The organism is Mycolicibacterium iranicum (genome assembly GCF_014190915.1).
GTDB lineage: Bacteria > Actinomycetota > Actinomycetes > Mycobacteriales > Mycobacteriaceae > Mycobacterium > Mycobacterium iranicum_B.
Genome location: NZ_JACHVU010000001.1, coordinates 340,372 through 571,057, shown reverse-complemented (window position 1 = coordinate 571,057; position 230,686 = coordinate 340,372). Strand labels below are relative to the sequence as shown.

General features: G+C 68.2%; 206 protein-coding genes, 3 tRNA genes and 3 pseudogenes (2 of these 212 running past the window's edge). 121 read left to right on the top strand and 91 right to left on the bottom strand.

Annotated features, from left to right (window positions below; all coding sequences use genetic code 11):
* Both FHR72_RS02580 and FHR72_RS02575 read right to left on the bottom strand, forming a co-directional pair.
* Positions 1-221: the 5' portion of a GOLPH3/VPS74 family protein gene (locus FHR72_RS02580; RefSeq protein ID WP_221192894.1), read on the bottom strand. 484 nt of this gene lie to the left of the window's left edge; 221 of the gene's 705 nt are visible here — the first part of the coding sequence; the start codon lies at positions 219-221; its stop codon lies off the left edge, out of view.
* Between the two features lie 44 nt (positions 222-265).
* The gene (locus FHR72_RS02575; RefSeq protein WP_183466326.1) at positions 266-1,009 is read right to left on the bottom strand and encodes an SDR family NAD(P)-dependent oxidoreductase; all 744 of its coding nucleotides are present in this window, start codon (positions 1,007-1,009) and stop codon (positions 266-268) included.
* 97 nt (positions 1,010-1,106) lie between these two features.
* Between FHR72_RS02575 and FHR72_RS02570 the strand changes: the two genes are divergently transcribed.
* The gene (locus FHR72_RS02570; RefSeq protein ID WP_183466325.1) at positions 1,107-1,715 is read left to right on the top strand and encodes a TetR/AcrR family transcriptional regulator; all 609 of its coding nucleotides are present in this window, start codon (positions 1,107-1,109) and stop codon (positions 1,713-1,715) included.
* An 80-nt stretch (positions 1,716-1,795) separates the two neighbouring features.
* On the opposite strand, the gene FHR72_RS02565 is transcribed toward FHR72_RS02570, so the two are convergent.
* Positions 1,796-3,001: an enhanced intracellular survival protein Eis gene (locus FHR72_RS02565; protein WP_183466324.1), complete on the bottom strand. Its 1,206-nt coding sequence runs from the start codon at positions 2,999-3,001 to the stop codon at positions 1,796-1,798.
* A gap of 65 nt (positions 3,002-3,066) precedes the next feature.
* On the opposite strand from FHR72_RS02565, the gene FHR72_RS02560 reads away from it, so the two are divergent.
* Positions 3,067-3,963, top strand: a complete 897-nt coding sequence (locus FHR72_RS02560) for an Rv0045c family esterase (protein ID WP_183466323.1) — start codon at positions 3,067-3,069, stop codon at positions 3,961-3,963.
* On the opposite strand, the gene FHR72_RS02555 is transcribed toward FHR72_RS02560, so the two are convergent.
* Positions 3,960-5,822, bottom strand: a complete 1,863-nt coding sequence (locus FHR72_RS02555; protein WP_183466322.1) for an Ig-like domain-containing protein — start codon at positions 5,820-5,822, stop codon at positions 3,960-3,962. The genes FHR72_RS02560 and FHR72_RS02555 overlap by 4 nt on opposite strands.
* A 47-nt stretch (positions 5,823-5,869) precedes the next feature.
* Positions 5,870-7,783 (bottom strand): Ig-like domain-containing protein, encoded by a 1,914-nt coding sequence (locus FHR72_RS02550; RefSeq protein ID WP_183466321.1) that lies wholly within the window; start codon positions 7,781-7,783, stop codon positions 5,870-5,872.
* Between the two features lie 226 nt (positions 7,784-8,009).
* On the opposite strand from FHR72_RS02550, the gene FHR72_RS02545 reads away from it, so the two are divergent.
* The 6 genes from FHR72_RS02545 (at position 8,010) to FHR72_RS02520 (ending at position 14,766) form a co-directional block, all read left to right on the top strand.
* Positions 8,010-10,082: a PhoX family protein gene (locus FHR72_RS02545; protein ID WP_183466320.1), complete on the top strand. Its 2,073-nt coding sequence runs from the start codon at positions 8,010-8,012 to the stop codon at positions 10,080-10,082.
* Between the two features lie 50 nt (positions 10,083-10,132).
* Positions 10,133-10,945 (top strand): LLM class F420-dependent oxidoreductase, encoded by an 813-nt coding sequence (locus FHR72_RS02540; protein WP_183466319.1) that lies wholly within the window; start codon positions 10,133-10,135, stop codon positions 10,943-10,945.
* A gap of 52 nt (positions 10,946-10,997) precedes the next feature.
* A complete protein-coding gene (locus FHR72_RS02535; protein ID WP_183466318.1) occupies positions 10,998-11,663 on the top strand; it encodes a GntR family transcriptional regulator in 666 nt (221 codons plus the stop codon).
* Positions 11,664-11,708: 45 nt separating this feature from the next.
* Positions 11,709-13,505 carry an ABC transporter substrate-binding protein/permease gene (locus FHR72_RS02530; RefSeq protein WP_183466317.1) on the top strand — a complete coding sequence of 599 codons (1,797 nt, stop codon included), beginning with the start codon at positions 11,709-11,711 and terminating at the stop codon, positions 13,503-13,505.
* Positions 13,505-14,245 carry an amino acid ABC transporter ATP-binding protein gene (locus FHR72_RS02525; protein WP_183466316.1) on the top strand — a complete coding sequence of 247 codons (741 nt, stop codon included), beginning with the start codon at positions 13,505-13,507 and terminating at the stop codon, positions 14,243-14,245. The genes FHR72_RS02530 and FHR72_RS02525 overlap by 1 nt, the downstream gene beginning before the upstream one ends.
* Before the next feature lie 80 nt (positions 14,246-14,325).
* Positions 14,326-14,766 (top strand): MarR family winged helix-turn-helix transcriptional regulator, encoded by a 441-nt coding sequence (locus FHR72_RS02520; RefSeq protein WP_183466315.1) that lies wholly within the window; start codon positions 14,326-14,328, stop codon positions 14,764-14,766.
* A 3-nt stretch (positions 14,767-14,769) separates the two neighbouring features.
* Here FHR72_RS02520 and ggh read toward each other — a convergent pair whose 3' ends face one another.
* Entirely contained in the window at positions 14,770-16,110 is a 1,341-nt protein-coding gene (gene ggh / locus FHR72_RS02515; protein WP_183466314.1) for a glucosylglycerate hydrolase, read from the bottom strand.
* Positions 16,111-16,166: 56 nt separating this feature from the next.
* Between ggh and FHR72_RS02510 the strand changes: the two genes are divergently transcribed.
* Positions 16,167-16,841 carry an SDR family oxidoreductase gene (locus FHR72_RS02510; RefSeq protein ID WP_183466313.1) on the top strand — a complete coding sequence of 225 codons (675 nt, stop codon included), beginning with the start codon at positions 16,167-16,169 and terminating at the stop codon, positions 16,839-16,841.
* 201 nt (positions 16,842-17,042) lie between these two features.
* Here the strand turns inward: FHR72_RS02510 and leuS are convergent, their stop codons facing one another.
* A complete protein-coding gene (gene leuS / locus FHR72_RS02505; RefSeq protein ID WP_183466579.1) occupies positions 17,043-19,853 on the bottom strand; it encodes a leucine--tRNA ligase in 2,811 nt (936 codons plus the stop codon).
* A gap of 232 nt (positions 19,854-20,085) precedes the next feature.
* On the opposite strand from leuS, the gene FHR72_RS02500 reads away from it, so the two are divergent.
* Both FHR72_RS02500 and FHR72_RS02495 read left to right on the top strand, forming a co-directional pair.
* Entirely contained in the window at positions 20,086-21,027 is a 942-nt protein-coding gene (locus FHR72_RS02500) for an LpqN/LpqT family lipoprotein (protein ID WP_183466312.1), read from the top strand.
* A 73-nt stretch (positions 21,028-21,100) separates the two neighbouring features.
* Positions 21,101-21,493 carry a hypothetical protein gene (locus tag FHR72_RS02495; protein WP_183466311.1) on the top strand — a complete coding sequence of 131 codons (393 nt, stop codon included), beginning with the start codon at positions 21,101-21,103 and terminating at the stop codon, positions 21,491-21,493.
* Positions 21,494-21,504: 11 nt separating this feature from the next.
* On the opposite strand, the gene FHR72_RS02490 is transcribed toward FHR72_RS02495, so the two are convergent.
* The gene (locus FHR72_RS02490; protein ID WP_183466310.1) at positions 21,505-22,119 is read right to left on the bottom strand and encodes a YqgE/AlgH family protein; all 615 of its coding nucleotides are present in this window, start codon (positions 22,117-22,119) and stop codon (positions 21,505-21,507) included.
* A gap of 136 nt (positions 22,120-22,255) precedes the next feature.
* Between FHR72_RS02490 and FHR72_RS02485 the strand changes: the two genes are divergently transcribed.
* Both FHR72_RS02485 and FHR72_RS02480 read left to right on the top strand, forming a co-directional pair.
* Positions 22,256-23,539, top strand: coding sequence for an MFS transporter (locus FHR72_RS02485; RefSeq protein WP_183466309.1), 1,284 nt, complete (start codon positions 22,256-22,258; stop codon positions 23,537-23,539).
* A gap of 10 nt (positions 23,540-23,549) precedes the next feature.
* Positions 23,550-24,326, top strand: a complete 777-nt coding sequence (locus FHR72_RS02480; protein WP_183466308.1) for a TIGR03084 family metal-binding protein — start codon at positions 23,550-23,552, stop codon at positions 24,324-24,326.
* 6 nt (positions 24,327-24,332) lie between these two features.
* Here FHR72_RS02480 and FHR72_RS02475 read toward each other — a convergent pair whose 3' ends face one another.
* The 3 genes from FHR72_RS02475 to FHR72_RS02465 form a co-directional block, all read right to left on the bottom strand.
* Positions 24,333-26,132 carry a cadherin-like domain-containing protein gene (locus tag FHR72_RS02475; protein WP_183466307.1) on the bottom strand — a complete coding sequence of 600 codons (1,800 nt, stop codon included), beginning with the start codon at positions 26,130-26,132 and terminating at the stop codon, positions 24,333-24,335.
* Between the two features lie 260 nt (positions 26,133-26,392).
* The gene (locus FHR72_RS02470; protein ID WP_183466306.1) at positions 26,393-26,896 is read right to left on the bottom strand and encodes a pullulanase; all 504 of its coding nucleotides are present in this window, start codon (positions 26,894-26,896) and stop codon (positions 26,393-26,395) included.
* 6 nt (positions 26,897-26,902) lie between these two features.
* Positions 26,903-28,354: a CCA tRNA nucleotidyltransferase gene (locus tag FHR72_RS02465; RefSeq protein WP_183466305.1), complete on the bottom strand. Its 1,452-nt coding sequence runs from the start codon at positions 28,352-28,354 to the stop codon at positions 26,903-26,905.
* An 85-nt stretch (positions 28,355-28,439) separates the two neighbouring features.
* On the opposite strand from FHR72_RS02465, the gene FHR72_RS02460 reads away from it, so the two are divergent.
* From FHR72_RS02460 to FHR72_RS02425, 8 genes are all read left to right on the top strand, one after another.
* Entirely contained in the window at positions 28,440-29,225 is a 786-nt protein-coding gene (locus FHR72_RS02460; RefSeq protein ID WP_183466304.1) for an NUDIX hydrolase, read from the top strand.
* Positions 29,222-31,639, top strand: a complete 2,418-nt coding sequence (locus tag FHR72_RS02455) for a DUF6049 family protein (protein ID WP_183466303.1) — start codon at positions 29,222-29,224, stop codon at positions 31,637-31,639. The genes FHR72_RS02460 and FHR72_RS02455 overlap by 4 nt, the downstream gene beginning before the upstream one ends.
* Positions 31,632-35,282, top strand: a complete 3,651-nt coding sequence (murJ, locus tag FHR72_RS02450; protein ID WP_183466302.1) for a murein biosynthesis integral membrane protein MurJ — start codon at positions 31,632-31,634, stop codon at positions 35,280-35,282. The genes FHR72_RS02455 and murJ overlap by 8 nt, the downstream gene beginning before the upstream one ends.
* A 65-nt stretch (positions 35,283-35,347) precedes the next feature.
* Positions 35,348-35,929 (top strand): RNA polymerase sigma factor SigM, encoded by a 582-nt coding sequence (gene sigM / locus FHR72_RS02445; RefSeq protein WP_183466301.1) that lies wholly within the window; start codon positions 35,348-35,350, stop codon positions 35,927-35,929.
* 64 nt (positions 35,930-35,993) lie between these two features.
* Entirely contained in the window at positions 35,994-36,635 is a 642-nt protein-coding gene (locus FHR72_RS02440) for an RsmA family anti-sigma factor (RefSeq protein ID WP_183466300.1), read from the top strand.
* Positions 36,636-36,756: 121 nt separating this feature from the next.
* The gene (gene trxB, locus FHR72_RS02435) at positions 36,757-37,752 is read left to right on the top strand and encodes a thioredoxin-disulfide reductase (protein ID WP_183466299.1); all 996 of its coding nucleotides are present in this window, start codon (positions 36,757-36,759) and stop codon (positions 37,750-37,752) included.
* Positions 37,749-38,078, top strand: coding sequence for a thioredoxin (gene trxA, locus FHR72_RS02430; RefSeq protein ID WP_183466298.1), 330 nt, complete (start codon positions 37,749-37,751; stop codon positions 38,076-38,078). The genes trxB and trxA overlap by 4 nt, the downstream gene beginning before the upstream one ends.
* Positions 38,079-38,161: 83 nt before the next feature.
* Complete coding sequence (locus FHR72_RS02425) at positions 38,162-39,349, top strand: N-acetylmuramoyl-L-alanine amidase (RefSeq protein WP_183466297.1); 1,188 nt, start codon at positions 38,162-38,164, stop codon at positions 39,347-39,349.
* Positions 39,350-39,356: 7 nt separating this feature from the next.
* On the opposite strand, the gene FHR72_RS02420 is transcribed toward FHR72_RS02425, so the two are convergent.
* The 9 genes from FHR72_RS02420 to rpmH form a co-directional block, all read right to left on the bottom strand.
* Positions 39,357-40,106, bottom strand: a complete 750-nt coding sequence (locus FHR72_RS02420; protein WP_183466296.1) for an acetyltransferase — start codon at positions 40,104-40,106, stop codon at positions 39,357-39,359.
* A 217-nt stretch (positions 40,107-40,323) separates the two neighbouring features.
* The gene (locus FHR72_RS02415; RefSeq protein ID WP_183466295.1) at positions 40,324-41,325 is read right to left on the bottom strand and encodes a ParB/RepB/Spo0J family partition protein; all 1,002 of its coding nucleotides are present in this window, start codon (positions 41,323-41,325) and stop codon (positions 40,324-40,326) included.
* 43 nt (positions 41,326-41,368) lie between these two features.
* Positions 41,369-42,322 (bottom strand): ParA family protein, encoded by a 954-nt coding sequence (locus FHR72_RS02410; protein ID WP_260155723.1) that lies wholly within the window; start codon positions 42,320-42,322, stop codon positions 41,369-41,371.
* Complete coding sequence (gene rsmG, locus FHR72_RS02405) at positions 42,322-43,005, bottom strand: 16S rRNA (guanine(527)-N(7))-methyltransferase RsmG (protein WP_183466294.1); 684 nt, start codon at positions 43,003-43,005, stop codon at positions 42,322-42,324. The genes FHR72_RS02410 and rsmG overlap by 1 nt, the downstream gene beginning before the upstream one ends.
* 78 nt (positions 43,006-43,083) lie before the next feature.
* Positions 43,084-43,713 carry a Jag family protein gene (locus FHR72_RS02400; RefSeq protein WP_183466293.1) on the bottom strand — a complete coding sequence of 210 codons (630 nt, stop codon included), beginning with the start codon at positions 43,711-43,713 and terminating at the stop codon, positions 43,084-43,086.
* A gap of 36 nt (positions 43,714-43,749) precedes the next feature.
* Positions 43,750-44,847: a membrane protein insertase YidC gene (yidC, locus tag FHR72_RS02395; RefSeq protein WP_221192999.1), complete on the bottom strand. Its 1,098-nt coding sequence runs from the start codon at positions 44,845-44,847 to the stop codon at positions 43,750-43,752.
* A 43-nt stretch (positions 44,848-44,890) separates the two neighbouring features.
* The gene (gene yidD, locus FHR72_RS02390; RefSeq protein WP_183466291.1) at positions 44,891-45,268 is read right to left on the bottom strand and encodes a membrane protein insertion efficiency factor YidD; all 378 of its coding nucleotides are present in this window, start codon (positions 45,266-45,268) and stop codon (positions 44,891-44,893) included.
* Positions 45,265-45,624: a ribonuclease P protein component gene (gene rnpA / locus FHR72_RS02385; RefSeq protein WP_183466290.1), complete on the bottom strand. Its 360-nt coding sequence runs from the start codon at positions 45,622-45,624 to the stop codon at positions 45,265-45,267. The genes yidD and rnpA overlap by 4 nt, the downstream gene beginning before the upstream one ends.
* A gap of 19 nt (positions 45,625-45,643) precedes the next feature.
* Positions 45,644-45,787 (bottom strand): 50S ribosomal protein L34, encoded by a 144-nt coding sequence (gene rpmH, locus FHR72_RS02380; RefSeq protein WP_003930923.1) that lies wholly within the window; start codon positions 45,785-45,787, stop codon positions 45,644-45,646.
* A gap of 601 nt (positions 45,788-46,388) precedes the next feature.
* Between rpmH and dnaA the strand changes: the two genes are divergently transcribed.
* From dnaA to FHR72_RS02330, 10 genes and pseudogenes are all read left to right on the top strand, one after another.
* Positions 46,389-47,870, top strand: coding sequence for a chromosomal replication initiator protein DnaA (dnaA, locus tag FHR72_RS02375; protein WP_183466577.1), 1,482 nt, complete (start codon positions 46,389-46,391; stop codon positions 47,868-47,870).
* 668 nt (positions 47,871-48,538) lie between these two features.
* Entirely contained in the window at positions 48,539-49,735 is a 1,197-nt protein-coding gene (gene dnaN / locus FHR72_RS02370) for a DNA polymerase III subunit beta (protein WP_183466289.1), read from the top strand.
* Positions 49,736-49,748: 13 nt separating this feature from the next.
* Positions 49,749-50,660, top strand: a pseudogene (gene gnd / locus FHR72_RS02365) (phosphogluconate dehydrogenase (NAD(+)-dependent, decarboxylating)); the annotation flags it as partial.
* A 13-nt stretch (positions 50,661-50,673) separates the two neighbouring features.
* The gene (gene recF, locus FHR72_RS02360; RefSeq protein ID WP_183466287.1) at positions 50,674-51,834 is read left to right on the top strand and encodes a DNA replication/repair protein RecF; all 1,161 of its coding nucleotides are present in this window, start codon (positions 50,674-50,676) and stop codon (positions 51,832-51,834) included.
* Positions 51,831-52,385 (top strand): DUF721 family protein, encoded by a 555-nt coding sequence (locus FHR72_RS02355; RefSeq protein WP_183466286.1) that lies wholly within the window; start codon positions 51,831-51,833, stop codon positions 52,383-52,385. The genes recF and FHR72_RS02355 overlap by 4 nt, the downstream gene beginning before the upstream one ends.
* 231 nt (positions 52,386-52,616) lie before the next feature.
* Positions 52,617-54,644 (top strand): DNA topoisomerase (ATP-hydrolyzing) subunit B, encoded by a 2,028-nt coding sequence (gyrB, locus tag FHR72_RS02350; RefSeq protein WP_183466285.1) that lies wholly within the window; start codon positions 52,617-52,619, stop codon positions 54,642-54,644.
* Between the two features lie 32 nt (positions 54,645-54,676).
* Positions 54,677-57,202 (top strand): DNA gyrase subunit A, encoded by a 2,526-nt coding sequence (gyrA, locus tag FHR72_RS02345; protein ID WP_183466284.1) that lies wholly within the window; start codon positions 54,677-54,679, stop codon positions 57,200-57,202.
* Complete coding sequence (locus FHR72_RS02340; protein ID WP_183466283.1) at positions 57,203-58,213, top strand: DUF3566 domain-containing protein; 1,011 nt, start codon at positions 57,203-57,205, stop codon at positions 58,211-58,213. It begins immediately after the preceding gene.
* A 71-nt stretch (positions 58,214-58,284) separates the two neighbouring features.
* Positions 58,285-58,358, top strand: a tRNA-Ile gene (locus tag FHR72_RS02335).
* A gap of 128 nt (positions 58,359-58,486) precedes the next feature.
* Positions 58,487-58,559, top strand: a tRNA-Ala gene (locus FHR72_RS02330).
* 95 nt (positions 58,560-58,654) lie between these two features.
* Here the strand turns inward: FHR72_RS02330 and FHR72_RS02325 are convergent.
* From FHR72_RS02325 to cwsA, 3 genes are all read right to left on the bottom strand, one after another.
* Complete coding sequence (locus FHR72_RS02325) at positions 58,655-59,755, bottom strand: GGDEF domain-containing protein (protein ID WP_183466282.1); 1,101 nt, start codon at positions 59,753-59,755, stop codon at positions 58,655-58,657.
* Positions 59,756-59,891: 136 nt separating this feature from the next.
* Entirely contained in the window at positions 59,892-61,238 is a 1,347-nt protein-coding gene (locus FHR72_RS02320) for an L-serine ammonia-lyase (protein WP_183466281.1), read from the bottom strand.
* A 16-nt stretch (positions 61,239-61,254) separates the two neighbouring features.
* Positions 61,255-61,656, bottom strand: a complete 402-nt coding sequence (gene cwsA, locus FHR72_RS02315; RefSeq protein WP_183466280.1) for a cell wall synthesis protein CwsA — start codon at positions 61,654-61,656, stop codon at positions 61,255-61,257.
* 106 nt (positions 61,657-61,762) lie between these two features.
* On the opposite strand from cwsA, the gene FHR72_RS02310 reads away from it, so the two are divergent.
* On the top strand, positions 61,763-62,290 hold the full coding sequence (locus tag FHR72_RS02310) for a peptidylprolyl isomerase (protein ID WP_183466279.1): 528 nt from the start codon (positions 61,763-61,765) through the stop codon (positions 62,288-62,290).
* Positions 62,291-62,338: 48 nt separating this feature from the next.
* Here the strand turns inward: FHR72_RS02310 and FHR72_RS02305 are convergent, their stop codons facing one another.
* Together FHR72_RS02305 and crgA are read right to left on the bottom strand one after the other, a co-directional pair.
* Positions 62,339-62,761: a PH domain-containing protein gene (locus tag FHR72_RS02305; RefSeq protein ID WP_183466278.1), complete on the bottom strand. Its 423-nt coding sequence runs from the start codon at positions 62,759-62,761 to the stop codon at positions 62,339-62,341.
* Positions 62,762-62,916: 155 nt separating this feature from the next.
* Positions 62,917-63,198 carry a cell division protein CrgA gene (gene crgA / locus FHR72_RS02300; protein WP_024445118.1) on the bottom strand — a complete coding sequence of 94 codons (282 nt, stop codon included), beginning with the start codon at positions 63,196-63,198 and terminating at the stop codon, positions 62,917-62,919.
* Between the two features lie 135 nt (positions 63,199-63,333).
* Between crgA and FHR72_RS02295 the strand changes: the two genes are divergently transcribed.
* From FHR72_RS02295 to FHR72_RS02280, 4 genes are all read left to right on the top strand, one after another.
* Positions 63,334-64,095, top strand: a complete 762-nt coding sequence (locus FHR72_RS02295) for a DUF881 domain-containing protein (protein ID WP_183466277.1) — start codon at positions 63,334-63,336, stop codon at positions 64,093-64,095.
* Positions 64,096-64,338: 243 nt separating this feature from the next.
* Complete coding sequence (locus FHR72_RS02290; protein ID WP_311736024.1) at positions 64,339-65,475, top strand: PE-PPE domain-containing protein; 1,137 nt, start codon at positions 64,339-64,341, stop codon at positions 65,473-65,475.
* A gap of 249 nt (positions 65,476-65,724) precedes the next feature.
* Positions 65,725-66,906 carry a PE-PPE domain-containing protein gene (locus tag FHR72_RS02285; RefSeq protein WP_183466275.1) on the top strand — a complete coding sequence of 394 codons (1,182 nt, stop codon included), beginning with the start codon at positions 65,725-65,727 and terminating at the stop codon, positions 66,904-66,906.
* A 42-nt stretch (positions 66,907-66,948) separates the two neighbouring features.
* The gene (locus FHR72_RS02280) at positions 66,949-67,623 is read left to right on the top strand and encodes an aminodeoxychorismate/anthranilate synthase component II (RefSeq protein ID WP_183466274.1); all 675 of its coding nucleotides are present in this window, start codon (positions 66,949-66,951) and stop codon (positions 67,621-67,623) included.
* Here FHR72_RS02280 and pknB read toward each other — a convergent pair.
* From pknB to FHR72_RS02245, 7 genes are all read right to left on the bottom strand, one after another.
* A complete protein-coding gene (pknB, locus tag FHR72_RS02275) occupies positions 67,601-69,475 on the bottom strand; it encodes a Stk1 family PASTA domain-containing Ser/Thr kinase (protein ID WP_183466273.1) in 1,875 nt (624 codons plus the stop codon). The two genes, FHR72_RS02280 and pknB, sit on opposite strands and share 23 nt — an antisense overlap.
* Positions 69,476-69,477: 2 nt before the next feature.
* Entirely contained in the window at positions 69,478-70,773 is a 1,296-nt protein-coding gene (locus tag FHR72_RS02270) for a protein kinase domain-containing protein (RefSeq protein ID WP_183466272.1), read from the bottom strand.
* 48 nt (positions 70,774-70,821) lie between these two features.
* Entirely contained in the window at positions 70,822-72,297 is a 1,476-nt protein-coding gene (pbpA, locus tag FHR72_RS02265) for a D,D-transpeptidase PbpA (RefSeq protein ID WP_183466271.1), read from the bottom strand.
* Positions 72,294-73,706 (bottom strand): peptidoglycan glycosyltransferase RodA, encoded by a 1,413-nt coding sequence (locus tag FHR72_RS02260; protein WP_183466270.1) that lies wholly within the window; start codon positions 73,704-73,706, stop codon positions 72,294-72,296. Before FHR72_RS02260 ends, pbpA begins: the two co-directional genes overlap by 4 nt.
* Positions 73,703-75,256 (bottom strand): PP2C family protein-serine/threonine phosphatase, encoded by a 1,554-nt coding sequence (locus FHR72_RS02255; RefSeq protein WP_183466269.1) that lies wholly within the window; start codon positions 75,254-75,256, stop codon positions 73,703-73,705. Before FHR72_RS02255 ends, FHR72_RS02260 begins: the two co-directional genes overlap by 4 nt.
* A complete protein-coding gene (locus tag FHR72_RS02250) occupies positions 75,253-75,720 on the bottom strand; it encodes an FHA domain-containing protein FhaB/FipA (RefSeq protein WP_183466268.1) in 468 nt (155 codons plus the stop codon). The genes FHR72_RS02255 and FHR72_RS02250 overlap by 4 nt, the downstream gene beginning before the upstream one ends.
* A 127-nt stretch (positions 75,721-75,847) precedes the next feature.
* Positions 75,848-77,284 carry an FhaA domain-containing protein gene (locus tag FHR72_RS02245; RefSeq protein ID WP_183466267.1) on the bottom strand — a complete coding sequence of 479 codons (1,437 nt, stop codon included), beginning with the start codon at positions 77,282-77,284 and terminating at the stop codon, positions 75,848-75,850.
* A 262-nt stretch (positions 77,285-77,546) separates the two neighbouring features.
* Between FHR72_RS02245 and FHR72_RS02240 the strand changes: the two genes are divergently transcribed.
* Positions 77,547-77,632 (top strand) — tRNA-Leu (locus FHR72_RS02240).
* A 46-nt stretch (positions 77,633-77,678) separates the two neighbouring features.
* Here the strand turns inward: FHR72_RS02240 and FHR72_RS02235 are convergent.
* From FHR72_RS02235 to FHR72_RS02225, 3 genes are all read right to left on the bottom strand, one after another.
* A complete protein-coding gene (locus FHR72_RS02235; RefSeq protein ID WP_183466266.1) occupies positions 77,679-78,860 on the bottom strand; it encodes a DUF7373 family lipoprotein in 1,182 nt (393 codons plus the stop codon).
* Between the two features lie 104 nt (positions 78,861-78,964).
* Entirely contained in the window at positions 78,965-79,672 is a 708-nt protein-coding gene (locus FHR72_RS02230; RefSeq protein WP_183466265.1) for a sensor domain-containing protein, read from the bottom strand.
* Positions 79,673-80,191: 519 nt separating this feature from the next.
* Positions 80,192-80,908: a sensor domain-containing protein gene (locus FHR72_RS02225; protein ID WP_183466264.1), complete on the bottom strand. Its 717-nt coding sequence runs from the start codon at positions 80,906-80,908 to the stop codon at positions 80,192-80,194.
* Between the two features lie 273 nt (positions 80,909-81,181).
* Between FHR72_RS02225 and FHR72_RS02220 the strand changes: the two genes are divergently transcribed.
* Entirely contained in the window at positions 81,182-81,859 is a 678-nt protein-coding gene (locus FHR72_RS02220; protein WP_183466263.1) for an FHA domain-containing protein, read from the top strand.
* A gap of 73 nt (positions 81,860-81,932) precedes the next feature.
* On the opposite strand, the gene FHR72_RS02215 is transcribed toward FHR72_RS02220, so the two are convergent.
* From FHR72_RS02215 to FHR72_RS02200, 4 genes are all read right to left on the bottom strand, one after another.
* The gene (locus FHR72_RS02215; protein ID WP_183466262.1) at positions 81,933-82,304 is read right to left on the bottom strand and encodes a DUF4189 domain-containing protein; all 372 of its coding nucleotides are present in this window, start codon (positions 82,302-82,304) and stop codon (positions 81,933-81,935) included.
* A gap of 61 nt (positions 82,305-82,365) precedes the next feature.
* Positions 82,366-83,082: an LppX_LprAFG lipoprotein gene (locus FHR72_RS02210; protein ID WP_183466261.1), complete on the bottom strand. Its 717-nt coding sequence runs from the start codon at positions 83,080-83,082 to the stop codon at positions 82,366-82,368.
* Between the two features lie 190 nt (positions 83,083-83,272).
* A complete protein-coding gene (locus tag FHR72_RS02205) occupies positions 83,273-85,333 on the bottom strand; it encodes a serine/threonine-protein kinase (RefSeq protein WP_183466260.1) in 2,061 nt (686 codons plus the stop codon).
* A 53-nt stretch (positions 85,334-85,386) separates the two neighbouring features.
* Positions 85,387-86,475 carry an FHA domain-containing protein gene (locus tag FHR72_RS02200; protein WP_183466259.1) on the bottom strand — a complete coding sequence of 363 codons (1,089 nt, stop codon included), beginning with the start codon at positions 86,473-86,475 and terminating at the stop codon, positions 85,387-85,389.
* A 95-nt stretch (positions 86,476-86,570) separates the two neighbouring features.
* On the opposite strand from FHR72_RS02200, the gene FHR72_RS02195 reads away from it, so the two are divergent.
* The 5 genes and pseudogenes from FHR72_RS02195 (at position 86,571) to FHR72_RS02180 (ending at position 93,345) form a co-directional block, all read left to right on the top strand.
* Positions 86,571-87,587 carry a hypothetical protein gene (locus FHR72_RS02195; protein WP_183466258.1) on the top strand — a complete coding sequence of 339 codons (1,017 nt, stop codon included), beginning with the start codon at positions 86,571-86,573 and terminating at the stop codon, positions 87,585-87,587.
* Between the two features lie 81 nt (positions 87,588-87,668).
* A pseudogene (locus FHR72_RS02190) lies at positions 87,669-90,248 on the top strand (ATP-binding cassette domain-containing protein); the annotation flags it as partial.
* 3 nt (positions 90,249-90,251) lie between these two features.
* A complete protein-coding gene (locus tag FHR72_RS26850; RefSeq protein ID WP_472670567.1) occupies positions 90,252-91,001 on the top strand; it encodes a sensor domain-containing protein in 750 nt (249 codons plus the stop codon).
* Between the two features lie 246 nt (positions 91,002-91,247).
* On the top strand, positions 91,248-91,895 hold the full coding sequence (locus FHR72_RS02185; protein WP_183466257.1) for a hypothetical protein: 648 nt from the start codon (positions 91,248-91,250) through the stop codon (positions 91,893-91,895).
* Positions 91,896-92,133: 238 nt separating this feature from the next.
* On the top strand, positions 92,134-93,345 hold the full coding sequence (locus FHR72_RS02180; RefSeq protein WP_183466256.1) for a DUF7373 family lipoprotein: 1,212 nt from the start codon (positions 92,134-92,136) through the stop codon (positions 93,343-93,345).
* On the opposite strand, the gene FHR72_RS02175 is transcribed toward FHR72_RS02180, so the two are convergent.
* Positions 93,346-93,885 (bottom strand): lipoprotein LppJ family protein, encoded by a 540-nt coding sequence (locus FHR72_RS02175; protein ID WP_183466255.1) that lies wholly within the window; start codon positions 93,883-93,885, stop codon positions 93,346-93,348.
* A 7-nt stretch (positions 93,886-93,892) separates the two neighbouring features.
* Positions 93,893-95,770, bottom strand: coding sequence for an alpha/beta hydrolase (locus FHR72_RS02170; RefSeq protein WP_183466254.1), 1,878 nt, complete (start codon positions 95,768-95,770; stop codon positions 93,893-93,895).
* Between the two features lie 88 nt (positions 95,771-95,858).
* Between FHR72_RS02170 and FHR72_RS02165 the strand changes: the two genes are divergently transcribed.
* Entirely contained in the window at positions 95,859-96,128 is a 270-nt protein-coding gene (locus FHR72_RS02165) for a YdeI/OmpD-associated family protein (protein ID WP_183466253.1), read from the top strand.
* On the opposite strand, the gene FHR72_RS02160 is transcribed toward FHR72_RS02165, so the two are convergent.
* Complete coding sequence (locus FHR72_RS02160) at positions 96,125-96,544, bottom strand: ChaB family protein (RefSeq protein WP_183466252.1); 420 nt, start codon at positions 96,542-96,544, stop codon at positions 96,125-96,127. The two genes, FHR72_RS02165 and FHR72_RS02160, sit on opposite strands and share 4 nt — an antisense overlap.
* A gap of 175 nt (positions 96,545-96,719) precedes the next feature.
* On the opposite strand from FHR72_RS02160, the gene FHR72_RS02155 reads away from it, so the two are divergent.
* Complete coding sequence (locus FHR72_RS02155; protein WP_183466575.1) at positions 96,720-98,327, top strand: RecQ family ATP-dependent DNA helicase; 1,608 nt, start codon at positions 96,720-96,722, stop codon at positions 98,325-98,327.
* On the opposite strand, the gene FHR72_RS02150 is transcribed toward FHR72_RS02155, so the two are convergent.
* Positions 98,264-99,586, bottom strand: coding sequence for an MFS transporter (locus FHR72_RS02150; RefSeq protein ID WP_183466251.1), 1,323 nt, complete (start codon positions 99,584-99,586; stop codon positions 98,264-98,266). The two genes, FHR72_RS02155 and FHR72_RS02150, sit on opposite strands and share 64 nt — an antisense overlap.
* 82 nt (positions 99,587-99,668) lie before the next feature.
* Between FHR72_RS02150 and FHR72_RS02145 the strand changes: the two genes are divergently transcribed.
* Positions 99,669-100,631 (top strand): GlxA family transcriptional regulator, encoded by a 963-nt coding sequence (locus FHR72_RS02145; RefSeq protein WP_183466250.1) that lies wholly within the window; start codon positions 99,669-99,671, stop codon positions 100,629-100,631.
* Between the two features lie 207 nt (positions 100,632-100,838).
* On the top strand, positions 100,839-101,384 hold the full coding sequence (locus FHR72_RS02140; RefSeq protein ID WP_183466249.1) for a hypothetical protein: 546 nt from the start codon (positions 100,839-100,841) through the stop codon (positions 101,382-101,384).
* A gap of 42 nt (positions 101,385-101,426) precedes the next feature.
* Here FHR72_RS02140 and FHR72_RS02135 read toward each other — a convergent pair whose 3' ends face one another.
* Positions 101,427-101,639, bottom strand: coding sequence for a DUF3072 domain-containing protein (locus FHR72_RS02135; RefSeq protein WP_183466248.1), 213 nt, complete (start codon positions 101,637-101,639; stop codon positions 101,427-101,429).
* Positions 101,640-101,771: 132 nt separating this feature from the next.
* Here FHR72_RS02135 and FHR72_RS02130 point away from each other — a divergent pair, with 132 nt between their 5' ends.
* Positions 101,772-102,272, top strand: a complete 501-nt coding sequence (locus FHR72_RS02130) for a pyridoxamine 5'-phosphate oxidase family protein (protein WP_183466247.1) — start codon at positions 101,772-101,774, stop codon at positions 102,270-102,272.
* Here the strand turns inward: FHR72_RS02130 and FHR72_RS02125 are convergent.
* The 5 genes from FHR72_RS02125 to FHR72_RS02105 all read right to left on the bottom strand — a co-directional run bounded on the left by FHR72_RS02125 (position 102,265) and on the right by FHR72_RS02105 (position 106,681).
* Positions 102,265-103,077: an acyl-CoA thioesterase domain-containing protein gene (locus FHR72_RS02125; protein ID WP_311736022.1), complete on the bottom strand. Its 813-nt coding sequence runs from the start codon at positions 103,075-103,077 to the stop codon at positions 102,265-102,267. The two genes, FHR72_RS02130 and FHR72_RS02125, sit on opposite strands and share 8 nt — an antisense overlap.
* A 44-nt stretch (positions 103,078-103,121) precedes the next feature.
* On the bottom strand, positions 103,122-104,699 hold the full coding sequence (locus FHR72_RS02120) for an FMN-binding glutamate synthase family protein (protein ID WP_183466245.1): 1,578 nt from the start codon (positions 104,697-104,699) through the stop codon (positions 103,122-103,124).
* 236 nt (positions 104,700-104,935) lie between these two features.
* A complete protein-coding gene (locus tag FHR72_RS02115) occupies positions 104,936-105,268 on the bottom strand; it encodes a GNAT family N-acetyltransferase (RefSeq protein ID WP_183466244.1) in 333 nt (110 codons plus the stop codon).
* A gap of 7 nt (positions 105,269-105,275) precedes the next feature.
* Positions 105,276-106,241 carry a pirin family protein gene (locus tag FHR72_RS02110; RefSeq protein WP_183466243.1) on the bottom strand — a complete coding sequence of 322 codons (966 nt, stop codon included), beginning with the start codon at positions 106,239-106,241 and terminating at the stop codon, positions 105,276-105,278.
* A complete protein-coding gene (locus FHR72_RS02105; RefSeq protein ID WP_183466242.1) occupies positions 106,238-106,681 on the bottom strand; it encodes an EVE domain-containing protein in 444 nt (147 codons plus the stop codon). The genes FHR72_RS02110 and FHR72_RS02105 overlap by 4 nt, the downstream gene beginning before the upstream one ends.
* An 82-nt stretch (positions 106,682-106,763) precedes the next feature.
* Between FHR72_RS02105 and FHR72_RS02100 the strand changes: the two genes are divergently transcribed.
* Positions 106,764-107,033 (top strand): DivIVA domain-containing protein, encoded by a 270-nt coding sequence (locus FHR72_RS02100; RefSeq protein ID WP_183466241.1) that lies wholly within the window; start codon positions 106,764-106,766, stop codon positions 107,031-107,033.
* Positions 107,026-108,591, top strand: a complete 1,566-nt coding sequence (locus FHR72_RS02095; protein ID WP_183466240.1) for an acyl-CoA carboxylase subunit beta — start codon at positions 107,026-107,028, stop codon at positions 108,589-108,591. Before FHR72_RS02100 ends, FHR72_RS02095 begins: the two co-directional genes overlap by 8 nt.
* 169 nt (positions 108,592-108,760) lie before the next feature.
* Here the strand turns inward: FHR72_RS02095 and FHR72_RS02090 are convergent, their stop codons facing one another.
* Positions 108,761-109,054: a WhiB family transcriptional regulator gene (locus FHR72_RS02090; RefSeq protein ID WP_183466239.1), complete on the bottom strand. Its 294-nt coding sequence runs from the start codon at positions 109,052-109,054 to the stop codon at positions 108,761-108,763.
* 346 nt (positions 109,055-109,400) lie between these two features.
* Between FHR72_RS02090 and FHR72_RS02085 the strand changes: the two genes are divergently transcribed.
* On the top strand, positions 109,401-110,141 hold the full coding sequence (locus tag FHR72_RS02085) for a helix-turn-helix domain-containing protein (protein ID WP_183466238.1): 741 nt from the start codon (positions 109,401-109,403) through the stop codon (positions 110,139-110,141).
* Between the two features lie 10 nt (positions 110,142-110,151).
* Here the strand turns inward: FHR72_RS02085 and FHR72_RS02080 are convergent, their stop codons facing one another.
* The gene (locus tag FHR72_RS02080; RefSeq protein WP_221192990.1) at positions 110,152-111,279 is read right to left on the bottom strand and encodes a MinD/ParA family ATP-binding protein; all 1,128 of its coding nucleotides are present in this window, start codon (positions 111,277-111,279) and stop codon (positions 110,152-110,154) included.
* Between the two features lie 567 nt (positions 111,280-111,846).
* On the opposite strand from FHR72_RS02080, the gene FHR72_RS02075 reads away from it, so the two are divergent.
* From FHR72_RS02075 to FHR72_RS02010, 14 genes are all read left to right on the top strand, one after another.
* Positions 111,847-112,698: an ESX secretion-associated protein EspG gene (locus FHR72_RS02075; RefSeq protein ID WP_183466237.1), complete on the top strand. Its 852-nt coding sequence runs from the start codon at positions 111,847-111,849 to the stop codon at positions 112,696-112,698.
* A 17-nt stretch (positions 112,699-112,715) separates the two neighbouring features.
* Positions 112,716-113,240: a hypothetical protein gene (locus tag FHR72_RS02070; RefSeq protein ID WP_183466236.1), complete on the top strand. Its 525-nt coding sequence runs from the start codon at positions 112,716-112,718 to the stop codon at positions 113,238-113,240.
* A complete protein-coding gene (gene eccA / locus FHR72_RS02065) occupies positions 113,237-114,961 on the top strand; it encodes a type VII secretion AAA-ATPase EccA (protein WP_183466235.1) in 1,725 nt (574 codons plus the stop codon). The genes FHR72_RS02070 and eccA overlap by 4 nt, the downstream gene beginning before the upstream one ends.
* Positions 114,962-114,964: 3 nt before the next feature.
* Positions 114,965-116,434 (top strand): type VII secretion protein EccB, encoded by a 1,470-nt coding sequence (eccB, locus tag FHR72_RS02060; protein WP_183466234.1) that lies wholly within the window; start codon positions 114,965-114,967, stop codon positions 116,432-116,434.
* On the top strand, positions 116,431-118,659 hold the full coding sequence (gene eccCa, locus FHR72_RS02055; RefSeq protein WP_183466233.1) for a type VII secretion protein EccCa: 2,229 nt from the start codon (positions 116,431-116,433) through the stop codon (positions 118,657-118,659). The genes eccB and eccCa overlap by 4 nt, the downstream gene beginning before the upstream one ends.
* Positions 118,659-120,410 carry a type VII secretion protein EccCb gene (gene eccCb, locus FHR72_RS02050; RefSeq protein WP_183466232.1) on the top strand — a complete coding sequence of 584 codons (1,752 nt, stop codon included), beginning with the start codon at positions 118,659-118,661 and terminating at the stop codon, positions 120,408-120,410. The genes eccCa and eccCb overlap by 1 nt, the downstream gene beginning before the upstream one ends.
* A gap of 177 nt (positions 120,411-120,587) precedes the next feature.
* Entirely contained in the window at positions 120,588-120,884 is a 297-nt protein-coding gene (locus FHR72_RS02045) for a PE family protein (protein ID WP_183466231.1), read from the top strand.
* Positions 120,885-120,913: 29 nt separating this feature from the next.
* Entirely contained in the window at positions 120,914-122,230 is a 1,317-nt protein-coding gene (locus tag FHR72_RS02040; RefSeq protein WP_183466230.1) for a PPE family protein, read from the top strand.
* Positions 122,231-122,334: 104 nt separating this feature from the next.
* Positions 122,335-122,649 carry a WXG100 family type VII secretion target gene (locus FHR72_RS02035; RefSeq protein WP_183466229.1) on the top strand — a complete coding sequence of 105 codons (315 nt, stop codon included), beginning with the start codon at positions 122,335-122,337 and terminating at the stop codon, positions 122,647-122,649.
* 40 nt (positions 122,650-122,689) lie between these two features.
* Positions 122,690-122,974: a WXG100 family type VII secretion target gene (locus FHR72_RS02030; protein ID WP_183466228.1), complete on the top strand. Its 285-nt coding sequence runs from the start codon at positions 122,690-122,692 to the stop codon at positions 122,972-122,974.
* Positions 122,975-123,067: 93 nt separating this feature from the next.
* Positions 123,068-124,459, top strand: coding sequence for a MinD/ParA family ATP-binding protein (locus tag FHR72_RS02025; RefSeq protein ID WP_183466227.1), 1,392 nt, complete (start codon positions 123,068-123,070; stop codon positions 124,457-124,459).
* Positions 124,456-125,982 (top strand): type VII secretion integral membrane protein EccD, encoded by a 1,527-nt coding sequence (eccD, locus tag FHR72_RS02020; protein ID WP_183466226.1) that lies wholly within the window; start codon positions 124,456-124,458, stop codon positions 125,980-125,982. The genes FHR72_RS02025 and eccD overlap by 4 nt, the downstream gene beginning before the upstream one ends.
* 10 nt (positions 125,983-125,992) lie before the next feature.
* On the top strand, positions 125,993-126,760 hold the full coding sequence (locus FHR72_RS02015; protein WP_183466225.1) for a hypothetical protein: 768 nt from the start codon (positions 125,993-125,995) through the stop codon (positions 126,758-126,760).
* Positions 126,757-127,074 carry a WXG100 family type VII secretion target gene (locus FHR72_RS02010; protein ID WP_183466224.1) on the top strand — a complete coding sequence of 106 codons (318 nt, stop codon included), beginning with the start codon at positions 126,757-126,759 and terminating at the stop codon, positions 127,072-127,074. The genes FHR72_RS02015 and FHR72_RS02010 overlap by 4 nt, the downstream gene beginning before the upstream one ends.
* Position 127,075: 1 nt before the next feature.
* Here the strand turns inward: FHR72_RS02010 and FHR72_RS02005 are convergent, their stop codons facing one another.
* A complete protein-coding gene (locus FHR72_RS02005) occupies positions 127,076-128,116 on the bottom strand; it encodes an ESX-1 system-associated protein (RefSeq protein WP_183466223.1) in 1,041 nt (346 codons plus the stop codon).
* A gap of 15 nt (positions 128,117-128,131) precedes the next feature.
* On the bottom strand, positions 128,132-128,992 hold the full coding sequence (locus FHR72_RS02000) for an EspK C-terminal domain-containing protein (protein WP_183466222.1): 861 nt from the start codon (positions 128,990-128,992) through the stop codon (positions 128,132-128,134).
* Positions 128,993-129,161: 169 nt separating this feature from the next.
* Here FHR72_RS02000 and FHR72_RS26395 point away from each other — a divergent pair, with 169 nt between their 5' ends.
* On the top strand, positions 129,162-129,296 hold the full coding sequence (locus FHR72_RS26395) for a hypothetical protein (protein WP_260155718.1): 135 nt from the start codon (positions 129,162-129,164) through the stop codon (positions 129,294-129,296).
* Between the two features lie 1,033 nt (positions 129,297-130,329).
* Here FHR72_RS26395 and FHR72_RS01995 read toward each other — a convergent pair.
* The 9 genes from FHR72_RS01995 to FHR72_RS01955 form a co-directional block, all read right to left on the bottom strand.
* On the bottom strand, positions 130,330-130,989 hold the full coding sequence (locus tag FHR72_RS01995; RefSeq protein ID WP_183466221.1) for an ESX-1 system-associated protein: 660 nt from the start codon (positions 130,987-130,989) through the stop codon (positions 130,330-130,332).
* A gap of 567 nt (positions 130,990-131,556) precedes the next feature.
* Complete coding sequence (locus FHR72_RS01990) at positions 131,557-131,904, bottom strand: YbaB/EbfC family nucleoid-associated protein (RefSeq protein WP_183466220.1); 348 nt, start codon at positions 131,902-131,904, stop codon at positions 131,557-131,559.
* Entirely contained in the window at positions 131,901-133,499 is a 1,599-nt protein-coding gene (locus tag FHR72_RS01985; protein WP_183466219.1) for a PPE domain-containing protein, read from the bottom strand. The genes FHR72_RS01990 and FHR72_RS01985 overlap by 4 nt, the downstream gene beginning before the upstream one ends.
* Before the next feature lie 46 nt (positions 133,500-133,545).
* Entirely contained in the window at positions 133,546-134,943 is a 1,398-nt protein-coding gene (gene eccE / locus FHR72_RS01980; RefSeq protein WP_183466218.1) for a type VII secretion protein EccE, read from the bottom strand.
* A complete protein-coding gene (gene mycP, locus FHR72_RS01975; RefSeq protein ID WP_183466217.1) occupies positions 134,940-136,286 on the bottom strand; it encodes a type VII secretion-associated serine protease mycosin in 1,347 nt (448 codons plus the stop codon). The genes eccE and mycP overlap by 4 nt, the downstream gene beginning before the upstream one ends.
* A 249-nt stretch (positions 136,287-136,535) precedes the next feature.
* Positions 136,536-136,793 carry an HPr family phosphocarrier protein gene (locus tag FHR72_RS01970; RefSeq protein WP_183466216.1) on the bottom strand — a complete coding sequence of 86 codons (258 nt, stop codon included), beginning with the start codon at positions 136,791-136,793 and terminating at the stop codon, positions 136,536-136,538.
* A 35-nt stretch (positions 136,794-136,828) separates the two neighbouring features.
* Positions 136,829-138,850 (bottom strand): PTS fructose transporter subunit IIABC, encoded by a 2,022-nt coding sequence (locus tag FHR72_RS01965; protein WP_183466215.1) that lies wholly within the window; start codon positions 138,848-138,850, stop codon positions 136,829-136,831.
* A gap of 23 nt (positions 138,851-138,873) precedes the next feature.
* Entirely contained in the window at positions 138,874-139,851 is a 978-nt protein-coding gene (pfkB, locus tag FHR72_RS01960; protein WP_183466214.1) for a 1-phosphofructokinase, read from the bottom strand.
* Positions 139,848-140,627, bottom strand: a complete 780-nt coding sequence (locus tag FHR72_RS01955; protein ID WP_183466213.1) for a DeoR/GlpR family DNA-binding transcription regulator — start codon at positions 140,625-140,627, stop codon at positions 139,848-139,850. The genes pfkB and FHR72_RS01955 overlap by 4 nt, the downstream gene beginning before the upstream one ends.
* Positions 140,628-140,678: 51 nt before the next feature.
* Here FHR72_RS01955 and ptsP point away from each other — a divergent pair, with 51 nt between their 5' ends.
* On the top strand, positions 140,679-142,433 hold the full coding sequence (gene ptsP, locus FHR72_RS01950) for a phosphoenolpyruvate--protein phosphotransferase (RefSeq protein ID WP_183466212.1): 1,755 nt from the start codon (positions 140,679-140,681) through the stop codon (positions 142,431-142,433).
* Here ptsP and FHR72_RS01945 read toward each other — a convergent pair.
* On the bottom strand, positions 142,430-142,669 hold the full coding sequence (locus FHR72_RS01945; RefSeq protein ID WP_183466211.1) for a hypothetical protein: 240 nt from the start codon (positions 142,667-142,669) through the stop codon (positions 142,430-142,432). The genes ptsP and FHR72_RS01945 overlap by 4 nt on opposite strands.
* Positions 142,670-142,795: 126 nt before the next feature.
* On the opposite strand from FHR72_RS01945, the gene FHR72_RS01940 reads away from it, so the two are divergent.
* The gene (locus FHR72_RS01940; protein ID WP_183466210.1) at positions 142,796-143,770 is read left to right on the top strand and encodes a pirin family protein; all 975 of its coding nucleotides are present in this window, start codon (positions 142,796-142,798) and stop codon (positions 143,768-143,770) included.
* Here FHR72_RS01940 and FHR72_RS01935 read toward each other — a convergent pair whose 3' ends face one another.
* Genes FHR72_RS01935 through FHR72_RS01925 form a run of 3 tightly spaced genes read right to left on the bottom strand, consistent with a single transcriptional unit; the run spans position 143,771 to position 147,001 of the window.
* Positions 143,771-145,921 carry an FUSC family protein gene (locus FHR72_RS01935; protein ID WP_183466209.1) on the bottom strand — a complete coding sequence of 717 codons (2,151 nt, stop codon included), beginning with the start codon at positions 145,919-145,921 and terminating at the stop codon, positions 143,771-143,773. It abuts the gene before it with no gap.
* On the bottom strand, positions 145,921-146,442 hold the full coding sequence (locus FHR72_RS01930; RefSeq protein ID WP_183466208.1) for a hypothetical protein: 522 nt from the start codon (positions 146,440-146,442) through the stop codon (positions 145,921-145,923). The genes FHR72_RS01935 and FHR72_RS01930 overlap by 1 nt, the downstream gene beginning before the upstream one ends.
* The gene (locus tag FHR72_RS01925; protein ID WP_183466207.1) at positions 146,435-147,001 is read right to left on the bottom strand and encodes a TetR/AcrR family transcriptional regulator; all 567 of its coding nucleotides are present in this window, start codon (positions 146,999-147,001) and stop codon (positions 146,435-146,437) included. The genes FHR72_RS01930 and FHR72_RS01925 overlap by 8 nt, the downstream gene beginning before the upstream one ends.
* 167 nt (positions 147,002-147,168) lie before the next feature.
* Between FHR72_RS01925 and FHR72_RS01920 the strand changes: the two genes are divergently transcribed.
* The 8 genes from FHR72_RS01920 (at position 147,169) to FHR72_RS01885 (ending at position 153,880) form a co-directional block, all read left to right on the top strand.
* Positions 147,169-147,804 (top strand): TetR/AcrR family transcriptional regulator, encoded by a 636-nt coding sequence (locus FHR72_RS01920; RefSeq protein WP_183466573.1) that lies wholly within the window; start codon positions 147,169-147,171, stop codon positions 147,802-147,804.
* Positions 147,805-147,936: 132 nt separating this feature from the next.
* A complete protein-coding gene (locus FHR72_RS01915; protein WP_183466206.1) occupies positions 147,937-148,866 on the top strand; it encodes an SAM-dependent methyltransferase in 930 nt (309 codons plus the stop codon).
* 76 nt (positions 148,867-148,942) lie between these two features.
* Positions 148,943-150,346, top strand: a complete 1,404-nt coding sequence (locus FHR72_RS01910) for an aldehyde dehydrogenase family protein (protein ID WP_183466205.1) — start codon at positions 148,943-148,945, stop codon at positions 150,344-150,346.
* 37 nt (positions 150,347-150,383) lie between these two features.
* A complete protein-coding gene (locus tag FHR72_RS01905; RefSeq protein ID WP_183466204.1) occupies positions 150,384-151,247 on the top strand; it encodes an SDR family oxidoreductase in 864 nt (287 codons plus the stop codon).
* A gap of 8 nt (positions 151,248-151,255) precedes the next feature.
* Positions 151,256-152,221, top strand: coding sequence for an NADPH:quinone oxidoreductase family protein (locus FHR72_RS01900; protein WP_183466203.1), 966 nt, complete (start codon positions 151,256-151,258; stop codon positions 152,219-152,221).
* Positions 152,222-152,225: 4 nt separating this feature from the next.
* On the top strand, positions 152,226-152,924 hold the full coding sequence (locus FHR72_RS01895; RefSeq protein WP_183466202.1) for a haloacid dehalogenase type II: 699 nt from the start codon (positions 152,226-152,228) through the stop codon (positions 152,922-152,924).
* 33 nt (positions 152,925-152,957) lie between these two features.
* The gene (locus FHR72_RS01890) at positions 152,958-153,362 is read left to right on the top strand and encodes a PPOX class F420-dependent oxidoreductase (protein WP_183466201.1); all 405 of its coding nucleotides are present in this window, start codon (positions 152,958-152,960) and stop codon (positions 153,360-153,362) included.
* 32 nt (positions 153,363-153,394) lie between these two features.
* Entirely contained in the window at positions 153,395-153,880 is a 486-nt protein-coding gene (locus tag FHR72_RS01885; protein ID WP_183466200.1) for a DUF456 domain-containing protein, read from the top strand.
* A gap of 278 nt (positions 153,881-154,158) precedes the next feature.
* On the opposite strand, the gene FHR72_RS01880 is transcribed toward FHR72_RS01885, so the two are convergent.
* The 6 genes from FHR72_RS01880 to FHR72_RS01855 form a co-directional block, all read right to left on the bottom strand.
* The gene (locus tag FHR72_RS01880; protein WP_183466199.1) at positions 154,159-154,635 is read right to left on the bottom strand and encodes a hypothetical protein; all 477 of its coding nucleotides are present in this window, start codon (positions 154,633-154,635) and stop codon (positions 154,159-154,161) included.
* 363 nt (positions 154,636-154,998) lie between these two features.
* Positions 154,999-161,730, bottom strand: coding sequence for a cadherin-like domain-containing protein (locus tag FHR72_RS01875; protein ID WP_183466198.1), 6,732 nt, complete (start codon positions 161,728-161,730; stop codon positions 154,999-155,001).
* Between the two features lie 341 nt (positions 161,731-162,071).
* Positions 162,072-162,872, bottom strand: coding sequence for a tyrosine-protein phosphatase (locus FHR72_RS01870; protein ID WP_183466197.1), 801 nt, complete (start codon positions 162,870-162,872; stop codon positions 162,072-162,074).
* Positions 162,872-164,125: an acyl-CoA dehydrogenase family protein gene (locus tag FHR72_RS01865; protein ID WP_183466196.1), complete on the bottom strand. Its 1,254-nt coding sequence runs from the start codon at positions 164,123-164,125 to the stop codon at positions 162,872-162,874. Before FHR72_RS01865 ends, FHR72_RS01870 begins: the two co-directional genes overlap by 1 nt.
* Before the next feature lie 48 nt (positions 164,126-164,173).
* The gene (locus tag FHR72_RS01860) at positions 164,174-165,532 is read right to left on the bottom strand and encodes a cytochrome P450 (RefSeq protein WP_183466195.1); all 1,359 of its coding nucleotides are present in this window, start codon (positions 165,530-165,532) and stop codon (positions 164,174-164,176) included.
* Entirely contained in the window at positions 165,529-166,197 is a 669-nt protein-coding gene (locus tag FHR72_RS01855; protein ID WP_183466194.1) for a phosphodiesterase, read from the bottom strand. The genes FHR72_RS01860 and FHR72_RS01855 overlap by 4 nt, the downstream gene beginning before the upstream one ends.
* A 136-nt stretch (positions 166,198-166,333) precedes the next feature.
* Here FHR72_RS01855 and FHR72_RS01850 point away from each other — a divergent pair, with 136 nt between their 5' ends.
* On the top strand, positions 166,334-167,842 hold the full coding sequence (locus FHR72_RS01850; protein ID WP_183466193.1) for an FAD-dependent oxidoreductase: 1,509 nt from the start codon (positions 166,334-166,336) through the stop codon (positions 167,840-167,842).
* 4 nt (positions 167,843-167,846) lie between these two features.
* On the opposite strand, the gene FHR72_RS01845 is transcribed toward FHR72_RS01850, so the two are convergent.
* Positions 167,847-168,824 carry a helix-turn-helix transcriptional regulator gene (locus tag FHR72_RS01845; protein WP_183466192.1) on the bottom strand — a complete coding sequence of 326 codons (978 nt, stop codon included), beginning with the start codon at positions 168,822-168,824 and terminating at the stop codon, positions 167,847-167,849.
* Between the two features lie 204 nt (positions 168,825-169,028).
* Between FHR72_RS01845 and FHR72_RS01840 the strand changes: the two genes are divergently transcribed.
* Together FHR72_RS01840 and FHR72_RS01835 are read left to right on the top strand one after the other, a co-directional pair.
* Positions 169,029-169,673: a response regulator transcription factor gene (locus FHR72_RS01840; RefSeq protein WP_183466191.1), complete on the top strand. Its 645-nt coding sequence runs from the start codon at positions 169,029-169,031 to the stop codon at positions 169,671-169,673.
* 1 nt (position 169,674) lies between these two features.
* A complete protein-coding gene (locus FHR72_RS01835) occupies positions 169,675-170,877 on the top strand; it encodes a sensor histidine kinase (RefSeq protein WP_183466190.1) in 1,203 nt (400 codons plus the stop codon).
* Here FHR72_RS01835 and pntB read toward each other — a convergent pair.
* Together pntB and FHR72_RS01825 are read right to left on the bottom strand one after the other, a co-directional pair.
* Positions 170,874-172,313, bottom strand: a complete 1,440-nt coding sequence (gene pntB, locus FHR72_RS01830) for a Re/Si-specific NAD(P)(+) transhydrogenase subunit beta (protein WP_183466189.1) — start codon at positions 172,311-172,313, stop codon at positions 170,874-170,876. The genes FHR72_RS01835 and pntB overlap by 4 nt on opposite strands.
* 4 nt (positions 172,314-172,317) lie before the next feature.
* Positions 172,318-173,853 (bottom strand): Re/Si-specific NAD(P)(+) transhydrogenase subunit alpha, encoded by a 1,536-nt coding sequence (locus tag FHR72_RS01825; protein WP_183466188.1) that lies wholly within the window; start codon positions 173,851-173,853, stop codon positions 172,318-172,320.
* A 250-nt stretch (positions 173,854-174,103) separates the two neighbouring features.
* Here FHR72_RS01825 and FHR72_RS01820 point away from each other — a divergent pair, with 250 nt between their 5' ends.
* The 5 genes from FHR72_RS01820 to FHR72_RS01800 all read left to right on the top strand — a co-directional run bounded on the left by FHR72_RS01820 (position 174,104) and on the right by FHR72_RS01800 (position 178,483).
* The gene (locus FHR72_RS01820) at positions 174,104-175,192 is read left to right on the top strand and encodes an NAD(P)-dependent alcohol dehydrogenase (RefSeq protein ID WP_183466187.1); all 1,089 of its coding nucleotides are present in this window, start codon (positions 174,104-174,106) and stop codon (positions 175,190-175,192) included.
* Positions 175,193-175,257: 65 nt separating this feature from the next.
* A complete protein-coding gene (locus FHR72_RS01815; protein ID WP_396888379.1) occupies positions 175,258-176,136 on the top strand; it encodes an ABC transporter permease in 879 nt (292 codons plus the stop codon).
* Positions 176,137-177,165, top strand: a complete 1,029-nt coding sequence (locus tag FHR72_RS01810) for a taurine ABC transporter substrate-binding protein (protein ID WP_183466186.1) — start codon at positions 176,137-176,139, stop codon at positions 177,163-177,165.
* Positions 177,149-177,928 carry an ABC transporter ATP-binding protein gene (locus FHR72_RS01805; RefSeq protein WP_183466185.1) on the top strand — a complete coding sequence of 260 codons (780 nt, stop codon included), beginning with the start codon at positions 177,149-177,151 and terminating at the stop codon, positions 177,926-177,928. Before FHR72_RS01810 ends, FHR72_RS01805 begins: the two co-directional genes overlap by 17 nt.
* Positions 177,929-178,081: 153 nt before the next feature.
* Positions 178,082-178,483 (top strand): hypothetical protein, encoded by a 402-nt coding sequence (locus FHR72_RS01800; RefSeq protein ID WP_260155768.1) that lies wholly within the window; start codon positions 178,082-178,084, stop codon positions 178,481-178,483.
* Here the strand turns inward: FHR72_RS01800 and FHR72_RS01795 are convergent.
* Positions 178,453-178,560, bottom strand: a pseudogene (locus FHR72_RS01795) (CAP domain-containing protein); the annotation flags it as partial. The gene FHR72_RS01800 and the pseudogene FHR72_RS01795 sit on opposite strands and share 31 nt — an antisense overlap.
* A gap of 159 nt (positions 178,561-178,719) precedes the next feature.
* On the opposite strand from FHR72_RS01795, the gene FHR72_RS01790 reads away from it, so the two are divergent.
* Positions 178,720-179,403, top strand: a complete 684-nt coding sequence (locus tag FHR72_RS01790) for a TetR/AcrR family transcriptional regulator (RefSeq protein ID WP_183466183.1) — start codon at positions 178,720-178,722, stop codon at positions 179,401-179,403.
* Here the strand turns inward: FHR72_RS01790 and FHR72_RS01785 are convergent.
* A complete protein-coding gene (locus tag FHR72_RS01785) occupies positions 179,347-180,438 on the bottom strand; it encodes a M42 family metallopeptidase (protein ID WP_183466182.1) in 1,092 nt (363 codons plus the stop codon). The two genes, FHR72_RS01790 and FHR72_RS01785, sit on opposite strands and share 57 nt — an antisense overlap.
* A 51-nt stretch (positions 180,439-180,489) precedes the next feature.
* On the opposite strand from FHR72_RS01785, the gene FHR72_RS01780 reads away from it, so the two are divergent.
* A complete protein-coding gene (locus tag FHR72_RS01780) occupies positions 180,490-181,218 on the top strand; it encodes a DUF72 domain-containing protein (RefSeq protein ID WP_183466181.1) in 729 nt (242 codons plus the stop codon).
* 51 nt (positions 181,219-181,269) lie between these two features.
* Entirely contained in the window at positions 181,270-181,707 is a 438-nt protein-coding gene (locus tag FHR72_RS01775) for an SRPBCC family protein (protein WP_183466180.1), read from the top strand.
* Position 181,708: 1 nt separating this feature from the next.
* On the opposite strand, the gene FHR72_RS01770 is transcribed toward FHR72_RS01775, so the two are convergent.
* Positions 181,709-182,395 carry a GntR family transcriptional regulator gene (locus FHR72_RS01770; RefSeq protein ID WP_183466179.1) on the bottom strand — a complete coding sequence of 229 codons (687 nt, stop codon included), beginning with the start codon at positions 182,393-182,395 and terminating at the stop codon, positions 181,709-181,711.
* A 101-nt stretch (positions 182,396-182,496) separates the two neighbouring features.
* Here FHR72_RS01770 and fadD5 point away from each other — a divergent pair, with 101 nt between their 5' ends.
* The 15 genes from fadD5 to FHR72_RS01695 all read left to right on the top strand — a co-directional run bounded on the left by fadD5 (position 182,497) and on the right by FHR72_RS01695 (position 198,804).
* Complete coding sequence (gene fadD5 / locus FHR72_RS01765; RefSeq protein WP_183466178.1) at positions 182,497-184,224, top strand: fatty-acid--CoA ligase FadD5; 1,728 nt, start codon at positions 182,497-182,499, stop codon at positions 184,222-184,224.
* A gap of 213 nt (positions 184,225-184,437) precedes the next feature.
* Complete coding sequence (locus FHR72_RS01760) at positions 184,438-185,244, top strand: MlaE family ABC transporter permease (protein ID WP_183466177.1); 807 nt, start codon at positions 184,438-184,440, stop codon at positions 185,242-185,244.
* Between the two features lies 1 nt (position 185,245).
* Positions 185,246-186,115: an MlaE family ABC transporter permease gene (locus FHR72_RS01755; RefSeq protein WP_183466176.1), complete on the top strand. Its 870-nt coding sequence runs from the start codon at positions 185,246-185,248 to the stop codon at positions 186,113-186,115.
* A gap of 5 nt (positions 186,116-186,120) precedes the next feature.
* Positions 186,121-187,338 (top strand): MCE family protein, encoded by a 1,218-nt coding sequence (locus FHR72_RS01750; RefSeq protein WP_183466175.1) that lies wholly within the window; start codon positions 186,121-186,123, stop codon positions 187,336-187,338.
* A complete protein-coding gene (locus tag FHR72_RS01745) occupies positions 187,335-188,366 on the top strand; it encodes a virulence factor Mce family protein (protein WP_183466174.1) in 1,032 nt (343 codons plus the stop codon). Before FHR72_RS01750 ends, FHR72_RS01745 begins: the two co-directional genes overlap by 4 nt.
* Positions 188,363-189,931: an MCE family protein gene (locus tag FHR72_RS01740; protein ID WP_183466173.1), complete on the top strand. Its 1,569-nt coding sequence runs from the start codon at positions 188,363-188,365 to the stop codon at positions 189,929-189,931. The genes FHR72_RS01745 and FHR72_RS01740 overlap by 4 nt, the downstream gene beginning before the upstream one ends.
* Positions 189,932-189,945: 14 nt before the next feature.
* Entirely contained in the window at positions 189,946-191,586 is a 1,641-nt protein-coding gene (locus FHR72_RS01735) for a virulence factor Mce family protein (protein WP_183466172.1), read from the top strand.
* Positions 191,583-192,728, top strand: coding sequence for a virulence factor Mce family protein (locus FHR72_RS01730; RefSeq protein WP_183466171.1), 1,146 nt, complete (start codon positions 191,583-191,585; stop codon positions 192,726-192,728). The genes FHR72_RS01735 and FHR72_RS01730 overlap by 4 nt, the downstream gene beginning before the upstream one ends.
* Positions 192,729-192,731: 3 nt before the next feature.
* Complete coding sequence (locus FHR72_RS01725) at positions 192,732-194,294, top strand: MCE family protein (protein WP_183466170.1); 1,563 nt, start codon at positions 192,732-192,734, stop codon at positions 194,292-194,294.
* Positions 194,264-194,863: an Rv1363c family protein gene (locus FHR72_RS01720; RefSeq protein WP_183466169.1), complete on the top strand. Its 600-nt coding sequence runs from the start codon at positions 194,264-194,266 to the stop codon at positions 194,861-194,863. Before FHR72_RS01725 ends, FHR72_RS01720 begins: the two co-directional genes overlap by 31 nt.
* Positions 194,860-195,837 carry an RDD family protein gene (locus FHR72_RS01715; RefSeq protein WP_183466168.1) on the top strand — a complete coding sequence of 326 codons (978 nt, stop codon included), beginning with the start codon at positions 194,860-194,862 and terminating at the stop codon, positions 195,835-195,837. The genes FHR72_RS01720 and FHR72_RS01715 overlap by 4 nt, the downstream gene beginning before the upstream one ends.
* Positions 195,834-196,406 carry an Rv1363c family protein gene (locus FHR72_RS01710; RefSeq protein ID WP_183466167.1) on the top strand — a complete coding sequence of 191 codons (573 nt, stop codon included), beginning with the start codon at positions 195,834-195,836 and terminating at the stop codon, positions 196,404-196,406. The genes FHR72_RS01715 and FHR72_RS01710 overlap by 4 nt, the downstream gene beginning before the upstream one ends.
* Positions 196,373-197,353, top strand: coding sequence for a mammalian cell entry protein (locus tag FHR72_RS01705; RefSeq protein WP_183466166.1), 981 nt, complete (start codon positions 196,373-196,375; stop codon positions 197,351-197,353). Before FHR72_RS01710 ends, FHR72_RS01705 begins: the two co-directional genes overlap by 34 nt.
* A gap of 7 nt (positions 197,354-197,360) precedes the next feature.
* A complete protein-coding gene (locus tag FHR72_RS01700) occupies positions 197,361-198,041 on the top strand; it encodes a YoaK family protein (protein ID WP_183466165.1) in 681 nt (226 codons plus the stop codon).
* Positions 198,025-198,804, top strand: coding sequence for a fructosamine kinase family protein (locus tag FHR72_RS01695; RefSeq protein WP_311736021.1), 780 nt, complete (start codon positions 198,025-198,027; stop codon positions 198,802-198,804). Before FHR72_RS01700 ends, FHR72_RS01695 begins: the two co-directional genes overlap by 17 nt.
* A gap of 9 nt (positions 198,805-198,813) precedes the next feature.
* Here FHR72_RS01695 and FHR72_RS01690 read toward each other — a convergent pair whose 3' ends face one another.
* Positions 198,814-199,887: a phosphodiester glycosidase family protein gene (locus FHR72_RS01690; RefSeq protein WP_183466164.1), complete on the bottom strand. Its 1,074-nt coding sequence runs from the start codon at positions 199,885-199,887 to the stop codon at positions 198,814-198,816.
* A gap of 205 nt (positions 199,888-200,092) precedes the next feature.
* Here FHR72_RS01690 and FHR72_RS01685 point away from each other — a divergent pair, with 205 nt between their 5' ends.
* Positions 200,093-200,539 (top strand): SRPBCC family protein, encoded by a 447-nt coding sequence (locus FHR72_RS01685; RefSeq protein ID WP_183466163.1) that lies wholly within the window; start codon positions 200,093-200,095, stop codon positions 200,537-200,539.
* Here the strand turns inward: FHR72_RS01685 and FHR72_RS01680 are convergent.
* The gene (locus tag FHR72_RS01680; protein ID WP_183466162.1) at positions 200,536-201,876 is read right to left on the bottom strand and encodes a PQQ-dependent sugar dehydrogenase; all 1,341 of its coding nucleotides are present in this window, start codon (positions 201,874-201,876) and stop codon (positions 200,536-200,538) included. The two genes, FHR72_RS01685 and FHR72_RS01680, sit on opposite strands and share 4 nt — an antisense overlap.
* The gene (locus FHR72_RS01675; protein WP_183466161.1) at positions 201,854-202,621 is read right to left on the bottom strand and encodes a pirin family protein; all 768 of its coding nucleotides are present in this window, start codon (positions 202,619-202,621) and stop codon (positions 201,854-201,856) included. The genes FHR72_RS01680 and FHR72_RS01675 overlap by 23 nt, the downstream gene beginning before the upstream one ends.
* A gap of 97 nt (positions 202,622-202,718) precedes the next feature.
* On the opposite strand from FHR72_RS01675, the gene FHR72_RS01670 reads away from it, so the two are divergent.
* A complete protein-coding gene (locus tag FHR72_RS01670; protein WP_183466160.1) occupies positions 202,719-203,174 on the top strand; it encodes a MarR family winged helix-turn-helix transcriptional regulator in 456 nt (151 codons plus the stop codon).
* A 5-nt stretch (positions 203,175-203,179) separates the two neighbouring features.
* On the opposite strand, the gene FHR72_RS01665 is transcribed toward FHR72_RS01670, so the two are convergent.
* Positions 203,180-204,214, bottom strand: coding sequence for a sigma-70 family RNA polymerase sigma factor (locus FHR72_RS01665; protein ID WP_183466570.1), 1,035 nt, complete (start codon positions 204,212-204,214; stop codon positions 203,180-203,182).
* 53 nt (positions 204,215-204,267) lie between these two features.
* Here FHR72_RS01665 and FHR72_RS01660 point away from each other — a divergent pair, with 53 nt between their 5' ends.
* The 8 genes from FHR72_RS01660 (at position 204,268) to FHR72_RS01625 (ending at position 209,191) form a co-directional block, all read left to right on the top strand.
* Positions 204,268-205,113 (top strand): alpha/beta hydrolase, encoded by an 846-nt coding sequence (locus FHR72_RS01660; RefSeq protein ID WP_183466159.1) that lies wholly within the window; start codon positions 204,268-204,270, stop codon positions 205,111-205,113.
* Positions 205,114-205,139: 26 nt separating this feature from the next.
* Complete coding sequence (locus FHR72_RS01655; protein ID WP_221192975.1) at positions 205,140-206,099, top strand: hypothetical protein; 960 nt, start codon at positions 205,140-205,142, stop codon at positions 206,097-206,099.
* Positions 206,100-206,188: 89 nt separating this feature from the next.
* Complete coding sequence (locus tag FHR72_RS01650; RefSeq protein ID WP_183466157.1) at positions 206,189-206,941, top strand: DUF2786 domain-containing protein; 753 nt, start codon at positions 206,189-206,191, stop codon at positions 206,939-206,941.
* On the top strand, positions 206,938-207,429 hold the full coding sequence (locus tag FHR72_RS01645) for a TIGR04338 family metallohydrolase (protein WP_183466156.1): 492 nt from the start codon (positions 206,938-206,940) through the stop codon (positions 207,427-207,429). Before FHR72_RS01650 ends, FHR72_RS01645 begins: the two co-directional genes overlap by 4 nt.
* A complete protein-coding gene (locus FHR72_RS01640) occupies positions 207,426-207,569 on the top strand; it encodes a hypothetical protein (protein ID WP_183466155.1) in 144 nt (47 codons plus the stop codon). Before FHR72_RS01645 ends, FHR72_RS01640 begins: the two co-directional genes overlap by 4 nt.
* 10 nt (positions 207,570-207,579) lie before the next feature.
* Complete coding sequence (locus FHR72_RS01635) at positions 207,580-208,242, top strand: O-methyltransferase (RefSeq protein WP_183466154.1); 663 nt, start codon at positions 207,580-207,582, stop codon at positions 208,240-208,242.
* Positions 208,243-208,350: 108 nt separating this feature from the next.
* Positions 208,351-208,728, top strand: a complete 378-nt coding sequence (locus FHR72_RS01630) for an SRPBCC family protein (RefSeq protein ID WP_183466153.1) — start codon at positions 208,351-208,353, stop codon at positions 208,726-208,728.
* Between the two features lie 22 nt (positions 208,729-208,750).
* Positions 208,751-209,191 (top strand): SRPBCC family protein, encoded by a 441-nt coding sequence (locus FHR72_RS01625; RefSeq protein ID WP_183466152.1) that lies wholly within the window; start codon positions 208,751-208,753, stop codon positions 209,189-209,191.
* On the opposite strand, the gene FHR72_RS01620 is transcribed toward FHR72_RS01625, so the two are convergent.
* The gene (locus tag FHR72_RS01620) at positions 209,178-210,074 is read right to left on the bottom strand and encodes an Lrp/AsnC family transcriptional regulator (RefSeq protein WP_183466151.1); all 897 of its coding nucleotides are present in this window, start codon (positions 210,072-210,074) and stop codon (positions 209,178-209,180) included. The two genes, FHR72_RS01625 and FHR72_RS01620, sit on opposite strands and share 14 nt — an antisense overlap.
* A gap of 275 nt (positions 210,075-210,349) precedes the next feature.
* Here FHR72_RS01620 and FHR72_RS01615 point away from each other — a divergent pair, with 275 nt between their 5' ends.
* The 5 genes from FHR72_RS01615 to FHR72_RS01595 all read left to right on the top strand — a co-directional run bounded on the left by FHR72_RS01615 (position 210,350) and on the right by FHR72_RS01595 (position 217,827).
* Positions 210,350-211,888 (top strand): purine-cytosine permease family protein, encoded by a 1,539-nt coding sequence (locus FHR72_RS01615; protein WP_311736020.1) that lies wholly within the window; start codon positions 210,350-210,352, stop codon positions 211,886-211,888.
* The gene (gene speB, locus FHR72_RS01610) at positions 211,885-212,832 is read left to right on the top strand and encodes an agmatinase (protein WP_183466149.1); all 948 of its coding nucleotides are present in this window, start codon (positions 211,885-211,887) and stop codon (positions 212,830-212,832) included. Before FHR72_RS01615 ends, speB begins: the two co-directional genes overlap by 4 nt.
* Positions 212,829-214,436, top strand: coding sequence for a thiamine pyrophosphate-binding protein (locus tag FHR72_RS01605; RefSeq protein ID WP_183466148.1), 1,608 nt, complete (start codon positions 212,829-212,831; stop codon positions 214,434-214,436). The genes speB and FHR72_RS01605 overlap by 4 nt, the downstream gene beginning before the upstream one ends.
* Before the next feature lie 15 nt (positions 214,437-214,451).
* On the top strand, positions 214,452-215,945 hold the full coding sequence (locus FHR72_RS01600; RefSeq protein WP_183466147.1) for a sodium:solute symporter family protein: 1,494 nt from the start codon (positions 214,452-214,454) through the stop codon (positions 215,943-215,945).
* A gap of 73 nt (positions 215,946-216,018) precedes the next feature.
* Positions 216,019-217,827, top strand: a complete 1,809-nt coding sequence (locus FHR72_RS01595; RefSeq protein ID WP_183466146.1) for a BamB-related PQQ repeat family beta-propellar protein — start codon at positions 216,019-216,021, stop codon at positions 217,825-217,827.
* On the opposite strand, the gene FHR72_RS01590 is transcribed toward FHR72_RS01595, so the two are convergent.
* Positions 217,824-219,539, bottom strand: a complete 1,716-nt coding sequence (locus tag FHR72_RS01590; protein ID WP_183466145.1) for a PQQ-binding-like beta-propeller repeat protein — start codon at positions 219,537-219,539, stop codon at positions 217,824-217,826. The two genes, FHR72_RS01595 and FHR72_RS01590, sit on opposite strands and share 4 nt — an antisense overlap.
* Before the next feature lie 284 nt (positions 219,540-219,823).
* Between FHR72_RS01590 and FHR72_RS01585 the strand changes: the two genes are divergently transcribed.
* Positions 219,824-220,714, top strand: coding sequence for a formylglycine-generating enzyme family protein (locus tag FHR72_RS01585; protein ID WP_183466144.1), 891 nt, complete (start codon positions 219,824-219,826; stop codon positions 220,712-220,714).
* 7 nt (positions 220,715-220,721) lie between these two features.
* On the opposite strand, the gene abc-f is transcribed toward FHR72_RS01585, so the two are convergent.
* The 7 genes from abc-f to ilvD form a co-directional block, all read right to left on the bottom strand.
* On the bottom strand, positions 220,722-222,368 hold the full coding sequence (gene abc-f, locus FHR72_RS01580; RefSeq protein ID WP_183466143.1) for a ribosomal protection-like ABC-F family protein: 1,647 nt from the start codon (positions 222,366-222,368) through the stop codon (positions 220,722-220,724).
* A 4-nt stretch (positions 222,369-222,372) separates the two neighbouring features.
* Positions 222,373-223,704, bottom strand: coding sequence for a carboxylesterase family protein (locus tag FHR72_RS01575; protein ID WP_311736019.1), 1,332 nt, complete (start codon positions 223,702-223,704; stop codon positions 222,373-222,375).
* A 112-nt stretch (positions 223,705-223,816) separates the two neighbouring features.
* Complete coding sequence (locus FHR72_RS01570) at positions 223,817-224,260, bottom strand: hypothetical protein (RefSeq protein ID WP_183466142.1); 444 nt, start codon at positions 224,258-224,260, stop codon at positions 223,817-223,819.
* A 115-nt stretch (positions 224,261-224,375) separates the two neighbouring features.
* Positions 224,376-225,230, bottom strand: a complete 855-nt coding sequence (locus FHR72_RS01565) for an oxygenase MpaB family protein (RefSeq protein ID WP_183466141.1) — start codon at positions 225,228-225,230, stop codon at positions 224,376-224,378.
* Between the two features lie 65 nt (positions 225,231-225,295).
* Complete coding sequence (locus tag FHR72_RS01560) at positions 225,296-225,988, bottom strand: chymotrypsin family serine protease (RefSeq protein WP_183466140.1); 693 nt, start codon at positions 225,986-225,988, stop codon at positions 225,296-225,298.
* A gap of 16 nt (positions 225,989-226,004) precedes the next feature.
* Positions 226,005-226,616: a LysE family translocator gene (locus FHR72_RS01555; RefSeq protein ID WP_183466139.1), complete on the bottom strand. Its 612-nt coding sequence runs from the start codon at positions 226,614-226,616 to the stop codon at positions 226,005-226,007.
* The gene (gene ilvD / locus FHR72_RS01550; protein WP_183466138.1) at positions 226,616-228,316 is read right to left on the bottom strand and encodes a dihydroxy-acid dehydratase; all 1,701 of its coding nucleotides are present in this window, start codon (positions 228,314-228,316) and stop codon (positions 226,616-226,618) included. Before ilvD ends, FHR72_RS01555 begins: the two co-directional genes overlap by 1 nt.
* A 78-nt stretch (positions 228,317-228,394) precedes the next feature.
* Between ilvD and FHR72_RS01545 the strand changes: the two genes are divergently transcribed.
* The 3 genes from FHR72_RS01545 to FHR72_RS01535 all read left to right on the top strand — a co-directional run.
* Positions 228,395-229,018: a DUF305 domain-containing protein gene (locus tag FHR72_RS01545; RefSeq protein WP_183466137.1), complete on the top strand. Its 624-nt coding sequence runs from the start codon at positions 228,395-228,397 to the stop codon at positions 229,016-229,018.
* Positions 229,015-229,329 carry a copper-sensing transcriptional repressor RicR gene (ricR, locus tag FHR72_RS01540; protein WP_183466136.1) on the top strand — a complete coding sequence of 105 codons (315 nt, stop codon included), beginning with the start codon at positions 229,015-229,017 and terminating at the stop codon, positions 229,327-229,329. The genes FHR72_RS01545 and ricR overlap by 4 nt, the downstream gene beginning before the upstream one ends.
* Positions 229,330-229,462: 133 nt before the next feature.
* Positions 229,463-230,686, top strand: partial view of an HNH endonuclease signature motif containing protein gene (locus FHR72_RS01535; RefSeq protein WP_183466135.1) — the 5' portion only. 480 nt of this gene lie beyond the right edge of the window; the window shows 1,224 of its 1,704 coding nt (coding positions 1-1,224); the start codon lies at positions 229,463-229,465; the stop codon falls past the right edge of the window.

Below are 230,686 nucleotides of genomic sequence, written 5' to 3'. Positions count from 1 at the left end.
TGTCCGTCGACGGCGGCGACGGTCACCGAGCCGCTGCGCGAGGACGTGGCGGTGACCCTGCCGGCCAGCGCGAGGTCGGCGAGCACGGCGGCCCCGAGCACGTAGTGCAGCGTCGTCTCCCCCGCGATGGTTCCGTGCCGGGGCTGAAAGAGCAGCAGCAAGAGATCCTCGGCCAGGGTGGGCGTCGCCTCGGTAGCGCTCGCATCATGCTCGTCTGTCACGGCAGTGTTTCTCCTCGCGTTTCTTGTGGGGTATCTCCTCGTGGTCAGAACTGACTGGCGCCGCCGTCGACGTACACCTCGGACCCCGTCATGAACGAGCTGGCATCGGAGGCCAGAAAGGCGACCACACCACCGATCTCGGCGGGGTCGGCGCTGCGCTTCATCGGCACGGTGGCGGTGAGGTCGGTGAGCGCGTCGTCTGCTCCCGAGAACAGATCGGCCAAGCCCGGGGTCTGCGTGAGGCCTGGAGCGATGGCATTCACCCGGATGCGGCGATCGACGAGTTCGGCAGCCCAGCTCCGCGCCAGGGAACGGATAGCGGCCTTGGACGCGGCGTAGAGGCTGGCACCCGGGAATGCTTTGACATCGCCATTGGAGCCGCACAGGATGATCGAGGCGCCCTCGTTCAGCAGCGGCAGGACGGCCTGGACCGCGAAGGCCACGCCACCGACATTGGTGTCGAAGAGTCTGCGATGGTGTTCCCAGGTGAGATCGCCGAGTGAGGCGAATTCGTTGATGCCGGCGTTGGCGAACACGATGTCGAGTCGTCGCTCGGTGGCGCCGACGGCGGCCGCCACCCGGTCGAGATCGCCCTGCTGCGTGACGTCGGCTCTGACGGCAGTGGCGTTCTCGGCGCCGATCACGGCGGCCGCCTGTTCCAGAGCGTCAGCGCGGCGCCCCACCAGGAAGACGTGGGCGCCCCCCGCGGCGAGCGCCTGCGCGGCGGCCAGGCCGATTCCCGACGTGGCTCCGGTGACGAGTGCTGTCTTCCCCTCCAGCGTGAGCATGAAGTCCTCCAGTTTTGTACCGATCGGTTCAGATCCGACCGTACCAGTTATGTACCGATCGGTAATGCTCAGTCGGAGGCGGACTACCATCACGTCCATGAGCGCAGTGCAACGCCACGCAGGGGGCCGTCCGCGCTCTTTCGATGAAGACAGCGCTCTCGACGTGGCCACCGAGGTGTTCTGGCGCCTCGGTTACGAAGGCGCGTCACTGGCGGAACTGACCGGCGCGATGGGCATCAACCGGCCCAGCCTCTACGCCGTGTTCGGAAGCAAAGAGGAACTCTTCGTCCGCGCGCTCGAGCGCTACAAAGCCACCTATCACGCCCGCCTGCGTGAATTGCTGGGCTACCGCAGCGCCTACGAGGTCCTGGACTCCTACCTGCGCGACACGGCGAAGAATGTGCGAGCCGGGATCGTGCCGGGCTGCCTGTCCATTCAGGGCGGAATCACATGCGGCCCCGACAACGCGCGCATCCCGCAGCTTCTTGCCGACTACCGGCGCAGCATCGAGGACGCGATCGCGGCCGCACTCAGGCAAACCGACGACGCGTCGGGCCGTGACATCGCGGCGCTTGCCGGTTACGCCGTCACGATAGGGCAGGGGCTGGCCGTCGAGGCCGCCGGGGGCGCACCTCAGGAGCGGTTGGACGCCGTGGTGGAAACGGCGCTGGCCGGGCTCGCCGCACTGCTCGGCCCCGACCGCTAGCGCCTGTCGTGGGAGAGGACTCCCGTGCCCAGCCAGGCTGACCAGAGCAGCTCTGTAACAGGGCAATTCGGCGTTGGAGACTAGAAGGCGAAGCCGAGTTCGGCGGGAACAGCGGAGGCGAATGCGGCGTCGAGCGCAGTGACCGTCGCCGGGTCCTCGCAGCGCAGCCGGTGCGCGGTCGCGAATGCCGAGGCCCGGTGGGTGCCCAGGTACAGGCTGCCGAGCACGGACAGGTCGAGAGACACGTCGGCCGGGGCGTCGGTCGGGGTGCAGTCTGCGCGTCCCCCTCGCCTCATCTCGACGGCGAACTTACCGCCGCCACCGAGAACGGCGTCCGAAACCTCAACCACGACATCGAGATCCGCGGAGTAGGTGCGCGCCCCGAGGACCGCCGGGATGTCGAGCATCCGCAGCCACAGCCCGTCGCGGGCACCTGTGCTCCGCACCAGCCGAGGGTCGGTGAGCAGGTACGGCAGCGTATTGCCCGGGTGCGTCTCGATGCTGACGGTCTGCATCAGGTCCAGCCCGAGCAGCACCCGCCACAACGCGACGGCGGCCTCGGGCGTCACCGCGGCCAGCTTGGTGATCCTCGCCTGGTCTTTCCGTTCGCCGCTGTGCACGCGGTACATCACGAAGCCGTCGGGGTGCAGCAGACAGAAGTACGCGCTGCCGCCGCCACGCGACGACTCCCGGTCGGCGAGGACCTCGTCCCACAGCCGCGGCGGGGTGTGCAGCCCGCCCGGGGTCTGCAGCCGCCAACGTTCGTAGATGTCCTCAAGTTGTGCGCGATGTTCGGCAGCCCGCACCACCCGGACACCGCCCGGGTCCGGGACGTCCGGATGAAACCGCGCCCGCTCCCGGTCGACGACCAGGTCCTGCCAGACCGTCGCGGCGCCGTAGCCGAAGCGTCCATAGATCTCGGCCTCGCTGGCCTCGAGCCCGGCGATCGGGTAATCGCCCATGCGACTGTGCAATTCGGTGAACATCCCCCGCAGGGCGCCTCGCCGCCGGTGCGTCGGCGCGACCGCCACCCAGGACACCCCGGCCATCGGCAGCACCGCGCCGCCGGGCACTGTCAGCTGCAGATCGAGGAACAGTGCGCCACCCACCACGTCGTCGCCATCGCAGGCGACCACCGCGCCGTCGGTCGGGACCAGCGACCGCCACACCTCCATCGTCTCGGGGGACGGCCACTCCCCGAATCCGGTCGCGGCGACCAGGGCCATCGCCGACCAATCGTCGCCCTCGGCACTGCGGAACGTCAGATCCTTCTGGGTGGCTGGCACTCTCCGACCGTGGCACACCGCACCTGATAGCGCACCTCATTATCGGCGGTGCGTACTGTCGCACCATGGACGACGCCGATGACGAGCTGGCCAGCCTGTCCGAGTTCATCTTTCTCAAGGAGAACGCGCGCCAGGCGGGCGTGACCGGTGACCTGCCGGCGGTCGCCCGGGTCGACGTCGGCCCGGTGAGCGGGTTGAAGTTCGGCGACGACGCCCCCCGGGTGGTCTTCCTGCACGGCGGCGGCCAGAACGCGCACACCTGGGACACCGTGATCCTGGGCCTCGGCGAACCCGCGCTGTCCCTGGACCTCCCGGGACACGGACGGTCGGGGTGGCGCGAGGACGGTGACTACGGACCCAAGCTCAATGCCGAGGCGGTGGAGCCGGTGGTGCGCGCACTCGCCCCCGACGCCGAGCTCGTGGTCGGGATGTCGCTGGGCGGGCTGACCGCGCTGCGTCTGGCGGTCGCGGCGCCGGAGCTCGTCCGCCGGCTGGTGCTGGTCGACGTGACGCCCTCGGCACCCGAACGCCATACCGAGATGACCGACGCGCAGAAGGGCACCGTCGCGCTCGTCCAGGGCGAGCGCACGTTCCCGACCTTCGACGCGATGCTGGACGTGACGGTCGCCGCAGCGCCGCACCGGGACCGGGAATCGTTGCGGCGGGGCGTGTTCCACAACGCCAAGCGTCTCGAGGACGGGACGTGGACGTGGCGTTACGACAGCATTCGCAAGGGCGAGGGTTTCGAAGGCCTGTGGGACGACGTGCCCAAGCTCTCCACCCCCACCACGCTGATCCGCGGCGCCAACTCGTTCTTCGTCAACGATGACGATGCCGCCGAATTCGCGCGAACGGCACCCGGTTTCCAGCGGGTGCAGATCGTCGAGAACTCAGGACACTCCGTGCAGAGCGACCAGCCGCTCGCGCTGGTGAAACTGCTGCGCGGTGTGCTCGACTCCTAGCTCGCGGCCACCTTGTCGCTGCGCCGCCTGCGCAGCAGGAACACCAGGCCAACGAAACCTGCAGCGTAGGGCGGAGTTTCGGGCATCACCACGATGTAGCCGAGGTCGCGGAACATCCCGAGCTCGAAGTCACTGAAGACGCGCGGCGCCGGCCCGGCGTCCGTCCCGGAGTTCATGATCTTCTGATCGTCCCCGGCGAAGACGTCGTCCTCCAGGTGCGAGATCGAGCTTCCCCCACCCCATACCGAGGTCGTCCGCAGCGGAATCAGCCCCCCGTAGGCGGCGACCGCGTTGCGGCCACCCCAGTACAGGCCGCCGTCCTCGCCGAGGAGCTTCGGATCGTGCCGCGCGATCCAGAAGCCACCCACCAGCGGGCTGACGCCGGTTGCGGTGACGATGAACCGGTCGTACGTCTCGCGGTGCGATCCGCGATTCTCCCCCGGCGCGGCCAGGGTGGCGCCGAACCCGAACGAGTGCATGAGTTCGTGGATGGCCACGGAGACGAAGTCGTACTCGTCGGCGGACACGTCCGTGCCGAGTTCCCAGTCGCTGTCGGCCCAGTTCCACAGGATGTCGCCGTCGGCTTCGTCACCGTTGGCATCTCGTCCGGTCAACAGTTTGTGCTGCACCACGGTGGGCCAGAAGCCTGGCAGCTCCGAAATCGCGTCGCTGCCGGCCGAGGCCAGGTTCTTCGGATTGGGGTCGATACCGACCGTGTAGGTGAGCGTGACGGGCTTCTCGACGCGGAAGTACTCCTGCAGGCTGCGGGCCACCTCTTCCAGAGCCTGCTGACGCTCCTGCGTCCAATCCTCGCCGGTGTAGCTGAACTCGAACCTGATCGCGTTCTGATTGATCAGGTTCGTCGCCCTGGTGCCGACCGGGCGGAAGAGGTTGAGCAGGTTGACATGTGCCCCGACGTCGACAGCTCTGACGAAGAACGTGTCGACGCCGTCGAACCCCTCGCCGGGCGTGTAGGTGTATGTGCCGTCGTCATTGAGCACCACCGTTCCGGAACGAGGACCCCGCAGGATGCGGTAGACGATCTCGTCACCGTCGGCGTCTTGAGCCCGTACCTGCCCCGTGATCGCCCCGGTGAGCAAGCCTGTCAGTTGCACCGGCGCCACAGTGGGCGCCTGGTTGAAGAAGGCCCGACGCATCGCCACGAAGTTCGCGAGCAGTCTCGCCTTGGTCTCCTCGTCGACCGACAACGCCTCGATCCTGGCCTGGGTCCGCGACGTCCACCGGGCGATCACGTCGGCAACGACCTCGTCGTAGGAGCGTCGAGGCGCCAGCCACGGCGGAGCAGGAACCGGAACATCGTTTGGCTCCTCGAGTGTCGTCGCAGCAGTGGCCCTCCGGTATGCGGAGTCCGCTGTCGTCGACGCATCGTCGGGATCGACGGAGCCCTGACTCACCGCCGTGGGGGCGTCGGAACCCGTTGCCTCCGAACTCTCCTCGTCTTCGCCGCCGGTGAAGTCGGTGTCCTCTTCGGAGACAGCATCCTGTTCGGCGCCCCCGTCGCCCTCGATCTCGTCCGAAGCGTCAGGGGTGTCGTCGGTGTCATCGCTCTCGTCAGCGTCGTCACTGCCGCTGCTGTCGGCTGAGCTCACGGCGTCCTGGGTGGCTGCGGCGTCGCTGTCTGTGGCACCGGTCGCGGTGGCACTCTCTCGGGTCTCTTTCGGACTTTCCGCCGACGACGACGTCTCCGTCCCGGTGTCGGCGGTCGCCGTACCTGTCGGAGCGCCGAGCAAGGAATAGCCCAGCATCGCCGCACCCATGCCCGCCGAGGCGGCGGTGAGCTTCAGCCATCGCCGTACGGGAAGATCACGGGGAGTGCGCACAGCACGGTGCTTCGCCATGAGGGTCCTTATGCAATCAGTCGGGATTGGAGTGGGGTCGGCGTTTGTCAGTCGCGCGGCGCGGAATCACCCGCGCTGCGCCGCCTGCGCAGTAGGAACACCAGGCCGACGAAACCTGCTGCGTAGGGCGGAGTCTCGGGCATCACCGCGATGTAACCGAGGTCGCGGAAGATGCCGAGCTCGAAGTCACTGAAGACGCGCGTTACCAGGCCCATACCCGTCTTGGCATTCATGATCTGCTGGTTGTCCCCGGTGAACGTGAAGTCGTCGAGATGATGCAGCGAGCTACCCCCGTCCCACGGATCCGGGGTGAACAACGGAACCAGCCCGCCGTAGGCAGCGATGGCATTGCGACCGCCGAAGTACAGGCCGCCGTCCTCCCCGACCAGTTTCGGATCGTTGCGGGAAGACCACGACGCGAACGCGCCGAACGGTCGTGTGCCCCGGGCAGTCACGATGTGGCGATCGAACTCTGTGCGGGCGCGGTCCCTGTTCTCTCCCGGCTCGTCGAGCGACGACAGGAATCCGAAGGAGTGCATCAGTTCGTGGATCGCGGTCGACACGAAGTCGTACTCCTCAGCCGAGACGTCGTCGAGTCCCCACTGGTGGTCGGCGAAGTTCCACGTGATGTTGCCGTCGGCCTTCGAGCCGTTGGCGTCGCGCCCGGTCAGCAGTTTGTGTTGGACCACGGTCTGCCAATACCCCGGCAGTTTCGAGATGTAATCGCTGCTCGCCGACGCAAGACCGCGGTCCGGGTCGTTGGGGTCCTCGAGGTCCACGTCGTAGGTCAGGGTGACCGGCCGCTCGACGCGGAAGTACTCCTGCATATTGCGGGCCACCTCGGCGAGCGCCGCGCGGCGTTCCTCAGTCCAGTCGTCGCCGACGAAACTGAACTCGAACCTGATGGCGTCCTGATTGATGAGGTTGGAGGCGCGGGTGCCGATCGGCCGGAAGATGTTGAGCAGGTTCAGATGCGGGCCCACATCGACGGCACGGACGAGGAAGGTGTCGACGCCGTCGAAACCTTCGCCCGGGGTGTAGGTGTAGGTGCCGTCGTCGTTCAGAACCAGCGACCCCAGCCGGGGACCCCTCAGGATGCGATAGACGATCTCGTCGCCGTCGGCGTCCTCGGCGCCGACGCGACCTGTGATCGCGCCGGTGAGCAGGCCCGTGAGTTGAACCGGGGCGACGGTGGGCGCCTGATTGAACAGACTGCGGCGCATCGCCAGGAAGTCGGCCAGCATCCGAGCTTTCGTCTCGTCGTCGACCGACAGCGATTCGATCCTCGCCTCGGTGCGCGCGGTCCAACGGTCGATGACATCGGCGACGACCTCGGCGTACGTCCGCCGCGGAGCCAGCCACGGCGGCGCGGGCACCGGCTCGGCCGGCGCGTCGGCCGCGGTCGTGGCACTCGTCAGATTCGCCGTACTGCGCGCCGCTGCATCGCCGTCCGTCGCTGAGTCGGTGTCGGACTCCGCATCGTCGGTGTCCGCGGAGACCACCGTGTCGTCCGTGGTGTCGGCCGCGGGGGCGGAGTCGTCCGCGTCCGCGGCCTCTGCGTCGGCAGCTTCGGCCTCGGCCTCGGCCTCGGCCTCGGTGTCAGCCGCGTCTTCTGCCTCTGCGTCTTCTGCCTCTGCGTCTTCTGCCTCTGCGGCCGCGTCCTGTTCGGGAGCCGGGTCGGAGTCGCGGTCATCCCCGACGGAAGCATCGGCGTCGCGGTCAGAACCGGGCGCGGAGGAATCCGCGGCGGAACCCGCCGGCTGGGAGGACGACGTCTCGTTGGTCGTGTCGGCTGAGGCGGTGCCCGTCCCGGGGCCCATCAACGAGTAGCCCAGCAATGCAGCGCCCATGCCCGCGGATGCAGCGCCGAGTTTGAGCCACTGACGCACCGGCAGGTCAGACGCGCGGCGGCCCGCCTGATCACCGTTGTTCAGCCGACCTTTGACGCGATGCTTCGCCATAATTGACCCTCCCGAAAGTCCCGACGCCGACCATACAACGCGCCGCCGTCGCCTCGGAGCAAATACAGGGAGTTTCCTGCACAGGGTGCGCGGCGGCGGCCGGGCGTAGCGCGTCGACGGCTGTTCACCTGTTGCTTGCCTCCTGCTAGCCCACTTGCCGTAACTTCTCGCGAATCCCGGCCGCCCAGCCCCCGGCCGGAGTTTCTGCCGGAAGGAATCCGAAGCCATGGCGCTTGTGCCGCTCAACCTGCTCGTCAGCCACAACGGGAAGTCGAAGCGACAGCACGTCACCTGTGTTCACAAGTGCGGGAACGCGTGCTCGAAGCCAGTCCCCAACAAGAGCGACAACGAGTACTTCGGCGACATCGCCAAGGCCATGTCGCGGCGCTCCATCCTGCAAGCCGGCGGCGTCGCAGTCCTGGCCGTCGGCGCGGGCTCGGCACTGGCCGCCTGCTCCAACAACTCCACGCCCGCACCGACGACGTCGTCCTCGGCCGCGCCGGCCCAGCCGCCCGCCGGCATGAACTTCGCCTCGGTGGCGCCCAACAGCGAGGACGCCGTGGTCACCGCCGACGGCTACCAGCAGGGCGTGGTGATCAGCTGGGGCGATCCCATCCTTCCGGACGCCCCGAAGTTCGACGTCACCAAACAGACCGGCGCCTCCCAGCGCGGCCAGTTCGGCTTCAACAACGACTTCGCCGGGCTGCTGCCGATCCCCGGCCGGTCCGGCCACTACCTGCTCGTCACGAACTTCGAATACGCGACACCGCAATTCATGTTCCCCGGCTACAAGGCCGGCGCCCCGACCCGCGACCAGTTCGACGTCGAGATCGCCTCCATGGGCATGGGCGTCGTCGAGGTCGAACGCACCCCCGAAGGCGGCCTGCGTCCCGTCATGGGTCGGTACAACCGGCGCATCACCGCCGACAGCCCGTTCACCCTGACCGGCCCGGCGGCCGGGACCGACTTCGTCAAGACCCAGGCCGACCCCGAGGGCCGCACCGTGCTCGGCACGATCGCCAACTGTGCCGGTGGTGTAACACCCTGGGGCACTGTGCTTTCCGGCGAGGAGAACTTCCACAGCTACTTCGGTGCCGCAGAAGGATCACCGGCACCCAATCCCGTCGACGCCGACCGTCACGACCGCTACGGCGTCGCCCTCGAGCCGTCGGAACTGCTGTGGGAGACCTTCGACCCACGCTTCGATCTGGCCGAGACGCCCAACGAGGTCAACCGTTTCGGCTACATCGTGGAGCTCAACCCGTGGGACCCCGACTCCACCCCGGTGAAGCACTCCGCGATGGGCCGTTTCAAGCACGAGGGCGCCAACATCTACGTCACCGACGACGGCACCGTGGTGGCCTACACGGGCGACGACGAGCGCTTCGACTACATGTACAAGTTCGTCTCCAGCAGGAAGATGCAGCCGGGGACCGACGCGGCAGCCATGGCCAACAACCTGGCCATCCTCGACGAGGGCACGCTGTATGTCGCCAAGCTGTCGAGCGACATCCCCGCCGGCGAGATCGACGGCTCGGGCAAGCTTCCCGCGAAGGGGTCGTTCGCCGGCACCGGCACGTGGATCCCGCTGCTGCGCTCGGGGCCCGACGGGCAGTCCGAATCGCTGGTCGACGGCATCACCGCACAGGAAGTCGCGGTGTTCACCCGCATGGCCGCCGACAAGGCCGGCGCCACCAAGATGGACCGACCGGAGGACTTCGAAGCCAACCCGAAGACCGGCAAGGTCTACGTGGCACTGACCAACAACAGCAAGCGCGGCGCCGACGGCGAGGCGCCCGTCGATGCGGCAAACCCCCGCAACGACAACAAGAGTGGCCAGGTCCTCGAGATCACCGACAATCACGCGGGCACGGACTTCACCTGGGACCTGCTGCTGGTCTGCGGCGACCCCGCGGCCGCCGACACCTATTACGGCGGATTCGACAAGACCAAGGTCAGCCCCATCTCGTGTCCCGACAACCTGGCCTTCGACAGCCACGGCAACCTGTGGATCTCGACCGACGGCAATGCGCTGGACTCCAACGACGGCCTGTTCGCCGTAGCGCTGGACGGACCGAACCGCGGCGAGACCAAGCAGTTCCTGACTGTCCCGCTCGGCGCGGAGACCTGCGGTCCCGTGATCACCGACGACCTGGTGACCGTGTGCGTGCAGCACCCCGGCGAGAACGACGAGAACAGCCTCGACAGCCCGCAGTCGCGCTGGCCCGAGGGTGGCAACGGAACGGCGCGCCCGTCCGTGGTGGCGGTGTGGAAGAGCGGTGGCCAGATCGGCGTGTAGTGCGGTGGTGACGCGCGTTTGTGTGGTCTCGCGGGTGGCTACGCTCGGGTATGACCTCAGCACCGAGCTTTCCCGTCCGCATCGGCGTCCAGCTCCAGCCACAGCACGCGCCCCGCTACGACCTCATGCACGACGCCGTGCGCCGCTGTGAGGACCTCGGCGTCGACGTGGTCTTCAACTGGGACCACTTCTTTCCGCTGTACGGCGATCCGGACGGCGCGCACTTCGAATGCTGGACGATGTTGGGCGCGTGGGCCGAGCAGACCTCGCGCATCGAAATCGGCGCGCTGGTCACCTGCAACTCCTACCGCAACCCCGAGCTGCTCGCCGACATGGCCCGCACGGTCGACCACCTCTCCGACGGCCGGCTCATCCTCGGCATCGGCTCCGGCTGGAAGCAGAAGGACTACGACGAGTACGGCTACGAGTTCGGCACGGCGGGCAGCAGACTCGATGATCTGGCCGCGGCGCTGCCCCGGATCGAATCCCGATTCGCCAAGCTGAACCCGCAGCCCGTCCGCGACATCCCCGTGCTCATCGGCGGCGGCGGCGAGAAGAAGACCCTGCGGATGGTGGCCCAGCACGCACACATCTGGCATTCCTTCTCCGACACCGACAGCTATCCGCGCAAGTCGGAGATCCTCGCCGGTCACTGCGCCGACGTCGGCCGCGACCCGGCTACGATCGAGCGCTCGGCAGAGGCCAAGGGACGCACCGAGGACGACCTCGTCGCCAACGCCGAAGAACTGGCCGCACTGGGCATCTCGATGTTCACGGTCGGCGTCAACGGCCCCGACTACGACCTGTCGCAGGCCGAGATCCTGTGCCGCTGGCGCGACAGCCGCCGCGGAGGCGACGCCTAAAGTCGCAGAACCACCGTGCGCCCCGCGGGCAGCGTGAGAGACTGTCGCCGCCATGCCCAAGAAGTATGGGGTGAAGGAAAAGGACCTCGTGGTCTCACACGTGGTTAATTTGGTGCTGACCGGTAAGCTCCGCTCCGGAGATCGCCTGGACCGCAACGAGATCGCACGCGAGCTGGGGCTGAGCAGGGTGCCGATCCAGGAGGCCGTCGTCCAGCTCGAGCATGACGGGATCCTGTCGACGCGCTATCACCGCGGGGCCTACGTCGAGCGGTTCGACGAATCCGCGGTGCGCGAACACCACGAGCTCTACGGCCTCCTCAGTGGCATGGCATCGGGGCGGGCGGCCACGGCGGGCGATCCGACGATCATCGCCGAGCTCGACGGCGAGGTCGCCCAGATGCGGTCCGGGCGCGATGCGCGGCAGTTCGACGCACACGCCAAGCGCTTCCGCGCGACGGTCAACGGCGAGTACGCCGGCCCGCGGCTCCAGGCCGCCATCGACTCCTCCCAGACGTTCATTCCGCAGACGTTCTGGGAGTGCTACGCCGAGCACCGCGACCGGCTGCTGCCGTCCTATGAGGCCGAGCTGGACGCGATCGGCAGCCGGGATCGCGACGCCGCCCGCGCGGCATGCGCCCGGCGTGCGGACACCATGGCCGACATCCTGCTCAGCGAACTGGTCCGCCGCGGTGTGCTGCAGCGTTTGCACTCCGAATGAGCCGAAGCCGCCGCGCCGATCGAGCCGGGCGCTACGTTGCATTAAATGAGCTGCCCGCGGGTACTGCGCCCAACCGTGAAACCGTTCGCTCTCGCGCTGATCATCAGCATCCTCCTGGCGATGGGTCTCGCCGCCCCGGCGGGTGCGCAGGTGGACCAGTGCTCACCGCCCGGCGTGGACAGCGCCAGCGCCCTGCCGACCAACCTGGCCGCCGCAGCCAGCGGTCCGGCATCTGACAAGTACACGACCTCGACCGTCGCGCCGCTCGACTCGATCGACGTGAACTCCCTCGGTCTGAGCCAGCCCGGCACCCTGACCGTCGGCACCCTCTCGGACGCGCCGCCGAGCATCTGCATCGACTCCACCGGCCAGTTCACCGGCTTCGACAACGAACTGCTGCGCGCCATCGCCGACCGCCTGGGGTTGCGCGTCAACTTCGTGGGCACCGAGTTCTCCGGCCTGCTCGCCCAGGTCGCATCGCGCCGGTTCGACGTGGGGTCGTCGTCGATCACCACCACCGACGCCCGCCGCCGCACCGTCGGATTCACCAACGGCTACGACTTCGGATACTTCTCGCTGGTCGTCCCGAAAGGTTCCCCGATCACGGGGTTCGACAAGCTGGCCGACGGCCAGCGCATCGGCGTCGTGCAGGGCACCGTGCAGGAGGCCTATGTCATCGACACGCTGAAGCTGCAGCCGGTGAAGTTCCCCGACTACAACACCGTCTACGCCAGCCTCAAGACGGGACAGATCGACGCCTGGGTGTCCCCGTCGCAGCAGGCGCAGGGCACCGTGCAGCCCGGCGATCCCGCCGAGATCATCGAAAACACGTTCAGCCTCGATAATTTCATCGCGTGGGCGGTCGCACCGGACAACCGGCCGCTCATCGACGCGCTCAACTCGGGCCTCGACGCCATCATCGCCGACGGCACCTGGGCGCGGCTCTACTCGGACTGGGTGCCGCGCGCGCTGCCGCCCGGGTGGAAGCCCGGGTCCAAGGCCGCACCGCAACCGCAGCTGCCCGACTTCGACGCGATCGCTGCACGCAACCAGGAAAGCGATGCGCCCGCCACGCCCGTCGAACCGAAATCCACACTGGCACAACTGCGGGCGGCGTTCCTGGACTGGGATCTGTACAAACAAGCGATCCCCGATCTGTTGACCACCGGGCTACCGAACACACTGATCCTGACTGTCGCAGCCAGCATCATCGGCCTCATCCTGGGCATGGCGCTCGCGGTTGCGGGCATCTCGAAGTCCCGGTGGCTGCGGTGGCCCGCCCGCATCTACACCGACATCTTCCGCGGTCTGCCCGAAGTCGTGATCATCCTGCTGATCGGTCTCGGTGTCGGCCCCGTCGTCGGCCACCTCACGGGCAACAGCCCCTACCCGCTCGGCATCGCCGCGCTGGGTCTGATGGCCGCGGCCTACATCGGCGAGATCTTCCGCTCCGGCATCCAGAGCGTGGACCCAGGACAACTGGAAGCCTCACGCGCACTGGGCTTCAGCTACTCGACGTCCATGCGGCTCGTGGTGGTTCCGCAGGGTGTGCGCCGGGTACTGCCCGCCCTGATGAACCAGTTCATCTCGCTGCTGAAGGCGTCGTCACTCGTGTACTTCCTCGGGCTTATCGCCAACCAGCGCGAGCTGTTCCAAGTCGGACGCGACCTCAACGCGCAGACCGGTAATCTCTCCCCGCTGGTCGCGGCGGGCCTGTTCTATCTCGCGCTGACCATTCCGCTGACACACCTGGTCAACTTCATCGACGCGCGTCTGCGGCGCGGGCGTCGTCCCGACGAAGAAGATCCGCTGGTGCTGTCCACCTCTCAGGAGATGAACTGATGACCACCGCACCCCAGGCGGTGTCGCTGAGCGCGACCGACCTGCACCTGTCGTTCGGCAAGAGTGCCGTCCTGCGCGGTGTCGACCTCGACGTCGCCGCCGGATCCAGCACCGCGGTGATCGGACCGTCGGGCTCCGGTAAGTCCACGCTGCTGCGTACGCTCAACCGCCTCCACGAACCCGACCGCGGCGACATCCTGCTCGACGGGCGGTCGGTGCTCGCGGACGACCCCGACGAGCTCCGGCAGCGAATCGGCATGGTGTTCCAGCAGTTTCAGCTGTTCCCACACAAGACGGTGCTCGACAACGTCACCCTGGCCCCGCGCAAACTGAAGCGGCTCAACGCCGATCAGGCCCGCGAACTCGGCCTGGCACAACTGGATCGGGTCGGTCTGCGGCACAAGGCCGAGGTCCGCCCGACCACACTGTCGGGGGGACAGCAGCAACGTGTCGCCATCGCGCGGGCACTGGCGATGTCACCGCAGGTGATGTTCTTCGACGAGGCGACCTCGGCGCTGGATCCCGAGCTGGTGAAGGGTGTGCTGGAGCTGATCGCCGACCTCGCCGCGGACGGGATGACGATGGTCGTCGTCACCCACGAGATGGGGTTCGCCCGCTCCACGGCCGACACCGTCGTGTTCATGGACCACGGTCAGGTCATCGAAACAGGGCCGCCCGAGAGGGTGTTCGAGGGCGCCGAGACCAAGCGTCTGCGCCGATTCCTAGCCCAAGTGCTCTAGACCATCTCGGGCGTCAATTTTGCGCGATTAGCGCCGACCGCCCGACCTGTCAGGATCGGACAGGTTAGAGTGACTGAATTATGGTGGCCACCGAAGCACGGGTCAGCGAGCTTGCTGGCGAACTGCAGCGCGTGCTGTCCAAGGTGCTGTCGGTCATGCGTCACACCGGACGGACCGCGACGTCGGGCGACCTGACGTTGGCCCAGTTGTCGATTCTGCTCACCCTGTTCGACCAGGGCCCCATGCGGATGACCGAGCTGGCCGCCCACGAGCGCGTCCGCACCCCCACCACCACCGTGGCCATTCGCCGGCTTGAGAAGTTGGGCCTGGTCAAGCGGGATCGCGACCCGTCCGACCTGCGGGCCGTGCTGGTCGACATCACCCCCCAGGGTCTGGCCCAGCATCAGGAAGCGCTGGCCTCCAGGCAGGCCCATCTGGCGGCGCTGCTGAGCAAGCTCAGCGAGGAAGAACTCGACGCGTTGAACAAAGCGCTGGCCCCCCTCGAGCGCATCGCCGAATAGGGCTCAGCCCAACCAGTCCAGTACGGCCGCGGCCGTCCACGATTGCTGCATGCTGCCCAGCGGTTCACCGGTGAACGGCTCGTAGTACTCGGCGAAGGTGCCGTCGCTGGCCTGGCGCAGTCCTTCGCGCCGCAGTGTCGCGGCCCGCTCGGCCCAGCCCCGCCGGGCGAAGCACCAGGCGAACAGCCACGTCATGACCGGCCAGACCGGCCCACGCCAATACTCGCGGGGCCGGAAGTCCCGGGACACCGGCGACGTCGACGGGATCAGTGCGTACGCCAGGTCCGGATGGCCACAGAAGCGCGGACCCTCCAGCAATCGCAACAGCGCGCGCTCCCGCTCGTGCGGCAGTCCCCCGCACAGCAGGGGAGCGAACTGCGCAGCGGTCTCGGTCGCGATCCACCTCTGCGCGCGGACGTCGTAATCCTTTGCCGCACCGGTTCTTTCGTCGGTGGTCGCAAGCACGCCGGAGCGGAAGCGTTCGGCCCAGGCGTAGAGGTCCTTGACGTCGGCGTGCGGCCGTTTGTGGTCCTCCCCGATCTCGGCCAGCACCTGACAGGCCACCGAGAAGATCGCCGAGACGAACACGTCCTGCACCGCGAAACTCATCGTCCTGGAGAGTATTTCGTCGTCGTAGTGCGCGGCCTTCATCTCCTCGAGCAGCCAGAGGTAGCGGTCGTACTCCAGGTCGGACGGGCGCTGGCTGGCATCGGTGTTGATCTTGTTGTCCTCGCGCTGATACTCGGGCACCACACCCGGAATCACGTTGGCGTAGGCGCTGTCCCAGCGCGGCGAGTTGTCCATTCCGGACTCCCAGCCGTGATACAGCGTGACCCGGCCGTGCCCGTTCGGGTCCCGGCTCTCGGCCAGCCAGCGGTGCCAGCGCACCAGATCACCCCAGCGTCGGTCCAGGAACGCCTCGGCCACGGCCCGGGTCGAACGACCGCGCGTTCGCGCATGGTCGAGGATCCGCTGCACCGCGATCGCATGCACCGGCGGCTGGGTGATCCCCGAGGTGTGGCGGTTTCGCGGTGCGTCGTCGGTCAACGAGGAGCAGGCCCAGCGGGCCGGGCCCGGGAAGTATCCGTCGACACCGTTGGCGAAGACGATGTGCGGGATCATGCCGTTGCGCCACTGGGCCGACAGCAGGGTGTCGAGTTCGACGACCGCCCGTTCCACCGACAGCGGCGCGAGGCCGATCGACACGAATGCCGCGTCCCAGCTCCACATGTGCGGATAGAGCAGTGGTGCGGCGGTCGTCATCACGCCGAGGTCGTTGCCGCGAAGCAGATAGGCGGCGCGCGCAGCCAATTGCGTGGGGGCGAAGCTGGGATCGTGGGGCATGGTCTCCCCATGATGCGACGACTTCGCCCGACACGCAGGTCGGTAGGGTCGTCGGTGTGCCGACCGCCATGATCACCGGGGCCTCCGGCGGCCTCGGATCCGCCCTTGCCGACGTGTTGGCTCCGACGCACACGCTGTTTCTGGCCGGACGTCCGTCGCCGCGACTGGATGCCGTCGCCGAACGGCTCGGGGCCACCACCTGGCCCGTCGACCTGGCCGACCCCGACTCGATCTCCGCGCTCGTCGAGCCGATCGTCGAGCTCGACGTGCTGATCCACAACGCGGGCGTCGCATATCCCGCGCGGGTCGGGGAGTCGAGCGTCGACGAATGGCGGGCCACGATGGCCGTCAACGTCGTCGGCGCCGTTGCGTTGACGCTCGAGCTGCTGCCGGCGCTACGCAGCGCCGGCGGGCATGTCGTGTTCATCAACTCCGGGGCGGGCATCAACGCCTCGCCCGGCTTGGCGTCCTACTCGGCGAGCAAGTTCGCGCTGCGGGGCTTCGCCGACTCCCTGCGCGCCGACGAGCCGTCGCTGCGTGTGACCTCGGTGCACCCGGGGCGCATCGCGACGGCCATGCAGGAGGACCTCGTCGCCTACGAAGGCCGTGCGTACGACCCCGAGCAGTTCCTCAGCCCCCAGACGGTGGCCCAGGTGACGGCCGACGCGATAAACGCACCCCGCGACGCGCACGTCCACGAGGTCATCGTCCGACCGCGCCCGCCCGCGTGATTTCGGTGTAGTTCGTCACTCTGGCGTTGACCAACTACACCCGAATCGCGGCGCGGAGGGCCGCGCGGATGGTGGCGAGCACCTTGAGCAGACGCACCAGCACCCCAACCGGTTCCGCCCCGCGCGATTTCGGTGTAGTTGGTCACGCTGAGGTTGACCAACGACACCGAAATCGCGCGGGGGCGGGGGCAGAGGGGCGGGTCAGACGACGACGTTGACCAGGCGGCCCGGGACCACGATGACCTTCTTCGGCGTCCTGCCGTCGAGGAAGGCGGCCACCTTCTCCTCGGCCAGCGCGGCGGCCTCCACCGCGTCGGCGGGGGCGTCGGCCGCGACCGTCACGCGGCCGCGCACCTTGCCGTTGACCTGAACCGGGTACTCGACGGTGTCCTCGACCAGGAACCGCTCATCGGCCACCGGGAACGGTCCGTGCGCGAGCGATCCCTCGTGCCCGAGGCGCCGCCACAGCTCTTCGGCAAGGTGCGGTGCCAGCGGAGCCACCATCAGCACCAGCGGCTCGAGCGCGTCCCGGGCCGTCACCGACTGCTTGGTCAGATGGTTGGTGTACTCGATGAGCTTGGCCGCGGCGGTGTTGTTGCGCAGCGCGGCGTAATCGTCTGCCGCACCGGCGATCGTGCGATGCAGCAGCCTCTGCGTCTCGTCGTCGATCGCGTCCTCGCCGACGCGGACCGCCCCGCTCTCCTCGTCGACGACCAGTCGCCACACCCGCTGCAGGAAGCGGTGCGCACCGACGACATCCTTGGTCGCCCACGGCCGCGACGCCTCCAGCGGACCCATCGACATCTCGTAGACCCGCAGCGTGTCCGCCCCGTAGTTGTCGCAGATCTCGTCGGGCGACACCGAGTTCTTCAGACTCTTGCCGATCTTGCCGAACTCCTGGGTGACCTCCTGCTCCGGCGATCCCCAGTAGAACTTCCCGTCCCGCTCGACGACCTCCGCCGCCGGCACGTAGGACCCGCGCGAGTCGGTGTAGGCGAACGCCTGGATGTACCCCTGGTTCACCAGCCGGCGGTAGGGCTCCCGCGAGCTGACGTGCCCGAGGTCGTAGAGGACCTTGTGCCAGAACCGCGAATAGAGCAGATGTAGCACGGCGTGCTCGACGCCGCCGACATACAGATCGACGCCACCCGGGTCGTCGGGGCCGTGCTCGGCGGGCCGCGGACCCATCCAGTACGCCTCGTTCTCCTTGGCGCACAGAGCTTCTTCGTTGTACGGGTCGGTGTAGCGCAGCTCGTACCAGGAGCTGCCGGCCCACTGCGGCATCACGTTGGTGTCGCGGGTGTAGCTCTTGAGGCCGTCGCCGAGGTCGAGTTCGACGTTGACCCAGTCGATGACCTTCGCCAACGGCGGGGAGGGCTCGCTGTCGGCGTCGTCGGGGTCGAACGACACCGGCGAGTAATCGGGCACGTCCGGAAGCTCGACGGGCAGCAGCTGCTCGGGCAGACCGTGCGCGCGACCGTCGGCGTCGTAGACGATCGGGAACGGTTCACCCCAGTAGCGTTGCCGAGCGAAAAGCCAGTCCCTGAGCTTGTATTCGATGCGGGCCCGGCCACGGCCGTCGGCGGTCAGCTTGTCGGTCATCGCCTGCTTGGCCGTGGCGACGTCCATGCCGTCCAGGAAGCCGGAGTTCACCAGCGGGCCGTCGCCGGTATACGCCTCGACTGAGATGTCGCCGCCGGCAACCACTTCCACGATCGGAAGCCCGAACTCCGTGGCAAAGTCCCAGTCACGCTGGTCGCCGCCGGGGACGGCCATGATCGCGCCGGTGCCGTAGCCGGCCAGCACATAGTCGGCGATGAACACCGGAACCTGTTGCCCATTGGCAGGATTGACCGCGTATGCGCCGAGGAATACCCCCGTCTTGGACTTGTTCTCCTGGCGTTCGAGGTCCGATTTCGCAGCGATCGCGGTGCGGTAGGCGGCCACCGCGGACGCGGGCGTAGCCGCACCGAACGTCCAGCGTTCGTCGACCCCCTCGGGCCATGCCGGTGCGATCAGCTGATCCACCAGCTCGTGCTCGGGCGCCAACACGATGTACGTCGCGCCGAACAGCGTGTCCGGTCTCGTCGTGAAGACCTCGATGTCCCCGGCGTCCGTGGCGAACTGGACCGAGGCGCCGGTGGAGCGCCCGATCCAGTTGCGCTGCATCGTCTTGACCTTGTCCGGCCAGTCCAGCACATCGAGATCTTCCAGCAGCCGGTCGGAGTACGCGGTGATGCGCATCATCCACTGCCGCAGGCGTTTCCGGAACACGGGGAAATTGCCGCGCTCGCTGCGCCCGTCGGCGGTGACCTCTTCGTTGGCGAGCACGGTGCCCAGGCCAGGGCACCAGTTCACGACCGAGTCCGCGAGGTACACCAGGCGGTGGGAGTCGACGAGATCAGCGCGCGCCGCGGCGTCGAGATCGGCCCACGAGCGCCCGTCGCCCGTGGGGCGGGCACCCGACTCGAACTGCGCGATCAGCTCGGCGATGGGGCGCGCCTTGTTCTGGTCGGTGTCGAACCACGCGTTGAAGATCTGCAGGAAGATCCATTGCGTCCACTTGTAGAAGTCGACGTCGGTGGTGGAGAAGCTGCGGCGCGAGTCGTGGCCCAGCCCCAACCGGCCCAGCTGGCGCCGGAAGTTGACGATGTTGGCTTCGGTCCTGGTACGCGGATGCGTGCCCGTCTGGATCGCGTACTGCTCGGCGGGAAGACCGAACGCGTCGAATCCCAATGCGTGCAACACATTACGCCCAGTCATCCGGTAGTAGCGGGCGTAGACGTCGGTGGCGATGTAGCCGAGGGGGTGCCCGACGTGCAGGCCCTCGCCGGACGGATACGGAAACATGTCCTGCACGAACATCTTGTCGGCGGGTACCTCGCTGCCGTCGGCGGGGGCCAGAGTCCCGACGGGGTTCGCGACGTCGAACGTGCCGGACTCGGTCCACCGCTGCTGCCACGCCCGTTCGATCTCACCGGCGAGGTCGGCGGTGTAGCGGTGCCGGGGCATGTCGTCGCCCGGGCGTTCGCTCGAGGACTCTGCTCCGGCCGGAGTCGGCGTTTCAGTCACCCCACCAGGGTATAAGCACCCCTCTCGCCGATTTCCCGGCCACGGCCAGGTCTCGGTTCCGTTGCGGATGCATCAGGGGTTGGTCCCAGGTCGGTTCCAGCCCTGGTGGGCCGTCGCAGGGCATGGATACATTTCTCGCCTGACCCACCGAGCATGGAAGGACTGCACTCGGATGAGCGAAATCGCCCGCCACTGGCGGGTTCTGGCAGGAGGCATCGGTGCATGCGCAGCCGGTGTCGCAGGGGTGCTGGGCGTCGCCGCCTCGACGGCATCCGCCCAGCCGGCGATTCCGCAGCCCGTTCTGCCCGCCCCGGCCACAGTGACCCAGACGGTCACGGTGGCACCGAATGCGGCGGCGCAACCGGCGGCTCAGCCCGGTGTGATTCCCGCCACCGCCGGCCCCGCGGCCGTCCCCGCCGCGGTCGGCACTCCGGCGGTGCCGCCACGACCGGTGTCGACGATCGCCCCGGCGGCCTCGGGCACCCTCACCGAGTTCTTCGCCTCGAAGGGCGTCGCCCTCGAACCCCAGTCCAGTCGCGACTTCCGGGCCCTCAACATCGTCCTGCCGATGCCGCGCGGCTGGGAGCACATCCCCGACCCGAATGTCCCGGATGCGTTCGCCGTGCTCGCCGACCGCGTCGGCGGCAACGGCCTGTACTCGTCCAATGCCCAGGTGGTCGTCTACAAGCTCGTCGGGCAGTTCGACCCGAAGGAAGCCATCAGCCACGGCTTCATCGACAGCCAGAAGCTGCCGGCCTGGCGTTCGACCGATGCGTCGCTCGCCGACTTCGGCGGCATGCCGTCCTCGCTGATCGAAGGCACCTACCGCGAGAACAACCTGACCCTGAACACCTCGCGGCGGCACGTGATCGCCACGGCGGGCCCCGACAGGTACCTGGTGTCGCTGGCGGTCACCACCAGTGTCGACCAGGTCGTCGCCGCGGCCGACGCCACCGAGGCCATCATCAACGGCTTCAAGGTCAGCGTGCCCGGACCCGCACCCGTCATGCCGCTTCCCGGCACCCCGCCGCTGCCGCAGCCCGCGGCGGCACCCCCAGCTCCCGGCGTCCCCGCAGTGGCCCCCCCGCCACAGCTGTTGGGATTGCAGGGATAGCGACGTCGTCCCCCGGGCGAAGCCTGGCGCCCGGGGGACGGCGACCCGCTCCACACGACGTATTCTGTCGCTCATGCTGGTAGCCGCTGTGGTCACACTGTGCGCGGCCGTGGTCATCGCGGCCCTCGGCGCATGGTCGTTGATGCGCCGGCCCTCCGAGGACTTCGTCCAGCACGTGCTGCGCGCCGTGGCCCCCACCCAGTTGGCGGCGGCGGTGATGCTCGCGGCAGGCGGCGTGGTCGCGTTGTCCGCCCGGCCCTCGACCGCGGTGGTCGTCCTCATCGTCTGTGTCGTCGGCGCGCTCGGCACCGTCGCGGCGGGATGCTGGCAGAGCGCCAAGCTCGTCGCCCGGGAGAACGCCCGCCTCGCGGCGGCCCAGAGCGTCGGTGGATGCGGCGGTGGCAGCGGAAGTGGCAGCGGAAGTGGCAGCGCCTGCGGGTCCTGCACGCTGTCCTGCGGCCGCTGATCCTCCGACGGCTAGTTGCGGCTCAGATCGATCGGGTGCGTCGCCATCAACGACAGCGGCATCGGCTGACGCCGCAGAATCCTGGCCCACAGATCGACCTTGGGCTCCACGAGCACGTCAGTCGGCAACGCGGACAACACAATCCAGTCGTCACGCTCGATCTCACCTTCGAGCTGACCGATCGTCCAGCCTGAGTAGCCCGCGAAGATCCGCACGCCCTCGACCACCGGCGCGAGCGAGTCCGGCTCGGCGTCCAGGTCGACCATCACGACGCGTCCCTGCACGTGACGCAGACCGGGCACGCCCGTGGGGTCGACGCCGGACCGCAGCGTGGCCAGACACAGGGCAGCATCGCGCTTGACCGGACCACCGATGAACATGGTCTTCGGCTTGACGGCCAGCTTCGCCCACTGTGGCAGCACGTTGTAGACGGCCGTCTCGCTCGGCCGGTTCAACACCACGCCGAGCGTGCCCCCGTCGTTGTGCTCGACGACGTAGATGACGCTGCGGCGGAAGGTGGGTTCCAGCAGATCCGTGTTGGCGAGAAGCAGGGTGCCGGCGCGGACGCGGGGAGCGATGGGTGCGGCCCTGTCTTGGAAATCCTCCGGATCCTCTGGCTGCCCCATCGGACCATCATGTCACCACCGTCACCTGATCGGGGCGAACAAGCCGACCCCGCGGGGATATTTGTACTGTGGGTCGGGTCGCTTCGCGCGAGACGCCGACCGACCCGACCCCCAGCCCCAACAGGACGTGACACCCGTGCCCGACGACAGCGCCCCCCGGACGTTGTGGCGTTCGGTGCGGGCGCTTCCGGAGTTCCGGCGGCTGCTCGAACTGAGGGCCGTGAGCCAGTTCGGCGACGGGCTGTTCCAGGCCGGCATCGCCGGCGCCATCCTGTTCAACCCGGAGCGCGAAGCCGAGCCGTGGGCGATCGCCGCGGCATTCGCGGTGCTGTTCCTGCCCTACTCGCTTCTGGGCCCGTTCGCCGGCGCGCTGCTCGACCGCTGGGACCGGCGCCTGGTGCTCGTCGCCGCCAACACCGGCCGGCTCGCGGTGATCGTCGGTGTCGGTGCGCTGCTGGCCGCCGGCGTCGGCGACATCCCAATCCTGTTGAGCGCGTTGCTCGCCAACGGGTTCACCCGCTTCGTCTCCTCGGGACTCTCGGCGGCTCTACCGCACGTCGTTCCGCGGGCCCAGGTGATCGCGATGAACTCGGTGGCCACCGCGACCGGTTCTGTCGCCGCGTTCGCGGGGGCGATGTCGATGCTGATCCCCCGATGGCTCTTCGGGGCAGGCGACACCGGTGCGTCGGTGGTGATCTTCCTCGTGACCGCGCCGGTGGGGTTGGCGCTGTGGCTGTCGATGCGGTTCCCACCGCGCCTGCTGGGTCCCGACGACAGCGTGCGCGCGGTCCACGGTTCGGCGCTCTACGCGGTGGCGACCGGATGGGTGCACGGCGCCCGCACCGTCCTGGCGGTGCCGACGGTCGCCGGCACACTGGCCGGGCTGGGCGCACACCGGATGGTCTTCGGCATCAACACCTTGCTGGTGCTCGTGATGGTCCGTCACACCGAAGCCGCGACGGTGGCCGGTCTCGGCACGACGGTCCTGTTCGTCACCGCGGGCGGCGCGGGACAGTTCCTGGCCACCCTCGTGACCCCCGCACTGGTCAAGAAGTGGGGCCGGTACGCGACGCCCAACGGCGCGCTGGCGTTCTCCGCGGTGGTGCAGCTCATGGGCGCCACCCTGCACCTGCCGGTCATGATCGTGTGCGGGTTCCTGCTCGGTGCGGCGGGCCAGGTGGTCAAGCTCTGCGCCGACACCGCCATGCAGATCGACGTGGACGACGCGCTGCGAGGACATCTGTTCGCGGTGCAGGACTCCCTGTTCTGGCTGGCCTTCATCATCGCGATCACCGGCGCCGCAGCGGTGATCCCTGCGAACGGCCAGTCCCCCGCGCTCGCCGCCGGCGGCGCCGCGATCTACCTGGCGGGGCTCGCCGTCCATGCGGTGGTGGGCCGGCGTCGGCGGGCCCGCGGCTAGGGTGACCCGTATGGCCGGAGCAGCCCCGATGGTCGACGATCTACGCGCGGAAAGCGACGACCTCGACGGACTCGTCGCCGCGCTGACGCCCGACCGGTGGGCGACCCCGACGCCCGCGCCGGGATGGACGATCGCCCACCAGATCGCACACCTGCTGTGGACCGACCGCGTCGCGCTGCTGTCGGTGACCGACGAGGCGGGTTTCGCCGCGGTGCTGGCTCAGGCCTCCGAGAACCCCTCCGGATTCGTCGACGCCGGTGCCGAGGAACTGGCGGCGCTGCCACCCGCCGAGCTGCTCGCCGACTGGCGGGCCACCCGCAAAGCCCTGCACGACGAACTGCTGACGGTCGTCGACGGCCGCAAACTGCCGTGGTTCGGCCCGCCGATGAGTGCTCCGTCGATGGCGACCGCCCGGCTGATGGAGACCTGGGCGCACGGCCTCGACGTCGCCGACGCGCTGGGCGTTGCCCGGACGCCGACCGCGCGCCTGAAGTCGATCGCCCACATCGGCGTCCGCACGCGGGATTTCGCCTACGTGGTCAACGGACTCACCCCGCCGGCGGAACCGTTCCATGTGAAACTGTCCGCACCGGACGGATCGGTCTGGACGTGGGGCCCCGAGGACGCCGAGCAGTTCGTGACCGGCGCTGCGCAGGATTTCTGCATGGTGGTCACGCAGCGACGCGCCCGGTCCGAGCTGGATGTCGCCGCGACCGGGCCCGACGCCGAGAAGTGGTTGACGATCGCGCAGGCCTTCGCCGGACCGCCAGGGCCCGGCCGCGGCTAGAGCCTGCTACGCCTTGCGCCAGTAGCCCAGTCGGCCGGGCGGGATATAGGGCGAGTAGTTGGCGGTACGGGGAGCCGACGCCCGACCGCTTCCGTAGTTGTTCTGGTCGTAAAGCTTGCCCGCATGCCAGATCCCGATGTGGCCGAAGGCTGTTCCGGCACCGCTGCCCCACACCAGAATGTCGCCGTTCTGGAAATTGCCGTCGGTGCGCCAGACGAAGCCCCGCGCCGCCATCTGATTACCCCCGACAGCGCCCTGTCGGTAGTCGACTGCATTGCCCCAAGCCCCCGCCGAGATTCCGTGTACGTCGCGCAGGAACCGCTTGACAAGGGACACGCACTCGCCCGGATAGCTGCCGTCCGGCGCGGCGATCGTCCTGCCCCGGGTCGCGGCAACGAACGAATCCACCCTGGCACTGAGCGGCGGTGTCGACGGAGGCGGCGGCGGGGGCGCTTTGGCGCTGACCGGCACGGTGATGACGACGATGCTTTCCGCGGCGCCGTCGGTGACCACGGCGCTGAACTGCACCGTGTCCTCGCCTGGAGAACGGAACGCCGCCTCGCGCGCTGCGACCGTGGGGACGAAGCTGAACTGGCCCCCGGGATTGACGGCGACCGTGCCGACGCCGGGGTCGACGGTCAGGTTGAGACGATAGGTCAGCGCGAACCCTTCCGGATCCGTCGCGTTGATGTGACCGACCACCAGTCCGTTGTTGCCGTCGATGCCGTCGACCGTGAACTGGGGACTTCCGAGCTGAGGGGACTGGTTCGCACCCGGCTTCGGGATCTTGACCCGCACCGAGACCGTCGCAGTGCCGCCATGCCCGTCGGTCACCGTCACCGAGAACCGATCGGTCCGCTTGAACAAGCTCGTCGCCCCGGCCAGTGCCTCAGCGGTGGGGGTGTACACGAATGTCCCGTCGCCGTAGACGACGACGTTGCCTCGCTCCGTGGCTGCAGATCCAGCGAACCCCAGCACGTCGCCGTCCTTGTCGGTGCCCGTGACCTTGCCCGTCACAGCACCCGTGGCGGGGTTGGTAGCTCCCATCGTCGTTCTGCCGTTGGGACGTGCATTGGCAGGCTTGATCGTGACCGTCACGTAGGTCGTCACAACGCCACCGAACCCGTCGTCGACGGTGATCCCGATCGAATCCGTCTTCCGGCCGTTGGGCGCCGCGGCATCGTGCTGTGCGGCCTTGGTCGGGGTGTACGTGAACGAGCCGAACCTGTTGACGGAGACCTTGCCCAGCGCAGTTGACCCGCCGATGTAGGTGAGCTTGTCCCGGTCGGGATCAGTCGCCTTGATACGCCCGTAGACATTCGAGGAGAACATCCCCGGCGAACCGGGCGAGCGGACGGTCACTGTCGGAGCGGTGTTCGGAACAGCTGCAGAACGGTTCGAACCCTTCGCAGCTTCCTTCCCGTCGGAAGGCACGACCGGCAGCGCGAACGCCGCTGCAAGGAGCGGATCTTCGTCGACCGGACCGTCGGACGTCGCCTCCCCCGCTGCCGGTGCCTCGCCGACACGGCGGAACGTGGCGGTCTTCCGCTGGTTGTCTTTCAACGATGAAGCGTCCTCGTTCTCGTCGGCCGCCTCGGCCTCTGCGGTTTCGGCAACGTCGCGATCGTTCTCTGTGCCTCCGGCCGGCGTCGCGCTCGCACCGTCCGGTTCCGAGCCGGCTTCGTTGTTGGCCTCCGTGGCGGTGTTCGTCTTCGATGCGTCAGAGGACCGCGAGTCGGTGCTCGTGGACGACGACTCCGACCCGTCCGTGCCGCTGTCGGCGGTAGCGGTCCCGGTTCCTGCCATCAGGGCTACACCCATTCCGAGGGTGAAAGCCCCTGCTCCGAGCCATCTGTATGCCTCCCGCGGGGTCTTCCTCCCAGCGCGGTGGCGGCCTTTCGACGTGGTGGTCGCTGGTGAACCACCTGCGGTGCGCGATGAATGTGCCGACACGGAGAGCCCCCTCTTCCCCGGCGGAATTCGCCGGACTAGCGGCAAATTTACCAACCCGTCAGTAGCGATGTTGTCATCCGAAGAGCCGACAAACGGGATTGCGAGGCCCACCGTCAGCGAAGTCGTTCGCCACCGTCTGCCATGCCGTCGGCGTCCGCGTCGGTCAGCCGCACATCCCAGGTGCCGTCGCCGTCCGTGTCCACCCACACCTCCCCCGCCCCGAACGCTCGGTCGGCCAGGCCGTCGCCATCCGAGTCGGCGAGCCGCTCCGGGAGGCCGTCGGTGTCGAGGTCGGCCGGGGCCGCCGACGCGGGATGCTCCACACCGTCGAGCCCGAACCACCTCAGCGCCGCGGCATTTCGGTCGGCACCCACGGCCCAGGTGCCCGTCCCGTCGTCGGTGTAGTACGCCTCCGGGGCGCCGTCGCCGTCGACATCCATCACGGCGTGATCCGCCATCCCGTCGTCGTCGAGATCGAGCAGCGCGTCGTCGATCACCCCGTCGTCGTCGAGGTCGAGGCCGACCGCGTCCAGCACACCGTCGCCGTCGAGGTCGGTGTCGGCACCGGCGGTCCACACGGTGGCGGACCCGTCGGGGTCACCCAGGCAGTACTCCACACATGGTCAGACGCTCGGCCGGTCCTGCTGGTTCCACCACGCGAGCAGCTCCTGGACCGCCTCGTCGTGATCCATCGGCCCGCGGTCCAGCCGCAGCTCCTTGAGATGGTTCCAGGCCTTGCCGACCTGCGGCCCTGGCGGAATCCCGAGGATCTGCATGATCTCGTTGCCGTCGATGTCCGGGCGGACCCGCGCAAGATCCTCCTTGGCCGCCAGCTCCTCGATGCGGCGCTCCAGGTCGTCGTAGTTGGCCTGCAGCCGCGCCGCACGCCGCTTGTTGCGGGTCGTGCAGTCCGCGCGGACCAGCTTGTGCAACCGGTCCAACAGCAGGCCGGCATCCGTGACGTAGCGACGCACGGCCGAGTCCGTCCACCGGCCGTCGCCGTAGCCGTGGAACCGCAGATGCAGGTACACGAGCTGCGAGACGTCGGCGATCATCTGCTTGGAGTACTTCAGCTCCCGCATCCGCTTGCGGGTCATCTTCGCCCCGACCACCTCGTGGTGGTGGAAACTCACCCCGCCGTCGGGCTCGTGCCTGCGGGTGGCCGGCTTGCCGATGTCGTGCAGCAGCGCCGCCCAGCGCAACACCAGATCGGCGCCGCCGGCACCCTCGAGATCGATCGCCTGGCTCAGCACGGTCAGCGAATGCTGGTAGACGTCCTTGTGCTGGTGGTGTTCGTCGATGGCCATGCGCATCGCGCCGATCTCGGGCAACACCACGTCGCCCAACCCCGTCTGGACCATCAGGTCGACACCGGCCACGGGGTCGGCGCCGAGCAGCAGTTTGTCCAGCTCTGCGGCCACCCGCTCGGCGGTGATCCGCGACAGCTGCGGAGCCATGTCGTCGAGCGCGCGCCGGACCCGCGGCGCCACGGCGAACCCGAGCTGCGAAACGAACCGCGCCGCGCGCAGCATGCGCAACGGGTCGTCGCCGAAGGACACCTCGGGCTCGGACGGGGTGTCGAGCACCCGCTCCTTCAGCGCGGCCAGGCCGTTGAGCGGGTCGAGGAACTCGGCCGGCCCGGCCGGGGTGACCCGCACGGCCATCGCGTTCACGGTGAAATCGCGGCGCACCAGATCGTCGGCGAGGTTGTCGCCGAAGCGCACCTCGGGGTTGCGTGACACCTTGTCGTAGGTGTCGGCCCGGAACGTGGTGATCTCCAGCCGATCCTCGCCCTTGCCGACGCCCAGGGTGCCGAACTCGATGCCGGTGTCCCACAGCGCATCGCCCCAGCCGCGCAGGAACCGCATCATCTGTTCCGGCCGCGCATCGGTGGTGAAATCCAGATCGGCGCCCAGCCGGCCCAGCAGCGCATCACGCACACTGCCGCCGACCAGGTAGAGGTCGTGGCCGTGATCGGCGAACACGCGGCCGAGCTGGGACAGTACGTCGCGGTGGTTGTTCAGCGACACCTGCGCGGCAGCCAGCAGTTCGGCGTCGGACAGGGGGTCAGGCACGTCCGGTGAGCCTACTGGTCACAGCGATGTCACCTTCCGGCGAGTGCGGCGGGGGCGGGTGTTCACGGCAACTATCATCGCTTGGGTGTCGGACGGCGAGCAGGCCAAACCACGACGGCGCCGGGGCCGGCGCCGTGGCCGACGCGCGGCAGGTCCCCCCGAGGGTGGGTCCGATCAGCCCGCCACCGTCCGTCAACACAACTCCAACGGCGCCTCGAACGACACCACGACCCCAGCTCCCAAACCGCAGAAGTCCCGCGCCCGCCGGCCCCCCGAGCGGCTGCGCACCGTGCACGAGACGTCGGCGGGCGGCCTGGTCATCGACGGCCTCGACGGCCCGAAGGACGACCAGGTCGCGGCACTGATCGGACGCATCGACCGGCGCGGCCGCATGCTGTGGTCGCTGCCCAAGGGCCACATCGAGATGGGTGAGACGGCCGAGCAGACCGCGATCCGCGAGGTCGCCGAGGAAACCGGCATCCAGGGCGACGTGCTCGCCGCGCTCGGCAGCATCGACTACTGGTTCGTCACCGAGGGCAGGCGGGTGCACAAGACCGTGCACCACTATCTGATGCGCTTCCTCGGCGGTGAGCTCTCCGACGAGGACGTCGAGGTGACCGAGGTGGCCTGGGTGCCGCTGCGCGAACTGCCGTCCCGGCTCGCCTACGCCGACGAACGCAAGCTGGCCGAGGTGGCCGACGAACTGATCGACAAACTGCACACCGACGGGCCCGGCGCTCTGCCGCCGCTGCCGCGCACGACACCGCGACGCCGCGGACAGACGCACTCCCACACCCGCCAGCGCAGGCCTGACCCCACTGCGCAACCACAGCCCGGCCGGCGGACGAACGGCTGCGGTCAAGGGCCGTGACGGGGCCCGCGCGTCTGCTCATCGCGGTGATCGCGCTGTTGCTCGCCCTCGCACCCGCCGCAGCTCCCCCCGCCGCAGACGCCCAACCGGGTTCCATGCCCTTCCTGCGCGTCCAGATCGACAGCGTCACCCCGGAGATCGTCACCACGACCAGCGACCAACTGGTGACGGTCACGGGCACGATCAAGAACATCGGCGACCGCGCCGTCCGCGACGTCGTCGTGCGCCTCGAACGCGCGCCCGCGGTGACGTCCTCCAGCGGGTTGCGGACCAACCTCGCCGGCAACGTCGACCAGTACCAGCCGGTCGCGGACTTCATCACCGCCGCGCCGGAACTCGCTCGCGGACAGGATGTTCCGTTCCGTCTGGCGTATCCGATGCGGGCGCCCGACGGGTCGTCCCTGCGCATCGACAGCCCCGGTGTCTACCCGATGATGGTCAACGTCAACGGCACGCCGGACTACGGATCGGCCGCCCGCCTCGACGACTCCCGCTTCCTGCTCCCGGTCCTCGGGGTGCCCCCGGAGGCCGGCTCGGACAATGCCAGCGAGGCGCTGGACTCCGCTGTCCCGCCCGACACCACCCGTCCGGTCGGGATCACGATGTTCTGGCCGCTGGCCGACCGTCCTCGGCTCGCCGCTGGAGCACCCGGCGGCACCACCCCGGTCCGTCTCATCGACGACGAGCTGGCGACCTCGCTGGCGCCCGGCGGCCGCCTCGACACCATGCTCACGGCCGTCGACTTCGCGACCAGTCCGCAGGTCGATCCCGGCGGTGACGTCACCCGTGCGCTGTGCCTGGCGGTCGACCCCGACCTGTTGGTGACGGTGAACGCGATGACCACCGGCTACGTCGTCAACGACGCCGCCGACGCCGGGCCTCGCACGCCGACCCACCCGGGGACCGGTCAGCAGGCTGCGATCGACTGGCTCAACCGCCTCAGGACACTGGCCACGAGGATGTGCGTGGCGCCGACCACCTATGCCCAGGCCGATCTCGACGCCCTCGACCGGGTCGCCGATCCGGGTCTGTCCACGATCGCCACCGCGGGCACCGGCGTCGTGGTCGACCAGATCCTCGGTGTGCTCTCGACCAAGGGCGCCAGCCTCATCGGCGACGGTCCCCTGACCGCACCCGCGGTGCAGCTGCTCTCCGGGCAGGGGCCGACGGTCGCGATCGGGGCGGCGAACCTGATGGGTCCCGACGAGTCCGGCGCCGCCGGCACAGAGACTGCCGACACCCTGCCGGTCCGCTACACCCCGAACGTCGTCGCCGCGCCGTTCGACCCCGCCGTCGGGGCCGCCCTGGCCGGGATGGGGCCCGCACCCGACACACCGTCCTATGTCGATCCGTCGCTCGACATCGCGGTCAAACAGGACTCGGAGGCGGCCCGGCGGCAGGACGCGCTCGGGTCGGTGCTCTGGCGCAGCCTGCAGCCCGGGACCACCCCGCGCACCCAGGTGCTGATGCCGCCCCTGATGTGGAATCTGACGCCCGGCGACGCGCAGGCGATCCTCACCGCGGTGGCCACCAGCATCCGCTCCGGGCTCGCGATGCCCCGGCCGCTGCCCGTCCTCATCAACGAGGCCGCGGCCTCCGCGCAGAACGCCCCCCTGCCCGCGGGGCCGCTAGGCAATCCGCGCGGCCGCTTCGACGCCGGGGTCGTCACCGGCATCTCGGCGGCGACCGGTCGGCTCTGGGGTCTGACGTTGGCCCTGACCACTGACGAGCGGACCGGTCTCACCGGATACCAGTACACGGCCCCGCTGCGTGAGGATCTGCTGCGCGCACTGAGTCTTTCGGTTCCCCCTGACGCCCGCAACGGTCTGGCGCAGCAGCGTCTCACCACGGTCCGGCGCACGGTCGAGGACCTGTTCAACGCGGTGACGATCGTCAACCCCGGCGGCTCGTACACCCTTGCCACCGAACGCAGCCCGCTTCCGCTGGCGCTACGCAACGACCTGCCGGTCCCCATCCGGGTGCGACTGGACATCGACGCACCACCGGGGATGTCGGTGACCGACATGGGTGAGATCGTGCTGCCGCCGGGCTTCCTGCCGCTGAAAGTCCCGATCGAGGTGCACTTCACCCAGCGGGTGGCCGTCGACGTCGCGCTGCGGACCGCCGACGGGCTGCCGCTCGGCGAACCCGTCAGGCTGTCGGTCCACTCCAACGCCTACGGCAAGGTGCTGTTCTTCATCACGCTCACCGGCGGTGCGGTCCTCGCGCTGCTCGTCGGCCGCCGCCTGTGGCACCGCTTCCGCGGCCAGCCCGACCGTGCCGACCTCGACCGGCCCGACCCGATCGAGGTGGCCCTGGCCTACGGCGACGATCCGTCGGACCCCGAGACGACCCCGCTCGACACGAAGCCCGCGCGCCGGGCGCGGGCCACCACCGGCGGTGACGATGCGTGACGCGGGTCCGCGCCGCACCCCGCCGCCGCCCCGGCCCGTGCGCAGGACGCCTCCCCCGCCGACACCACCCCCTCGCGGTGACGCCCCCCGGTCGCCACGGCCGGAGATGTCCGACTCGGCGGTCGTGTCGCGGTCCTGGGGCATGGCACTGGCCACACTCGTCAGCCGCCTGACCGGATTCGCCCGCATCGTGCTGCTCGCCGCCATTCTCGGCGCGGCGCTGTCCAGTGCGTTCACCGTCGCCAACCAGCTGCCGAACATGATCGCCGCGCTGGTGCTCGAAGCCACCTTCACCGCGATCTTCGTCCCCGTGCTGGCCCGCGCCGAACGCGACGACCCCGACGGTGGAACCGCTTTCGTGCGCAGGCTTCTCACGCTCGCGACGACGCTCCTGCTGGTCGTCACGATCCTCTCGACCGTCGCCGCGCCACTGCTCGTCGATCTGATGCTGGGCTCCGAGCCGCTGGTCAGCCGTCCCCTGACCACGGCGTTCGCGTACCTGCTGCTGCCGCAGATCATCTTCTACGGCCTGTCCTCGGTGTTCATGGCAATCCTGAACACCCGCAACATCTTCGGGCCGCCGGCGTGGGCTCCGGTGGTCAACAACGTCGTGGCGATCCTGACCCTGGTGCTGTATGTGCTTGTCCCGGGCGAACTCTCGCTCAACCCGGTCGAGATGGGCGACGCCAAGCTGCTGGTGCTGGGCATCGGCACGACGCTCGGTGTCGTCGCGCAGGCCGCCGTGTTGTTCGTCGCGATCCGGCGGGAGCGGGTCAGCCTGCGGCCGCTGTGGGGCATCGACGACCGGCTGAAGAAGTTCGGGATGATGGCCCTGGCGATGGTGCTCTACGTGCTGATCAGCCAGGTCGGGTTCATCGTCGGCAACCAGGTCGCCAGCGCGTCCTCGGCCTCGGGTCCCGCGATCTACAACTACACCTGGCTGATCCTGCAGCTGCCGTTCGGCATCATCGGGGTGACGGTCCTGACCGTGGTGATGCCGCGGCTGTCCCGCAACGCGGCGGCCGACGACGGACCGGCGGTGCTCGCCGACCTGTCGCTGGCGACCCGGCTCACGATGGTGGTGCTGATCCCGGTCGTGGCGATGATGACGGTCGGCGGCCCCGCGATCGGCAGCGCCCTGTTCTCCTATGGCAATTTCGGCGCCGTCGACGCCGGCTACCTGGGGATGGCGATCACGCTCTCGGCGTTCACCCTGATCCCGTACACGCTGGTGCTGCTGCAACTGCGGGTGTTCTACGCCCGTGAGGAGCCGTGGACGCCGATCGTGCTCATCCTGGTGATCACGATCGTCAAGGTCGCGGCCTCGCTGGCGGCGCCGCACCTCACCACCGATCCGCACCTGGTCGCCGGCTACCTGGGCCTGGCGAACGGGCTGGGCTTCCTCGCCGGGGCCACCGTCGGCTACTTGCTGCTGCGTGCCCGGCTGGACCCGCCGGGGGGCCGGTTGATCGGCAACGACGTGGTCCGCACGATCCTGGTCACCATCACCGCGTCGCTGGCCGCCGGCCTGATCGCCCACGTCGTCGATCAGCTGCTCGGGCTGGAGAACCTTACCGAGCACTGGGGTGCCGGCGGCTCGCTGCTGCGGCTGGTGGCCCTCGGGCTGGTGATGGTGCCGGTCATCTCCGCGGTGATGCTCGCCGCGAAGGTTCCCGAGGCCCGGTCGGCACTGGCCGCAGTCCGCCGCCGCTTCGGAAGTCGCAGTCCGGCAGCCACCCCGTCCGTCCCGGCCATGCCGACTGCGCCTCTCACGTACGCTGATCGGAGCAATCAGGCCCCGCCACGCCGACGTCAGCTTCCCAGATCGGCGGCGCGTGGGCCCTCGGGCGAGTTTGCCGACGACGGGAGGCGGAAAGGGTCAGCGGTGAGCGAGAAACCCACCAGCGATTCCCCACAGGGCTCCGATTCCGCGGCCACGACGCGCATCACCAGGCCGTCGCCCGACGACTTCCAGCCCGACGTCCCGGACATCCCCGAGCCGCCCGCGCCCGCACAGTCCGACCCCGAGGCGCCCTCCGACGATTCGGCGACCAAGGCCATCAAGACCGGTCGGCCGCCGTCGGACTACAGCAACGACCCCACCCGTGAGGCGCTCGCGTTCGCCCCGCCGCAGGAACCCCCGACCGAGACGGCGACGGCCGCCGAGGACATCCACCTGATCCCGGGTTCGACGATCGCCAACCGCTACCGCCTGCTGGTCGCCCACGGCGGACCGGCCGGTCTGCAGTTCTGGCAGGCGCTCGACACCAAACTGGACCGGCAGGTGGCGCTGACGTTCGTCGACCCCGACGCGACGATGCCCGAGGCCGAGGTCCAGCAGATCCTCGACCGCACCCAGCGGCTCAGCCGTATCGACATGCCCGGCGTGGCCCGCGTGCTCGACGTGGTGAAGTCCAGCACCGGCGGGCTGGTGGTGAGCGAGTGGATCCGCGGCGGCTCGCTGGCCGAGGTCGCCGAGACCCATCCGTCTCCGATCGGTGGGGCGCGCGCCATCCAGTCCCTGGCAGCCGCAGCCGAGGTTGCGCACCGCAACGGCGTCGCGCTGTCGGTCGACCATCCGAGCCGGATCCGGGTCAGCATCGACGGCGACGTCGCGCTGGCGTTCCCGGCAACGCTGCCGGACGCGTCGCCCGACGACGACATCCGCGGTATCGGCGCCTCGCTGTACGCCCTGCTGGTCAACGCCTGGCCGTTGCCCGAGACCGGGGAGCCCAGCGGGCTGTCCGCCGCCCAGCTCGACGCGGCGGGCCAGCCCGTCGAACCCAGGTCTGTCGACCGCGACATCCCGTTCCAGATCTCGGCCGCCGCCGCGCGCGCCGTGCAGGACGGCGGTGGCATCCGCAGCGCCCCGACGCTGCTGAACCTGCTGCAGCAGGCGACGGCGATCGCCGACCGGACCGATCACATCGCACCCGTCGACGACCCCGTCCGCGAACCCGACGGCGCCGCCTGGGCCGCCGACGCCGACGCCGACACTGCAGCGCGCAAACGCAAAGGCCTGATCGTCGGGCTGTCGGTCGCCGGCGCCATCGTCATCATCGCCGTGGTGCTCCTCGCCACCGTGCTCAGCCGCATCTTCGGTGATGTCGGCAGCGGCCTCGGCGGCGACGAGCTCGGCTTGAACGCGCCGTCCTCGTCGGAGTCCGAGAGTCCGGGCAGCACCCCGGCCGGCTCGGCCGTGAAACCTGCTCGCGCCACGGTGTTCTCGCCCGAAGGTGAGGCCGACGCACCCGATCAGGCTCCGCTCGCGATCGACGGCGACTCCTCGACGGTGTGGCCGATCGACACCTACAGCGACCCCGTGCCGTTCCCGAACTTCAAGAACGGTGTCGGGTTGATGTTGCAGCTGCCCGAGCCGACGGCCATCGGCTCCGTCACGATCAACCTCAACAGCACCGGCACCTCGGTCCAGATTCGCTCCGCGTCGTCGGCGACACCGTCCTCGCTGGAGGACACGACCGCGCTGACGGAGCCGACCCCGCTCAAGCCCGGCTCGAACACCATCGAGGTCGACGAGACCCAGCCGACGTCGAACGTGCTCGTGTGGGTCTCGACGCTGGGTCAGGTCGACGGCGAGAGTCGTTCGGACATCGCCGAGGTCACCCTCAACGCGCGGTCCTGATTCGGTGGCGGTCCCGCTGAAAACTGGTGACAGGGCCCTCCCCCGGCCGCGATTAGTGTTCGGCTGTGGGGATATTCGGGGGAAATCCGCGACCACCGGACCGGCTGCGCACCGACGCCGAGCTGCTGGCCGCACACGTCGCCGGGGACCGGTACGCGTTCGAGGAACTGTTCTACCGCCACCATCGTCAGCTCTACCGGCTCGCGCATCTGACCAGTCGCAATCCCGACGACGCGGCCGACGCGCTGCAGGATGCGATGCTCGCCGCGCACCGGACCGCGCCATCGTTCCGGCACGACTCCGCGGTGAGCAGCTGGCTCTACCGCATCGTGGTCAACGCGTGCCTGGACCGGTTGCGGCGCAACAAGGCTCGTGCCTGCGACGAGCTGGACGCCGACCTGTGCGGGACCGTCGATCCCACCGGGCGCCTGGACACCGCAATCGTCATCGAACGCGCGCTGCAGCGTCTTCCCGTCGAACAGCGCGCCGCCGTCGTCGCCGTGGACATGCAGGGATTCTCGGTGGCCGAGACCGCGCGCATGCTCGGAGTCGCCGAGGGGACCGTGAAGTCACGGTGTTCGCGGGCCCGTGCGAAATTGGCCGCCTCCCTCGATTGCCTGACGGCCCGCGCGGCCGCAGCGGACTGAGAACTGCGGAACCCGTCGGATAGCCTCGAACGATCTGTGCGGGCGACGATCGGCGGGGGCGACGATGAGCAGCGACACGGGCAGCACCATCGACGGGGATCCCGCGGAGCTCGACGACGCCACCTCGACACGGGTCCGCCGTGAACTCGCCCTCCTGGGTTCTGAGGCCCCCGCACCCGATGTTCCCGGCGACGTCACGGCCCGCATCGGTGCGGCGTTGCGTGCCGCCCCGCGTCCAGACGCCGCACACTCGGCCGGCCCGCGCAGGCTCAGCAACGCGCAGCGCGCCGGCCTGGGCGTCGGAGTCGGCGCCGCCGTTCTCGCAGTGGCCGTCGGCGCAGCCGCGCTGGTCGACGAGCCCGAACCCCGATTCCCGCGCGGGCCCACGGCCTCGCAGATCACCGCCGACAGGCCGGCACGGGCGGCGTTCCCCCTCACCGACGACGAACTGCGCAACGTCCTGGCCTCCCCATCCGACCTGGGCCCGTTCACCGATCCGGCCCGTCGCGCCGACTGCCTCTCCGGCCTGGGCCACCCGCCCGGCGTGGACGTCGTGGGCGGACGCCGCGTCGAGATGGCGGGGACCGCGGCGGTGGTGCTGCTGCTGCCGGCCCCAGAGCCACAGCGTGCCGTCGCTGTCGCGGTGGACCAGACCTGCAGCGCGGCCCGCCCGGGGTTGCTCGCCGAGACGGTGTTCGACCGCTGACCACGTGTGCCGCGCCGGGTACGACCCCGGGAACACGCGGGCCTACCCTGGTGTTTAACCAACGCGGTTGTTTACCCAACTGCGGATCTGGAGAACTCTTGCCTCAGGCAGAAAGGTTCGCATGACCTCCTCAGACACCGTCCACGATCTCATCATCATCGGCTCCGGCCCCGCCGGTTACACCGCCGCCGTCTACGCCGCCCGCGCCCAGCTCAAGCCGCTGGTCTTCGAGGGCAGCCAGTTCGGTGGCGCGCTGATGACCACCACGGAGGTCGAGAACTACCCCGGCTTCCGGAACGGCATCACCGGCCCGGAACTGATGGACGAAATGCGCGAGCAGGCGCTGCGGTTCGGCGCGGACCTGCGCATGGAGGACGTCGACGCCGTCGATCTGACCGGACCCGTGAAGTCCGTCACGGTCGGTGACGAGACCTTCCACTCGCGTGCGGTCATCCTGGCTATGGGTGCCGCGGCCCGCCACCTGGGCGTCCCCGGTGAGGACGAACTGCTCGGCATGGGCGTCAGCACCTGTGCCACCTGCGACGGATTCTTCTTCCGCGATCAGGACATCGCGGTGGTCGGCGGCGGCGACTCGGCGATGGAAGAGGCGACGTTCCTCACCCGTTTCGCGCGCAGCGTGACGCTGATCCACCGGCGCGAGGAGTTCCGCGCGTCGAAGATCATGCTGGAGCGCGCGCAGCAGAACGAGAAGATCACGTTCCTTACCAACACCCAGGTGACCGGCGTGGTCGGCGACCCCAAGGTGACCGGAATCAACCTGCGCAACAGCGAAACCGGCGAGGAGAGCACCCTGCCGGTGACGGGCGTGTTCGTCGCCATCGGCCACGATCCCCGCTCCGGGCTGGTCCGCGACCAGCTCGACGTCGACGACGAGGGTTACGTGTCGGTGCAGGGACGCACGACGTACACCTCGCTCGACGGTGTCTTCGCCGCAGGCGATCTGGTCGACCACACCTACCGCCAGGCCATCACCGCGGCCGGAAGTGGTTGTGCCGCAGCGATCGACGCCGAACGTTGGCTGGCCGAGCACGCCGAGCCGGGCGAGAGAACTTCCACCACAACGGATGACACCGATCTGATAGGAGCACAGCAATGAGCGGTTCGAGCACGGTCACGGTGACCGACGATTCGTTCTCCGACGACGTGTTGTCCAGCGGAACCCCTGTCCTGGTTGATTTCTGGGCGACCTGGTGCGGACCCTGCAAGATGGTCGCCCCGGTGCTCGAAGAGATCGCCTCCGAGAAGGCCGGTGCGCTCACCGTCGCGAAGATCGACGTCGACGAGAATCCCGCCACCGCGCGCGACTTCCAGGTCGTCTCGATCCCGACGATGATCCTGTTCAAGGACGGTCAGCCGGTGAAGCGAATCGTCGGCGCCAAGGGCAAAGCCGCGCTCCTGCGTGAGCTCAGCGACGTCGTCTAGCAACCCCGAACGCCGCGAATCGCGCTGCCGACAACTGCCTGGGGTTTTCCCGAATCCCCTGTCGGTCTGAGACAATCTTGCCTATGTCGAGTCTGCGTCGCGGTGACCGCGGGGGTGCGGTTGCCGAGATCAGGGCCGCTCTCGCGGCGCTGGGGATGCTCGAAAGCCCCGACGACGACCTGTCCACCGGTAAGCACTACGCGGCGGACATGTTCGACGACGAACTCGACCGCGGCGTGCGGGCTTTTCAGCAGCACCGGGGTCTCCTGGTCGACGGTGTCGTCGGCGAGGCGACCTATCGCGCGCTGAAGGAAGCGTCCTACCGCCTCGGCGCGCGCACGCTGAACCACCAGTTCGGTGCACCGATGTACGGCGACGATGTCGCCACGCTGCAGGCGCGTCTGCAGGACCTCGGCTTCTACACCGGGCTGGTGGACGGGCATTTCGGACTCCAGACCCACAACGCGTTGTCGTCGTACCAGCGCGAGTACGGCTTGTATCCCGACGGGATTTGTGGCCCGGAGACGTTGCGGTCCCTGTACTTTCTGGGATCCCGGGTCACCGGTGGGTCTCCGCACGCCATCCGCGAGGAGGAGCTGGTGCGCAGCTCGGGCCCTCGGCTGTCGGGCAAGCGGATCATCGTCGACCCGGGCCGTGGCGGCGCCGACCACGGCGTCATCCTGAACGGACCGTCGGGGCCGATCAGCGAGGCAGACATCTTGTGGGACTTGGCCAGTCGTCTCGAGGGCCGGATGACGGCCATCGGGATCGAGACCTTCCTGTCCCGCCCGGTGAACGCCTCCCCCACCGACGCAGAACGCGCCGCGACCGCCAACACCGTCGGCGCCGACATGATGATCAGCCTGCGCTGCGCCACCCAGGCGAACCCCGCAGCCAACGGCGTGGCCTCGTTCCACTTCGGCAATTCGCACGGCTCGGTGTCCACGATCGGGCGCAATCTCGCCGACTTCATCCAGCGGGAAGTGGTGGCCCGCACCGGGTTACGCGACTGCCGCGTGCACGGCCGCACCTGGGACCTGCTCCGGCTGACCCGGATGCCCACCGTTCAGGTCGACGTCGGCTACATCACCAATCCGAACGACCGCGCCACGCTCGTCTCGCCGGCGTCGCGTGACGCGCTGGCCGAGGGCATCCTGGCGGCCGTGAAGCGGCTTTACCTCCTGGGGAAGAACGACCGTCCCACGGGAACTTTCACCTTCGCCGAGCTTCTCGCCCACGAGCTGTCCGTCGAGCAGGCCCGCCGCGTCTGACGCCGGCCTACCGGCAGGGGCTCGCGCCCGCGCCGACCGGCTGCCCGAGCTGAGCGCCTTCCAGCAGTCGTTCCAGCGCAGCCTCCACACCGGCCTTCCAGCCCAGGCCCTGTTCGAGCTCGAGCCGCAGCCGCGGAAAGTACGTGTGCTGTGACACCACGACGAACCCGGCGTCCAGAAGAAGGTCGGCGTCCAGCACGCACTGCTCGACCGAGCAATCACCCAACGCATCGACCACCGGACGGACATCTGGCGGCAACGACTGCAGCGTGGACAGTTCACCGGCCGCCGCGGTGCGGCCGAACGCTTCCAGCGCGCGCACACCGCGGCGCACCAGATCACCGACGACCGCGGTGATCAAGGTGTGGGACAGGTCTGCACCCTGTGCTCCGGATTCGACGCCCAAGGTGGTCAGCAGAACCGCGTCGGCACTGACGGGGCCCGTCGGAAATCGACCGGCGCGCGGCACCGATCGCGGTGGGGCGTAGAACACGTACCCCAGACAGGGCTCGTCGTCCGTGTCCGACAGCAGCTCGTCTCCGAGGACGGTCGCTCGGCGCTCGACGGCGACCTGCCCGCACGATCCCCACTCGAGCATGACCATCGAGAGCCACGCTTCTTTTTCGAACTCGGGGTCGGACAGCTGATCGCCACCGTCGACGATGCCGGGGTCGACCTCCCAGTACACACAGCGCCGTGCATGCTTGGGCAGCTGCTCGAAGGCCTCGAGCCGAAGCGGCGTGATACGTGCGGACACTACACTCCCCGGTCTTTCCGCCGCGCCCGACGGGACGGCGTCCTCTCCAGGATAGAAGGCGTTGTCCACCCCGGCCCGATCTGACGTCCGATCCGGGGGATCTGCGGCCATTGAAACGAATTCATCTGCGAGGCAATGCCTTTGCGCGACAGCGTGGCCGCCGGCCCTACGGACCCCGGTTCTGTGTCACAGTGACGTAATTCCCCGGTGTGACCGGTCACTGCTGCGACGCGTTCATCAACTCCACAATTCGCTGCAAATCGTCCACGGAGCCGAACTCGACCACGATCTTGCCCTTGCGTTTCCCGAGGCTGACCGTGACGCGGGTATCGAACGCTGTCGAGAGCTGCTCGGCGACATCCTGCAGGCCGGGCATCTGGATCGGCTTGCGGCGAGGCGCGGCGGGAGGCGCGTCGCCGTTGCGGTTGGCCAGGGTGACGGCCTCTTCGGTGGCTCGCACCGACAGACCCTCGGCCACGATCCGTGCGGCCAGCTCCTCCTGCGCCTCGGGCCCGGCGTCGAGCGACAACAGGGCGCGGGCGTGCCCCGCCGAGAGGACACCGGCCGCGACCCGACGCTGGACGGCGATGGGCAGACGCAGCAGCCGGATCATGTTGGTGATCAGTGGCCGCGATCGTCCGATCCGCGATGCCAGTTCATCGTGGGTGACACCGAACTCTTCGAGCAGCTGCTGATAGGCGGCGGCCTCTTCCAACGGGTTCAGTTGAGCGCGGTGGATGTTCTCCAGCAGAGCATCGCGCAGCATGCTGTCGTCGGACGTCTCCCGCACGATCGCCGGGATCGACGCGACTCCCGCGACCTGTGCAGCCCGCCACCGCCGCTCCCCCATCACGAGCTGATAGCGCGGTGTGGCACCGGCCTCGCCCGGGGTCGCGCGTACCACGATCGGCTGCATCAACCCGAACTCGCGGATGGAGTGGACCAGCTCGGCCAGCGCCTCCTCGTCGAAGACCTGTCGCGGCTGGCGGGGGTTCGGGTCGATCTGCGACGGCGGGATCTCTCGGTACACCGCGCCGGCGGGGTTCGTCGCCTCGTCGGGGGGCGCCGGCGACGGTGCGCCGCCCAGGAGAACGTCGGCAGCGGCACCACCCATCTTCGGTCCCAGGGTGGCCGGCTGCCCGCTCTCCGCGGGACCCGTCGGGATCAGCGATGCCAGCCCCCGTCCGAGGCCACTGCGCTTGCTGGTCGGCTTGCTCATCGCGCCGTTCCTCCTTCGGCCGGGGCTTTCATTGCCCGGTGGTTCATCGACTCTGGGCCGGTCGGCCGCGGAGGGCGAGCTCGCGACTCGCATCCAGATAGCTCATCGCCCCGCGGGAACCCGGGTCGTAATTGATGATCGTCATCCCGTAACCGGGTGCCTCGGACACCTTCACGCTGCGCGGAATCACGGTGCGCAGCACCTTGTCCCCAAAGTGCTCGCGGACGTCCATTGCCACTTGATCGGCGAGCTTGGTCCGTCCGTCATACATCGTCAGCACGACGGTCGTCACGTCCAGCGCCGGGTTGAGGTGGGCTTTGACCATCTCGATATTGCGGAGCAACTGACCGACGCCCTCCAGGGCGTAATACTCGCACTGGATCGGGATCAACACCTCCGGCGCGGCGACGAGTGCGTTGATGGTGAGCAGCCCCAGCGAGGGCGGGCAGTCGATGAAGACGTAGTCGAAGTCGTAGTCCTTGAGCTCCGCGAGCGCGGTGCGAAGCCGTCCCTCGCGGGCGACCATGCTGACCAATTCGATCTCGGCGCCGGCCAGGTCGATGGTGGCAGGAATGCAGTACAGGCGTTCATTGTGCGGGCTGCGTTGCAACGCAGTCTCGACGGAGATCTCTCCGATGAGGACTTCGTAGGACGACGGCGTTCCGGGCCGGTGTTCGATACCGAGCGCAGTACTGGCATTGCCCTGCGGGTCGAGGTCGATGACAAGCGTGCGCAACCCCTGCAGGGCGAGCGCCGCAGCGATGTTCACTGCGGTGGTCGTCTTACCGACACCGCCCTTCTGGTTGGCGATGGTGAAGACCCGTTGGTGTTCGGGCCGGGGCAACTGTCCCTGGACGGCGGCCTGCATCAGGCGGACGGCACGTTCCGCCTCCGCGCCGATCGGCGTATCGACGTTCTGAGAGTTCCACGTTTCACGTGAAACATCGGCAGCGGGCAACGGCTCAGCGCTGCGGGACACGTCGGGTTCGCCGGCCATCAGCGAGGTCTCCTCTCGGGCCGCGACTGCTTCGCCGACAGCGGCTCCTGGATCCCGACGACGACCGTCGCGGGCGGTTCCACGAACTGAGCGCCACATCTCTCCACCTTCACCTCGGTCACCCCTAGCGCCGCCATCGCCCGCCGGTGCTCACGTACCTCGTCTTCGGCACGCTCACCTTTGATCGCCATCATCCGACCGCCGGAGCGCAGCAGCGGTGCGCCCCATTTGGTCAATTTGTCCAGTGAGGCCACGGCTCTCGACACCACGACGTCGGCCTCCCCCACCTCGTCTCGCACGGCTCGATCCTCAGCCCGGCCTCGCACCACCGCACATTCGATCCCCAGCTCGTCGATTGCTTCGCGGAGAAAGTCGCTACGGCGAAGCAATGGTTCGATGAGGACGATGCGCACGTCGGGCCGCGCCAGCGCCAACGGTATCCCGGGCAGGCCCGCGCCACTACCGATGTCGGCAACTCGCTCCCCGGCGACGAGCAACGCGCCGACGACGGCGCAGTTGAGGATGTGGCGGTCCCACAGCCGGTCGATCTCGCGCGGACCCAACAGCCCGCGCTCCACACCGGCCCCCGCCAGAATCTCCGCGTACTTCTGAGCCGCACCCACCGATGGGCCAAACAGCTCCACAGCGGCCGGGGGCGGTGGTGGAACCTCCGCATGTTTCACGTGAAACATCCTCCGTCTGCACGCGCCGATGCCACCTACCGACTCTCCCTGAACCGCTGAACTACATCGATGTAACTCTCAGTCGATGAGGACGACGACTCGGCGCGAGGGCTCGACGCCCTCGCTTTCGCTGTGCACGCCCGAGATACCCGCCACGGCGTCGTGCACGATCTTGCGCTCGAACGGCGTCATCGGGGACAGCTCTTCGCGCTCACCGCTCTGCAACACGCGCTGAGCCACCTTCTCCCCCAGCGCGGCCAGCTCATCACGGCGGCGGCGGCGCCACTGCGCGATGTCCAGCATCAGGCGGCTGCGCTCGCCGGTCTTCTGGTGCACCGCCAACCGGGTCAGCTCCTGCAGTGCGTCCAGGACCTCACCCTTGCGGCCCACGAGCTTGTTCAGGTCGGTGCCGCCATCGATGCTGACGATCGCCCGGTCCCCCTCGACGTCCAGGTCGATGTCACCGTCGAAATCGAGCAGATCGAGAAGCTCCTCGAGGTAATCGCCGGCGATCTCTCCTTCGGCGACCAACTTCTCTTCGAGGTCCTCGGTTCCACCGTTGCCCTCCGCGGCGACGGTGTCTTCACCATCGTCCGCGGCCGATTCGTCAGCGTCGGTGGTCGCCGCAGCGGTCGCGCCGTCGTCGACCGCGGACGACGCCTCGGGCGCCGGTGCCGTGCCGTTGGTCCCGTCTTCAACTTCAGTCATTGCTACACCTCTCTCTTGTCCGCGGTCACCCGCGTATCAACGCTTCTTCTTCTTGGGTCGCGCGCCAGGTTTCGGGGTGCGGTTCGGCGCCCCGTTCTGCGCAGCGGGTTTGGACGGACTCTGGGTAGGTGCCTTGGATCCCACCACCGTGTCGTCGCCCTCGTCGCCCGAGGACTCCGTGATCTCCTGGGCCGTCGCAGCGGAGTCAGCCTCACCGATCGGAGCACCCTCGACGACGGACCCGGCCGCCCTCTTCTTCCGGCTCGGCTTGGCGCCCGGCGCCGGCGCGTTCGCGGCGCGGCGCTCGATGGCCTCCTGCTTCTTCTGCTCCTCTTCCTTCTCGATCATCCCGAACACGTAGTGCTGCTGACCGAAGGTCCAGATGTTGTTGGCGAACCAGTACAGGATGATCGCCAGCGGGAGGAACGGACCGCCGACCACGACGCCGAGCGGGAAGACGTACAGCGCAAGCTTGTTCATCATCGCGGTCTGCGGATTCGCCGCGGCCTCGGGACTCTGCCGGGCCACCGATGCGCGACTGTTGAAGTACGTGGCGACGCCGGCGAGCAGCATCACGGGCAGGCCCACCAGGACCACCGACAGCCGGTTGAACTCCGTGAACGCGTCGAGGCCGTGCTGCTGGATCATCGTCGCGCCGAGCGGGGCGCCGAACAGATTGGCATCGAGGAAGTGACCGACGTCGGTGGCGCTGAAGAAGTAGTTGGGCAGCTGCTTGTTCTCCTCCACCGACAGCCCGAGCCGGCCGATGCCGGTCTGGGTCCGGTTGAAGGACATCAGCACGTGATACAGACCGAGGAACACCGGGATCTGCGCCAGCATCGGCAGGCAGCCGAGGATCGGGTTGAAGCCGTGTTCGCGCTGCAGCTTCTGCATCTCCAGCGCCATCCGCTGGCGGTCCTTGCCGTACTTCTTCTGCAGCGCCTTGATCTGCGGCTGCAGTTCCTGCATCTGCCGGGTGGTGCGGATCTGTCGCACGAACGGCTTGTAGAGGATGGCACGCAGGGTGAAGACCAGGAACATCACCGACAGCGCCCAGGCGAAGAAGTTCGACGGACCGTCGACCCCGGGGATCAGGCCGATCAGGAACGCGAAGGCCTTGTACCAAACCCACATGATCGCCGACACCGGGTAATAGATGATGTCGAGGCTGAACCAGTTAAACGACACTCGAATGCTTCTTCCCTTGCTGCACCGGGCTGTCCCGGTGTTCGGCTGTGGCTTCGACGTCAGCGGCGAGGTCGAGGGCCTCAGGGGCCTCGGCGGCCTCGGGGGCACTGCCCGCCGTTGCGTCACTGTGACTTTCGCGATCGGGGATCGGATCCCACCCTCCGTTATGCCATGGGCCGCATTTGAGCAGGCGCACCAGGGCCAGCCAGCTGCCCCGGAAGAGTCCGAACTCGGTGAGCGCCTCGACGGCGTACTGACTGCAGGTCGGTGTGAACCGGCAGGTGGGCAGTCGCAGTGGAGAGATGGTGTGGCGATAGAGCTGAATCAGGGAGATCAGCGCCCGCGCCGCGCGGGACCGGCCGGTCACGCCGACGCTCCGGCGCGGGCCCTGATGCGCTGCAGCGCGGTGCGCAGTTCCTGCTCAAGCCGAGGCGAGATCGCGTCGCGGCTGCGCGGCAGGGCGCGGATCACCACGCGTTCCGCAGGGTCGAGATCATCGAGGATCGCCCGGGCGGCATGACGTAGCCGGCGCGACACGTGATGTCGCTGTACGGCATTGCCGACGGCTTTGGAAACGATCAGGCCGATTCGGGGTCCGGGGACACCGGTGTCATCAGATCGCAGTGTGTACAAAACCAGGTCGGGCTGGGCTGCCCGCACCCCTCGACTGACTGTGGCACCGAACTCGGCCGACCGCGTCATCCGGAACTGTGCCGGAAGCACCGCGTCAGACCCGACCGCGTCACGCAGTCAGTGAACGACGGCCCTTAGCGCGCCGAGCCGTGACGATCGCACGACCTGCGCGGGTGCGCATGCGCAGCCGGAACCCGTGCACCTTGGCGCGGCGACGGTTGTTGGGCTGGAAGGTCCGCTTGCCCTTGGCCACGGCAGTCACTCCTTGTTGAGTCTGGCCCCCACCCCGACACCCCCATGACGTTCCATGGCGGCGTGACGCGGTCGGCCGTTGGTAAGCTCGATCGGTCTTGCATAGCTAGCCGGCGCGGTCCCCGGCAGGGGCCGGTCGCAGCCGTATCACCACGTGCGGGCGACTGTTCGAGGGTACTGACGAGATTTCGCTGGGTCAAACCTGCTCCGGGGCAGCCTCCGGCGGCCACCCACCAGCCGTGACGTGGCCTCGGAGCCATCTCAGTAATCACAGCAGTCACGTTCATCTGGAACGATTGCGCCACGCCAGATTCCACCCCCCGGGAATGTTGCAGAACTGTTGGCACTCGGAGAGAAAACTGTTAGCTTCTGGCAATGCCGATTCCACGCCGGATCGGCGAAAGACAACGAAGCGAGGACGCCCACACTTCGTCGCGAGCCCACTGAATGAACCGTGATGAGCTCCGGCACGAGGTGTCCCCGCCGGTAGACAACCGAACGGCGACGAGTGTCCTCTTTCCACAACCTGTGGATAACTTTGTGGACAGTTCGTTCTCGTTCTCTTGGTCGTCCCTGCTGGGACCGCGAGGGGGTACGTGTCGTTGACCACTGACCCCGATCCACCTTTTGTTGCGATCTGGAACAACGTAGTCACCGAACTCAACGGCGCCGGCGGCACCGGCAACGGTTCACTGACGCCTCAGCAGCGGGCATGGCTGAAGCTCGTGCGGCCGCTGGTGATCACCGAAGGCTTCGCGTTGCTCTCGGTGCCCACACCCTTCGTCCAGAACGAGATCGAGCGTCATCTGCGCGAACCCATCGTCGCCGCCCTGAGCCGCCAGCTCGGCCAACGCGTGGAACTCGGCGTGCGGATCGCCGACCCGGTCTCCGACAACCCCGATCACGCCGCGTCCACCCCGGCTCCCCCGGTGGCGCCCGCGGAATCCGACGATGACGACGTCGACGACGATCTCGCCGCGCGCGCCAGCGCCGAGGAGAGCTGGCCGACGTACTTCAACCGGGCCAGGACCGCGGTCGACGACGACAGCACCTCGATCAACCTCAACCGGCGCTACACGTTCGACACGTTCGTCATCGGCGCGTCGAACCGGTTCGCGCACGCGGCGTCGCTGGCCATCGCCGAGGCGCCGGCCCGCGCGTACAACCCGTTGTTCATCTGGGGTGAGTCCGGCCTCGGCAAGACCCATCTGCTGCACGCCGCCGGCAACTACGCGCAGCGGCTGTTCCCCGGCATGCGCGTGAAGTACGTGTCGACCGAGGAATTCACCAACGACTTCATCAACTCGCTGCGCGACGACCGCCGGGCGTCGTTCAAGCGGACCTACCGCGATATCGACGTGCTCCTCGTCGATGACATTCAGTTCATCGAGGGCAAAGACGGCATCCAGGAAGAGTTCTTCCACACGTTCAACACGCTGCACAACGCGAACAAGCAGATCGTGATCTCCTCGGACCGGCCGCCCAAGCAGCTCGCCACGCTCGAGGACCGCCTGCGCACCCGGTTCGAGTGGGGTCTCATCACCGATGTCCAGCCGCCGGAGCTCGAGACCCGAATTGCCATCCTGCGCAAGAAGGCTCAGATGGATCGCCTGGACGTGCCCGATGACGTCCTCGAACTCATCGCGAGCCGGATCGAGCGCAACATCCGCGAGCTCGAGGGTGCGCTGATCCGCGTCACGGCGTTCGCGTCGCTGAACAAGACCTCGATCGACAAGTCGCTGGCCGAGATCGTGCTGCGCGATCTGATCTCCGATCCCACCACGATGCAGATCAGCACCGCCGCCATCATGGCCGCGACCGCGGAGTACTTCGAGACCAGCGTCGACGAGCTCCGTGGCCCGGGTAAGACCCGCGCGCTCGCGCAGTCCCGCCAGATCGCGATGTACCTGTGCCGGGAGCTCACCGATCTGTCACTGCCCAAGATCGGCCAGGCCTTCGGGCGCGATCACACCACGGTGATGTACGCCGAGAAGAAGATACGCGCCGAAATGGCCGAGCGGCGTGAAGTTTTCGACCACGTCAAAGAGCTCACCACCCGCATCCGCCAGCGCGCCAAGCGCTGAGCACCCCCCTCTCGCACGCCTCAGCGGCTCAGCGCGGGCCCGTGCTCATCCCGTGTGTCTCCGGCCCCGGTCGTTTCCCAGGTTGGCGTCCCGCTCCGGGCCGTCGCTCTGTCATTTCTTGGCCTCTCACCGAGCAACCGTCGTGCGCGTGTCGCACGCGTGTCGCGCGACGCGGCCGTCGAAATCCCAAAAATCTTGCGCCACTGTCGTCCCATCGGTCACATCCACCGGTGTGCACGGGCCTGTGCACAACCTGAGGTCAACCCGGCTCTGACAGCACACCCATTCCCCAACCGGGCATCCATCCCCAATTGCTCCGCAGCCGCCCGCCGGATATCCCCAAGGTGCACACATGCCCGGATCCCCCCTGGCCTGCAACGAGCCCCGGTCATCCCCAATCTGCACAGTGCCTATTACTGATACTTGTATCTATCAATCTCTTTCTTCTAGAAGAAGAGCTCTGGGGAGAGTTGTACTCAGCGGGTCCGACACGTCGTAACTGCCCTGCATGTCACCCGGATCGTTTAGCTTTCAAGTTGGAGCCGAAAGCTCTACGGTGGTTCATCGACAGCCGTTCCGGCCGTCGCAGCGCATCCGAGCGGCGCGCCGCGCCAGTCCGGGAAAACCGCTGGTAACTGCTTTGTCTGGGTGTGCATCGAAGGGACGCTATGAACGTGGCGACAACAGCTGGTCTGTCGGATCTGAAATTCCGGCTGGCTCGCGAAGACTTCGCCGACGCGGTTGCCTGGGTGGCCCGGAATCTGCCGTCCCGGCCGACGGTGCCCGTCCTGGCCGGTGTGCTGCTCACCGGATCCGACGAGGGCCTGACGGTCTCCGGATTCGACTACGAGGTCTCGGCCGAAGTGCAGATCGCCGCCGAAATCGCCTCTCCCGGAAGTGTTTTGGTCTCCGGCCGGCTACTCTCGGACATCGTGCGCGCTCTGCCGGCCAAGCCGGTCGACGTGAGCGTCGAAGGCACCAGGGTGTCCCTGACCTGCGGAAGCGCTCGCTTCTCGCTGCCCACCATGGCCGTCGAGGACTACCCGACGCTGCCCACGCTGCCCGACGAGACGGGGGTGGTGTCCTCCGATCTGTTCGCCGAGGCGATCGGACAGGTCGCGGTCGCGGCCGGTCGTGACGACACGCTGCCGATGCTCACCGGCATCCGCGTCGAGATCAGCGGCGAGAAGGTCGTTTTGGCCGCCACCGACCGATTCCGCCTCGCCGTGCGCGAGCTGACCTGGTCGACCGGCGCCGCAGGGGTGGAAGCCGCCGTCCTCGTCCCGGCCAAGACACTCGCCGAGGCCGCCAAGGCCGGCACCGACGGCAACGAGGTGCATCTGTCCCTGGGGCAGGGCCCGAGCGTCGGCAAGGAAGGCCTGCTCGGGATCCGCAGCAAGGGCAAGCGCAGCACCACCCGCCTGCTCGACGCCGAATTCCCAAAGTTCCGGCAGCTGCTGCCCACCGAACACACCGCGATCGCGACCGTGGGGGTCGCCGAGCTGACCGAGGCCATCAAGCGCGTGGCGCTGGTGGCCGACCGGGGCGCCCAGGTCCGGATGGAGTTCGCCGACGACGTCCTGCGGTTGTCCGCCGGCGCCGACGATGTGGGCCGCGCGGAGGAAGACCTCGAGGTGCGGTTCTCGGGCGACCCGCTGACCATTGCGTTCAACCCCACGTATCTGACCGACGGGCTCGGCTCACTGCACGCCGATCGGGTCACGTTCGGCTTCACCACCCCCAGCCGCCCGGCGGTTCTGCGTCCGGCGGGCGAGGATGATGGGGGCGCGGGGGCAAGCGGACCGTTCCCGGCCGCCAACACCGATTACGTATATCTGTTGATGCCGGTGCGTCTCCCAGGCTGACCGGTCGTTCGACACGAGGAGGGGCGCTGACATGCAGCTGGGTCTGATCGGTCTCGGCAAGATGGGTTTCAACATGCGCTCGCGTCTGCGCGACGGTGGCCATGAGGTGGTGGGTTACGACCCGCGGCCCGAGGTCTCCGATGTGGCCTCCCTCGAGGAGCTGGCCGAACGGCTCGAGTCTCCGCGCGTGGTGTGGGTGATGGTGCCGTCGGGCACTGTCACGGAGAGCACGATCACGGCGCTGGCCGAGGTCCTCGGCGAGGGCGATCTGGTGATCGACGGCGGTAACTCGCGCTACACCGAGGACGCTCCCCACGCGAAGTTGTTGGCGGAGAAGGGCGTTGCGTTCATCGATGCCGGCGTCTCCGGCGGCATCTGGGGTCTGAGCGAAGGCTACGGGCTCATGGTCGGCGGCAGCGACGCCGACGTCGAACGCGCGATGCCGATTTTCGAGACCCTGCGCCCGCCTGGTCCCCGTGAAGACGGATTCGTCCACGTCGGCCCGGTCGGCGCGGGTCACTTCGCGAAGATGGTGCACAACGGCATCGAGTACGCGCTGATGACGGCCTACGCCGAGGGGTACGAGATGCTCGCGGCCGAGGAGCTGGTCAAGGACCCGCAAGCGGTGTACCAGGCCTGGACCAACGGCACCGTCGTGCGGTCGTGGCTGCAGCAGCTGCTGGCGAAGGCGCTCAAGGAAGATCCGCAGCTCGCTGAAATCAGCGGCTACACAGAGGATTCCGGTGAGGGCCGCTGGACCGTCGAGGAGGCGATCAGGCTGCGGGTACCTGTGCCAGGCATCGCGGCTTCGTTGTTCGCCAGGTTCCTGTCCCGCCAGGACGAATCGCCGACCATGAAGGCCGTCGCGGCATTGCGCAACCAATTCGGCGGGCACGCCGTCAAACGAGTGAGTGAGTCGGGCTGACCGGGGTGACTTTGTGTATGTACGTCACCTCGCGCTGACCGACTTCCGGTCCTGGGCCCGGGTCGAGCTCGAGCTGGCGCCCGGACGCACGGTGTTCGTCGGATCCAACGGTTTCGGCAAGACGAATTTGGTTGAGGCCCTGTGGTATTCGTCGACACTGGGATCGCACCGGGTGTCATCCGACGCGCCGCTGATCCGCTCCGGCGCCGAGCGTGCGGTCGTGTCGACCATCGTCGTCAACGAGGGCCGCGAGCTGGCCGTCGATCTCGACATCACGTCCGGGCGGGCCAACAAGGCGCGGCTGAACCGGTCCCCGGTGCGTTCGGCGCGCGAGATTCTCGGCGTGCTGCGCGCGGTGCTGTTCGCTCCCGAAGATCTGGCGCTCGTGCGCGGCGATCCGAGCGAGCGTCGCCGCTACCTCGACGAGCTCGCCACCACCCGGCGACCCCGGATCGCCGCTGTCCGTTCGGATTACGACAAGGTGGTGCGCCAACGGACGGCGCTGCTGAAGACCGCGTCGGCGGCGAGGTACCGGGGCGATCGCGGTGCGCTCGAGACACTCGACGTCTGGGACGGTCATCTCGCCGCGCACGGCGCACAGCTCATCGCCGCGCGCGTCGACCTGGTCAGTGAACTGGCGCCCGAGGTCGAGAAGGCTTACCAGTTGCTGGCCCCGGCGTCACGGCCGGCGTCGATCCGCTACCGCAGTAGTGTGGAAGCCGTAGAAACCGAAGCAGCCGTGGGAAACTGCGACGTGGAGTTGTTCGAGACCGCCCTGCTGGACGCTCTGATACGGCGGCGCGACGCCGAGCTCGATCGGGGGGTGTGCCTCGTCGGACCCCACCGCGACGATCTGGAGTTGCGGCTCGGCGACCAGCCCGCCAAGGGGTTCGCCAGCCACGGTGAATCCTGGTCGATGGCACTGGCCCTGCGGCTGGCGGCCTACGAACTGTTGCGTGCGGAGGGAAGCGACCCGGTGCTGCTGCTCGACGACGTCTTCGCCGAGCTCGACAGTGCGCGCCGGCAGGCGCTCGCCCAGGTGGCCGCCTCTGCCGAGCAGGTCCTGGTGACCGCGGCTGTGCACGAGGACATTCCGACCGACTGGGACGCGACACTGGTCGAGATCACGATGCAGGACAGCGATTCGGGAAGGATTTCGGTGGTGCGGTCATGACCGATGACGAAACCGTCGGGCCACCCGCCCACCTCGAGGGCCTCAAGGGGATGGATCTGGTCCGTCGAACCCTGGAGGAGGCCCGGGGTGCGGCGCGCCAGCAGGGCAAGAACGTCGGCCGGGGCCGCCAGTCCCCTGCTCCGCGCCGGGTCGCCGGCAGCGGGCGGCGGCGCTGGTCCGGGCCGGGACCCGACAGCAGGGATCCCCAACTGTTCGGTGCTCTGACCAACGACCTCGCGCGAACGCGCGGATGGTCGCCGCGCGTCGCCGAGGGTGCGGTGTTCGGCCGGTGGACTGCGGTGGTGGGTGAGCAGATCGCCGCGCACGCGGCGCCGACCACGCTGAACGAAGGCGTGCTGACGGTGTCCGCGGAGTCGACCGCGTGGGCCACCCAGCTACGGATGGTGCAGGCACAGATCCTGGCCAAGATCGCCGCGGCCGTCGGCGACGGCGTGGTCACCTCTCTGAAGATCGTCGGTCCGATCGGTCCCTCGTGGCGCAAGGGTCCGTACAGCGTGCGCGGACGCGGTCCGCGTGACACCTACGGCTGAGGATCCGGCGGTTGCCTGAGAGCCGCCAGAACACGGCGGGGCCCTTTCCTGAGCGTCAAGACCTAGCCCGATCCGAGAAATTCCGCGCACGGCGCGATTAGGTGCACAGAAACGCCGCTGTAGATTCAGTCCTGACGGTGGGTGAAGGTAGACTGTGTCGGTGATCCGCGAGCGGTCGTTCACCGCTGCGCAGGCGATCCCCTGCCAAAGAACCAAGGAGACGCGTCCAACGTGGCTGCCCAGAAGAAGAATGCTCCGAGCGAGTACGGCGCCGATTCGATCAAGGTCCTCGAAGGACTCGAAGCCGTCCGTAAGCGACCGGGCATGTATATCGGTTCGACCGGTGAGCGGGGCCTGCACCACCTTATCTGGGAGGTAGTGGACAACGCCGTCGACGAGGCGATGGCCGGCTTCGCCACCCGCGTCGACGTGCGGATCCTCGAAGACGGCGGCGTCCAGGTCACCGACGACGGCCGCGGCATTCCCGTCGCGATGCACGCGACCGGGATCCCCACCGTCGACGTCGTGATGACGGTGCTGCACGCCGGCGGCAAGTTCGAAGAAGGCGCCTACCAGGTCTCCGGTGGCCTGCACGGTGTCGGTGTGTCCGTGGTCAACGCGTTGTCCACCCGCCTCGAGGCGGACATCTACAAAGACGGCTACCAGTGGTTCCAGACGTACGACAAGTCGGTGCCGGGGACCTTGCGCAAGGGCGAGAAATCCGACAAGACCGGTACCACCATCCGCTTCTGGGCAGATCCCGACATCTTCGAGACCACCAACTACGACTTCGAGACGATCGCGCGACGTCTGCAGGAGATGGCGTTCCTGAACAAAGGCCTCACCATCGAGCTGACCGATGAGAGGGTGGCCCCCGAGGAGATCGTCGACGATGTCGTCAGCGATCACGCCGAAGCACCCAAGTCGGCCGAGGAGCAGGCCGCCGAGGCTGCCGCGCCCCACAAGGTCAAGCACCGGGTGTTCCACTACCCGGGTGGGTTGGTCGACTTCGTCAAGCACATCAACCGGACGAAGACCCCCATCCAGCCCAGCGTCATCGACTTCGACGGCAAGGGCGAGGGCCACGAGGTCGAGATCGCGATGCAGTGGAACGCCGGTTATTCGGAGTCGGTGCACACCTTCGCCAACACCATCAACACCCATGAGGGCGGTACCCACGAAGAAGGGTTCCGTGCGGCGCTGACGACGGTGGTGAACAAGTACGCCAAGGACAAGAAGCTGCTCAAGGAGAAAGACCCGAACCTCACCGGGGACGACATCCGCGAGGGCCTCGCCGCGGTCATCTCGGTGAAGGTGTCGCAGCCCCAGTTCGAGGGGCAGACGAAGACCAAGCTCGGCAACACCGAGGTCAAGTCGTTCGTGCAGAAGATCTGCAACGAGCAGCTCAACCACTGGTTCGAGTCGAACCCGGCCGAAGCGAAAACCGTGATCAACAAAGCGGTCTCGTCGGCGCAGGCCCGCATCGCCGCGCGCAAGGCCCGCGAGCTGGTGCGCCGCAAGAGCGCCACCGACATCGGCGGTCTACCTGGCAAGCTCGCCGACTGCCGCTCGACCGATCCGACCAAGTCGGAACTATATGTGGTGGAGGGCGATTCGGCCGGCGGCTCGGCCAAGAGCGGCCGGGATTCGATGTTCCAGGCCATTCTTCCGTTGCGCGGGAAGATCATCAACGTCGAGAAGGCCCGCATCGACCGCGTGCTCAAGAACACCGAAGTCCAGGCAATCATCACCGCGCTGGGTACCGGCATTCACGACGAGTTCGACCTCTCCAAGCTGCGGTATCACAAGATCGTGTTGATGGCCGACGCGGACGTCGACGGCCAGCACATCTCCACCCTGCTGCTCACCCTGCTGTTCCGGTTCATGAAACCCCTTGTGGAGAACGGGCACATCTTCCTGGCGCAGCCCCCGCTGTACAAGCTCAAGTGGCAGCGCACCGAGCCGGAGTTCGCCTACTCCGACCGGGAGCGCGACGGCCTGCTCGAGGCGGGCCGCGCGGCGGGCAAGCGGATCAACGTCGAAGACGGTATCCAGCGGTACAAGGGCCTCGGCGAGATGGATGCCAAGGAGCTGTGGGAGACGACGATGGATCCGTCGGTGCGCGTGCTGCGGCAGGTGACTCTCGATGATGCCGCGGCCGCCGACGAGCTCTTCTCGATCCTGATGGGCGAAGACGTCGAAGCGCGCCGCAGCTTCATCACGCGGAACGCCAAAGACGTTCGCTTCCTTGATGTTTGATGCCGTCCAGCCGAAACGTATAGGACAACTGCATGACTGACACCACGCTGCCCCCGACCGGGGACGACGCCGGCGACCGGATCGAGCCGGTCGACATCCAGCAGGAGATGCAGCGCAGCTACATCGATTACGCGATGAGCGTCATCGTGGGCCGCGCGCTCCCCGAGGTCCGCGACGGCCTCAAGCCCGTGCACCGCCGAGTGCTCTACGCGATGTTCGACTCCGGCTTCCGTCCGGACCGCGGACACGCGAAATCCGCACGCTCGGTTGCCGAGACGATGGGCAACTACCACCCCCACGGCGACTCGTCGATCTACGACACCCTGGTCCGGATGGCCCAGCCGTGGTCGCTGCGCTATCCGCTGGTCGACGGTCAGGGCAACTTCGGTTCACCGGGCAACGATCCGCCGGCCGCGATGCGCTACACCGAGGCGCGGCTGACTCCGTTGGCGATGGAGATGCTGCGCGAAATCGACGAGGAAACAGTCGATTTCATCCCGAACTACGACGGCCGCGTGCAGGAGCCGACGGTTCTGCCGAGCAGGTTCCCGAACCTGCTCGCCAACGGCTCGGGCGGTATCGCCGTCGGCATGGCCACCAACATGCCGCCGCACAACCTGCGGGAGCTGGCCGAGGCCGTCTACTGGTGTCTGGACAACCACGAGGCCGACGAGGAAGCCACCTGCGAAGCGGTGATGTCCCGGGTCAAGGGGCCCGACTTCCCGACGCACGGCCTGATCGTCGGATCGCAGGGCATCGAGGACACCTACAAGACCGGGCGCGGCTCGATCCGCATGCGTGGTGTCGTGGAGATCGAAGAGGATTCGCGCGGGCGCACCTCACTGGTGATCACCGAGTTGCCCTACCAGGTCAACCACGACAACTTCATCACCTCAATCGCCGAGCAGGTGCGCGACGGCAAGCTGACCGGCATCTCGAACATCGAGGACCAGTCCAGCGACCGCGTCGGCCTGCGCATCGTGGTGGAGATCAAGCGCGACGCCGTGGCCAAGGTGGTGCTGAACAACCTCTACAAGCACACCCAGCTGCAGACCAGCTTCGGCGCCAACATGCTGGCGATCGTCGACGGGGTGCCGCGCACCCTGCGGCTGGACCAGCTGATCCGGTACTACGTCAACCATCAGTTGGAAGTCATCGTCCGGCGCACCACCTACCGGTTGCGCAAGGCCAACGAGCGGGCCCACATCCTGCGCGGTCTGGTCAAGGCGCTCGACGCGCTCGACGAGGTCATCGCCCTCATCCGTGCGTCGCAGACCGTGGAGATCGCCCGCAGCGGCCTGATCGAGCTGCTCGACATCGACGAGATCCAGGCCCAGGCGATCCTGGACATGCAGCTGCGTCGCCTCGCCGCCCTGGAGCGTCAGCGCATCGTCGATGATCTGGCCAAGATCGAGGCCGAGATCGCCGACCTCGAGGACATCCTGGCCAAGCCGGAACGGCAGCGCGCCATCGTGCACGACGAGCTCAAGGAGATCGTCGACAAGTACGGCGACGACCGTCGCACCCGGATCATCCCGGCCGACGGCGATGTCGCCGACGAGGACCTCATCGCCCGCGAAGAGGTGGTCGTCACGATCACCGAGACCGGCTACGCCAAGCGGACCAAGTCCGACCTGTACCGCAGTCAGAAGCGCGGCGGCAAGGGTGTGCAGGGCGCGGGGCTCAAGCAGGACGACATCGTCAACCACTTCTTCGTCTGCTCGACCCACGACTGGATCCTGTTCTTCACCACACAGGGCCGGGTCTACCGCGCCAAGGCCTACGAACTGCCCGAAGCGTCGCGCACGGCCCGCGGTCAGCACGTGGCCAACCTGCTGGCGTTCCAGCCCGAAGAGCGCATCGCGCAGGTCATCCAGCTCAAGACCTACGAGGACGCGCCGTACCTGGTGCTGGCGACGCGCAACGGCCTGGTGAAGAAGTCACGTCTGGTCGACTTCGACTCCAACCGTTCCGGCGGCATCGTCGCGGTCAACCTCCGTGACGGCGACGAACTGGTCGGCGCGGTGCTGTGTTCGTCGGACAACGACCTGCTGCTGGTGTCGGCGAACGGGCAGTCGATCCGGTTCTCGGCGACCGATGAGGCGTTGCGGCCGATGGGCCGGGCGACCTCGGGTGTGCAGGGCATGCGGTTCAACGCAGACGATGCGCTGCTGTCACTCAACGTCGTCCGCGAGGACACCTATCTGCTCGTCGCCACCTCCGGCGGCTACGCCAAGCGCACCGCCATCGAGGAGTATCCGGTGCAGGGCCGCGGCGGCAAGGGGGTGCTGACGATCCAGTTCGACAAGCGGCGTGGCACGCTGGTCGGAGCGTTGATCGTCGACGACGACACCGAGCTGTACGCGATCACCTCCGGTGGCGGAGTCATCCGGACCGGGGCGCGGCAGGTGCGCAAGGCAGGGCGTCAGACCAAGGGCGTCCGGTTGATGAACCTGGGCGAGGGCGACACACTGATCGCGATCGCGCGGAACGCCGAAGCCGGCGACAGCACGGACGAGGTCAACACCGACCCCGACGCGACGAGTGAGGAGTCGTAGGTGAGCTCACCGACAGAGCCGGGATCGACGCGCTCAGGCGAGGGGTCGAGCCCGGCCAACGGCGCGGGCGCCGCGGCCCAGGGCTCCGGCGACCTGCCTCCGTGGCAGCGCGGGCCCGCCGGTCGGGCCAGGCAGCATGCGGCCCCCGAGGCGGCGCGCCCGGAGCCTGCCCGGGACGGGGGCCAGGCGGGTCTGGATGACCGCCTGAACCGGTTCATGGCGGGCGGGTCGGCACCGGCGCGGCCGACCGACGCCGAGCCCGGCCCGCGCAGTGAGCCCGGTCCGCGGAACGAGCCGCCCCGCAGTGAGCCCGGCCCCCGGAACGAGCCTGGCCCTCGGAGCGAGCCGCCCCGCAGTGAGCCCGGCCCTCGCAACGAGCCACCTCGCAGTGAGCCCGGCCCACGCAACGACCGGACCGACGTCGTGCGCGCCGACAGCATCCGTCCCGACGCGGGCCGGCGGTCCGAGCAGGGCGTCTCCTACGCCAGCGAGATCCCCGACCTGTCCGGTCCTGTCCCCCGCCCGCCGCAGCAGCAGCGCAAGCCGCTGGAACGTCCCCAGCCCGACGCGGCCACCAAGGCGCCCGCGAAAGGCACGCCGTCGGCCGGCAACCGGGCGGTGCACGTCGCCACGCGCCAGCACAAGGGCCCGGTCCGCGCGAGCATGCAGATCCGGCGCGTGGACCCCTGGAGCATGCTCAAGGTGTCCCTGCTGCTCTCGGTGGTGCTGTTCTTCGTCTGGATGATCGCGGTCGCGTTCCTGTACCTCGTCCTCGGCGGCATGGGTGTGTGGAGCAAGCTCAACAGCAACGTCGGGGACCTCCTGACCAGCGCCAGCGGCAGCTCCGGCGGCGAGTTGGTGTCCAGCGGCACCATCTTCGGCGGGGCTGCGCTGATCGGCCTGGTGAACATCGTGCTGATGACCGCCGGTGCCACGCTCGGTGCGTTCATCTACAACCTCACCACCGACCTGGTGGGTGGTGTCGAGGTCACCCTGGCCGACCGGGACTGACCTCCGGCCTTCCGGTTTGGGAGACGGGATGCCGGTGCGGTAATCTCGTCGCTCGGCCCGTGCGGTTGAACGGGGCTATAGCTCAGGCGGTTAGAGCGCTTCGCTGATAACGAAGAGGTCGGAGGTTCGAGTCCTCCTAGCCCCACGGAAAGGTACGCATCGATGAAGCAGGTGCTTCTGGTCGCCGCGGGATGCGCGGCGGCGATCGCGGTGGTCGTGTGGCGAACCCAGCACGGCCCCGAGGTATGGCACACAGCGACCGATACCTGACGAGGGGCCTTAGCTCAGTTGGTAGAGCGCTGCCTTTGCAAGGCAGATGTCAGGAGTTCGAATCTCCTAGGCTCCACAATCAACAAACAGGTCAGACCGTTTCCGGTCTGGCCTGTTCTGCTGGCAGGCGCCGTCTTCTCCCCCGCCTCCGGTGGGGTCGGGCTCCCGCGGTCAGAAGGACGGTGCGGGTGTGCAGAAGTGGGTTTGATTGCCGCCGTTCTTCTTGGCGGTGTACATGGCGGTGTCGGCGGCCCGAATGAGGGCCTCTATCGCTGCGGGAGGGTCGGCGACACCACTCCAGCGCACGACGGCGGCGCCCACGCTGGCGGTGACGGGGTGCGGCAGGTCGGCGATCGCCTCACACAGCCGCTGAGGCAATGCGCAGGCCGCGTCGTGGGGCAGCGCGTCGATGACGATGAACTCCTCGCCGCCGAAGCGGCCGATGATGGCGGCAGCGGTGCTGGCCTGGCGCAGAGTCCAGCCGACGGAGGCCAGGGCCTGGTCGCCGGCGATGTGACCGTAGGTGTCGTTGAGCGTCTTGAACTTGTCGAGGTCGATCATCACCACCAGCAGGTGCACATCGTCGAACGGTGCGGTCAACAGCGTCGTGGCCCGTTCGTAGAACGCGCGGCGGTTCAACAACCCGGTCAACGGGTCGTGGTCGGAGCGCACGACGTCGGCGCCCAGCGTGCGTACCACCGCCTGGATCGACAGGGGGAAGGCCACATTGAGTTCGAGAACCAGACAGAACCCCACCACGGCGATCGCCGTGTGGTCGTCGATCAGTCGTGACGCGCACGCTGCGCCGGCGACCACCGCCAACGCGACGGTGTAGGTGACGGCTTTGATGTTGTGGAAGAACGCCATGTAACCGCCGACCAGGGCCAGCGCAGTGCAGCCCATCAGGGCGAAGACCGGCTCGGGTTGCAGCAGCGTGACGACGGCGACCAGGCCACCGGTGACCACGGCCATCGACAACGACTGGATGCGGGTGGGCCAGCTGCGCCACCACAGCACCGCGTACGTCGTCCCGGTGAGCGTGGCGAGGATGCTGACCAGCACCGCCGCCGGCGTGAAGTGGGGCAAAGTCAGCAGGCTTGCCGGCAGAAGTATCACCGCGCCTGACATCAGAGTCATCAACACCCGCGTCGCCAGCCCCAACTCCCGGGCCCGCAGATAGCCGGTGAGCCATTCGAACTGGTCGGGTTGACGCCACCACCGCGCAACGGTCGACTGCAGAGAGCGCAGACCGGGACCGCTGTCAGCGTTCATCGCGGCCCCCTAGCGTCTTGTCCACCACGTTGCTGCGTGGTCTCGGTCCATCATGACCAAGAGCCGGTCCGGCTGCGGCACACTTGGGGATTGCCGGGCAAATGGGCGCGGTGTCGTCCCGCAATCACACCGCGGCTCAACACTCCACGACGTTGAGAGCCAGTCCCCCGCGCGACGTCTCCTTGTACTTGTCCGCCATGTCGGCCCCGGTGTCGCGCATCGTCTTGATCGCGGTGTCCAGGCTGACGTGATGCGTGCCGTCGCCGAACAACGCCATGCGAGCCGCGGTGATCGCTTTGACCGATGCGATCGCGTTGCGCTCGATGCACGGGATCTGGACCAGTCCCCCGACGGGATCGCAGGTCAGCCCGAGATTGTGTTCGATGCCGATCTCCGCGGCGTTCTCCACCTGCGCCGGTGTTCCGCCGAGCACGGCGGCCAGCGCACCCGCGGCCATCGAGCAGGCCGAGCCGACCTCCCCCTGACAGCCCACCTCGGCCCCCGAGATCGACGCGTTGGCCTTGAACAGCTGACCGATCGCCGCCGCCGTCAACAGGAACGTCACGATGCCGTCGTCGTCGGCGCCGGGCACGAAGCGCCAGTAGTAGTGCAGGACCGCGGGGATGATCCCGGCAGCACCGTTGGTCGGCGCCGTGACCACGCGTCCGCCCGCGGCGTTCTCCTCGTTCACCGCCAGCGCGTACACCGTCACCCAGTCCATCGCATACAGCGGATCGGCGGGGTCTGTCTCCAGCGCCGCGGCGAGCGCGCGGGCCCTTCGCCGGACACGCAGACCTCCCGGCAGCGTGCCGTCCGAGGTGAGCCCGCGGTCCACGCATTCCCGCATCGCCGACCAGATCCGCAGCAGGCCCGCGCGGAGTCGGTCCCCGTTCCCGAGCGCCTCTTCGTTACGGGCGACGAGCTCGGCGATGCTGCACCCGTTCTCGGTGGCCAGCCGAACCAGATCGGCGCCGGAAGGGAACGGGTACGGCACCTGCACGTCGTCGGCCGAGCCGGCCCGGGCCTCGTCTTCGTCGACGACGAAGCCGCCGCCCACCGAGTAGTACACCCGGCGGGCCAACAGGGACCCGTCGGCGTCCTCGGCAGTGAAGACCATGCCGTTGCTATGAAAGTCCATGGCGCGCAACGACAGAACGATGTCGGCGGCCATGTCGAACGCGACCGCATGTTCTCCCCCGACCCGCAGCACCCGGTCGTGCCGGACCTCGGCCACCCGTGCGTGTGCCTCGTCGGGATCGACGGTCTCGGGATCGGCGCCCTCCAGACCGAGGACCACGGCTCCCGGCGTTCCGTGCCCGGCGCCCGTCGCCCCCAGCGAGCCGTAGAGCTCCACGCGCACGTGTGCGACCGCGGAGACGTCGAGTTCGTCGACGAACCGCCGCGCCGCCCGCATCGGGCCCACGGTGTGTGAGCTCGACGGGCCGATGCCGATCGAGAACAGGTCGAACACCGAGACGGTCACACCGGAACGGCTTCCGCTACGGCCGGGGATTGACCTCGACGCTCGGCGGGAGCGGCGAGGGATCGGGCTGGGCAGAACGACGCAGGATCGAGAACGTGACCGCTCCCCCGGCCACCAGAGCGACACCGAGGCCCGCGAGCAGCAGCGGCCGTCGGCGGCGACGGGGTTTGCGCGCCTTGGCGATGGCCTCCGGCAGGCCGGCGACGATCTCCTGGGCTGCCGCCACCTCGGCGCGGAGCTCACCGGCGACCTTGCTGCGGCGGTATCGGTCGCTGACCCAGGAGGCGGAGGAACGGACGGAGTCGACCCCGAGACCGAGCGTGCCCCGCGTGACGTCGACCGGCCCCATCGTCGAGTACTTCAGACCTCGGCCGAGCCGCTCCCGCGGGGTCAGGCGTACACGGGTCTTGGAGCTCATATCCCACCTCTTCCTCGATGACGGACGTCGCGCCTCCAGCCTGCCACTCCGGTGAACGCACGGTGCCCGGTTGGCGGTCCGACCAGGCGTGGCACACTGGATTCCCGTGACGAGTCCCATTCAGACCGCAACCGCGACCCTCCACACCAACCGTGGCGACATCAAGATCGCCCTGTTCGGAAACCACGCACCGAAGACCGTGTCCAACTTCGTCGGACTGTCCCAGGGCAGCAAGGAATACAGCACGGAGAACGCGTCGGGCGGCTCGTCGGGGCCGTTCTACGACGGCGCCGTGTTCCACCGCGTCATCGACGGCTTCATGATCCAGGGCGGCGACCCCACCGGCACGGGCCGCGGCGGCCCGGGCTACCAGTTCGCCGACGAATTCCACCCGGAGCTGCAGTTCGACAAGCCGTACCTGCTCGCGATGGCCAATGCGGGCCCCGGCACCAACGGCTCGCAGTTCTTCATCACGGTGACCCCCACCCCGCACCTGAACCGTCGCCACACGATCTTCGGCGAGGTCGTCGACGCGGAGTCGCAGAAGGTCGTCGACGCCATCGCGACCACGTCCACCGATCGCAGCGACCGCCCCACCGACCCGGTCGTCATCGAGTCGATCACCATCTCCTAGCGATTTCGGTGTAGTTGGTCACGCTCACGGTGACCAACTACACCGAAATCACCCCGGGCCGGGCGCGTACCCGGCCTCGGTGAGCGCGTCCAGCACGTGCAGCGGCTCCGTGCCCAGATCCCACCGGCTCATGACCAGGAGCCGGTCATCTGTCGTGTCGATCTCCAAAAGGCGTACTTTCCGGCCGATACGCCGGAACTCGGTGATGCGGATGCGCCGGATGTCGGCTTGTGTGAGCTGCCTCACGCCGACCCATCCGCGGTATTCCAGGCCACTCGAGGTGATTGCCAGCTTGGGCCGAGCCCGCCACGACATGGCGGCGAACACCAGCAAACCGACGGCCGCGGTACCGATGAGAATGCGCCCCGGAACGTCTGTGACCAGTGTCACAACGGCGACGGCAAGCAGAATGCCGAGTAGACCGGCCCCGACGATGCCGCCTGTCCTGGGCTGCCAAGAAGTTTGCTGCACGGGTTGTTCACACCCCTCTACCGCGGTCGATGCGGTTATCCACAAGTGCTATCCCCAATGGGGATGAATAACATCCGTGTGATCCGGTGACGCCCGGGTGGCGCGCAGGGTAACGGCAGGCGTCGTTGATGAATCCCCTTCGGACGCCCGTGGCGTCACCGCCAGCGCATCGTCAACAGCAACCCGGTGATCATGAAGGCAAACGCGATCGCGTAGTTCCAGACGTTCAGGTCCGCCATCCACTGGAGGAAGCTCGGGACGTCGGGCCCGCTGCCGGCCAGCTGGAAGACGATGAGCCACACGAGCCCGATCAGCATGAGGCCGACGAACAGCACCACGAACCAGGTGCTCGACGGCCCCGCCTTGACCTTGACCGGAGTCCGGCTCACCGGGTTGATGGTGAAGTCGTTCTTCTTGCGGACCTTGGACTTGGGCATGCGTACCTTCGAACGTTCGGCGCCGCGACCTGTCTCCGGTGCCACGAACGACCGGTCAGTGCGACGATGTGTAGAGAAAGCCTAACGCAGGCCGAGAACGCGTCAGGTGATCCTCGAAAGGAGCGCGCACTGGCGATGACAGACCGCAGCGCAACCGGACGGCGACGATCTCTGTGGCGTCTCGGTGTGCCCGCGGTCTGCCTGGCGGCCGGTCTGCTCCTCGGCACGACCTACGGCGTGTCCGGCGGGGACGAGATCCGGCGCAGCGACTCACCTCGTCTGGTCGACCTGGTGCGGGAATCTCAGGCGTCGGTCGACCGGCTGAGCGCCGAGCAGGGTGCGCTGACCCTGCAGATCGACAACCATCACGGCGGCTCGCCGGGAGCCGACGCGGCACTGGCCGCCATCACCCGCCGGGGCGACCTGCTGGCGACGGACGCCGGTCTCACGCCGCTGCGGGGTCCCGGTCTGGTGGTCACCCTCAACGATGCCCAGCGCGACGCCCAGGGCCGGTTCCCGCGAGATGCGTCGCCCGACGACCTCGTCGTGCACCAGCAGGACATCCAGGCGGTGATCAACGCCCTCTGGACCGCCGGTGCCGAGGGCATCCAGGTCCAGGATCAACGGATCATCGCGACGTCGGCCCCGCGGTGTGTCGGGAACACCCTGCTCCTCAACGGCCGCACCTACAGCCCGCCCTATGTCATCGCCGCCATCGGCGACGCCGCGGCGATGCAGTCCGCACTGGCGGCCGCGCCGTTGGTGACGTTGTACAAGCGCTACGCGGTCAGGTTCGGCCTCGGTTACAGCGAAGAAGCGCGCGAGGTCGATCTCGTCGGACACAGCGAGTCCGTCCGCATGAAGTACGCGCAACCGTTGGGGCCTCTCGGCTACTGAATCGGGTTCATCTCGATGTTGCTGAAGATTAGACGGGCTCGACTAATCCCTGCTATACATACCCGTACGTTCTCAGGTCGCTAAGCAGGTACAACATCGATACGCGGGTGACGTCAGCAATTCTTTCAGGTGGAAATCTCCCCGCGTGAGCATTCGCGTGGAATTAGCCACATGTGTCAATTAGCAAAGCAATGCGCCGGTGGAGACCGCGACAGGCGTCGCGGCCGGTACAGGGGGGACCGCGTGAACCGTCAACGTCGTCGTGCATTGGCCGGCGCACTCGCCGTGCCCGCCGCGGTGGGGCTCTGCTTCTCCCCCACGGCATCGGCGGCCACGGTGCTGGCCGTCGAGGGAACGGCCCAGCTCAAGGGCAACGCCCAGACCGCCTTCGGCAACGAGTTCTGCGCCCACAACACGTGCCGGTCGATCAACAATGCCCGCACCCCGTTCGATGTGAAGCCCGGCTCCCGGCAGTTACAGGCCGCCGTCCAATCCACCGCCGGGGACATCATCCTCATGGGGTACTCCCTGGGCGCCGCGACGATCTACGACCGCCTGCGGGCCTGGGAGAAGAGCCCCGGCACATCCCCCGACCCGGGCCGGGTCGTGCTCGTCGTGACGTACGGGAACCCGGAGAACAAGTTCGGCGGCGACGACCGCAAGAATTCCTACGCCGGACTGCCTGCCGTGCAGCCTTACGCCCACCTCGACGTCACCATGCAGTACGACAGCGTCGCCGATGTGCCGACGCGGTGGGGCTGGTACTCCCGGATGAACCTCGCGTTCGCCCAGCACATGGCGTACTTCCAGGACATCGACATCAACGATCCGGACAACTTGGTCTATCACGACGCCGACGGCACGACCTACATGCTCATCAAGGCCGACACGCTGCCCATGCTCAAGTGGATGGACCCCTGGTTGAGCGACGCCAGGATGGCCGAGCTGGACGCCAAGTACCGGCCCTTGATCGAGAAGGACTACGACCGCCCGGACTATGCTCCCCAGGGCGAGGGTGCCGACTGGGGCAACGGGACCCCGCCACCGGCCGCCCAAACTTCCGAAAGCAATGCGCGGCAACGGGATTCACATTCCGCGCAGGATCCGGACGACGTCGACGACGCGTCTCCCGACGATGTGGGTGACGGCGCCGGGCAGGGGGAGCCCGGTGACGTCGTGGTCGACACGGACGACGAGCCCCGGGCAGAAGAGGCGCTCGCGGATGAGGCGAACGACGAGGCCCCCGCAGACGAGGCCCCCGCAGACGAAGTCACCGACGCTAACGGCGAGGACGAGGCGCGCGATACACCAAACGAGGGATCGACACCGGCGCAGCAGTCGGCCCTTCGGCCAGAGCGCGGCAGCGTCACAACTGCGTAAGAGATAGCAGCCGGGAAGTTGCTGCTCGCGGCGGTACCCTCAAGCTGAAGGCTGGGCCCGCAACTCACGAAGATCAAGATCTGACAACGTTATTGCGGCGCGCACGCCCTCACGGCAATCCCGGTGTTTCAACGTTGAGAAGTCGGGAATTCCTTCGCCACAAAAGCATCAGCAAATGTTTGCACTACGCCGGCGTCGGACTTGGGGATTCGCCGTGCGGCGCACTCGTTCGACTCGTCAAGGATCCTCATGAAGCACCAGCGCCGCAACGCCGGCATCGCCGCATTGGCCACAGTACTCATCCCCGCTGCTGGATTCCTCCAGGCAGCACCCACTTCCCACGCCGTCACCGCGCTGTTCGCCGAAGGCGCGACCCGCCAGGGCGGGGAGGCCCAGTCCGCGTTTGGCGGCGTCTTCTGCGAGCAGAACGAATGCCGATCGCTGGGTCGCGGAACGGTGACGCGCAAGATCACGTCCCAGCAGATTCAGGCCGCCGTCGATTCGACCCCCGGAGATCTCATCCTGGCCGGCTACTCGGTGGGCGGCGCCGGCATGTACGACCGCCTCAGGGAATGGGAGCGAAACCCGTCGCTGGCACCGGACCCCGACCGCATCGTGCTGATCGTGACGTTCGGCAATCCGGAGAACAAGTTCGGCGGACAGAATCGCAACAACGTCGGTGTGGGGCTGCCCGCCTACCAGCCCTACGACCATCTCGACGTGGTTGCCCAATATGACGGCGTCGCCGACAACCCGACCCGCTTCGGCTTCTACTCGTACATCAATTCCGCGTTCTCCCGGCACTTCTCGTACTTCGACGGCCTGGACATCAACGACCCGGACAACCTGGTCTACCAGGAGGGCAACACCACCTACATGCTGATCCCGGCGGAGACCCTGCCGATGCTGCAGTGGGTCCGACCCTTCGTCAGCGCCGAACGGATGGCCGAGCTCGACGCGAAGTACCGCCCCCTGGTGGAACGCGACTACGACCGACCGGCCTATGTTCCGCAGGGCGAGGGCGCCGACTGGGGCAACGGCAACCCGCCCCCGAGCCTGGCCCCCGTCGAAGAGCCCGTCGACGCTCTCACCGTCGCGTCCGCCGACTCGACGGATGCGGACACCAGCGTGGGCGGTGACCCTGCGGCAGCACGGACGTCTTCTTCGCGCGTCGCCGACGTTGAAGCGGACACCGAGGTCACCGACGACGCAGCCCTCGACGCCGCCCTGAACGACGCCGCCCTGAACGACGCCGCCCTGGACGACGCGTCCACGGATCCCTCCCTGGATGCCTCCACCGGGTCCACCGACACCGCCGACAACGCGGCGTCGACGGAGAACGACACCGAGACCGCGCAGGACAGCTCACAGGACACATCCGACCCGGCCCCCGACGCCGGCGACGGTGCCGATTCCGACGCAGCGGCCTGACGCTCGAAACCGCAGGGAAAGCCCTGGCGGTAGCCTGTCGGCATGCAGGTGTTGGTCGTCGACAACTACGACAGCTTCGTGTTCAACCTGGTGCAGTACCTCGGCCAGCTCGGTGTGGACGCGACAGTCTGGCGTAACGACGACGACCGTCTCGCCACCGACGCCCACATCGCTGCGGCCGCCGACGACTTCGACGGCGTGCTGCTGAGCCCCGGCCCCGGCACCCCGGAGCGTGCCGGTGCGTCCATCCCCCTCGTGCACGCATGCGCCGAGGCCGGCACGCCACTGCTCGGTGTGTGCCTCGGCCACCAGGCCATCGGAGTCGCGTTCGGCGGGACCGTCGACCGCGCACCCGAGTTGCTGCACGGGAAGACGAGCACGGTCCACCACGCCGATTCCGGTGTGCTGAAGGGGCTTCCGGATCCGTTCACGGCCACCCGCTACCACTCGCTGACGATCCTGCCCGACACCGTCCCCGACGAGCTCGAGGTCATCGCCCGCACGGACGGCGGCGTCATCATGGGCGTGCGCCACGTCGAGCTGCCCGTGCACGGTGTGCAGTTCCACCCCGAGTCGATCCTGACCGAGGGCGGGCACCGGATGCTGGCCAACTGGCTGGCCTTCTGCGGCGCGGCCCCGGCGGAGACACTGGTCCAGCAGCTCGAGGACGAGGTCTCGACCGCGGTCCAGGCGGCTACGACGCGAAGTTCAGCGTGATCCTGCTGCCGTAGTTCACACCGGCCCCCGGGGCCGGGTTCTGCGTGACCACCGCGTTGGTCCGCTGTCCGCTGTTCTGCACGTCGCCACCCTTGTCGAGCACGCCCGTCCACCCGAGGGCGCGCAGGCGGGGCTCGGCGTCGGTCCAGAACATCCCGGTCAGGTCCGGCATGACGAACTGATTGCCGCGGGACACCTGGATCTGTATGACCGAGTCCTGCGGGATCGTCTGGCCCGGTGCAGGCTCCAAGCCCACGACCTGACCGGCCTGCGTCGTGCTGTCGATCTCCACCGGGACGATCTTGGTGAAGCCGGACGCTCCGAGGATCTGCTGGCACACGTCGACGGTCTGGCCGACGCACTCCGGGACCACGGCCGTCGCGGGACCCTTGCCGACGACGATGGTGATCTCGTTCGTGATCGCGGACGTCTGGTTGGCCGGCGGAACCGTCGAGAGCACGCGGTCGCGCTGCTCGGGCAGCGACGCCGACGTCGTCTGCCGGAACCGCTCGAAGCCCGCGTCCGTGAGGCGCTGCACCGCGTCGGCGTAGCTCAGCCCCGACACGTCCGGAACCTCACGCTGCTCGGGCCCGGTCGACACGTTGAGCGTGACCTCGTCGCCGGCCGCGATGGACGTGTTCGCGCCCGGTTCGGTGCTGATGACGTGGTCGGGCGGGACCCCGGAGTCCGGCTTCTGCTGGGTCCGGATCGAGAACCCACGGTTCTGCAGCGCGGCGATCGCATCGGCCGACGGCTGGCCCGCGACATCGGGCACCTGCACGTCGCGGGTCTCGCTGCCGAACATGTTGATACCGATGGTCACCAGCACGGTCAGTATCGCCAGCACCGCGACCGCGATCAGCCAGCGTCCCAGCGATCCGCTGCGCTCGCGTCCTGCGTAGCGCTGGTGTCCGCCGGCCGGGTCGACCGCCCCGGCCCGGTGACTGGTCGGTGTCGCGGCCAGCATGGAGGTGCGCTCGGCGTCGGTGAACACCTTCGGGGCGTCCGGTGCTTCGCCGCTGTGCACCTTCACCAGGTCGGCGCGCATCTCGGCCGCCGTCTGGTACCGGTTGTCGGGGTTCTTTGCCAGCGCCTTGAGCACCACGGCGTCGAGCTCGGGGGAGATGCCGCCGTGCCGCTGCGACGGCGGCACCGGGTCCTCCCGGACATGCTGGTAGGCCACGGCCACCGGGGAGTCCCCGACGAAGGGCGGCTCGCCGGTCAGCACCTCGTAGAGCACACAGCCCAGCGAGTACACGTCCGAGCGGGCGTCGACTTTCACCCCGCGCGCCTGCTCGGGGGAGAGGTACTGCGCGGTGCCGATGACGGCCGCGGTCTGCGTGACGGGGTTGCCCGCATCGGCCAGCGCACGGGCGATGCCGAAGTCCATCACCTTCACCGCGCCGGTCTTGCTGATCATGATGTTGGCCGGCTTGACGTCGCGGTGGATGATGCCGTGCTGGTGGCTGAAGTTCAGCGCCTGGCAGGCGTCGGCGATGACCTCGAGGGCGCGCTGGGAGGGCATCGGGCCCTCGCTGTGCACGATGTCGCGCAGCGTCACGCCGTCGACGTACTCCATGACGATGTAAGGCAACGGGCCGGTCGGCGTCTCGGCCTCACCCGTGTCGTACACCGCGACGATGGCCGGGTGGTTCAGCGCGGCCGCATTCTGCGCCTCGCGACGGAACCGCAGGTAGAAGCTCGGATCGCGGGCCAGGTCGGCGCGCAGCACCTTGATCGCGACGTCGCGGTGCAGACGCAGGTCGCGGGCCAGATGGACTTCGGACATGCCACCGAAGCCCAGGATCTCGCCGACTTCGTAGCGGTCGGAAAGGTGCTGTGGGGTCGTCATCGCTATATCTGTTCTAGGGCGTGCAGCATCACCGGCGGCGATGCGTCGTCAATGGGGCGGGGTACCCATTCCTGACCGGGTACCTGCTCGATTATCGGTGACGGGGCAGCGCCGGGTGTCTCTGGCGGAGCCTCGGGGCCCGTGGTCTGGCCGCTCGGTGTCTCGGTGATCGTGGTGGGCGCCGGCCGGTCCTTCTGGTCCTGGGCGTTGAGGACGATCAGGATCGCGATGACGATGGCCAGCGCGCCCAGCACGCCTGCGGCCCACAGCAGGGCCCGCTGGCCCGACGAGAAGGTCCGCCGAGCCGGCGGCGCCGAGCGGTGGTGGCTGCCCGTCGTCCGGGTGCGTGACGTCGGCGCGGGGGCACGCCCGGTCGCGTCGGCCGCGCGGTTCTGGATGGCAGGCGGCACGGCGGCGGGGGCGGCCCGGCCGATCGACGGCGCCGCATTCGGGCGGGGCGGCCGGCGGCCCGAGCGCACCGCAGCGACCGCGTCGGCGAACGGCCCACCGGACTTGTAGCGCATGCCGGGATTCTTGACGAGCGTGATCTCGATGAGCTCGCGGACGTTCGGCGGAAGATCCGCAGGCAGCGGGGGAGGCGTCTCCTTGATGTGCTTCATCGCCACGGTCAGGGCGCCGTCACCGGTGAACGGCCGCTTACCCGACACCGCTTCGTAGCCGACCACACCCAGCGAGTACACGTCGCTCGCGGCCGTGGCGTCGTGGCCCAGGGCCTGCTCGGGGGCGATGTACTGGGCGGTGCCCATCACCATGCCGGTCTGGGTCACGGGGGCGGCGTCGACGGCCTTGGCGATGCCGAAGTCGGTGAGCTTCACCTGGCCGGTCGGGGTGATCAGGATGTTGCCTGGCTTGACGTCGCGGTGCACCAGCCCCGCGGTGTGGGCGACCTGCAGGGCCCGGCCGGTCTGCTCGAGCATGTCGAGGGCATGGCGCAGGGACAGCCGGCCGGTGCGCTTGATCACCGAGTTCAGCGGTTCGCCGTTGACGAGCTCCATCACCAGGTAGGCGGTGCGGCCCTCGCCGTCGATGTCGGTCTCGCCGTAGTCGTACACCCCGGCGATGCCCGGATGGTTCAGCATCGCGACGGTACGAGCCTCGGCGCGGAAGCGTTCAACGAACTCGGAGTCCGTCGAGTACTCGGCCTTGAGCACCTTGATCGCGACGCGGCGCCCCAGACGTGAGTCGACGCCTTCCCAGACCTGACCCATGCCGCCGGTGGCGATCAGCCGCTGCAGCCGGTACCGCCCGGAGAGCGTGACTCCGACGCGGGGACTCATTTCATGCCTCCGGCCTGGTGGCTCATTTCATGCCTCCGGCATGGTGACTCACGACGCCCCCCTCAACGCAGCTGCGATCGTGGCGCGTCCGATCGGCGCGGCGAGAGCGCCGCCCGTCGCAGACAGCCGGTCCCCGCCGTCCTCGACAAGCACCGCGACGGCGACTTTGGGTGCCTGAGCAGGCGCAAAGGCGATGTACCAGGCATGCGGCGGCGTGTTGCGCGGGTCCGTGCCGTGCTCCGCAGTGCCTGTCTTGGATGCGATCTGCACGCCGGCGATGGCTCCCTTCTGCTGAGTCACCTGCTCGGCGGCGACCATCAAGTCCGTAAGTGTATCTGCGACCTGCTCGGGGACCGCCCGCCGCTCTTCGGTGGGGGCGGTGGTGGCGATGTTCGCCAAGTCGGGCCCTTTCAGACTCTCCACCAGGTAGGGCCGCATGGTGACGCCCTTGTTCGCGACGGTCGCCGCGATCATGGCGTTCTGCAGCGGCGTCAGCGCGACGTCCTTCTGCCCGATGCTCGACATGCCCAGCGCCGCGTCGTCGGGGATCGGGCCGACGGTGGACTCGGCGACCTGCAGGGGGATGGTCGGTGCAGGCGCGCCGACCCCGAATCCGAGGGCGGTCGAGCGCAGCGGGTCGGCACCGGTGTCGGTGCCCAGTTGGACGAACGCGGTGTTGCAGGAGTGCGCGAACGCGTACTCCAGCGACGTGGTGGGGCCACCGCCGCACGGTGCGCCGCCGAAGTTCTCCAGGGTGGCGGTGCTGTCGGGCAGCGCGATCTGCGGCGCGGCGGTCAGCTGCGTCTGCGGCGTGGCGCCGGCCTGGAGGGCGCTCGCGGTCGTGATCACTTTGAAGGTCGACCCGGGCGGGTAGGTCTCGGAGATGGCGCGGTTCAGCAGGGGCGAGGCGGGGTCGTCCCGCAACCGCTGCCAGGCGTCGCTCTGCTGGGCGATGTCGTGGGTCGCCAGCAGGTTGGGGTCGTACGACGGCGCGGACACCAGGGCCAGGATCTTGCCGGTCGACGGCTCCAGGGCGACGACGGCGCCTTTGCACGGTCCGTTGCAGCCGTCCTGCATCGCCTCCCACGCGGCCTGCTGTACCTCGGGGTTGATGGTGGTGGCGACGGTCCCGCCGCGCGGGTCGCGGCCGGTGAAGAAGTCGGCGAGCCGGCGACCGAAGAGCCGCTGGTCGGAGCCGTTGAGGATGGTGTCCTCGGCGCGCTCGAGGCCGGCGCTCGAATAGCTCAGCGAGTAGAAGCCGGTCACCGGGGCGTAGGCCAGCGGGTCGGGGTACACGCGCAGGTACCGGAACCGTCCCTCGGTCGATACCGAGTACGCCAGCAGCTGCCCGCCCGCCGAGATCTGCCCGCGCTGCCGGGAGTACTCGTCGAGCAGGACGCGCTGGTTGCGGGGATCCGACCGCAGCCCGTCGGCGGTGAAAACCTGGGTGAGGGTGGCGTTGGCGAGCAGCAGCACGACCAGAGCCATGATCATGACCGAGACCCGGCGCAGTGAGGTGTTCATACCTTCTGGATCACCTCGGTGCTGGCACCCGCGATGTTGCCTGGCGGTAGTGCCGTCGTGACGATGGGCCGGCGCGCGGAGTGGGAGATACGGACCAGGATCGCCAGCAGCACGTAGTTGGCCACCAGAGACGACCCGCCGTAGGACATCCACGGGGTGGTGAGACCGGTCAGGGGGATCAGCTTGGTGACGCCGCCGACGACGATGAACAACTGGATGGCCAGCGTGGCGGCCAACCCGGCGGCGAGCAGCTTGCCGAAGCTGTCGCGGACCGCGATCGCCGTCCTGAGCCCCCGGATGATCAGGATGGTGTAGAGCATCAACACGGCCGAAAGGCCAACCAGCCCAAGCTCTTCCCCGATCGCGGCGATGATGAAGTCGGTCGCGGCGGCCGGGACGGTTCCGGGCTGGCCGTTGCCCAGGCCGGTACCGAAGATCCCTCCGGTGGCGAAGCTGAACAGCGACTGGACCATCTGGAACCCGGCGCCGTCGTAGTCGGCGAACGGGTCGCGCCAGTTCTGCACGCGGATGCGGACGTGGTCGAAGAGGTAGTAGGCGGCCACACTGCCTGCGGCGAACAGCGCCAGCCCGATCGCCACCCAGCTGAACCGCTCGGTGGCGATGTAGACCAGCACGAGGAACGACGCGTAGAGCAGGAGCGACGTACCGAGGTCCTTCTCGAAGATCATCACCGCGATCGAGGCGATCCACGCCGCGAGCAGCGGCGCCAGATCGCGGGGCCGCGGAAGGTCCATTCCCAGAACGTGTTTGCCCGCGCTGGTGAACAGGCTCCGCTTGGACACCAGCACCGCGGCGAAGAAGATCAGCAGCAGGATCTTGGAGAACTCGGCCGGCTGAATGGAGAAGCCGGGGAACTGGATCCAGATCTTCGCGCCGCCCTGCTCGGACCACCGGCTGGGCAATACCGCGGGAATGGCGAGCAGCACCAGGCCCGTCAGACCGAACACATACCCGTAGCGCGACAGCATGCGGTGGTCCCGCAGGAAGATCACGACCGCGCAGAACCCGAGCACACCCACCAGCGTCCAGAGCATCTGCTGGTTGGCGGTGCCGCCCAGACCGCGGATCTCGCTCTGGGCCTCGGCGAGGTCGAGGCGGTGAATCATGACCAGGCCCAAGCCGTTCAGCAGCGCGACGACCGGCAGCAGCAGCGGGTCGGCGTACGGGGCGAACCGCCGCACGGCCAGGTGGGCTCCGGTCAGCAACGCAAGGTAGGCGAGCGTGTACTGCGCCAGATCCCAGCGCAGACCCTGCTCCTGGTTGGCCTCGACGAGCAGCAGCGCGACCGTGGTGAGCACCGCGGCGAACCCGAGCAGGAGCAGCTCGGCGTTGCGCCTGTTGGGCAGGGCGGGGGTCACGGCGACGAGCGGCTGCGGCTGGGTCGTCATGAGACTTCCCGGCAGTTCGTTCCCGGCTCAGGTGGTGGCGGAGGCAGCGCGGTCACGGTCGGCGACGGCGAGGGCGGAGCGGGGGAGACCGGCGGGCTCGGCGGGGGAGCCGACCCCGAGGTGCGGGGCGCGGTGGTGCGCGGCTCAGCAGAGGGCGACGGCGATTCCGGTGCGTCGGAGGTCGGCCCGGAACTGGGGGACGGCGTCGGCGCGGGGCGCGGCGAGCTCGCCGACGGCGGTGCCGGGGACGTCGCCGACGGGGGAGTGGGGGAGGACGTGGGCTGCGCGCACACGGGAAGCACTGAGCTGCGCGACAATTCCTCGATCTGACCGATCGCTTCGTCCAGGGAGCCGGAGGGAAGCCCGGCGATCACCTGCGCGCGCTCGGAGGGGCGCATGTCGCCGACACCGAGAAGGCGGCAGTCCAGATTGTCGCCGGATTGGTCGGCGCTGATGAGGGAGAGTTCGTTGCGGCTGTTCAGGCAACCGAGAAGGTAGGGCTCCTGAAGCGAGACTCCGAGGAAGGAGCCCTGAACACCCCGCATGATCGAGACGGTGCCGTCGTGTTCGCTCACGTAGTAGTTGTTCCGCACGATCTCGCGTGCAACCGCCAGGCCCGCCAGCACCATCAGGACCAGAACCGTCGCGGCGATGATCATGCGCCGACGGGACCGGGGGCGCGGCGGTGGCTCTTCAGGTTGGGGCACAACGCGTTTGGCGGCATTGCGCTTGGGATTGAACGCCGACGCCCGGCCGGCCGCGGTGTTCGGCGGTGCGCTCTGGTCATCGTCGCCCGAGACCGCGCCGGCGAGAATCGGTTGGGTCTGGCCGTAGTCGTAGTCGACGACATCGGCGACCACCACCGTGACGTTGTCCGGCCCGCCGCCGCGCAGCGCCAGTTCGATCAACCGGTCCGCGCTCTCGGCGACATCCTTGATGCGCAACGCCTCGGCGATGGTCTCCTGGCTGACCGGATCGGACAATCCGTCCGAACACAGCAGATAGCGGTCGCCGGCGCGCGCCTCCCGCATGATCAGCGTCGGCTCGACCTCGTGGCCGGTCAGCGCGCGCATGATCAGCGACCGCTGCGGGTGGCTGTGGGCTTCCTCGGCGGTGATCCGGCCCTCGTCGACCAGCGTCTGAACGAAGGTGTCGTCCTTGGTGATCTGGGTGAGCTCGCCGTCGCGCATCATGTAGCCGCGGGAATCGCCGATGTGGACCAGGCCAAGGCGGTTGCCCGCGAACAGGATTGCGGTGAGCGTGGTGCCCATGCCCTCGAGCTCGGGGTCGGCCTCCACGTGGGCGGCGATCGCCGAGTTGCCCTCGCGGACCGCGGAATCGAGCTTGCCGAGCAGATCGCCGCCGGGCTCGTCGTCGTCGAGGTGTGCCAGGGCGGCGATCACCAACTGCGAGGCGACCTCACCGGCGGCGTGACCGCCCATCCCGTCGGCGAGCGCGAGCAGACGCGCACCCGCGTAGACCGAGTCCTCGTTGTTGGCGCGCACCAAACCCCGGTCGCTGCGGGCCGCGTATCGCAATACCAGCGTCACGGGCGCAGCTCGATCACCGTCTTGCCGACTCGCACCGGGGTGCCCATCGGAACTCGTACCGCTGTCGTCACCTTCGCCCTGTCGAGGTATGTACCGTTGGTTGATCCTAGGTCCTCTACATACCATTCCGGACCTCGTGGTGAGAGCCGTGCGTGGCGAGTCGAGGCGTAATCGTCAGTCAATACGAGCGTCGAGTCGTCGGCGCGCCCGATCAGCACCGGCTGGGTTCCCAGCGGGATGCGGGTACCCGCGAGCGCGCCTTCGGTCACCACCAATTGCCGGGGAACTGTCCTGCGCCCGCGGTTGGGGAGCAGCGACCCGCGCAGTGCCAGGCCCCGGCGCACCATGACCGCGCCGGTCGGCGCGTAGATGTCGGTACGCAGGATGCGCAGCACAGACCAGATGAACAGCCACAGCAACAACAGGAAGCCGACGCGGGTCAGCTGCAGAACAAGCCCCTGCATCTGACGTCCTCTCCGTCCCGGTGACACTCCTCGCGCAAGCGCTCGTAGGCGTTCTTTCGGCACCGCCACCATACTGGGGCGACGACCGTCGTGAGGGTCACGCGACCGCTTCCCCGGACGGCGCGTCCTAGTGAACCCGGACGATGATCTCCGAATGTCCGAGCCGGATGACGTCGCCGTCGGCCAGCTGCCACTCCTGTACCGGAGCGTTGTTCACCGTCGTGCCGTTGGTGGAGTTGAGGTCTGACAATAGCGCGACCTGGCCGTCCCAGCGGATTTCGAGGTGGCGACGCGACACACCCGTGTCGGGCAGCCGGAACTGCGCGTCCTGCCCGCGGCCGATCACGTTCGCGCCTTCGCGCAGCTGGTAGGTGCGTCCGCTGCCGTCATCGAGCTGGAGCGTGACCGTCGCGCCGCCGGGGTAGTCGCCCTGGCCCGCGCCGTAACCGCCGTATCCACCCTGCTGACCGGCGGGCGCGCCGTAGCCCTGGTCGCCGTAGCCACCGCCGGGCTCGCCGTAGCCCTGGTCGCCGTATCCGGCCGGGGCTTCGCCGTAGCGGCCGTAGTCGGGCTGGGCGTAGTCCTGCCGCCCGTAGGACTGCTGACCGCCGTAGCCGCCCTGGTCCGGGTAACCACCCTGATCGGGGTAGCCGCCGCCGTGGTCGGGGTAGGCGGGCCGGCCCTGCTGGGGGTAGCCGTCATCGGGACGACGGCCGTAGTCGTAGTCGCCCTGAGGCGCACCGTAACCCTGCGGGCCACCGGGCGGGGGACCGTAACCGGCGGGCGGGCGCTGCTCGTAGTTCTGCGGGGGGTAGCCGCCCGACGGGGGGCCGTAGCCCGCGGGCGGGCGCTGCTCGTACGACTGGGGTGGGTAGCCGCCCTGGTCCGGATAGCCGCCCTGATCGGGATAGCCACCCTGGTCGGGGTAGCCGCCGCGGGCCGGGTAGCCCGGATCGCCCTGCGGGGGGTAGCCCTGGTCGGCGGGCGGGTAGCCGCGCTGGTCGTCGCCGCGGTTGTAACGGTCGTCCTCGGGACGATTGTCAGGGCGGTTCTCGGGACGGTTGTAGTACTCGTCGGGCCGACCCTGTCCTGGGCCGCCGCGGTAGCTCGGATTGTCGGTCATCGCTGGTACTCCTGGTTCTGCGTGGGACGTGACGTCTCGTGGTGGTGGAGCGGGTTCGACAGTGGTCGCGTCGGGATTGACCGCGCCACGCCCGCGAAACTGTCCGGTGTGCAGGTTGGGTGACTGCTCGAATCTGACGACCACATCACCATACGTTTGCCATCCCTGCTCATGGATGTATCCCTCCAAGTGCTTGGCGAACGTAGTCGAGGTGATGTCCGGGTCGGCGATCACCTTGCGATAGTCAGGCACACTGAGGGTAATGACGTAGTCGTTCGGGGCCAAAACCCGTCCGCCGTGGACTTCGCGGGCGCCGGTCTCCGCTTCGCGCCTCAGCAGTGTCTCCACTTCCTGGGGCACGATGGACCCGCCGAAGACCCGGGCAAACGCGTCGCCGACCGTGGCCTCGAGCTTGCGCTCGAAGCGGTCGACCAGTCCCATCTCCCCGATCGCCTCCCTCGGTTGTGCACAGTTCGTGCCCGCACCCTGTGGCCCGCCAGCGCGTCGACTGGCAGCGATGCTTGCATGCATGCTATCGGCCCCCGGTGCTCATGCGTGACAAACAAATCTGTGAGAAACGTATCTGTGCTGGTCAGCCTCGTGCGGAGGCCCGTTTTGGAGATGAAGGGGGTGCGCCAGTACGGTTGGGAGGCGGGGTCGCCTACTCGGTAATTCGTACGTGATAGGCTCCCCCGGTTGTTTCGGGCGAGTGGCGGAATGGCAGACGCGCTGGCTTCAGGTGCCAGTGTCCTTCGGGACGTGGGGGTTCAAGTCCCCCTTCGCCCACCACGCGACAGAGGTCACGGACTCATCGAGTCCGTGACCTCTTCGTTTATCAGCCGGCGGTGAGCATCACGTACTGCGCGGCGACCCGGTGGTGGAGGTCCTGCAACTGACTGCCCTGCGCTTCGATGACGTACTGGTCAGCTGTCGCCACGCAGTACGCACCCGCGCTGAGTTGGACCGGGCCGTTGTCGGCGGCCTTGAGCTGGAAGCATCGGCTGGCATTCAGGTTCGGCACCCCGGCGGCCGGGGCGTAGTCCGAGGTCACCTCGTCGGCGAAGTCCTCCATGATCGCGGTGGCGCCCGCCGGGTGCGCCGCCTCGTACACGGTCCCGTTCGCCCTCGCGAGCGCCTTGAGCCCGGCGCGGTCGAACAGCGCGGCCGAACGCACCGGATCTGTCTGGAAATGCAAGGTTCCGGACCGTTCGTACACACCCTTGGTGGTCGGGGAGTCCTTGTCGTCGAGCGGCAGCGTGCGGGACAGCAGACCGGTGGGATCGCGGGGGATGGAGGCGAAGTCGGCCGGGTTCGTCGGCTGGAACTGGTCGATCAACGGGATCTGAAGGTCCAGCATGCGGCCGGCGAGTTGTGTTGCCACCTCCCGGCTTTCGGCGACGATCTCTTCGTGAAACACGTAGGGACCGTGTGCGGTGTAGACGGCAACGATATGCGGTGGGGGATTCGCCCCTCCGGTGGTGTTCAGGGCCCCGACGGCGAGCGCTTCGGGATGCCCGGGAACGGGGACACGGTCGACCCGCTCCTTGAAGACAAGCGCGCGCAGCGATCCGTCCGCCATCTCTGTAGCCGCGGCCGCGGCGGTCGGCGGGTCCGGGAACCGCAGCACTGTGTGATTGATCGTCTTGTTCTCACTGGACCGCGAGGTGTAGACGGCGTTGACGAGCTTGAGCCGGTCGGCAATGGCGATCACGTGGTCACCGACCCGCAGACTGAGTCCGGACGCCCTGGCCGTCACCTGGGGGGAGAGCGCGCCGCCTTCGATCAAGCTCGGATCGGCGTCCCAGGGTCCTGGCACGAAGTTCAGCATCCGCTGGCCGTCCAGGATCGCTCCGATGCCGGGAGTGCCTGCCGGCCCGAGCCGGACCGGGACGGTCGGGTAGTTGGCCGTGTCCAGCAGTGTGGGGTCGACCGGGGCCGAGGGGTCGACGGGTGCAGTGACGGCGGTACCCGTCACGTGGGTGCCGCATCCGGCCACGACTGCCACTGCGGCGACCACCGCGGCTGCTCGCTTCCACCACTGGTTCCGGCCCGCTGAATCCCCCGCATACATCGATCGAACGTACCGCGGTACCGAGTGCTGCATGTCGGTGATGTGAGTGATCAGCGCGTGGCGGCGACTTTGTCTGCGATGGTGCGCGCCAGGGCGACACCGTCGCCGCCGGCATCGGCGCCGCACACCCGAACATCGATGAAGGTGTTCAGCCGGGACGTGATCGCACGCTCACACGTGCGTCCGTCAGCGCTCGCGGTCGGCGTGATGGGCAGAACCGCGATTCCGTCGTTCTTGGTCATGACGCCGGTGGACGCCCGATCCTGACCGCCGCCCTGGATGCTGGCGACGAAGGCAGTGTCGGTGCATTGATCCCATGAGTTGACCTGCCTGTCGAAAAAGGATGCGGCCTCTTTCTCGGAGGCGAACGACGCGATCACCTGGACGATCTTGAACTTCTCGTCGGCGTCCCACACGTTCTGGGCCGCGAAACCGTTGAAGGCCGTACCGCCGTATGCCGCCTCGATGCCGGGCACCGTGGCCGCCGTGCAGGCGAATGGCTCGACGGTGACATTGCGGTACGGCTCCTTGCCGATCGGCCCTGGTGTCATCGGGCGATTGTCGGCCAGGCTGCCGGCTTCTTCGGGTGAGGCGAGATACGACGCCACCGCCATGGGATCGGCCAAGGCCGGTGCTGTCGTGGTGGGCGGAGAAGGTGGGGCGGTCGTGGTCGTAGCAGGCGAAGTCGTTGTCGGACTCGCACTTTCGGCGGAATTGTCTTTCCTGAGGACCACCAAGCCTGCGAGCACCAGCGCCACGACGGCCACTACAGCTGCAACGATCAATGCCCAGCGTCTGCCGTGGGACTTGGGCGGTCTGGGGGTCACCGGCTGGGGCGGCGGGGGATAGGCGCCGGGCGGTCCCCAACCGCCGGGGGGAGGCGGCGGCACGCCGGCGCCCGGATACGCAGCGGGCCAGGAGTGTTGGGGCGGTGGTCCCTGCCACGGCGGTGCCTGGGGCGGTGGGGGCTGCCATCCCGGGGGAGCGGGGGGCACCGGTGGGGGCGGGGGCGACATCCGGGGTACGACGGTGGTGGCGTCTCCGTCGTCGCCCACCGGGTGCTGCGGTGGTGGGGGCGTGCTCAGCGGCCAATCGGAGGTGGCGTTGCCGTCGCGGTCGTCGTCGTTGCTCATGCTGCTCGCTCGTCCCTTCTTCAGGTACTCGTCGCGTGTCCGGCACTCGGACCGCCGGCTCCCGCCGCCGATCCGCCGCCGGGTGCCGCGGGTTGCTGGTCAGTATTCACCCTGCGGCCGGGCGTGCACCGCCCCGCGCAACGGTCAGATGGCCGGCTGCGAGGCCTTGTCGGCGATCGCCTTGACCACGTCGGACGCCATTCCGGATGCGCTTCGCGAGCCGCTGCAGCTGAGCACGTCGATGACCACGTCGCGGTAGGCGGCCGCGGCACGTTCGCAGGTGGCCCGTCCGCCGACCAGGGTCTGGCTGAGCGTGACGATGGTCTTGTCGTCGTTGAGGACCGGGCTGCCGAGCTTCCACTGCTGCAGCGAGCCGTCCTCGGAGGAGCGTTCGGACATGGTCATCCCGCCGCACTCCTTCCAACTGTCGGCGATGGCCTCGACCTGGGCGAGTGCCTCGCGCTTGCTGGCCAGCTGGACGACGGCCTCGGTGACCAGGGTGCTCTTGCCCGACAGCCGCCGGACGGCGACGTCGATCGTGTCCGCGCCGGCGTATGCGTCGGACTGGCCCGCCAGGTAGGCGCCCACGCACTGCGACGGGCGCACGGTGTCGTTGTTGGCCAGGCTGTAGTAGGTCCTGTTCGTCTCGAGCTGCGCGCCGAGAAGGTCGGTGGCTTCGGGGCCGTCGAGGAGCAGCGAGGGCAGCCCGGGCTCACCGTCGGTGAAGGCCGGCAGGGGTGCGCCGGGGGCGGCTGCAGCCGGCGTCGCAATCCCGGTAGCGGCGGCGGCCAGGACGGCGAGCCCGGTCAGGGTCCCTGCCGAGACGCGGCGGAGGGGGCTGAAAGCGGCGGTGGCGATCATGTGAGGTCCTTTCGATCGTGAACGTGTTGCGGTGCTACGACTATAAACATAGCGCGAGATGTAGCGCAAGTGTTGCGGTGCAATCGCCTGAAACAGCTGGTTGACTAGCCAACAGTCGCAGATAGGAGCGCCATGGGTCCGCATGCAGCGTGGGCCAACCGGCCATCCTGTAGCGCTAAAGGCTTGCAACATGAAGCGCAAACCGCTACGTTTCAGATCACTAAGACGTATCACCGCGACGTGATATCCGTTGCAGACGAGAGAGGCGCACCGATGGACCAAAACCACCCCGCCCGGCAATCCACAGCGGCCGACCTGGTGATCTCGTTTCAGGGGCACGAGGTCGTCTGGTCAGCTGCAGACGGTGAACTTCTCATCGGCCGCGAGAACCCACCCGCGCACGTCAAGATCGCCCACCCCGCCATCTCGCGGCTGCATGTGCGCGTCATTCCGGGGTCGCCGTGGCGTCTCGTCGACTACGCCAGCCGCAACGGGGTCTATCTGGACGGGCAGCGGGTCAGCGACCTGCACATCACGGACGGGATGACGCTGCATCTGGGCCATCCCGACGGAGTAGCGGTCACGTTCCATTACGTGTCGGAGCCGACGACGCTGCCGGTCCCTGTCTCACCGGTATCGGTCGACGCGCTGGCACTGGTCGGCACGGACCGGGTCGCGGACCCCGACGAGGACACCGAGACGTTGAGCGACGAGCTGCGGCGGGCGCTGTTGAACGAGGCCATCGTGGTGTCGTTCGATTCCATCGCGGCGGGTTTGGCGGAACTACCTGCCGCCGGGTCGACCGGACTCCGGGCTCGCCTGAACCGGGTGGACGGACTCCTCGGAGCACTGTCCGCGCTGGGCGCCGAGGACGCCGCGGCGGCCTTCAGTACCGTTCGCGGCGTCTACGGGCGCCTCATCGATCAGGCCGCCGGCGGTCTGGCCGCATAGGCGCGACCCGCCTCTGTACACAAGAAAACTCGCCGGGACGCGCACTGCGTCCCGGCGAGATTTGTCTGTCGGCCTAGTTGTTGCAGGCCCAGAGTTCGATCCATCCGCCGCCCAGGTTGTTCAGGGCGTCGAGCTGAGCGAGGGCCAGGGTGCGGCCGGTACCGCCGTAGAGCCGGCTCCCGTCGAATGCCACTGCGCCACACTCGGAGAAGCTGCTCAGCACGTCGCAGCTGGAGTAACCGCAGTAGTCGACCGCGGCCTGCTCGGCGTCGCGGCGGGTGGGGTAGTTCCACGTGGACGCACCCGCGCCGTTGTCCGCGTAAGCGATTGCCCCGTAATACAACTCGGCGTTGGCGGTCGGGATGCCGACAAGGCTGACGCCCAGCGCGGCCAGGGGAGCGGTGGCGAGGACCGCAACGCGTGTCCTCCAGGAATTGACCAACATGTGCAGGAAATCCTTTCCAATATCGGGGGCTCTGCTGGGCAGAGCCACGGAGTCGGGAGCGCTAGACGGGCTTCTGGGCAGTGACGGTCTTGCCGAACTCGGACAGCGTCATCGTCACGCTGGTGTCCGGGACCGGGGTGATCTGCGCGCGCACGAGGTAGTGCGGCGCCTCGTCGGCGATCCAGACCGTCATCGGCACGGTCTGCTCCTTCTCGGGTGCCTTCCTGGCGCCGGCCAGCTGTGCGACGTCGGTGGTCGACGCGGTGCCGGTGATCTTGGTCGTCTTGACGCCGTCGATCTCCTCGGAGCCCTCCGCCTTGGGGTCCTTGAGATTCGCGAGGGCGTTGGCGAGCCCGTTCTGCTGATCGAACAGCACCGCGAGGTTGTAGATCGAGGTGCCCGTGCCGTAGTCCGTCCACTTGCCCGGCTCGGCGATGTCGGAGTAGAGGCGTCCGTCGACATAGATCAGCTGAGCCTCCTGATTCTGCTGACCGACCTGGATCGACGCGGTGCCGGTGGCCACCGGGGTCGGCTTCGAGGCGATGTCGGCCTCGAGCTTGGTCACCTTGAGGTTCGGTACCCGACCCTCGGCGGTGATGACCACATGTGCGCCGGTCAGATCCTGCATCGCCTGCGACGACTCCTGCACCAGGCTCGCGGCATCCACGCCGCTGTCCGATCCGCCGCTGCCGCCACTGTCCCCGCTTCCGGAGCAGCCGGCCAGCGCGATGACCGTCGCGCTCGCGACTGCCATCACGGCGCCAATTCGAAACCTCATTCAGTGTCTCTCTTTCTGTCGTCGGGCACCGAGGTCGTCCTCGACGCCGCTCGCAAAGTCAGATGGTCGACGCACTTCTCACCTTAAATCCCCTGCAACCCCCTCCGTGACAGAAGTTTTCAGCCAGCGCGCAGGTGCTCTCCGACGCCCAGCGCGCGGATGCAGCAAAATCGACAGCCCGGTACCGTCATCACCGGATGGTGTCGGCGAGCTGCGGGACCAGAGCGGAGTCGAGGAACTGCGTGGCCAGATAGCCGCCCGGGTCGGCCAGCGCGGCCACGATGTCCGGATCGTCGACGATCACCATCGCGCCGCGGAAGGCGGCCAATTCCCTCGGCAATCCGGCGGCCCCACCGCCGCCAGCCGCCTCGTCGGTGCGCACTACAACCAGAACGTCGCTCTTGAGCAGGTACAACGTGCTGGTGTCGGCCAGTGGCCGCGTCGGGCCGGAGTCGCTCGCCGTCCGCTGCAGGGAGTTGTTGTAGGTCAGGCCGAGCGAGGACAGGAAGTTCGCGGCGTTCGACGGGTTCAGTGTCTGTGTGAGCCCGGTCGGCGTGACGTTGAGGATCTCGACCGACTTGCCCGCCACCGACGGGTTCTGGTTCTTCAGATCGGTCTGCTGCACGCCGATCGTGCTGATCAGCTGATTCGCCTGGGTCTCGCGGCCGACGATCTTGCCGATCCACTGCAGCTGGGTCTCCCAGTTCCATGCCTGCTGGGTGTCGGCGGGTCGCGTGACCGTCGGTGCGATCGACTGCAGGCGCTCGTAGGTGGCGTCGTCGACCTCGCCGGTGGCGATGATCAGATCGGGCTTGGCGGACTGGATGGCGTTGGTGTCGATGAAGCCCATGACCGGGGGCGACCCCGTGACCTTGTCCTGGAGATAGGAGGGCAGGGCCCCGTCAGCGGACATGATGGCGGCCGGCTGCAGTCCCAGGGCCAGGATCGCGTCGGCGTCCCCCGGCCCGAGCGCGGCGACGGCGGTGGGAGCTTCGCTGATCTGGGTCGACCCGTGCACGTGGGAGATCGTTTGTGCGGTGTAGGCCGGCTTGCTCGAGTAGTTGGTCAGGAAGATGCCGACCCCCACGACCAGCGCGATGATCGCAACGAGGCTGCCGCCCATGATCAACCGGCGACGCGTGCGCGGCGTGCGTGCGCGGGCCGGTGACACCGCGGGTGAGCCACCCCCGGGGCCCTGCGGGGGGGCCGGCGGACGGGGCTGGGTGTGCGCGTGCGGGCCGCTGTAATAGCCGGTGGGGTAGGTGACGGCGCCGTGCGGATCCTGTGGCCGGGGGCCCTGCGGGTGCTGCCCGCCGGTCCACGGAGGCGGGGGCGGGCCGGGGGGTCTCTGGTCCGGCCGGCTCGCCGGCGGGGACGTCCACTCCTGCGTGACGGTCGACCTGGGGATGGCGGTCGTCGAGTCGGCGATCGCCGCGGTGGCGGCATCCGCGAGTTCGCGCGCCGTCTGATAGCGCTCCGCCGGGTTCTTGGCCATCGCCTTGGCGATCACGTCGTCGAGCGCGCGCGGGAGCGAGGGCACCAGATCGGTGACCCTGGGCGGCGGCGAGGACATGTGTGCCGCCGCCATGGCCGCCAGCCCGCCCGGCAGTCCCGCGTACGGCGCCTTGTTGGTCAGCATGCGGAACAGCGAGCAACCCAGCGAGTAGATGTCGGAACGTCGGTCCACCGCAATGCCGGTGAGCGCTTCGGGGGCGGCATAGGCGACCGATGCCATGACCGTGCCGTCGGTGGTCAGGTGCGCGGCGTCGTCGAGTGCGCGCGCGATACCGAAGTCGGCGAGGAACACCCGTTCGTCGTCCGGGGTGAGGAGGAAGTTGGCGGGTTTGACGTCGCGGTGCAGGATCCCGCGGCGGTGTGCGTAGTCGAGCGCCTTGGCCACCTCGGTGGTGATGTGCGCGGCCCGTTCGGGAGTCAGCGTGCCCGAACGCAGTTCACGGTCGGCGTCGGTGCCGGCCACGTACTGCATGGCGATCCAGAGCTGACCCTCGGCTTCGCCGCGCGAATACACCGCGACGATGTTGGGGTGGTCCAGGGTGGCGGCGACGTCGGCCTCGCGCTGGAACCGCGCCCGGAACTGGTCGTCGCGCGAGAACTCGGCGCTGAGGATCTTCAACGCATCGCTGCGGGGGAGCACGGGGTTGCGCGCCCGGTACACGGTGCCCATGCCGCCGGAGCCCAGCACTCCTTCGATGGTGTACCCGCCGACGACATCACCGACATTGAAAGACATTGCTCCCCTTAGTACTTCGCGGTCACCGGCAGATGCATCGAGGGTTCCCCGTCCTACTGCAGCGCCGACAGCAGCCGGTGCAGAGCGCTCAGCGCCGGCTCGCTGACCGGTTCTCCCGTCTCGGCGGCCTTCACATCGGCGGCCTGCAGCCCGACCATCGTCGCAGCCTCCTCGACGCTGAGTTCGGCGCGGTGCCGCGCGGCGAACAGGCGTTGGCCCAGGGTCGCCTGCGGTGAGGTCGCCGCGCGCATCATCAGTTCGCGGTAGGCGCGTCGGACGGCGCTGAGTTGCACGAACACGGTCTCGGCGCCGAGCGCACCCCGCGACGCGTTGTAGGCCAGGGCCTCCAGCCGGGCGAGGTCGCCCAGCAGCGCGGCGGCGCGCGGCGGAAAAGCGGGGTCGGCCGGGGCCGGCAACGAGTCGATCTGCGCGCGAATGTTCGCCAGCGCCAACGCGATCGTCTCGGCCATGTATTTGGCCTCGACAGTGGTGGTGCCTCCGCCGGCGCCCAGCACCTCGGTCCTCTCGCCCTCCGCCGACTGCGCGGCCGCCGCGGTGGCGCTGGTCGTCGCGGCGTGCTCGCGGCGCATCTTCGCCAGCGTCCCGGGCGGCCAGCCCAGGGCGGCCTCCAGCCGCTCCCGGGTCTTGTCCCTCGGCCAGCTGCGGCCCTTCTCGAACGAGATCAGCGCCCCGGCGTTGATCACCTTGTTGGCGGCCAGGGTGCGCTGGGACAGGTCGAGTTCCGTGCGGCGCTTGGCGACCTGGGCGCCGACGTAGACGATGTCGGGGTCGAGAGTGCTGAAGTAGATCGGGATTCCGCTGAACGGATGCCCGAGCACCACGGTCATCCCCTCCGGTGCGATGACGAACGGGTCGTCCTTGCGCTGGCCGTCGACGAAGACCCCGTTGCGACCCTCGGGCGTGCCCACCCAGTCTCCGTCGCGGACCGTCACGACGAGATGGCGCCGGGAGATACGGCTGTCGCTGAGAGGGATCTGCACGTGCTTGTCGTTGTCGGGATCGTCCCGGCCGACCACCACGGGAGTATCGGAGGGTTCGAAGGTGTGGGTCGCCGAACCCACACGCACCGTCAGTGGCAGCGTGCCGTCGGGCTGCTCTCCCTCGATCTCGGTGGAAGTCATAGTCACAGCATAAACCGTAGCGGTGCTACGACTGATAGCGCTAGTGTAGGTTTCGAAACGAAGCGCTTCACCTGACTCAGGGGGACGACGAACGAATGACGCACGCGGGTAATAAGGCCGGTGGCCACGACGACGCCGCCGAGGAACAGACCCGGCAGATCGGCTCGGCGCCGTCACCGGCCGACGGCGAAGAAACCCAGGTGGTGACCCGATTCTCCGGCCCGTCAGTCGAGCACAGCACCACCGGGGACGATGCGGGCGAGAAGACGCACGTCGTACCCCGGACGCCCGGAGGGGACGTCCCGCCGCCACCGCCGCAGCAGCGGGTCGACCCGGCGCCGCAGGCACCCTCGTGGCCGCCGTCGGCGCCATCCCCGTCGGCACCGCCACCCCCGTCTGCTCCGCAGGGTGGTGGATTCCAGCCTCCGTATCCGCCGCCCGGTGGGCCAGGGCAGGGGTGGAGCGGCGCGCCGCACCCACATGCCACGCCCTACGGGGCCGGCCCCGGCGGGCCGTCACCGACCGGTGCGACGCCCCCGCCCCCGCCCCCGCCGCCGGGCGCCTTCCCCGGCGGGCCGTCCTATCCCCCGCCGGGACCACCGCCCCAGTCCGCGGCAAGCGCGCAGGAACTCCTCAACAAGGGCAACAACGTCATTGCGAAACTCATGGAGCGGGGTGTCCGCGGCGACCTGATCAAGCAGCCGTGGTTCCAGAACTTCCGGCGCCAGCAACCCGACCAGTTCGTGTACGTCTCGTTCGCGATCGGGTTGGTGCTGTGTCTGGTGTTCGCTCTGCTGCCGGGGTTGCTGAGCCTCGTGCTCAGCGCCGGCGTCTGGGTCGGGCTGGCCTATCTCCTGTTCGCCGTCGGGACGAAGAAGGCCCACCAGTTCATCGTGTACGGCATCTGCCTGGTCGGCGGACTGCTGTTCCTGCTCGGCGCCCTGTTCGCGCTGACCGGAGCGCTGTCGCTGTCCGGGCTGCCCTACGTGGCGGGGGGCACGATCCTCATGCTGATCATCACCGCGGCCGGGTCGGTGGTGATCGCGGCCGCGCTCGGCTACGTCGGTGTGCAGGTGCACCGCGGGATCCAGCGGATGTCGGCGGGCCGCTGAGCGTCGTCGGACGATCGACAGAAAGGTGCACCCGTGACCGGGGTTGCAGCTCCTCCGCTGGTCGTCTGGCTCGGCGCAGCGATGTACACCTTCGGACCCGGCAGGGACATCACCGTCGGACGAGGACCGGAGGCGGACATCCGCGTCGAGATCGCCGCCAAGCAGGCGATCTCCCGCGTCCACGTGATCCTGCATGCCGACGCGGGGCAATGGACCGCAATAGACAAGAGCCGCAACGGAATCTACGTCGACGGCCGGCGCGCGGCCAGCGTGCCGATCGATGACGACGTCCGCATCAACCTGGGGGCGCCCGACGGACCGCCGCTGACCTTCCGGGTCACCACCCAGCAGGTGCCGATCGCGGCCGGCCACCCGGCCGGCGCGCCGCCACGCACGGCCCCGCCACGCACGGCCCCGCCGCCGGAACGCGGTGGGGTGCCCCGGCGGGACGCGCCCCCGCCACCGCCACGCCCCGCGCCACCCGCGCGACCTCCGGCGCCGGGCAGCGGACCGCCCTCGCCCCGCGCGACGCCGCCCCGGCCTGCGCCGCCTCCGCCCCAGCCGCGCCCGCCCCAGCCGAGGCAGACGCCGACGCGCCCACCGACCCCGGCACCGGCCCACCCCGTCCCGCCGCGCAGCGCACCCCCGCGGCCGGCGGGCCCGCCGCCGGTCGTCGCGAACGACAGGGACGACGACGTCCTCGCCCGCATGACCGGTGCGGTGAAGAAGGTGCTCCCGGCGAAGCCCGCCGGTCCGCCGCCGGGTGCGCTCACCATCGGTAGGCACTCCACTTCGGCTGTGCACGTGGATGATTCGCTGGCGTCGCGCACCCATGCCTATCTGGTGCCGACAGCGACGGCAGCGGAGTTGTACGACAACGCGAGCAACAACGGAACGTTCGTCAACGGTGTCCGCATCACGGCGGTCACGTTGCGTGCCGGCGACGTGGTGACCATCGGCAACACCGACCTGGTCTACACCGGCGGTTCCACGTTGAAGCCCAGGACCGACACCCAGTCCACAGGCGGTGTGGAGGCCCACCGTCTGAGCTTGCAGATCGACGGTCACGACCTGCTCACCGACGTCTCCTTCGCGGCGCGGCCGGGCACCCTCACCGCCGTCATCGGCCCCTCGGGCGCAGGCAAGTCGACGCTGATCAAATTGCTTGGCGGACTGAGCCATCCATCCTCGGGGACCGTCAGCTTCGACGGCCACGACGTCCACGCCGAGTACGCGACGATGAGGTCGCGCATCGGCATGGTCCCCCAGGACGACGTCGTGCACCGGCAGCTGACCGTGAACCAGGCCCTGTCCTACGCCGCGCAACTGCGGCTGCCGCCGGACACCAGCCGGGCCGACCGCCGCGCAGTCGTCGACCGGGTGCTCGGTGAGCTCGAGCTCACCGAGCACCGGAACAAGCGTGTCGACAAACTCTCCGGCGGTCAGCGCAAGCGCGCCTCGGTCGCGCTGGAGCTCTTGACCGGTCCATCGCTGCTGATCCTCGACGAACCGACCTCCGGCCTCGATCCGGCGCTCGACCGGCAGGTCATGTCGATGCTGCGCCGCCTCGCCGACGCCGGGCGCACGGTCGTGGTCGTGACCCACTCGCTGACCTACCTGACCATGTGCGACCAGGTGCTCTTGCTCGCACCCGGCGGCAAGACGGCGTATGCCGGACCGCCCAACGGAATTCAGGCCGCGATCGGAACCAGCGACTGGGCCGACATCTTCGCCTGGGTCTCGACGAACCCCGACGCGGCACACGCCGCCTTCCTCGCGCGGAACCCGAAGGTCGCGCAATCCGCGGCGGCGACCACCTCGGCGGCGGGTCCGCTCGGCGAGCCGGCGCGGGCCAGCACAACCCGGCAGGTGGCGACGCTGGCACGCAGACAGGTCCGGTTGGTGTTCGCCGACCGCGGATACGCGCTGTTCCTGGTGCTGCTGCCGTTCATCCTCGGGGCGCTGTCGCTGGTGGTCCCCGGGGAGGTGGGTCTGGGTGAGGCCACCACCACCGGCGGGTCGCCGAACGAACCCACGCAGCTGCTGATCCTGGCCAACATCGCCGCGGTGTTCATGGGCACCGCGCTCACGATCCGGGACCTCGTCGGGGAGCGCACGATCTTCCGGCGCGAGCAGGCGGTGGGTCTGTCCTCGGGGGCCTACCTGTTCGCCAAGGTCGCCGTGTACAGCGTGTTCGCCGTGATCCAGGCCGCGATCGTCACCGCGATCGTGGTGTACGGAAAAGGGGGGCCGACGCAGGGCGCCCTGGTACTCGGAAACCCGGTCTACGACCTGTATCTCGCGTTGGCGCTGACCGCGATCGTCTCGGCGGTCGTCGGGCTGCTGCTGTCCTCGCTGGCCCGCTCGAACGAGCAGATACTGCCGATGCTGGTCGTGGTCATCATGTTGTCGATCGTGTTCTCCGGCGGGCTGATTCCGGTGACGGGACGTGTCGGGCTGGAGCAGGCCTCGTTCTTCCTGCCCGCCCGTTGGGGATTCGCGGCCTCGGCGTCGGTCATCGACCTGCTCAAGGTGGCGCCGCTGGTCACGGTCGACGACCCCCTCTGGCATCACGCCCTCAGGTGGTACCTGATCGACATGGGCGTGCTGCTGCTGCTCGGCATCGTGGCCGCAGTCTTCGTCCTGCGCCGCTTGCGACTTCCCGTGCAGGACAGTGCAGGCGCCGGTCAGCGAGTGCGCAGCGGGGCATCGCGGGTGGCGACAGTGGTCGTGGTGGTCGTCCTGGCGGGGGCGTTCGTCGCCGGGCTGTCCCAGTTGACCAAGGGTGGAGGCCCGCGGGCGACGCTCGCGGACAACCCGTTGGCGAATACGCCGACGCAGGGCGCCGCTCCGCCGCAGACCGCCGTCCCCGCCGCCGACCTGCCTGGGCTGCTGCGCGATGCCGAAACCGTTGCCTCGCTGAGCAAGGCGACGGAGTTGGCCTCAGCCGATCCTCGGCCGCTGACGGCGCATCGCCCGGGCACTGCGACGCCACCGCCGTGCGCCGGCGTCGCGACGGCCGGTGCGGCCGCCACGTACGCGGAGACCACACCGAGCGGAGTCCAGGGTTCGGAACTGACCGCCGCCGATACCACGGTGTTCCAGTACGTGACCAGCTACGCGAGCACAGAGGACGCGGCTCGGGTGCAGGACGCCGCCATCAACGACTGGCGAGGTTGCGCCGACTCCACGATCACCTATGTCGCGGAGGGCCGAGCGCCCGTGCAGATCGCGGTCGGGAAGCCCGACTCCGTGGACGGGCGTTCGACCGTTCTCCTGACCGAGCCGGGTCGATCGTGCCAGCACGTGCTGGCCACAGATGCGAACGTCGTCGTCGACGTCCTGGTGTGCGCGCCCAGTGCGGGGTCGGCCGCCGACGACATCGCCAAGAGCATCACCGACGACATCTCCTAGGCGACGTCTCCCACTGCCCCAACTGCATCGGCGGAGTCGTCTCAGTCGTAGCGCCGATACGACTGCTGCGCGGATTCGCGGCACACGCCGGTGGCGCTCGACCGAAGTCACCGCAGCTCACAGGGTTTTCCGCGCACAATCGCACCGCTTTGCCTGAAAAGGTTGCGCTCTAGGTACCGCTATGGTTAAAGTCATAGCATCGCTACAGCAGGACGCAGAGCACGAGCCAGGAAAGGCCACCACGACATGACCATCAACACCGATTCGCATCGCACCATGCAGGCTCCGTCGGCGCCGTACGGCCCTCAGTCCGGCTACGGATACGGCCAGCCCGTCGGCTACGGCTATCCCCCGCCGCCCCCCATCGTTCCGATGGCCGTCGGTTACAGCCACTCGTCGAAGTCGTCGAGCAAGGCGTGGGCCTGGATCGCCGGTCTCGTGGCCGTGCTGCTGATCGGTGGCGCAGTCCTGATGTTCTCACCGCTGGCGTCGCTGAGTGACTCGACGGATCGGCTCACCGACCAGTCGACCGAAATGCTCGACGACGCGAACGAACAGCTCGATGACATGTCGGGCACCAACACCGCGGACATCCTGCGCGACGACCTCGAGGTCGACATGGGCACCATCACGATCGACAGCAACCGCTACAGCCGCTCGGGCGAACTGGACGTGTCGCTGACCAACAAGACCAGCGAGCGCAAGAGCTTCTCGGTGGAGATCGAGGCCACGTCGGAATCCGGGGAACGAATTGCCACCGGATCGGCGTACGCGGCGAGCCTGGCGCCCGGGCAGACCGTCGACACCGAGATCACGTTCTACCCCGATGGTGGCGCCGACAAGTACGACCTGGCCGACGCCGAGTTCGAGGTCATCAAGGTCTCGATGTACTGAGGGGCCGCCCCTCACGAACCACCCTCCAGGCGACGGTCGCCGGCCTCCCCCGCCGGCGACCGTCGCGCCCCAGGCCGTCCACCCACGCTGTCCACCCCACGCTGGCCACCCCGACGAGGAGATGAGCACCATGACCGCACAGAACACCGAGACCGACAATCCTGTCGCAGAGACCAATTCGTCTCCCGAAGCGGATTTGTGGGCCTTGCTGTGCGGGGTTTCCCGTAAGTTGCCTGCTATGGGGAAGCCGAAGACCGTTGTCCGAACGACAAGCGCCGCCGCCGCACTGGCCTTATTGGTCGCCGGGTGCGGCACGGAAGCGCCCCAGGAATCGGCGGCCTCGTCGCAGACGCCTGCGCCGACGAGCACCGTCGACGTCTCTGCGCTGGACGTCGGCAACTACCCCACCCGGCCGCAGCCACCGCTGGGCACAGCGGGCAGCGAGCAGGCGGGCCGGATCGTCGAGGGCCGCCGGATGGCCGACTTCGTCATCGGCCCTTGGGATGTCGATCCCACACTGATCGAGCCGTACGCCAACACACTGGTCCTCAAGGGGCCCGAGGCCCTCGAGCTCGTGGGGCCCAAGGCGGTGGCCGAGGCCGCCGGACGGCACCCTTTCCTCACCGGCTTCGTCTCGTCCCGGCAGTCCGCCGACAAGACCATCCTGATCAACGGCGTGGTCCGGTACACCGACGACGCGGCTGCGGCTGCGGCGGCCACCGACATGGCCGACAGCGCCCTCGCGGAACCGACGAGCGGCGCGACGCGCACCAGGGTGCCGGTGCCCGGCCACGACGGGACGCTGACATCGGCCTACCCGTTCACCGACCCCACGGTCGGCCGGGAACAGTTCACCGTGCGGTCCTTCACCGCGCGGGGGCCATACGTGCTGATGCAGGTTGCGCAGTCCTACAACGGACTTCCCGCGGCAGTCGGGATGATCGGCAGGGCGCTGGACGCCCAGGCGCCCCTGATCGACCAGTTCACGCCCACGCCGCCGGCCGACCTCGCGGCGCTGCCGCTGGATCCGTCCGGACTGCTCGCCCGCACCCTCCTGGTGCCTGCCGCCGATGCGACGGTGATCCAGAACTGGGCGTGGGGCCCGCGCGGGGCGCTGCACTTCCAGACGGATCCGGCGCAGACGGCGGGTCTGTTCTCCGAAACGGGCACCGATCTGGTGGGCACGGGGAAGACGGCGGTGTATCGGACCGCCGACGGTGCCTCGGCGCAGAAGCTCGCCGACGGACTCGTCAATCAGGTCGCCGCCATGCAGGGCTCACCGACGGACCCGGTCGACGGCCTTCCGGACAGCACCTGCGTTCAGGCCCCGGCATTCGGGTTCTATTGCGTCGCAACAGGTGAGCAGTACGCCATCGAGGCGCAGTCCACACAGAAGCGCGATGCGCACCAGCTGCTCGCCGCGCAGTACGCGCTGCTGGTCTCCGACTGATCAGTCGCCCCGCACCTCGGCGGTGATCTCGACACCCGCGGTGTCGCGGTGGTCGTTCATGTTGCGGCACTCGCCGAAGATCTCGATCCCGCCGCGCTGCGGATAGTTGCCGGGGCCGACGACGGCCCAGACCCCGCCCTTGCGGACGATGTCGCCGGCGGCGTGGTTCCCCGGCGGCGGTCCCGGCGCCCATCCGGGTTGCGCCGCGGCGGTCGATGCGACCGTGGCGCCGAACTCCTGGGCGGTCATGCCCGGCGGCACCACGAACGCGATTTCGATTTTGGTGCGGAAAGGGGGCTCGCCCTGGTCGTTGCACCACTCCCACTGCAGGTTCGCATAGGTGACGTCCAGATTCGCCGCGCGCACAAGCTCTTTGGCCGCGTCGACCACTTGGGCGCGCGAGTCCTCGTCGGAGATCGGAGTCGCTTCGGGCTCGTCGCGGTGGAACGGGAACATCGGGGAGCAACCTCCTGTAGCAGGCACCGCCGTGGCGGCGAGGACGAGTATCGCCGCGGCGCGGCGCCGGGCAACCAAGGTCATCGGTCCCTCATTGCGCTGGTCGATTCCATTCGGGGTCGTAGATCGCGGGTGTGTCGACGCTCAGGTGAGGCAGGGGGACTTCGCCGACGAAGGGCAGGTCGGCATTCTGGGGGGTGGACACGGTGAGCTCGGTGCGGGGCTGTGCCAGCAGACCGAGTTCGTCGAGGCGGCCACCGTTGCCGGTCACGATCTCGGCGACGCTGCGCAGCGATTCGCTGCCCGGCGTGTAGTAGTAGGAGTGATCGGCGGGGTCGATCATGTCGGCACCGGGCACCTCGGCCCGGAAGCGCGTCGCACCGAAGTCCTCGAACGCCGGGTCGGCGCCGAGCCCGGCCGAGGGGCCCATCATGTTGCCGAGGGACTCGTTGAGATCTCCGGGCAGGTCGTTACCCATCTGGCCGAGCCATCCGACCGGATCGGTCGACGCATCGCCGATGTAGACCCGTCCGCCGTCGACGCCGAAGTCGGCTGCGCTCTGCGCGACGTCGGTACCGGGGCTGCCCAGCAGGATGGCGTTGTCGGCCCGCAGGCCGCTGTTGGCGAAGGCGTCTGCGACGGTGGTGGATCCGTAGGAGTGCCCGGCGACCGTGACGTGGTGCGGAAGGTCCGCTGCGTGAGTCACGTGCAGGCCGTTGACATCCCAGGCGAGGGCGTCGCCTCCGGTGCGTGCCAGGCCGGTGGTGGCGATGTTCGGGTCGGTGAAGCTTTCGGGGGTGTTGTAGCCCATCCAGGAGAGGACCGCGGTGGGGTCGCCGGGGTCGACGCGCATCGACTGGTTGTAGAGGTTGATGGCGTCGTTGTGGTTGTCCGACAGCCAGCCGTCCCGCACGCTGGCGCTGGTGCCGGGAACGATGACCGCGGTGTTGGCGGCCCGGTCGGGGTTACCGATCGCGACGGCGGCCCGACCTTTGCCGTCGAAGGCCTGCGGGTCGTAGGCCCACAGCATGGTGGGCCGCCAGTTCTGTTCCGCCCGTTCGGCGGCGGCGATGTCGCTGTAGCGCCGCGGACTTCCGTCCGGCCCGGGGAGTTCGTTCTCGCCGGTCATCTGGTGGAAGAGACCCTCCTGGGTCTTCGTGGCGTTCCGGTAGCGCGTGGCGTCGCTGTCGGACAGGCCGTAGCGCGCGGGGTTGGCCGCGACCTCGCCGGGCGATACCCCGTGGCGTTCGGCGACGTTCTCGACCCTGTCCAGGTCGTCGTCCATGACGGCCACATTGATGGAATCCCTTGCCTGGGCCGGGATCCCGTTGAGATTGCCGAGCATCGGGGGGTGCTCGGCGATCAGTTCGCTGCGCTGTCGGTCGGTGAGCGAATTCCACCATTCGCCGACGTCGGCCGCGGCGGTGTCCGGGGAGGGGATCGGTATCTGCTCACCGCCGACCTCGACCGCGGGATTCGGGATGTCGACTCCGGCCGCCTGGTCGATCGCCGAGGCGGTGTTCTCGTCGAGGTCGGTGAACAGTTGCAGCATCTTCTTCACCGCAGCGCTGAGGCCGTCGGCGATGCTGTCGAGGAACCGGCCGACGATCCACTGCTGGGGGGTGACGGTGCCGTCGTCGGCGACGGCGAAGCCGTAGCGTTCGGTCGTCTCGACCAGGTCGATCAGCGCGTCACGCAGCGCCCCCATCTGCAGGCCGCCGTTGCGCAGTGCGGACTCGAGATGGAGCAGCCGTCGGGCGACGCGGTCCTGGACGCCGATGTCCTTGAGGCCCCGCGTGAGCGCCGCGGAGGCGGCCTCGCCGGTCCAGCGGTCCTGCAGCACCGACAGCATCTCGCGTTCGCCGGCGATGACCGCCTGCAGTTCGGAGTGTTTGCGGTTCATCGCCTCGGCGGCGTCGACGAGCCTGTCGGGCTCCGTGGCCCGCACCGTCGACAGCGACACCGCCATGACCCCTCCTGTCCGCCGCCTCGATCGTGTCACACGAACGGAGCGACACGGGGCAGGAGAAGCCGGGCCCGGGGTTACCCTGACCGGCGTGGGTGGTCAGCGAATACCGGGCGGGGTCGTACACACGCTGCCCGCGGATCTGCGGGCAGCGCTGGCAGGGAACGAGAGTGCGCTCGCAGCGTGGCGAGACATCACGCCGCTGGCACGTAACGAGTTCATCTGCTGGGTCGAGGACGCCAAGCAGGACGCGACGCGCGAGCGACGTATCCGGCGTACTCAGGAGGAACTGGAGGAGGGGATGCGCCGGCCCTGCTGCTGGCCCGGCTGCAAGCACCGGGAGCGCACGGGGAAGGCCTAGCGGCCGCGCCTGCTCACGCGGCGGTTGGCCTTCTTGATGGCCGTGACCAGTTCGTCCTTGGTCATCGTCGACCGACCGGAAATGGCGAGTCGCCGCGCCACGTCGACGAGGTGCTTTTTGGTGGCGTTGGCGTTGACACCCTCGGCACTCTCACCCTTTGGGTTCGGCCCGCCGCTCTCGCTGCGCTCGTCGGACGGCCCCTTCTCATCCTTGGGTTCCCAGTGGTCGCCGACCTTCTCGTAGCTGTGCTTGAGCGCGCTGTAGGCGACGCGGTGGGCACGCTGACCTTCGCCGTACTCGTCGGCGGCCGAGTCGTGCGCCTTGGCGAAGGTGCGCTGGGCTTTCGCGTCGCTCTTCTTCAAGGTGCTCGGCAGTTCGCTCTTCTTCGCGTCACCGGATTTCGTTGTCTTCGGCACCGGGGCCTCCTGTGGTCTAGCGGTCCGCCGCGATGTCGGCGACCGCGCCTATCGACGAATACCCACCGACACGCCGCCGACACGTGTGCGTCCTGACCGCTTTGTGACGAGTGCGCCACGGCCACAGCACAACTGATTAGGGGCCCGCAGCCCGGGTACAGCGCTGCGGGTGACGATGCACCACGATCTCGATGCGACCGCGGAGCGCCTGTTCGGGTGGACCGAGCTCCGGCCGGAACAGCGCGACGCGATGCAGGCCGTCCTCGACCGCCGGGACGTGCTCGCGGTGATGCCGACGGGGTCGGGAAAGTCGGCGATCTACCAGGTCCCCGCGACTCTGATCGACGGCCCGACAGTGGTCGTGTCCCCGCTGATCGCCCTGCAGCAGGACCAGATCGACGCGCTGCGCGACAGCGGGGCCCCCGATGCTGTGGCGATCAACTCGCGTCAGGGTGCTGCGGAGAACGACGACAGCTGGGAAGCGATACGCGCCGGGCGGGCGAAGTACCTGTTCGTCTCGCCGGAGCAGTTGCTGAAGGACGAGTTGGTCACGGAGTTGGCGGGGTTGGGGATCGGGCTCATCGTCGTCGACGAGGCGCATTGCGTATCGGCGTGGGGGCACGACTTCCGCCCGGGATACCTGCGCCTCGCCGACGCGATCGAACGCATCGGGCGCGGCGACGTGCCGGTGGTGGCGCTGACGGCGACCGCGTCACCGATCGTGCGCGGCGACATCGCCGACCACCTGCGGTTGCGCGACCCCCTGATGATCGCCGCAGGGTTCGACAGACCGGAGATCCGGCTGGAAGTGCTGACGTTTCAGGAGGAGCAGCGCAAGCACGCGGCGGTGCTGGACGCGGCGGCCGACCTGCCGGGGCCCGGGCTGGTCTACACCGCCACGCGCAGGGAGGCCGAGGCCTACGCCGCGCAACTGCGGGAGCGCGGGGTCACCGCGGCCGCCTATCACGCCGGTCTGCGCGCGTCCGAGAAGGATGCGGTGCACAGGGGGTTCCACGACGGCGAGTACTCCGTCGTGACAGCGACTTCGGCGTTCGGCATGGGAATCGACAAACCCGATGTGCGCTTCGTCCTCCACGCATCCGTACCGGATTCCCTGGACAGCTACTACCAGCAGATCGGTCGCGCCGGTCGTGACGGTGACCCCGCTGTCGCACGGTTGTTCTTCCGTGCCGAGGACCTCTCGCTGGCGAAGTTCTTCGCGTCAGGGTCTGCCGACGAGAAACTGCTCGGCGCGGTGTTCCGTGCGGTGGGCTCTGCGCCCAAACGGCTCAAGCAGTTGCGCGAGGACCTGGGCGTCCGCGGCCGGGCGCTGACACATTCCGTGAACCTGCTGGAGCAGGCCGCCGCGGTGACCTCGACCGCCCGAGGGTTCGTCGCCGGAGACGGCACTGTCGGCGAGGCTGTCCGGCGCGCGGTCGGTATCGCCGAAGCCGCTGAGCGCGTGGACAAGACGCGCGTGGAGATGCTGCGCGGCTACGCCGACACCACAGACTGCCGGCGCCGGAACCTGCTCGCGTATTTCGGTGAGCATCTCGGAACCCCGTGCGGCAACTGCGACGGCTGCGAGGAGACCGACCAACCCGACACCGGCGATTCCGCCCTTCCGCTGAACACCGCGGTGAACCATCGCGAATGGGGTCACGGCGTGGTGCTCGACGGGGAACCGGACCGCGTCACCGTGCTGTTCGACGAGTACGGCTACCGGACGTTGTCGATGGCCGCGGTCGAGGAGGCCGAGGTGCTGCAGATCGTCGACCGCTGACGGCGCACCGACAGGCACAGCAGCGCGGCGACTGCGCACAGACCCGCCGCGAGGTAGAACGCCAGGTCGTAATCTCCGCGGAGGTCCCGGATCCAGCCGGCGCCTGCGGCAGCTGCGGCGGCGCCCAGTTGGTGTGCGGCGAACACCCACCCGAACACGATGGGGGCCCTGTCCCCGAAGTACACCCGGCACAGCGCGATGGTCGGTGGGACGGTGGCCACCCAGTCCAGCCCGTAGAAGATGATGAACACCCACGTCCCCGGTTCGGCGTGCGGGGAGAGCAGGGCGGGCAGTGCGATCAGGGACAGGCCCCGGCCGGTGTAGTAGACGACGAGAAGGATCCGCGGGTCGACCCGGTCGGTCAGCCACCCGGAGAAGACCGTGCCTGCGACGTCCAGTACGCCCACGACGGCGAGGAGTCCGGCGGCCACCGTCGTCGGCATGCCGTGGTCGTTGGCTGCAGGGATGAAGTGGGTGCCGATCAGACCGTTGGTGGTCATGCCGCAGATCGCGAAGCTGCCCGCCAGTAGCCAGAAGGCCGGCACGCGCGCACCGAGGAGCAGACCGGAGAACGCGGCGGCGAAGCTGCTTCCGGGCGGGCGCGGTGAATCACCGGAGACTGTGGGCGCATCGAGCCCGTAGCGCCCGAGGCCCTTGTCCTGCGGCCAGTTCCGCATGAGGAGCAGTACCGGTGGGACCACTGCCAGTGCCGCGGCTGCAACCACCAGAGACGCCCAGCGCCAGCCGTGGTGGGTGGTGATCGCGGCGACGACCGGCAGGAAGATGAGTTGGCCGGTGGCGCTGGCGGCGGTCAGCACGCCGGTCACGAGGCCCCGGTGTTTCTCGAACCAGCGGGTGGCGATGGTGGCGACGAACCCCATCGAGATGGCGCCCGTGCCCGTACCGACGAACACGCCCCACAGCAGGACGAGCTGCCAGCTCGTCGTCATCGTGACGCTCAACGCGCTGCCCGCGGCGATGAGACCCAGTGCCGCGGTCAGCACCGGGCGGATGCCGAAGCGGTCCATGAGGGCGGCGGCGAACGGGGCCGTCACACCGAACAGGGTCATGTTCACCGACATCGCCAGCCCGACGGTGCCGTGTGACCACCCGAACTCATGGTGCAGGGGGTTCATCATCACGCCGGGCACCGACCGGAAACCGGCGGCACCGAGGAGTGCGACGAAGCTGACGGCCGCGACCACCCACGCCCAGTGCAGACGGACGGCGTTGCGCGGAGAACGTGCGGTCACGGTCACCGCTCGACTATCGCGTGGCGAAGCAGGCCCCGGCCAGTGGCAAGACTGCCGTCATTCGTCAAAAACATGCCATCATGTCGACGTGCCTCCGCATCGCGTCGCCGTGCTGCTCTTGGAGCCGGTCATCGGCTTCGACGCCGCGATCGCGCCGACGCTGTTCGGCGCAGCCACCGATGCCGACGGTTCCCCGCTGTACGACGTCGTGACGTGCGGCCTCACACCAGAACCCGTGCTGTCGAACACGGGATTCGGCATCCTGCCGGCCGCGGGCGCCGAGGCCCTCGCGACCGCCGACACCGTCGTGGTGCCGGGAACGCGGTATCCGCCGGCCCGCCTTCACGGCCGGCTCGAGTCGGACGCCGCAGCGGCGCTGGCCACCATCGCGCCCTCGGCACGCGTCGTCTCCATCTGCACGGGCGCCTTCGTCCTCGCCGCGGCCGGCCTGCTGGACGGCAGACCGGCGACCACCCACTGGCAGCACGCCGCGGCGCTGCGGGCGCTGCACCCGGAGGTGCATGTGGACGCGAACGTGTTGTTCGTCGACGACGGCGACGTGCTGACCTCGGCCGGGTTGGCGGCCGGGATCGATCTGTGTCTGCACATCATCCGGAGTGACCACGGAACGCAGGTGGCCAACGCCGTCGCACGGTACTGCGTCGTGCCGCCGTGGCGCGAAGGAGGCCAGGCGCAGTTCATCGAGAGTCACGTTCCCGCAGACGATTTCGCTTCGACGGCGAGCACCCGCGCATGGGCCGTCGCGAATCTGGCAGAACCGCTCACCATCCGGCAGCTCGCCGGTCACGCCGGGATGAGTTCGCGCACCTTCATCCGCAGGTTCCGCGAGGAGACGGGACAACCCCCGGGGGAGTGGGTGCGTCATCGCCGGGTCGACCGCGCCCGGGAACTCCTCGAGGGGCGCGATCTCAGCGTCGACGAGGTGGCCCGGTTGTCCGGCCTGGGGTCCGCCGGGAATTTGCGGCATCACCTCCGGCGCGGGCTGGGGATGTCCCCGACGAGCTACCGCCGGGTGTTCGCCGGCGGCTGAGGTGCTTCAGCGGACGGCGGCGCGGCCCCGGATACGGCCGAGCACGGTGAGGGAGAGCAGCGTGGTGGCCGACCGCTGACGCCGGCGTGACGATCGCGGCGGCCCCGCGTGGTCGACGGCGCGACGGGGTACGTGCCGGTCATGCGTATAGCGGATTCAGCCACTCTGTCAGCAGGGTCGCGCGCGGTCAGAGCCACCGTCGCCGCCGTGATCGGGCAGGTCGAGACCACGCCCACAGAAGACACCGCCACGTTCGACGCGGTCCTGACCATCGACTCCGATGCTGAGGTGCCCGGCGGGGTTCCCATCCTGGAACCCGGCGCGCACCACCGCGCCGTGGTGCAGACGGGTCCCGGCCGGCCGGGCAACGAACCGCGCTGGCTGCACATCAAGCTCCCGGATGCCCACGGTTCGGGCAGAGACCAGGACTTCCTGCTGGCCTCCTCGGGCGACGGCGCGCCCATGCACCATGCCGTGCTCCCCGCCGACCCGGTGGCGAGCCTGTATTCGTCGCTGTGGCTCTACCTGGCGGGTCTGCAACCGATCCTGTTCGGCGTCAGGACGCCCGTCGCAGGACCCGATGTCCGCTTCGGCACCGGCGACGAGCTCAGCTTCGAGATCAGCCCGCCCGTCGGGCGGTTCCGCCACGTAGGAACCCTGTCCCTCCGGGACACGTCCGAGGCGTCGGTGAGGTTCTCCGGAGGCAACAGCGGGGGCGGTATCAGGCCGCTGCCCCCCGTGAACTTCTACTGACGCACCACGGTCGATTGCCCGAGCCCGCAATGCCTTCCGTGGTCACTGACCGCGGCCGGTCTTGCCCTGCAGGTCGTCGATCATCTCGGAGGCCTGTGCCTTGGTCGCGTCGTCGGGTACCTCGACGCCGGCCTCCTGGGCGAGCGTCTGCAAGTAGCTGCGCTGCGCGCCGGTCATCGGCTCGTCTCCGGTGACCCAGTCCGACGGGTCCTTCTCAGCGTTCTCCTGCGGTGCCTGTGTCGTGTTGTCGCTCATGGCGTTCGGATGCCCATCGCAAATGTGTTCGAAACCTGGTCTGGCGGCGGAACCAGTCTCCGGGGCACCGCCTGGCGCCGGCAGCCCGCACCGCCGTCACACGAAGAACCGCGACCTGTAAGTATCGACGGCGTGGGCAGAAACGAACGCGCCAAGATCGTCATGTCGGACGGCGAGATCGCCGAATTCATCGAACGCAGCCGCACGGCCACCATGGCCACCGTGCTACCGAGCGGCCGGCCGCATCTGGTGGCGATGTGGTACGCGGTACTCGACGGCGAGATCTGGTTCGAAACCAAGGCGAAGTCGCAGAAGGCCGTCAACCTGCGCCGCGACCCGACGATTACCGTGATGATCGAGGACGGGTTGTCCTACGACACTTTGCGCGGGGTCTCGATCGACGGTCAGGCCGAGATCGTCGACGACCCCGACACCAACCTGCGGGTGGGCATCAGTGTGTGGGAGCGCTACACCGGCCCGTACACCGACGACATGCGCCCGTTCGTGGATCAGATGATGAACAACCGCATTTGTGTTCGCGTGGTGCCGTCGCGCCTGCGCAGCTGGGACCACCGCAAACTCGGCATGCAGGGCATGCCGGTCTCGGGCAGCACCGCCCAGTACCTCAGCTGAGCGACGCCCGGGGCGGGCTGAAGCCCGGGTTCGCCAGCGCGGTCGCGGTGGCGGTGCCGATCGGCCCGACGTGGTCCAGCACGACCGCGGTCCCGGTAGCGAGGCCGGCATCGCTGTGATGGGTCAGCGCCGCGAGTCCCAGGTACGGACCCTCGGGCAGACGGCTCAGGGTCAGCGTGTAGTCGGCATTGATGTAGGGCAGCCCGTCGGCGCCGAAGTGTGTCAGTGAACTGGCCATGTCCCCGGCCATGGCGGCCCGGGCGAACGCGGTTAGTTCGACCCCGCCCACCAACGGCATCACATCGCGGGTCCAGATGTACTTCGGCCCGTCGTACGCCCATGCCCCCAGGCCGAGGCTCGGGGTCGGTCCGTTCTTTCCGTAGGTCCACACCAGTGTGGCGGTGTCGTCGGAGACGGTGTCCGGCATCGGCGGAACCGCCGGCATCGAGATGTCGGTGGTCCACCGTTCCCCGGCGGGTTGCTCGCCGCGGCGCAGGAACAGCGCCGAGGCACGAGCGACCACGGTGCCGGATTGCGTCATCGTGGCGTCGACCAGCTTGAGGCGGCGTCCCTCCCGGGCAACCGTCGTCTCGACCTGGACGGGATGAGCCAGCGCGGCGGGCCGGAACAGATCGACGGTCAGCCGTGCGGGCTGCATCTCGGTCTCGGCCGCATCGCGTTCGACGACATGGCCGAGCAGACCGCCGACATAGTTGCCGCTGATCGTCTGACCCCAGGGCCCGCGGGCCCAGTCGGTGGGGACGAACCCGCCGTCGACGGCGTCGAAGAAAGCACGGCTGCTCACCGCGGCGAGGATAGCCGAGCCCCGGGGCATGGTTCGTGGCGTGGTCAGCCCGCGGCCGACGGCGACACGGGCGCCGAGCCGCCCTGATGGTCCTGTGCGGTCATCACCTCGATGACGCGGGCCTGATCCGCCGCCGAGGGAAGACCCCACCCGGGTGCGTACCCGTAGGCCTCGTGCAGCGGGGTCACCCCGGTTCTGCCGTCGATGATGTCCACCGATTCGGTCGAGATGAGGCCGGGGTGCTCGACACCGCACGCCTCGGCGACCTTGACCAGGTCGCGGCGCAGGGTCCTGATGTAGTTCGCCGCCCGCGGGGCTTTCGCCTCCGGCACCAAACCCCGTGCCAGCCAGGCATTCTGGGTGGCGACACCGGTCGGGCAGGTGTCGGTGTGGCACTTCTGGGCCTGGATGCACCCGATCGCCAGCATCGCCTCCCGCGCGACGTTGACCATGTCGCAGCCCAGCGCGAACGCGACCACCGCGTTGTCCGGGAGGCCGAGTTTGCCGCCGCCGATGAACGTGACCTGCTCGTGCAGATCCTGTTCGGCGAAGAGCCGGTAGACCTGCGCGAAGCCGAGCTGAAAAGGCAGCGACACACTGTCGGTGAAGATCAGAGGCGCAGCGCCGGTGCCCCCCTCGCCGCCGTCGATGGTGACGAAGTCGACCCCGCGACCGGTGTCCCGCATCAGACGGGTGAGCTCGCGCCAGAACTCCAGATCGCCGACGGCGGCCTTGATCCCGACGGGCAGTCCGGTCTCCGCCGCGATCAGCTCCACCCAGTCCAGCAGACTGTCGGTGTCGGAGAACTCGGCGTGCCGCGACGGGCTGACGCAGTCCCGGCCCTCGTCGATACCGCGGGCGGCGGCGATCTCGGCGGAGACCTTCGCCGCGGGAAGCAGTCCGCCCAGACTGGGCTTGGCGCCCTGGCTGAGCTTGATCTCGATGGCGCGCACCGGATCACGGGCAACCACCTCGCTGAGCTTGGGCAGGCTGAAGCGTCCGTCGGCATCGCGGCAGCCGAAGTATGCGGTGCCGATCTGGAAGATCAGCTCGCCGCCCTGCCGGTGGAACCGGGAGATGCCGCCCTCGCCGGTGTTGTGCAGGCACCCGGCCAGGGCGGCTCCGCGGTTCAGCGCCTCGACGGCATTCCCCGACAGGGAGCCGTAGCTCATCGCGGAGATGTTGACCACCGAGGCGGGCCGAAACGCCGAGCGTCGTTGCCGGGCCGCTCCGAGCACCTTCGCGCAGGGAACCGCGACGTCGCGCGCGGCGGTCGGCGCCGACGCGGGCACCGTGCGCCCGAAGGTCCGGTGCTTGATCACCGGATAGCCCGAGGTGTGCTCGATGTCGTTGTCGGTGCCGAACCCGAAGTAGTTGTTCTCCCTCTTCGCCGAGGCGTACACCCACCGGCGCTGATCGCGGGTGAACGGCCGCTCCTCGTCGTTGGCGGCGACGATGTACTGGCGCAGCTCGGGCCCGACCGCCTCCAGGGCGTAGCGGGCATGGCCGAGCACGGGGAAGTTGCGCAGCAGCGCGTGCTTGCGCTGGAACAGGTCGCGGGCGGCCACCGCCGCGAGGGTCGAGGCGGCGGCCGCGGCGAGCGCGGGAAGGGTCCTACTCATATCGGCGGGGTGCCCGGCTTCGGCACCCCGAAACGGCCCCCGCCTGGTGGAGTGCACGGAATTCCCGCAGCCGACATGGCCGGTTCACGTCTGCGCCGGCCGCCCCGGCCGACGGAACCGAGCGCCGCTCACTGTGTCGGCTCCAGCGTCACAGTGCCTGTGCAGCAACCGGTTCGGCGCACATCGAGTTACCTCGGTCGAGGTTGGGCCGCGTGCCCGCCCGCCGGGTTCCGACGTCAGCGATGAGCGAGCGCCCGCTTCATCTCGGTGGTGAGCGGATCGACGACGTCGCGGTATTCGGGGTGCTTCTCGATGTACCCGGCCACCATCTCGCACACGGCGACGATCCGCAGACCGGCGGCGCGCGTGGTGTCCAGGGCCTCGCCGACGAGGATGGTCGCAAGACCGCGGCCACCGAACTCCTCGTCGATCTCGGTGTGGGGGAACACCCGGTGCTCACCCACGTCGAGGAACTCGGCGAAGCCGACCTTCGTGCCGTCGACAGCGATGCTGAACCTGTCCTGCTCGGCGGTGACCTCGGTGGGCGCGCCGGTCTTGTCGGTGGTCATGCCTCTTCTATACCCCCGGATTCGGCCGCGGTCGCAGGGTGGCATGGGGCATCGCCGGTGCCGGCAACCGGTCGATCGCGCCGCGATAGCCCGAGACCTGGCCGAACCGCTCGTCGTGGTCCTGCCATTGCTGCCGGTAGCGAACGATCTCGTCGTGGGTGCGACCGACGAAGTTCCACCACATGACCAGTTGCTCGGCGAAGGGGACCCCGCCCAGCAGGATGACCCGGGCCGGGTCACTGCCGCGGTTGGCCAGCGGCAACCGACCGTGGCCGGCGCTCTGGAACGCGAGTTCGGCGGCCCCGACGTCGGAACCGCAGGCGTGGATGTTCCCGAGGTCGACGAGGACTCCATGCTCGAAGGTGTCGTCGACCTCCAGCGTGACCTCGGCGCCGGGGGCGAGGTCCAGCTGCGCCCCGAGCAGCGGGGTGAAGGTGTGCACCGGTGAACGGTCTGCCCCCAATTCGCCGAGGAACACCCGGGTGGTGACGCCGTCGACCGTGCGGGGAGCCGGCGCGTAGTGGGCGAAGTCGCGGTCGGTGTCGCGGGCGGAGTCCGGCAGCGCGACCCACAGCTGGACGCCGTGCAGCACGGTGGTCTCCGAGGTGGACACCTCGGAGTGACAGATGCCCGCGCCGGCGGTCATGAGATTCAGCTCGCCGGGCCGCACCACCGCATGGACGCCGGCACTGTCCCGGTGTTCGACCTCGCCGCTGAACAGCCAGCTGACCGTCTGCAGGCCGGTATGCGGGTGCGGAGGCACATCCATTCCCGTTGTCCCCCGCACGTCGTGGGGACCGTAGTGGTCGGCGAAGCACCACGCGCCGATCAGCGAGCGCTGCCGCTGCGGCAGTGTCCGTCGCACCCGCATCGCCCGAGGGCCTCCCAGCGGCACGTCGCGGGGGTGCAGAACCGTTGCGAAACCGGAAGCGGCACAGTCGACTTCAGGCGGGTCGGGTTCGGTGTTGCTCACGTGTCCACAGTAGCCTCGGTGGCCACCTGCTGGAGCATGGCCGAACGGATCACGTCGAGGTCCCGGTCGTCGATACGGAACACGCCGAATCTGAACTTGTACCCCCATCGGGCCTTGTCCTCGACGAAGCCGAGGTCGTCGAGCAGTGGCCGGATCGGTGCCTCGACGCACTCCAGGAAGTCGACGTTGCGGCGCCAGGGCTGGAAATCGGTCTTGAGCTCAACCTGGTAGGGCTCATCGTCGGCCACCTGGCCGATCGCCGTGAACGCCTGCAGCGGTTCGCCATCGGGGTGGGCCGTCCTCGGTGAGTAGAAGACGATCCAGTCACCCTTGGCCATCTTGCGCAGCATGTGGGGCTTCCCGTGATTGGCCTGCGTGAAGCGGCCCCGTACGCCGCGCTCGACGTGGTCCCGGCTGACGGTGTTGATCCAGTTGGTCATGACCGCACGCTATGCCGGGGACCCGACAATCCACAGGAGTCGACGGCCGGCCTGTGGATAAGTCGACCACTAGTCTGACGCCATGAGCAACGGCGCCGTCACGGCCGAGTATCTCCGCAGTGTCACGTTCGAGAAGCCGCCTCTGGGCAAGCGGGGATACAACGAGAAGGCGGTGGCCGACTTCGTGGCGCTGTGCGCGCGGCGGCTGGAGGGGCGTGGGCATCTCACGGCCGACGACGTCCGCAACGTCCGCTTCAACAAGCCGCCGTTCGGCCGACGCGGTTATCACGAAGATCAGGTCGACTCGCTGCTCGACGAGATCGCCGCGGCCATCGACGAACTCGATGACTGACGAGCACCCCCTGCGCGCCGATCTGGCCGAGCTGCGCCGCCGTCGCGCGCTGACCGAGGACGCCGCCCGGCCGGACGCCGTCGAGCGGCGACACGGCGCCGGTGGTCGGACGGCACGGGAGAACGTCGAGGATCTCGTCGATCCCGGCTCGTTCGTCGAATACGGGAGATTCGCTGTGGCGCCCCAGCGGATGCGCCGTAGCGTCGAGGACCTGATCGCGCGCACCCCTGCCGACGGGCTGATCGCGGGCACAGCCCGGATCAACGGCGACGTCTTCGACGACAAGCACGCCGCCTGTGCCGTGCTGTCCTACGACTACACCGTGCTCGCCGGGACGCAGGGCGGCCTCGGTCATCGCAAGAAGGACCGGCTGTTCGAGCTCATCGAGCGCATGCGGTTGCCGACCGTGTTCTTCGCCGAAGGGGGCGGCGGTAGACCCGGGGACACGGACTTCCCGGGCGTCTCCATGCTCGACACACGGGCATTCGCCCTGTGGGCCAGGCTGTCTGGCGTGGTCCCGCGGGTCGCCGTGGTCAAGGGGCGCTGCTTTGCAGGCAACGCCGTCATCGCCGGCGCTTCCGATCTCATCGTGGCCACCCGCGACGCGTCGCTGGGTATGGGCGGGCCGGCGATGATCGCCGGCGGCGGTCTCGGTGAGGTGGCGCCGGACGCCGTCGGACCGATGAGCACGCAGGAACCCAACGGCAACGTCGACGTGGTCGTCTCCGACGAAGCCGACGCAGTCGCTGCCGTGAAGAAGATCGTCGGCTACTTCCAGGGGTCCACCCCGTCGTGGGAGGCGCCGGACCAGACAGCGCTGCGCACTGCTGTTCCCGAACGGGCGCGACGGGCGTATGACGTCGCGCCGGTGATCGAGACGCTCGCGGACGTGGACTCGGTGACCTTCCTGCGACCGCGCTTCGCCCGCGAGATGGTGACGGCGCTGGCGCGCATTGAGGGTCGGGCGGTCGGTGTGATCGCCAACGACACGCGATTCACCGCGGGCGCGATCACGGCCGCAGCGTCAGATAAGGCGGCGCGGTTCCTGCAACTCTGCGATGCGTTCGGTCTCCCCGTCGTCTCGCTGATCGACTGCCCGGGATACATGGTCGGTCCCGCCGCCGAGGCGGAGTCGCTGGTGCGCCGCGCATCGCGGATGTTGGTGGCCGGCGCAGCGCTTCGTGTCCCGATGGTGGCGGTGATCCTGCGGCGCGGTTACGGCTTGGGCGCGCAAGCGATGGCCGGCGGGAGCCTGCACGAACCGCTGTTGACCGTCGCCTGGCCGGGCGCGCATCTGGGCCCGATGGGCCTGGAGGGCGCGGTGCGGCTGGGTATGCGCAAGGAGCTCGAGGCGATCCCGGATGAGCAGGACCGCGAGGAGCGTGTCCGGGTGGCGACAGCCGCCGCGCAGGACAACGCCGCAGCGCTGAACGCGGCCATGTTGTTCGAGATCGACGACGTGATCGACCCGGCTGAGACTCGAGCGGTCGTTGCGGCGACTTTTGCCGCCACGAAAAAACCGGCTCCCATGGGGAGCCGGTTCATCGACACGTGGTAGTGCGGGGACGGTGCCGCCTGCGCCTCTCGGCGAGTGGTCGCTCGCAGCGACTGGTGTGATGGGGCCCGGGGCATGCCCGGCACCGTCGAAATCTGTAACCATGCCGACGGACGAACTATTCCGGTGCGCGTCCGCCGCCGACCCCTCGTTCTCGGCGGCGGACCAAAGGTCATGCGATGTCGGCGTAGTAGACCCGGCGCTGCCCGACGGGGTAGCCGTTCTGTTCTGCCAGTGACTTGAGCTGGCGTAGGGCGAATGTGCGGCCGCGTCCGGCTTCGGGAACATAGATGCCTGCCCACAGCCCCTCGGCGCGCGGCGATTCGTAGGCCTCTCGTGCGCACAACCACCGTCGCGGGCATGAGCGGCAGATCAGTTTCGCCTCGTCGTCGGCCGTCGTCGTCCAGCGTTCGGGATCGCGTGTGCACTCACCGACCGGCGTCTCGTCCCACGACTTCGCGTTCATCCGTGTGCTCCTTCGTCTTCGGGCGGCTCGTTCACCGCGATAATCCGAACCGTAGCCCACAAACCGTAGCGTTGCAACAGTCATTGCTTCAGTCCGAGCACACGGGGTGACCATGAGCGCAGCAGTTGCGCCGCGTCTGGGACGCTGAACTGCGAAGCAGGCCCGCTACGGTTTCGGCGGACCGCAGCGAAAAACATGGACGTAACTCCGTTGCATTGTTACGGTATAGACCAGAGAAATGATGTAGTTTTGACGTACTGCAGCGCGCACACCGCCGCCGCAGCGAGCACTACATAGCTCGGTACGATGAGCGCGCCGTGGCACACCGCACAAGGGAATCCGGTAGATGACAAACGCTGAGCCGGTCGACGAGTCGACCGGCGCGCCGGACCCCGGCATGGTGCGTGCCGGGGCCGCCGCGGCAGCGCGCCGCCGGGAGCTCGACATCAGCCAGCGGAGCCTGGCGGCCGAGGGCGTCATCAACGCCGGCGCCCTGATCGCCTTCGAGAAGGGCCGCTCCTGGCCGCGCGAGCGGACGAGGGCCCGGCTGGAAGAGATCCTGCAGTGGCCGCCGGGGACCATCGCCCGACTGCGCCAGGGCGAGCAGGTGCAGCCGTCCGCCCCGCCGCCGCAGGCACCGGTCTCGACGAGCAGTGACGAGGCGTCGCTGATCGCCCAGGCGGTGATCACCGCCGTAGGGGCTTTCGGATCGACCGTGGCGGCGCTCCCGCCCGACGACGACGACGCGTTCCTTCCACGGGTGACAGCGATCCTGTCCGATCTGCGTCAACTCGAGGCGGTGGCGTCCCGGGCCGCCCGCATCGGCCGGGTGACACCGCCGCTGATCAAGGCGTTGAGCACCGTTCGCGGCCTCTACGACGACCTGATGGTCCGGGCGGCGAAGACACCCCACGCCACCCTCGGGCACCGCCTGTACGCGGCGCGGCGGGGCGCCAACCTGACGGTCTTCGAGACCGCACAGGCCGCGGGCGTTTCGGAGCAGACAATCCAGCAGGTGGAGGCCGGGGAGCCGGTGTCGGCAGCCGACAGCGACGCCATCGAGACTCTGGTCCGCCAGATCGCGTGAGGACGCGCGGCTAGCGCCGTTCGTTCAGGCGGCGGTCCTGGCCCGGATAGAAGCCCGCCAGCGCGGCGCACACTTCCACGAGCTTGCGGCGGGCGTCCCGCGACATCTGAGCGGTGCCGTCGATGACACCGCCCGGCCGGAGGTGGCCGTCGTAGGGAACCTCGACGACGTGCTGACCCTGCCCGGAGAACTGTTGGGCCAGAATGCTTCTCGTTCGCTTGTCGGCGTGGCCGTCTGAGTCGTTGAGGACGACGACGGTGCGTTGGAGAAGGCCCGTCATGCCGCGGGCCGCCAGCCAGTCCAGTGTCTGTCCGGCCGCCGCCGCGCCGTCCACCCACGGTGACGACACCACGACCAGCGCGTCGAGGTCGCGGAGGACTTCCTGGGTGACAGGCGAATCCATCGTCGAACTGCAATCGACCACCGCGATCGTGAAGTGCCGATCGAGCCGGGTCGACGCCTCGCGGTAGATCGCCGGATCGAGCACCCGCCGTCGAGCCGGGGTTGCCTCGCCGGCGAGAACGAACAGCCCCGCGGCGTTATGGCCCAGCCGGTTGCGGATGTCGGCGAACGTCTCGGAGTGTTGATCGCCGGTCAATTCCCAGAACGACCCCTGAGCCTTCGGATCGACACGGCTGCCGAGCTTGCCGAACGCGGTGTCGGCGTCGATCGCCACCACCCGATCGTCCTGGCGCAGTTCTGCGAGCAGCGAGCCGATGCACGCCGAGACGGTCGTCTTCCCGACTCCGCCCTTGCCCATCACCCCGACCTTGAACCGCGCGCGCAGCGGAGCGCGGATCGCGGCCTCCAACTCGGCGAGCCGCCGCTCGTCGGGGGACGGACCGAGGTTCAGCAGACCGAAGCTGGCCTTGTAGAGCGCCCGGCGCCACCCGTGGCCGGGCACGGCCTTGCGAGCCGGGACGAGCTGATCGGACCGGATGCGTTCCGCGTACGAGGTGGGCTGTGGCGGCATGCCCGAGGGGCGGCCGGGCGACGGCGCGTGACCGGGCCACGGCGCACCCGTCGGTGGCGGGTACGGAGGCTGACCCAGCGGACGCGTCGGCGTGGACCAACCTTCCGGGACCGAGGATCCCCAGCCGTCCCGGGCCGGCGGCGGACCGCTGCTCTGGCGGAACATTCCGCCGGGGCGGGTCGGTTCCGGCAGCGCGGGTGACTGATCGGTCACCGGGTCGATCTCCGAACTGTCGCGTTCCGTCACTACGCCTCTCCTTCACCGCACGCCGGCAGCTTCATCGGCCAGGCTAGCGGCACGCGCAATCCAGCAAATCACGACCGTTTGGTCGTCACCCCGGGCCGAGGGGCCGGCCCTGTCCACTCGGGCCACGCTTCGACGGCTGGGTTGCGAGCGAGCCCAGCGATGCGCACACCGCGCGCAACAATTTGCTTAAAACCTGAGAACACACTTAGAACAGGCGAAGAGGTTAGCTAAGCCGACGGTAGACCCGCGCGACGCTGGTACCTCTGAGTGACGAATTGGTGTCATAGGCACTGCGATGGCGCTGGTACGCTCCCGATGGGAAGGGGTGCGACACATGGTTCTGGCCGATGTTCCGGACGGGTCTGGCAAAGTTAATGCCGACCCGGCTGCCGTCGCGGGTGCCCAGATGCCACTACTGTGCGTCGCCCCCTCCTGTGTCGCGACGGATTCCGCGCCGGCTGCTCGTCCCGAACGGCTGCCGGGCTGATGGCGAGCCCGCTCTTCGGCGATGCAGAGCCCACCCACTACGACGACGTGGTGGGTGTCGAGCTGACGATCGACGGCATGCTCGTCGTCGCCGATCTGCTCCACCTCGTCGACTTCCCGTTGGCACTGGCGATCAGGCCGAACATCCCCTACGACGAGCAGCGCAAAGTCGTCTGGGAACAGGTGACGCGGGACCTGACGGCGCAGGGCATCCTGACCGCCTACGGCGACCCGCACCCCGAGGTCGCCGCCATGGTCGACGCCCTGAGCCGCCCCGACAGGACACTCGACTGCCGCTGGTGGCGCCGCGACCGTGACGGCAAGATGGTGCGCTTCGTGGTGTGCCGAAAGGGAGACCGGCATGTCGTCGCGGCGCGGGACGAGGACATGCTCGTCCTGCAGCGGGTGGCGCCGCAGGTCGGTCTCGCCGCCATGGTGAACGTCGTCATCGGCACCGCGAGCCCCGCTCCCGTCGAGCCCCTCACGGGTCTGGTGTCGAAGCTGGCCGAGACGCGCACCTCCGATCAGCTGGGCGCCTACGGTCAGCCGCCGCTGTCGGCGAAGATCTACGCCGAAGCGATCGCGACGCCCGACAGCTGGGTGGAGATCACCGCGACCGAGCGCCATTCCGGCGGCACCTACTCGCAAGCGAGCGTCGGTGCGGGCGTCCTGGATTCGGCCCACGGCCGCATCGTGTCCATTCCGCGGCAGGTGGGCAACGATCTCTACGGAAGCTTCCTGCCCGGCACCCAGGCCAACCTGCAGCGCGCCCTCGACGGTCTCATCGAGTTCCTGCCGTCCAAGACGTGGTTCGAGCAGACCGGCGCTCTCGACAACTCACTGGCGGACTGAGAAAGGCACAGGACACGGTGGCCATCCCCCCTCCCGGTCTCGACGACGGTGACGACGACGACCTGGCAGCGCTGGACTACAGCGCTGCCGGGTCGGTCGACGGCGAGACCGATCTCGGGGAGATCCTGGGCGGATACGGCTATGCCGAGGATGAGGATTCCGAAGGCCCTGGCGCCGGATCCGGCGCCGGCCTTGATGCCGAGGGTCCGGCGATGCCGACATTCACGGTCACCAATCCTCCTGGCACGGTCACGGTGACGACCTTCATGGACGGCCGGGTGTATCAGATCGACCTGTCGTCAGGTGCGTCGTCGCTGACCGAGGCGGTGCTCGCGGACGAGATCCTCGTCATCGCAGGGCTTGCCACGCAGGATGCGAGGTCGGCGCAGTACACCTTCATGCTCGAAGGCATGCGGGAGCAGGGCCACGACACCGTGGCCACCCGCGACTTTCTCAACAGGGACCTGGAACTGCCCACCCCGGAACAGGCGCGGGCCGCCCGTGCCGCATTGTTCACGAACCGCTACGCAGGTGAGGAATGACCGAACATCTGGCAAGTGTTTTCGGCACCGCCGTGGGCCTGCTGCCCACGTCGCAGGCGCGGTCGCTGGAACTGTTCACCGAGATCACCGACGTCGACGAAGCGGCATGCGATGCCTGGGTGGGGCGGATTCGCTGTGGCGACACCGATCGCGTGACGATGTTCCGGGCGTGGTACTCGCGCAACAACTTCGGGCAGCTGGCCGGTGCCGCCGAGCTGTCGATGAACAGTCTGGGCGCCAGGGTCCCGATCGGGGGGATGTTCGGCGACATCACCTACCCGGTGAACTCGCCGCTGGCCATCACTCTGGGGTTCGCGGTGAGCGAGGCTGCCGTCGGCAACTACGCCGACGCGATGGAGGCACTCGACGGTGTGCCGGCCACAGGCGGGGAGCACCTCGTGGCGTGGGTGAAAGCCGTCATCTACGCGGCCGCGCAGCGCTGGACCGACGTGATCGACGAGGTGCGCGCCGCGGCCACCTCATGGCCCGACAAGTTCCTCGCCGGCGCCGCCCTGGTGGCCCACGGCGTGGCTGCTGCCAATCTCGGGCTGTTCACCGAAGCCGAACGTCGCCTCGTAGAGGCGAATTCGGCTCCGGCCGGGCAGGCCTGCAATCGCACGATCGCGTGGTACTCGGCGATGGCCTACCGGTCGCTCGGTAACGAGGAAGCCGCGGTCAGGCTGCTCGAATGGCTGCAGGCGTCCCATTCGTCACCGGAAGTGACTGCTGCACTGAAGGATCCAGGTTACCGGCTGCAGACGACCACGGCGGAGAAGATCGCGTCCCGCCGTGACCCCTGGGACCCCGACAGCGCCGAGGCCGACAACTCGGGCAGGGAGACGCTGCTCGCCGACGCGCAGGCCGAACTCGACCGCCAGATCGGCCTGACCCGGGTCAAGGAGCAGATCGAGCGGTACCGGGCCGCCACCCAGATGGCGAAAGTGCGTGCCGCGCGGGGCATGAAGGTCGCGCAGGCGTCCAAGCACATGATCTTCACCGGCCCTCCCGGCACGGGCAAGACGACCATCGCCAGGGTGGTGGCCAACATCCTGGCCGGCCTCGGCGTGATCGCCGAGCCCAAGCTGATCGAGACCTCACGCAAGGATTTCGTCGCCGAATACGAGGGGCAGTCCGCGGTCAAGACCGCGCGGACCATCGATCGGGCGATGGACGGGGTGCTGTTCATCGACGAGGCCTACACGCTGGTGCAGGAACGCGACGGGCGTGCCGACCCGTTCGGCACCGAGGCTCTGGACACCCTGCTGGCCCGCATGGAGAACGACCGGGACCGCCTGGTCGTGATCATCGCCGGGTACAGCAACGACATCGACCGGTTGCTGGAGACCAACGACGGGCTGCGGTCCCGCTTCTCGACCCGCATCGAGTTCGACGCGTACTCCCCGGAGGAGATCGTCGACATCGCCAAGGTCATTGCCGCGGCCAACGATTCGTCGCTGAGCGACGAGGCGGCCAAGCACGTGTTGGAGGCGGCCACCCTGCTGACGCAGAGCACGTCCAGCGGTAAGCCCGCCCTCGACGTCGCCGGAAACGGTCGGTACGCCCGCCAGCTTGTGGAGGCCGGGGAACAGACCCGCGACATGCGGCTGGCCCGGTCCCTGGACTTCGACACCCTCGACGTCGAAGAGCTCAGCGAGATCAGCGGTGAGGACATGGCGGCGGCGATCACGTCGGTGCACGGCCGAATGAACATCAGCGGGTAGCGCATGGCTGGATTCAGGCTCACCACCAAGGTGCAGGTCAGCGGCTGGCGCTTTCTGCTGCGCCGCGTGGAGCACGCCATCGTGCGACGCGACACGCGGATGTTCGACGATCCGCTGCAGTTCTACAGCCGCGCGGTGTCCGCGGGCATCGTCATCGCGGTCATCATCTGTGTCGGCGCGGTGCTGCTCGCGTACTTCAAACCGCTCGGAAAGCGCGGTGGCGACAACCTTCTCGTCGACCGCACGACCAATCAGCTCTATGTGGTGCTTCCCGACAGCCGGCAGCTGAGACCGGTGTACAACCTGACGTCCGCACGCCTGATCATCGGCAACAAGACGCCCGTCGCCGTCAAGTCGCAGGAACTCGACGCCATGCCGAAGGGGCAGCCGATCGGCATCCCCGGTGCGCCGTACGCGACACCGGTGTCGTCCTCCCCCGGATCGCAGTGGACGCTCTGCGACACGGTCATCAAACCTGAGAGCGTGGCGCCGACGGTCGAGTCCTCGGTCCTCGTGACCTCGCTCGCGACCGACATGTCCGTGGGCGGTATGCGTCCCGAACAGGGGATGCTCGTCTCGTTCAAGGAGCAGAACTGGCTGGTGACGGCGACGGGCCGGCACTTGATCGACCTCGCGGACCGCGCCGTCACGTCCGCGGTGGGTATTCCGGTGACCGCGCGTGCGACCCCGATCTCGGAGGGGTTGTTCAATGCACTGCCTAACGCGGGTCCGTGGCGGCTGCCCGACATTCCCGCGGGCGGCACCCCGAATACGCTCGGGCTTCCGCCGGAGCTGGTCGTCGGGTCGGTGTTCATGACCGTCACCGACTCCGACGAGCAGTACTACGTGGTGCTGCCCAACGGCGTCGCCAAGGTCAACGGCACCACCGCTGCGGCGCTGCGGGCGACGAACTCCTATGGCCTCATCCAACCCCCGTCCCTGGTGTCCAGTGCGGTGGCGCGGGTAGCGGAGCAGGTCTACAACTCGCCCCTTCCCGACGTGCCGATGGACGTGCTTCTGCGACAGGAGATCCCGACGCTGTGCTGGTCCTGGCAGCGGGTCGCCGGCGACCAGGCGCCGAAGATGACGGTGATCGCGGGGCGGCGGCTGCCTCTGAGTGGCACCGCTCTGACGACCGGCATCAAACAGATCACCGGTGATGCCACGGTGTACATCGATGGTGGCCAGTACATCCGGCTGCAGTCCCCGGACCCGCGGTACGGGGAGAACCTCTATTACATCGACCCTCAGGGGGTCCGGTACGGGCTGCCCGACGAGGAGACCGCGGCGAAGCTGGGATTGTCGGCGCCGCGGACCGCGCCGTGGCAGGTCGTCGGTCTGCTGGTCGACGGTCCGGTGCTCTCCGAGCAGGCGGCATTGATCGAACACGACACCCTGCCGGCAAATCCCAACCCGCGCAGAGTCGGCGGAGACGCCGCGCCCGTCGGCGCGAGCAACGGAGGCGGAGGATGACGACCAGGAAGTTCACGCCGATCATGAAGCGGGGTCCTCGTCTGACCCCCGGCGAGATCAACGTGACCCCGCCCGAGGACCTCGGGGTGGACATCCCTCCGTCGGGGATGCAGAAGGCGCTGCCCTGGGTGATGGGCGGCTGCATGCTGGGCATGGTCGCCATCCTGATCTTCGGCGGTATGCGCAACTTCTCGCCGTACATGCTGATGATGCCGATGATGGTCGTGATGGGGGCCGTCGGCATGATGGCCAGCGGCGGGTCGGGCGGCAAGAAGGTGCCGGAGATCAACGCCGACCGCAAGGAGTACCTGCGCTACCTCGCGGGCCTCCGTACCCGGGTGACGTCGTCGGCGGCGGCGCAGGTGACGTTCTTCAATTACCACGCACCACATCCCGACGACCTGCTGTCGGTCATCGGCACGCACCGCCAGTGGTCTCGGGCGGCGAACCACGATTTCTACGCGGCGGCCCGGATCGGGCTGGGCTCCGAACCGGCTGTGGACCGTCTGCTCAAACCCGCGGTGGGCTCGGAGCTGGCGGGCCCGGCGGGCGCCCCGCAACCGCATCTGGAACCGGTCAGCCACATGTGGGTGACCAAGTTCCTCCGCACCCACGGTTTGATCCACGACTGCCCGAAGTTGGTGCAACTGAAGACGTTTCCGACGATCGCGGTCGGTGGTGACACCGAGGGCGCGGTGCGGCTCCTCACGGCGATGATCTGTCACCTCGCGGTGTTCCATCCGCCGGACATGCTGCAGATGCGGGTCCTCACCGACGATCCCGAGGACCCCACCTGGTCGTGGCTGAAGTGGTTACCCCACGTGCAGCATCAGTCGGACACCGACGCGGCCGGCGCCACCCGCATGGTCTTCACCCGGCCCGACGGTCTCAGTGACCTCGCCGCGCGCGGCCCCCACACCGCCGATGCCGCGCCGAGCGGCGCTTACGTCCTCGTCATCGACTTGACCGGTGGCAGAGCGGGTTTCCCGATGGACGGCCGGTCCGGGGTCACTGTGATCACGCTGGGCAATCACCGCTCCGCCTACCGCATCCGGGTGGACGGCGCCGAGGGCACGGCAGACGACAAACTGCCCGGCGCGTCGTTCCGCCTGGTCACCAGCGAGGTCGACGGTATGACCCCGGGTCAGGCCGAACGGGTGGCACGCAAGCTCGCCGGATGGTCGATCACCGGAACCATCATCGACAAGGGCACCCGCGTCCAGAAGAAGGTCGCGACCGAGTGGCACGAGATCGTCGGCGCCCAGTCGGTCGAGGACGTCACCCCGGCGCGCTGGCGGATGTTCACCGACACCGACCGCGACCGCCTCAAGATCCCGTTCGGTCACGAGCTCAAGACCGGCGAGATCATGTACCTGGACATCAAGGAGGGCGCGGAGTTCGGCGCCGGCCCCCACGGAATGCTCATCGGCACCACCGGTTCGGGCAAGTCGGAATTCCTGCGGACGCTCATCCTGTCCCTGGCCGCGACGCACCACCCGGACCAGATCAACCTGTTGCTCACCGACTTCAAGGGTGGGTCGACGTTCCTCGGCATGGAGAAGCTGCCGCACACCGCGGCGGTCGTCACGAACATGGAGGAGGAGGCCGAGCTGGTCAGCCGCATGGGCGAAGTGCTCACCGGCGAGCTCGACCGACGTCAGTCGATACTGCGGCAGGCCGGCATCCAGGTCGGCGCTGCCGGAGCGCTGTCCGGGGTCGCCGAGTACGAGAAGCACCGCGAGCGCGGGGCTGACCTGCCGCCGTTGCCCACCCTGTTCGTCGTCGTCGACGAGTTCGCCGAACTGCTGCAGAACCACCCCGACTTCATCCAGCTGTTCGACCGCATCTGTCGTGTGGGCCGGTCGTTGCGTGTGCACCTGCTGCTGGCGACCCAGTCGCTGAACACCGGTGGCGCCCGCATCGACAAGCTGGAACCCAACCTGACCTACCGGATCGCGTTGCGCACTACCAGCTCTGCCGAGTCCAAGGCCGTGATCGGCACCCCGGAGGCGCAGTACATCACCAACAAGGAGAGTGGTGTCGGCTTCCTGCGGGTCGGAATGGAGGACCCGGTGAAGTTCCAGAGCGTCTACACCGGCACCCCGTACGTACCGACCGTGGTCGGCGCCGGCGACGACAATCTCACGCCCCGCGCGCACGCCGACAAGAGCATCCGCATCCACCGCTTCACCACGGCCCCGATCCTGGACGCGAGGGTGAGCTGATGAGCATCGACTCCGGTCAGAAGGTGCTGCGCGAGGTGGTGCTCGAGCAGCTCACCACCGGGGACAACCACGCTTACCGAATGTGGTTGCCGCCGTTGACAGATCCCTCACCCGTCAACGAGCTGGTCGCGCGTGACTACAGCCGCCGCCCGCTGCGGGTCGGGCTCGGCATCATGGACGAACCGCGCAGGCACCGCCAGGAGGTGTGGGGGATCGACCTCACCACCGCCGCGGGCAACATCGCGATCGGTGGTGCGCCGCAGACCGGCAAGTCCACGCTCCTGCAGACGTTCATCCTGTCGGCGTCGGCATCGCACACCCCGCGGCAGATCCAGTTCTACTGCGTCGACATGGGCGGCGGCGGCCTGATGTACATCGAGGACCTCCCTCACGTCGGCGGTGTCGCCACCCGTGCCGAGCCGGATCGGGTGAACCGGGTGATCGCTGAGGTAAAAAGCGTTCTCCGGCAACGCGAACAGACGTTCAAGCAGTACCGCGTCGGCTCGGTCGCCGACTACCGGCAGATGCGCGAAGACCCCGGCCACCCCGCGTCAGCCGACCCGTTCGGTGACGTCTTCCTGGTCATCGACGGCTGGCCCGCGTTCGCCGCGGAATTCCCGGAACTGGAACCGGTCGTACAGGACATCGCCGGGCAGGGACTGGCGTACGGCGTCCACACCGTGATCTCCACCCCCAGGTGGACGGAACTGAGGGCGCGGGTCCGCGATTACCTCGGTACCAAGATCGAGTTCCGTCTGGGCGACGTCAACGAGACGCAGATCGACCGCATCACCCGCGAGATACCGGTGAACCGGCCGGGCCGGGCCGTGTCGACCGAGAAGCACCACCTCATGATCGGGGTGCCGCGGCTCGACGGGGTGCACAGTGCCGAAGGCCTGGTGCCGGCGATGACGGCTGCGGTGAAAGAGATTTCGGCGCGGCACACCGATCAGGCCCCGCCGGTGAGGGTCCTGCCGAGCCGCATCCACCTGCGCGAGCTCGACCCGGCCCCGCCCGGCCCCGACTCGGATTACCGCACCCGATGGACCATCCCGGTCGGCGTACGAGAGGCCGATCTCACCGTCGCCCACAACCACATGTACACCACGCCGCACCAGCTGATCTTCGGTGCGCCCAAGTCCGGGAAGACCACCATCGCGCAGGCGGTTGCGCGCGCCATCTGCGCACGCAACAGTCCCAAGCAGGTCCGCTTCATGATCGCCGACTACCGCTCGGGGTTGCTGGAAGCGGTGCCCGAATCGCATCTGCTTCCGGCCGGCGCGATCAACCGCAACCAGGGCGCGTTGGAGGAGTCGATCAAGGCGCTGGCGATCCTGCTCTCGAAGAGGCTGCCTCCCGCCGACCTGACACCGTCGCAACTACGCGCCCGGTCCTGGTGGGAGGGACCCGACATCGTGCTCTTGGTCGACGACTGGCACATGATCACCGCCGCCGGCGGGTTGATGCCACCGATGACCCCGCTCGCGCCGCTGCTGCCTGCCGCGGCCGATATCGGCCTGCACCTCGTGGTGACGTGTCAGATGAGTCTGGCCAGCAGGGCCACGATGGACAAGTTCGTCGGCACCGCCTACGGCTCCGGGTCGCCCACGATGTTCCTCTCCGGGGAGAAGCAGGACTTCCCGTCGCGGGAGATCATCGTCAAGAAAAGGCCCCCTGGGCAGGCGTTCTATGTCACGCCGGACGGCAAGGAAGTGATTCAGGCCGCCTATGTGGATCCCCCCGCGGAATAAGTGTTCGGACCACCCTCCAACCCCGGTTAACATTGAAATAGCCCGCCTCCAGCAAATGACGCGGCAGCGAAAAGCATCAAATTAACAGGTAAGTCGAAAACCGCCTGAGCGGGTTAAACGCCTGTAACACGACAACTGAATACATTCATGTGTTTGGCAACGTGAGGAGACAGCAAAATGCAGCCACTTGTTCACACCGAGGGTGTCGCCGGTGTCGGCGGTCAGGTGACCGCCAACGGCGCACGCGGATTGGGTGCCGGAACGGCTGCCACCGCCGAGGTGAGCGCTCTGGCACCCGCCGGCGTCGACGAAGTGTCGGCCGTCGCGGCTCTGAGCTTCGCCGCCGAGGGCATCCAGACACTCGGCATCAACGCGCTGGCGCAGCAGGAGATCGCACGTGCCGGCGCGGCGGTGATCGAGGCGTCCGTTGCCTATCAGGCCACCGACGCCGCCAACGGCGCGAAGCTCATTTAGGTCCGAGACTGCGTCGAGTCGAGTGAGTCATGGTCAACATCGGTATGCCGGTACCGCCGTCTTGGGTGGCGTTCCCACCTGAGATCAACACCTCGCGCCTCCAAGCGGGCGCGGGTGCTGTACCGATGTTGCAGGCCGCCGCGGGGTGGGAGGCCTTCGCGATCTCTTTGGAGACGCAGGCCGACGAGATGGCGGCGAGTCTGTCCTCCCTGGCTCAGATGTGGCAGGGCACGGCCAGCGACCGGGCCATCATGGCCGCGATGCCGATGGTGTTGTGGTTGCGCATGCTGTCGCTGCAGGCGCACAAGCGCGCCGTCCAGGCTTCGGCGCAGGCCAGTTCGTGGGCCACCGCGGCGACGGGCACACCGCAATTGCCGGAGATCGAACAGAACCACGTCACCAATGCCACCCTGCATGCCACGAACTTCCTTGGTGTGAACGGCATCCCGATCGCCATCAATGAGGCCGACTACGTCCGGATGTGGAATCAGGCGGCCGCGGTGATGACGGCCTACGAGACCGAGACCGTGCTCAACTCGACTTTCGAGCCCGTCGCGCCGCCTAAGCCGATCACCGTCCCCGCAGGTTCGGAGGCGATGTTCGCCTCGGCGATGTCGAACGCCGCACCCGGCATGGGCGAGGCGCTGATGCGCAACGCGACCATCGCCAAGGTGAGCTCCACCGCGAAGATGGAGACGGCGAACCAAGTGGCCGGACGGGCCGAGGGCGCCGTGCGAAACGGGACGAACCGGGCGACGTCTCAGGCCGAGCAGGGGCAAGCCATGCAGCAGGCTCCCCAGCAGGGGATGCAGATGGGCATGCAGATGGCCTCGCAGCTCGGGTCGACGCTGGGTCAGATGCCGCAGCAGTTGATGCAGGGCGTCACCCAGCCGTTCCAGCAGCTCACTCAACCGCTGCAACAGGTTTCGTCGCTGTTCGGCCAGATGATGGGCGGCGGCGACAAGGGCGGCGCACAGGTGGGAATGCTGGGTGCGACGCCGTTCTCCAACCATCCGGCCATCGGCGGAAACGGCGCCGCAACCGGTTCGGGGCTGATCCGCGCGGCGTCTCTGCCCGGTGCCGGCGGTTCGGCGCCGCAGACACCGCTGATGTCCAACCTGGTGGGCTCCACCCTGCAGCCCACCAGCCCAGTGGCGGTCGGCGCGGGTGCCGGACCCGCCGCGGGTGCGGGACTGGCACCGGTGGGCGCCGGCAGCGGCACCGGCGGCGGCGGACCGATGGGCATGCACGGCGCCCGCGGGAAGAGCGGCGGCAACAAGCCCGGTCTGAATGCGCCCGCCCCGCTGGACCATGACCTCAGCGAAGACGAGGACGACGAATGGTGATCGTCCCCCACATACTTACCGGCCACCTGGGTCGGGAGGGCTCGCTCTGAGCAGCGAGAGCACAGGTATCCGAAAGCACAGGTAGAACAAGAAAGGTCAGCGGTATGCCCAATGGTATGGAGGCGGATACTCCGCAGTTGATCACCGAGGCTGGGAATTTCGACCGGATCTCCGGCGATCTGACAGCCATTCTCGGTGCAGTCGAAGGTACGGCGTCCGTTCTGTCGGCGGACCTGCAGGGCGAAGCGGCCGGGCCGGCGGTGCAGGCGGCTCTGCAGCGTTTCTCGGAGGCGTCGCGCCAGCAGATCGATCTGCTCACCCAGATCTCCGAGAACATCCACACGAGCGGTATCGACTACGACTCGGCGGATCAGCAGAACGCCGACGCGCTCGCCGCGCAGATGCAGCAGAACCTCTAGACAGCCACCCCACACCCACGAACAGAAACGGAAAACAGTTATGCCACTTGTCTATAACTTCGCAGGTATCGAGAGCGGTGCCGACGACATCATGGGTGCGGTCGGCCGCACCGAGGGTCTCCTCCAGGAAGGCCAGGGATCGCTGGCCCGGCTCGCCGCGGTCTGGGGAGGCACCGCATCGGATGCCTACCAGGCGGTGCAGTCGCGCTGGGACAACAGCTCCCAGGAGCTGAACATGGCCCTCAAAAGCCTGTCGAACGCGATCCGCCAGGCCGGCGGCGACATGTTCCAGACCAACCAGAGCAACGAAGCCAAGTTCACCTGATTCACCGTGCACGCCGTGGGCGAGCGTGCAGACTCGACCTCGCCCACGGCGCGCATCAACCGCTGTCGCACCACCACTGTCTGAGAGGTAGCCATGTCGGCCGACTATGACCGGCTTTTCCACTCCCCGGATGCCGTCCGCACGGCCGACGAGGAGCCGGACCGCGATACTCCGCCGGCCGGCCGTGACTCGGCGGTGCCGCCGGGTAACCCGCCGTCCAACGACGCGACCCCGCCCCCGATGCCGGCCGCTCCGCCGCGTACTCAAGCGGCACCGCAGGCCCCGCCCTCATGGCAGACCGAGGTGACCAGCCAGGTCACCAATCAGCCTCTCGCGCCGCAACATCAGGTGCCTCAGCGAGTTCCGAACAACGGGATGATGCGCGCCCCGCAGTCGGCGCCCCCCATGGGCGCCCGCCACGAGCAGCCGCGCCCCGGACCAATGCCGGCCCCGCGGCCAGCACCGCCGCCACCGCCGTCGCACTACTACGGCGAGAGCACCGACCAGCGTCTGGCCGCGCAACCGCAGCAGGCCTCGGCGGCGTCCATGGGCAACCACCGCGCGATCGACGCCCTGTCGCATGTCGGTGTGCGGTCGGCGGTCAAGATGCCGCCCCAGAGAGGTTGGCGCCATTGGCTTTACGTGATGACACGGATCAACCTGGGGCTCTCCCCTGACGAGGTCTACGAGCTGGACCTCTTCTCTCGTATTCGGCGCAACGCGCGCGATTCCTACCAGATCGGCGTTTTCGGGCTCAAGGGCGGCGTCGGCAAGACCGCGGTGACGGTGGCGCTCGGGTCGGCTCTGGCCAGCATCCGCGGCGACCGCATCCTCGCCATCGACGCCGACCCCGACGGTGGCAACCTCGCCGACCGTGCCGGACGGCAGTCGGCCGCCACGATCGCGGACTTGCTGTCGGACAAAGAATTGAACCGCTACAACGACATTCGTGCCTACACCAGCATGAATGCGTCGAACCTGGAGGTGCTGTCCTCCGAGGAATACAGCGCCGCGCGCCGCGAGTTCAACGACGACGACTGGCGCGCCGCCACCGAGATCGTCTCGCGCTACTACAACCTGGTGCTCGCCGACTGCGGTGCCGGGCTGTTCCAGCCCGGCGCCCGAGGCGTGCTCGCGACCGTGTCGGGTCTGGTCATCGTGGCCAGCGCGTCGATCGACGGTGCCCGGCAGGCTGCGATCACGATGGACTGGTTGCGCCAGAACGGTTATCAGGACCTCCTCGGCCGGTCGTGCGTGGTGATCAACCACGTGACCCCGGGCAAGCCGAACATCGACGTCGAGGATCTCGTGCAGCAGTTCGAGCGGCACGTGCCGGCGGGCCGGGTGATCGTGCTGCCGTGGGACAAGCACATCGCGGCGGGCACCGAGATCCAGCTGGATCTGCTGGGCAAGACATTCGGGCGCCGGGTGGTCGAACTTGCCGCGGCCCTGTCCGACGATTTCGACAGGCTCGAACGGCGTTGACGGCGACAGCTGCTCCACCGACATCGTCCAACGTCACCCCGGGCCGTCCTTCGACGACCCGGGTGACGGTGCTGACCGGACGCCGGATGACCGATCTGGTGCTGCCCTCGGCCGCGCCGATCGAAAGTTATGTCGACGAGACCGTCTCGGTGCTGGGCGACATCCTGTCCGACACCCCGCCCGACGTTCTGGGTGGCTTCGACTTCAAGGCTCAGGGCGTCTGGTCCTTCGCGCGGCCGGGCGCGCCGCCGATCAAGCTGACGGACTCGCTCGACGATGCCGGGGTGGTCGACGGCTCACTGTTGACCGTCGTCTCGGTCAGCCGGACCGAGCGATACCGTCCTCTGGTCGAGGACGTCATCGATGCGATCGCGGTGCTCGACGAGACACCCGAGTTCGACCGCCGCGCGCTGTACCGCTTCGTGGGGCTCGTGCTTCCGCTGGCGGCCCTGCTCATCACCGTCGTGGCGATCCTGTCCTGGGGCTTGACGGGTAAGAACTGGTGGTGGGCTGCCGCGCTGGGAGTGCTGGGTGTCGGCTTGATGGGCGGCAGCGTGCTCGCCCAGACCCGGTACCGCAACCTCGACATGGCCGAGAGTCTGCTGGTTTCCTCACTGGTCGCCCTGGTCGGCGGCGTCGTTCTGGCCGTGCCACTTCCCGAGGGCGTGGAATCCCTTGGCGCACCGCAGGTTGCCGGCGCCGGGGCGCTCGTGCTGCTGATGGTGTTGGCCACCCGGGGCGGTCCCCGGCGACGAGCCGAGGTGGCGGCTTTCCTGGCGGTGATCGCGCTCGCCCTCACGATGGCCGCGGTGGCGTTCGGCTATGGGTGGAACGCGTGGGTGCCGGCAGGAGCGATCGCGTTCGGGCTGATCGTCGTCACCAATGCGGCGAAGCTGACGGTCGCTGTGGCGCGCATTGCGCTGCCGCCTATTCCGGCTCCGGGCGAGACGGTGACCAACGATGAACTTCTCGACCCTGTCACGACCTCGGACGCGTCGGAGGAGTCCGAGACGTGGCAGGCCATCATCGCGTCGGTTCCGGATTCGGCCGCGCGCCTGACCGAGCGCAGCCGGCTGGCGAAGAGGTTGCTGATCGGTTTCCTGACCGCGGGTGCCCTGATCCTGAGCCTGGGGGCGGTCGCTGTAGTGGTGCAGGGGCATTTCTTCCTGCACAGCATGATCGTGGCCGGATTGGTGACCGTGCTGTGCGGTTTCCGTTCACGTCTGTATGCCGAGCGGTGGTGCGCCTGGGCGTTGATGGCCGCAGCCGTGGCGATCCCGACAGGGCTCATGGTTCGGCTCTGCCTCTGGTATCCGGACAGGGCCTGGCTGGTGCTGGCGATCTATACAGCGATGGCCGTGGTCGCCGTGATCATCGTCGGGGCAACGGACGGCGTTCGTCGCGTCTCTCCGGTGACGAAGCGGATTCTCGAACTGTTGGACGGTGCCACGATCGCGGCGGTGATTCCGCTTCTCCTGTGGATCGCCGGCGTATACGACGTCCTGCGCAACCTCAGGTTCTAGGAGGCAGAGCATGGTCACAGGCGGTCCCCCTCCGCTCTCGGTGGACCCGGAGCAGCTCGCCGCTGCCGGGGGGTCGATGCTGACGTCGGCCGGCCAATTGCCCACGGCACCTCCACCATTCATGCCGGTCGGGACGGATCCGCTGTCGGCGGCGATCATCGGCCAGATACCGGCCGTCGAAACGCCGGTGATGACGCAGCTGCCGCTCATTCAGACGCAGGCGACGACGACCGCGCAGAACGTGATCGACTCGGCGCTGGCCTATCGGGCCACCGACCAGCGCAGCGGGGCCGCCATCAACGAGATGATGCAGAACCCGGCGTTGTCACCGGGTGGGCCCGGCGGCGGTGGCAATCCCGCGGCGGGCGGCGGTGGCGGCGCCACCTCCGTGGGTCAGATGATGAGCATGCCCATGCAGATGGCAAGTCAGATGGGGCAGATGCCGATGCAGGTGATGGGGGCCGTCGCGGCCGTCCCACAGGCGGTGATGCAGGGTGCCCAGCAGGCGGGCCAGCAGGTCCAGCAGATGGCCGGCCAGTTCGGCCAGGGCGCCACCGGATCGTCGGGCAGCACAACGGGAAGTGGTACCCCGCAGGCACCCGGGGATAGCCCGCCCGCACCCGAGTCGCCACCCAGTCAGGAAGAGCAGGACGGTGCCGCTGCGGCTGATCCGCACGCCGAGCGGGCACCGGAGGCAGCAGAGGAGACCGAGGGACACGGCTCGGAAACGCCCGGACGGCATCGCGCCGCCGAGTCTGACGACAGGATCGACGTATGACCCAGGCATTGCAGGTCGACACCGGTGAATTGCGCAGAGCGGGTTCCAGTTTCACGTCTGCGGGCGACAGTCTGGCTGCGATGCAGGCGGACGCACCGTTGTCCGACGCGGCGGCCGCGGTCCCGCAGCTACAGACGGCTGCGGCGTGCAACGCTGCGAAGGCAACGGTTGCACAGGAGATGTCGAGCCTCGCGAGCGCTGCCCGCGAGTACGGCGGGAATCTGATCAGCTCGGCAGAGGAGTACGACGCCACAGATCAAGCTTCCGGAAGCAACGTCGCCGGGGTCGACATTCCCCCGCCGGCGCCGCGGTGACTCAGGTCTGAGCCGCCAGGCAGGCCTGGTTGGTGAGTGCCTGCAGACGTAGAGCGGCGTTGTCGAGGTGGGTGTCAGGCAGACCGTAGCTCGGCAGCGCCAGAGCGTAGGCCCGGCGGTAGTGCGCGGAGAGGACCGCGAAGTCGGCAGCGACCAGGTTGCCACTCAGCAAGCCAAGCAGCTGAGAGCGATCGGCGTTCTGCTGCATCGTGTTTGCGGTGTCGTCGGCCAACTTGCGTTGCTCTGGCGACCAATAGCCGGCGGGAATGTTCGGATCGTGGCGTTCCCGCCATGGCCGGGTCGCGTCAGCGTACTGGCGCACCATCGCCACCCATTCGGTGCAGAACGAGGACGGTCCTGCGATGTACTTCTCGGGGTTGCCCGTATCGGACGGCGGGACCCCCGGTACGGGTGGCGGACCCGGCAGCAGGAGGGGACTGCGCGCCGCGGCCGCGCCGAAGTCGATTGCAGCACAGATGGCGTTGATGGATTCAGCCGCGTTGACGGCGGTGCGGGCGAGGTGGTCGTCCGGGGGGCGGTAGCGGTCCACGTTCTTGGCGTAGGCGCGCCAGTACGCGATCGCCTGACTGTAAAGCTCGTGCATGACCCGGTGCGGAGTGCTCTCGGCGAGCGCTACCGCCCTATCGGCGGCCAGGCGCATCGCCGCGGCCACCTCGTGGTGCTGTTCGCGCTGCTGCTGCGTCCATGCGGTGGCGGGCACCGCCGGATCCCGCGCCAGCCAGCCGTTGCCCATCGCGGTCACGAGAGAGCCGCGGATCGGTTCCCATTCCGCGCAGGTCGGTTCGTCGGTGACGATGCTGACGGGGTCCTCGTCGTCAGCGCTTGCGACAGGGGCGCTTCGGATTGAAGGGCTCGGTACCGGGTCTGAGACCGAAGTGGACGCTGCGTCCTGCGGATCGCCTCGATTTACCCAGGACATCGCCAGGGTGACGGCCACGACGAGAACGAAGGCGATGCTGCCGAGGATCCACTTCGTGCGGTCGCTGGGCCGAAATCGGGGACCGGTGGGTGGCGGAATCATCCGTACCGACGGTACCTACACGGATGCGCCCGCGGTCACGGCGTCGCTCATGATGACGGAAAGGTGCTGCCAGTAGACCCAGTCGGCGATGGCGTTCCGCTGGTCGCTGGGTTCGGCCGCGTTGTGGGCCCGGTGCACGGCGAGCTCCTGAGCGTGGTCGGCGTAAGCGATGAAAGCGTTCAGATGCGCGGTACCCCGCTGCGGGTTGGTGCTCATCAGCGGCTTGGACACCTCGAACCACAGTTTCGGGGTCTGATCGGCAGGGGGTGCGCTGTCGGCGGGGGCAGGCGGCAGCAGCTCGTTCAAGCCGAAATCGCTGACTGTGCTGAGTCGTTGGGCCGCGCCGGGCGCAATGACCTCTAAGCGGCTGCAACCCTGCATTGCCTCATCGGGGATGTCCTCTGGGGTCAGGATGACCTTGGGCACCCCGGGGTCGAAGTTCGCGAACTGGTCTTCGGTCGCAACCACTGCCCGCAGTTGCTTGCTCTGATGCTGGGCCCACCCTTGGACTGCGAGGATCGGGTACGTCACCCACTTCGCGCGCTCGGCGACGGGAATCGTGTCGTCAGCGGACGCCATCCGAACCCCGTCCGGAAGGTGAACACCTTCGGGGATGTAGCCGATGCCGTAACTGTTGGCGACGACGATGGTGCCGTCCGCGGTCACGCCGGTGACCCAGAAGAAGCCGAAGTCCAGGAATCCGATATTCAGGGCAGCGGCGATGTGGCGGGCCCGGTGCAGCGGGTCGCTGCCGTTGTTCTTCCGGCGGAGCGCGCCCGCCGTCGATGCCGAGAGGATGGCGTCGCGTTCCGCGCGGGCCGCGGACACCGGGATGGGGGCCGCAGCTCCGGCGCTGGCGTTCGGAGAGGCGGACATCGGCGCGACGCCGGGGCCGACCGCCGCGGCGGGAGTCGCGCCGGGTGCGCCCACGGGAGGCGGCGCCGGCGGTGCGGGCGAGGTCGGAGGCCCGAGTGGAACGGGTGGTGACGGTGGCGCGCCGCCGGACGGCGGGGCGCCGACGGGGGCAGGGCCTGCGGAACCTGCGATGCCTCCACCCATGCCGCTGCCGCTCGGTCCGGCGCCGGATGCCGGGACGGTTGCCGCAGGCTGGCTGGGGGCGGGCGCCGGTGCGGGGGACTGCGCAGGCGCCGACGACGCCAAAGGTGTTGCAGGAGCCTGATTCACAAACTGTTGCATCGGGGTGGCCTGCGCCTTGCCTGCGCCTGCGGTCGAAGCTGCAGAGGATGGCTGGCCGCCGCCGGCACCTGTCGCCGCCGGAGAAGCGCCCGTCGGAGAACCGCTCGCGGATGTCGACGGAGAGCCGCCCGAAGCCGAGGGTGATCCGGCAGAGCTAGGACCGCCGCCCGAGGACGACGGGCCCGAAGAGCTCATCGGGGTGGATGGAGAGGAAGTACCTGAGGAAGTGCTTGGACTGCCCATGCCGCCGGGCGAGCCGGGGGTGGAGGGGGGCGTGGAGGGCGGCGATGCGGGCTGGTTCGGAACCGTATTCACGGATCCCGGAGTAACTGGGTCACTACCTCCTCCATCTGTATGGTTCCCAAGGCTCGGTGGGTTCGCCCTCGGTGGCGCGGGCCGGTTTGGGTTAGCCCCCCCGCGGTTCGAATTCGCAAAGGAAAGAATCGGTGGTGTCGGTGTCTGAGGCCCTACCGCCGGGGGGGATGCCACGGGCTCCGGGACGGAACCGGGCGGTGAAACAAAGTTTGTAAAATTGGTGATTTGCCCTGTGCTGGCGCTCACTAACCCGGTGTTGATTGAATTCTGCCATGCCACATACATCTTGATTAGCGCATCTTTCGTTCCAGCGCTATAATCCGGGCTTTGACGAATCTCTTGAATTACACCTTGAGCAGCTGCCAAATTCCTGTTGATGCTGCTTTTAATCTGCTCGACTATCCCTGCAAGAAAATTGTAATAGCTGTATGCGGTAGCTGCGTCAGCCTCGACGTGTTCCATTTTTTGGATTAGCTCATGAACCGTAGAATCCGCAGCGTCCGCGGCAGTTCCTGTCCAAGCACCGTCACGAAAGGTGCGGCTCTGCTGATCTTTCCAATTGCCTGAGGTCGAATGCACCGCGTTTCGTATGCCCAGCATCGTCGCTGCCCGTTCAGTTAACAGCGTTTCGTCAATATCTGGCCAACCCGCAGGTTCGGTCATTTCTTCAATGTATTCGCCCGTAACTTTTCCTATCCCCACTATTGCGCTCCAGCGGCTCTACACGCATGGCTATTCACCGCAGACAGCTCTGCAGCAGTATTTGCAAGATACGCGTCGGCCGCAACGTAGGTTGGAATAGATTGAACATATGCGCGCCGGTATTGGGCGAGAAGCGACGCAAAATCATCGAATACCGGATTCTGGCTTTGGGCTCCAAGGTTCTGCATTTCGCCAGCATTCTTGCCCATAAGAGTAGCCATACGCAGTTGAAGGTCTTGTTGCTCAGGCGACCACTGTGTCGCTGGCGTATTAGGATTTGTGGAAAGCCACTCGACTGTGTCGTTGTCGAAGCTCTGTGCGGCTGAAATCCAGGCCGGGCAGACAGATAGTTGCTTGCGTACGTACCTGACCGGATTATCCGGGTCGCCAACGGGGCCTGCGCCATAGGGGGACGGCGATGGACTTATGAGAGGTGAGCGAGATGCGGCGGATCCATAAACTATCGCCGAGCAGATATTGCTGATCGCATTGGACGCCGCCGTAGCTACCCGGGCAAGAGGGTCGTTTGTTGGAGAGTAAGAAGGAACCGCTTCCGCATAGGCGCGCCAGTATGCGACGGCCTGCTCGTAAAGCTCCCGCATGACCCGATGCGGCGTCAATTTTGCCAAATCAGTACTGCCTTCGGCAGCAGAAAGCATGGCCTTTGCTATGTCTTCGTGCTGCGTTCGTTGCGCAGGCGTCCACGCTGTCGCGGGGACTGACGGGTCTCGGTCATTCCATCCCTTTGAAGCTTGCGCTGACAGCGTCTCAGCAATGGGAGTCCAAGCTGCACAAGTCGGGTCTTCGGTGATGATTCCGACGGGGCCGTCATCATCGGCACTTACGAATTCGGAAGAATCAGTAGTCGACGGGGCAGACGCCGACGTCGTTGGCGGAGATGCCTGGTCTGGATCGTCCTTGGTTATCAAGAGGGTCGCAACGACTGTGACAACGACGACCACCAGCAGGGCGAGCCCGCCGAGGATCAGCCTTCCAGCGCTGCTACCGCGCTGCTGGGTGGGCTGAACCCCCCATTGCAAGTTTTCGTGCGGTGGCTCCGGAGGGTGCGGTGGCCGGTGACCGGGAGGGGGTGTGCTCACGCGGATTGCTCCCCTACGCGCTCCATCATCCCGTTCTCCCAATCAACCAATAGGTGCTTCGAGCCAAGGCTTTAGATGCTTAGCCTACGAGAGGCCTCGGGCCACTAAGGTCACTAAATCCTTCGCCTATGACGTTCCGTCGGTGTCCTTGATGTCGGCCGTGATCTCGGCAACCACCGCGTCCAACCGCTCGCGGTCGGCATCGATCGACGCAGACGCCTCCGCACTGGCCTTCTGCAACGCTTCGTTCACGCGCTGCTCGACCGTCTCGGTGCCCAACCGCAGCAAGCCGTCTTGGATGTAGACGTCCTTGAGCCATTGATGCCCGTTGAGTGTCACCTCGACCGTTCCGTTTTCGTCTGTGGCCGTGAACGATTCGGTGGCCATTTTGTCCAGCTGCTCGTCCATCAAGGATTGCAGCCGGCGTGCCTGCTTCAGCACCGCAGCCACCTCGGGATGCATGTCGTCGGTCATTGCGCCTCCCCCCTCTTTGTGTCGTCCGGTGCGCCCCGGCGCCGCGGCCGCACACCGATGACCTGCTCGGTGTGGGGTCGATCTTCAACGTAGAGGGGTTCATCCGGCGACAGCTGCGGGTTGCGCTTCTTTTCACCGGCGCCGGCGCCGTGCGCGCCGTGCATCGGCGCCATACCGCTCATGCCGCCGCCCATCGCGCCACCACCGGTGCCTGTCGACGCCACGGGGATGGGGGCACCTGGAACGACCGGGGTCGGCGCCACCGTCTCGGCACCGACTGCGGGCTGGAGCGGCGCCTGCGGCACGCCTCCACCTCCACCGGCACCTCCACCGCCGGCCGAACCGCCGCCTGACGCGGCAGGTTTCAGGCTGGGATCCGTCGGCAGCTTGGGGTCGGGGCCTTTGCCGGGGGTCGGCATGCCGCTGCCAGGCGAACCCCCTGGCGATCCGCCGCCGGGTGAACCACCTTGCTGGCCTCCACCCTGCTGACCCCCGCCTTGCTGCCCACCGGGCGAGCCACCCTGCTGGGCCGCCTGGGATGCCTGGTCCGCCGACATCGGGGAAACCGGTGCCTCCTGCGGTGTTTGGGGCTGCCCACCCTGCGGTTGCCCACCGCCGGATCCCGGCGCTCCGGAACCGTTCTGGCCACCGCTGCCCTCCCCGGGCCCGGGCTTGCGCGCCCGACGATGGTCATCGACGGTGACCGGCGTGCCACCCACCACCGGCGACGGCGGATCCTGAGGCTCGACCTGATAGGGCTGGCCGTCTCGCGCGTACTTATTCCTTAGTTCCTCGGAATCCGTCTGCAGCTCGGCCATCCGTTGGATCAACGGCAGCGCCTGCGCCGGATTCTGCTGGCTCATCATCTGCTCGTACAATTTCTTGTACTCCTCGGCGATGGGCCGGTGGTCTGCCTTCGCGGCGTCGTGCGCAGAGGCGAGTCGGTCTGCTTCTCCCGCAAGCTGTTTCCAGGAGCCGGCGAGCCCGATCAACCAGTCCCGGTAGCTGTTGAACTTGGCATACGCCGCGTCAGCGGCCTGGCCTTCCCACAGCAGGGTGTTGGTTTCGAATTGCTGTGCCGACGTCTCCAGCGATGTCGCGTTCTGCCGCCACATCGTGGCAGCGGCACGCAGGGACGCCGCATCGTCGCCCGCGTCGAGGGCCGTCTGCGTCTGCACCGGATCCAGCATCGGATCCGGCGGCAACTGGCCTTTCGGGATCGGCATCTTCGGCGGGTGTGGGAGCGCAGGGATGTCGACGCCCTTCGGCATCACCGACCCGCTGCCGGGGCCACCGGGAACGCCCATGGTGGAACCGATGTCTTGGCCCGCCATCTGGTCCACTTCGGAGTAGGCGGCGGCCACGTTGTCCAGCGTCTGGGCCAGGCGTTGACCCTCCACCCTGCCGTATTCCTGGAACGCCCAGAGGTTCTCGGCGTTCGCCGACAGATTGGTGATCGCCACGCTGCTGATGATCAGGGCGTCCGGGGAGATGAGCGCGGGTTGCGCCCCCATCGATGCGAAGGTCAGGCCGCGGATCTGCGTCGCCTTGCCCGTCAGATCGCTGGGCTCGACCTGCAGTTCTTCACCACTCATGAGCACCCCCCATGTGGTCGAGACGGCGGGATGAAGGTGGGCCGCATCATGGTTCGAGCACCATCTGATAGCGGCTCTCTTCCCGCGGGTTGATCAGCCGGATCGGGAGCTGCTTGTGTCGCGGTGTCGCGATGAAGTTGTCCCGGAACATGACTCGGCCGACGCCGGGATGCGGCCGCAGGTATGTCGTGGCGTGCGGCCACGACACCTTGGGGACGGGACCGATCTGCGCGTTGACGAACCCGCCGAACTCCCGGAACTGCGGCTGCAGCGTGACATTCGCACCCGCCGCCGCCGACCGCACCACGAACTGGGTGAACAGTCGCGCGTTGCCCAGGTTGATGCTGACGTCGACGTTGTCGAACGGCATGTACACCGGATAGCGGTCGGCGGTTTCGCCGACGAGCACGCCGGCCGATCCGATCGGCAACTCGTAGTGCCGGTCGGTGACCGGACTTTCGCCCAACAGCGCGGCACGCTGTCCTCCGTAGAGACAGGAGAAGCCGCGCGGTGTGGACGGGTTGGCGAGCGTGGTCAGCAGCACCGTGGCTGTGGGTGCCGACCCCGGAACGATGCGTACCCGAGTCAGTGTGTGGTCGGCGCGTGCGGACCACCAGATGTCCGGCCCGCCCGGTGCGTGGTAGGCCGCAGTGAATGTGCTGCGTCCCTTGACCATCGACCATGTCTCGCGTTCGAAGCTGATTTCGGTGGCGCCGTCGAAATCGTCGAAGCTGCGGGCCGGTTGTGCGTCCACACCCTTGCTGGCCAGGTGGTCGGCGATCCGCGTCGTCGACGACACCAGGTACTGCGCGAGTCCGGCCACGCCGACGTCGCGCCGTAGCGCAGATTTACGGGTTCGGTCCGGATCGGCCCGCAGCACGATCCAGGTGCGCCGGTGGGCGGGGGCGGGATACGGCCCGACCACCTGCTCGTAGAGCCCGACGAGTGCCGCAGGTGCTGTCCTCCCGACCCGGTAGCCCGCCGACACGATGTCGGCTTCGAGGTCCGGACAGTAGGCGGCCAGCAGGTTTTCGAGCACCTTGGTGTCGATCACGTCGTCGGTGAGTGCCTCGCCGTTGACGATCACGGTGGGTGTGAACGGCCGGGGAATCAGTTCGATCGCCGACACCACGTAGCCGTCCTGCCAGCGCAGCGCGACGTGGTCGCCCGGGATGACGGTGGCGCCGACGGCGGGTGCTGACGGCGTGGGCGGTGGTTGCCGGTGCCGACGCCGCCACGCGAAAAGTGCTGCGACCCAACCCGTGACGCGGCGTCCGCGGATCGTCACCAGCGACGCCAGACCGATTAGGACCCCCAACGTGATGCCAAGCCACACCAGTTCCAGGCGCGCGAACACCAGGACGCACGCCGGGATGAGCACGGCAGCCCACAGGGCATGACCGGTGGAGAACCTCAGCCCGAACAGGGAGCGGAATGTGCTCATCGGCGCCTCAATGCGCGTCGGGCGAGCGCGCCGACGCCGAGTAGCAGCGCGACGGCACCTGCGGCGACGACGACCGCGGTGATCGGGCTGCGGTCCGGCGGTGGGATGTGGACTGGCGGTGGAATCGCTTTGACGTTGTACGGGATCTCGGCCGGACCAGGAGGGACGTCCCAGGTCAATGCCGCGACAGGGTCGATCACGCCGGCGCCGACCACATTGTTCACACCGCCACCGGGGTGGCGGGCGGTTGCGGTGATCCGGTTGATGACCTGCGCCGGGGTCAGTTCGGGAAAGCGCTGTTTGATGAGCGCGGCAAGACCGGAGACGTACGCGGCCGAGAACGACGTGCCACTGATCGGGATCGGACCGTCTTCGCCCTGGAGCGCGTTGACCGGATTGCCGTCGTAGCCCAGCGCGACCAGGTTCTCGCCGGGGGCCGCGGCGCCGACCCACGGACCCTGGACGGAGAAGCCGCTGGGCTGGCCGTTGGGTGCGATGCTGCCGACGGCGAGCACGAGCGGCGAGTACCACGCCGGGGAGACGATCGTCTGGACTTCCTGCCATCCGCGGGGGTCGGCGGGCACGGCCGGATCGGGGGGAGCATTCTGCGTGCAGTTCTCACCGGTGTTCCCGGCGGCGACGACGATCACCGCGCCTTTGACGTTGACGGCGTAGTTGATGGCCGCGCCGACGACGGCCTCGTTGATGGGACGGGTCGTCTTGTAGCACGCGGCTTCGCTGATGTTGATGACCTGAGCACCCAAGTTGGCGGCGTGCACGATGGCCCGCGCCAGGCTGCGCAGCGAGCCGGCCGTCTGGGTGGCGTTGGGGTCGTTCGGATCGTTGCGGGCGCCGACGGGGGAGAAGCTGTCGGACGTCTGCCGCAGCGACAGAATGCGGGCGTCGGGGGCCACGCCGATGAATGCGTCGGTGGGTACGGGCCGGCCCGCGATGACGGCTGCGGTGAGCGTGCCGTGTGCGTCGCAGTCCGACATCCCGTTTCCGGCGGCGTCCACGAAGTCTCCGCCCGGTTCGGCGGGCACCCGCGGTGATCCGTTGATGCCCGTGTCGATGACGGCGACAGTTACGCCGGCCCCGGTTGCGAACTTCTGCGCCTCAGCGAGCCGGAGGTAGTCGCTGGCCCACGGCCGATCGGCGAAGTTCGAGTTCGGAAACGCCGTCGGGGCGGCGCAGATGCGGCGCTGTTCCATTGGCTGGTCCGGACCCGTCTCATCAGGCGGAATGGCCGCAGGATCGATGATCGGGGGTTCGATGGCTCCGGCCGGGGGAGCCGTCAGCGCCACCATGCACAGCGCGACGAACAGGGCACCTACTCGGCGCACGCGGTGTCACCCCCGGCGGTATCGGACCAGCACATGATGTGCTGACGCGCTCTCAGCAAACTCGACAACCACGATGGTACAGACCAAAATGTGTGGTCGGGGCAGCGCGTCCTAGGCACCAGGAAAGCGTAAGGGGGCCCGAGGAGGGGTCATTCCGCTTTCTTGGCGGGGGAGATCAGCGGCCGGTAGCGACGCAGGGCGGCAGTGTGTCCCTGCCGCCCTGCGTCGCATTGCCTGCCTGAAGCCAGGTCAGGCGTCGAGATCCTTCTGCACCAGCTCGGCGATCGTGTTCAGCGCGCCCTCGTCCTCGGAGGCGACGGTGACCTCAGCGCCATTACCGGCGCCGAGCGTCATGATCATCAGCGCCGATCCGGCGTCGACGGGTTCTCCGCCGTCCACCGAGAGCGTTACGGGGACGCCTGCGTTCACGGCGGCCTCGGCAATGATGGCTGCGGGGCGGGCGTGCAGGCCGATGGACGATCCGACGATGACGGTCTTGCTAGGCATGGTTTCTCCTTCGTTGTGGGGTGACAGATGGACGATCAGGCGGCGACGAGCTCGGGTTCGCTCTTGGCGCCCGGCTTGAAGAACTGCTTGGCGGCCACGACAGCCACCGCCGAGGCGATGGTGCCCGCCACGAGGGCAAGGACGAACCACAGCAGGTTGCCGATGGCGAAGAACACGAAGATGCCGCCATGGGGTGCGCGCAGGGTGACCCCGAACGTCATACACAGTGCGCCGGTGATGGCGCCCCCGAACATCATCGACGGAATCACACGCAATGGATCGGCCGCGGCGAAGGGAATGGCACCCTCGGAGATGAACGAGGCGCCGAGAAGCCAGGCGGCGCGACCGTTCTCCCGCTCCGGCTCGCTGAACAACGTCGGGCGGAGGGTGGTCGCCAAGGCCATCGCCAGCGGCGGCACCATGCCCGCCGCCATCACGGCTGCCATGATCTCGAACGACGCGGTGGTATCGGCCGCGAGACCGGCGGTCGCGAAGGCGTAGGCCGCCTTGTTGACCGGGCCACCGAGGTCGAAGCACATCATCAGCCCCAGGATCACACCCAGGAAGATCGCGGAGGTTCCGGTCAGTCCGTTGAGCCAGTCGGTCAGGCTCGTATTGACCCACGCCAGCGGCCGGCCGATGAGGAAGAACATGATCAGACCGACGACCAGCGAGGCGACCAGCGGAATGATGACCACGGGCATCAGGCCCCGAAGCCATTGCGGCGTCTTGAGATTGCTGATCCACAGAGCTGCGAAGCCGGCGATGACACCGCCGACGATGCCGCCGATGAAACCACCCCCGACGAATACGGCCAGTGCGCCCGCGGTGAACCCGGGCGCGATGCCCGGCCTGTCGGCGATGGCGAAGGAGATGTAGCCCGCCAGAGCCGGAACGAGGAAGCTGAACGCCAGGCCGCCCAGGGTGAACAGGATGGCGCCGAGGTATTGCGCGAGACCGCCGTCGGGCAGATTGGTCAGCGAGTTGTTCAGTGCGATGTCGTTGCCGGTGTCGGCGATCTCGTAACCGCCGAAGAGGAACCCGAGCGCGATGAGCAGACCGCCGGCGGCGACGAACGGGATCATGTAGCTCACGCCGGTCAGCAGGATCTGCCGCGTCCGGGTGCCCCACCCGACGTTGCCCGACGGGGCGGCACTGCCGGCGTCAGCGCTCGACCCCTCGACACGCGCTGCGTTCGGATTACCGGCTGCGGCAACGGCTTCGGCGATCATCTTCGCCGGCTCGTTGATCGCACGTTTCACGCCCGAGGCCACCACCGGCTTGCCGGCGAACCGGCCCCGGTCCTTGACCCCGACGTCGGTGGCGAAGATGACGGCGTCGGCCTTGGCGATCGTGTCCGACGGCAGCGGGGTGCTTCCCGAGGAGCCCTGCGTCTCGACGACCAGGGTGACCCCGGCTTCCTTGGCCGCGGCCGTCAGCGAGTCCGCCGCCATGTAGGTGTGGGCGATCCCGGTCGGGCATGCGGTGATCGCGACGATGGTCTTGGCCGCGGGCTGCTCGACGGGAGCTGACGCCTGCTGGGCAGGAGCCTGCGCGGCGGGAGCCGGCGCAGCGGGTGCCGGCGCAGCGGGTGCCGGGTTGACGACGCCGTCGACCAGCCCGACGACCTCGTCGGCCGAGGTCGCGTTGCGCAGCGACTCGACGAAGTCCTTGCGCACCAAAGCCCTTGCCAGGCTTGACAGCAACTTCATGTGCTCTTGACCGCCGGAGTCAGGTGCGGCGATCAGGAAGGCGAGATCGGCCGATCCGTCGGGGGCGCCGAAGTCGACGGCGGGTTTCAGCCGCGCGAAACCGATGGTGGGGGTGTCGACGTAGGGAGAGCGGCAGTGGGGGATGGCGATACCACCGGGCAGACCCGTCGCCGACTGTTGCTCGCGGGCCATCGCGGCGCCGACCAGTCCCTGGGCGTCCTGTGTGCGTCCCGCCGACGCGAGGGTGTCGACGAGGCGGGTGATGACCGCCTGCTTGTCTCCTTCGATCGCGGCGTCCAGGAGCACCAGATCCCGCGTGATGATCGGTGTGGTGGAGCTTGTCATGGCACTACCTTCGTCTCTTGTTGTCAGTGGGTGGCAGGAATGGGCGAGATCGGTGACACCTGAACCGCATTCAGGTCGATCTCGGCGGGGGTGGGCAGGTTCGTCCCGGGCAGAGCTGCAGCGGCGCTGCCGTAGGCGACCGCCATCTGGAGCCGCTGTGGGGGGACGGCGCCCCCGACCTCGGCGCGGACGTATCCCGCCAGCGACGAGTCGCCCGCGCCGACGGTGCTGCGCGGCACTATTGGAGGGGGGGTGGCCATCCAGGCCCCGTTGCCGTCGACAAGGACGGCTCCGGCCGCGCCGAGGGTGGCCAGTACAGCGCCGATCCCCCGGTCGATCAGCTGTCGCGCGGCATCCACCACGGGCCCCGGGTCGCCCTGCACCACAGCATCTTCCAGGAGCTGTGGTGAGTATCCGAGAACACCGGCCAGCTCTTCGGCGTTCGGCTTGATCAGGTCGGGTGCCGCGCGGTCCAGCGAACCGATCAGTGCGGCCAGAGGTGCGTCCGACGTGTCGACGGCGATCCGGCACGGGTGTGCCGCCAGGAAAGCGACGACATCGCCGTACCAGGACGCCGGAACGCCCGGTGGCAGGGAACCCGACATGACCACCCAGTCGGCGCCATTCGCCGCGTCGAGGACCGCGTCGGTGAATGCTGTCAGCATCGCCTCGTCGAGGGCTGCGCCCGGTTCGTTGATCTTGGTGGTCGTGCCGTCCTGTTCGGTAACGGTTAGGTTGGTGCGCGCGGGGTCCGTGGTGGTCACGATGCGATAGGGCACGGCCGCGGCCTGCAGAGCATTGATCAGGGGGTCGTTGGTGGCCGCAGGCAGTACCGCGACGGAGTCGACGCCGGCCATCGTCAGTACCTTCGCGACGTTGACACCTTTGCCGCCGGCCTGAGTCGTCACCGATGTGACCCGGTGCACGGCACCGCGGGTCAGCGGTGACGGCAGCGTGACGGTGCGGTCGATGCTCGGGTTGGGGGTGACGGTGACGATCACTGCTGGCCTCCTGCGCAGACGACCTCGACGCCGTGTTCGCTCAATTCTGCGCTGTCGGCGGCGGAGATCTCGGGGTCGGTGATGAGGGTGTCGACGGCGGAGATCGGAGCGAAGCTGACGAAGTCCTCGCGGCCCACTTTCGACGAATCTGCAGCGACGACAACGTAATTCGCGGCGTTGACCATCGCTCGTTTGACCGCCGCCTCGTCGTTGTCCGGCGTGGAGAGTCCGTGCCGGACGCTGATCGCATTGGTACCGAGGAACGCGATGTCGACACGCAACGTGTCCAGCACGCGCAACGCCTGGTCCCCGACCGCGGCCTGGGTGACACCGCGGACCCGGCCGCCCAGCAGCTGCAGCGTCACCGACGGCATCGTGGCCAGGCGCGCGGCGATAGGCACCGAGTTGGTGACCACGACCAGCTCGCGGTCGGTGGGGATGTTCGCGGCGATCCGCATCGTGGTGGTCCCGGCGTCGAGCAGGACGCTCGCACCGCCGAGCGGGAAGAACTCGGCCGCGGCGGCGGCGATCGCGTCCTTGTGCTCGGCGCGGGTAACGTCGCGCTCGCCGACGCCGGGCTCGACGAGATGCAGCGCACGGACCGGTACCGCGCCGCCGTGCACCCGACGGACGACGCCCGCCTTGTCGAGGACGGCGAGGTCGCGGCGCACCGTCTCGGTGGTGACGTCGTAGGCCTGCGCGAGTTCGGTCACCGATGCGCGGCCTCTCGTCATCACCAGCGACGCGATGGCCTGCTGCCGTTCTTCCGGATACATGGGACTCCGAGTCGAGGACTTGTGTGGGTATGGACCCGATTCAATGTTGATATGTTTGGTTTTACTCCTGAATGTGTTGACTTGTCAATCGTTTCTTGTAACCTGGTTCACATGACCGCGTCGTCTTCGCTCAGCTCACCCACTGCCGGCACCGTTCTGCACGGTGTTCCCGTTGTGGCCGGAGTCCAGTACGCGCCCGTGATCCGCCCCGGCAGGCTGCCTGAGGTCGACGCCGATGCCGGTGCCGATCTCGCCGAGGGAGACCGTGACGCCGAAGGGCAGCGCTTCACCGCTGCTGCCGCGGCGGTTGCGGAACGCCTGCGCGACCGTGCCGCCCACGCGACGGGCGCGGCCTCCGAAGTCCTGGCCGCCACCGCGACGCTGGCCACCGACCGGGGCTGGCTGGGTGCAGCGGAGAAACGCATCAAGGACGGAGCGCCGGCCGTGCGTGCGGTCAACGGCGCGATCGACCAGTTCGTCGAGATGTTCACCAAACTCGGCGGTCTGATGGCCGAGCGCGTCACCGACCTGCGCGACATCCGCGACCGCGTCGTCGCCGAACTCAACGGACTTCCCGAACCGGGCGTGCCCCTGCCCGACGAACCGTCAGTCCTGTGCGCCGAGGACCTCGCCCCGGCCGACACCGCCGGTCTGGACCCTTCGCTCGTCGTGGCCTTGGCGACCACGCTCGGCGGGCCCACCAGTCATACCGCCATCATCGCCCGCCAGCTCGGCATCCCGTGCATCGTCGCGGTTCCAGGTCTCGATGACATTCCCGCGGGCACAATGGTTCTGGTCGACGGCACCCGGGGCACCATCACGGTCTCCCCGGATGAGGCCACCGCCCGCAACGAGGTGGCCGAGGCCAGGCGCGCCGCCGACGCGGCCGCCGACTGGTCGGGCCCGGGGACGACGGCAGACGGTCACGCCGTCGCAGTGCTCGCCAACGTGCAGGACGGGGCCGCGGCACGGGCTGCCCGGGAGACCCCGGCCGAGGGCGTCGGACTGTTCCGCACCGAACTGTGCTTCCTGAACACCGACACCGAGCCGACCGTCGACGAGCAGGCCTCCATCTACGCCGAGGTGCTCGAAGCGTTCTCCGGCAACAAGGTGGTGGTGCGCACCCTCGACGCGGGTTCGGACAAACCGCTGAAATTCGCCGGCCACCCCGACGAGGCCAACCCGGCACTGGGCGTACGCGGGATCCGCATCGCCGCCAACAATCCCGCGCTGCTCGATCACCAGCTCGAGGCCATCGCCGTGGCCGCCGAGCGGACCGGCAACCCGCCCTGGGTGATGGCGCCGATGATCGCCACCGCCGACGAGGCGAAGAACTTCGCGGACAAGGCGCGCGCCCACGGGCTGACACCCGGCGTCATGATCGAGGTGCCCGCAGCGGCGCTGCTCGCCGACCGGATCCTGCAGCACGTCGACTTCCTGTCGATCGGCACCAACGACCTGGCGCAGTACACGATGGCCGCGGACCGCATGTCGGCCGACCTGGCCACGCTCACCGATCCCTGGCAGCCCGCCGTGCTCGCGCTCGTCGCGATGACGGTCAAAGCCGGTGCGGCCGTAGGCAAACCGGTGGGCGTGTGTGGCGAAGCCGCCGCAGATCCGCTGCTCGCCTGCGTGCTGACCGGCTTCGGGGTGACGTCGCTGTCGGCCGCGGCCGCCGCGGTGCAAGGCGTCGGCGCCAAGCTCTCGCAGGTGACACTGCAGCAGTGCCGCGACGCAGCCGACGCGGTGGTCGGTACCTCCAGTGCCGCCGAAGCCCGGGCTGCGGCGCTGTCCGTCCTCGGCTAGACGGTCCAGCCCGTCTCCTGCGGCCACGACTCCACATCGGCGCCGCTGCAGCGGAGCCGCACATAGTCGTAACCACGTTCGCCCGCCTGCGCGGTCGTGTCGGCGTACACCCGCCGGGCTTCGGCCTCCGGACCTCGAACCACAGAGGTCTCCTCGGCGCCGTTGGCGGGGTCACCCCGGTCGTAGAGCGTGGCAACGACGACTTCCCACTCCTGGGAGGCGGTGTCCTCAGGCATCAGCATCTCCTTCTGTGTCGCAGGGGGATACCCGCCTGCCGGAAAGGGAAGCCCCGCGCTTTGCGCCCAACGACCACCGCGTCGCTCAGCGGGAACAAATCGGACCATGGTCCGGTTAGTGCGGATATGCCTGCCATCACCGCTGACACGCTCACACTTCCCCGGGTCTCCGGCCCCGCCCCCACCGATGCCGAACGCCCTGTCCGGTCCGTGACGACCGGCCCGCGGGGCTACGAAGGCGAGGGTTTCCCCGTGGTTCGCGCCTTCGCCGGGGTGAACGCCCGCGACCTCGACCCCTTCGTGCACATGGATCAGATGGGCGAGGTCGAGTACCAGCCCGGCGAACCCCGCGGCACCGACTGGCATCCCCACCGCGGCTTCGAGACCGTCACCTACATGATCGACGGACGATTCGCCCATCAGGACTCCTACGGGGGCGGTGGCCTCATCGCCGACGGCGCCACGCAGTGGATGACCGCCGGGTCCGGGATCCTGCACATCGAGACGCCGCCGGCCGAGCTGGTCGACAGCGGAGGCCTGTTCCACGGCATCCAGCTGTGGGTGAATTTGCCCAAGAAGGACAAGTTCGCCGACCCCCGGTACCAGGCCATCGAGGGCGGCCAGGTGACACTGCTGGCGTCCGATGACGGCGGTGCGCTCGTGCGCGTCATCGCCGGCGAGATCGACGGCCGGGGTGGCCCGGGCGCCACGTACACGCCGATCACCCTGGCCCACGCGACCATCGAACCCGGTGCCCGGCTCAACGTTCCGTGGAACCGGGACTTCAACGCCCTCGTCTACGTGCTGTCCGGTCGCGGGACCGTCGGTGCGGCAGGCAACCCGATCCAGCAGGGCCAGCTGGCCGTTCTCGGCGCCGGTGACCGCATCACGGTCGCCGCGGCCGGTACGCAGGAGTCGCACCGGCCGGCGATGGAGGTGCTCCTGCTGGGCGGCAAACCGATCCGCGAGCCCGTCTTCCAGTACGGACCGTTCGTGATGAATTCGAAGTCCGAGCTCATCCAGGCCGTCGAGGATTTCCAGGCCGGGAAGTTCGGCACCGTTCCGCCCGACGCGCTGATGCCACACCGGCCCCTGAACTGATCACGGCGTTGCGGAGCGCAGCGGGTAGATGAGCTCCAGCTCGCCGATCGCCGCCGCAACCGTGAGCATCGGCAACGCCGCCGACAGGCCGAGGTCGTCGCTGCGTGCCTCGGAACGCAGCGCGCGCACGAAGTCGTCGCTGATCGGCACCCATTCGTGTCCGAGGTCGGGCAGTCCCGAGACCCGTCGGTAGATGGCGTCGACGTGTGACTCCACAACGGCGCGCACGGCAGGGTAGGCGCCCAGTGGCGGCGGGGTGGGGATGTCGGCGACGAGGTCGGCCGCGATGCGCAGGCGGATCGCGCGGTTGAACGACCGCACGATCGGCGCGCGGAAGTCGGTCTCGCCGCTGCTCTCCGAGAGATATTGCCGCACAGCATCGTCGATCACCCGCGAGGCAACCAGCGCGTGGTGGCCGAGCGCGGCGACCTCGTCGTTGCGCTCCTCGTACGCACCGCGCGTGATACGCAGCACCGCCGCCCGCAGGTACCGCGCGAAGATCCCGCGCGCCGAGTCGATGGCGCGGGTCACCGACGCGGTCGCACCACGCGGCCACAACAGCAGCGAGACCGCGACGCCGACCAGCGCGCCCACCACGACGTCCTCGACGCGGATCAGCCCGACCTCCCACCCGGTGGGGACGATCAGGTTGAAGAAGATGAGCACCATCATCGTGAACGCGGCCTGCGCGGCGGTGAACGACGCGATCTCAGGGACATACGCGGAGCCGAACACCGCCAGCGGCATCAGGATCCACAACACGGCCGGGTCGACGCCGACCAGACTGATGAGGACGGCGCCGATCAGGAACCCGATGCCGGTGCCGATCACGGCGCGCCACACCCGCGTCCCGGTCGTGAGCGCACTGCTGCGCAACACCGACAGCGCGCCGAGCACCACCCAGAAACCGTGCTCGACGGGAAAGACGTGCGTCACGGCGACCGCGAGCGCCAGACCGAGCCCGGTGCGCAGGCTGTTGCGTACCGCCACGGCCCGGTTCTCCACGAAGCCCGTCGTGATCTGCGCGGCGGCAACCGTTTCGGGGAGCAGCCGATCCGAGGCGCCTGTCGGGGGCAGACGCAACCCCAGCGCGCGCGCCCACACCGGGCGGGCGTCGGCGGCCGCTGCGGCGGCGATGACCCGGCCCGTCACGCCGATGGTCGCGGCAATCGTCCGTCGGCGCAGCAGATCCCGCCCGAGCATGACCGCACGCTCGTCGTCGGGCGCGCTGAGAATGTCGTCGAGGTCCTCCCGCCAACGGCCGCGCGCGATCGTGCGTAGAACCATCAGGGCCGCCTCGAGATCGGCCCGGGCCAGCTCCCTGTCGGCGGGGCGCGAGATGCGCAACACTGCGGCCGCGCACCGCAACACCCGGACCACGGCGTCGCGGTCACGCAGCGTCACGCCGGTGTCCTGGCCGATACGGTCGGCCACCCACTCGAGGTCGTCGACGACCCGAACCAGGGCGCGGCTGCCCGCGGTCAGCCCGACCGGCCGGAAGTCGGCGCCCAGGAACGTCTTTCGCAGTGCGTCCATCGCGCGACGGACGTCCTCGGCAGTGGCCTTGCCGTCCAGGCGGTCGGCGAGCCTGCTGCACGCGCGGGCCGCCCGGCGCCGCAACTGCCCGTGGTGGCGGGGCGGCAGCACGAACAGCGCGGCAGGGACGCAGACAGCCAACGCGATCGCCCAACCCAGCAGACGGTCCGACAGCGGGCCGGGCGGCGTGCAGGCGGGCAGCACGAAGGTCAGCAGCGTCGCCCGCTGTCCGGCGACGATCGTCTCGCTCAGGACGCCGGAGAACGTCACGGCCACACCGAGAACGAACATCGCTGCGACCGCGGGCCACGGATGCGGCGCCACGAGCGTTCCGAGCGTGATCATCACGAAGCCGTTGATCCCGAGCCCCGTGTACGCGACGGCGCGGTTCTGCCGGTTCCCCGGGAAATCGGAGAAGACCAGCAGCGCCACCGATCCGAAGATCGTGAACAAGGGTGTCTGCGGACTGTCCCCGCCGATCGCGAAGCCGACGCCACCGGCCATCGGCACCACCAGGGCGGCCCGCAGCGCACGCCGCAGCGCGTCGTTGTCGGGATCTCGCTGTGCGACGCGCGTGATGATGCGTTGTCTGACCCCGTGCAGGAGGGGCCCCATCAGTGCGCGAGGACCTTGATACCGATGACCAGCAGACCGACGCCGGCGAGTAAGACAACTGTCACAATTTGCTGCCAGACCGGGAGGCGGGTCCGGCGTACGGCCAGAAGAGCAATCAGCCCGAGTTCGGCGACGAGGATCCATTTGGCCACCCACATCGCGGTGTCCGTGTCGAGCAGCCCGAGCCCCGCCGCGGCCAGCGCCGCCAACGGCAGCAGCCCCGCCTGCAGGATCTGACCGGACGCCTGCACGATCCGCCGCGCCTCGGGTCCGCGCGGGGCGCGTTCGTGGATGCTCAGATGCGCGACCCAGTCGGCGAGCAGGCTGGCCGCCCACAGCCCGCCCATGGTGACCGCGACGTCGAGCATCCGCTGCCACGCGTCGGTGTCCTCCTCGGTGTACCGGGTCAGGACGACCAGCGTCGCCAGGCAGGAGATGGCCCCGTAGAGGCGCTCGCGCAGCATGGCCACGACGTGCTCGACCGGTTCGGCGGCGGCGGTGCGCTGCGTGCGGTCAGTCATCGTCGGACACCGTTCGGAACTGGCCCGAGTCGAGCGCTGCGAGCAGCTGCCCGACGATCCACCGCAGCCCGGCGGTGTCCGGGGGCAGCAGCGCCTGCTCGTAGCCGACAAGCAGGTAGACCGCCCAGGCCGCGAACAGCTCGGCCTGCCGGTCGTCATTCAGGATGGACAACGCCGAGTCGAAGAGGATGTCGAACCTCTGCCGGTCGACCGCGGCCTGCACCTCGCGCACCGCCGGGTCGATCGAACTCCACACGCGAATCGCGGACTCGGCGCCGTGCGGCAGCGTCAGACCCGCCCTGATGAGTCCGTCGATACGCCGTCGCGGGTCCGGCTCGGCCCTCGCCGCCTCGATGGTCCGCACCGTCATGCCCTCCTGCCAGTACGTGACGAGCTGCTGGCTGTAGGACGACCAGTTCTGGAAGTAGTGATAGAAGGAGCCGGTGGTGACGCCGACACGGTGGCACACCTCGGCGAGCTTCAGACCCCCGTACCCGAGGTCGGAGAGGACGTCGAGACCCACGTCGAAGAAGGCCTCCCTCGATGCCGCGGCCCCCATACCGGAGAACCCTAGTTCGCCGAGGGTCACCCGCGGATGGGCTATCGCCGGGCGGGCCGCCGAATCGCCGGTGAGTAAACACCGATGTGTTTGCTGACGGATCACTGCCCGGTAACGGCGCGAGGTGGTGTGAACGGGGGGTAGGTGACGTGTGGCACAATTTGACCGTGCCGTATACGGCTAGTAGAGGTCCAGGACGTCCTCCCGCAGCGAAGGCAGCTGAAACGCGGGAGCGTATTCTGCATGCCGCTCGCGAGGTGTTCAGCGAACTCGGGTACGACGCGGCGACATTTCAGGCAATAGCGATTCGCGCTGATTTGACCCGCCCCGCCATCAATCACTACTTCGCCAGCAAACGTGTGCTCTGGAGTGAGGTGGTCGAACAGACCAACTCCTCGATTGTTAGCGCAGGCATCGCGCGGGCGCAGGAACAGACGACGTTGATCGAACGCCTGGCAGCGTTTCTGTCGGTGGCGACGCAGGCGGACAGTGAGGATCGGTCGGCTGCTGCGTTCCTGGTGACCTCGGTCCTGGAATCCCAGCGGCATCCCGAGCTCAGCAACGACGAGCACGATTCGTTGAAGAACTCGCGGGCGTTCGTCTCCTGGGCGGTGAACGACGCGATCGCGCGTGGTGAATTGAGCACCGACACCGACGTCGAACACCTGGTGGAAATGCTGGTGGCCGTTGTCTGGGGGATGGGTTTCTACGCCGGTTTCGTCGCCGACCGCACCGAGCTCGGGGCCGTCGTCCACAAACTCGAACTGCTGCTCGCCAACAAACTCTGGAACCTCAGCGAGTAATAGCCGGTCTGTTTCTGACCGTTTCCTGTGAGTTCGGCCTCGAAGGCTGTGGCGTGGCCCACAGCAACACCGAACGGGCCCACTGATTAGATAGGCTTGCGAAGTAATACGTCTCGACTTCGGGAGCTGGCAATGAGTTCACTTCGCACCGACAACGACACCTGGGACATCGCCTCCAGCGTCGGCGCCACCGCCGTCATGGTCGCCGCCGCCCGCGCGGCAGAGACCGAACGCACGGACCGGATCATCGACGATCCGTACGCGAAGGTGCTTGTCGCCGGAGCCGGTGCAGGCGCCTGGCAGTTCATGGCCGACGACGCGTTCGTGGAGCGGGTCGTGGAGAACGACCCCGAGATGGGCGCCCTGTTCGAGCACATGGGCAATTACCAGGCCGTGCGCACCCACTTCTTCGACGCCTACTTCGCCGCCGCGGCCGATGCCGGCGTCCGGCAGGTCGTCATCCTGGCCTCGGGTCTCGACTCCCGGGCGTTCCGGCTGCCGTGGCCGGCCGGCACCACGGTGTTCGAGATCGACCAACCGCTGGTGCTCGAATACAAGGCGGCCGCTCTCGCCGAGCACGGCGCGACACCGTCCGCCGATCGGCGCGAGGTGCCGATCGATCTGCGCCAGGACTGGCCCGCGGCACTGCGCGCGGCCGGCTTCGACCCCGGCCGCCCGACGGCCTGGCTGGCGGAGGGCCTGCTGATGTACCTGCCCGCGGACGCCCAGGACCGCCTCTTCGCCCAGGTCACCGAGCTCAGCGCCCCCGGGAGCAGGCTCGCCGCGGAATCGATGGGGATCCATGCCCCCGACCGGCGGGAGCGGATGCGGGAACGGTTCGCGTCCATCACCGCGCAAATGGACATCGAGCCGATGGACATCACCGAGCTCACCTACGACGATCCCGAGCGCGCCGAGGTGGCCGACTGGCTCGATGCCCACGGGTGGCGCGCCGAGGCTGTCGAGTCGCAGGACGAGATGCGCCGCCTGGGCCGCTACGTCGAGGTCGTGGACAGCGACGACGAGTCCTTCTCCACCTTCACGACCGGGGTCAAGCTCTAGGCGGAGCTTGACACCTGTTCACCAACCAGATGGTTGGTTAGGATTCGGGTACTCCGAGGTCGGGAAGGACCCCATCATGACCACCGAATCCGTCGCACCTGTCCACGCGGCCGCCGACGCCGACATCCCCGCCATCGTCAGCCGTCTGCGGCAGACGTTCGCCACCGGGCGCACCCGCAGCATCCAGTGGCGCAAGGAACAGCTGCTCGCGCTGGGCCGTCTGATGAGCGAGAACGAGACTGCGATCGCCGACGCACTGGAGAAGGACCTCGGCCGCTCACCCTTCGAGGCGTGGCTGGCAGACGTCGCCAGCACCGCCGGCGAGGCGGCCTACGCCGCCAAGAACGTTGGTAAGTGGGCCAAGCGGCGCTACCGCCTGCTGGAGATGTCCCAGCTGCCCGGCCGGGGCTGGGTCGAGTACGAGCCGTTCGGCACCGTGCTGATCATCGGGGCGTGGAACTTCCCGTTCGCGCTCACCCTGGGCCCGGCCGTCGGCGCGATCGCCGCCGGAAACACCGTGGTGCTCAAGCCTTCCGAGGTGGCTCCCGCGTCGTCCGCATTGATGGCCGAACTGGTTCCCCGCTACCTCGACAACGACGCGATCGCCGTCATCGAGGGTGACGGGTCGGTCAGCCAGGAGCTCATCGCGCAGGGCTTCGACCACCTGTTGTTCACCGGCGGCACCGAGGTCGGCAGGCGCGTCTACGAGGGTGCCGCCCCGCACCTGACCCCCGTCACGTTGGAACTGGGCGGCAAGAGCCCGGTGATCGTGTCCGCCGACGCCGACATCGACGTCGCCGCCAAGCGCATCGCGTGGACCAAGCTGATCAACTCCGGCCAGATCTGCATCGCTCCCGACTACGTGCTGGCCGACGCGTCGATCCGGGACGAACTCGTCGACAAGCTGCGCAAGACGATCGACACGTTCGAAGCGGGCAACACCGGTAAGCGCATCGTGAACGAGCGTCACTTCAACCGGCTCGCCAACGCCCTGGCGGCGACCAAGGGCACCGTCGCCGTCGGCGGGCAATCCGACGCCGTCAATCTGAAGATCCAGCCCACCGTGGTGGTCGATCCCGACCCCGCCGAGCCGTTGATGACCGATGAGATCTTCGGGCCCATCCTGCCCGTGCTGACGGTCCAAAACCTGGACGAGGCAATCTCTTTCGTCAACGCGCGGCCCAAGCCGCTGGCCGCCTACCTGTTCACCAAGGCCAAGGCGGTGCGCGAGCGGGTGATCCGGGACGTGCCCGCCGGCGGCATGGTCGTCAACCACCTGATCTTCCATTTCGCCACCCACAAACTGCCGTTCGGCGGTGTCGGACCGTCCGGTCTGGGCGCCTACCACGGCAAGTTCGGCTTCGAGACGTTCAGCCACAAGAAGTCGGTGCTGACCAAGCCGACCCGACCCGACCTCACGGCCATCATCTACCCGCCGTATACAGAGAAGGCGTTCAAGCTGGCGCGCAAGCTGTTCTAGCCTTGCACGCGTCCGGTCCCCGAAGAGAGGAACATCAGTGCCAGGAGTGCAGGATCGTGTCATCGTCGTCACGGGTGCCGGAGGGGGGCTCGGGCGTGAATATGCGCTGACCCTCGCACGCGAGGGTGCCAGCGTCGTCGTCAACGACCTCGGCGGCGCGCGCGACGGAACCGGCGCCGGACACAACATGGCCGACGACGTGGTCAAGGAGATCAAGGACGCCGGCGGCCGCGCGGTCGCCAACTACGACTCCGTGGCCGAGCCCGAGGGTGCCGCCAACATCATCAAGACCGCCGTCGACGAGTTCGGCAAGGTCGACGGTGTCGTGAGCAACGCGGGCATCCTGCGCGACGGCACCTTCCACAAGATGGAGTTCGCCAACTGGGACGCCGTGCTCAAGGTGCACCTCTACGGCGGCTACAACGTCATCCGCGCCGCGTGGCCGCACTTCCGCGAGAACGGTTTCGGCCGTGTCGTCGTCGCGACCTCCACGTCCGGCCTGTTCGGGAACTTCGGTCAGGCCAACTACGGCGCCGCCAAGCTCGGCCTCGTCGGACTGATCAACACGCTCTCGCAGGAGGGCGCCAAGTACAACATCAAGGCCAACGCCGTCGCACCGATCGCGGCCACGCGCATGACGCAGGACATCCTGCCGCCCGAGGTGTTCGAGAAGCTGACGCCCGAGTACGTCGCGCCGATCGTGGCCTACCTGTGCACCGAAGAGGTCCCCGAGACCGCCTCGGTGTTCATCGTCGGTGGCGGCAAGGTCCAGCGCGTCGCGTTGTTCCAGAACAGCGGCGTCACGTTCACCGAGGTGCCGTCGGTCGACGACGTCGCGGGCAAGTGGAACGAGATCGCCGACCTCTCGGCGGCCGAGCGCGCCACGTTCAGCCTCGGCTGATCAGCTGTATGAAAGCGCTTGTTGCGCAGGAACTCACCGGACCTTCCGGGCTGGCCTACACCGACGTCGACGACCCCTCCTGCTCTGATGCCGCCGTGGTCGTCGACGTGGGTGCGGCCGGCGTCTGCTTCCCCGACCTGCTGATGCTGCGCGGCGAGTATCAGATGAAGATGCCGCCACCGTTCGTTCCGGGTGTCGAGGTGGCGGGCACGGTGCGGTCGGCGCCGGCCGGATCGGGTCTCGCTGCGGGGCAGCGGGTTTCGGCGTTCAGTCTGCTGGGTGGGTGGGCCGAACAGGTCGCCGTTCCGGTGGATGCCGTCATTCCGACGAGCGAGGTGCTCGACGACGGCTCCGCGGTGTGCCTGCTGGGCAACTACTACACGATGTATTTCGCGCTGCAGCGTCGTGGCGCGCTGCAGCCCGGCGAGACGGTGCTCGTGCTCGGGTCGGGCGGTGGGGTCGGTACGGCGTCGGTGCAGATCGCGAAGGCATTGGGCGCCAGGGTGATTGCGATGGTGCACCGGACGTCCGCGGTTGAGTTCGTCGAATCCCTGGGCGCGGACGTCGTGCTCCCGCTGACCGAGGGCTGGCTCGACGCGGTCAAGAAGGAGACAGGTGGCCGCGGTGTGGACCTCGTCGTCGACCCCATCGGCGGGTCGGCCTTCGACGATGCCGTCCGCGCTCTGGCCACCGAGGGCCGGCTGCTCGTGATCGGCTTCGCCGCGGGCGGCATCCCGACGGTCAAGGTGAATCGGCTGCTGCTGCGCAATGTCAGCGTGGTCGGCGTCGGATGGGGCGAGTTCGTCAACCGCACTCCGGGCGCCCAGGCCGAGGTCGGTGCCGCACTGGCGCGGTTGGTCGACGGCGGTCTGAGACCCCCTGCGCCTGTGCGTTTTCCGCTGTCCGACGGGGCGGCGGCGCTGCAGGCGCTCGCCGACGGGGACATTCACGGCAAGCTGGTTCTGGAGCCCTGACACCATGATCCGGGCGCTCGCCTTCGACGTCTTCGGCACCGTCGTGGATTGGCGCTCGAGCGTCATCGGCGAGCTGGTGGACTTCGGCGCCCGCAGGGGCGTCAATGCGGACTGGGCGCAGATGGCCGACGACTGGCGCGCGGGCTACGTCCCGGCGATGGACCGGGTGCGCCGGGGAGAGCTGCCCTGGACGCGGCTCGACGACCTGCACCGGGCGCGGTTGGTCGAGTTGCTGACGGCGGCGGGCATCGACGCGCCCGACGCCGAGATCGACGATCTCAACCGTGCCTGGCACCGATTGGACCCGTGGCCGGACAGCGTCGCCGGGCTGACACGGCTCAAGCGCCGATTCACCATCACCACGCTGTCGAACGGGAACGTCTCCCTGCTGACCAACATGGCCAAGCGTGCCGGACTCCCGTGGGACTGCGTGCTGTCGGCGGAGATCTTCCGGCACTACAAACCCGACCGCGAGGCCTACCTCGGATGCGCCCAGATCCTCGACATCGCGCCCGACGAGCTGATGCTCGTCGCCGCGCACCCCGGCGATCTGCGCGCCGCCCGGGACGCCGGTCTGCAGACGGCGTTCGTCTTCCGGCCGGCAGAACACGGCCCGGACCGGACTCTGCGCAGGCCCGACCCCGCTGAATTCGATGTCAGCGCAGACGATTTCCTCGATCTGGCCGACCAGCTCGACGCCTGATTCGCCCGGTGCCGGAACGGGTATGTGCGCCGAATGCCGGTGCCGCTCCCTCCCGCCCTGATCGACCTACTGAACAAACCCAGCCCGTGCTTCGTGGCCACGGTGATGCCCGACGGTTCGCCACAGCTCACCGAGACGTGGGTGACCACCGACGGGCACAACGTCGTACTGAACATCGTCGGCGGCACGCAGAAGGACCGGAACCTGCGCCGGGATCCGCGGGTGGCCGTCAACATCGTCGACCCGGCGGAAATCAGCCGGTTCTACGAAGTGCGCGGCCGCGCGGTCTCGATGACCACCGAGGGCGGCAAGGAGAGCATCGACGAGATCTCCCACAAGTACCTCGGGATCCCGTACCCGAACTTCAGCGGCAATCCGGACGAGACGCGGGTCATCGTCACGATCGAGGCCGACAAGGTCAACTCGCCTGCCCGCTGACCGCGAAGCGGTGAGCCCGTAGTGTCGCTGACGTGAGTGCCCTCGGCATCGTTCTCGTCGCGCTGGTCATCGCCGTCGGACTGGTCGGCATCGTGGTGCCGATCCTGCCCGGCGGCATCCTGGTGATCGGCGCGATCGGCGTATGGGCGTTCATGGTGAACACCGCGACATCCTGGGTGGTGTTCGGCATCGCCGCAGCCCTGTTCATCGCGTCGGCGATCATCAAATACACCTGGCCCGTCAAACGCATGCGGGCGGCCGATGTCCGCACCTCGGTACTCGTGGTCGGCGGCATCGCCGGTGTGGTGGGCTTTTTCGTCATCCCGGTCGTCGGCCTGCTGATCGGCTTCGTGCTCGGGGTGTTCGCCGCCGAGCTGAGCATTCGCGGCGATGCGCGCCGGGCCTGGGCGTCGACGTGGCACGCGCTCAAAGGCGTCGCGCTCTCGGTGGGCGTCGAACTGTCCGGCGCCCTGCTGGCGACGCTGGCGTGGGTCGTCGGGGTCGTCCTGACGGTCTAGCTCGCATGGCGCGTGCGGCGGGCCCACGCGTCGGCGAGGCGGAGCAGCACGGTGCGTTCGCGCCCCCGAGGCGGGACCTACAGAAAATAGGTGCCATGCGACGAAACCGATCGAGTAGGTCCGGCCGAATTTTCGGTTATTTCAACGGGGGAGACAAGACTGCGGCCCGATGGCCCTGGCCGCCCTCGTCCGGAACGATTACCGCGACTCGGCTGTACAGCGCACTGCGTCCCGGCTGCGAAGGCCTTCCTGCTCTGGCTGCGGATTGTTTATTCGCATCAATAACCCAGCGCGAAGCCCTTGACGCCACTGTATGGACTCGAGGTGCGGCTTGATACCCAGAAAAAGGAATAACCCGATGATTCCCCCTCCGGGGCCGTCTTGGTATCTACGGACACATCGTTGAAAATTTGAATTCGTGCGGCTTGATCCGACCGCACAAAAGTCTCAAACCATGCCAACACCTTGGCGCAGTCCTGTTCGGCTTCGGAGTACTTCGGAGATTCCATCATGACCGCGAAGTGAGAATAGCTGGGGTAATCGGGCGTGCCATCGCTGGCTACGGAACCGCAGTACTCACCTACATCGCCATTATATGTAATCCGGTCACCAACCTGGTAAGTTTCGCCGCCGAACTCGACGGTTTGGCCTGCCTCACTTGATAATCCGCCATCTCCGCCACTGCAACCGGCTGCGCCGGCCAAGAAGACGATACACAGCAGCAACTGCAGCCTAGCTCGAAATTTCGTTCCCATTGGCCCAACCCCCTAGTTGCTAGGCACTATAACAATATCGCGGGCACGGCGACGGTTGGCAAGGAAATTGCTAGATCTACTCGACCAGATCGCACGGCATCACATAAGCAAGCTGATCCCACCGAAGACCAGCCTTCTCCCTCAAGACGCGGCAGGAATCCCCCCTTTCACCGACTGAGGGTTCGCCACCAGAATACTTTCGAGTCTCAGACGAGGACCTGCCGCCTTTCCTGCGAGCGCGCAATGGCACCACCGGGACCCGACCACACAGCAACACAATTCCGGAACGTTGAATCTCGTGCGACGAAATACGAAGTCCGTTCGCAGGGTGTGCGGGCGAAACGCGCGTAAAGAAACGCCATTTCACAGCGGGGTTGGGGTCGGGTTTCCCGGCACGATGACGTCGCTGCTAAGAAATCGGTCGATTGCCGCGTCAGCAGCAAAGTTGCCGTAGTGGCCCTCGTCATACATCTTCGCGAGGTCTTGGTAGGTCGCGTACGTGCCGTGGACGCGGAACGGATCTAGGAAGTAGTTCTCAGTAGCAGCGTTGCCGATTAGTATCTGACCCCGATCGCTGGCGAGCCGTCGGGCCTTGGTCAGCGATTGCATTAGCCAGTCGGGGAATGGGATGGCGGCATCAATGATGTAGCGAGCCACTAGTTCCGGTATTACGACCTCGTCCTGCGCATCCTGGATGTGCAGGACGTCCAAATTCACATTTGAGGTGACTGGGCTGCCGAACGTCAGGATCGTCCCGAGGGGGGCATCGAAGCCCAGTCGTGCCCACTGGTTCGCGAGATTCTGAGCGTCAATACCACCTTGGCTGTAGCCCACGATCATCACCTCGGAAACGGTTCCGCACGTGGCGTTTTCGCGGCACTGCTGAAGCACATTCTTAATTGCAGCCACCTGATCACCCTTGACGTTACCGAGTTCGGTCGGGACGTTCTCGCCGATAGCTTGGTTGCCAGTGAGTAGGTAGGCAGGTACGGTCCCCCCGATGTACACAATCAGTCGGTTCTGACCTAGGTCATTTCGGACTGTTTGAACAAAAACACCGCCATTGCCGTCATTAGGAAGATTTCGTACGTTTTTCCAGAGGTCTTCCACCGAGTTGGCGTCCGCTATGCCGGCGACGTAGTCGACGCCGCTCAACAGATAGAGGGTTCCCCCCTCGTCGCTGGTCCGCAACTTCAAAGCGCGCCCACCGAGGGCGATCGTCTCTCCGATCTGTGAGCCGGCGGTGGCGTCGAAGACCTCAAGACCGCCGTTCCAACGTGTGACGTACACCTTGGTGCCGTCCCGGCTGACGGCCATACCTGTTATTTGTGGAGAAGTGCTTGACCGGTCAATCTCTAGTCTTGTATCCGCTACGACGTAGGGCTGGGACGCCGCTATGGAGACGATGTGGCCGGTCTCCGTGAATACGCGAGTGCCGTCCGGACTGATTGCGAGTCGCTGCGAGAACAAATCGGAATCCGTCAGACGGGTAATAAAGAGAGTGCTGAGCTGCCTTGTCTTGGTGTCGACGACGCCGAGATGATAGTTGCCGGCGCCGGTGACGCCCGGAGTGATGCCAACATAGAAATGCTCACCGTCGTTCGCCAAAGCTAGGCCTTGCACAATCCCCTCCTGGCGCATGGACTCGGGGATCGACACGCGGGTGATGTCCACTTGGTCTGCGACATCAACTATCCATATTGTTCCAACTGGGTGCAGTTGCCTGGGGTTCGGGACGTCTGCGTCCGTCGGAAGGTAGACACGCTCGCCGATGACATAAAGCTCTGTGCCATCGGCATTTACAGCTAGATCCTGAATGTAGGCGAAGTCGCTGCCCTGATTGAGTTCGATCGGAGACCGATCCAGTTCGAGGGCGGGACCACTGGTGTCCACGACGTGTACCAGTGCCCTGTATCTACCAGTTTCCTGCACATGGCTGGTGACGAATAAGCGTGTTCCGTAGGCCGCTATTGCCATCCCGTTGCCAGCAGCGGACACCCCAGCACTGGGAATACTCAGCGTACTGACGACTCTGTTGGTCACGGGGTCGATCGCTGCTATCTCGATCCCCAGGGATGTCCGGCGGACGGCGTACAACATCAAGTTGTCGTCACTGACAACAAAGTTCGAGTAGTCGCCGTACACGCGCGCGATGCTCGGCAATCCTCGCGCCGGGTCCGGTTGGCTGCTGGCAATAGGCAGCCGTGTCCCGTCGTAGTCATTGAGAAGAACAAGGTTGCCAGCCGAATCGATGTTGACGGTTCCAGTCCGGACACCGACATTGTGGTGGATGACGCTGTTAGTCACGGCGTTGATGACGCTCACCGTATTCAACGCACCATTCGTTACGTAGATGTTGCCCCGGTCGTCGGCGTAGACGCTGTTCGCGTTGGCACCCACTCCTATTGTGCTGGCCGCCAACGTGGCTGGATTTATCACTGAAATGGTCTTTCCCGCAGAGGTTGTCACATAAATGCGGCCAGCGCCGTCCCGTGTAATCCTCGTGGGTGCCCCCAATACTCTGATGTTGAAGTAAGTCAGATCAGAACTATTGCTGGTCACCTGCTGCGACCGGCTAACCGCCCGCAGCGGTTGACTGAGCTGACCACTGATGACCGTCACGTTGTCATCGAGGGGGTGGGTCACGTAAATAGTGCCGCCATCAACCGCGATCCCGCTCGGGTTGCGTCCTCCGCTGCTGACGGTGCGCAAGATCTGACCATTCTGATTGACCAGGGTGATGGTCGAGTCACCAAAGTTGGCGACGTAGACGACGCCATTGGAGTCGACCACAGCATCGATCGGCCCAGAACCTATACCGGCCAGCGTCTGAGTTGTGTAGTCATCGAGGTCAATCACGGACACACTGTCGCTACCGAAATTGGTGATATAGGCCCGGTCAGCGGACATAGAAATGCTGGTCGGTACAGCGCCCACTGCGATCGTCCGAAGCTGCGCTGCGTCGGCGTCAAGGATGCTGACCGTGCCGTCCTGCGCGTCGGTGATCCAGACACGACCGCGCCCGTCGATGGCAACATCGCTGGGGCTCCGTCCGACACGAACCGTCCGAACAACCCGGCCATCAGGCTCGAGGATGGAGAGGCTAGCCGCGCCATCATTGATTACGTATATGCGACCATCTGCAGCCACGGCAACACCGTTGGGCCTGCTTCCTCGCATCTCCAGACCGTTGGTAACAGCGGCTATGGATGCCAGCGCCTCTGCGGCAACAGGGACCGACGCGCTGTGCAGTCCGTCGGTGACGGATACAGAGAACTGGACAGAATAGGCCTTGCGCTCCGTCCAAGCTCGGGCGATTTCCTGTGCACTCGGCATGTATGTCCATTGCCCGGTCGCGGCATTTACCGATAACGCGCCTCCGGCCGGCAGGTTCGGCACACTGAAGCTCAATGGGTCCCCGTCGGGGTCCGTGATATTCATATGTCCTGAGATGGCCCCGGTGCGGTCGTCGACCGCATCTACTGTGAAGGCAGTTTCGGCGACCACTGGTGGTCCGTTGTTCGGCGAGGGCCCCACTTCAGCGATTGGCGCTTCAACATCTACATGAATGTCAGCGTCGCCGTCAGTGGCGATGACTGAGAATGTCGCTGTATCGAATTCTGCTGTACTGTAGGCGATCTCGCGGGCTCTACGCGTGGGCGTGTATGTCCAGTTGCCAGTAGCGGCGTCAATGGTGACGGCGCCAAGTCCCGGATCGATCGGATTGGCGAGCCTGTAATGCAGTCCGTCGCCATCAGGATCAATGACCTGGACGGTGCCGCTGACGACGCCGGTACGTTGATCGGTGGAATAGCCGAACGCGGGGTTTCCGACCTGTGGAGGCCGGTTGGTTTTGGCGGGGCTGATTGCGAGAACCACTGGAACGTATGCAACCCCGCCGTAACCGTCGGCGATGGAGACGGTGAAAGTGTCGGTCTTGGCCGACGCAGGTGCACCGGACGTCGCGGCGGCGGCGCGAGCGGCCGCCGTGGGCGTGTAGGTGAATGACCCGTTGGCGCCGACCGTGACGGCGCCTTTCTCGGTTGAGGCCGTGCCGCTGTAGGTGAGGGTGTCACCGTCGGGATCAGAACCGATGACAGTGCCGAAAACAACACCGGTTGTCGGGTTCGGTTGTCCCGCATCGACTGTGGCGGTCGGTGCAGTGTTCCGAGGGCTGATCGACACCGACACAGGCACTGTGGTGACCCCCCCGCGACCGTCGGTGATAGTCACTGCGAAGGTGTCGGTCTTGGCCGATGCAGGCGCGTTGAGCGCAGCGGCGGCGTGGCGCGCGGACCCGGTGGGGGTGTAGGTGAAACTACCGTTGGTGTTGACGGTGACCGTGCCTTTGGCCGTGTCGGTGGAACCACCGTAGGTCAGCGGGTCACCGTCCGGGTCGGTCGCCGTTACCGTGCCGGTCACGGTGCCGGTCGATGTATTAGGTTCATTTAGAATGGGTTTCGCGTTGCCGGGTGCGGAATTGGTGGGCAGGATGGCGATCGTTACGGGGATGGTGGCCACCGCGCCGAGGCTGTCCTTCGCGGTGACGTTGATGGTGTCGGTGGCAGTGCTGGGGTCGCCGTTACCAGCTGCGGCCCGTGCGGCCGGCGTCGGTGCGTAGGTGAAGGATCCGCGGCTGGTGACGGTGAATCTGCCCTTCCCGGTGGTGGTGGTGCCCGCGGTATAGATGATCCTGTCGCCGTCGGGGTCAACGGCGTTGACGGTGCCTGTGACCGCGCCGGTTGTGGCGTTGGGTGCGGCGGTGGTTGGTATGCCTGTTTGCGGGGCATCGTTTCGCGGTGCGATGGTGACTGAAACGCTGACGGTTTTGATGCCGCCGTGTCCGTCGTCGACGGTGATCTTGAATCGCTCTGTATCGGTGCCGCGGGTGGTCCGCGCTTTCTCACGCGCCGCCTCGGTCGGCGCGTAGTTGAAGGTGCCGTCGGCGTTGAGGGTGATTGCTCCGCTCGTCAAGGGAGAAGCCGTATATGTGAGGGTGTCGCCGTCGCGATCGCGTGAGGTGATGCGGCCGGTTACGACGCCGCTGGCAGGATCGGGTTTGGCGACAGTCGATCTCGTCGATGTCGGTGTGCTGTTCAGCGGTGGGATGGTGACCGTGATCGGTACCGAGGCGATACCGCCTTTGCCATCGCTGACTGTGACCGTGAAGGTGTCTGTCTTAGCGGACGCAGGTGCGTCGTTGGCGGCGGCGGCGTGGCGGGCGGCTGCGGTCGGGGTGTAGGTGAAGGAGCCGCCGGACGTGACGGTGGCCGTGCCTTTGCCGGTGGTCATTCCGGTGTAGGTGAGCCGGTCCTTGTCGCTGTCGATGGCAACCACGCTGCCGGTGACCCGTCCCGACGAGCTGGGGGAGCCCTGCCGACGAATAGTCACCACCGGGGCAGAGTTCTTGCCTTCCAATTTTGCGGTGTCGATCACGGTGACGGTGCCGTTGGTTCCACTCGTGTAGATCCGCCGACCATCGGCACTGATGGTGATCTCGCCGGGCCAGGCGCCAATCTCAATGGCGCTCAACACAGTTGAATTAGAGGTGTCGACAACGGAGACGACGCCCCAATCCGAACCGAATCCGTAGACGTACAGCCGCGTTCCATCAGGACTCACGGCCATGCTGGATGACATGCTTGTCACCGATATGACGTCGCCGATAGTTGTGCCGCTGGCAGCGTCGATGATGTGAACTGTGTTGTTCTCGCCCGCGGCGTAGAAACGCTGCTCGTCCGGACTAACAGCCAAGACTGCGGCAGTCGTCGGAATCTTCGGTCCGATGACCGCGCCTGTGGCCGCGTCGAGCACGGCGACGTGAGTGGCTTGGGCGTCGAAGTCGTACGTTTGGACGAACAGTCGTTTTCCATCGCGGCTGACTGCCATGAATTGTTGCCCGCCGGCAACCGCCATCGGCGCCCCCACAGCTTTCAGGGTTGCGACGTCGATCACCGTGATCGCACTGTCTCGGTTGAAATTCTGGCTGTGGCTGACGTAGACACGGCGGCCATCGGGGCTGACCACTATTTGGCGCGGATCCTCAGGTATCGCGATGGGTTCGCCGATGACGCGGTTGGTGGCCGTGTCGATGATCTTGACGATGTTCTCGGCATTGACCGTCACGAAAAGTCGTTTGCCATCGGGCGTGAGGGCCAGACCATAGGGTCCCTCGCCCACGCTGATGGACCGAAGGGGCCGTCCGCTACCTGCGTCTACGACACGGACCGACCCGCTGTCCATGTCGGCGACATACAGCCGGCGTCCATCCGGACTGAGAACGATCCCTTGGAGGTACTTTCCGATTCGAGAGCTCACTACGACAGCGTCGTCTGGCCACAGAACCTCCGCCGATGTCGAGGTCGTGGCGGCGGCCTGCTGCGTGAGCGTGGGGTCACCCGCCCGCCGAGCGGCGGCCAGAAACGCCAGCAGCAAGGGCGAGTCCGGCGGCGCCGCGGGGTCGGTACCCATCAGGGGCTTCAGCGCGGCAGTCAACCACCGCTGAACCGGTCCGGCTGAGCCCGACCCTTCGTTCGCCAGTTCAACCAGCTCGACCGGCGGCGGGGGTGGTTCCGCAAGCACGGCCGCTGCAGCTTTGACGGGCAGTCCTTCTTCAAGGGTTGCGGCATTTGGCGTCAACGTAGTGTTCGGCAATACTTCATCCGCTCCGACGGCCTTGTCAGCGCGAGCCGGGCCGCCGAACTCGTCCGCTGGCGCCGATTCCGTTGCAGCAGAACCGCCGGTGGCCTCTCCTTCGGCCTCACTGTCGTCCCGGCCCGAGGAACCTGCGCGGTCTCTGGACGTGACAGCCTTACCTTCTGAAGGCGGGACGTCCGGGCCCGACGTCTCGACGGTGTCCTCGTCGACGATGTCTGGATCAACCGATTCGGGATCTGGCGATTCACCCGAGCTGGACGAGGTGTCTTCGGTCTCGGTTTCCGTTTGTGGGGCGTCCCGAACCGCATCGCCGCGGCCGGAACCCGAGCCGACGCCGTCGGTCGATGAGGAGGTTGATGCCTCCGGATCTGCGAGAGCGATCCCGGGGCAGGATGCCACTGCTGCGCCAATTCCCAACGCCACGGCCAAAGCACCCACGCGACCCACATACCGTGCACAACCCACTGAGATTTCCCCGCCCGCTATAAGCGCCCGTCGTAGGCACGGTCAAGCCAACCGCTAACAGCAGCTGCTGCGGTACGCACCCGTTTGCCTATGACGCCGCACTGACACTTTGCTACTCATCGAGCATTAAAGCAGCGCCCGCGTCAATAGTGAGACTGTTTACTACGAAAGCATCCGAAGGTATGACATCTGACCTGTGCGACTGGGCGACAGACGTCCATCAACGCCTGACCACTGCTTGCGACAAACAATGGCACAAGAAAGTTGCTGACTATTGACACGAGATGTTGCGCCGCGCCGGCGTCGACGACGGCTCAGCCGTTGAGGGCCTTGCGCAGCCTCGCGACGTCGTCGTCGGTGACTCCGGCCGCCGTCAGGTACCCGTTGAGCGAGCCGAATTCGGAATCGATTGTCCGCCGGGCGATGTCGAGATACTGCTCTCGCACGCCGAGCACCGCGTCGGTGAGGCGCGCCTCCGCCAGCTCCATGATCTCGGGTGCCTCGGCGGCGCGCGCACGCACCGATTCCAGAATGCTCTCGCGCAGCTGTGGCACCGCCACGTTGCTGCGCAGGTAGTCCGACATGACGGCATCGCGCTCCACGCCGGCCGCTTCCAGCACGACGGCGACCGTGAATCCGGTGCGGTCCTTGCCGGCGAAGCAGTGGGCCAGCACCGCGCGGTCTGTGCCGAGCAGTGTGATGACGGTCTTCACCGCGCGTTGCGCCAGGGGAGCCGCCGCGATGCGCCCGTACTCCTCGGACATGTACCGCGCCGCGGCCTCGGCGACGGGTTCATCGTCGGGCTTGTCGGTCATCATCCGTTGGAACGCGTGCTCGTGCGGCGATTCGCCGTCGGACGCCATCGTCTCCACGAACGGCAGGTGGTGGATCTCGACGCCGGCGGGAACCAGGCCGGGACCGTGCCGCTCCAGCTCGCGGGCCGTGCGCAGATCCGCGACGTCGGTGACGCCGTACCCGGTCAGCGCTTCCCGGCCGCGGTCATCGAGCTTGGACAGCTCGCTGGCCCGGTACAGACGCCCGGGGGCGATACCGGTCTCCTCGGAGACGTCGCGAAAGTTCCAGGCCCCTGACAGTTCGCCGCCGGAGGACGGCACTAGTGGGCCACCGCCGCCGTGCCTGATTGGCGGCTCGCCGCCGTCGCCAGCGCGGACTTCTCTCTGCCCAACTCCGCCCTCGCGATCGTGCGCATGTGCACCTCGTCGGGCCCGTCGAACAGCCGCATCGCACGGTGCCAGCTGTACAGCCGGGCCAGCGGGAAGTCGTCGCTCACGCCCGCACCGCCGTGCACCTGGATCGCGCGGTCGATCACATCGCAGGCGACCTGCGGCGCCACGGCCTTGATCTGGCTGACGAGCACGTGCGCTTCTTTGTTGCCCTTCTGGTCGATCGTCCACGCCGCCTTCTCGCAGAGAAGGCGCGTCTGGTCGATCTCGTTGCGCGACTTGGCAATAGCTTCACGAACCACGCCCTGCTCGGCGAGCGGCTTGCCGAACGCCACCCGCTTCTGCACCCGGTCCACCATCAACGCCAGCGCGCGCTCGGCGGCGCCCAGGGCCCGCATGCAGTGGTGGATGCGGCCCGGGCCGAGACGGGCCTGAGCGATCGCGAAGCCCGACCCCTCCTCGTCGAGCAGGTTCGACGACGGCACCCGCACGTTGTCGAACGTGATCTCGCAGTGCCCGTGCTGGTCCTGCCATCCGAACACCGGCAGCGACCGCTCGATGGAAACACCGGGGGTGTCGGTGGGCACCAGAATCATCGACTGCTGCCGGTGGCTGGGGCCGTCGGGATTCGTACGGCCCATCACGATCAGGATCTTGCAGCGCGGGTCGGCCGCACCGGTGATCCACCACTTACGACCGTTGATGACGTAGTCGTCCCCGTCGCGCAGCATCGTGGTCTCGATGTTGCGGGCGTCGCTGGACGCGACGGCGGGTTCGGTCATCGCGAAGGCGCTGCGGATCTCGCCGTCCAGCAGCGGCTTGAGCCACTGCTCACTCTGCTCCTCGGTCGCGAACAGGTGCAGCGTCTCCATGTTGCCGGTGTCCGGTGCGGCGCAGTTGGTGACCTCGGGCGCGATCTCCATGCTCCAGCCGGTGATCTCGGCCAGCGGGGCGTACTCGATATTGGACAGCCCGGACACCGACGGCAGGAACAGGTTCCACAGCCCGCGCTCCTTGGCCTGCTTCTTCAGCTCCTCCACCACCGGCGGCACCGTGTGGTCACGGGGGCCTGCCTCAAGCCGGTAGGCGTGATACGACTCCTCGGCGGGGAACACCAACTCGGTCATGAAGTCCGTCAACCGCGCGTGGTAATCGGCAGCCTTGGCTGACATCGAGAAGTCCATGACCGCCACGATATGACACGTGTAAAGAACGGCTTTTCGCGGAGGTCGTCAGGACGACGCGGCGCGCTGCGGCGCCCTCGTGGCAGAGACGCCGAACGACAACGCGAACTGGTTGAGCGTCGCGGGCATCGGCTGGTCTGGACTGAGCGGCCCGCCCTTGTCCAGGGACAGGTCCACCCGCGACAGCACCCCGGCCAGCAGCGAGCTGGTGACGAAGAGGACGAGGTCGCGCCCGGGGCAGACGGCCGGCCCGGCGCTGAACGGCACGAGCTGCGGGTGTTGCTTGGCCCGCCCGTCCAGCCAGATCGCCGGGGTGAACTCGTCGGCGAACGGCAGCAGCTCAGGGTCTCGGTGGAAGGCCGGCAGCGGGATCAGGACGGTCCCCGGCGGCGACACGGACACCTCCCGGTCGGTGCCCTCGTGCCAGGTGGTCTCCGCGGCGAGTTCGCGCAGGATCGCCGGCGTGGTCGGCCACAGGCGCACCGACTCCAGCACGCAGGCACGCAGGTACGGCCGGACCCGCACCAGGTCGGGGTCTTCGATCTCGGCGCGTGCGAGCGCATCCGGGTGGCTGCTCAGCAGCGCGGCGGCGCGTAGCGCGGCCATGCCTGCGGCGTCGAAGGCGAAAAGCCAGTGCGGGACCTGACCGATCGGATCGACCCCGCCGGACGTGTGGACCGCGGCCAGCGCGCCCAACAGGCTGGTCGGGTCCGGCTCCTCGGCGTAGTGATAGAGCTGGGCGAAGAAGCGGGCGCGCCGACGAGCATGCTGCGGACTGAGGAACGACCAGTTCGCCGCAGTGCGCAGCCGCCACAGGTCGTCGGTGACGGACTCGTCGTCGCGGGCGCGGGCGCCGAGGACGAGACGTCGCGCCACCCGCCACCACGCGGTGATGAATTGCGCCGAGTCGAAGCCCCCGGACCGGGACGCCTCGGCCAGGAAGCGGGCCACCTCGTCGTTCACGATGTCCTGGAATGCGGCGGCAAGGCCGTGCAGTTCGGCGCCGGTGTCGAGGGCGCCCTCGTTGACGAGGCGGCGCCGCTGCCGGATGTCACCGCGAGAGATCAGCACCGCATTGGGCTGGAACTGCTGCAGCGCGTGCCGCTTCTCCCAGCTCGCCGGGTCGAACGGGTACGGCGAGTTCTCCAGAATGTCCGAGACGTCAGCGGGGTCCAGCGGCACCACGACCCGCCGGCCCGGGATGTCCAGCACGACCGGCCCGCAGCCGAAGCGCTGCCGCAGTTCGGCCAGGCGACGGACCCCACGCGCGTCGGCGTCCATCCGATCGAGGAGGCCGACCACACGCCGGCGTCGCGCGATGACCCCGGCAGCCAGGGACGGCAACCCGAAATCGGCGAGTGCCGCAAGGGCACTGGTGCCGGTGAGCCGGGGCGCCGGAGCCGTCATTCTGCGCCGCGGCCTTCTCGGCTGCGGCGGTACGCGGACTGTCGGAAGGAGGTAAGCCACGAGGGCAGCAGGCGGACCTCGGTGCCGCTGCGTTGCGTCGGGTCGAACGGCTGGTCGCAGCCGGGGTCGTCCTCGCACAGTTCGCGGTCGAAGGTCAGGGTGGCCAGCTCCTGGAACGAGCCGCCGCCGTAGGCCTGTTCGACGCTGAACTCGAGTCCGCCCTGGGTGATGTGCTCACGGACGGTGTCCAGGGACAGGCCGTCCTCGCCGACCGGGGTCAGCAGCCGCGCCCGTACCCAGTACACGCCACCGCGGTAGCCGAGTGGCATCAGCGTCGAGTACTGCGCCGATGGCCACGACCCGACCGGTCGCAGAACGACGCGGGCCGCCGACGACACCGTCAGCACGTCCCACGGTTCGGAGCCGTCGGCGTCACGGTTCATCCGCCAGGCCAGGCCGGCGAAGTCCGGTACCCCACCGGGCGTGCCCGCACCCTTGGAGATCCGTCCGATCACGTCGCCGGACACGACGGGCAGGCCTTGGCCGGCCGGGGCCACCCGGGTGATCGTGCCGGCGCACAGCACGCCCGTCGGATGGAAGAGGCGCTTGTCGCGCAGGGCTGCGCCGGCCCGGACGGGCAGTGTGGTCAAGTCTGAAATGCTCACCCTGTCTGACTGCCCGGTGCGGACGGGATGAAACAGGCAGTCGGCCGATTGCCGGCTGCGCCGGCCGTCACGGCCCCGTCGCCGGGGCGCGCCCGGACGGCGTTTGGACCGTTCGGGGCAGGGTAACCGGCGCCGCATGGCGTCTCTGTGGACTGATGGACGGACCGAAACCGCTTCCCGCCCAGAGGACGTGGCCCAGGTACGCAGCGCGGACGTCGTCGTGGTCGGTGGCGGGATCACCGGTCTGACCACGGCGCTGCAGCTGTCCCGTGCGGGCAAGAAAGTGGTGGTGGTCGAAGCCCGCCATATCGGCGCCTGCGCGTCTGGCAACACCACCGGCAAGGTGAGCGTGCTGCAGGGCAGCAAGCTGTCGAACATCGCCTCCAAGCACGGCACCGACGTGCTGCGCGCCTACGTCACCGGTAACAGCGAGGGACGCGACTGGCTGATCCGGTACTGCGACGACCACGGGTTGAACGTGCAGCGCGAAGACGACCACGCCTACGTGCAGAACGAGAAGAGCCTCGGTTCCGCCCGCAAGATCCTGGCGGCGTGCCGGGAGGCGGAGCTGGACGCACAGTGGGTCGACGAGGCCGACGTGCCGTTCCCGTTCGCCGGTGGGGTCCGGCTGCGTGACCAGGCGCAGATCGACCCGATGCCGTACCTGAGCAGTGTGGTCACCGAGTTCGAGCGCCACGGCGGCACCCTGCTGCAGGGCGTGCGCGCGACGTCGGTGTCGGGGATCGGGCCCGTCACCGTGAAGCTGCGGCTGACGGCCGACGATCAGGGCACCCGCGACGAGGAGTTCGCCGTCACCGCCCAGCAGTGCGTGCTGGCGACCGGCGTCCCGATCCTCGACCGCGGGCTGTTCTTCGCCCGGCTCGAGGCGATGCGCTCCTACTGCATGGCCTACGACGTGCCTGGCGAGATCACGAGATCGATGTACATCGCGGTCGATTCGCCGTCCCGGTCGGTGCGCTACGCGCCGACCGCCGACGGCGACAAACTGATCGTCGGCGGTGCGGGGCACCCCGTCGGACGGTCCGATCATCCGAAGAACGCGGTCGACGAACTCCACCGCTGGGCGACCCTGCACTACCCGGGCGCGCAGCGGACCCACTACTGGTCGGCGCAGGACTACCACCCGGTCGACGAGCTGCCCTACGTCGGCCCGCTGCTGCCGAAGCTCGACAACCTCCTGGTGGCAACAGGATTCGACAAATGGGGAATGACGAACGGGGTCGCCGCCGCCCTGGCCCTCTCGGCGCGCATCCTGGGCGGACGGATGGACTGGGCCAAGGCCTTCGGCAGCTGGAGCCCGCACGAACTGAGCGGGATCCCCTCGGCGCTGCAACAGAACTTCGAGGTCGGCCTCAATCTGGCCAAGGGCTGGGTCACTCCGATCACCGCGCCGTCGGCCACGCCCGAGGAGGGGCAGGGCGTTGTCAGCGGTCCGCCCTGGAACCTGCGGGCCACCAGCGTCGTCGATGGCACCGAACGCACCATCTCCCCGGTCTGCCCGCACCTCGGCGGCATCGTCAACTGGAACGACTCCGACCAGGCGTGGGAATGTCCGCTGCATGGTTCGCGGTTCGCCCCCGACGGTGCGCTGCTCGAAGGTCCGGCCACCCGCGGTCTGCGGTAGCGGTTCAGCCCCGAAGGGTGTCGGAAGGGTTGCAGCCGTAGGTCTTCCGATACAGCGAGGCGAACCGGCCGGTGTGCCCGAAGCCCCAGCGGGAGGCGACCAGCTGGATCGTGGTGCTTCCGGGGTCCGACTGCATCAGCTCGTGATGGGCATGGTCCATGCGGACCCGCCGCAGATACTCCATCGGCGTCATGCCCGCATGTCGGCGGAACATGTACTGCAGCGCGCGTGGGGTCACGTGAATACTCGCCGCGATGTCGGCCAGGGCGATGTCGCTGTCGGCGTTGCTCTCGATGAAGGCGATCGCGCGGCGCAGCAGCGGCGGTTTGGCATCCACCCGGTCCCGCGCGGTGGTCTCGACCGCCGCGTTGGTGGGCAGCGTGTTGATCACGACGGCCGCCAGCATCGACTCGGTGGTGGAGGCCACCAGCCGGCTCGGTGTGCCGCCCTCGCTGTGGACGATGGTGCGCACATATTCGATCGCATGGTCGAGCTGCCGCTCGGCCTGTGCGTTCACCGCGCGGTGCCCGACGAGCCGCACGCCTCCCGACTGGCCTTCCGCCGGGGCGGCGACCCGGTCCAGCAAAGCGGTGTCGAACATCGTCAGGTCGTAGTTGGCCTGGCACACCCGGCCGGAGTACGGCATCTCGGGATGGGACAGCAGCGTGACGTCCCCTGGTTCGAAGACGTCCTGGCCTTCGCCGACGAAGTTTTCCTCGATCCGGCCGTCGTGCACCCGGCACAGACAGACCCGCCCGAGGGGAGCCGCGTCGTAGGACATGTGGAAATCGAGCTCGAGCTCGTCGAAGCTGATCGATCCGAGCCAGCGCCGGTCGACGCGCGCGGACGGGCTTTCACCCTCGCCCGCGGCGATGGTCATCTTGGTGTAGGCCCTGACAAGGAAGTCCTCGGTGGCACCCAGATCAGTGCTGTCGAAATGGAGATTGTCGCCCGCCGGAGAGGGCGTCGGAAGAGAGTGCATGTTGCTACCCCGCTGTTTGCGGTGGTCTACGAAGGCAACGTCTTAACCCTCAGTTCTCCTCGACCATACCCAATCGGGTGCTTTCTGACGGAATCGACACCAGCGAACCCGTGGTCGCCGGCTGTCGGACACGGATGATCAGGCCCTGCGGATCGTCGGCTGCGCCCCCTGCTGCTGTGGGAAGCTGACGGGCATGGCGGGGCGATGAGCGGCGGCGAGAGGGTGCGGGTGGTGGTCGGCGACGACCACCCGATGTTCCGCGACGGGGTCGTGCGCGCCCTGCAGTCCAGCGGCTCGATCGACGTCGTCGCCGAGGCCGACGACGGCACCGAGGCCCTCGCGGCGATCCGCGAGCACCGCCCCCGGGTCGCGCTGCTGGACTACCGGATGCCCGGCCTGGACGGCGCCGAGGTGGCCGCCGCGGTGCACCGCGAGGAGCTGCCGACCAGGGTGCTGCTCATCTCGGCGCACGACGAGTCCGCAATCGTCTACCGCGCGCTGCAGGACGGCGCCGCCGGGTTCCTGCCGAAGGAGTCGACGCGCAGCGAGCTGATCAACGCGGTGCTGGACTGCGCGAAGGGCCGCGACATCGTGGCGCCGAGCCTGGCGGCCGGTCTGGCCGGTGAGATCCGTAGGCGCGCCGAGCCCGAGGGTCCGGTGCTGAGCCCGCGGGAGCGGGAGGTCCTCGCCATGATCGCGGCCGGCAGCTCCATCCCGTCGATGGCCAAGGAGTTGTTCCTGGCCCCGTCGACGGTCAAGACGCACGTCCAGCGGCTCTACGAGAAGCTCGGGGTCAGCGATCGCGCCGCGGCCGTCGCCGAGGCGATGCGCCGCAAGCTCCTGGACTGACGTGGCCGGGCTGCGTCAGCGTCTCGGCACCACTCGGGACTTCCTCGCCAGCGAGCCGGTACGGGTGTCGGCAGTGCTGCGGCTGCCGCTGATCGCGTTGATCGGTGCGCTGGTGTGGATCTGGGAGGTGGACCACTGGCTGCCGGGGCTGTACGCGGTGATCCTGGGCAGCTATGCCGTCGCCGCGGTGGTGTGGCTGGTGGCGGTCTCGCGGGGGCCGGTGCCGCGCTGGGCGGATTGGGCGTCCTCGGCGGTGGACCTGTCGGTGATCGCCGCACTGTGCCTGGTTTCCGGAGGCGCCACCGCGGCCCTGCTGCCGGTGTTCTTCCTGCTCCCCATCTCGGTCGCGTTCCAGGACCGACCCGAACTGACGGCCATCATCGGCACCATCACGGCCGTCGCCTATCTGTCGGTCTGGGTCTTCTACTCCAAACGCGATGACACGGTGGGCCTGCCGAACATGGTGTATACCCATTTCGGCTTCCTGGTCTGGATGGCCGTGGCCACCACCGCGCTGAGCGTCGTGCTCACCCGCCGGGCGGTGCGGGTGCGGGCCCTGCAGAAGGTTCGTCTCCAATTGGTCTCCGAGGCAATGCAATCCGACGAGCGCCACAGTCGTGAGGTCGCCGAGCATCTGCACGACGGGCCTCTGCAGACGCTGCTCGCCGCCCGCCTCGAGCTCGACGAGGCCCGGGAACGCCACCCCGACCCGGCGCTGGACATGGTCTATGCGGCCCTGCAGGAGACCGCGGCGGGCCTGCGCTCCACCGTCACCGAGTTGCACCCGCAGGTGCTCGCGCAACTCGGTCTGACCGCCGGGGTGCGAGAGTTGCTGCGCCAGTTCCAGACTCGGTACGACCACGACATCACGGCCGATCTCGACGAGGTCGGCAAGCCCGAGTCCCAGGTCCTGCTGTACCGCGCCGCCCGCGAGTTGCTCACCAATATCGCCAAGCACGCCGGCGCGACGGCCGTGCACGTCGAACTGACGAGGCGCGGGGACCGCGTCGTGCTGACGATCTCCGACGACGGCAAGGGATTCGCCCCCGCGGTCGTCGGCGAATCCCTGGAACGCGGGCACATCGGTCTGGGGTCGCTGCTGGCGCGGTTCGACGCCATGGGCGGCTCGATGCGCATCACATCCGACCCCGGATCCGGCACGCAGGTGACGGCGACGTCGCCGCCGGAACCCGGGTCCGGCTAGGCGTTCTCGGTGACCGACAGTGCGGCGTTGATCGCGTCGACGCGGTCCTTGGCGTCGCCGAACAGCATCTGGGTGTTCTCCCGGAAGAACAACGGGTTCTGCACCCCGGCGTAGCCGGAGGCCATCGACCGCTTGAACACGATGACGTTGTCGGCGTTCCATACCGTCAGCACCGGCATGCCGGCGATCGGGCTGCCCGGATCCTCGGACGCGGCCGGGTTGACGGTGTCGTTGGCGCCGATGACGAGCACCACGGAGGTGCCGTCGAAGTCGTCGTTGATCTCGTCCATCTCGAGCACGATGTCGTAGGGCACCTTCGCCTCGGCCAGCAGCACGTTCATGTGCCCGGGCAGGCGTCCGGCGACCGGGTGGATGCCGAAGCGGACGTCGACGCCGCGCTCGCGCAGCTTGCGGGTCAGGTCGGCGACGCCGTACTGGGCCTGTGCGACCGCCATCCCGTATCCCGGTGTGATGATGACCGAAGACGCCGAGGCCAGCAGTTCGGCGGCGCCGTCGGCGGTGATCTCGCGGTGCTCGCCGTAGTCCTTGTCCTCGGCCGGGCCGGCCTCGATCCCGAAGCCGCCCGCGATCACCGAGATGAACGACCGGTTCATGGCCTTGCACATGATGTAGGACAGGTAGGCACCCGACGAGCCGACCAGCGCGCCGGTGATGATCAGCAGATCGTTGCCGAGCAGGAAGCCCGACGCCGCCGCGGCCCAGCCGGAGTAGCTGTTGAGCATCGAGACCACGACGGGCATGTCGCCGCCGCCGATGGAGGCCACCAGATGCCAGCCGAGTAGCAGCGCCAGCACGGTGACGACGATGAGCAGCCACAGCTGCGGGTCGATCGTGAACCAGACCGTGAACGCGGCGAAGAGCACCAGCGCGCCCACGTTGAGTAGGTTCTTGCCGGGCAGCATCATCGGCGCGGACTTCATCTTCGCCGACAGCTTCAGGTTCGCCACGATCGATCCGGTGAACGTGACCGCACCGATGAAGACGCCGATGACGACCTCGGCCGAGTGGATGCCGAGCATGCCTTCGCCGGCCAGCTGCGCCGCTTCGGCACCACCCGGGTCGCCTTCGACGTGCAGGTAGCCGTTCCAGCCGACCAGCACGGCGGCCAGGCCCACGAACGAGTGCAGCAGCGCGATCAGCTCGGGCATGCCCGTCATCTCGACGATCTTGGCGCGCCACAACCCGATCGCGGCGCCGATGATCATCGCCACGGCCAGCAGGGCCAGACCCAGTGGTTCGATGTGGCGGGCCAGCGCCAGCGCGATGGTCGCCACGAGTGCGACCGCCATGCCGGCGATCCCGAAATTGTTTCCCGCCCTTGATGTCTCGTGCTTGGACAGGCCCGCCAGCGCCAGGATGAAGAGCAGCGCCGCGACGACGTAGGCAGCGGTGGCCGCTGTCTCCAGTGTGAACATGGTTCTAGCTCCTCGAGAACATGGCCAGCATGCGGCGGGTCACCGCGAAGCCGCCGAAGATGTTGATGCTGGCGAGCAGGATCGCCAGGAAGGCCAGTGCGGTCACTGCGACATCCCCGTGGCCGATCTGCAGCAGCGCGCCGACCACGATGATTCCGGAGATCGCATTGGTGACCGACATCAGCGGGGTGTGCAGCGCGTGGTGCACGTTGCCGATCACGTAGTAGCCGATGACGATCGCGAGCGCGAAGACCGTCAGGTGCACCTGCAGCGCCGACGGGGAGAGCGCGATCAGTGCGAACAGCACCGCAGCGGCGGCGAACGTGACGCCGAGCCGGCGCCCCATGGACATGGGCGCCTTGACCGGCTTGGCCTCGACCGGGGCCGCGGCGGGGGTGGTGGCCGGCGCCGCCGACACCTGCACCGGCGGAGGCGGCCAGGTCACCTCGCCGTCGCGCACCACGGTGACCGAGCGCTGGACGACGTCGTCCCAGTCGAGGGTCAGCTGACCGTCCTTCTCGGGCGTCAGCAGCTTCAGCAGATTGACCAGGTTGGTCCCGTACAGCTGCGAGGCCTGTGCGGGCAGGCGCCCCGCCAGGTCGGTGTAGCCGATGATGGTCACGCCGTTGGCCGTTACGACGGCCTCGTCCTTGACGGTGCCTTCGACGTTGCCGCCGTTGGCCGCGGCCATGTCGACGATCACGCTGCCCGGCTTCATCGAGGCCACCATGTCGGCGGTGATGATGCGCGGTGCAGGCCGTCCGGGGATCAGCGCCGTGGTGATGATGATGTCGACGTCTTCGGACTGCTCGGCGTACAGCTGCGCCTCGCGGGCCTTGTAGTCGTCGCCCATCTCCTTGGCGTAGCCGGTGGCCGACACCTCCGCGGCGGCCGGGTCGACGGCGAGGTACTCACCGCCGAGCGATTTGACCTGGTCGGCCACCTCGGGCCGCGGGTCGGTGGCCCGCACGATCGCGCCCAGGCTGCCCGCGGCGCCGATGGCCGCGAGCCCTGCGACACCGGCCCCGACGACGAGCACTTTGGCCGGCGGCACCTTGCCGGCGGCCGTGACCTGACCGGTGAAGAACCGGCCGAACCGGTGGGCCGCCTCGACGACGGCGCGGTAGCCGGCGATGTTGGCCATCGACGACAGCACGTCCAGGGACTGGGCCCGGGAGATCCGCGGCACCGCATCCATCGCCAGCACGGTGATCGGGCGGGTGGCGAGCTGCTCGACCAGTTCCGGCTTGAGCCCGGGGGAGATCAGGCTGATCAGCGTGGCACCGTCACGCAGGCTCGCGATCTCCGCCTCGCTGGGTGCGTTGACTTTGAGCACCACATCCGAGGACAGCACCTGCTCGGTGGTGCCGACGGTCGCGCCCGCGTCTGCGAAGGCCTCGTCGGAGAAACTCGACGCAGCGCCCGCCCCGGATTCGACGACGACGTCATAGCCGAGCTTGAGAAGCTGTCCGACGGTCTGCGGGGTCGCCGCGACCCGCGTCTCCCCAGGTAGTGACTCTCTCGGTATCCCGATGATCATCGATGTCGATCCGATCTAGGCTTCGCGCACGGTCGGGCCGAGGCGCCCTGGAACCGGTCCGGCGCCCCCGCCTTCGTCCGTCGTTGGACGGGTTGGAAGTTGTCAGTGTAAGAGTTCCCGCTACCGACGGTCACACTCCGTACGCCCTTGGGGTCGACGGCGTGACGGATGCGTGGCCAGGTGTAACGCCGGGGTCGGCCGGGCGCACAGCACAGTTGACGGGCGTCAAGTGCGCGTTACGGTTACGCGCATGCCCGACACCACCGCGGCGTTGTCGTACGCGCCCGAGGATCCGTTCGTCGTCGCCGACGTCCACGTCGACGACCCCCGTGACGACGAGATCCTCGTCCGCATCGAAGCGGCGGGGATCTGCCACACCGACCTGGTCAATCGTGTTGCGGGCACGCCCGATCGGCCTGTTCTGCTCGGCCACGAAGGTGCCGGGGTGGTCGAGGCAACGGGTGGTGCGGTGACGTCGGTCAAGCCCGGTGACCGGGTCGTGCTGTCCTTCCGCAGTTGCGGTGCGTGCGTCAACTGCACGGCCCAGCGCCCCGCCTACTGCCGAAATGCCACCCGGCTGAACGGTTTTGGTGCCCGTGCTGACGGTACCGCGCGAGTGACGGTCGGTGATCGACCGGTGGTGGACGGATTCTTCGGACAGTCGAGTCTCGCCGGGTATGCGCTGACCACCTCCGACAACACGGTCGTAGTGGGTTCCGACGTCGATCCCGTCCTCGCCGCGCCGCTGGGCTGCGGCTTCCAGACCGGTGCGGGTGCGGTGCTGAACCTGCTGCGGCCGCGACCGGGGAGCACCTTCGCCGTATTCGGCGCCGGCGCAGTCGGTTTGGCGGCGGTGCTGGCCGCGCTCGCCTGCGACGTGGAGGCCGTCGTCGTGGTCGAACCTTCCGCCCGGCGCCGCGCGCTGGCCGAAAGCCTGGGCGTGCGTGCGGCTCTGGACCCGGGTGAGGACCCGGTGCGTGTCCTGCGGCAGCTGACCGGCGGGGGAGTGGACCATGCCCTCGACACCACCGGAAGGCCCGACGTGCTGGCCGCCGCGGTGTCCGCGCTGGCGGTCGGCGGTTCCGCCGTCGCAGTCGGCCTCGGAACGGGCGTGCCGCAGATCGACCTCCGCGACCTGGTGATGCGAGGCAAAACGGTGCACGGCTGCTTGGAGGGCGACTCGGTGCCCGCGGTGTTCATCCCGCAGCTGCTCGAGCTGCAGGCCCGCGGCCGGTTCCCCGTCGAGCGGCTGGTCTCGGCGTTCCCGCACGCCGACGTCAACGCCGCGCTCGATGCCCAGCACCGCGGCGACGTCGTCAAACCGGTGCTCACCTGGTGAGCTGACTTTCACTCGCGGTGATCGCAGCTATTCCCCGATCATGACGCATCCGTCAATGTCTGCCGGTGTCCGTTTTCGTCGATATCGCACCCAGCTCGGATCCCAACGCCGTGTCGTCGGCGTCGGGCCCTGAACCGCGTCCACGACGACGTCGCCGGCGCGGCTTGCTGACGAAAGCCGCGTTGCCTCTGCTGTCGGTCGCGGCCTTCGGCATCGTGTGGCAGCTGGCCGCCGCCAGCGGAATCTGGAACCAGACCTTCGTCCCGTACCCGGCGACGGTGTGGAACGCGTTCATCGACGTCTCGACGACCCACGACGGCGTTCGCGGCTACGCGGGATACCTGCTGTGGGAGCACCTCTACATGACCCTGCGCCGGGTGCTCGCCGGCGTCGTCATCGGGGTCGTTCTCGGGGTGCTGCTGGGACTGCTCATGGGCTCTGTCGGCTGGGTCCGCAGCGTGCTCGAACCTTGGCTGACGTTCTTGCGGGCGCTGCCGCCGCTGGCCTACTTCTTCCTGCTGGTCATCTGGCTGGGTATCGACGAGGCGCCGAAGATCACGCTGCTGGCACTTGCCGCGTTGCCTCCGGCGGCGGTCGCGACGACGTCAGCCGTGGTCGCCGCGCCCGTCGGGTTGCAGGAAGCGGCACGGGCGCTGGGCGCGTCCCGACGTCAGGTCATCCGTGACGTCGTCGTCCCGTCGGCGCTGCCCGAGACGTTCACCGGGATCAGGCTCGCCGTCGGCATGGCCTACTCGTCGGTGGTCGCGGCCGAGCTGTTCAACGGCATCCCCGGAATCGGCGGATTGGTCAAGGACGCCAGCAATTACAACAACACCCCGGTCGTGCTGGTCGGCATCTTCGCCGTCGGCTTCTCGGGTCTGGTCATCGACTCACTGCTGCGTTCGATCGAACGCCGCAGCGTCCCCTGGAGAGGAAGAATCTAGATGAAACCGAAAGCCGTTCTCGCAGTGCTCGTCACGGCCGTGCTGGCCCTGGCGGGCTGCTCTGTGGACAACGCCGGGCAGTCGGCCGACAAGCCCACGATCAGGATCGGCTATCAGACCTTCCCGAGCGGGGACCTGATCGTTAAGAACAGCAGGTGGCTCGAAGAAGCACTGCCCGACTACAACATCAAGTGGACGAAGTTCGACTCGGGCGCCGACGTGAACACCGCGTTCATCGCACAGGAACTGGACTTCGGCGCCCTGGGTTCCAGCCCGGTGGCCCGCGGATTGTCGGCGCCGCTGAACATTCCCTACCAGGTGGCGTTCGTGCTCGATGTCGCCGGCGACAACGAAGCGCTGGTGGCACGCAACGGCTCCGGCGTGGACACCATCGCCCAGCTGAAGGGCAAACGCGTGGGGACGCCGTTCGCGTCCACCGCGCACTACAGCCTGCTGGCGGCGCTGAGCCAGAACGGATTGTCTCCGAACGAGGTTCAGCTCGTCGACCTGCAGCCCCAGGCGATCCTCGCCGCATGGGAGCGCGGTGACATCGACGCGGCCTACACCTGGCTGCCGACGCTGGACCAGCTACGCGCCAACGGCAAAGACCTCATCACCAGCCGCCGGCTCGCCAGCGACGGAAAGCCCACTCTCGATCTCGGCGTGGTGTCCAAGGAGTTCGCCGGTGCGCACCCCGAGGTCGTCGATATCTGGCGCCGGCAGGAAGCTCGTGCGCTGGACCTCATCAAAGACGATCCCGCAGCGGCGGCCAAGGCGATCTCCGCCGAGATCGGCCTCACCCCCGAAGAGACGGCGGGCCAGATCAAGCAGGGTGTGTACCTGACTCCCCAGGAGGTTGCTTCCGCTGAATGGCTTGGCTCGCAGGGCAATCCGGGCAACATCGCCGTCAACTTGGAGAGCGCCTCGCAGTTCCTGGCCGAGCAGAAGCAGATCCCTGCCGCGGCACCGCTGAAGACCTTCCAGGACGCCGTCTACACCCAGGGTCTTCCGGATGTCCTCGACCAGTAGCGGCGCGATCCACATCAAGTCGGTGTCGCACCGCTACGGAAAGGGTGGTGACGAGGTCACCGCACTGGGTCCGGTGGACCTGACCGTCGATCCGGGTTCCTTTCTGGTCCTGGTCGGTGCATCGGGATGCGGCAAGAGCACGCTGCTGCGTCTGCTCGCGGGCTTCGAGTCACCGAGCCAGGGCTCGGTGCAGATCGCGGGGGAGGCGCCGACGCCCGGTGTGACGGCCGGCGTGGTGTTCCAGCAGCCGCGGCTGTTCCCGTGGCGGACTGTCGGCGGGAACGTCGAGCTGGCACTGAAGTACGCAAAGGTGCCGCGCGACAGGCGAAGTGAGCGCCGCGACGAGCTGCTGGAACGGGTCGGCCTCGCCGGCACCGCGAACCGGCGGATCTGGGAGATCAGCGGCGGCCAGCAGCAGCGCGTCGCGATCGCCCGGGCACTGGCCGCCGAGACCCCCCTGTTCCTGCTCGACGAACCGTTCGCGGCTCTCGACGCCCTGACCCGGGAGCGGTTGCAGGAAGACGTCCGTCAGGTCAGTGCGGAGTCGGGCCGGACCACCGTGTTCGTCACGCACAGCGCGGACGAAGCCGCATTCCTCGGTTCCCGGATCGTGGTGCTGACCCGCAGGCCGGGCCAGGTCGCGCTCGACATCCCGGTCGAGCTGCCCCGCACGGGCGTGGACGCCGACGAGCTGAGGCGCTCGCCGGAGTATGGGGAGTTGCGGGCGGAGGTGGGCCGCGCCGTCAAGCGCGCCGCGGCGTAGCCGCGAATCGGGCTGCCGCGGCGTAGCCGCGAATCAGGCTGGGGCGGCGTAGCCGCGGGACTGACCCATATCTCGAAACGGCACCGATCAGGCATCGACCTCACATTCCCGGTGCGTGGGATGCACCGTGAGCCGCACGATTACGGCGTGAGCATGGTTGTCGAACGCGGGCTGGCCCGATGCCCGAGATGTGTTGCGGTCGCCGATTACGTCTTCATCGAGACGTCGGAGCGGGGACCCTGCGGGCTGCGGTACGAGGTGCGGTGCCGCAAGTGCGGCGAGTGCTACCGCGAGGAGAGTCGGCCGGTGGCCAATCTGCCTGCGCTGGTGAGGGAGTCGTTGCGGTGGCCGCCGGACTGCGAGCCGGTGCCACCCCGGGATCTGCGCAAGGAGATGCGCGACAAACTCGCCGTCGTCACCGAACGCGGGAAGTCCGAGTTCGACGAGCTGGGCAAGCAGCTACACAGCGTCTACCAGTTCACCCAGGCGTGGGTGAACGAGCGCCTGGCGGCGCGGGCGCTGAATCAGACCGGCGGGTACGAGGGCGGCGGATAAACCCCGCGAAGAATCCATGCGAACCAGTTGATGCCGTATTCGAGCTCGTCGCTGGCGTCGTAATCCGGATTCGGGTCCACCGCGCACCACCTCTCCGTCACCTCTGGGCCGGCCCCAGGCGGTCTGGCACGAGTCTAGACCCGCCCGGCCCATGACAACACTGCAACGGCCTAGACTGAACCAACCAGTTAGTAGACCGCGTCAGCGGTCGCTGCCGATGCCTATAGTGAGTCGCCATGTCTGAATCCGCTGCCAACTCCGGGCAGAGCAACGGGATGTCCCGCCGCGAGGAGCTGCTGGCCGTCGCGACCAAGCTGTTCGCCGCGCGCGGCTACCACGGCACCCGCATGGACGATGTGGCCGACGCCGTCGGCCTGAACAAGGCCACCGTCTACCACTACTACGCGAGCAAATCGCTGATCCTCTACGACATCTACAAGGGTGCGGCCGACTTCACCGTCGACGCCCTGCACGACGATCCGTCGGCCTCGGCTAGGGAGACGATTTATCACTTCACCCGCCGCCTCCTGGTCGGGATCGCCAGCGACATCGAACGCGCGGCCGTCTACTTCCAGGAGGGTCCGTACATCTCCGAGTGGTTCACCGAAGAGCAGGTGGCCTACATCCGCGAGAAGGAATCGCAGGTCTACGAACACGTCCGCGACGTCATCGACCGCGGGATCGCCAGCGGCGAGTTCTACGAGTGCGACTCCCACGTCCTGGCGCTCGGGTACATCGGGATGACCCTGGGGTCCTACCGCTGGCTGCGTCCCCACGGCCGGCGGACGGCGCAGGAGATCGCGGTGGAGTTCAGCACCGCGCTGCTGCGCGGCCTCATCCGCGACGAGACCGTCCGCGAGGTCTCACCGCTGGGCGTCGACCTCGGCGTCTCGGCGCGGACGTTCGAGGAAACCAGCTAGCACCGAGGCCATCGCCGGGATCGCCCCGTTGGCGATCACCTCGTATCCGTGCGTGCTCATCGTCGGCAGGCACAGCAGACCCGCCTGCGCGCAGGCCCCGCTCGCCTTGGAATGGGACGCGTCGGACTCGAAGGCGCCCAGAACTGCTGCCTGCGGTGCCAGCCCCAGCTCGTCGGCGACGTCCATCAGACGGTCGGCGACCGGTTTGTCGTAGATGCACATCGCGTCGCTGTAGGCCACGATCGGCCCACCCGCCACCGTCGTCGAATACTCCGGCTCCGTCGGACCCACCTCGAGGGCCAGCGTCAGGTCGCCGGGGAGGTGGCGACTGGCGTAGGTGCCGCCCAGCCCGCCGATCTCCTCGTTCACTGTGAACACGAAGTAGACGTCGCCGGCGGGGCCGCGACCACCGCGCAGGTCGCCTGCGCACTGCAGCAGGGCCGTGACCGCGGCGCGGTCGTCGAGGAAGTACGACCCGAGGTACCCGTCACCGACATCGATGAGCGTGCGCTTGCTGCGGTCCACGCACACGCGGGTTCCCGGGGTCACCCCGGCCTGCTCGATCTCGCGTGTCGTGAGCCCGGTGAAGACGTAGACATCGGGCCAGTCCAGGGCCTTGTCGCCCTGGTCGGGCTTGGTGCGCCAGATGCGTTCGGATTCGTGGGTGGTGTGTTCGGAGCCCAGCGCGAGGACCCCGCACAGCGTCTTGTGGAAGCCGAGCACCGCGACCGGCCCGAGGCCGAAGTTGGCGGGGTACATGGTGCCCAGCGGAGTCAGGGCCAGGGTGCCGTCGGGCTCGACACGTTTGACCAGCATGGACAGTTCATCCATGTGCGCCATCACCCGGATCGGCGGGCCGTCGCCGCCGCGCAGCAGCCCGACCAGGTTGCCCGCCGGGTCGACCCAGGCCTCGTCCACGACGGGTTCGAGCTCGCGGTGGCAGATCTCGCGCACCGCGTCTTCCTGACCGCACGGGCCGTAGGCCAGCAGCAGCTCCTGCAACAGCTTCCGATAGTCCTGCCCGTCCTCAGTCATGACTTCACGATTGCCGGGAGCATCCGGCCCAAACCCGGGTATCCGAAGCCGGTGACGATCCGCATCGGCACGTCGGGCTGGGCCTACAACCACTGGCGCAACGTGCTCTACGAGCCTGGATTGCCCACGTCCCGGTGGCTGGAGCGCTATGTCGCCGAATTCGACACCGTCGAACTCAACGGCAGCTTCTACCGGTGGCCGCAGGACGCACAATTCGAGCGGTGGCGCGACGCGCTGCCCCCGGGGTTCTGCATGGCGGTCAAGGCCGCCCGTGGTCTGACCCATGCCCGCCGACTGCGCGACCCGGAGGTGTGGGCCGAACGTCTCGAGCGCGGGTGGCGGGCCCTGGGCGACCGCAGTGGTCCGCTGTTGGTCCAGCTGCACCCGGCACTCGAGCGCGACGACGCACGGCTCGATCACTTCCTGGCGACGATGGCCTCCGACATCCCGGTCGCGGTGGAGTTCCGCCACCCGTCGTGGGACGACCCGGCGGTGTACGAGCTGCTGGAGAAGCACGACGCGGCCTACGTGGTGATGAGCGGCGCGGGGCTGCCGTGCATCCTGCGGGCCACGGCGACGTTCGTCTACGTCCGGCTGCACGGGCCGGACCCGCAGGCGATGTACGGCGGCTCCTACAGCGCCGAGGACCTGCGATGGTGGGCAGACCGCATCGGCGAATGGGATTCCCAGGGCCGGGACGTGGTCGTCTACTTCAACAACGACCTCGGCGGCAACGCCGTGCGCAACGCCCGCGACCTCCGTACCGCGGTGGGAGTGTGAGCGGATCCGACGGAGGCATGACGGTGCGACCGCAGTCGTTATGCTTCGCCAATGCCGCTGGTGAGTAAGACAGTCGAGGTGTCCGCCTCGGCGGAGACGATCATGGCGATCGTCGCCGACTTCGAGAAATACCCGGAGTGGAACGACGAGATCAAGGGCTGCTGGATCCTGCACCGGTACGACGACGGCCGGCCCAGCCAGTTGCGGCTCGACGTGGTGGTCCAGGGACAGTCCGGCACGTTCATCACCGCGGTCTACTACCCCGGCGAGAACCAGATCTTCACGGTCCTGCAGCAGGGCGACCACTTCACCAAGCAGGAGCAGAGGTTCGCCGTCGTGTCGATGGGGCCGACCTCGCTGCTGACCGTTGACCTCGACGTCGAGGTGAAGTTCGCCGTCCCCGCCGCGATGGTCAAGAAGGTCATCGGCGACACGCTCGACTACCTCGCCGCGAACCTCAAAGCCCGCGCCGAACAGCTCGCGGCCTAGCTCAGCTCCACAGCCCGACCTGCTCCAGCCATGCGATCAGCCGCGCCAGGCCGTCGGTGAACTGACCCCGCGTCAGCGCGACGACCCGCTCGACGTCGCGGCTGCGCAGGGCGCCGATGAGCTCGGTGTGGCTCTCCACCGCCAGCACCCCCCAGTCACCGTCGGACGCGAACAGCTGCGGTGGCAGATACCGCGTGGCGTGCAGCAGGAACCAGGCCAGCTTGATCCGCCCACCGGCCCGGTTGAACGTCCGGTGGAACTCGAACTCCGCCTGGGCGACGAGCTCAGGATCCCGCCGCCGAACCGCTTGTGCGAGCGCCTCGTTCAGCCGGGCGAGCTCGTCGATCTGCTCGTCGGTGATCCGCCGCGCAGCGGTGGCCGCCAGCTCCTGCGCGATCGTGGCCTGCAGCCAGAAGATGTCCTCGATGTCGCTGCGCGACAACGGCATCACCCGGTGCCCGCGGTGCGGTTCGAGCTCGACCATGCCTTCGCCCCGCAGGGTGCGCAGCGCCTCCCGGACCGGGGTGATGCTGACGCCCAGCCGGGCCGCGGTCTCGTCGAGGCGGATGAACGTCTCCGGGCGGAGTTCCCCGGTCATGATCTCGGTCCGGAGGCGGGCGGCGACTTCGTCGGACAGTTGCTCGCGACGGACCGCACCCCGCGATGGTGTCCGCGCGGGTGCGTTCATCGGATGCGCTGCCTTTCCGGCGTTCGTCGGCGGGTAGATCCCGGCGTCGAGAAGGACTTGTCCCGACGCCGTCGGAATCATAGTGTGACCGGGGCAACATCATGTTTGATCAAATATCATCCTTCCGCAACCCGTCGAGTTGGAGCAGAAGCACGGTGACCGAACCCAGCGGCCGGCCCGGCCCCGCGACCGAGCAGCCCTATCTCGCCCGCCGGCAGAACTGGACGAACCAACTCGCCCGGCACGCGCTGATGCAGCCCGCCGCGCCGGCCCTGCGGTTCCTGGGCAACACCACCACGTGGGCCGAACTCGACCGACGGGTGAGCGCTCTGGCCGGGGCCCTGCACGCCCGCGGTGTCGGCTTCGGCGACCGGGTGCTGGTCCTGATGCTCAACCGCACCGTGTTCATCGAGTCCGTGCTGGCCGCCAACAAACTCGGCGCGATCGCCGTCCCGGTCAACTTCCGCATGACCCCACCCGAGATCGCCTACCTGGTATCCGACTGTGCGGCAACGGTTCTCATCACCGAGTCGGTGCTCGCAAAGGTGGCGACGTCGGTGCGCGACCTCGACCCCAGCCTGGCGACGATCATCGTGGCCGGCGGCGCGACCGATACCGACGCAGACCAGGTGCTGGACTACGACGACGTTCTCGCCGAAGGCGCGGAGTGCCCCGTGGTCGACATCCCGAACGATTCGCCTGCGGTGATCATGTACACCTCCGGAACCACGGGCCGGCCCAAAGGTGCGGTGCTCACCCACAACAACCTCACCGGGCAGGCGATGACGCTGCTGTTCACCAACGGCGCCGACATCAACAACGACGTCGGTTTCATCGGTGTGCCGTTCTTCCACATCGCCGGCGTCGGCAGCATCGTCTCGGGCCTTCTGCTCGGCCGTCCGACGGTCATCTACCCGTTGGGTGCGTTCGATCCGGGGGAGCTGCTCGACGTGCTGCAGCACGAGAAGGTGACGGGGATCTTCCTCGTCCCGGCGCAGTGGCAGGCGGTATGCGCCGCGCAGCAGGCCAATCCGCGCGACCTGAGGCTTCGCTTTCTGTCCTGGGGTGCGGCTCCGGCGTCGGACACCCTGCTGCGGCGGATGGCCGAGACGTTCCCCGGCGCGCAGATCCTGGCGGCCTTCGGGCAGACCGAGATGTCACCGGTCACGTGCATGCTGCTCGGCGACGACGCCGTTCGTAAGCTCGGTTCGGTCGGCAAGGTGATCCCCACGGTGTCGGCCCGCGTGGTGGACGACGACATGAACGACGTGCCGATCGGTCAGGTCGGCGAAATCGTCTATCGCGCCCCGACACTCATGGCCGGTTATTGGAACAACCCGGCGGCCACCGCCGAGGCGTTCGCCGGCGGCTGGTTCCACTCTGGTGACCTGGTACGTCAGGACGAAGAGGGTTACATCTGGGTGGTCGACCGTAAAAAGGACATGATCATCTCCGGTGGCGAGAACATCTACTGCGCCGAAGTCGAGAATGTCCTTGCGGCCCACCCGGATATCGTCGAGGTCGCCGTCATCGGACGCGCGCACGAAAAGTGGGGCGAGGTTCCCGTTGCTGTGGCAGTCTTGCGGAGTTCGCTGGGAACGACCCCGGGTGACAGCCTGCAGCTGGCCGATCTCGACCGGTTCCTGACCGATCGGCTCGCGAGGTACAAGCATCCGAAAGCTCTTGAGATCGTCGACGCTCTGCCCCGGAACCCGTCCGGGAAGGTGCTCAAGACGGAACTGCGAATGCGGTTCGCCGCGGAGCGGGCTGTTGACGCCCGCGAAAGTGCCAGTCCGACAACGGTTTCAGCTGCGGCGCAACGGGATTAGCGGCGAGGAGAACCATTTGCTTACGGTTGGATGCACAATCCCGCCGATGCGGTACACGGGGACTACAGCATCGGGTACAGTCCTGTGGTCTGTCTTACTACTCACCGGTAGGGAGACCGCACTCACACGATCGTGGATGGGGCTGGAAGGGAGCGTGCGACAGATGCTGCCGATGCGCTACGCCGGTTGCGGTTTTGACTCGGGAGCCGCCAGGTGACGGCCTCCCCTAAGACGTCGGGCCTGCCCGGGTACGTCCGCGATCAGGTCAGGCCGGGGCTCGAAGCCGTGGGTGGCTTCGTCCGCATGTGCGTTCTGGTCGGCAAGGCCACGCTGCGGCCCCCGTTCCAGTGGCGGGAGTTCATCCTGCAGAGCTGGTTCCTGATGCGGGTCGCGTTCCTGCCGACGCTCGCCGTGTCGATCCCGCTGACCGTGCTGCTGATCTTCACGCTGAACATCCTCCTGGCCGAGTTCGGCGCCGCCGACGTCTCGGGTGCCGGCGCGGCCATCGGTGCGGTGACCCAGCTGGGCCCGCTCGTGACGGTGCTCGTGGTGGCCGGCGCCGGATCGACGGCGATCTGCGCCGACCTCGGCGCCCGCACCATCCGCGAAGAGATCGACGCCCTCGAGGTGCTCGGCATCGACCCGATCCACCGGCTGGTCGTCCCGCGCGTCATCGCCTCGACCTTCGTGGCGATCCTGCTCAACGGCGCGGTGATCACCGTCGGCCTCGTCGGTGGCTTCATCTTCGGCGTGTACCTGCAGAACGTCTCGGCCGGCGCCTATGTGTCGACCCTGACCCTGATCACCGGCCTGCCCGAGGTCATCATCTCCATCGTGAAAGCCGCGACCTTCGGCCTCATCGCCGGCCTCGTCGGGTGCTACCGCGGCCTGACGGTCGCCGGTGGCGCCAAGGGCGTGGGCACCGCGGTCAACGAGACCCTGGTGCTCTGCGTCATCGCGCTGTTCGCAGTCAACGTGGTCCTGACCACGATCGGTGTTCGTTTCGGAACGGGGAGCTGACGTGTCGACAGCCTCGGTCCTTCGGTCGCGCTTCCCCCGGGGGATCGCGCGAGCCGAACGGTTGGCAGGTGCACCCGGCCGCGGCCTGGATTCGATGGGCCACGTCGCGTGGTTCGTCATCACGGCCGTCGGGTCGATCGGTCACGCCATGCGGTACTACCGCAAGGAGATGCTGCGGCTCATCGCCGAGATCGGCATGGGCACAGGCGCCATGGCGGTCATCGGCGGCACGGTCGCGATCGTCGGCTTCGTGACGCTGTCCGGGTCGTCGCTCGTCGCCATCCAGGGTTTCGCCTCTCTGGGCAACATCGGTGTCGAGGCGTTCACCGGCTTCTTCGCCGCACTGATCAACGTGCGCATCGCCGCACCGGTCGTCGCCGGCCAGGCACTGGCGGCCACGGTGGGCGCCGGAGCCACGGCCGAGCTCGGCGCCATGCGCATCAGCGAGGAGATCGACGCCCTGGAGGTGATGGGCATCAAGTCCATCTCCTACCTGGTGTCGACCCGCATCATGGCCGGCTTCGTTGTCATCATCCCGCTCTACGCGATGGCGATCATCATGTCGTTCCTGTCGGCGCAGGTGACCACCACGGTGTTCTACGGCCAGTCCGTCGGCACCTACGAGCACTACTTCCGCACGTTCCTGCGCCCCGACGACGTGTTCTGGTCGTTCATCCAGGCCGTGCTGATCTCGATCATCGTGATGCTCAACCACTGCTACTACGGCTTCTACGCCAGCGGCGGCCCGGTCGGCGTCGGTGAGGCGGTCGGCCGGTCGATGCGCGCCTCGCTCGTCGCCATCGTGTGTGTGGTCCTGTTCGCCTCGTTGGCGCTCTACGGCGTCGACCCGAACTTCAACCTGACGGTGTAGCGGCCATGACAGCACCCATGAACACCAAGCGGCAGCCCCCGTACAAGCTCGCCGGGCTGATTCTGGCTCTGATCGTGATTGTCGCGGTGGTGCTGGTCTACCTGCAGTTCCGTGGCGACTTCCTGAAGCGCACCGATCTCACCATGATCTCGGCCCGGTCGGGTCTGTCCATGGATCCCGGCGCCAAGGTCACCTACAACGGCGTCGAGATCGGCCGCGTCGGCGACGTCACCGAAGCCGAGGTCGACGGTGAGCCCCGGGCCAAGATCGTCCTCGAGGTCGACCCGAAGTACCTGTCGCTGATTCCGCGGAACGTCGACGCGAACATCAGCGCCACGACGGTCTTCGGCAACAAATACGTGTCGTTCTCGTCGCCGCCCGACCCGTCCCCGCAGCGCATCAGCAGCCAGGACGTCATCGACGTCACCAAGGTGACGACCGAGTTCAACACGCTCTTCGAGACCGTGGTGTCGGTCGCGAGCCAGGTCGACCCGATCAAGCTGAACCAGACGCTGACCGCGACGGCGCAGGCCCTCGACGGCCTCGGCGACCGCTTCGGCGAGGCGGTCATCGACGGCAACGAGATCCTGGCCGAGGTCAACCCGCTGATGCCGCAGCTCCGCCGCGACAACCAGCTCCTCGCCGATCTCGCCGATGTGTACGCCGACGCCTCCCCGGACCTGTTCGACGGTCTGCAGAACGCCGTGACGACGGCCCGCACGCTCAACGAGCAGCAGGGTGACGTCGACCAGGCGCTGATGGCCGCGGTCGGCTTCGGTAACACCGGCGGCGAGGTGTTCGAGAAGAGCGCCCCGTTCCTGGCGCGCGGCATGGAGGACCTGCTGCCGACGTCGGCGCTGCTCGACGAGTACAGCCCGGCGCTGTTCTGCACGATCCGCAACTACCACGACGTCGAGCCCAAGATCGCCTCGGCGCTGGGCGGCAACGGCTACTCGCTGCGCACGAACTCCGAGCTCCTGGGGCTCGGCGCCGGCAATGCCTACGTCTACCCCGACAACCTCCCGCGGGTGAACGCCAAGGGCGGACCCGGTGGCAAGCCCGGCTGCTGGCAGCCCATCACCCGGGACCTGTGGCCCGCTCCGTACCTCGTCATGGACACCGGCGCCTCCATCGCCCCCTACAACCACATCGAACTCGGCCAGCCGCTGCTCACTGAATACGTCTGGGGCCGCCAAGTCGGGGAGCACACGATCAACCCATGAAAATCACCGGTACCGCAATCAAACTGGGCGCCTTCTCTCTGGTGCTGCTGCTGTTCACGGCGATCATCGTCGTGGTGTTCGGCCAGATGCGTTTCGACCGCACCAACGGCTACTCGGCGATCTTCACCAACGCCAGCGGCCTGCGTCCCGGCCAGTTCGTCCGCGCCTCGGGCGTCGAGGTCGGCAAGGTCTCCGGCGTCGAGCTCCTCGACGGCGGCTCGAAGGTCAAGGTCGACTTCGCCGTGGACCGCTCCCTGGAGCTGTTCGACGAGACGACCGCCTCCGTGCGCTATCTGAACCTGATCGGCGACCGTTACCTGGAGCTCAAGCGCGGCGAGAGCAACAGCAGGCTCCCCGCAGGCTCGACCATCCCGGTCGAACTGACCGAGCCCGCCCTGGATCTCGACGCGCTGATCGGTGGCTTCCGTCCGCTGTTCCAGTCGCTGGAGCCCGAGAAGGTCAACACCATCGCGGAGTCGATCGTCACGGTGTTCCAGGGCCAGGGCGGAACGATCAACGACATTCTCGACCAGACCGCGTCGCTGACCTCGGCGTTGGCCGACCGCGACCAGGCCATCGGCGAGGTGGTGAACAACCTGAACACGGTGCTCGACACGGTGGTGCGCCATCAGCAGCAGTTCGACGACACCGTCAAGAACTTCGAGGTCCTCATCACGGGTCTGAAGAACCGCGCCGACCCGCTCGCCGACTCGGTGGGCGACATCAGCGACGCGGCAGGCACGATCGCCGATCTGCTGGCCGACAACCGGCCGCTGCTGCAGAGCACGATCGGGCGCCTCGAAGCGATCCAGCAACCCCTGGTCGACCAGAAGGACGAGTTGAACGACATCCTGGTCCAGCTGCCGACGGCGTTGAAGATCATCGGTCGCGCCGGCGGTGTCTACGGCGACTTCTTCAACTTCTACGCCTGCGACATCAGCTTGAAACTGAACGGTCTACAGCCCGGAGGCCCGGTGCGCACGGTCAAGGTCTGGAGCCAGCCCTCGGGTAGGTGCACGCCGCAATGAGAGTTCTCGAGGGTTCCAACCGCGTCCGTAGCGGAATGATGGGCGTCATCATCCTGGTCATCGTGATCGGGGTGGGACAGAGTTTCGCCAGCGTGCCGATGCTGTTCGCGCAGCCGAAGTACTACGCGGAGTTCGCCGACACCGGCGGCCTGCTCAGCGGTGACAAGGTGCGTATCGCCGGCGTCGACGTCGGTACCGTGAACTCCCTGGAGATCGACGGGGACAGGGTCCGGATCGGCTATTCGCTCAGCGGCACCGAGATCGGCACCCAGAGCAGGGCGGCCATCCGCACCGACACCATCCTGGGCCGGCGCAACATCGAGATCGAGCCGCGCGGCTCGGAAGCGTTGCAGGCCAACGGCGTTCTGCCCCTGGCTCAGACGACCACGCCGTACCAGATCTACGACGCCTTCCGCGACCTCAGCAACTCGGCCTCCGGGTGGGACACCAAGACGGTCCGCGACTCGCTCAACGTCCTGTCCGAGACCATCGACCAGACCTACCCACACCTGAGTGCGGCGCTGGACGGGGTGTCCCGGTTCTCCGACACGATCGGCAAGCGCGACGAGGACATCAAGAAGCTGCTGGCCAGCGCCAATCGCGTCGCCGGCGTGCTGGGCAACCGCAGTGGCCAGATCAACCAGCTGCTGGTCAACGCCCAGACGCTGCTGGCCGCGGTCAACGAACGCAACTACGCCGTGGGCCAGCTGCTCGAACGCGTGAACTCGTTCTCCACGCAGGTCAAGGGCTTCATCGACGACAACCCGAACCTGAACCGGGTGCTCGAGCAGCTGAGGGTCATCAGCGACATCCTGGTGAAGCGCAAGTTCGATCTCGTCGACGTGCTCTCGGCGCTGTCGAAGTTCACCGCATCGCTCGGCGAGGCCGTGGCGTCGGGCCCGTACTTCAAGGTCATGCTCGTCAACTTGGCGCCGTACTGGCTGCTGCAGCCGTTCGTCGACGCCGCGTTCAAGAAGCGCGGTATCAATCCCGAGGAGTTCTGGCGCAACGCCGGTCTGCCGGCCTTCCGATTCCCGGATCCGAATGCCGTCGGCTTCGAGAACGGCGCACCGCCTCCCGGGCCCACACCGTTCGAGGGCACCCCGGAGAACCCGGGCCCCGCCGTGCCGCCCGGATCGCCGTGCTCGTACACCCCGCCGGGCAACGGTCTGCCCCGACCGGGAGACCCGCTGCCCTGCGCGGACCTGACCCAGGGTCCGTACGGACCGGTTCCCGGCGGCTACCCGCCGCCCAACGTGGCGACCTCGGCGCCCAATGTGCATGGGCCGCAACCGTCTCCGGGCGTTCCCGCGGCGGCCATCCCCGGCCAGCTGTCTCCGAACGTGCCCGGCGTGGTGGCTCCGCTGCCGCCGGCACCGCCGGGGGCACGCACGGTGCCGCTGGCACCGCAGCCTCAGCCGCCCGACTTCACCCCGGGCATCGCGCCGCTGCCCCCGGCCCTGCCGGCTCCGGCCGTCCCGGGCCCGGGACCCATGTTGGCGCCCGCGGGTCAACCGCCACTGCCGGGCAATCCACCGTTCCTCCCACCAGGCTCACAGGGATAGGGGGGTAGGAGACCATGTCGACCGTTTTCAACATCCGGAACCTGAAGGTGCCGGGCGTATCTCGCACCGCGGTGATCGTCGGCACCGTCGTTCTGATCCTCGTGGTCGTCGGCGCGTTCCTGGGCTATCAGTTCTACAAGCAGGTCACCACCAAGACCGTCGTCGCGTACTTCACGCAGACGCTGGCCCTCTATCCCGGTGACAAGGTCCAGATCATGGGCGTGCAGGTCGGCACGATCGACAAGATCGAGCCCGACGGCGACAAGATGAAGGTGACCTTCCATTACGACAGCAAGTACAAGGTCCCCGAGAACGCCACGGCGTCGATCCTGAACCCGAGCCTGGTCGCGTCGCGCACGATCCAGCTGTCGCCGCCCTACACCGGCGGGCGGGAGCTTCCCGACGACGCCGTCCTAGGCCTCGACCGCACGCAGGTGCCCGTCGAGTACGACGACCTGCGCGATTCGCTCAGCCGCCTGCTGACCGACCTCGGTCCGACACCGGAACAGCCCAAGGGCCCGTTCGGCGACATCATCGAATCGGCGGCCGACGGTTTCGCCGGCAAGGGCGAGCAGCTCAACCGCACGCTGAACAACCTCTCGGAGGCCCTGTTCGCGTTGAACGAGGGCCGCGGCGACTTCTTCAGCGTCGTCAAGAGCCTGGCGCTGTTCGTCAATGCGCTGCACCAGAGCGATCAGCAGTTCGTCGCGTTGAACGACGACCTCGCGCAGTTCACCAACGCGTTCACCAACACCGACCGCGAGGTGGCCACCGCACTGCAGGACCTCAACGAACTGCTCACCACCACACGGGGATTCATCGACAAGAACGGCGAAGTCCTCACCACGGACATCAACAACCTGGCCGAGACGACCAACGCGATCCTGCAGCCGGAGCCCCTCGACGGCCTGGAGACGGGTCTGCACGTCTACCCCAACCTCGCCGCGAACATCCTGAACATCGCGTCGGCGAACGCGGGCGGCATCGTCGGTATGCCGGTCATCTCGAACTTCGCCAACCCGATGGAGTTCATCTGCAGCTCGATCCAGGCCGGCAGCCGGCTGGGTTACCAGGAGTCAGCCGAGCTGTGCGCGCAGTACCTGGGCCCGATCCTGGACGCCATCAAGTTCAACTACCTGCCGTTCGGCGCCAACCAGCTGCAGACGGCGATGACCTTGCCCAAGCAGATCGCGTACTCCGAGCCGCGTCTGCAGCCGCCCGCCGGCTACAAGGACACGACCGTGCCGGGTATCTGGTCGCGTGACACCCTGTTCTCGCACGGCAACCACGAGCCGGGATGGATCGTGGCGCCGGGTATGCAGGGCGTCGAGGTTCAGCCGTTCACCAAGAACATGCTGACCCCCGAGTCGCTCGCCGAGCTGATGGGCGGACCCGACATCGTGCCGCCGGCCGCGCCGCCCGCCTTCGGGACGACGCGCAACGGCAACCTGCCCGGGCCCCCGAACGCGTTCGACCAGAACAATCCGCTGCCGCCGCCGTGGTATCCGCAGCCGGGCCCCCCGCCCGCGCCGGCGCCGGGCGTCGTACAGGGTGACGTGCTGAGGGCGCCCGCCGCACCGGCGGCTCCGGCTCCCGCAGCGCCTGCGGCACCGTCCGGCCCGCTGTTGCCGGCCGAGGCAGGAGGAACGCGATGACCAGGTGGACCAAGCTCGGCCGTCGTACCGTCGCGCTGTCCGCGGCGGCACTGATGCTGACCTCCTGCGGTTCGTGGAAGGGCATCTCGAACGTGCCGCTGCCGGGCGGTCCCGGCACCGGTTCGGAGCGCACCACGATCTACGTGCAGATGCCGGACACGTTGGCGCTCAACGTGAACAGCCGCGTGCGAGTGGCCGACGTGTACGTCGGACGCGTCCGCTCCATCGAGCTGAAGAACTGGGTGGCGACGCTGACTCTCGATCTCGAGTCGTCGGTGCAGCTGCCCGAGAACACGTTGGCCAAGATCGGTCAGACCAGCCTGCTGGGTTCGCAGCACGTGCAGCTGGACCTGCCGCCGAACCCGTCCCCGGAGAAGCTCAAGACCGGCGACGTCATCCCGTTGAAGAACGCCGAGGCGTTCCCGACGACGGAGCGTGTGCTCGCGAGCATCGCGTCGATCGTGACCGGTGGCGGCGTGTCCAACCTAGAGACCATCCAGACCGAGATCTACAACGTGCTCAACGGCCGTGCCGATGAGATCCGCACGTTCCTCGGTCGGCTCGACACCTTCACCGACGAGCTGAACCAGCAGCGCGCCGACATCACGCGGGCGATCGACTCGACCAACCGGCTGCTGACCATCGTCGAGCAGCGCAACGAGACGCTCGACGCGGTACTCACCGAGTTCCCGCCGCTGATCCAGCATTTCGCCGAGACCCGCGACCTGTTCGCCGATGCCGTCGAGGCGCTGGGCCGCATCAGTGGCGCCGCCGAGGATGCCCTGGCCCCGGTCAGCGACAACCTCAACACGAACCTGGCCAATCTGCAGCGGCCGCTGAGGGAGCTCGCCAAGGCCTCGCCGTACCTGATCGGTGCGCTCAAGATGCTCCCGACCGCACCGTTCAGCATCGAGAACGTGCCGAAGGCGGTGCGCGGCGACTACATCAACGTCTCACTGATGGTGGACCTGACGCTGTCGGCAATCGACAACGGATTCCTGTCCGGCACAGGTGTTTCGGGCATGCTGCGCGCGCTTGAGCAGGCGTGGGGCCGCGATCCGAAGACGATGATCCCGGATGTCCGTTTCACGCCGAACCCGAACTCGGCGCCGGGCGGGCCACTCATCGAAAGGGGTGAGTGAGCGGTGTTGACGCGTTTCGTCAAGATCCAGCTGATCATCTTCACGATCCTGACCATCCTCGCGGTCGGGGTGCTGGGGCTGTACTACCTGCGCCTGCCCAGCCTGGCGGGCGTGGGGCAGTACACGCTCTACGCGCAGCTGGAGCGTTCCGGCGGCCTCTACGGGACCGCCAACGTCACCTACCGCGGCACGCAGATCGGCAAGGTGACGGAGGTCGAGCCGACCGAGACCGGTGCCCGGGCGACGATGAGCATCGACAACGAGGTCAAGATCCCCGCGGACGCGATCGCCAACGTCCACTCGGTGTCGGCGATCGGTGAGCAGTATCTGGACCTGGTGTCCGAAAGCGACACGGACCGGTATCTGAGCCCCGGCCAGACCATCACGGAGAGCACCGTTCCGGCCGAGGTCGGTCCGACGCTCGACGCAGCCAACGAAGGTCTGGCGGTGCTGCCGAAGGAAAAGATCGACGTGCTGCTGACGGAGACCTCGCTCGCGGTGGGCGGTCTCGGTCCGGCGCTGCAGCGCCTCGTCGACTCGACGACCAATATCGCCGAGGGGTTCCGCGACAACCTGCCCCAGGTCAACGACATCATCACCAACGCCGCGCCGATCCTCGACAGCCAGGTGCAGTCCGGTGACGCGATCCAGCAGTGGTCGCGCAACCTGAACGTCATCGCCTCCCAGGCCGCCGAGCAGGATCCGGCGCTGCGCAGCGGTCTGCAACAGGCGGCCCCGACGCTTGACCAGGTCGCCGGGGTGTTCAGCGACACCCGTGACTCGCTACCGCAGACCCTGGCCAACCTGTCGGTGGTCCTCGACATGCTCAAGCGCTACAACAAGGGCCTTGAGCAGGCGTTCGTGATCCTGCCGCAGGGCGCTGCCGCACTGCAGATGGGCTCGATCTTCGAAGAAGGCGGTCTGCTGCACTTCGGGCTGTCGATCAACCAGCCGCCGCCGTGCCTGACGGGCTTCGTGCCCGCCTCGGAGTGGCGGTCCCCGGCCGACACCAGCATGGCGCCACTGCCGAACGGCACCTACTGCAAGATCCCGAAGGATTTTCAGGGCAACGCCGTCCGCGGCGCGCGCAACTACCCGTGTGCCGACGTGCCGGGCAAGCGCGCCGCGAGCCCTCGGGAGTGCCGGAGCAACGAGCCGTACGTACCGCTGGGCACCAACCCCTGGTACGGCGACCCCAACCAGATCGTGGCCTGCCCGGCTCCCGGCGCACGCTGCGACCAGCGGGTCGCGCCGGGCCAGGTGGTGCAGGCACCCTCGGTGAACAACGGCATGAACCCGTTGCCCGCCGACATGCTGCCGGCACCGCGGAGCACAGCGCCGATCAGTGATCCGATCAGCCCGCCGGGCTCGGGTAGCGTCAGCTGCAGCGGGCAGCAGCCCAATCCGTGCATCTACACTCCAGCGCAGGGACCTCCGGGGACCACCGCCGGCTACAGCCCCAGCAGCGGTGAGGTGTTAGGTCCTGACGGCGTCAGGTACAACGTGAACAATTCGAGTAACCCAGGAGACGACGGATGGAAGGAGATGCTGGCACCAGCCGGCTGAACCCCACCACCGAAGACGACGTCGCCGAAGCGGCATCCCCCGACCAAACCCCGATAGACGATCGCAGGCCCACCCGGCTCGGAAACGGCTGGCTGGCGTCGATCTGCGTGGCGCTCGCGCTGCTGTCCGGCGGTGCGATCGCGGGCGGCTACTTCGCGCATCGTGCCAACGAGCAGGCGGCGGACAACGCGCGCTCCGACGAGGCCGCGCTGGCGGCCGCCAAGGACTGCGTGGCCGCCACCCAGGCGCCCGACACCCAGGCGATGATGGCCGCGCAGTCGAAGATCCTGGACTGTTCCACCGGGGACTTCGGCGTGCAGGCCGGGCTGTTCTCCAGCGTGGTCGCCGAGGCCTACTCGGCGGCCAGCGCTACCGTCGCCGTGGACGACCTGCGGGCCGCGGTGGAACGGCACAACGACGACGGGTCGGTCAACGTGCTGGTCGCGGTCCGGGTGCGGATCACCAACGCCGAAGCCGCCGATCAGCAGGTCGGCTACCGCCTGCGCGCGACCATGGCGTTCGACGACGGGCGGTACCGGATCGCCAGGCTGGACCAGGTCAACTCGTGACGGCCGTCCTCGATACGACGACCACTCCCGAAGACACGGTTCCGGAGGTGGCGCGGGCCCCGTGGCTGCGCCGTGCCGGGGCGCTCGCCGTCGACACGTTGCCCGCCCTCGCCGTGATGGCGACGATGGCGATCCTGGCGTTCAGCACGCCCGCCGATGCGTGGCCTCGCTGGGTGTTCGCCGCGCTCTTCGCGCTCACCTTCGTCGCGATGGTGGTCAATCGGCTGGTTCTGCCCACCGTGACGGGGTGGACGCTGGGACGGGCACTGACCGGCATCGCGGTCCGCAGGCCCGACGGCGCGGCCGTGGGCATCCTGCGGTTGACCCTGCGCGACGTGGCCCACCTGCTCGACACCGCGGCGCTGTTCATCGGATGGTTGTGGCCGCTGTGGGACCGGCGCCGACGCACCTTCGCCGACATGCTGGCGCGCACCGAGGTGGTGCGGGCCGACCCGCCGCGGCGCGACATGCGCAGCCTGGTCGCCAAGGTCCTGATCGCGGCGGCTGTGCTGTCGGTCGCGGGCGTGGGGCTGGCCTACGCGGTGGTCTACCGCCAGGAGCGTGCCGTGGACACGGCCCGCCAGCAGGTCGCCGAGCAGGGACCCAGGATCGTCGAGCAGATGCTGAGCTACGGCGCGGACACCATGGCGGACGATTTCGCGCGTGCGCAGTCGCTGACCACCAAGGGGTACCGGGCGCAGCTGATCGCCCAGCAGCAGGCGGTGCTGAACGCCGGGGCTGCCACCAACGAGTACTGGGCCGTCAACAGCGTCGTCCTCACGGACCCGCCCGTGACCCACGATCGCGCGTCGATGTTGTTGGCGATGCAGGGCCAGCGCGGTTCCAAACCGGAGGATCAGAAGTTCATCACCGCCACCGTCCGCGTCGACTTCGAGAAGTCGTCGGGCGGCCAGTGGCAGGTCGCGAACCTGACGGTGCTCAAGAAACCCGCGATGAGTCAGGGCGGCCAGTGAGCCCGCGGCGCAGATTCACCGACGACGACACCACCGAGGACGTCGTCGGGGCCGACTACTTCGGGGTCTCCCCGAAGAAGCCCCGCCGCTGGGGTCTCCCGGTCGTGGCAGCGCTGTGTGCCCTGGTGCTCGCAGCAGCGATCGGCGCGAGCACCTTCATGCTCGTCCGGCACGACCAGGACCGCCGCGAGGAGCTGTACGACGCGGCCGCGCTCGGCTACACCAGCGAGTTCATGGTCGGCTACACCAGCCTCGACCCGTTCAACGCCAACGCTTACGCCGACCGCATCAAGGGCCAGGCGACCGGTGAGTTCGCGAAGAACTTCAACGAACGGCTCAACGAGATCCTGATCCAGGTCGCGCGTTCCGAGCCGAGCACCGGATCGGTCCTGGCGGCAGGGGTGCAACGGCGCAATGAAGACGGTAGCGCCGACATCCTGCTGGCCATGAAGGTCACCTCGAAGACGCCGGACGGCAAGTCGACGATCGAGAGCGGAAGTCGTTGGCTCGCAACAACTGTCAAGGAAGGACAGCAGTGGAAGATCAGCAACCTGATTCAGGTGATCTGACCGCCGACGGCAACGCCACTGCCGAGCGTCCACGGCGGCGGTTCTTCGGCCGTCGGTCCAAGCCGTCGGCCGACGAGCCCACCGTGGAGACGGTGGTCGACAAGACGGTGGCCGAGCCCGTGGATGAGACGGTGGCCGCCGACGAGACAGTGGCCGAGCCCGCCGTCGAGACGGCCAAGACGCCGAAGGGCAAGGCGGCCCGGGCATCGAGAACGCGCACGGCAGAAGCGGTTCCGCCCCCGACCGAGGAAATCGCCACCGAGGAAACCGCTGCGGAGGAAACCGTGGCAAAGGAGACGGCCACGGCGGAGCCTGTCACAGAGAACGCCGGCGAAACCGAGACCGAGGTCGAGGCCTCCGAGTCCAGCGACCCGGGCTCCGACCTCGAAACCGAGCCCCCGGTCATGGTGCCGCATCGCCCGGCGGGCCGGGGCGCTCTCGTCGCGGCCGCGGTCGCATCGGTGGTGTTCGTCGGAGCGAGCGCCTTCGCCGCCTCGATGGTCCAGCCCTACGTGTCGGAGCGGGCCCTGGTGCAGACCAAGCTCGACATCGCGCGGGCCGCGACGGACGCGATCTCGGCACTGTGGACCTACACCCCCGACGACATGGCCACGCTCGCCGATCGCGCGTCGGGGTACCTCGGCGGCGAGTTCGCCGAGGAGTACCGCCGCTACATCGACGCGATCGTCGAACCCAACAAACAGGCTCAGGTCACCAACACCACCGAGGTGATGGGTGCCGCCGTCGAGTCCATCTCGCCCCCCAGCGTGCCGACGGAGGCCACAGCGCTCGTCTACACCAACTCGGTGGCCACCAGTCCGGTCACGAAAAACATTCCGGCGCTTCGCTATCTGTCGTACCGCTTGACGATGCACCGCGAAGGCGGGGACTGGCGCATCATCCGGATGTCGACCATCACGTCGTTCGATCTGACTCCGCAGCTGTAAGTCCGCCGTGGGCATCCCCTCGCCGGTATCCCGACGGCAGACGGTCACAGCCCTGCTCCTGCTGACGTTCACCACCGGTCTGATCGACGCCGTCAGCGTGCTGGTGCTCGGCCACGTGTTCGTCGCGAACATGACGGGCAACGTCATCTTCCTCGGGTTCTGGTTCGTACCGCATTCGGGCGTCGACCTCACCGCCGCGGTGGTGGCGTTCGCCGGGTTCGTCGTCGGCACGATCATCGGCGGCAGGCTGTCGCGCCACCTCGACCGCCGGGTGCGGGTGTGGCTGGTGACGGCCCTGGGCATCGAGGTCGCGATCCTCGTGGTGCTGGCGATCCTGGCCGGCGCCGGTGTGCTGCACTACCACGACAACACGAAGCTCATCCTGATCTGCGGTCTCGCAGTGGCTTTCGGTAGCCAGAACGCGACGGCGCGCCAGTTCGGGATACAGGAGCTGTCCACCACGGTGCTCACGTCCACGATCGTCGGCATCGGTTTCGACAGCAGGCTGGCCGGCGGCACGGGCGACCGCGAGAAGCTGCGCTACGGCGTGGTGCTGACGATGTGCGCGGGGGCCGTCGTGGGTGCCACGCTGACCCGCTTCACGGTCGCGCCGATCATCGGACTGGCCGCTCTCGTCATCGCCGTCAGTGCCGCGATCTTCTGGTTCGGCCGTGGCGGCGAAAGCTGACGCGGTGCCGTTCGTCAAACGAAATGGCCACGCGCCGAACGGCTTCTTCGCCTGCGAGGCGGCCGGCCTGGCGTGGCTGGCCGCCGCCGAGGGTGGCGTGCCGTGCGCCCGTGTGCACGCTGTCGACGACGGGTCGCTGACCCTGGAGCGGGTCGAAACGGGCGCGCCGACCCGCGAGGCCGCCCGCGAGTTCGGTGCCCGGTTGGCCCGCACCCATGACGCGGGGGCGGACGGGTTCGGCGCCCCGCCGGCAGGGTGGGCCGGCCCGGGGTTCTTCGGTCCGCTGCGGCAACCGCTGCCGATGGCCTACAGCCACGAGCAATCCTGGGGTGTGTTCTACGCCGAGCACCGCCTGGGTCCGATGGCTGCGTGCGCCGGGCTGGACGGCGCCACCGCGGAGGCCGTCGAGTGCGTCAGGGAGCGTTGTCGCGCAGGGGATTTCGACGACGGGGAGCCACCGGCCCGGATTCACGGCGATCTGTGGAGCGGCAATGTCCTGTGGTCGCCCGGGGGAGTGGTGCTGATCGATCCCGCCGCACACGGCGGTCACCGGGAGACGGATCTGGCCATGCTGGCGCTCTTCGGATGCCCGCACCTGGATGCGGTGCTCGACGGGTACCAGTCCCGGCACCAGCTGCACGCCGAGTGGCGTGAGCGCATCGCGCTGCATCAGCTCTACCCGCTGCTGGCCCACGTCGCGCTGTTCGGCCGCGGCTATCTGTCGCAGACCCGGGATGCCGCGCTCAGCGCGTGCGGGGTCTGACAGGGCGCGCTAGTTGAAGGCGAGCCAGGCGGGTTGCGCGCGCTCGCGCGAATCACACAGCACCGCCATCGTGTCGCACGAGCCGCGGGGCGAACCAGCGCCCGCCCACATGCCGCCGGTGTCGCGGCGCAGGACGATGGCCGACGATCCGCCCCCGTCGAGGAGCACCGCGGTGTCGCTGCCCAGGCCCCGGAACAGGTCCTGGATCTGGTCCGGGGTGTAGCTGCCGCCCTGGAACACATACATCTCGTCCCGGTCCTTCACGTACGCCAGCGCCGTTCGCGCCGCGCTGGGCCCGGGATCGTTGAGCTGGCCGGTGTCCCCGGGTGAGAGGAGCCCGAGCCCCGCCACCGCGACGAAGCGGGTGCCCTCGTCGAGCAGGCCGGCGATGACCGGGGTCGCGGCGTCGTAGTCGGTGTCGCTGCTCGGCGCCACCACGAACGGCGCACCCTGCACCGGCAGGATCATCGTCGACAGCGCCATCCAGTTCTCGTCCCCGCCGGAGAGTCCCTGCTTGCCCGCATAGGCGAGCGTGCCCGTCACGGCGGCGTTGGTGCGGCCGAGGTTGCGGGTGTTGTCGACGTAGGCGCCGAGCGGAGAGCTGCAGCCCGTCGTCTTCCAGGACCCGCCCTGCTGCCCACGGACGTCGAAGAAGTTCGCGTTGATCGCGATCGTCGGCTGCCCGAGCGCCTGCCAGGCCTGCAGCGGCGGATAGATCTCGGACGCCTGCCACAGCCCTTCGCCGGTGCGCGCCCGCGGATCGCTCTCGCAGCGTGCCTGGTATCCGGTGTGCGAGTCCGCGAGCAGGCGCGGGGCCAGCCGTTGCGAGGCGGACTTGATGATCATCAGCCGGCCGCCGCTGTTCATCTCGTACCAGTTGCCGCCGGCATCGAGCATCGGCGCCGGGAATCCGCCCCCGAAGTTGTAGACGAGGTAGGAGCCCTTGGTGTTGGCGATCGCGGCGGCGAGCAGCTCCCGCGCGCTCGCCGCCTGTGCCGTCGGGGCGCCGGTGGATGTCGCCAGGACGGCGGCGAGGACCACCCCGGTCAGGGCGCGCCGGAAGTTTGCGGTCGGAGTCGGCACGGGCGGCTCCTATCGCGGAATCGGGTGAGGCGTGTCCACCCTAATCCCAGCAGACTCACTGTCAACTTTCGTCACAGTGGCATCACAGGATGATTCCGACCTGGTCGCTGCGCGCTTTGCTGGCGGCGTCGCGACAGGAGTGGAAACGCGCACGGGTCTGCCTGCGCGGGGGGTGAGGTCGGTCCTGAGCGGGTAACCACGATTCATGCCCACCGTGTGTCGCACTTTCTCCGTCAGCACCCCGCCGGCGGTCGTCGTCGAGTACCTGAAGGACTTCGAGCACGCCGAGCAGTGGAATCCCGGAACCCGCAGCTGTGAACGCATCGACAGCGGTCCCGTTGCTGAGGGTGCGTTCTGGCACAACGTCTCGAAGGTCCTCGGCCGGACCTCCGAGCTGACCTACAAACTCGAAGAACTCACCGACAGCCGGGTGGTGTTCATCGGGGAGAACCAGTCGTCGAGGACGGTCGACACGATCACGGTCGAACCCGAAGGTTCCGGTTCGACGATCACCTACGAAGCCGACCTCGAGATGCACGGCAGTGCGCGCCTGCTGAACCCCGTGATGAAGCTGGTATTCGAGAAGCGGGCCGGTGAGACCGAGAGGCAGATGGCCACGGTGCTGAACAAGCTGGTGACCGCGACGGGCTAGCCCGGTGGGGCGAGACGGTAGATCGCATCCGCGGCGTCATCGGTGATGTAGACCGCGCCGTCCGGACCGGCGACGGCCGCGACCGGGCGGCCCCACCGCGAACCGTCCTCGCCCTGGAATCCGCCGACCAGGGTCTGCTGGTCTCCGAGGCGACCGTTCTGCCACGGATAGAACGACACCTCAGGGGCGCGCGGTGGCTGGCGGTTCCACGATCCGTGCACCCCGATCAGCGCCCCCTGGGAGTAGGGGGCCGGCAGCGCGCCGTCGACGAAGGTCAGTCCCAGCGGCGCCGAGTGGGCGCCCATGGTCTGTTCGACCGGCGGCAACGCTGCGCAGTCCATCTCGGCGCCGTCCGGATTAGTCTGCGCGTCCCGGACGAACGTCGAATCCGCAGGTCCGCCGGTGCTGTTGCAGTACGGCCAGCCCAGTTCGCGGCCCGGGGTGAGTTTCGCGATCTGCTCGGGCGGGTTGTCCCCCACGTACTCCGGGAGGACCCGGCCGTAGTCCGGCCCGGGCTCGGGGAACGGCACGTTGTCTCGTCCGTTGTTCGCGGTCCACAGCGACCCGTCCGGGGCGACGGCCAGACCGGTGCCGTTGCGTACCCCGGTCGCGAACGGCGCAGCGGGCCCGCCTCCGGGCGGCACCCGCATGACGGTGGCCCGCGGCGGTGTGGCGGTCCGGTCCTGTTCGGAGATGTTTCCCGTGGAACCAATCGAGAAGTACACGGCACCGTCAGGACCGACCGCGACGCTCTTCAGGACGTGGGAGTACGCGCCTCGTAGGTCCGGGCTGCGGTCATCGGGCAACCCGCCCGCGACCACCCGCGGTGTGCGGGCCGCGCCCGCCGAGTACTCATAGGCGTCGACCTGGTCGCTCTGTGCGACATAGAGCGTGGCACCGTCGAATGCCAGGCCGTGTGGTTCGTCGAGACCGTCGAGCAGCACCGACTCCTCGGGTGGACCGTCGCCTCGTGGGGTGAACCGCAGCACCCGTCCGCTGCTGGGCACCGACACCAGCAGGCTCCCGTCCGGCGACCACACAGCCAGCCGCGGCCGCGACGTCCGTGCCCATACCGACAGCGTCCAGCCCTGCGGCACCACCGCCTCGCGGGGTTGGTCGAACGGTGCGTCGGCACGGTCCGCGGGGACCTCGACGGTCACGGTCGCCGCGCCGGCCGCCGGCGCCGCGGCTGTGGTCGTCGGTGACGCGGCTGTGGTCGTCGGTGACGAGGAGGACCCAGATGCCGGTCCCGGCGCCGGCTCGCCGGCGCACCCGGCAGCCAGCCCGGCGGTCAGGACGAGGACACCGATTCGGTTATGCCGCAGCAAGTCCCGCATGCATCTCCCAGACGAGGATTTCGGCGGGCGCGGTGGCCGTGACGCGCTGGCCGCCGGATGCGGTGAAGCGCACGGCGTCGCCCTCGTGCAATGCGCCCGCGTTTTCCAGGACGACATCTCCCCGCGGCACGAACAGGTGCAGGTACGGGGCTTCGGGAAGCTGCACGCTCTGCCCCGGTTCCAGGCGGGCCCCGTGCAGTGCGGCATAGCGGTTCTGGATGCTGATCGCGGTGGCGTCGCGGTGCTCGGGCATGCCCGAGGCGATTGTGACGAGGTTGCCGCGCAGCAGTTCGTCGCCGATCTCCAGCTGCTGGTAGCCCGGGGTGATCCCCGATTCGTCGGGCACGACCCACATCTGCACGAAATGCACTGGCTCGCTGTGGGATTGCTCGCCGGTCAGTGTCCAGGAGTCGTTCTTCTCCGAATGCAGGATTCCGCGCCCGGCCGACATGCGCTGGGCGAGGCCGGGATAGATGACGCCGGAATGCCCGGTCGAATCCTGGTGGACGAGGGAACCGCGCAGCACCCAGGTGACGATCTCCATGTCCCGGTGCGGGTGGGTGTCGAAACCGGCAGCCGGCGCCACCCGGTCGTCATTGTTGACCAGCAACAGGCCGTGATGGGTGTTGTCGGGTTCGTAGTGGCTGCCGAACGCGAACGAATGCTTCGAGTCCAGCCACGCGATCTTCGTCGTGGCGCGATCCTGTGCGCGGCGAACGTCGACGATGCTCTGGGTGCTGGTCATGCGATCACTCCTTGAAGAGTCTTCGCCAGCCTAGGTGGCTGTCGTACTGCCGACAACATGGATGATACGTCATGTATTCCGCGACTAAGGTGGGTACATGGAGTGGCTCAGCGACGAGCAGCAGCAGATCTGGCGCAACTACCTGGCGATGGCCAGCAAGCTGCACACCGCGATGCACCGGCAACTCCAACAGGACTGCGAGCTGTCGTTGTCGGATTACGACGTCCTCGTCGCGCTGTCGGAGAACGGACCGATGCGCATCAACGAGCTCGGCGACCACATCGGCTGGGAGCAGAGCCGCGTGTCCCACCAGCTACGGCGGATGCGGGGCCGGGGACTGGTGGAACGGGAAGGCGACGACGACGACCGCCGCGGCGCGACCGTGGCCCTCACCGACGCGGGACTGGCCGCCCTGCAGACTGCCGCACCCGGTCACGTGGACCTGGTGCGCAGTGTGGTGTTCGACGGACTGTCCAGCGCCGAGCAGCACGCGTTCGGGGCTGCCATCGCCGCGGTGCTCGGACGCCTGCGCGCCACCAAGCCCGGCGGCTGAGGACCCTAGAGCGCGTCGGGCAGGCCGAACTTCGCGAACAGGGAGGGCTCCATGAAGGCCACCACATGCGCGACGCCCCCCGGGCGGATGTCGAGCACGTGCAACTGGAACGCCTCGTGGCGGCCGGTGTCGGGGTTGATCATGTACAGCGCCGCGACGGGCTGACCGTTGGCCGAGGTGGTGAGAAACCGCATGTCCCCGGCTTTGTCGGCCGGGCAGTGGTTCTTCGACAGGGTGACGATGTCGGCGGGCCCGCGATACCAGCCCTCGAACGGCGGCATCTCCCACACCGCGTCGGCGGTGAACAGCTCGACCAGCGCGTCCATGTCGTAGTTCTCGAATGCCGCGGTGTACTTCGCCAGCATGGCCGCCGCCTCGGGCGAGTCCGGTGTGGCCGGTTCGTCGTCGCGGGTCGGCTGGATCTCGTCGAGCTGGGCGCGGGCCCGCTGCAGCAGGCTGTTGACTGCGGCGGTCGAGGCGCCGATGGCTTCACCGACCTCGGCGGCCTTCCACTGCAGCACCTCGCGCAGCACCAGGACCGCGCGCTGGCGTGGCGACAGGTGTTGCAGCGCCGCGATGAATGCCAGCCGGACGGACTCGCGCGACTCAGCGATCACCGACGGGTCGGACGGGTCTTCGCGCGGCGCCTCCGGCAGGGGTTCCAGCCAGGCGATCTCGTGCCGCGGGGTGATGTCGTCGTTCGGATCCGCCGCGGGCCCGCCGAGGCCGGTCGGCAGCGGACGTCGCTTGCGCCCGTCGAGGGCCGTGAGGCAGGTGTTGGTGGCGATCCGGTAGAGCCAGGTCCGTATCGACGACTTGCCCTGGAAGTTCCCGAACGACTTCCAGGCACGAAGATAGGTCTCCTGGACCAGGTCTTCCGCGTCGTGCAGCGAGCCGGTCATCCGGTAGCAGTGCGCCAGGAGTTCGCGCCGGTACCGCTGCGCATCGGCGAGAAAAGCGTCCTGATCACTGCCTCCCGGGGAGGCATTGTCGAGAGCCAAGACGGTCATGAACCGCAGCTTACGCATCGGCTGTGACAGATACAGCCCTGCGAGAAGGGCCGCCGCCAGGCTCGCCCGATAGTCTCCGTGCCATGGCCGCGACCCACACCGAACGCAGTTTCGACGGCATCGGCGGTGTCCGGATCGTCTACGACGTGTGGGCGCCGGAGACCGGCGTCAGCCCGGTCGGCGTCGTCGTCCTCGCCCACGGCTATGCCGAGCACGCCCGCCGCTACGACCACGTCGCGGCCCGCTTCGCCGACGCCGGACTCCTCACCTATGCGCTCGACCACCGCGGGCACGGCCGCTCCGGCGGCAAGCGCGTGTATCTGCGCGACATGTCCGAGTACACCGCCGACTTCCACACCCTCGTCGGCATCGCCCGCTCCGAACACCCGGGGCTCGCGCTGATCGTGCTCGGCCACAGCATGGGCGGCGGCATCGTGTTCACCTACGGCGTGGAGCATCCCGACGACTACGACGCGATGGTGCTGTCCGGCCCCGCGGTGAATGCCCAGGACTCCGTCCCTGCAGCCAAGGTGCTGCTGGCCAAGGTGGTGGGCCGGCTCGCACCAGGTCTGCCCGTCGAGAACCTCCCCGCCGACGCGGTGTCGCGCGACCCGGAGGTGGTGTCGGCCTACGAGAACGACCCGCTCGTGCACCACGGCAAGCTGCCCGCCGGCATCGGCCGCGCACTCATCGAGGTGGGCGAGACGATGCCGCAGCGGGCCGCCGCGATCACCGCGCCGCTGCTGGTGGTGCACGGTGACCGGGACAAGCTCATCCCGGTCGAGGGCAGCCGCCGGCTGGTGGAACTCGTCGGGTCGGCCGACGTGCACCTCAAGGTCTACCCGGGTCTGTACCACGAGGTGTTCAACGAACCCGAGAAGGCGCTGGTGCTCGACGACGTGACCGCGTGGATCGAGTCGAAGCTGTGAGAACCGTTGCTGCCGTTGTGTTCTCGATGCTGTTGCTGGTCGCGGCCTGCTCGTCCGAGGACAACTCGGGCCGGGCGACCTGGGCCGATGAGGAGGTAACGTTCGAGGCCGACGGGCTCACCCTGCACGGCACCTACCGGCACCGCGCCGACGACCAGCCCGCGCCCGCGGCGCTGCTGCTCTCCGAGAGCGGCAACACCGACCGCAACGGCGACAACCAGGTGGCAGGCCCGATCGGCAACATGCGGCTCCTCGCCGAGCAGCTGTCCGACCGCGGCGTGGCCAGCCTGCGCTACGACAAGGTGGGCACCGGCCGAACCGGGCTCGGCCCGTTCGCGGCCAGGCCCACCGACGTCGTCAGCGCGGTCTACACCTCCGGCGCCGAGGCCGCCGTGCGGTTCCTGGCCGGTCGTCCCGCCACCGAGCGGATCTCGGTCTACGCCCTGGGCGAGGGCACCATCCACGCCATGACCCTGGCCGGGGACACCACGCCGGGTGCGCCGAAGATCCACTCGCTCGGCCTGTTTCAGCCGCTGCCCGGTCGCTATCTGGACATCATCACCCAGCGGGTGACGGCGGGTGGCTCGCCCGAGACGGTTGCGACGTGGCGGTCCGCGGTGGAGGAGATCCGCACCAGAGGCACCGTCTCGGACAAACTGCCCGACGGGCTGAACTCCATCGTGAATCCCGGCAACATCAAGGCCGTCGTCGAGGCCGACAAGATCGACCCGTTGGCGCTGGCCGCCGCGATCCCGGCCGGCACCCCGGTGCTGCTGACGTGTTCGGATTCGGACAGCCAGGCCCGGTGCGAGGCGGTGCAGCCGCTCGTCGACGAACTGCGCCACACCGACCTCACGGTGGTGCAGCTCAAGGGTGTGAACCACGTCCTGCGTGACGACCCGACCGACAACATCGCCAACTACGCCAGCGGCGACCCGCTCTCCGAACAGGTGACCGACGCGCTCGACGCGTTCGTCGAGAGATGAACCGGCTCGCCTGTGGATGAAATCGGCTGTGGGGATAGGGGATACTCGGCGACGATGACACGACACACCCGGCGCTTAGCTTCGCAGTCATGAGTACCGACGAGAAGATGCTGGCCCGCATCGCCGCGCTGCTGCGCCAGGCCGAGGGCACCGACAACCCCCACGAGGCCGAGGCGTTCATGGCGGCCGCGCAGCGGCTGGCCACCGCCACGTCGATCGATCTTGCGGTCGCCCGCAGCCACACGGACAAGCGGACCGCGGCGCAGGCCCCGGTGCAGCGCACCATCACCATCGGGGAGCCGGGTGCGCGGGGGCTGCGCACCTACGTGCAGCTCTTCGTGGTGATCGCAGCCGCCAACGACGTCAAGTGCGACATCGCCTCCAACTCGACGTTCGTCTATGCCTACGGCTTCGCCGAGGACATCGACACCAGCCACACCCTGTACACCAGCCTGGTCATGCAGATGGTGCGCGCGTCCAAGGACTACATCGCCTCGGGGGCGCACAAACCGACCCCGACGATCACCGCCCGAATCAACTTCCAGCTCGCGTTCGGCGCCCGCGTCGGCCAGCGGCTCGCCGAGGCCCGCGAGCAGGCGCAGCAGGAGGCCAGGAGCGGGCCCGCCAGCATTCCCGGTACAGCGGTCGCTTTGCGCAACAAAGACCTCGAACTCAAGGACTACTACCGCGAGACCTCCAAAGCGCGGGGCACGTGGCGCGCGACGAGCGCGACGGCGGGGTACTCGTCGGCGGCCCGCCGGGCTGGGGACCGTGCGGGCAGGCGGGCGCGGCTGGGCGGCAATCCGGAACTGGCCGGAGCGAGGTCAGCGCTGGAGCGATGACGCGGGACGCGCAGCGCGCCAAGGTCTATGCCGCAGAGGGTTTCGTGCGCACGATGTTCGACAGGGCGGCCGAGAGGGGCAATCCCGTCGTCGAGTTCTTCGGCACTCACCTGACGTTGCCGCCGGAAGCCCGCTTCGGATCGGTCCACTCCGTGCAGTCCTACGTCGACGACGTGCTGGCCCACCCTGCGGTCCGGGAGCGCTGGCCGGCGACGCCCGCGGTGCGGGTCCGTCCGCGGCGCGGCGCGACGGCAGCACACTACGAGCGCAGCGGGGACACCGCCGTGATCGCGGTGCCCGACGACCCGAGTGGGTGGGCGCTGAGGGAGCTGGTGGTGCTGCACGAGATCGCCCACCACGTCGCCGACGCCGATCCGCCGCACGGCCCTGTCTTCGTCGACGTGTACTGCGAGCTCGTCGGTGCTGTGATGGGCGTGGAAGCAGCCCACGTGCTGCGGGTCGTGTACGCGAAGGAGGGGGTGCGGTGACGGAGACGGCGCAGGAGGCGGTCGAGGATGTCGCGCAGGGTGACCGGCTGCTGATGACCTCCGAGCCGGCGGGCCCGGGGCGCGAGCCGATGGTGCCGGCGTATCGGCGGGGAACCCGGCTGCGCAAGGTCATTGGGTAGCGTCGGGACCGTGACATCGCCTGACTGGGCCGCACTCGACGACCTGTTCACCCGCGTCCTGCACACCGAAGACGAGGCGCTGCGGGCCGCCAGGGAGGCCGCCGACGCCGCGGGCATGCCGCCGATCGAGGTGTCCGCGCAGCACGCCAAGATGCTGTCGCTGCTGGCCCGCATCGCCGGTGCCCGCCGTGTCCTGGAGATCGGCACGCTCGCCGGGTACAGCACCATTGCGCTCGCCCGCGCCGTGGGTGACGGCGGCTCGGTCGTCACGCTCGAATTCGACCCTGCCCACGCCGACGTGGCCGCGCGCAACCTCGACCGTGCCGGCGTGGCCGGACGCGTCGAGATCCTGACCGGCGCGGCCCTCGACTCGCTGCCGCGTCTGCAGGAGCGTGGCGAGCAGTTCGACCTCGTCTTCATCGACGCCGACAAGGAGAACAACGTCGCCTACGTCGAGTGGGCGATCAGGCTGGGCAGGCCGGGCACCGTCATCGTGGTCGACAACATCGCCCGCAGCGGGCGGGTGCTCGACCCGCGACCCGACGATCAGCAGGCGCAGGCGATCCGCGCGATGTTCGACGTGATGGGCACCGACCCCCGGCTCGACACGGCTGCGATCCAGACGGTCGGCGCCAAGGGCTGGGACGGTTTCGCGGTGGCGCTGGTCAGCTAGCGCTCTGGGTCGGCGGGCCCCTGCGCCGCTGCGTAAACCACGGTGCACCCTGTCCACCCGAGCTGTGCGCCAGGTTGGCCCGGCCCCGCACCTGGGTATGCAGGCCGGATGTGGACGGTAGACAGAAAAACCCGAGCACCGGCCGACACCGTGTGGCAGATCCTCACCGACCTTGACGCGTGGCCGAAGTGGGGGCCCACGGTCGCCAAGGCCGAGCTCGACGGCGCGGGTTTCGAGCTGGGCGCCACGGGCCGGGTCTGGACGCCGGTGGGGGTGCCGCTGCCGTTCGTGATCTCCGAGCTCGACCAGGGCCGGACCTGGGCGTGGAACGTCGCCGGGGTGCCCGCGACCCGGCACGGGGTCGAACCGCTGGACGACGGGAGCCGGGTATGGATGAGCGCGCCGGTCTGGGCGCCCGCCTACCTTCCCGTGCTCGCGATCGCCCTGCGCCGCATCGACGCGATGTCCCTGCAGTTTCGATCTTGAGCAAGCTGGCAATCTCTCCGCCATGGCCATCACCGAAACGCGCGAAATCGTCATCGAGGCGACCAAAGACGAGATCCTCGACGTGCTGTACGACATGGAGACCCTGCCCGACTGGTCGTCGGCCCATCAGGAGGTGGAAATCCTCACGCGCGACGACGACGGACGGCCCAAGCGTGCCCGGCAGGTCGTCAAGATCGTCGGGGTCAGCGACGAGCAGGTCCTCGACTACGAGGTGCATGACGACGGGGTGAGCTGGACGCTGGTGAGCTCGAAGCAGCAGCGCGCCCAGGAGGGCCGCTACACGCTGACGCCGGACGGCGACAAGACCAAGGTGACGTTGAAGCTGACAGTGGACCCGACGGTGCCGTTGCCGGGCTTCCTGGTGAAGAAGGGCGCGGCGGGTTTGATGGACACCGCGACGAAGGGTCTGCGCAAGCGAGTGCTGTCGGTCAAGAAGTCGTGACCTCCAGCCCGGAGGCGTAGCTCTCCTTGACGACGTCGAGGTGCGTCCAGCTCTCCAGCGCGCGCACATCGGGGAGCGCGCGGACGGTGTCCAGCACGTCGACGAGCTGGGCGGCCGAGAACGCGCGGACGGTGACGAGGATGTCGAACCGGCCGAGCGTGCGGGCGACGAAGATGACCGACGGCATTCCGGTCAGCGCCGTGACGACGTCCTGGTGCGCACCGCCGAGCCGGATACCGAACCCCATCGCGCTCTGCCGGTCCTGTCCGGAATGCCGCACCACCGCACCGATTCGGACCACCTTGGCCTCGACCAACCGGACCACGCGGCGTCGTGCGCCTGCCGCCGACAATCCGACCCGCTCGGCCAGCTCGACGTAGGACGCCCGCCCGTCGGTCTGAAGTGCCACCAGCAACGCACGGTCGGTGGGGTCTATCGCGGTCTCGACCTCGCCGACGGGCCCGATGACGTCGCGGACCACCTCGACGTAGGTGAGGGTGTCGACGCCCGAGACGCCCGGGAGCGCGCGCAGCTCCGACACGGCGCGGTCCACGTCGCGGGGGCTGGCGGAGCGGATCTCGGCCACCAGACCGTGCTGCCCGCTGGTCACCGACAGGAACGGCACGTCGTCGCGGCGGGCGAGCTCGGCGGCCACCGGCGCGGCGGGGCCGTGCACGACGACGCTGACATGCGCCAGCACCGGGCGTCCCAGCACCGCCGGATGGACGGCGCCGCGGATCACGACCTGCCCGCTGGCCAGCAGGCGCTGCACCCGGGCGGCCGCCGCAGAGCGGGACAGGCCGACCCTGCGGGCGATCTCGCGATGCGTGAGCCGGCCGTCGACCTCGAGAAGCTCCACGATCGCCTCGTCGAGCTCGTCCATGCCGCCTCCCGTGATATCGGCCGAAGATTTTTCAGCCTGGCCGGTGCGTCTTTTCGATCTATACAGACACGGCTGGGGTCCATTATCGACGGACCTTCCAGCTTTACGCGTCACTTCGTGATCAGAAACGTGACGGTAACGAATGAACTGCTTGCTGCTCAAGCGTGACCGACCTACCGTGATGCACACCACAGTCGGACGACAGTCGAACGTTGGAGGGCGCCATGGTCGGCAGAACACCAGCGGACACGGCGCCTGTCGCGACCCCGCCCAAGGTGACCGAGGTCGAGGTGCACGGCGTCGAGCCGATCCCCGACGCCGAGCGGACCGCCCGGCCGCTGGATCTGTTCCGGCTGACGTTCGGCGGCGCGAACACGATCGCGACCGTCGTGCTGGGCAGCTTCCCGATCATCTTCGGGCTGTCGTTCCGCGACGCCCTGCTCGCCACGTTGCTCGGCCTCGTGCTCGGCGCGGCGATCCTCGCCCCGATGTCGCTGTTCGGTCCGCGGAACGGCACGAACAACGCGGTGTCCTCGTCCGCGCACCTCGGCGTGCACGGCCGCGTCGTCGGCTCGTTCCTGTCGCTGCTGACCGCCGTCGCATTCTTCTCCATCTCGGTGTGGACCTCCGGCGACGTGCTGGTCGGTGGCGCCAATCGCGCGATCGGCGGTGCACGGAGCGCCGCCCCGAATGACTGGGCGGTCGGGGTCGCGTACGGGATCTTCGCGTTGCTCGTCCTCGTGGTGTGCATCTACGGGTTCCGGTTCATGTTGCTGGTCAACAAGATCGCCGTCGTCGCCGCGACGCTGTTGTTCCTGCTGGGGATCGTGGCCTTCGGCGGCACGTTCGACCCCTCCTACGCGGGGATCTACGGCCCCGACGCCAACGCTGCCACCAACGCGCTGTACTGGCCCTCCTTCGTCGGTGCAGCGCTGATCGTGATGTCGAACCCGGTGAGTTTCGGTGCCTTCCTGGGAGATTGGGCGCGTTACATCCCGCGTGAGACGCCGGCGTGGAAATCCATGGCCGCGGCGTTCTGCGCGCAGATCGCGACCCTGGTGCCGTTCCTGTTCGGGCTGGTGACGGCCGCGGTGGTCGCCACCGACGCGCCGCAGTTCATCGACGAGGGCAACTACGTCGGCGGGCTGCTGGAGGTGTCGCCCGGCTGGTACTTCCTGCCGGTGTGCCTGATCGCGTTGATCGGCGGCATGTCGACGGGGACCACGGCGCTGTACGGCACGGGTCTCGACTTCTCCAGTGTCTTCCCGAGATTCAGCCGCGTGCAGGCGACGGTGTTCATCGGCGCGCTGGCCATCCTGTTCATCTTCGTGGGTCGCTTCGCGTTCAACGTGGTGCAGAGCATCTCGACGTTCGCGGTGCTGATCGTCACGTGTACGGCGCCGTGGATGGTCGTGATGATGATCGGCTGGCTGGTCCGGCGCGGCTGGTACGACTCCGATTCGCTGCAGGTGTTCAACCGCAGGCAGCGCGGGGGACGGTACTGGTTCGCGCACGGCTGGAACTGGCGTGGCCTCGGCGCGTGGCTGCTGTCCGCGGCGCTGTCGCTGTGCTTCGTCAACCTGCCCGGCCAATTCGTCGGTCCGCTCGGCGATCTCGCCGGTGGCATCGACCTGTCCATCCCCGTGGGACTCGGTGTCGCCGCCGTGCTCTATCCGCTCCTGCTGTCGGTGTTCCCCGAGCCGGCCGACGCGTTCGGCCCCGACGGGCCACGGCTGGTGAGGTCCGGACCGCCCGCCGACATCCCCATCACCTCCGTCGACAAGTCCGCTACATCAGAGGAAGTGACTGCATGAGCACGCCCATCGGCCCGGTCGATGCGTCGAAGACCCCGCGGTTCGCCGGGCCGGCGACCTTCGCCCGCCTGCCGCGGCTCGATCAGGTGCCGCACGCCGACGTCGCCGTCATCGGAGTCCCGTTCGACTCCGGGGTGTCCTACCGTCCCGGCGCCCGGTTCGGACCGACCCACGTGCGGGAGGCGTCGCGACTGCTGCGGCCCTACCACCCGGCATTGGATGTCTCGCCGTTCGAGATCGCCCAGGTCGCCGATGCCGGCGACATCGCGGTCAACCCGTTCAACATCCACGAGGCGATCGAGACCATCGAGGCGGCCGCCGTCGACCTCACCAAGGGCGACACCAGCCTGGTCACCATCGGCGGCGACCACACCATCGCCCTGCCGTTGCTGCGTGCTGCGGCAGCCAAGCACGGCCCGGTTGCGTTGGTGCACTTCGACGCTCACCTCGACACGTGGGACACCTACTTCGGCGCGGAGTACACCCACGGCACCCCGTTCCGCCGAGCCGTCGAGGAGGGCATCCTCGACACCGAGGCGCTGTCGCACGTCGGCACCCGGGGACCGCTGTACGGCAAGAAGGATCTCGACGACGACCGCCGCTTCGGCTTCGGCATCGTGACATCGTCCGACGTGTACTACCAGGGCGTGCGGGAGGTCGTCGACAAGCTGCGCGGGCGGCTCGGCAACCGGCCCGTCTACGTGTCCATCGACATCGACGTCCTCGATCCGGCCCATGCGCCCGGCACCGGGACCCCGGAGGCCGGCGGCATGACCAGCCGCGAGCTGCTGGAGATCCTGCGGGGCTTCCAGGGGCTCAACCTCGTCGGGGCGGACGTGGTCGAGGTGTCCCCGGCCTACGACCACGCCGAGATCACCGGCGTCGCCGCCTCGCATGTCGCGTACGATTTGATGTCGCTGCTGGCGATGCGCGCGCAGACATGAGCGACGGGGGACGCAACGGCGGCGATGTCGTCGTCGAAACCCTCACAGCCCTGGGCGTTTCGCATGTGTTCGGCATTCCGGGGCAGAACGCGCTGGCGCTCTTCGACGCGATCCGGCGCAGTGACCTGACGTTCGTCAGCTCACGGGTGGAGAACAACTCCGCGTTCGGCGCCGATGGTTACGCCCGCGCCACGGGCGAGGTGGGAGTGCTGTTCCTGTCGACGGGCCCGGGTGCATTGACCGCGCTGGGCGCCCTGCAGGAGGCCTATGCCAGCGGCGTTCCGCTGCTGGTGATCGCCAGCCAGGTGCCGCGGGCGGGTCTCGGTCTGCGACGCGGCATGCTGCACCAGCTCGACGACCAGAAGCTCAGCGCCACCAACGTCACGAAAAGCGCAGCGCAGGTGCACCATTGCGCTGACATCCCGTCGCTGATCAGCGACGCGTGGGCCCTGGCCCAATCGGCGCCCGCCGGCCCGGTGTGGGTGGAGATCCCCCAGGACGTCCTGGAGGAACCGACCACGGTCCCGCCCGTGACGTCCGTCGCCGCGACACCGGTGTCGCGCGCACCGCGTCCGGAGCTGATCGATTCCGCCGCCAACCTTCTGCAGGCGGCGCAACGACCGGTGATCCTGGCGGGCGGGGGAGTGCGCAGGTCGGCCGGTGGCTCCGGTGCGCTGCGCGAACTCGCGGAAACCCTTGACGCGCCAGTCGTCTCGACGGTCGGGGGCAAAGGCGCCCTGCCGTTCGACCATCCGCTGTCGGCGGCGTCGTGGATCGAGGACCGGCACACCACCACCCTGCTGGAGGATGCCGATGTCCTGCTGGCGGTCGGTACCGCGATCGGCGAGGTGACGTCGAACTACTTCTCGTTCACCCCGAGGGGGCGACTGATCCATGTCGACGCCGAGCGGAGGGTGCTGGAAGCCAACCATCCCGCGCTGGCCATCCACGCCGACGCTGCGCTGGCGATGTCCGCGCTGGCGACCAGGCTGACGCGGCGGTCCGGCACCGGTGCCGTCGTCGCCCGCGACCTCCGTTCCGCTGTCGAGGACCGGCTCGCCGGACAGGACCTCAAGGCTGAACGTCAGCTGATGCGCGATCTGCGCTCGGCGGTTCCCGCTGCGGCGCACACGTTCTGGGACATGACCATCGCGGGGTACTGGGCCTGGTCGGCGTGGGATCCCCGGGAGGGCGAGTTCCATTCCGCCCAGGGCGCGGGCGGACTAGGGTTCGCGTTCCCCGCCGCCGTGGCCGCGGCCATCGGCACGGGGCGCCGCACCTTCGCGGTGTCCGGTGACGGCGGGGCGATGTATTCGATCGCCGAGCTGGCCACCGCGCGCCAGCACGATGCCGACGTCACCTGGCTGGTCGTGGACGACGGCGGCTACGGCATCCTGCGCGAGTACATGACCGGGGCATTCGGCCAGGCCACCGCCACCGAGTTGTCCCGGCCCGACTTCGCCTCTCTGGCTATGAGTTTCGGAATCCCGGCGCACCGCGCCACGCTCGAGACCGTCGGTGAGGCAATCGCCGGCACCTTCGCGACCCGCGGCCCCGCGGTCGTCGTCCTCCCCGCGCTACTGAAGATGTTCGCACCCACCTGAAACAGGAGGCCCACCATGGGCAAGCCACTCGACATCGTCATCATCGTCGTCTATCTCGCGGCGATGCTCGCGTTCGGGTTCTGGGGTAAGACCAGGACGAAGAATTCGGCCGACTTCCTCGTCGCGGGCAGGCGACTGGGACCCACGCTGTACACCGGCACGATGGCGGCGGTCGTGCTGGGCGGCGCGTCCACGGTGGGTGGCGTCGGACTGGGCTACACGTACGGGATCTCGGGCATGTGGCTGGTGGTGGCGATCGCGGTCGGTCTGCTGGCGCTGAGCCTGTTCTTCGCGGGCCGGATACAGCGGCTGAGGGTGTACACGGTCGCGCAGATGCTGCGTCTGCGCTACGGGGTCGACGCGACGTCGGCGTCCGGGATCGTGATGGTGGCCTACACCTTGATGCTCTCGGTGACGTCGACGATCGCCTACGCGACCGTGTTCAACGTGCTGTTCGGCACCAATCGCACGGTGTCGGTCATCATCGGCGGGGCCATCGTGATGCTGTACTCGTCGATCGGCGGCATGTGGTCCATCACGCTGACCGACTTGGTGCAGTTCATCCTGAAGACGATCGGCATCTTCGCGCTGCTGCTGCCGTTCACTCTGTCGAAGGCGGGCGGTTTCGCCGGCATCCGCGAACGGGCCGGCGATACGGTCTTCGATCTGGGCGCCATCGGAATGCCCACGATCATCACCTTTTTCGTGGTGTACAGCTTCGGCATGCTCATCGGCCAGGACATCTGGCAACGGGTCTTCACCGCACGCTCGCCGGGGGTGGCCCGGTGGGGCGGGACGACCGCGGCGCTGTACTGCGTGCTGTACGGCGTCGCCGGCGCGGTGATCGGGATGGCCGCGTCGACGTTCCTGCCGGATGTGGAGGTCAGCGACGATGTCTACGCGCAGATCGCCGAGACGATCCTGCCCGTCGGCATCAGCGGTCTGGTGCTGGCCGCCGCGGTGGCAGCCATGATGTCGACCGCGTCGGGGGCGTTGATCGCGACGGCGACGGTGGCCCGCACCGACGTGAAACCGTTGCTGCAGCGCATGTTCGGGCGCCCGGCGGCGACCGGGAACGCCGACGCCCGCGGGCAGCGACGCGACGGTGGCGACGACGTGCACTCGGACCGCATGTACGTGGTGGTGCTGGGCATCGCGGTGATCGTGATCGCCGCGCTGCTGAACGACGTCGTCGCGGCGCTCACGATCGCGTACGACATCCTCGTCGGCGGGCTGCTGGTCGCCATCCTGGGTGGCTTCCTCTGGAAGCGTGCCACCGGCACCGGGGCGCTGTGGTCCATGGGTGTCGGCACGGTGGTGACGCTGGGCACCATGGCGGTCGTCGGCGACGTGCTGGCCAACGAGCCCATCTACTACGGACTGGGCGCGAGCCTGCTCGTGTACATCGTGGTGAGCCTGCTGACGGCGCGCACGGCTCCGGAGGTGTTGCGCGAATGGGACGACCGGCTCGCCGGGCGTACCGACGCGGACCGGGTCGAGCAGCGGTAGCGCTCGGCGAGACAGGTCGTCGCTGACCGAAAACGTGTCACGACCTACCTTGAAGCGTCGTTAGGCTCGGACGGTGAGTGTCGACACGGCGGAACCGGCAGCCGCAGAGCGCCGCGCGACGCCGCCGTCCGTGGTCGTGTCGGGGCTGTGCCTCGGACTGCTCATCGCCTCAGCGCTCTGCCTGGTTGTCGCCTGGCAGCGGCTCGGTGCCGCGTCCTATGTGGGCACCGACCACGACGCCCTGCTGTGGCGAACCACCGTCGTCGTCAGCGCCTGCGGGGTGCTCGCTGTCCTCTACCTCGCTCCGTGGGGGGCGCTGGGCCGATCCTCGGAACGACTGAGCCGTTTCCTGGCATTGACGTCCGCGGTACCTGCCGTGGTGGCGCTCAGCGGTGTGATGTCGTTGCACCGGGGCAGCACCGAGAAGTTGTTCGACGCGCTCGCCTACGCCCAGCAGGCGGTGAACGGACCTGTCGTGACGGCCCCGGCTCGCGAAGCGTGGTGGCTCGCGTGCCTGGCGGTCGCCGCAGCGGCGCTGGTCGCTTTCGTCGGGCACCGACCGCGGGAACCGCAGGAAGAGCCGACGTTCCGGTGGCCCTCGGGCCGCGTCGCGACGGCCGTGCTGTCCGTGGTGACGGCGTCAGTCCTCGTCATTCCCCTGGTGCTGTCGGATCAGTCTGTGGCGCAGACGGTGTCACCACCGCCCTCCGAGCGGGGTCCCCTCGCGCAGCCGGTCGGTCCGGCGCCGACGCCGACGGTCATCGACGGGGAGGTCGTCTACCGCACGGGCGGGATTCCCTTCGACGCCCGGGTGGCCGCGGCGGGGCCCGGTTTCGTGACCGTGGTCGGCGGTGAGGAGGCCGGCCCCGTCCGGGTGCAGGCGTACGACGGCCCCACCGGGGCCCTGCGATGGACTTCACAGCTCGCCGAACCCGAGGTCGAGATCTGGAACGTCGCCGGTACCGGAACCGACAGCGTCATCGTTCTCGACGTGGCGCAGGCAGTTCTCGGAATCGACGCCACCACGGGCGAACACCTCTGGCGGCACGACCTGGCAGGCCCTGGGGAGGTGTATCTGCAGGTGTCGTCGGATGTCGTTCTGCTCATCGAGGACGGGTCGGCCTCGTCGGAGCGGAAGACTGCGCTCTCCGCCAGAACCGGGGCACACCTGTGGACACATGCCGCGCGCGACGACTGCTCGGCCAGCTGGCGGCTGGGTGACATCGCGGTCCTGGCACCTGTCTGCGATCCCGCGAGACCGGACGTGGCCGCCCGCTTGCTCGATCCGCAGACAGGAGAGGAACGGGACCAGATCCTCCTGTCCGCGTTGGGAATCGATGCCGAAGGGCTGCGCCGCAATTTCGGTGATGCCGAACCGAAGGAGGCCAGGGGGTCGATCGGGATCATCGAGGTCTCCCGTGTTCAGCCGACACGAGAAGCGACAGATCTTCTGGTGTCACTGGACACCGGCCGGCTGCTGGTCGCCGCGCCGGCCATACACAACGCCTATCTGACGAATTCGGAGTCGGTGGTGCTCTTCGGTCCGGGCGATACCGGGAAGGGGTGGCTCGGGTCGATTCTCGACATCCCTTCGAAGGCAGTCACGTCCATCGGTCTGTATACCCGCGGCACCGGAGGGTGGTCCATCCATCCGCAGGTCATTCCCGTTGGGGCAGAGTGGATCACCTCCCTGTCCACCGCTGCGGAGGCAGACAAGAAACCAGGCGAGCCGTCGCTGTCGCCCCTGCGCATGATCGACCCGTCAGGCAACCTGCGCACGCTGCCGGCGATGTGCGCCCCCACCCAGACGCCCGCGCTCGCAGCACTGGCGCCGGGGGCGCTGCTCGTCCGCTGCGGCGACGAGGTCGTGGGTATCCACTAACGCACGCCGACCACCTCGTACGTGGTGGGGTTGCGGTAGTCCTCGATCGCACACACCACCAGGACCGCCCCCGGGACGGGTATGACGCCACCGTCGTATCGTCCGCCGCAGGGCGAGAAGAGAACCGTGGCAGCGCCGTCTTCGTCGGCGGTCACCATCAAGGAGCGATAGCTCGCGGTCATGGCGGTGGCGGTGACGAGTTGTCCGCCGATGAGCGCCCAGCGTTGGCCGTCGAGGATCTCGTCGTCGAGCGTCGCGGCCGTCGTGTGGACAAACTTGCGCTGCGCGACCAGATACACCGCGGTCCCCTCCATGCCGTCGGTGAGCTGGAGCACCTCGCCGGGATAGTGCCCGGCGTCCGACGAGGTCCTGTCCGTGGACAGGTACTCGACGGGAACGCGGACGCTGTCGCCGGAGGAGACGTCGACCGCGACGGTGAAACGCTGCCGCACATCATCATCGGAGGAGGCTTGGAGGACGACGACGTCACCTGCGGCCGCTGCCAGTTCGACGGTGTCGAACTCCACACCGGGCTGGGGTGGGTCCACCCGGACCGTACGCTCGTCGCCGGTGCGGCCGTCCACGACGTGCAGCATGACCTCCTCGGCGCAGACGGGAAAGTACACGACGTCCTGAGTCGCGTTCCTCAGGCCGACGAGGTTGCCCTCGCAACCGTCTTGGCCGAAGTGCTTGACCCACCGCAGTTTTCCGGTATGCGGATCCAGCGAGCCGATGTCGTCGCCGCGGAGCACCGGCACGACGTCCGCTCCGGTGACGGTCGTCGACCGCAGCCGCCAGTTGTCGCCGTTGGTCCACAGCACGCGGCCTGTCATCGCATCGATACCGGTGAGCAGAGCGGGCCTGGTTGCCCGCGTGGACGAATACGAGGGTGTCCCACGCAGGCACTGCACGATGACCACTGCATCAGCGGCCGTGCCGGTGGACCGCAGCGATGACGGTTCGCAAGCTCCCCCGATCACGTCGAGGGGGAATCGCCAGCGGCGGTGTCCGGTGTCGCCGGCGTAACCGGCGACCGCATCTCCCTCTAGTACCGCGAACCCCGGGCCGGCCGGGACGATAGAGCGGGCATCGTCGATCGGCAGGGAGTACGCGATGTTCGTACCCACGGCGGTCGGCACGGCAGGGATGTCGGACGGTGTGGCGGTGATGGCCGTATCCGTTCGCGCGCGGGCGATCCCACCACCGACGACGGTCAGCACCAGGGTCAGCGTCACCGCCGCCGCCACGGTCGGCCGTCGCCGGGAAGGTGTGGCATCCGAGTGTCCCGCCCCGCACACTGCCGCTGCGACGAGAAGGATCGCCGCGATGGCCATCACCACCCAGGAGAGCCGCAAAAGCGCTACTGCGGTGGGCGTCGCCGCCGCCAGACTGTCCGGTGACCCCAGGACGGCGTAGGCCGCCGCCGCGATCACGACGGTGAGGAGCCAGGACGCCCGCCTGGTTGCGTCGGTGCCGCGCAGAACCGAGCCGCTGATCCAGATCGTGGCGCCTGCGCCGACGACGATGAGGAGGCCGGACACCGCCATCCACCGGGTGGCAGAGGCATCCTGCAACCCAGGAGGCAGACGTCGCATGAACGCGTAGCCACCGAGTAACGCGGCGCCGACGGACCCACCGATGGCTGAACCCGCCGCCAGCAGGGCCGACCTGGGGAACAAGGAAGTGCCGGTCGTCAGCTCGGCGTTGCCCATGAGGCGACTCTTCCACAGCGCCGACGGCCCTCCGCGCACCTTTTTGCAGGCCGCATTCGCTGGGCGTGAGCCCCTGCGGAGGGTGTCCAGCGCCATGCAAGCGGCAGCGGCCACGGGTGGGGCTTCTCACCCGCCGATCAGCACGCAGGGACCGACGTCACCGTGTTCATCGCGGCGCAAGAAGCCGTTCGGCGGCGCTGGAGAACGCGCGGGACCCAGCACGGGCCAAGGGCGCCCGACCGTTGCCCTCGCCGTGAGCCTTCCGCTCGCCTAGCCTGGCGAGGGTGCTCACCGAACTCGTCGAACTGCCGGGAGGGGCGTTCCGCATGGGTTCGACGGATTTCTATCCGGAGGAGGCGCCCGTCCACACCGTGACGCTGGCGCCGTTCGCGATCGAGCGCCACCCCGTCACCAACGCCCAGTTCTCTGAATTCGTCTCCGAAACCGGCCATCTGACCGTCGCCGAACGTGCGCTCGACCCCGCCGACTTCCCCGGTGTGCCGCAGGCCGACCTCGCGCCGGGTGCGCTGGTGTTCCGGGCGACGAACGGTCCGGTCGACCTCCGCGACTGGCGGCAGTGGTGGACCTGGGTGCCGGGAGCCTGCTGGCGTCATCCGTTCGGCCCCGAGCCGGAACAGCCCTCCGCGCAGGACCGTCCGCACCATCCCGTCGTGCAGGTCGCCTATCCGGATGCCGCCGCCTACGCCGCCTGGGCCGGCCGCCAGTTGCCCTCGGAAGCGCAGTGGGAGTACGCGGCCCGGGCAGGCTCGACGACCGCGTATGCGTGGGGAGACGACGTGCGCCCCGGCGGGCAGCTGATGGCCAATACGTGGCAGGGCCGGTTCCCGTACCGCAACGACGGTGCCCTGGGCTGGTCAGGCACCAGCCCGGTGGAGTTGTTCCCGCCCAACGCCTTCGGGTTGTTCGACATGATCGGCAACGTATGGGAGTGGACCACGACGCCGTACAGCCGCCATCACCGCGTCGATCAGCCCGCCGGCGGCGGCTGCTGTCCGGCGCCCCCGCCCTCGGGGGACCCGACCGTGCACCAGGCGCTCAAGGGTGGCTCGCACCTGTGCGCGCCCGAGTACTGCCACCGCTACCGCCCGGCCGCGCGGTCGTCGCAGTCCCAGGACAGCGCCACCACCCATATCGGCTTCCGCTGCGTCGCCTGAGTCGCGCCTACATCTCGGTGACGTGGCCGCCCTCGACCAGCCACCGCCGGTCCAGGCGGACGTTCTGCAGCATCCGGCGGTCGTGGGTGACGAGCAGCAGTGCGCCGTCGTAGGTGTCGAGTGCCTGCTCCAACTGTTCGATCGCGGGGAGATCGAGGTGGTTGGTGGGCTCGTCGAGAACCAGCACGTTGACGCCGACCGCCTGCAGCAACGCCATACCCGCTCGGGTCCGCTCCCCGGGTGAGAGCGCATCGACGTCGCGTTCGACGTGGTCGGCGCGCAGCCCGAACTTGGCGAGCAACGTGCGCACCTCGGCGGTCGGCCAGTCGGGCACATGCCGCTCGAAACGGTCGACGAGCCGGCCGGCCCCGGTGAATCCCGCACGCGCCTGGTCGATCTCGCCGATCGCGACGGTGGCGCCCAGGCTGGCCCGCCCTTCGTCGGGCTGCTGCCGGCCGAGCAGCACCCGCAGCAAGGTCGACTTTCCCGCGCCGTTCGGGCCGGTGATACCGATGCGCTCCCCGGCGTCGACCTGCAGCGACACCGGGCCCAGGATGAAATCACCCTGCCGCACCACGACATTGCTCAGCGTCGCGACCACCGAACTGGAGCGCGGTGCGGCGCCGATGGTGAACTGCAGCGTCCACTCCTTACGGGGCTCTTCGACCTCCTCAAGGCGGGCGATGCGGCTCTCCATCTGCCGCACCTTCTGCGCCTGCTTCTCGCTGGACTCGGTCTGCGCCCGCCGCCTGTTCTTGTCGTTGTCGGGTGCCTTGCGCATCGCGTTGCGCACACCCTGACTCGACCATTCCCGTTGGGTACGTGCGCGCGCCACCAGATCGGCCTTTTTATCGGCGAACTCGTCGTACTGTTCGCGCCGGTGCCGGCGGGCGACCTCGCGCTCCTCCAGGTAGCCTTCGTATCCACCGCCGAACACCGTGGTCGTGTTCTGGGCGAGGTCGAGCTCCAGTACGCGGGTAACGCTGCGGGACAGGAACTCCCGGTCGTGGCTGACCAGCACCACACCTCCGCGCAGATCGCGAACGAACTGTTCGAGGCGCTCGAGCCCGTCGAGGTCCAGATCGTTGGTCGGCTCGTCGAGCAGGACGATGTCGAACCGGGACAGCATCAGTGCCGCCAGCCCGACCCGAGCCGCCTGCCCGCCCGACAGCGACGTCATCAGTGTGGAATCCGGTGCCAGTGAACGGGAATCGAGTCCGAGTTCCGCCAGAACCGCCGGCAGCCGCTCGTCGAGATCCGCCGCGCCGGCGGCCAGCCAGTGATCGAGTGCCGCCGCATAAGCGTCGGCGTGCGCGTCGCTCTCGGTCAGCGCTTCGGCCGCTGCCTCCATCGCCTGCGTGGCGGCGGCGCATCCGGTACGCCGGGCGATGTACGCCGCGACCGTCTCGCCCGGGGTGCGCTCGTGCTCCTGCGGCAGCCAGCCGACGAACGCGTCGGCGGGCGCCAGGGTGATCGTCCCCTCAAGCGGGTCGAGGTCACCGGCGAGGATCCGCAGCAGCGTGCTCTTGCCGGCCCCGTTGGCGCCGACGACGCCGATGACGTCACCGGGTGCCACGGTCAGGTCGACGCCGTCGAACAGTGTGCGGTGGGCGAAACCACCCGCCACGTTCTTGGCGACCAGCGTTGCGGTCATTGCCCTATCGTCGCATCGGTCCCTGGCCGAACTGCAGCTCGGCGGCCGGGAGGGCATCCAGGCCGCCGTGCGCGAACGCAGTCCATGTCGACCGCATCCGTTGTGCCAGGGCCTCGTCGGGTCGGCGGGCCGTCCCGAGCATGGGGGCATCCGCCCACGTGTGCGGGTCCCCGAACAGGTGGGGCAGCTCGATGCAGTGGCAGGCGCCGAGCGCGGAGCCCGCGGGCGCCCAGTCGACGCGATAGGTGGCGGCCCGGCCGCCGGCGATTCTCCAGCTGTGCGCGAAGGCTTTGCAGCTGCGGGCGAACACACGCGTCGTCAGCGACCGGGATGCGACCCGGATGGCTTGTCGCCGAACGTAATCCGGACGCAGAGCCGCGATCCGGGGCTGCATCGCGATGAACGGTGCCCCGTCGTTTCTGGTGTAGCCGATCAACAGTTCACAGCGCTGCGCGGCCTCGGCGAGCCGGGTGTGCAGCGTGTCGGCGGAGGGCAACGGGTAGCGGCCCAGGCGCGGCGCGAATGCCATCGCCCCCAAGAATTTGGTGCGCCGGGCGGCCTGCACCGCCGCCGCCTCGGCCTGCAGCAACAGTTCCACATCCGCGTCGCGCGGCGCGACACCGTCGAGGACCGCGCTCATCGCGGCCTGCATGTCGATCGCCATCGCCGAACGCCCCGCCGCGGTGTCGCTGGTGCCGGTCCCGATCGCCAGGGGCGAGCTCTGCGCGATGACGCGGTGGAAGAGATCCTCGGTGCCGTCGCTGACCATCAGGGCGATCACCGAGTCGCCGCCGGCGGACTGACCGAACACCGTGACGTCGTCGGGGTTGCCGCCGAAGGCCGTCACGTTCTCGCGCACCCACCGCAGTGCCAGGATCTGGTCCCGCAGCCCGATGTTGTCATCGGCGCCGGCCTCGGCGGGCGCCAGATAGCCGAAGATCCCCAACCTGTAGGTCACCGTGACGACCACGACGTTGCCGGCACGGACCAGGGGCGCAGGGTCGTATTTGGGCGCCTCGCCTCCGCCGGCCACATAGGCGCCGCCGTGGAACCACACCATGACAGGCAAGGAGACCGCGTCGCGGGGGGCGGTGACCGACAGGACGAGGCAGTCCTCGTCGAAGCGCAGGCCGTCGACAAGGGGTCCGGTGACGAAGTCGAGCCGGCCGGCGCGCTGCGGACAGGCCGGACCGGGGCGGGTTCCGTCGTGGCGGCCCGACCAGGAATCGACGGGACGGCCCGCCGCGAAGCGTTCGGCCCGGCCGTACGGCAGGCCGCGCGCCCGCACGATCCCGTCGCGCTCCTCGACGTCGATCGCGCCGGTCGTCACCTCCACGAGATAGAACTTAGACGCTGCGCGCCGGATCGCATGCCTGCCACGGCAAGTCAGCGCGCTACGACGCCGAACGCTGCGCGCACCGGATGGATAAGGCCGACCCGCGCAGGCGTCAGATCCAGACGGCCATGACCTCGACGGGGTTGAGCCGGATCCCGTGTCCGCCGTCGTCGTAGGTGACGAGGGTGCGGAGTTCCTCTGTGGAGATCCGCCAACCGTTGACCCGGTAGGTCTGCCCGACTCCCAGCACGGTGTCCGCGGATTCGGGGATGGGGATCGTGCCCTGGATGTAGTACATCTCCCCGGAGCCCAGCACGACCACGAGGTTCAGCGCGGGCGGCGACACCGGCGACACCTGGAACGGCTGCCCGTCGGTCCGGCCGCAGACCGCCGCCGGTCGTCCGCGCATCTGATAGTCGGTGCTGAGGAGGCACCGGATCTGCCCGTTCTGGACGCGGACGGTCTGGTCGCCCTCGGCGGCGCCCGCGGGGGGAGCGGCCGGGCACAGACCGAGAGCGAGCAACGCTGCCGATGCAGCGGCCAAGACGCGAACCATGCTGCCTCCGCCGGGGTGAGAGCGATGTCAGTAGGGCGATGCTCCCACTTTTGCGATCACGGCGACGCGGTTTCAGCAACAACGCGCGCCCGGGTCCGAAGGGCGCGGCGGTGTCCTAACCCTGCGCCATCGCCCAGCGGATCCCGCCGACGAGGACATGACCCGTCGACCGCACGACCGTTGCCTCCACCGGTGGCAGATAGGGGAGCCGCAGGGGTGTGCGCGCCCACGGCGGCAGCATCGCGACGGCCGTCGCGGCCAGCGCGGCGTACGGTCCCCGCGCGAGGAGGGGCAGCGGCGGGGTCAGCAGCAGGAACCGGGCGGCCTCGCGCGCAGCGGGCGTGCCCTGCAGCTCCGGCCGGTAGGAGGCGATCCTCTCCGCCAGCATCTGCGTGGTCGTCGGCGGGTCGGGCACCCCGAGCGCACTCGCCACGCGCGCGGTGTCGGCGACGTAGCCGTCACAGCCGTCGCGGTCCAGCGGCTCGGCACCGTAGAGCTGGTGGGCCCGCAGGAAGCTGTCCACCTCCACGATGTGCACCCATTCCAGCAGGTGCGGATCACTGGCCCGGTAGGGGCGGCCGTCGGGTGCCGTCCCGTTGATGCGGCGATGGATGCCGCGGACCCGGTCGACCGCACGCTGGGCGTCGTCGGCCATCCCGAATGTCGTCATGGCCAGGAAGGTGCTGGTGCGGGCCAGTCGGCCCCACGGGTCGTTGCGGTAGTCGGAGTGTTCGGCGACGCCGGCCATCGCGAGGGGGTGCAGCGACTGCAGGAGCAGGGCGCGCAGCCCCCCGACGAACATGGACGCATCGCCGTGGACCTGCCGGATCGGGCGGTCCTCGCCGAACCAACGCGGGCCCGGTGTCTCGTGGATCCTCGCCCGGTTGTCCGGACCCTCCGGCCCGGCCACCATGCCGAACAGCGCACTGCCCATCCTGGAACGGACGGCGGCCAGGTCCAGAAGGGTCATGCACTCCATTGTGACCACGTCCGGAAAGTGCGGCCCGTGCCCGGAGATTACGGGCCATGAACGTGTCACTCCGACAGCGTCAGACCCCACAGTGACATCGCCGGTGACACCAGCGACGCGTGCACGATGCGCCCGAAGACGTCGTCGCTGTGCGCGTAGAGGATGCCGACGGCGGCGACGGTGCCGTCGGGCAGCCGGGCGTACACGGGAGCGCCCGAATCGCCGAGATCGTCCCAGGCCCGGAACGACACCTCGTTGTCGGTGACGGAGGTGATGGGTCCGCAGGTCAGTCCGGTGCGGGCCCCGGACTTGCACAGTTGCGGCTGCTCGCGGCGGAGGTCGTCGGCGGTCATCACCCGGGACACGCGCATCGCGTCGACCTGGCTCACCAACGGCACCGAACTGCCGGCCAGATCCACCAGACCCATGTCGCGCACGCCGGGGATGACCTCGGCGCGGACGTAGCGTCCGACCACCTGATCGCCGGACGGGGTGCGCTGCAGGACCGTGTCGTTGACGGGGTCGCGGTCGCAGTGTCCCGCGGTGAGCATCCCGGGTGCGCCACCGGCAGTGCGGACGGTGAACCCGGCGGTGCACTGGTAGGGCTGCCCGTTGTTGGCGACGACGGTGCTCACCAGGAAGGCACCGGGGCTCGCCACCGGATACTCGCCGAACGCCTGGGCGACCGGAGCCTGGGCGACCATCAGCGCGGCGAGCGCAGCCAGTGCGCTCCCCGCGGACTTGAACACGTTCCGCATCACAATCTCCCCGGGGTCACCGCGCGGTGACCGCCATTCGTGCTGCCAACGCCACGTAGGTCGCGGCGAAGGTGCGTCGCATCCACGACACGACGCGTGGACGGCCGATGACGTGACTGCGCACACCCGCGGCGAACACGCCGTAGATGGCGAAGACGGCGAACGTCATCGCCATGAAGACCGCGCTCAGAGAGAGCATCTGGCCCACGGCCGGCCGGGCCGGGTCCACGAACTGCGGGAGGAACGCGAAGAAGAAGATGGTCAGCTTCGGGTTCAGGACGTTCACCGCGACCGCCGTCCCCATGATCCGCCAGGCGCCGGGACGCTCGTAATCATTTGTCGTGGAAACCATTTCGGACTTGTCCCGCCACGTCACCCACGCCAGGTACAGCAGGTACGCGACCCCGGCCCACTTGATCGTCTGGAACGCGATCGCGCTGCTGTGCAGGATGGCCGCCAGACCGGTCACCGCGGCCAGCATGGCCGGCACGATCCCGATCGTGCAGCCCAGCGAGGCGAGCACGCCGGCGCGCGTCCCGTGGGCCAGGCTGGTCGCGACGGTGTACAGCGCCCCGGTGCCGGGTGTCGCGACAACGACCAGCGACGTGAGCAGGAAGGCGAGCGTCATCAGGTGCAGACCGCTCCGGTGGCGGCAGATCCGACGAGCTTCGTGTACTTGGCGAGCACGCCCGTCTTGTACACCGGAGGCAGCGGCTCGAAACCTGACTTGCGCGACTCGAATTCGGCGTCGTCGACGAGCAGGTCGAGGGTGCCGTTGGCGACGTCGAGCCGGATCCGGTCGCCGTCGCGCACGAACGCGATCGGCCCGCCGTCGACCGCCTCCGGGGCGATGTGACCGACGCAGAGCCCGGTCGTCCCGCCGGAGAACCTGCCGTCGGTCATCAGCAGCACGTCCTTACCGAGGCCCGCACCCTTGATGGCGCCGGTGATCGCGAGCATCTCGCGCATCCCGGGCCCGCCCTTGGGGCCTTCGTAGCGGATGACGACGACGTCGCCGTGGGTGATCGTGCCGTCCTCGAGGGCGTCCAGCGCCGCCCGCTCACGTTCGAAAACCCGTGCGGTTCCCTCGAACACGTCGGAGTCGAACCCTGCGGACTTCACCACCGCGCCCTCGGGAGCGAGCGATCCGTGCAGGATCGTGATACCGCCGGTGGGGTGGATGGGGTTGTTCATCGCGCGCAGCACCTTGCCGTCAGGGTCTGGCGGTTCGATGTGGGCCAGGTTCTCGGCCATCGTCTTGCCGGTGACGGTCAGGCAGTCGCCGTGCAGCAGCCCGGCGTCGAGCAGAGCCCGCATCACGACCGGCACGCCGCCGATCTCGTCGACGTGCTTCATCACGTAGGCGCCGAACGGTTTCACGTCGGCCAGGTGCGGCACCTTCTGCCCGACGCGGGTGAAGTCCGCCAGCGACAGCTCGACCCCGGCCTCCCAGGCGATCGCCAGCAGGTGCAACACCGCGTTCGTGGAACCGCCGAATGCCATGACGACTGCGATGGCGTTCTCGAACGCCTCCTTGGTCAGGATGTCTCGGGCGGTGATGCCGCGGCGCAACATCCCCACGACGGCTTCGCCGGAGCGGCGCGCGTACTCGTCGCGGCGCTTGTCGATCGCGACGGGAGAAGCGCTGCCGGGCAACGACATTCCGAGAGCCTCGGCAGCCGACGCCATGGTGTTGGCGGTGTACATGCCGCCGCACGCGCCCTCGCCGGGACAGATCGCCCGCTCGATGATGTCGACGTCCTCGCGCGACATCAGCCCGCGCGCGCAGGCCCCGACCGCCTCGAAGGCGTCGATGATCGTGACCTCCTTCTCCGTGCCGTCGGTGAGCTTGGCCGTGCCCGGCATGATCGAGCCGTTGTAGAAGAAGACGCTCGCCAGGTTGAGCCGGGCTGCGGCCATGAGCATGCCGGGAATCGACTTGTCGCAGCCGGCCAGCAGCACGGTGCCGTCGAGGCGTTCGGCCTGGACCACGGTCTCGACGCTGTCGGCGATGACCTCGCGCGACACCAGTGAGAAGTGCATGCCCTCGTGGCCCATCGAGATGCCGTCGGAGACGGAGATGGTGCCGAACTCCAGCGGGTAGCCACCGGCCTCGTGCACGCCGCCCTTGACCGCCTGCGCCAGCCGCTGCAGCGACATGTTGCAGGGCGTGATCTCGTTCCACGACGAGCCGACGCCGATCTGCGGCTTCTCCCAGTCGTCGTCGGTCATGCCGACGGCGCGCAACATGCCGCGGGCCGCGGTCCGCTCCAGGCCGTCGGTGACGTCGCGGCTGCGGGGCTTGATGTCTGGGGATTCTGAGGGCATGGGGCTGATTATGCGCCAGGGCGATCCTGGACAAAAACCGTGGTAGATACCCCCGAGGGGTACTAGTACGCTGGGCGCATGACGCCGCTGCTCGTCCGCCTGATCGCCGCGCTGGCCACGCTGTTCGTGGTCGCCGGCTGCGGAGGTGACGCCGGGTCGGCGGGCGAGGGGCAGAGCGCCTCGGCAAGCCCCGAGACGTCGGCGATCTCCAGTGACGCTGCGGGCCACAACGCCGCGGATGTTTCGTTTGCCACGGCGATGGTCGCGCACCATCAACAGGCCATCGAGTTGTCGACGCTGGTGGCCCAGCGTTCCACCGCTCCCGGGCTGGTCGCGTTGGCCGACCAGATCGTGGCCGTCCAGCAGCCCGAGGTGAACATCTTGAACGTGTTCCTCGTGCAGTGGAACGAGAACCCCGGTGCTGCGACGGGGTCGGGGACGGAGGGCTCCGCGACGGAGCCGCAGGCCCCCGGCATGGTCGACGACGTGACGGTCGCCCGGCTCGAGTCATCGAGTGGCCCACAGTTCGACAGACTGTGGCTGGAGTCGATGATCGGTCAGCATCGGGGTGGTGTCGCGATCGCCGACCGGGAGATCGCCGAAGGTGAGAATGTCGATGCGATCTCGATCGCCAAGGCGATCAAGGCAGGGCTGACGCCGCAGATCGGCCAGATGACGACCATGTTGGAGGGGATGCCGTGAGCGAAGACCAGGCCGGCACCGACGGCGGTGCTCATGGCTATTCAGCGCAGAAGGAGAACTACGCCAAGCGCCTGCGTCGCATCGAGGGGCAGGTGCGGGGCATCGCGAGGATGATCGACGAGGACAAGTACTGCATCGATGTCCTCACCCAGATCAGCGCGGTCAACAGCGCACTGCAGTCGGTGGCGCTGGGCCTGCTCGACGAGCACCTCGGCCATTGCGTGACCCACGCCGTCGCCGCGGGAGGTTCCGAGGCCGACGCGAAGCTCGCCGAGGCCTCGGCGGCCATCGCCCGGCTCGTCCGCTCCTGATTTCGCCGCGGCCCTAGCACGGAGTTCGGGGCTGTGGGTGGGTTGTCCACAGGTTCCCCGTGGGTCGGGGGTTATCCACAGGCGGGGCTGTTAGTCCTGCTCAGAGGTGTCGTAAATCAGTAGTATCGTACGTATGTTCGATGAATCGGTGTCGGGGCCTGAGCAGTACGCAGGGCTCTCTGATGCCGATCTCATCGATGCTGCCGGGGTGATCAGCCGCGCCGAGAACGCCGCGTGTGCCCGCAAGCTCGCGGTGATGGCGGAGCTGTTCGTGCGCCGCACCGCCCTACCGATCGAGGACCGCCAGCACTGGTGGGTCGACCCGGATGCCGCCGTGGCCGCCGAGATCGCCGCCGCAGCCGGCATCACCCAAGGCCTGGCCCTGCACCAGGTGTATCGCGGGCTCGCACTGCGCGACCGCCTCCCCAAGATCGGGGCCCTGTTTCTGCAGGGCCTGCTCTCCGACCTGGTGGTGCGCACGATCATCACCCGCACCGACCGCATCACCGACCCCGACCTGATCGCCGCCGTGGACGCCGACCTGGCCGCCGAGATCCTGACCTGGGGCGCCCGATCAGCCAAGAAAACCGAAGCCGCCGTCGATGCGGTGGTGGCCCGCCACGACCCCGACGCGTTGCATAAGTCGCGGGAGGGCGAGGTGGGTCGCAGCGTGGACTTCGGTCAACCCGGGGACGCGCCGGGCTACACCAGCGTCTATGCCCGCATGTTCGCCGGGGATGCTGCTGCCGGGGAGCGCACCCTGACCGCGATGGCCTACAGCGTGTGCGAGGCCGACCCCCGCACCATGACCGAGCGCCGCAACGACGCCCTGGCAGCCCTGCTGGCCGGGATCACCACCGTGGCCTGCCAGTGCGACACCCCCGACTGCGACGCCACCACCAACCCCCGCCCCCTGCGTGAGATCACCCTCTACACCCTCACCGACCACACCACCACAGGCATTGCCGCGGCCGCCGCTGCTGTGGAGGAGAGTGCCGCCGCCAGCAACCCCGTAGGGCAGTCACCCGCCGCCGCCAGCAACCCCGTAGGGGAGTCACCCGCCGCCGCCGTACCGGCCGCCGACGCCGAGCCCACCGAACCCATCCCCAACCGGTCGGCATCGAAGCCGGCATCAAAGCAGGGGGCGACGGCGCAGAGTCGGCCCGGCTACATCTTCGGCGCCGGGTTCATACCCGGCCCACTGCTGACCGAGATGCTTCGCGGCGCCCGCACCACCGTGCGTGAACTCATTCATCCCGGCCACGCCGGACCCGAACCCCGCTACACCCCCTCGCGCGCACTGGCCGACTTCATCCGCTGCCGCGACCTGACCTACCGCTTCCCCGGCTGCGACACC

Bases quoted from the DNA above. Each gene is read 5' to 3' on its own strand.
- FHR72_RS02575 (WP_183466326.1), bottom strand. From the start codon at position 1,009: ATGCTCACGCTGGAGGGGAAGACAGCACTCGTCACCGGAGCCACGTCG.
- FHR72_RS02570 (WP_183466325.1), top strand. From the start codon at position 1,107: ATGAGCGCAGTGCAACGCCACGCAGGGGGCCGTCCGCGCTCTTTCGAT.
- FHR72_RS02560 (WP_183466323.1), top strand. From the start codon at position 3,067: ATGGACGACGCCGATGACGAGCTGGCCAGCCTGTCCGAGTTCATCTTT.
- FHR72_RS02555 (WP_183466322.1), bottom strand. From the start codon at position 5,822: ATGGCGAAGCACCGTGCTGTGCGCACTCCCCGTGATCTTCCCGTACGG.
- FHR72_RS02550 (WP_183466321.1), bottom strand. From the start codon at position 7,783: ATGGCGAAGCATCGCGTCAAAGGTCGGCTGAACAACGGTGATCAGGCG.
- FHR72_RS02545 (WP_183466320.1), top strand. From the start codon at position 8,010: ATGGCGCTTGTGCCGCTCAACCTGCTCGTCAGCCACAACGGGAAGTCG.
- FHR72_RS02540 (WP_183466319.1), top strand. From the start codon at position 10,133: ATGACCTCAGCACCGAGCTTTCCCGTCCGCATCGGCGTCCAGCTCCAG.
- FHR72_RS02535 (WP_183466318.1), top strand. From the start codon at position 10,998: ATGCCCAAGAAGTATGGGGTGAAGGAAAAGGACCTCGTGGTCTCACAC.
- FHR72_RS02530 (WP_183466317.1), top strand. From the start codon at position 11,709: ATGAGCTGCCCGCGGGTACTGCGCCCAACCGTGAAACCGTTCGCTCTC.
- FHR72_RS02525 (WP_183466316.1), top strand. From the start codon at position 13,505: ATGACCACCGCACCCCAGGCGGTGTCGCTGAGCGCGACCGACCTGCAC.
- FHR72_RS02520 (WP_183466315.1), top strand. From the start codon at position 14,326: ATGGTGGCCACCGAAGCACGGGTCAGCGAGCTTGCTGGCGAACTGCAG.
- ggh (WP_183466314.1), bottom strand. From the start codon at position 16,110: ATGCCCCACGATCCCAGCTTCGCCCCCACGCAATTGGCTGCGCGCGCC.
- leuS (WP_183466579.1), bottom strand. From the start codon at position 19,853: ATGCCCCGGCACCGCTACACCGCCGACCTCGCCGGTGAGATCGAACGG.
- FHR72_RS02500 (WP_183466312.1), top strand. From the start codon at position 20,086: ATGAGCGAAATCGCCCGCCACTGGCGGGTTCTGGCAGGAGGCATCGGT.
- FHR72_RS02495 (WP_183466311.1), top strand. From the start codon at position 21,101: ATGCTGGTAGCCGCTGTGGTCACACTGTGCGCGGCCGTGGTCATCGCG.
- FHR72_RS02490 (WP_183466310.1), bottom strand. From the start codon at position 22,119: ATGGGGCAGCCAGAGGATCCGGAGGATTTCCAAGACAGGGCCGCACCC.
- FHR72_RS02480 (WP_183466308.1), top strand. From the start codon at position 23,550: ATGGCCGGAGCAGCCCCGATGGTCGACGATCTACGCGCGGAAAGCGAC.
- FHR72_RS02475 (WP_183466307.1), bottom strand. From the start codon at position 26,132: ATGGCAGGAACCGGGACCGCTACCGCCGACAGCGGCACGGACGGGTCG.
- murJ (WP_183466302.1), top strand. From the start codon at position 31,632: ATGCGTGACGCGGGTCCGCGCCGCACCCCGCCGCCGCCCCGGCCCGTG.
- FHR72_RS02440 (WP_183466300.1), top strand. From the start codon at position 35,994: ATGAGCAGCGACACGGGCAGCACCATCGACGGGGATCCCGCGGAGCTC.
- trxB (WP_183466299.1), top strand. From the start codon at position 36,757: ATGACCTCCTCAGACACCGTCCACGATCTCATCATCATCGGCTCCGGC.
- trxA (WP_183466298.1), top strand. From the start codon at position 37,749: ATGAGCGGTTCGAGCACGGTCACGGTGACCGACGATTCGTTCTCCGAC.
- FHR72_RS02425 (WP_183466297.1), top strand. From the start codon at position 38,162: ATGTCGAGTCTGCGTCGCGGTGACCGCGGGGGTGCGGTTGCCGAGATC.
- FHR72_RS02415 (WP_183466295.1), bottom strand. From the start codon at position 41,325: ATGAGCAAGCCGACCAGCAAGCGCAGTGGCCTCGGACGGGGGCTGGCA.
- FHR72_RS02410 (WP_260155723.1), bottom strand. From the start codon at position 42,322: ATGGCCGGCGAACCCGACGTGTCCCGCAGCGCTGAGCCGTTGCCCGCT.
- FHR72_RS02400 (WP_183466293.1), bottom strand. From the start codon at position 43,713: ATGACTGAAGTTGAAGACGGGACCAACGGCACGGCACCGGCGCCCGAG.
- yidC (WP_221192999.1), bottom strand. From the start codon at position 44,847: ATGTGGGTTTGGTACAAGGCCTTCGCGTTCCTGATCGGCCTGATCCCC.
- dnaN (WP_183466289.1), top strand. From the start codon at position 48,539: ATGAACGTGGCGACAACAGCTGGTCTGTCGGATCTGAAATTCCGGCTG.
- FHR72_RS02355 (WP_183466286.1), top strand. From the start codon at position 51,831: ATGACCGATGACGAAACCGTCGGGCCACCCGCCCACCTCGAGGGCCTC.
- gyrA (WP_183466284.1), top strand. From the start codon at position 54,677: ATGACTGACACCACGCTGCCCCCGACCGGGGACGACGCCGGCGACCGG.
- FHR72_RS02325 (WP_183466282.1), bottom strand. From the start codon at position 59,755: ATGAACGCTGACAGCGGTCCCGGTCTGCGCTCTCTGCAGTCGACCGTT.
- cwsA (WP_183466280.1), bottom strand. From the start codon at position 61,656: ATGAGCTCCAAGACCCGTGTACGCCTGACCCCGCGGGAGCGGCTCGGC.
- crgA (WP_024445118.1), bottom strand. From the start codon at position 63,198: ATGCCCAAGTCCAAGGTCCGCAAGAAGAACGACTTCACCATCAACCCG.
- FHR72_RS02295 (WP_183466277.1), top strand. From the start codon at position 63,334: ATGACAGACCGCAGCGCAACCGGACGGCGACGATCTCTGTGGCGTCTC.
- FHR72_RS02285 (WP_183466275.1), top strand. From the start codon at position 65,725: ATGAAGCACCAGCGCCGCAACGCCGGCATCGCCGCATTGGCCACAGTA.
- FHR72_RS02280 (WP_183466274.1), top strand. From the start codon at position 66,949: ATGCAGGTGTTGGTCGTCGACAACTACGACAGCTTCGTGTTCAACCTG.
- pknB (WP_183466273.1), bottom strand. From the start codon at position 69,475: ATGACGACCCCACAGCACCTTTCCGACCGCTACGAAGTCGGCGAGATC.
- FHR72_RS02270 (WP_183466272.1), bottom strand. From the start codon at position 70,773: ATGAGTCCCCGCGTCGGAGTCACGCTCTCCGGGCGGTACCGGCTGCAG.
- pbpA (WP_183466271.1), bottom strand. From the start codon at position 72,297: ATGAACACCTCACTGCGCCGGGTCTCGGTCATGATCATGGCTCTGGTC.
- FHR72_RS02260 (WP_183466270.1), bottom strand. From the start codon at position 73,706: ATGACGACCCAGCCGCAGCCGCTCGTCGCCGTGACCCCCGCCCTGCCC.
- FHR72_RS02250 (WP_183466268.1), bottom strand. From the start codon at position 75,720: ATGCAGGGGCTTGTTCTGCAGCTGACCCGCGTCGGCTTCCTGTTGTTG.
- FHR72_RS02245 (WP_183466267.1), bottom strand. From the start codon at position 77,284: ATGGGACTGGTCGACCGCTTCGAGCGCAAGCTCGAGGCCACGGTCGGC.
- FHR72_RS02225 (WP_183466264.1), bottom strand. From the start codon at position 80,908: ATGATCGCCACCGCCGCTTTCAGCCCCCTCCGCCGCGTCTCGGCAGGG.
- FHR72_RS02220 (WP_183466263.1), top strand. From the start codon at position 81,182: ATGGACCAAAACCACCCCGCCCGGCAATCCACAGCGGCCGACCTGGTG.
- FHR72_RS02215 (WP_183466262.1), bottom strand. From the start codon at position 82,304: ATGTTGGTCAATTCCTGGAGGACACGCGTTGCGGTCCTCGCCACCGCT.
- FHR72_RS02210 (WP_183466261.1), bottom strand. From the start codon at position 83,082: ATGAGGTTTCGAATTGGCGCCGTGATGGCAGTCGCGAGCGCGACGGTC.
- FHR72_RS02205 (WP_183466260.1), bottom strand. From the start codon at position 85,333: ATGTCTTTCAATGTCGGTGATGTCGTCGGCGGGTACACCATCGAAGGA.
- FHR72_RS02200 (WP_183466259.1), bottom strand. From the start codon at position 86,475: ATGACTTCCACCGAGATCGAGGGAGAGCAGCCCGACGGCACGCTGCCA.
- FHR72_RS02195 (WP_183466258.1), top strand. From the start codon at position 86,571: ATGACGCACGCGGGTAATAAGGCCGGTGGCCACGACGACGCCGCCGAG.
- FHR72_RS02185 (WP_183466257.1), top strand. From the start codon at position 91,248: ATGACCATCAACACCGATTCGCATCGCACCATGCAGGCTCCGTCGGCG.
- FHR72_RS02180 (WP_183466256.1), top strand. From the start codon at position 92,134: ATGGGGAAGCCGAAGACCGTTGTCCGAACGACAAGCGCCGCCGCCGCA.
- FHR72_RS02175 (WP_183466255.1), bottom strand. From the start codon at position 93,885: ATGACCTTGGTTGCCCGGCGCCGCGCCGCGGCGATACTCGTCCTCGCC.
- FHR72_RS02170 (WP_183466254.1), bottom strand. From the start codon at position 95,770: ATGGCGGTGTCGCTGTCGACGGTGCGGGCCACGGAGCCCGACAGGCTC.
- FHR72_RS02155 (WP_183466575.1), top strand. From the start codon at position 96,720: ATGCACCACGATCTCGATGCGACCGCGGAGCGCCTGTTCGGGTGGACC.
- FHR72_RS02135 (WP_183466248.1), bottom strand. From the start codon at position 101,639: ATGAGCGACAACACGACACAGGCACCGCAGGAGAACGCTGAGAAGGAC.
- FHR72_RS02120 (WP_183466245.1), bottom strand. From the start codon at position 104,699: ATGAGTAGGACCCTTCCCGCGCTCGCCGCGGCCGCCGCCTCGACCCTC.
- FHR72_RS02115 (WP_183466244.1), bottom strand. From the start codon at position 105,268: ATGACCACCGACAAGACCGGCGCGCCCACCGAGGTCACCGCCGAGCAG.
- FHR72_RS02105 (WP_183466242.1), bottom strand. From the start codon at position 106,681: ATGACCAACTGGATCAACACCGTCAGCCGGGACCACGTCGAGCGCGGC.
- FHR72_RS02100 (WP_183466241.1), top strand. From the start codon at position 106,764: ATGAGCAACGGCGCCGTCACGGCCGAGTATCTCCGCAGTGTCACGTTC.
- FHR72_RS02095 (WP_183466240.1), top strand. From the start codon at position 107,026: ATGACTGACGAGCACCCCCTGCGCGCCGATCTGGCCGAGCTGCGCCGC.
- FHR72_RS02090 (WP_183466239.1), bottom strand. From the start codon at position 109,054: ATGAACGCGAAGTCGTGGGACGAGACGCCGGTCGGTGAGTGCACACGC.
- FHR72_RS02085 (WP_183466238.1), top strand. From the start codon at position 109,401: ATGACAAACGCTGAGCCGGTCGACGAGTCGACCGGCGCGCCGGACCCC.
- FHR72_RS02080 (WP_221192990.1), bottom strand. From the start codon at position 111,279: ATGTTCCGCCAGAGCAGCGGTCCGCCGCCGGCCCGGGACGGCTGGGGA.
- FHR72_RS02075 (WP_183466237.1), top strand. From the start codon at position 111,847: ATGGCGAGCCCGCTCTTCGGCGATGCAGAGCCCACCCACTACGACGAC.
- eccA (WP_183466235.1), top strand. From the start codon at position 113,237: ATGACCGAACATCTGGCAAGTGTTTTCGGCACCGCCGTGGGCCTGCTG.
- eccB (WP_183466234.1), top strand. From the start codon at position 114,965: ATGGCTGGATTCAGGCTCACCACCAAGGTGCAGGTCAGCGGCTGGCGC.
- eccCa (WP_183466233.1), top strand. From the start codon at position 116,431: ATGACGACCAGGAAGTTCACGCCGATCATGAAGCGGGGTCCTCGTCTG.
- eccCb (WP_183466232.1), top strand. From the start codon at position 118,659: ATGAGCATCGACTCCGGTCAGAAGGTGCTGCGCGAGGTGGTGCTCGAG.
- FHR72_RS02045 (WP_183466231.1), top strand. From the start codon at position 120,588: ATGCAGCCACTTGTTCACACCGAGGGTGTCGCCGGTGTCGGCGGTCAG.
- FHR72_RS02040 (WP_183466230.1), top strand. From the start codon at position 120,914: ATGGTCAACATCGGTATGCCGGTACCGCCGTCTTGGGTGGCGTTCCCA.
- FHR72_RS02035 (WP_183466229.1), top strand. From the start codon at position 122,335: ATGCCCAATGGTATGGAGGCGGATACTCCGCAGTTGATCACCGAGGCT.
- FHR72_RS02030 (WP_183466228.1), top strand. From the start codon at position 122,690: ATGCCACTTGTCTATAACTTCGCAGGTATCGAGAGCGGTGCCGACGAC.
- FHR72_RS02025 (WP_183466227.1), top strand. From the start codon at position 123,068: ATGTCGGCCGACTATGACCGGCTTTTCCACTCCCCGGATGCCGTCCGC.
- FHR72_RS02015 (WP_183466225.1), top strand. From the start codon at position 125,993: ATGGTCACAGGCGGTCCCCCTCCGCTCTCGGTGGACCCGGAGCAGCTC.
- FHR72_RS02010 (WP_183466224.1), top strand. From the start codon at position 126,757: ATGACCCAGGCATTGCAGGTCGACACCGGTGAATTGCGCAGAGCGGGT.
- FHR72_RS02005 (WP_183466223.1), bottom strand. From the start codon at position 128,116: ATGATTCCGCCACCCACCGGTCCCCGATTTCGGCCCAGCGACCGCACG.
- FHR72_RS02000 (WP_183466222.1), bottom strand. From the start codon at position 128,992: ATGTCCGCCTCTCCGAACGCCAGCGCCGGAGCTGCGGCCCCCATCCCG.
- FHR72_RS26395 (WP_260155718.1), top strand. From the start codon at position 129,162: ATGCCTCCACCCATGCCGCTGCCGCTCGGTCCGGCGCCGGATGCCGGG.
- FHR72_RS01995 (WP_183466221.1), bottom strand. From the start codon at position 130,989: ATGCTTTCTGCTGCCGAAGGCAGTACTGATTTGGCAAAATTGACGCCG.
- FHR72_RS01990 (WP_183466220.1), bottom strand. From the start codon at position 131,904: ATGACCGACGACATGCATCCCGAGGTGGCTGCGGTGCTGAAGCAGGCA.
- FHR72_RS01985 (WP_183466219.1), bottom strand. From the start codon at position 133,499: ATGAGTGGTGAAGAACTGCAGGTCGAGCCCAGCGATCTGACGGGCAAG.
- eccE (WP_183466218.1), bottom strand. From the start codon at position 134,943: ATGAGCACATTCCGCTCCCTGTTCGGGCTGAGGTTCTCCACCGGTCAT.
- FHR72_RS01970 (WP_183466216.1), bottom strand. From the start codon at position 136,793: ATGCCTAGCAAGACCGTCATCGTCGGATCGTCCATCGGCCTGCACGCC.
- FHR72_RS01965 (WP_183466215.1), bottom strand. From the start codon at position 138,850: ATGACAAGCTCCACCACACCGATCATCACGCGGGATCTGGTGCTCCTG.
- FHR72_RS01955 (WP_183466213.1), bottom strand. From the start codon at position 140,627: ATGTATCCGGAAGAACGGCAGCAGGCCATCGCGTCGCTGGTGATGACG.
- ptsP (WP_183466212.1), top strand. From the start codon at position 140,679: ATGTTTGGTTTTACTCCTGAATGTGTTGACTTGTCAATCGTTTCTTGT.
- FHR72_RS01945 (WP_183466211.1), bottom strand. From the start codon at position 142,669: ATGCCTGAGGACACCGCCTCCCAGGAGTGGGAAGTCGTCGTTGCCACG.
- FHR72_RS01940 (WP_183466210.1), top strand. From the start codon at position 142,796: ATGCCTGCCATCACCGCTGACACGCTCACACTTCCCCGGGTCTCCGGC.
- FHR72_RS01935 (WP_183466209.1), bottom strand. From the start codon at position 145,921: ATGGGGCCCCTCCTGCACGGGGTCAGACAACGCATCATCACGCGCGTC.
- FHR72_RS01930 (WP_183466208.1), bottom strand. From the start codon at position 146,442: ATGACTGACCGCACGCAGCGCACCGCCGCCGCCGAACCGGTCGAGCAC.
- FHR72_RS01925 (WP_183466207.1), bottom strand. From the start codon at position 147,001: ATGGGGGCCGCGGCATCGAGGGAGGCCTTCTTCGACGTGGGTCTCGAC.
- FHR72_RS01915 (WP_183466206.1), top strand. From the start codon at position 147,937: ATGAGTTCACTTCGCACCGACAACGACACCTGGGACATCGCCTCCAGC.
- FHR72_RS01910 (WP_183466205.1), top strand. From the start codon at position 148,943: ATGACCACCGAATCCGTCGCACCTGTCCACGCGGCCGCCGACGCCGAC.
- FHR72_RS01900 (WP_183466203.1), top strand. From the start codon at position 151,256: ATGAAAGCGCTTGTTGCGCAGGAACTCACCGGACCTTCCGGGCTGGCC.
- FHR72_RS01895 (WP_183466202.1), top strand. From the start codon at position 152,226: ATGATCCGGGCGCTCGCCTTCGACGTCTTCGGCACCGTCGTGGATTGG.
- FHR72_RS01890 (WP_183466201.1), top strand. From the start codon at position 152,958: ATGCCGGTGCCGCTCCCTCCCGCCCTGATCGACCTACTGAACAAACCC.
- FHR72_RS01880 (WP_183466199.1), bottom strand. From the start codon at position 154,635: ATGGGAACGAAATTTCGAGCTAGGCTGCAGTTGCTGCTGTGTATCGTC.
- FHR72_RS01865 (WP_183466196.1), bottom strand. From the start codon at position 164,125: ATGGACTTCTCGATGTCAGCCAAGGCTGCCGATTACCACGCGCGGTTG.
- FHR72_RS01860 (WP_183466195.1), bottom strand. From the start codon at position 165,532: ATGACGGCTCCGGCGCCCCGGCTCACCGGCACCAGTGCCCTTGCGGCA.
- FHR72_RS01850 (WP_183466193.1), top strand. From the start codon at position 166,334: ATGGCGTCTCTGTGGACTGATGGACGGACCGAAACCGCTTCCCGCCCA.
- FHR72_RS01845 (WP_183466192.1), bottom strand. From the start codon at position 168,824: ATGCACTCTCTTCCGACGCCCTCTCCGGCGGGCGACAATCTCCATTTC.
- FHR72_RS01840 (WP_183466191.1), top strand. From the start codon at position 169,029: ATGAGCGGCGGCGAGAGGGTGCGGGTGGTGGTCGGCGACGACCACCCG.
- pntB (WP_183466189.1), bottom strand. From the start codon at position 172,313: ATGTTCACACTGGAGACAGCGGCCACCGCTGCCTACGTCGTCGCGGCG.
- FHR72_RS01825 (WP_183466188.1), bottom strand. From the start codon at position 173,853: ATGATCATCGGGATACCGAGAGAGTCACTACCTGGGGAGACGCGGGTC.
- FHR72_RS01820 (WP_183466187.1), top strand. From the start codon at position 174,104: ATGCCCGACACCACCGCGGCGTTGTCGTACGCGCCCGAGGATCCGTTC.
- FHR72_RS01810 (WP_183466186.1), top strand. From the start codon at position 176,137: ATGAAACCGAAAGCCGTTCTCGCAGTGCTCGTCACGGCCGTGCTGGCC.
- FHR72_RS01805 (WP_183466185.1), top strand. From the start codon at position 177,149: ATGTCCTCGACCAGTAGCGGCGCGATCCACATCAAGTCGGTGTCGCAC.
- FHR72_RS01800 (WP_260155768.1), top strand. From the start codon at position 178,082: ATGGTTGTCGAACGCGGGCTGGCCCGATGCCCGAGATGTGTTGCGGTC.
- FHR72_RS01790 (WP_183466183.1), top strand. From the start codon at position 178,720: ATGTCTGAATCCGCTGCCAACTCCGGGCAGAGCAACGGGATGTCCCGC.
- FHR72_RS01785 (WP_183466182.1), bottom strand. From the start codon at position 180,438: ATGACTGAGGACGGGCAGGACTATCGGAAGCTGTTGCAGGAGCTGCTG.
- FHR72_RS01775 (WP_183466180.1), top strand. From the start codon at position 181,270: ATGCCGCTGGTGAGTAAGACAGTCGAGGTGTCCGCCTCGGCGGAGACG.
- FHR72_RS01770 (WP_183466179.1), bottom strand. From the start codon at position 182,395: ATGAACGCACCCGCGCGGACACCATCGCGGGGTGCGGTCCGTCGCGAG.
- fadD5 (WP_183466178.1), top strand. From the start codon at position 182,497: ATGTTTGATCAAATATCATCCTTCCGCAACCCGTCGAGTTGGAGCAGA.
- FHR72_RS01750 (WP_183466175.1), top strand. From the start codon at position 186,121: ATGACAGCACCCATGAACACCAAGCGGCAGCCCCCGTACAAGCTCGCC.
- FHR72_RS01745 (WP_183466174.1), top strand. From the start codon at position 187,335: ATGAAAATCACCGGTACCGCAATCAAACTGGGCGCCTTCTCTCTGGTG.
- FHR72_RS01740 (WP_183466173.1), top strand. From the start codon at position 188,363: ATGAGAGTTCTCGAGGGTTCCAACCGCGTCCGTAGCGGAATGATGGGC.
- FHR72_RS01735 (WP_183466172.1), top strand. From the start codon at position 189,946: ATGTCGACCGTTTTCAACATCCGGAACCTGAAGGTGCCGGGCGTATCT.
- FHR72_RS01730 (WP_183466171.1), top strand. From the start codon at position 191,583: ATGACCAGGTGGACCAAGCTCGGCCGTCGTACCGTCGCGCTGTCCGCG.
- FHR72_RS01720 (WP_183466169.1), top strand. From the start codon at position 194,264: ATGGAAGGAGATGCTGGCACCAGCCGGCTGAACCCCACCACCGAAGAC.
- FHR72_RS01685 (WP_183466163.1), top strand. From the start codon at position 200,093: ATGCCCACCGTGTGTCGCACTTTCTCCGTCAGCACCCCGCCGGCGGTC.
- FHR72_RS01680 (WP_183466162.1), bottom strand. From the start codon at position 201,876: ATGCGGGACTTGCTGCGGCATAACCGAATCGGTGTCCTCGTCCTGACC.
- FHR72_RS01675 (WP_183466161.1), bottom strand. From the start codon at position 202,621: ATGACCAGCACCCAGAGCATCGTCGACGTTCGCCGCGCACAGGATCGC.
- FHR72_RS01670 (WP_183466160.1), top strand. From the start codon at position 202,719: ATGGAGTGGCTCAGCGACGAGCAGCAGCAGATCTGGCGCAACTACCTG.
- FHR72_RS01660 (WP_183466159.1), top strand. From the start codon at position 204,268: ATGGCCGCGACCCACACCGAACGCAGTTTCGACGGCATCGGCGGTGTC.
- FHR72_RS01655 (WP_221192975.1), top strand. From the start codon at position 205,140: ATGCTGTTGCTGGTCGCGGCCTGCTCGTCCGAGGACAACTCGGGCCGG.
- FHR72_RS01650 (WP_183466157.1), top strand. From the start codon at position 206,189: ATGAGTACCGACGAGAAGATGCTGGCCCGCATCGCCGCGCTGCTGCGC.
- FHR72_RS01645 (WP_183466156.1), top strand. From the start codon at position 206,938: ATGACGCGGGACGCGCAGCGCGCCAAGGTCTATGCCGCAGAGGGTTTC.
- FHR72_RS01630 (WP_183466153.1), top strand. From the start codon at position 208,351: ATGTGGACGGTAGACAGAAAAACCCGAGCACCGGCCGACACCGTGTGG.
- FHR72_RS01625 (WP_183466152.1), top strand. From the start codon at position 208,751: ATGGCCATCACCGAAACGCGCGAAATCGTCATCGAGGCGACCAAAGAC.
- FHR72_RS01620 (WP_183466151.1), bottom strand. From the start codon at position 210,074: ATGGACGAGCTCGACGAGGCGATCGTGGAGCTTCTCGAGGTCGACGGC.
- speB (WP_183466149.1), top strand. From the start codon at position 211,885: ATGAGCACGCCCATCGGCCCGGTCGATGCGTCGAAGACCCCGCGGTTC.
- FHR72_RS01605 (WP_183466148.1), top strand. From the start codon at position 212,829: ATGAGCGACGGGGGACGCAACGGCGGCGATGTCGTCGTCGAAACCCTC.
- FHR72_RS01600 (WP_183466147.1), top strand. From the start codon at position 214,452: ATGGGCAAGCCACTCGACATCGTCATCATCGTCGTCTATCTCGCGGCG.
- FHR72_RS01590 (WP_183466145.1), bottom strand. From the start codon at position 219,539: ATGGGCAACGCCGAGCTGACGACCGGCACTTCCTTGTTCCCCAGGTCG.
- abc-f (WP_183466143.1), bottom strand. From the start codon at position 222,368: ATGACCGCAACGCTGGTCGCCAAGAACGTGGCGGGTGGTTTCGCCCAC.
- FHR72_RS01570 (WP_183466142.1), bottom strand. From the start codon at position 224,260: ATGGTTCGCGTCTTGGCCGCTGCATCGGCAGCGTTGCTCGCTCTCGGT.
- FHR72_RS01565 (WP_183466141.1), bottom strand. From the start codon at position 225,230: ATGACCCTTCTGGACCTGGCCGCCGTCCGTTCCAGGATGGGCAGTGCG.
- FHR72_RS01560 (WP_183466140.1), bottom strand. From the start codon at position 225,988: ATGCGGAACGTGTTCAAGTCCGCGGGGAGCGCACTGGCTGCGCTCGCC.
- FHR72_RS01555 (WP_183466139.1), bottom strand. From the start codon at position 226,616: ATGACGCTCGCCTTCCTGCTCACGTCGCTGGTCGTTGTCGCGACACCC.
- ilvD (WP_183466138.1), bottom strand. From the start codon at position 228,316: ATGCCCTCAGAATCCCCAGACATCAAGCCCCGCAGCCGCGACGTCACC.
- FHR72_RS01545 (WP_183466137.1), top strand. From the start codon at position 228,395: ATGACGCCGCTGCTCGTCCGCCTGATCGCCGCGCTGGCCACGCTGTTC.